This window comes from Psychrobacter sp. BI730, from assembly GCF_013414195.1.
In the GTDB taxonomy this organism is placed as follows: Bacteria; Pseudomonadota; Gammaproteobacteria; order Pseudomonadales; family Moraxellaceae; genus Psychrobacter.
In genome coordinates, this window is the sequence record NZ_JAATTV010000001.1 from 57,672 (window position 1) to 288,357 (window position 230,686).

The 230,686-nt window shown below is 43.1% G+C and carries 184 protein-coding genes (2 of these 184 only partly in view); 92 read left to right on the forward strand and 92 right to left on the reverse strand.

The window, feature by feature from the left end; translation table 11 throughout:
- Both hisC and pheA read right to left on the reverse strand, forming a co-directional pair.
- On the reverse strand, positions 1-374 hold the 5' end (the start) of the coding sequence (hisC, locus tag HCZ91_RS00200; RefSeq protein ID WP_179797212.1) for a histidinol-phosphate transaminase. It extends 769 nt beyond the left edge of the window; 374 of the gene's 1,143 nt are visible here — the first part of the coding sequence; the start codon lies at positions 372-374; its stop codon lies beyond the left edge, outside the window.
- A 119-nt stretch (positions 375-493) separates the two neighbouring features.
- Positions 494-1,666, reverse strand: a complete 1,173-nt coding sequence (gene pheA, locus HCZ91_RS00205) for a prephenate dehydratase (protein ID WP_179797213.1) — start codon at positions 1,664-1,666, stop codon at positions 494-496.
- 476 nt (positions 1,667-2,142) lie between these two features.
- Between pheA and HCZ91_RS00210 the strand changes: the two genes are divergently transcribed.
- Complete coding sequence (locus HCZ91_RS00210) at positions 2,143-3,087, forward strand: transaldolase (RefSeq protein WP_179797215.1); 945 nt, start codon at positions 2,143-2,145, stop codon at positions 3,085-3,087.
- A 110-nt stretch (positions 3,088-3,197) separates the two neighbouring features.
- Positions 3,198-3,665, forward strand: coding sequence for a hypothetical protein (locus HCZ91_RS00215; protein WP_179797217.1), 468 nt, complete (start codon positions 3,198-3,200; stop codon positions 3,663-3,665).
- 149 nt (positions 3,666-3,814) lie between these two features.
- Here HCZ91_RS00215 and HCZ91_RS00220 read toward each other — a convergent pair whose 3' ends face one another.
- Positions 3,815-4,339: an adenine phosphoribosyltransferase gene (locus HCZ91_RS00220; protein WP_179797475.1), complete on the reverse strand. Its 525-nt coding sequence runs from the start codon at positions 4,337-4,339 to the stop codon at positions 3,815-3,817.
- A gap of 407 nt (positions 4,340-4,746) precedes the next feature.
- Here HCZ91_RS00220 and HCZ91_RS00225 point away from each other — a divergent pair, with 407 nt between their 5' ends.
- Together HCZ91_RS00225 and HCZ91_RS00230 are read left to right on the forward strand one after the other, a co-directional pair.
- Entirely contained in the window at positions 4,747-4,911 is a 165-nt protein-coding gene (locus HCZ91_RS00225) for a rubredoxin (RefSeq protein WP_057759803.1), read from the forward strand.
- Positions 4,912-4,938: 27 nt separating this feature from the next.
- Complete coding sequence (locus HCZ91_RS00230) at positions 4,939-5,988, forward strand: alpha/beta hydrolase (protein ID WP_057759800.1); 1,050 nt, start codon at positions 4,939-4,941, stop codon at positions 5,986-5,988.
- 99 nt (positions 5,989-6,087) lie between these two features.
- Here HCZ91_RS00230 and HCZ91_RS00235 read toward each other — a convergent pair whose 3' ends face one another.
- Positions 6,088-7,110, reverse strand: coding sequence for a WG repeat-containing protein (locus HCZ91_RS00235; protein WP_179797219.1), 1,023 nt, complete (start codon positions 7,108-7,110; stop codon positions 6,088-6,090).
- Positions 7,111-7,576: 466 nt separating this feature from the next.
- On the opposite strand from HCZ91_RS00235, the gene HCZ91_RS00240 reads away from it, so the two are divergent.
- Positions 7,577-8,509: a DMT family transporter gene (locus tag HCZ91_RS00240; protein WP_179797221.1), complete on the forward strand. Its 933-nt coding sequence runs from the start codon at positions 7,577-7,579 to the stop codon at positions 8,507-8,509.
- 151 nt (positions 8,510-8,660) lie between these two features.
- Here HCZ91_RS00240 and HCZ91_RS00245 read toward each other — a convergent pair whose 3' ends face one another.
- A complete protein-coding gene (locus HCZ91_RS00245) occupies positions 8,661-10,085 on the reverse strand; it encodes a solute carrier family 23 protein (protein WP_179797223.1) in 1,425 nt (474 codons plus the stop codon).
- 522 nt (positions 10,086-10,607) lie between these two features.
- Between HCZ91_RS00245 and HCZ91_RS00250 the strand changes: the two genes are divergently transcribed.
- Positions 10,608-12,041, forward strand: a complete 1,434-nt coding sequence (locus HCZ91_RS00250) for an L-serine ammonia-lyase (protein ID WP_179797225.1) — start codon at positions 10,608-10,610, stop codon at positions 12,039-12,041.
- 114 nt (positions 12,042-12,155) lie between these two features.
- Here HCZ91_RS00250 and HCZ91_RS00255 read toward each other — a convergent pair whose 3' ends face one another.
- From HCZ91_RS00255 to xthA, 3 genes are all read right to left on the reverse strand, one after another.
- Positions 12,156-12,554 (reverse strand): DUF4377 domain-containing protein, encoded by a 399-nt coding sequence (locus HCZ91_RS00255; RefSeq protein ID WP_101204449.1) that lies wholly within the window; start codon positions 12,552-12,554, stop codon positions 12,156-12,158.
- A gap of 348 nt (positions 12,555-12,902) precedes the next feature.
- Positions 12,903-14,126 (reverse strand): bifunctional glutamate N-acetyltransferase/amino-acid acetyltransferase ArgJ, encoded by a 1,224-nt coding sequence (gene argJ, locus HCZ91_RS00260; RefSeq protein WP_179797227.1) that lies wholly within the window; start codon positions 14,124-14,126, stop codon positions 12,903-12,905.
- A gap of 191 nt (positions 14,127-14,317) precedes the next feature.
- Positions 14,318-15,142: an exodeoxyribonuclease III gene (gene xthA, locus HCZ91_RS00265; RefSeq protein ID WP_179797229.1), complete on the reverse strand. Its 825-nt coding sequence runs from the start codon at positions 15,140-15,142 to the stop codon at positions 14,318-14,320.
- Between the two features lie 205 nt (positions 15,143-15,347).
- Between xthA and HCZ91_RS00270 the strand changes: the two genes are divergently transcribed.
- The 5 genes from HCZ91_RS00270 to HCZ91_RS00290 all read left to right on the forward strand — a co-directional run bounded on the left by HCZ91_RS00270 (position 15,348) and on the right by HCZ91_RS00290 (position 22,203).
- Entirely contained in the window at positions 15,348-15,935 is a 588-nt protein-coding gene (locus HCZ91_RS00270; RefSeq protein WP_179797231.1) for a thioesterase family protein, read from the forward strand.
- A gap of 7 nt (positions 15,936-15,942) precedes the next feature.
- On the forward strand, positions 15,943-16,779 hold the full coding sequence (locus HCZ91_RS00275; protein WP_179797233.1) for an ATP-binding cassette domain-containing protein: 837 nt from the start codon (positions 15,943-15,945) through the stop codon (positions 16,777-16,779).
- Positions 16,780-16,926: 147 nt separating this feature from the next.
- Positions 16,927-17,703, forward strand: coding sequence for an iron export ABC transporter permease subunit FetB (gene fetB, locus HCZ91_RS00280; RefSeq protein ID WP_179797235.1), 777 nt, complete (start codon positions 16,927-16,929; stop codon positions 17,701-17,703).
- Positions 17,704-18,164: 461 nt separating this feature from the next.
- Positions 18,165-19,862, forward strand: coding sequence for an AMP-binding protein (locus HCZ91_RS00285; RefSeq protein WP_179797237.1), 1,698 nt, complete (start codon positions 18,165-18,167; stop codon positions 19,860-19,862).
- A 640-nt stretch (positions 19,863-20,502) separates the two neighbouring features.
- Positions 20,503-22,203, forward strand: a complete 1,701-nt coding sequence (locus tag HCZ91_RS00290; protein WP_179797239.1) for an AMP-binding protein — start codon at positions 20,503-20,505, stop codon at positions 22,201-22,203.
- A gap of 89 nt (positions 22,204-22,292) precedes the next feature.
- On the opposite strand, the gene HCZ91_RS00295 is transcribed toward HCZ91_RS00290, so the two are convergent.
- The 5 genes from HCZ91_RS00295 to sohB all read right to left on the reverse strand — a co-directional run bounded on the left by HCZ91_RS00295 (position 22,293) and on the right by sohB (position 28,072).
- Positions 22,293-23,162: an SDR family oxidoreductase gene (locus HCZ91_RS00295; RefSeq protein ID WP_179797241.1), complete on the reverse strand. Its 870-nt coding sequence runs from the start codon at positions 23,160-23,162 to the stop codon at positions 22,293-22,295.
- Positions 23,163-23,283: 121 nt separating this feature from the next.
- Positions 23,284-24,048 (reverse strand): histidine phosphatase family protein, encoded by a 765-nt coding sequence (locus HCZ91_RS00300; protein WP_179797243.1) that lies wholly within the window; start codon positions 24,046-24,048, stop codon positions 23,284-23,286.
- A gap of 48 nt (positions 24,049-24,096) precedes the next feature.
- Positions 24,097-25,341: a phosphotransferase family protein gene (locus HCZ91_RS00305; protein ID WP_179797245.1), complete on the reverse strand. Its 1,245-nt coding sequence runs from the start codon at positions 25,339-25,341 to the stop codon at positions 24,097-24,099.
- Positions 25,342-25,582: 241 nt separating this feature from the next.
- On the reverse strand, positions 25,583-26,833 hold the full coding sequence (locus HCZ91_RS00310; protein ID WP_257019930.1) for an acyl-CoA dehydrogenase family protein: 1,251 nt from the start codon (positions 26,831-26,833) through the stop codon (positions 25,583-25,585).
- A 258-nt stretch (positions 26,834-27,091) separates the two neighbouring features.
- Positions 27,092-28,072, reverse strand: coding sequence for a protease SohB (gene sohB, locus HCZ91_RS00315; RefSeq protein WP_179797249.1), 981 nt, complete (start codon positions 28,070-28,072; stop codon positions 27,092-27,094).
- Positions 28,073-28,446: 374 nt separating this feature from the next.
- Here sohB and aspS point away from each other — a divergent pair, with 374 nt between their 5' ends.
- The 4 genes from aspS to HCZ91_RS00335 all read left to right on the forward strand — a co-directional run bounded on the left by aspS (position 28,447) and on the right by HCZ91_RS00335 (position 33,276).
- Entirely contained in the window at positions 28,447-30,273 is a 1,827-nt protein-coding gene (gene aspS / locus HCZ91_RS00320; RefSeq protein WP_101204567.1) for an aspartate--tRNA ligase, read from the forward strand.
- 67 nt (positions 30,274-30,340) lie between these two features.
- On the forward strand, positions 30,341-31,372 hold the full coding sequence (locus HCZ91_RS00325; protein ID WP_179797251.1) for a lysophospholipid acyltransferase family protein: 1,032 nt from the start codon (positions 30,341-30,343) through the stop codon (positions 31,370-31,372).
- A 149-nt stretch (positions 31,373-31,521) separates the two neighbouring features.
- Entirely contained in the window at positions 31,522-32,322 is an 801-nt protein-coding gene (locus HCZ91_RS00330) for a glycosyltransferase (protein ID WP_102092860.1), read from the forward strand.
- Positions 32,323-32,418: 96 nt separating this feature from the next.
- Positions 32,419-33,276: a hypothetical protein gene (locus tag HCZ91_RS00335; protein WP_179797253.1), complete on the forward strand. Its 858-nt coding sequence runs from the start codon at positions 32,419-32,421 to the stop codon at positions 33,274-33,276.
- Between the two features lie 59 nt (positions 33,277-33,335).
- On the opposite strand, the gene HCZ91_RS00340 is transcribed toward HCZ91_RS00335, so the two are convergent.
- Complete coding sequence (locus tag HCZ91_RS00340) at positions 33,336-34,502, reverse strand: glycosyltransferase (RefSeq protein WP_257019921.1); 1,167 nt, start codon at positions 34,500-34,502, stop codon at positions 33,336-33,338.
- 259 nt (positions 34,503-34,761) lie between these two features.
- Between HCZ91_RS00340 and HCZ91_RS00345 the strand changes: the two genes are divergently transcribed.
- The 4 genes from HCZ91_RS00345 (at position 34,762) to HCZ91_RS00360 (ending at position 38,884) form a co-directional block, all read left to right on the forward strand.
- Positions 34,762-35,763 (forward strand): capsular polysaccharide biosynthesis protein, encoded by a 1,002-nt coding sequence (locus tag HCZ91_RS00345; RefSeq protein WP_179797255.1) that lies wholly within the window; start codon positions 34,762-34,764, stop codon positions 35,761-35,763.
- Between the two features lie 90 nt (positions 35,764-35,853).
- Positions 35,854-37,020, forward strand: coding sequence for a nucleotide sugar dehydrogenase (locus HCZ91_RS00350; RefSeq protein ID WP_179797257.1), 1,167 nt, complete (start codon positions 35,854-35,856; stop codon positions 37,018-37,020).
- Complete coding sequence (locus tag HCZ91_RS00355; protein WP_160021885.1) at positions 37,020-38,033, forward strand: NAD-dependent epimerase; 1,014 nt, start codon at positions 37,020-37,022, stop codon at positions 38,031-38,033. Before HCZ91_RS00350 ends, HCZ91_RS00355 begins: the two co-directional genes overlap by 1 nt.
- 83 nt (positions 38,034-38,116) lie before the next feature.
- Positions 38,117-38,884: a hypothetical protein gene (locus tag HCZ91_RS00360; RefSeq protein ID WP_179797259.1), complete on the forward strand. Its 768-nt coding sequence runs from the start codon at positions 38,117-38,119 to the stop codon at positions 38,882-38,884.
- A 71-nt stretch (positions 38,885-38,955) separates the two neighbouring features.
- Here the strand turns inward: HCZ91_RS00360 and HCZ91_RS00365 are convergent, their stop codons facing one another.
- The 6 genes from HCZ91_RS00365 to glnE all read right to left on the reverse strand — a co-directional run bounded on the left by HCZ91_RS00365 (position 38,956) and on the right by glnE (position 47,365).
- Complete coding sequence (locus HCZ91_RS00365; protein WP_179797261.1) at positions 38,956-40,074, reverse strand: glycosyltransferase; 1,119 nt, start codon at positions 40,072-40,074, stop codon at positions 38,956-38,958.
- Between the two features lie 47 nt (positions 40,075-40,121).
- Positions 40,122-41,216, reverse strand: coding sequence for a glycosyltransferase (locus tag HCZ91_RS00370; protein ID WP_179797263.1), 1,095 nt, complete (start codon positions 41,214-41,216; stop codon positions 40,122-40,124).
- A gap of 64 nt (positions 41,217-41,280) precedes the next feature.
- A complete protein-coding gene (locus tag HCZ91_RS00375) occupies positions 41,281-42,147 on the reverse strand; it encodes a glycosyltransferase (protein WP_179797265.1) in 867 nt (288 codons plus the stop codon).
- Between the two features lie 104 nt (positions 42,148-42,251).
- Positions 42,252-43,088, reverse strand: a complete 837-nt coding sequence (locus tag HCZ91_RS00380) for a glycosyl transferase (RefSeq protein ID WP_179797267.1) — start codon at positions 43,086-43,088, stop codon at positions 42,252-42,254.
- Between the two features lie 106 nt (positions 43,089-43,194).
- Positions 43,195-44,124: a branched-chain amino acid transaminase gene (locus HCZ91_RS00385; RefSeq protein WP_179797269.1), complete on the reverse strand. Its 930-nt coding sequence runs from the start codon at positions 44,122-44,124 to the stop codon at positions 43,195-43,197.
- 376 nt (positions 44,125-44,500) lie between these two features.
- The gene (gene glnE / locus HCZ91_RS00390) at positions 44,501-47,365 is read right to left on the reverse strand and encodes a bifunctional [glutamate--ammonia ligase]-adenylyl-L-tyrosine phosphorylase/[glutamate--ammonia-ligase] adenylyltransferase (protein WP_179797271.1); all 2,865 of its coding nucleotides are present in this window, start codon (positions 47,363-47,365) and stop codon (positions 44,501-44,503) included.
- A 408-nt stretch (positions 47,366-47,773) separates the two neighbouring features.
- On the opposite strand from glnE, the gene tusD reads away from it, so the two are divergent.
- The 4 genes from tusD to HCZ91_RS00410 all read left to right on the forward strand — a co-directional run bounded on the left by tusD (position 47,774) and on the right by HCZ91_RS00410 (position 49,363).
- Positions 47,774-48,235: a sulfurtransferase complex subunit TusD gene (tusD, locus tag HCZ91_RS00395; protein ID WP_179797273.1), complete on the forward strand. Its 462-nt coding sequence runs from the start codon at positions 47,774-47,776 to the stop codon at positions 48,233-48,235.
- Between the two features lie 67 nt (positions 48,236-48,302).
- Entirely contained in the window at positions 48,303-48,626 is a 324-nt protein-coding gene (locus HCZ91_RS00400; protein WP_179797275.1) for a hypothetical protein, read from the forward strand.
- A gap of 54 nt (positions 48,627-48,680) precedes the next feature.
- Complete coding sequence (locus HCZ91_RS00405) at positions 48,681-49,010, forward strand: hypothetical protein (RefSeq protein ID WP_179797277.1); 330 nt, start codon at positions 48,681-48,683, stop codon at positions 49,008-49,010.
- A gap of 8 nt (positions 49,011-49,018) precedes the next feature.
- Positions 49,019-49,363 (forward strand): TusE/DsrC/DsvC family sulfur relay protein, encoded by a 345-nt coding sequence (locus HCZ91_RS00410; protein ID WP_238053025.1) that lies wholly within the window; start codon positions 49,019-49,021, stop codon positions 49,361-49,363.
- Between the two features lie 128 nt (positions 49,364-49,491).
- Here the strand turns inward: HCZ91_RS00410 and HCZ91_RS00415 are convergent, their stop codons facing one another.
- Positions 49,492-50,052 carry a tRNA (cytidine(34)-2'-O)-methyltransferase gene (locus tag HCZ91_RS00415; RefSeq protein WP_179797281.1) on the reverse strand — a complete coding sequence of 187 codons (561 nt, stop codon included), beginning with the start codon at positions 50,050-50,052 and terminating at the stop codon, positions 49,492-49,494.
- 257 nt (positions 50,053-50,309) lie between these two features.
- Here HCZ91_RS00415 and HCZ91_RS00420 point away from each other — a divergent pair, with 257 nt between their 5' ends.
- Entirely contained in the window at positions 50,310-50,450 is a 141-nt protein-coding gene (locus tag HCZ91_RS00420) for an entericidin A/B family lipoprotein (RefSeq protein WP_101204419.1), read from the forward strand.
- Positions 50,451-50,551: 101 nt separating this feature from the next.
- Here HCZ91_RS00420 and hemW read toward each other — a convergent pair whose 3' ends face one another.
- Together hemW and HCZ91_RS00430 are read right to left on the reverse strand one after the other, a co-directional pair.
- Entirely contained in the window at positions 50,552-51,862 is a 1,311-nt protein-coding gene (gene hemW / locus HCZ91_RS00425) for a radical SAM family heme chaperone HemW (RefSeq protein ID WP_179797479.1), read from the reverse strand.
- Between the two features lie 138 nt (positions 51,863-52,000).
- Positions 52,001-53,308 (reverse strand): RNA-guided endonuclease TnpB family protein, encoded by a 1,308-nt coding sequence (locus tag HCZ91_RS00430; protein WP_179797283.1) that lies wholly within the window; start codon positions 53,306-53,308, stop codon positions 52,001-52,003.
- A 74-nt stretch (positions 53,309-53,382) separates the two neighbouring features.
- On the opposite strand from HCZ91_RS00430, the gene tnpA reads away from it, so the two are divergent.
- From tnpA to accC, 5 genes are all read left to right on the forward strand, one after another.
- Complete coding sequence (tnpA, locus tag HCZ91_RS00435; protein ID WP_102092183.1) at positions 53,383-53,781, forward strand: IS200/IS605 family transposase; 399 nt, start codon at positions 53,383-53,385, stop codon at positions 53,779-53,781.
- A 158-nt stretch (positions 53,782-53,939) separates the two neighbouring features.
- Positions 53,940-54,419, forward strand: a complete 480-nt coding sequence (locus HCZ91_RS00440; RefSeq protein WP_101204418.1) for an EVE domain-containing protein — start codon at positions 53,940-53,942, stop codon at positions 54,417-54,419.
- A gap of 378 nt (positions 54,420-54,797) precedes the next feature.
- The gene (locus tag HCZ91_RS00445) at positions 54,798-56,165 is read left to right on the forward strand and encodes an MATE family efflux transporter (RefSeq protein WP_179797481.1); all 1,368 of its coding nucleotides are present in this window, start codon (positions 54,798-54,800) and stop codon (positions 56,163-56,165) included.
- A 240-nt stretch (positions 56,166-56,405) separates the two neighbouring features.
- Complete coding sequence (gene accB, locus HCZ91_RS00450; protein WP_101204416.1) at positions 56,406-56,828, forward strand: acetyl-CoA carboxylase biotin carboxyl carrier protein; 423 nt, start codon at positions 56,406-56,408, stop codon at positions 56,826-56,828.
- A 125-nt stretch (positions 56,829-56,953) separates the two neighbouring features.
- Positions 56,954-58,315, forward strand: a complete 1,362-nt coding sequence (accC, locus tag HCZ91_RS00455; protein WP_057759692.1) for an acetyl-CoA carboxylase biotin carboxylase subunit — start codon at positions 56,954-56,956, stop codon at positions 58,313-58,315.
- Positions 58,316-58,464: 149 nt separating this feature from the next.
- Here the strand turns inward: accC and HCZ91_RS00460 are convergent, their stop codons facing one another.
- Positions 58,465-59,100, reverse strand: coding sequence for a hypothetical protein (locus tag HCZ91_RS00460; protein WP_179797285.1), 636 nt, complete (start codon positions 59,098-59,100; stop codon positions 58,465-58,467).
- A 217-nt stretch (positions 59,101-59,317) separates the two neighbouring features.
- Positions 59,318-61,102 (reverse strand): 2-isopropylmalate synthase, encoded by a 1,785-nt coding sequence (gene leuA, locus HCZ91_RS00465; protein WP_179797287.1) that lies wholly within the window; start codon positions 61,100-61,102, stop codon positions 59,318-59,320.
- A gap of 221 nt (positions 61,103-61,323) precedes the next feature.
- Between leuA and HCZ91_RS00470 the strand changes: the two genes are divergently transcribed.
- Positions 61,324-61,812: an Lrp/AsnC family transcriptional regulator gene (locus HCZ91_RS00470; RefSeq protein WP_101204823.1), complete on the forward strand. Its 489-nt coding sequence runs from the start codon at positions 61,324-61,326 to the stop codon at positions 61,810-61,812.
- On the opposite strand, the gene HCZ91_RS00475 is transcribed toward HCZ91_RS00470, so the two are convergent.
- The 5 genes from HCZ91_RS00475 to HCZ91_RS00495 all read right to left on the reverse strand — a co-directional run bounded on the left by HCZ91_RS00475 (position 61,809) and on the right by HCZ91_RS00495 (position 68,407).
- Complete coding sequence (locus tag HCZ91_RS00475) at positions 61,809-63,074, reverse strand: YbfB/YjiJ family MFS transporter (protein ID WP_179797289.1); 1,266 nt, start codon at positions 63,072-63,074, stop codon at positions 61,809-61,811. The genes HCZ91_RS00470 and HCZ91_RS00475 overlap by 4 nt on opposite strands.
- 128 nt (positions 63,075-63,202) lie before the next feature.
- The gene (locus HCZ91_RS00480) at positions 63,203-64,546 is read right to left on the reverse strand and encodes an AarF/ABC1/UbiB kinase family protein (RefSeq protein WP_179797291.1); all 1,344 of its coding nucleotides are present in this window, start codon (positions 64,544-64,546) and stop codon (positions 63,203-63,205) included.
- 170 nt (positions 64,547-64,716) lie between these two features.
- Positions 64,717-65,526, reverse strand: coding sequence for a HesA/MoeB/ThiF family protein (locus HCZ91_RS00485; RefSeq protein WP_179797293.1), 810 nt, complete (start codon positions 65,524-65,526; stop codon positions 64,717-64,719).
- A 41-nt stretch (positions 65,527-65,567) separates the two neighbouring features.
- Complete coding sequence (gene prmC / locus HCZ91_RS00490) at positions 65,568-66,440, reverse strand: peptide chain release factor N(5)-glutamine methyltransferase (protein WP_179797295.1); 873 nt, start codon at positions 66,438-66,440, stop codon at positions 65,568-65,570.
- A gap of 50 nt (positions 66,441-66,490) precedes the next feature.
- Positions 66,491-68,407: an MFS transporter gene (locus HCZ91_RS00495; protein WP_160021925.1), complete on the reverse strand. Its 1,917-nt coding sequence runs from the start codon at positions 68,405-68,407 to the stop codon at positions 66,491-66,493.
- Between the two features lie 773 nt (positions 68,408-69,180).
- Between HCZ91_RS00495 and katG the strand changes: the two genes are divergently transcribed.
- From katG to HCZ91_RS00520, 5 genes are all read left to right on the forward strand, one after another.
- Positions 69,181-71,364, forward strand: a complete 2,184-nt coding sequence (katG, locus tag HCZ91_RS00500; RefSeq protein WP_179797483.1) for a catalase/peroxidase HPI — start codon at positions 69,181-69,183, stop codon at positions 71,362-71,364.
- A 379-nt stretch (positions 71,365-71,743) separates the two neighbouring features.
- Positions 71,744-72,673, forward strand: a complete 930-nt coding sequence (locus HCZ91_RS00505; RefSeq protein WP_057759664.1) for a LysR substrate-binding domain-containing protein — start codon at positions 71,744-71,746, stop codon at positions 72,671-72,673.
- Positions 72,674-72,877: 204 nt separating this feature from the next.
- On the forward strand, positions 72,878-75,364 hold the full coding sequence (locus HCZ91_RS00510) for a glucose/quinate/shikimate family membrane-bound PQQ-dependent dehydrogenase (protein ID WP_179797297.1): 2,487 nt from the start codon (positions 72,878-72,880) through the stop codon (positions 75,362-75,364).
- Positions 75,365-75,711: 347 nt separating this feature from the next.
- Entirely contained in the window at positions 75,712-76,713 is a 1,002-nt protein-coding gene (locus tag HCZ91_RS00515; protein WP_102092171.1) for an LLM class flavin-dependent oxidoreductase, read from the forward strand.
- 48 nt (positions 76,714-76,761) lie between these two features.
- A complete protein-coding gene (locus tag HCZ91_RS00520) occupies positions 76,762-76,926 on the forward strand; it encodes a hypothetical protein (protein WP_160021934.1) in 165 nt (54 codons plus the stop codon).
- Between the two features lie 110 nt (positions 76,927-77,036).
- On the opposite strand, the gene HCZ91_RS00525 is transcribed toward HCZ91_RS00520, so the two are convergent.
- The 5 genes from HCZ91_RS00525 to ispF all read right to left on the reverse strand — a co-directional run bounded on the left by HCZ91_RS00525 (position 77,037) and on the right by ispF (position 82,518).
- Positions 77,037-77,996 (reverse strand): AEC family transporter, encoded by a 960-nt coding sequence (locus HCZ91_RS00525; RefSeq protein WP_101204815.1) that lies wholly within the window; start codon positions 77,994-77,996, stop codon positions 77,037-77,039.
- Between the two features lie 240 nt (positions 77,997-78,236).
- Positions 78,237-80,132 carry a tRNA uridine-5-carboxymethylaminomethyl(34) synthesis enzyme MnmG gene (gene mnmG, locus HCZ91_RS00530; RefSeq protein WP_179797299.1) on the reverse strand — a complete coding sequence of 632 codons (1,896 nt, stop codon included), beginning with the start codon at positions 80,130-80,132 and terminating at the stop codon, positions 78,237-78,239.
- 600 nt (positions 80,133-80,732) lie between these two features.
- Complete coding sequence (locus tag HCZ91_RS00535) at positions 80,733-81,281, reverse strand: hypothetical protein (protein ID WP_179797301.1); 549 nt, start codon at positions 81,279-81,281, stop codon at positions 80,733-80,735.
- A gap of 266 nt (positions 81,282-81,547) precedes the next feature.
- Positions 81,548-81,898, reverse strand: coding sequence for a Grx4 family monothiol glutaredoxin (gene grxD, locus HCZ91_RS00540; protein ID WP_057759647.1), 351 nt, complete (start codon positions 81,896-81,898; stop codon positions 81,548-81,550).
- Positions 81,899-82,014: 116 nt separating this feature from the next.
- Positions 82,015-82,518 (reverse strand): 2-C-methyl-D-erythritol 2,4-cyclodiphosphate synthase, encoded by a 504-nt coding sequence (gene ispF / locus HCZ91_RS00545; protein ID WP_179797303.1) that lies wholly within the window; start codon positions 82,516-82,518, stop codon positions 82,015-82,017.
- 260 nt (positions 82,519-82,778) lie between these two features.
- Between ispF and mnmA the strand changes: the two genes are divergently transcribed.
- Positions 82,779-84,005 carry a tRNA 2-thiouridine(34) synthase MnmA gene (gene mnmA / locus HCZ91_RS00550; protein ID WP_179797305.1) on the forward strand — a complete coding sequence of 409 codons (1,227 nt, stop codon included), beginning with the start codon at positions 82,779-82,781 and terminating at the stop codon, positions 84,003-84,005.
- Between the two features lie 211 nt (positions 84,006-84,216).
- A complete protein-coding gene (purB, locus tag HCZ91_RS00555; RefSeq protein WP_179797307.1) occupies positions 84,217-85,608 on the forward strand; it encodes an adenylosuccinate lyase in 1,392 nt (463 codons plus the stop codon).
- 180 nt (positions 85,609-85,788) lie between these two features.
- Here the strand turns inward: purB and HCZ91_RS00560 are convergent, their stop codons facing one another.
- Entirely contained in the window at positions 85,789-85,974 is a 186-nt protein-coding gene (locus tag HCZ91_RS00560; protein WP_179797309.1) for an NF038104 family lipoprotein, read from the reverse strand.
- Between the two features lie 190 nt (positions 85,975-86,164).
- Between HCZ91_RS00560 and HCZ91_RS00565 the strand changes: the two genes are divergently transcribed.
- The gene (locus tag HCZ91_RS00565; protein ID WP_179797311.1) at positions 86,165-87,337 is read left to right on the forward strand and encodes a cupin domain-containing protein; all 1,173 of its coding nucleotides are present in this window, start codon (positions 86,165-86,167) and stop codon (positions 87,335-87,337) included.
- A gap of 192 nt (positions 87,338-87,529) precedes the next feature.
- Here HCZ91_RS00565 and HCZ91_RS00570 read toward each other — a convergent pair whose 3' ends face one another.
- From HCZ91_RS00570 to HCZ91_RS00580, 3 genes are all read right to left on the reverse strand, one after another.
- Positions 87,530-88,222, reverse strand: a complete 693-nt coding sequence (locus HCZ91_RS00570; protein WP_101204808.1) for a 1-pyrroline-5-carboxylate dehydrogenase — start codon at positions 88,220-88,222, stop codon at positions 87,530-87,532.
- An 11-nt stretch (positions 88,223-88,233) separates the two neighbouring features.
- On the reverse strand, positions 88,234-91,497 hold the full coding sequence (putA, locus tag HCZ91_RS00575) for a bifunctional proline dehydrogenase/L-glutamate gamma-semialdehyde dehydrogenase PutA (RefSeq protein ID WP_179797313.1): 3,264 nt from the start codon (positions 91,495-91,497) through the stop codon (positions 88,234-88,236).
- A 737-nt stretch (positions 91,498-92,234) separates the two neighbouring features.
- Entirely contained in the window at positions 92,235-93,530 is a 1,296-nt protein-coding gene (locus tag HCZ91_RS00580; RefSeq protein WP_179797315.1) for an NCS2 family permease, read from the reverse strand.
- Positions 93,531-94,158: 628 nt separating this feature from the next.
- Between HCZ91_RS00580 and tolQ the strand changes: the two genes are divergently transcribed.
- The 5 genes from tolQ to HCZ91_RS00605 all read left to right on the forward strand — a co-directional run bounded on the left by tolQ (position 94,159) and on the right by HCZ91_RS00605 (position 99,770).
- Positions 94,159-94,881 (forward strand): protein TolQ, encoded by a 723-nt coding sequence (gene tolQ / locus HCZ91_RS00585; protein ID WP_179797317.1) that lies wholly within the window; start codon positions 94,159-94,161, stop codon positions 94,879-94,881.
- Entirely contained in the window at positions 94,878-95,336 is a 459-nt protein-coding gene (tolR, locus tag HCZ91_RS00590) for a protein TolR (RefSeq protein ID WP_179797319.1), read from the forward strand. The genes tolQ and tolR overlap by 4 nt, the downstream gene beginning before the upstream one ends.
- A 73-nt stretch (positions 95,337-95,409) precedes the next feature.
- Positions 95,410-96,432, forward strand: a complete 1,023-nt coding sequence (locus HCZ91_RS00595; protein ID WP_257019922.1) for a cell envelope integrity protein TolA — start codon at positions 95,410-95,412, stop codon at positions 96,430-96,432.
- Between the two features lie 136 nt (positions 96,433-96,568).
- Positions 96,569-97,861, forward strand: a complete 1,293-nt coding sequence (locus HCZ91_RS00600; protein ID WP_179797321.1) for a PD40 domain-containing protein — start codon at positions 96,569-96,571, stop codon at positions 97,859-97,861.
- 502 nt (positions 97,862-98,363) lie between these two features.
- On the forward strand, positions 98,364-99,770 hold the full coding sequence (locus HCZ91_RS00605) for a nucleobase:cation symporter-2 family protein (RefSeq protein WP_179797323.1): 1,407 nt from the start codon (positions 98,364-98,366) through the stop codon (positions 99,768-99,770).
- A gap of 142 nt (positions 99,771-99,912) precedes the next feature.
- Here HCZ91_RS00605 and HCZ91_RS00610 read toward each other — a convergent pair whose 3' ends face one another.
- A complete protein-coding gene (locus tag HCZ91_RS00610; protein WP_102092158.1) occupies positions 99,913-100,578 on the reverse strand; it encodes a TetR family transcriptional regulator C-terminal domain-containing protein in 666 nt (221 codons plus the stop codon).
- A 523-nt stretch (positions 100,579-101,101) separates the two neighbouring features.
- Here HCZ91_RS00610 and uraD point away from each other — a divergent pair.
- The 6 genes from uraD (at position 101,102) to HCZ91_RS00640 (ending at position 106,390) form a co-directional block, all read left to right on the forward strand.
- Positions 101,102-101,623, forward strand: a complete 522-nt coding sequence (gene uraD, locus HCZ91_RS00615) for a 2-oxo-4-hydroxy-4-carboxy-5-ureidoimidazoline decarboxylase (RefSeq protein ID WP_179797325.1) — start codon at positions 101,102-101,104, stop codon at positions 101,621-101,623.
- 77 nt (positions 101,624-101,700) lie between these two features.
- Positions 101,701-102,069, forward strand: coding sequence for a hydroxyisourate hydrolase (gene uraH, locus HCZ91_RS00620; protein ID WP_101204799.1), 369 nt, complete (start codon positions 101,701-101,703; stop codon positions 102,067-102,069).
- Positions 102,070-102,180: 111 nt separating this feature from the next.
- Positions 102,181-103,536: a urate hydroxylase PuuD gene (locus HCZ91_RS00625; RefSeq protein WP_179797327.1), complete on the forward strand. Its 1,356-nt coding sequence runs from the start codon at positions 102,181-102,183 to the stop codon at positions 103,534-103,536.
- Between the two features lie 81 nt (positions 103,537-103,617).
- On the forward strand, positions 103,618-104,598 hold the full coding sequence (gene puuE, locus HCZ91_RS00630; RefSeq protein ID WP_179797329.1) for an allantoinase PuuE: 981 nt from the start codon (positions 103,618-103,620) through the stop codon (positions 104,596-104,598).
- Between the two features lie 152 nt (positions 104,599-104,750).
- Positions 104,751-105,860, forward strand: coding sequence for an allantoicase (gene alc / locus HCZ91_RS00635; protein WP_179797487.1), 1,110 nt, complete (start codon positions 104,751-104,753; stop codon positions 105,858-105,860).
- A complete protein-coding gene (locus HCZ91_RS00640) occupies positions 105,860-106,390 on the forward strand; it encodes an ureidoglycolate lyase (RefSeq protein ID WP_179797331.1) in 531 nt (176 codons plus the stop codon). Before alc ends, HCZ91_RS00640 begins: the two co-directional genes overlap by 1 nt.
- A gap of 92 nt (positions 106,391-106,482) precedes the next feature.
- Here HCZ91_RS00640 and guaD read toward each other — a convergent pair whose 3' ends face one another.
- The 5 genes from guaD to HCZ91_RS00665 form a co-directional block, all read right to left on the reverse strand.
- On the reverse strand, positions 106,483-107,889 hold the full coding sequence (gene guaD / locus HCZ91_RS00645) for a guanine deaminase (protein ID WP_179797333.1): 1,407 nt from the start codon (positions 107,887-107,889) through the stop codon (positions 106,483-106,485).
- Positions 107,890-107,993: 104 nt separating this feature from the next.
- Entirely contained in the window at positions 107,994-108,965 is a 972-nt protein-coding gene (locus HCZ91_RS00650) for an XdhC family protein (protein WP_179797335.1), read from the reverse strand.
- The gene (xdhB, locus tag HCZ91_RS00655; RefSeq protein ID WP_179797337.1) at positions 108,958-111,531 is read right to left on the reverse strand and encodes a xanthine dehydrogenase molybdopterin binding subunit; all 2,574 of its coding nucleotides are present in this window, start codon (positions 111,529-111,531) and stop codon (positions 108,958-108,960) included. The genes HCZ91_RS00650 and xdhB overlap by 8 nt, the downstream gene beginning before the upstream one ends.
- Before the next feature lie 95 nt (positions 111,532-111,626).
- Complete coding sequence (locus HCZ91_RS00660) at positions 111,627-113,339, reverse strand: FAD binding domain-containing protein (RefSeq protein ID WP_179797339.1); 1,713 nt, start codon at positions 113,337-113,339, stop codon at positions 111,627-111,629.
- Between the two features lie 915 nt (positions 113,340-114,254).
- A complete protein-coding gene (locus HCZ91_RS00665) occupies positions 114,255-114,872 on the reverse strand; it encodes a flavodoxin family protein (protein WP_179797341.1) in 618 nt (205 codons plus the stop codon).
- Between the two features lie 743 nt (positions 114,873-115,615).
- Between HCZ91_RS00665 and HCZ91_RS00670 the strand changes: the two genes are divergently transcribed.
- Positions 115,616-116,869 carry a YeeE/YedE family protein gene (locus tag HCZ91_RS00670; protein WP_179797343.1) on the forward strand — a complete coding sequence of 418 codons (1,254 nt, stop codon included), beginning with the start codon at positions 115,616-115,618 and terminating at the stop codon, positions 116,867-116,869.
- Between the two features lie 234 nt (positions 116,870-117,103).
- Here HCZ91_RS00670 and HCZ91_RS00675 read toward each other — a convergent pair whose 3' ends face one another.
- Positions 117,104-117,982 (reverse strand): polyphenol oxidase family protein, encoded by an 879-nt coding sequence (locus tag HCZ91_RS00675; RefSeq protein ID WP_179797345.1) that lies wholly within the window; start codon positions 117,980-117,982, stop codon positions 117,104-117,106.
- 40 nt (positions 117,983-118,022) lie between these two features.
- Positions 118,023-119,258 (reverse strand): RluA family pseudouridine synthase, encoded by a 1,236-nt coding sequence (locus HCZ91_RS00680; protein WP_179797347.1) that lies wholly within the window; start codon positions 119,256-119,258, stop codon positions 118,023-118,025.
- A gap of 774 nt (positions 119,259-120,032) precedes the next feature.
- Between HCZ91_RS00680 and HCZ91_RS00685 the strand changes: the two genes are divergently transcribed.
- From HCZ91_RS00685 to HCZ91_RS00715, 7 genes are all read left to right on the forward strand, one after another.
- On the forward strand, positions 120,033-121,214 hold the full coding sequence (locus tag HCZ91_RS00685; RefSeq protein ID WP_057759574.1) for an outer membrane protein assembly factor BamD: 1,182 nt from the start codon (positions 120,033-120,035) through the stop codon (positions 121,212-121,214).
- A 139-nt stretch (positions 121,215-121,353) separates the two neighbouring features.
- A complete protein-coding gene (locus HCZ91_RS00690) occupies positions 121,354-123,591 on the forward strand; it encodes a CHC2 zinc finger domain-containing protein (RefSeq protein WP_179797349.1) in 2,238 nt (745 codons plus the stop codon).
- A 516-nt stretch (positions 123,592-124,107) separates the two neighbouring features.
- Positions 124,108-126,030, forward strand: a complete 1,923-nt coding sequence (gene rpoD / locus HCZ91_RS00695; RefSeq protein WP_101204784.1) for an RNA polymerase sigma factor RpoD — start codon at positions 124,108-124,110, stop codon at positions 126,028-126,030.
- A 352-nt stretch (positions 126,031-126,382) separates the two neighbouring features.
- Positions 126,383-126,826, forward strand: a complete 444-nt coding sequence (locus HCZ91_RS00700) for a MarR family transcriptional regulator (protein WP_179797351.1) — start codon at positions 126,383-126,385, stop codon at positions 126,824-126,826.
- A 16-nt stretch (positions 126,827-126,842) separates the two neighbouring features.
- Positions 126,843-127,637, forward strand: coding sequence for a siderophore-interacting protein (locus HCZ91_RS00705; protein ID WP_179797353.1), 795 nt, complete (start codon positions 126,843-126,845; stop codon positions 127,635-127,637).
- A 30-nt stretch (positions 127,638-127,667) separates the two neighbouring features.
- Positions 127,668-128,198, forward strand: a complete 531-nt coding sequence (locus HCZ91_RS00710; protein ID WP_218869992.1) for a DUF2798 domain-containing protein — start codon at positions 127,668-127,670, stop codon at positions 128,196-128,198.
- 581 nt (positions 128,199-128,779) lie between these two features.
- Positions 128,780-129,040 (forward strand): ArsR family transcriptional regulator, encoded by a 261-nt coding sequence (locus HCZ91_RS00715; RefSeq protein WP_257019931.1) that lies wholly within the window; start codon positions 128,780-128,782, stop codon positions 129,038-129,040.
- A gap of 279 nt (positions 129,041-129,319) precedes the next feature.
- On the opposite strand, the gene HCZ91_RS00720 is transcribed toward HCZ91_RS00715, so the two are convergent.
- On the reverse strand, positions 129,320-130,819 hold the full coding sequence (locus tag HCZ91_RS00720; RefSeq protein ID WP_179797355.1) for a SulP family inorganic anion transporter: 1,500 nt from the start codon (positions 130,817-130,819) through the stop codon (positions 129,320-129,322).
- A 678-nt stretch (positions 130,820-131,497) separates the two neighbouring features.
- Between HCZ91_RS00720 and HCZ91_RS00725 the strand changes: the two genes are divergently transcribed.
- From HCZ91_RS00725 to yfaE, 8 genes are all read left to right on the forward strand, one after another.
- Positions 131,498-132,457, forward strand: coding sequence for a bestrophin family ion channel (locus tag HCZ91_RS00725; protein WP_179797357.1), 960 nt, complete (start codon positions 131,498-131,500; stop codon positions 132,455-132,457).
- A 522-nt stretch (positions 132,458-132,979) separates the two neighbouring features.
- The gene (locus HCZ91_RS00730; RefSeq protein ID WP_310649256.1) at positions 132,980-133,291 is read left to right on the forward strand and encodes a DUF493 domain-containing protein; all 312 of its coding nucleotides are present in this window, start codon (positions 132,980-132,982) and stop codon (positions 133,289-133,291) included.
- 503 nt (positions 133,292-133,794) lie between these two features.
- Complete coding sequence (nrdA, locus tag HCZ91_RS00735) at positions 133,795-136,071, forward strand: class 1a ribonucleoside-diphosphate reductase subunit alpha (RefSeq protein ID WP_179797359.1); 2,277 nt, start codon at positions 133,795-133,797, stop codon at positions 136,069-136,071.
- 108 nt (positions 136,072-136,179) lie between these two features.
- Positions 136,180-137,061, forward strand: coding sequence for a P63C domain-containing protein (locus tag HCZ91_RS00740; protein WP_179797361.1), 882 nt, complete (start codon positions 136,180-136,182; stop codon positions 137,059-137,061).
- Between the two features lie 35 nt (positions 137,062-137,096).
- Positions 137,097-137,402 (forward strand): hypothetical protein, encoded by a 306-nt coding sequence (locus HCZ91_RS00745; protein ID WP_179797363.1) that lies wholly within the window; start codon positions 137,097-137,099, stop codon positions 137,400-137,402.
- A 34-nt stretch (positions 137,403-137,436) separates the two neighbouring features.
- Positions 137,437-137,808 (forward strand): hypothetical protein, encoded by a 372-nt coding sequence (locus tag HCZ91_RS00750; RefSeq protein WP_179797365.1) that lies wholly within the window; start codon positions 137,437-137,439, stop codon positions 137,806-137,808.
- 97 nt (positions 137,809-137,905) lie between these two features.
- Entirely contained in the window at positions 137,906-139,039 is a 1,134-nt protein-coding gene (gene nrdB / locus HCZ91_RS00755; protein WP_057759544.1) for a class Ia ribonucleoside-diphosphate reductase subunit beta, read from the forward strand.
- Between the two features lie 125 nt (positions 139,040-139,164).
- Positions 139,165-139,434, forward strand: coding sequence for a class I ribonucleotide reductase maintenance protein YfaE (gene yfaE, locus HCZ91_RS00760; protein ID WP_057759542.1), 270 nt, complete (start codon positions 139,165-139,167; stop codon positions 139,432-139,434).
- Positions 139,435-139,609: 175 nt separating this feature from the next.
- On the opposite strand, the gene HCZ91_RS00765 is transcribed toward yfaE, so the two are convergent.
- Entirely contained in the window at positions 139,610-140,935 is a 1,326-nt protein-coding gene (locus HCZ91_RS00765; protein WP_179797367.1) for a trypsin-like peptidase domain-containing protein, read from the reverse strand.
- A 380-nt stretch (positions 140,936-141,315) separates the two neighbouring features.
- Here HCZ91_RS00765 and HCZ91_RS00770 point away from each other — a divergent pair, with 380 nt between their 5' ends.
- On the forward strand, positions 141,316-142,140 hold the full coding sequence (locus tag HCZ91_RS00770) for a Nif3-like dinuclear metal center hexameric protein (protein ID WP_179797370.1): 825 nt from the start codon (positions 141,316-141,318) through the stop codon (positions 142,138-142,140).
- A gap of 1,095 nt (positions 142,141-143,235) precedes the next feature.
- Complete coding sequence (locus HCZ91_RS00775; RefSeq protein WP_179797372.1) at positions 143,236-144,444, forward strand: transglycosylase SLT domain-containing protein; 1,209 nt, start codon at positions 143,236-143,238, stop codon at positions 144,442-144,444.
- A 157-nt stretch (positions 144,445-144,601) separates the two neighbouring features.
- Here the strand turns inward: HCZ91_RS00775 and HCZ91_RS00780 are convergent, their stop codons facing one another.
- The 3 genes from HCZ91_RS00780 to HCZ91_RS00790 form a co-directional block, all read right to left on the reverse strand.
- Positions 144,602-147,586 carry a LysM peptidoglycan-binding domain-containing protein gene (locus HCZ91_RS00780; RefSeq protein WP_179797375.1) on the reverse strand — a complete coding sequence of 995 codons (2,985 nt, stop codon included), beginning with the start codon at positions 147,584-147,586 and terminating at the stop codon, positions 144,602-144,604.
- Between the two features lie 245 nt (positions 147,587-147,831).
- Positions 147,832-148,326: a hypothetical protein gene (locus HCZ91_RS00785; protein ID WP_179797377.1), complete on the reverse strand. Its 495-nt coding sequence runs from the start codon at positions 148,324-148,326 to the stop codon at positions 147,832-147,834.
- Between the two features lie 397 nt (positions 148,327-148,723).
- The gene (locus HCZ91_RS00790; RefSeq protein WP_257019923.1) at positions 148,724-149,953 is read right to left on the reverse strand and encodes a hemolysin family protein; all 1,230 of its coding nucleotides are present in this window, start codon (positions 149,951-149,953) and stop codon (positions 148,724-148,726) included.
- A 616-nt stretch (positions 149,954-150,569) separates the two neighbouring features.
- Between HCZ91_RS00790 and yajC the strand changes: the two genes are divergently transcribed.
- The 6 genes from yajC (at position 150,570) to HCZ91_RS00820 (ending at position 157,315) form a co-directional block, all read left to right on the forward strand.
- Positions 150,570-150,899 (forward strand): preprotein translocase subunit YajC, encoded by a 330-nt coding sequence (yajC, locus tag HCZ91_RS00795; RefSeq protein WP_057759529.1) that lies wholly within the window; start codon positions 150,570-150,572, stop codon positions 150,897-150,899.
- 392 nt (positions 150,900-151,291) lie between these two features.
- Positions 151,292-153,169 carry a protein translocase subunit SecD gene (secD, locus tag HCZ91_RS00800; RefSeq protein ID WP_101205370.1) on the forward strand — a complete coding sequence of 626 codons (1,878 nt, stop codon included), beginning with the start codon at positions 151,292-151,294 and terminating at the stop codon, positions 153,167-153,169.
- 9 nt (positions 153,170-153,178) lie between these two features.
- Complete coding sequence (gene secF, locus HCZ91_RS00805) at positions 153,179-154,441, forward strand: protein translocase subunit SecF (RefSeq protein ID WP_179797379.1); 1,263 nt, start codon at positions 153,179-153,181, stop codon at positions 154,439-154,441.
- Positions 154,442-154,672: 231 nt separating this feature from the next.
- On the forward strand, positions 154,673-156,079 hold the full coding sequence (locus HCZ91_RS00810) for an MATE family efflux transporter (RefSeq protein WP_179797380.1): 1,407 nt from the start codon (positions 154,673-154,675) through the stop codon (positions 156,077-156,079).
- A 155-nt stretch (positions 156,080-156,234) separates the two neighbouring features.
- On the forward strand, positions 156,235-156,966 hold the full coding sequence (locus HCZ91_RS00815) for an AzlC family ABC transporter permease (protein ID WP_160020848.1): 732 nt from the start codon (positions 156,235-156,237) through the stop codon (positions 156,964-156,966).
- Positions 156,956-157,315, forward strand: a complete 360-nt coding sequence (locus tag HCZ91_RS00820) for an AzlD domain-containing protein (RefSeq protein WP_160020849.1) — start codon at positions 156,956-156,958, stop codon at positions 157,313-157,315. Before HCZ91_RS00815 ends, HCZ91_RS00820 begins: the two co-directional genes overlap by 11 nt.
- Before the next feature lie 117 nt (positions 157,316-157,432).
- Here the strand turns inward: HCZ91_RS00820 and purF are convergent, their stop codons facing one another.
- The 11 genes from purF to HCZ91_RS00875 all read right to left on the reverse strand — a co-directional run bounded on the left by purF (position 157,433) and on the right by HCZ91_RS00875 (position 168,257).
- Positions 157,433-158,968: an amidophosphoribosyltransferase gene (gene purF / locus HCZ91_RS00825; RefSeq protein ID WP_101205374.1), complete on the reverse strand. Its 1,536-nt coding sequence runs from the start codon at positions 158,966-158,968 to the stop codon at positions 157,433-157,435.
- 236 nt (positions 158,969-159,204) lie between these two features.
- On the reverse strand, positions 159,205-159,702 hold the full coding sequence (locus HCZ91_RS00830; RefSeq protein WP_179797381.1) for a CvpA family protein: 498 nt from the start codon (positions 159,700-159,702) through the stop codon (positions 159,205-159,207).
- A 30-nt stretch (positions 159,703-159,732) separates the two neighbouring features.
- Complete coding sequence (locus tag HCZ91_RS00835) at positions 159,733-160,767, reverse strand: quinone-dependent dihydroorotate dehydrogenase (RefSeq protein ID WP_179797383.1); 1,035 nt, start codon at positions 160,765-160,767, stop codon at positions 159,733-159,735.
- A gap of 214 nt (positions 160,768-160,981) precedes the next feature.
- A complete protein-coding gene (locus tag HCZ91_RS00840) occupies positions 160,982-161,383 on the reverse strand; it encodes a hypothetical protein (protein WP_227526596.1) in 402 nt (133 codons plus the stop codon).
- Between the two features lie 202 nt (positions 161,384-161,585).
- Positions 161,586-162,155 (reverse strand): type II secretion system protein GspM, encoded by a 570-nt coding sequence (gspM, locus tag HCZ91_RS00845; RefSeq protein ID WP_179797385.1) that lies wholly within the window; start codon positions 162,153-162,155, stop codon positions 161,586-161,588.
- 32 nt (positions 162,156-162,187) lie between these two features.
- On the reverse strand, positions 162,188-163,459 hold the full coding sequence (gene gspL / locus HCZ91_RS00850) for a type II secretion system protein GspL (protein ID WP_179797387.1): 1,272 nt from the start codon (positions 163,457-163,459) through the stop codon (positions 162,188-162,190).
- A gap of 188 nt (positions 163,460-163,647) precedes the next feature.
- Complete coding sequence (locus HCZ91_RS00855) at positions 163,648-164,106, reverse strand: histidine phosphatase family protein (RefSeq protein WP_179797389.1); 459 nt, start codon at positions 164,104-164,106, stop codon at positions 163,648-163,650.
- A gap of 57 nt (positions 164,107-164,163) precedes the next feature.
- Positions 164,164-165,456, reverse strand: a complete 1,293-nt coding sequence (locus tag HCZ91_RS00860; RefSeq protein ID WP_179797391.1) for an NAD(P)H-dependent glycerol-3-phosphate dehydrogenase — start codon at positions 165,454-165,456, stop codon at positions 164,164-164,166.
- A 126-nt stretch (positions 165,457-165,582) separates the two neighbouring features.
- Complete coding sequence (locus HCZ91_RS00865) at positions 165,583-166,212, reverse strand: nitroreductase (protein WP_346342168.1); 630 nt, start codon at positions 166,210-166,212, stop codon at positions 165,583-165,585.
- Between the two features lie 151 nt (positions 166,213-166,363).
- Positions 166,364-167,464, reverse strand: a complete 1,101-nt coding sequence (gene zapE / locus HCZ91_RS00870) for a cell division protein ZapE (protein ID WP_179797393.1) — start codon at positions 167,462-167,464, stop codon at positions 166,364-166,366.
- Positions 167,465-167,597: 133 nt separating this feature from the next.
- The gene (locus HCZ91_RS00875; RefSeq protein WP_179797395.1) at positions 167,598-168,257 is read right to left on the reverse strand and encodes an alpha/beta fold hydrolase; all 660 of its coding nucleotides are present in this window, start codon (positions 168,255-168,257) and stop codon (positions 167,598-167,600) included.
- A gap of 302 nt (positions 168,258-168,559) precedes the next feature.
- Between HCZ91_RS00875 and HCZ91_RS00880 the strand changes: the two genes are divergently transcribed.
- The 3 genes from HCZ91_RS00880 (at position 168,560) to xseB (ending at position 170,991) form a co-directional block, all read left to right on the forward strand.
- Positions 168,560-168,928, forward strand: coding sequence for a hypothetical protein (locus HCZ91_RS00880; RefSeq protein ID WP_102090963.1), 369 nt, complete (start codon positions 168,560-168,562; stop codon positions 168,926-168,928).
- 226 nt (positions 168,929-169,154) lie between these two features.
- Positions 169,155-170,687 (forward strand): exodeoxyribonuclease VII large subunit, encoded by a 1,533-nt coding sequence (gene xseA / locus HCZ91_RS00885; RefSeq protein ID WP_179797397.1) that lies wholly within the window; start codon positions 169,155-169,157, stop codon positions 170,685-170,687.
- Between the two features lie 58 nt (positions 170,688-170,745).
- Entirely contained in the window at positions 170,746-170,991 is a 246-nt protein-coding gene (xseB, locus tag HCZ91_RS00890) for an exodeoxyribonuclease VII small subunit (protein ID WP_134292509.1), read from the forward strand.
- Positions 170,992-171,073: 82 nt separating this feature from the next.
- Here xseB and pncB read toward each other — a convergent pair whose 3' ends face one another.
- The 4 genes from pncB to HCZ91_RS00910 all read right to left on the reverse strand — a co-directional run bounded on the left by pncB (position 171,074) and on the right by HCZ91_RS00910 (position 177,486).
- A complete protein-coding gene (pncB, locus tag HCZ91_RS00895; RefSeq protein WP_179797399.1) occupies positions 171,074-172,300 on the reverse strand; it encodes a nicotinate phosphoribosyltransferase in 1,227 nt (408 codons plus the stop codon).
- 280 nt (positions 172,301-172,580) lie between these two features.
- Positions 172,581-173,492, reverse strand: coding sequence for an ATP-binding cassette domain-containing protein (locus HCZ91_RS00900; protein WP_179797401.1), 912 nt, complete (start codon positions 173,490-173,492; stop codon positions 172,581-172,583).
- Positions 173,493-173,577: 85 nt separating this feature from the next.
- Positions 173,578-175,506, reverse strand: a complete 1,929-nt coding sequence (locus HCZ91_RS00905; protein ID WP_179797404.1) for a glycine betaine ABC transporter substrate-binding protein — start codon at positions 175,504-175,506, stop codon at positions 173,578-173,580.
- 495 nt (positions 175,507-176,001) lie between these two features.
- On the reverse strand, positions 176,002-177,486 hold the full coding sequence (locus tag HCZ91_RS00910) for a coniferyl aldehyde dehydrogenase (protein ID WP_179797406.1): 1,485 nt from the start codon (positions 177,484-177,486) through the stop codon (positions 176,002-176,004).
- 406 nt (positions 177,487-177,892) lie between these two features.
- Here HCZ91_RS00910 and lipB point away from each other — a divergent pair, with 406 nt between their 5' ends.
- The 3 genes from lipB to HCZ91_RS00925 all read left to right on the forward strand — a co-directional run bounded on the left by lipB (position 177,893) and on the right by HCZ91_RS00925 (position 180,079).
- Positions 177,893-178,732: a lipoyl(octanoyl) transferase LipB gene (gene lipB / locus HCZ91_RS00915; RefSeq protein WP_179797408.1), complete on the forward strand. Its 840-nt coding sequence runs from the start codon at positions 177,893-177,895 to the stop codon at positions 178,730-178,732.
- 194 nt (positions 178,733-178,926) lie between these two features.
- On the forward strand, positions 178,927-179,457 hold the full coding sequence (locus HCZ91_RS00920; RefSeq protein WP_057759479.1) for an inorganic diphosphatase: 531 nt from the start codon (positions 178,927-178,929) through the stop codon (positions 179,455-179,457).
- Positions 179,458-179,614: 157 nt separating this feature from the next.
- Entirely contained in the window at positions 179,615-180,079 is a 465-nt protein-coding gene (locus HCZ91_RS00925; protein WP_179797410.1) for a hypothetical protein, read from the forward strand.
- Between the two features lie 147 nt (positions 180,080-180,226).
- On the opposite strand, the gene HCZ91_RS00930 is transcribed toward HCZ91_RS00925, so the two are convergent.
- The 8 genes from HCZ91_RS00930 to HCZ91_RS00965 all read right to left on the reverse strand — a co-directional run bounded on the left by HCZ91_RS00930 (position 180,227) and on the right by HCZ91_RS00965 (position 189,200).
- Entirely contained in the window at positions 180,227-181,042 is an 816-nt protein-coding gene (locus HCZ91_RS00930) for a sulfite exporter TauE/SafE family protein (protein ID WP_179797412.1), read from the reverse strand.
- Positions 181,043-181,155: 113 nt separating this feature from the next.
- Positions 181,156-181,671, reverse strand: coding sequence for a flavin reductase (locus HCZ91_RS00935; RefSeq protein WP_179797414.1), 516 nt, complete (start codon positions 181,669-181,671; stop codon positions 181,156-181,158).
- A 92-nt stretch (positions 181,672-181,763) separates the two neighbouring features.
- Positions 181,764-182,792 carry a methionine synthase gene (locus HCZ91_RS00940; protein WP_179797415.1) on the reverse strand — a complete coding sequence of 343 codons (1,029 nt, stop codon included), beginning with the start codon at positions 182,790-182,792 and terminating at the stop codon, positions 181,764-181,766.
- A 54-nt stretch (positions 182,793-182,846) separates the two neighbouring features.
- Complete coding sequence (locus HCZ91_RS00945; RefSeq protein ID WP_179797417.1) at positions 182,847-183,884, reverse strand: DUF1852 domain-containing protein; 1,038 nt, start codon at positions 183,882-183,884, stop codon at positions 182,847-182,849.
- 309 nt (positions 183,885-184,193) lie between these two features.
- Positions 184,194-185,081 (reverse strand): SDR family NAD(P)-dependent oxidoreductase, encoded by an 888-nt coding sequence (locus HCZ91_RS00950; protein WP_165597297.1) that lies wholly within the window; start codon positions 185,079-185,081, stop codon positions 184,194-184,196.
- Positions 185,082-185,249: 168 nt separating this feature from the next.
- The gene (gene dusB / locus HCZ91_RS00955; RefSeq protein ID WP_179797419.1) at positions 185,250-186,281 is read right to left on the reverse strand and encodes a tRNA dihydrouridine synthase DusB; all 1,032 of its coding nucleotides are present in this window, start codon (positions 186,279-186,281) and stop codon (positions 185,250-185,252) included.
- A gap of 121 nt (positions 186,282-186,402) precedes the next feature.
- Positions 186,403-188,448 (reverse strand): BCCT family transporter, encoded by a 2,046-nt coding sequence (locus HCZ91_RS00960; protein WP_179797421.1) that lies wholly within the window; start codon positions 188,446-188,448, stop codon positions 186,403-186,405.
- A 311-nt stretch (positions 188,449-188,759) separates the two neighbouring features.
- Positions 188,760-189,200, reverse strand: a complete 441-nt coding sequence (locus HCZ91_RS00965) for an HIT domain-containing protein (RefSeq protein WP_179797423.1) — start codon at positions 189,198-189,200, stop codon at positions 188,760-188,762.
- Between the two features lie 232 nt (positions 189,201-189,432).
- Between HCZ91_RS00965 and HCZ91_RS00970 the strand changes: the two genes are divergently transcribed.
- The 3 genes from HCZ91_RS00970 to HCZ91_RS00980 all read left to right on the forward strand — a co-directional run bounded on the left by HCZ91_RS00970 (position 189,433) and on the right by HCZ91_RS00980 (position 193,777).
- The gene (locus HCZ91_RS00970; RefSeq protein ID WP_179797424.1) at positions 189,433-190,188 is read left to right on the forward strand and encodes a hypothetical protein; all 756 of its coding nucleotides are present in this window, start codon (positions 189,433-189,435) and stop codon (positions 190,186-190,188) included.
- A gap of 206 nt (positions 190,189-190,394) precedes the next feature.
- Positions 190,395-192,281 (forward strand): dihydroxy-acid dehydratase, encoded by a 1,887-nt coding sequence (ilvD, locus tag HCZ91_RS00975; RefSeq protein WP_179797425.1) that lies wholly within the window; start codon positions 190,395-190,397, stop codon positions 192,279-192,281.
- Positions 192,282-192,529: 248 nt separating this feature from the next.
- A complete protein-coding gene (locus HCZ91_RS00980; RefSeq protein ID WP_102090948.1) occupies positions 192,530-193,777 on the forward strand; it encodes a cation:proton antiporter in 1,248 nt (415 codons plus the stop codon).
- A 55-nt stretch (positions 193,778-193,832) separates the two neighbouring features.
- Here the strand turns inward: HCZ91_RS00980 and HCZ91_RS00985 are convergent, their stop codons facing one another.
- The 4 genes from HCZ91_RS00985 to HCZ91_RS01000 all read right to left on the reverse strand — a co-directional run bounded on the left by HCZ91_RS00985 (position 193,833) and on the right by HCZ91_RS01000 (position 198,818).
- Positions 193,833-195,269 carry a serine hydrolase domain-containing protein gene (locus HCZ91_RS00985; protein ID WP_179797427.1) on the reverse strand — a complete coding sequence of 479 codons (1,437 nt, stop codon included), beginning with the start codon at positions 195,267-195,269 and terminating at the stop codon, positions 193,833-193,835.
- Between the two features lie 278 nt (positions 195,270-195,547).
- Positions 195,548-196,120, reverse strand: a complete 573-nt coding sequence (locus tag HCZ91_RS00990) for a sulfur transferase domain-containing protein (protein WP_257019925.1) — start codon at positions 196,118-196,120, stop codon at positions 195,548-195,550.
- Between the two features lie 58 nt (positions 196,121-196,178).
- A complete protein-coding gene (locus HCZ91_RS00995) occupies positions 196,179-197,093 on the reverse strand; it encodes a MaoC/PaaZ C-terminal domain-containing protein (RefSeq protein ID WP_179797429.1) in 915 nt (304 codons plus the stop codon).
- 324 nt (positions 197,094-197,417) lie between these two features.
- Positions 197,418-198,818 (reverse strand): 3-oxoacyl-ACP reductase, encoded by a 1,401-nt coding sequence (locus HCZ91_RS01000; protein ID WP_179797431.1) that lies wholly within the window; start codon positions 198,816-198,818, stop codon positions 197,418-197,420.
- Between the two features lie 549 nt (positions 198,819-199,367).
- On the opposite strand from HCZ91_RS01000, the gene HCZ91_RS01005 reads away from it, so the two are divergent.
- Both HCZ91_RS01005 and ppk2 read left to right on the forward strand, forming a co-directional pair.
- The gene (locus tag HCZ91_RS01005) at positions 199,368-200,882 is read left to right on the forward strand and encodes an acetyl-CoA C-acetyltransferase (protein ID WP_179797433.1); all 1,515 of its coding nucleotides are present in this window, start codon (positions 199,368-199,370) and stop codon (positions 200,880-200,882) included.
- 185 nt (positions 200,883-201,067) lie between these two features.
- Positions 201,068-202,147, forward strand: a complete 1,080-nt coding sequence (ppk2, locus tag HCZ91_RS01010; protein ID WP_257019926.1) for a polyphosphate kinase 2 — start codon at positions 201,068-201,070, stop codon at positions 202,145-202,147.
- Positions 202,148-202,312: 165 nt separating this feature from the next.
- Here the strand turns inward: ppk2 and HCZ91_RS01015 are convergent, their stop codons facing one another.
- The 10 genes from HCZ91_RS01015 to rsmG form a co-directional block, all read right to left on the reverse strand.
- Positions 202,313-202,660: a PilZ domain-containing protein gene (locus HCZ91_RS01015; protein WP_101205408.1), complete on the reverse strand. Its 348-nt coding sequence runs from the start codon at positions 202,658-202,660 to the stop codon at positions 202,313-202,315.
- 111 nt (positions 202,661-202,771) lie between these two features.
- Positions 202,772-203,902: a DNA polymerase III subunit delta' gene (locus tag HCZ91_RS01020; RefSeq protein ID WP_179797435.1), complete on the reverse strand. Its 1,131-nt coding sequence runs from the start codon at positions 203,900-203,902 to the stop codon at positions 202,772-202,774.
- A 104-nt stretch (positions 203,903-204,006) separates the two neighbouring features.
- Entirely contained in the window at positions 204,007-204,819 is an 813-nt protein-coding gene (gene kdsB, locus HCZ91_RS01025; protein WP_179797436.1) for a 3-deoxy-manno-octulosonate cytidylyltransferase, read from the reverse strand.
- Positions 204,820-204,868: 49 nt separating this feature from the next.
- Positions 204,869-205,999 carry a tetraacyldisaccharide 4'-kinase gene (gene lpxK / locus HCZ91_RS01030; protein ID WP_179797438.1) on the reverse strand — a complete coding sequence of 377 codons (1,131 nt, stop codon included), beginning with the start codon at positions 205,997-205,999 and terminating at the stop codon, positions 204,869-204,871.
- Positions 206,000-206,065: 66 nt separating this feature from the next.
- Entirely contained in the window at positions 206,066-207,853 is a 1,788-nt protein-coding gene (msbA, locus tag HCZ91_RS01035) for a lipid A export permease/ATP-binding protein MsbA (RefSeq protein WP_257019927.1), read from the reverse strand.
- A gap of 75 nt (positions 207,854-207,928) precedes the next feature.
- Entirely contained in the window at positions 207,929-208,360 is a 432-nt protein-coding gene (locus tag HCZ91_RS01040) for a biopolymer transporter ExbD (RefSeq protein WP_057759437.1), read from the reverse strand.
- Positions 208,361-208,425: 65 nt separating this feature from the next.
- Positions 208,426-209,151, reverse strand: coding sequence for a MotA/TolQ/ExbB proton channel family protein (locus tag HCZ91_RS01045; protein ID WP_179797440.1), 726 nt, complete (start codon positions 209,149-209,151; stop codon positions 208,426-208,428).
- A 100-nt stretch (positions 209,152-209,251) separates the two neighbouring features.
- Positions 209,252-210,403: a ParB/RepB/Spo0J family partition protein gene (locus HCZ91_RS01050; RefSeq protein WP_179797442.1), complete on the reverse strand. Its 1,152-nt coding sequence runs from the start codon at positions 210,401-210,403 to the stop codon at positions 209,252-209,254.
- Positions 210,404-210,561: 158 nt separating this feature from the next.
- On the reverse strand, positions 210,562-211,341 hold the full coding sequence (locus tag HCZ91_RS01055; RefSeq protein ID WP_179797444.1) for a ParA family protein: 780 nt from the start codon (positions 211,339-211,341) through the stop codon (positions 210,562-210,564).
- A gap of 238 nt (positions 211,342-211,579) precedes the next feature.
- Positions 211,580-212,296, reverse strand: coding sequence for a 16S rRNA (guanine(527)-N(7))-methyltransferase RsmG (gene rsmG / locus HCZ91_RS01060; RefSeq protein ID WP_179797446.1), 717 nt, complete (start codon positions 212,294-212,296; stop codon positions 211,580-211,582).
- Between the two features lie 357 nt (positions 212,297-212,653).
- On the opposite strand from rsmG, the gene HCZ91_RS01065 reads away from it, so the two are divergent.
- The 3 genes from HCZ91_RS01065 to HCZ91_RS01075 all read left to right on the forward strand — a co-directional run bounded on the left by HCZ91_RS01065 (position 212,654) and on the right by HCZ91_RS01075 (position 217,593).
- Positions 212,654-215,494: an ATP-binding protein gene (locus HCZ91_RS01065; RefSeq protein ID WP_179797448.1), complete on the forward strand. Its 2,841-nt coding sequence runs from the start codon at positions 212,654-212,656 to the stop codon at positions 215,492-215,494.
- A 211-nt stretch (positions 215,495-215,705) separates the two neighbouring features.
- Positions 215,706-216,848: a WYL domain-containing protein gene (locus HCZ91_RS01070; RefSeq protein ID WP_179797450.1), complete on the forward strand. Its 1,143-nt coding sequence runs from the start codon at positions 215,706-215,708 to the stop codon at positions 216,846-216,848.
- A gap of 97 nt (positions 216,849-216,945) precedes the next feature.
- Positions 216,946-217,593 carry a TerD family protein gene (locus HCZ91_RS01075; RefSeq protein ID WP_179797452.1) on the forward strand — a complete coding sequence of 216 codons (648 nt, stop codon included), beginning with the start codon at positions 216,946-216,948 and terminating at the stop codon, positions 217,591-217,593.
- 130 nt (positions 217,594-217,723) lie between these two features.
- Here HCZ91_RS01075 and HCZ91_RS01080 read toward each other — a convergent pair whose 3' ends face one another.
- Complete coding sequence (locus HCZ91_RS01080) at positions 217,724-218,707, reverse strand: ion transporter (RefSeq protein WP_179797454.1); 984 nt, start codon at positions 218,705-218,707, stop codon at positions 217,724-217,726.
- 646 nt (positions 218,708-219,353) lie between these two features.
- On the opposite strand from HCZ91_RS01080, the gene HCZ91_RS01085 reads away from it, so the two are divergent.
- Complete coding sequence (locus HCZ91_RS01085) at positions 219,354-219,980, forward strand: OmpW family outer membrane protein (protein ID WP_179797456.1); 627 nt, start codon at positions 219,354-219,356, stop codon at positions 219,978-219,980.
- A gap of 195 nt (positions 219,981-220,175) precedes the next feature.
- On the opposite strand, the gene HCZ91_RS01090 is transcribed toward HCZ91_RS01085, so the two are convergent.
- The gene (locus HCZ91_RS01090) at positions 220,176-221,897 is read right to left on the reverse strand and encodes a 2-oxo acid dehydrogenase subunit E2 (protein ID WP_179797458.1); all 1,722 of its coding nucleotides are present in this window, start codon (positions 221,895-221,897) and stop codon (positions 220,176-220,178) included.
- Between the two features lie 28 nt (positions 221,898-221,925).
- A complete protein-coding gene (aceE, locus tag HCZ91_RS01095; protein ID WP_179797459.1) occupies positions 221,926-224,736 on the reverse strand; it encodes a pyruvate dehydrogenase (acetyl-transferring), homodimeric type in 2,811 nt (936 codons plus the stop codon).
- 583 nt (positions 224,737-225,319) lie between these two features.
- Between aceE and HCZ91_RS01100 the strand changes: the two genes are divergently transcribed.
- From HCZ91_RS01100 to HCZ91_RS01115, 4 genes are all read left to right on the forward strand, one after another.
- A complete protein-coding gene (locus tag HCZ91_RS01100; RefSeq protein ID WP_179797462.1) occupies positions 225,320-227,344 on the forward strand; it encodes a hypothetical protein in 2,025 nt (674 codons plus the stop codon).
- 269 nt (positions 227,345-227,613) lie between these two features.
- On the forward strand, positions 227,614-228,078 hold the full coding sequence (locus HCZ91_RS01105; RefSeq protein ID WP_179797464.1) for a hypothetical protein: 465 nt from the start codon (positions 227,614-227,616) through the stop codon (positions 228,076-228,078).
- A 79-nt stretch (positions 228,079-228,157) separates the two neighbouring features.
- On the forward strand, positions 228,158-230,308 hold the full coding sequence (locus HCZ91_RS01110) for a DUF11 domain-containing protein (RefSeq protein WP_179797466.1): 2,151 nt from the start codon (positions 228,158-228,160) through the stop codon (positions 230,306-230,308).
- A gap of 130 nt (positions 230,309-230,438) precedes the next feature.
- Positions 230,439-230,686 carry the 5' portion of a DUF11 domain-containing protein gene (locus HCZ91_RS01115; protein WP_179797468.1) on the forward strand. Its footprint extends 5,071 nt past the window's final position, so the window shows 248 of its 5,319 coding nt (coding positions 1-248); its start codon is at positions 230,439-230,441; the stop codon falls past the right edge of the window.

Consider the following 230,686-nt stretch of genomic DNA (forward strand, 5'->3'; position numbering starts at 1 on the left):
CTATAAACGATGGCATCATCAGCACCCACAAAGCTGCGTGCTAAAATATCGAGCAAATCATCAGAGCCATTACCTAAGGTAATTTGATTGGCATTGACATCGTTAAAATCAGCCAGCGCTTGCTTTAGATAGTAACCATTGCCATCAGGATAGCGCGACAACTGCCCTAGCTGCTCAGTCACTGCTAGCGTCACTCGTGGGGAGCATCCCATTGGATTCTCATTGCTAGCCAGCTTGACCACATCTGAGACACCATACTCACGTGTCAGCTCCTCAATTGGCTTACCAGTTTGATAAGGTGCCAATGCCAAAATACTGTCGTAAGCTGGCGTTAACGGCGATAGATCTGACGCGGTCAATTGAGTAGTCTGCATGGTTTATCCTTAGATGGTGTCTGTAAATGCTTTTTTTGAATACTATCTGTAAAAGCTAAGACCCATCTATTATGTATGAATACCAGTGAGTAAGCCTGTAATTATCTATAGGTGGTCGTCTATAGGACAGCTTTTGGATATGAGCCTAATATGCGCAAATCTTTGACCAATGGACGAATATCATTGATGGCAGCGCTAACGTTTGGATCATTAACATGACCATTCATATCAATAAAGAATACGTATGCCCACTTATTAGGACGCTCAGGACGCGTCTCAATACTGGTCATCGATACGCCATGGTATGACAAAGGTTTCAATATTTCGATCAGTGCGCCTGCTTTATCATGAGCGGAGACGACGATAGAAGTTTTGTCTTGACCAGATGGCGCAATCGCCTCATGACCAATAATAAGGAAGCGTGTGGTGTTGCTTGGATTGTCTTCGATATTTGAGTAGAGCTTATGCAAGCCATACTCTGCAACAGCAACGTCACCTGCAATCGCAGCTGAATGCCATTCGTTTTTGAGGCGGCGAGCAGCTTCACCGTTGCTTGATACAGCAACGCGTTCGACATTAGGGAAGTTTACATCTAGCCAATGACGGCATTGAGCAAGCGACTGCTGATGCGAATAAATACGGCTCAAGCCATCAATCTTAGTATGCTCAGCAACCAAGAAGTTTTGATGAATTGGCAGTTCAACTTCGCCTATGATCTTTAAGGTAGAAGATAAGAAACCATCTAGAGTATGGTTGACCACGCCTTCTGAAGAGTTCTCGACAGGAACCACGCCATACATCGCTGTACCCGCTTCGACTTCTCGGAACACATCAGTAATGGTTGTCATCGGTACGGTATCCGCTGCTTTACCAAAGTGCTTGAGCGCAGCGGCATGCGTAAAGGTACCGACAGGGCCCAAGAAAGCAATACGCTGCGGCGCTTCTAAATCCAAGCATACTGACATGATTTCACGAAACAAGCGCGCCATTTTCTCATCAGCGATTGGACCCGCATTACGTTCCATGACAGCTTTTAGTACTTGTGCTTCACGTTCAGGGCGGTAAAAGATAGGATTGCTATTGTCATCAGCGGCGGTATGATTTTTCTTTACCATGGCTACTTGCTGAGCCAACTTTGCACGGTTGTTGATTAACGTTTGGATCTCACAGTCTACTGCGTCAATATTTTGGCGAATATTGTCTAAAAACTCTTTTTCAGTTGCGGTATCGCTAGCGCTTGTAGTGGTTTGATTTAGATTATCCATTGTTTGCTCTGGTGACTGCTCGCTCATTACCGCCCATCCTTTTTAGATTTTATCGCTGTTAGATATTACTATTATTTAAATATGGCTATTACATTTCTATTACGTAGGGTAGCACTATTGCCAAATCTGACTGTTTGCTGCTTTTAGTTAAAGGCTAAGCCTGATAATAGAAACTATATTCAAAATCAACCTCAAAACAGTCTATCAAAAACACCTTATATTGCTAGTGCCATTTGGCGTTAATGCTATATTTACTGCCAAATACAGCAGCTTGATACATAGCCGGCTCTACTATAGCAAAAACTAAGGTCAGTGCCCATGCGTAAATGCGTATAAATATACCAACTGTTATTAATATTAGCACAGCTGAGCCAGATAACAGCGACACATAGCATAACTATGAGGCAACACCTGTCCAAAACTGTGTTACAGTTCCAGTTCAGCTCCCTACCCTGTTATATATAAGAGGAGCATCATGTGATTAATAAAAAAAAGGATACCTGATGAGCACATTACAACAGCTACGCACTATGACCACGATTGTTGCTGATACTGGTGACCTTGCCGCTATTGCCCGTTTAAAACCTATCGATGCAACCACCAACCCAAGCCTTATTACCAAGGCTCTGATTCATCCTGACAACCAAGGCATGTTGTCAGAGACCATGAGCCGTCACAATGGTGACGTGGATGCCGTGATCGATGCGCTGACCATTCAGGTTGGCTGCGATATTTTAGAGCTGATCGAAGGCCGAGTCTCTACCGAAGTGGACGCTCGCTTATCTTATGATACTCAAGCGACGATAGATAAGGCACTGGCCTTTATGGATGCTTACCAAAAAGCGGGCATCGATTCAGAGCGAGTATTGATCAAAATGGCGGCAACTTGGCAAGGTATCGAGGCGGCGCGCTATCTTGAGACTCAAAATATCCACTGCAACCTGACCCTACTGTTTGGACAACACCAAGCGATTGCCTGTGCAGATGCTGGTGTGACCCTGATATCACCTTTCGTTGGCCGTATTCTAGATTGGCAAAAACGCCAACAAAGCCGTCAAAACGTACCAGCTTCTGATGACATGGGCGTACAGTCAGTCAAGCTCATTTATCAGTATTACAAACAGCACGGTTACGAGACGCAAGTAATGGGCGCCAGTTTCCGCTCTACCGAGCAGATTTTGGCATTGGCAGGTTGTGACTTGTTGACGATAGCTCCCAACCTCATTGATGAGTTGGCAGCCATGGATACCGAGGTAACTCGCCAACTGTCTCCGAGTATGTCGATGGATATGAAGGCGATGACTCAGGTAAGCTTAACGCATGAAGAGTTTAGTGCTGCGTATCAGCAAGACAAGGTTACACAGGACTTGTTACCTAAGGGTATTGATGGTTTTATCGGAGCGCGTGACGAGCTGGCTAAGACATTGGCAGCCATTCGCGGACAATAATAGCCACACGACAGAGCACGACGGATACTGGGCTGGCACAAAAGATATTTGCCTACTAATAGTAAGTTGGCTATCATTACCTACTTCAAATGACAAGAAGCAAGGCTTATATGAAACGGCTATCAATATTATTGGCAGGCAGTGCTTTAGCGATCAGCGCCCAGGCAGTTAACTGGGTAGAGGTGTCCGAGAGCAGCTCTGGATCAATTTTTAGTATAGATTTGGATTCTATTGAAAGCTCTGACATCAGTATCATAGATGAAAAAGACGTCGAAAATATCATGGTATCTATCCTTAGAACCTATCCTAAAGACAAAGATGCCGATACAAATGACTCGAAGGAAGAAAAAAGCAATATTGACCATAGTGAGCAACAACTACTCATTTCATGCAAAGATGCCAGTTACTATAGACGAGCCTTTGTTAACTACGATGCTGAAGGCAAAGTAACTAAGTCATGGCAGTCAGAAAAACCAATATTGACGACAAAAGACTTTAAAGTCACCACACCAAAGACAGTTGGTCGTACGGTGATAGAGCAGTCTTGTAAAGACTACGAACAAGACGAAGAGCAATAAATATAGCCTACTTAACACAATACTAAAAAACATTAACGCAGTATAAAAAAGCGCCCTGACATAGTATCAGGGCGCTTTTTTATTTGGAGAATCGTTTAGCTATATCGACAATACAACGTGTCTAGTAGTCAAAGAAACTGCAATTCATTTTAAGCTTTTAGTACCGTATAGACAGGTACTGGGAACTCGCCATGCAAGTCAACCAAGTCCAATAATACTAACGCGCCGACCACAGTATGGTCAGCCGATTGACACAGCTCGTAAGCAGTAGTCAACGTGCCACCAGTTGCCAAGATATCATCGACCAATAGTACGCGCTCAGGCGGTAGATTGTTTTGCATCTCAAGCGTGTCTTTACCATACTCCAGTGCATAGGCTTTGTTGGCTACAGGGGGTGGTAGCTTACCTGGTTTACGTAGCAAGATCATGCCTTTGCCTAGACGGCCTGCTAGCATACTGGCAAATACAAAACCGCGCGCTTCTACCGCACCCAGACAATCTACCTCGTCCATAAGCCCTTCTGGCAAAGCGGCAAGTAGCGCGTCAATGACAGCGTCAATATGACTGCGCAGTAACGGGGTAATGTCATAAAAATCAATGCCAGCTTTTGGAAAGTCTGGTACTGTGCGAATAATCTGCCAAAACGGATGGTCAGTATTGAGCACATGAGACATCTCATTGTTGGTGGCGGATGTGGCGGCGGCATTGGTACTCATGATGACCCTTAGCTTATGTATTTAGATGGTTTAGTTAGTTTAGATAAGACAACAACTGGATGATATATCAGCGATAAATGCTAAGCATTACTGTGAATTTAGCGGCGATTATTATAGCATAATTGGTTTTTGTATGGCGGGCTGGCGTCCAGTCTCGTTATTAAGCGCTAATAAGGTAACGTATGTGATTGACTTGATAAAAGAAAAGTCATCTCAATATACAAGTGTAAACTTAACTATGAAAATTGCGGTTATATGCTAAACTACGTGCGTTTTTGCAGTCTAATATAATAGCTGTAATATTAAAAATGAGCGTTTATAGCACGCTGTAACTGTAATACTGGTAATGATCGATAGGACTATTTATGAAACGTTATGAATGTATTGTCTGCGGCTGGATATATGATGAGGCGCTTGGCTGCCCAGAAGAAGGTATCGCACCTGGTACTAAGTGGGAAGACATCCCTGATGACTGGACTTGCCCTGAGTGCGGTGTCGGCAAGCTTGATTTTGAGATGCTTGAGCTGTAGTAGATGACCCTCTAATTAGGACACTTCATGACAAAATCAAATGACATCAATAGTGCCAAATTGCCTGAAACGCTAGATAACAATCTAGAAGATCATCTGAATAACTACCCTACTCCTGAGTGGCGCAAATTTGGGGAGCATCAATGGCGCGACTCTGACTTGAGTAAGCACCTTCGTCAAGCAATGATTGACATCGGTGATGGTATTGAGTTGTGTGTCGAAGCTGGCGGTAACCCCAACAATCCGCCGCTGCTGATGATCATGGGGCTAGGCTCACAAATGATATTTTGGCCAGACAATTTTATTAAGCGCTTTATCGATGCTGGTTTTTTTGTGATTCGTTTTGATAATCGTGATATCGGCTTGTCTTCTAAAGTACAGATAGAAGGCTTGCCGCGTATTAGCCAGCTCAAAATGATGGTTCGTCTACAGACAGGGCTGTCTAACAAAAGCACACAGGTTGCTTATAACTTGACGGATATGGCTGAAGACACCGCACGTTTGATTAAAGCACTCAAGCTTGGTAAGACACACCTGCTTGGGGCTTCGATGGGCGGTATGATTGCACAAATCGTGGCGGCACGTTATCCAAGCTTAGTGCAGCGAATGGCGCTTATGTTTACCACGACCAATCGTGCGTTTTTAAAGCCGCCAAAGCCCAAACAGCTATACACCCTTATCAATCGTCCAGAGAGCCACTCTGAGCGTGATATCGTGCGTCATAGTGTTTGGTTTATGAAGACCGTTGGTACACCAGGTCATGTGAATGTGCGTATGGTCCGTGAAATCGCCAAGATTCGCTATCAGCGCAATTTTCACCCGCTTGGTACAGTACAGCAGCTCAATGCTATCTTAGCATCAGGCTCTATCAGTCGGTTTAGTAAGCAAGTCAAAGCACCGACGATTGTATTACATGGTAGCGCTGATGGACTCCTGCCTGCCTCACAGGGCCGAGTCGTTGCCAAGACCATTCCTAATGCTACGTTCCATCTCATCGAAGGCATGGCACACGATATTCCAGAGTATTATCAGCCTTATATGGTTGACTTAATCAGTAATCATTTATCGAGCAACTAGCTTTAAAAACATCAATGTCAAAAAAAAGAGTGTAAAACCTATCGAAAACTCATAGGTTTTACACTCTTTTTTATTGCCTGTTTAATCTTGGTAATTGCATCAATCACAAGCAACGCCAGCGCCTTCCTTATCAATACACATTTTATTCCCATTCTTTAGGTTGCCAATCCACGCCTTACCACCTATAAATACGAAGGATGGTTTGCCCTGATAGCTATCGTTAGCGTTCACACCATTATTAGCAAAGCGAAAAGGAATCACCAGCTCACCGCCTAAATTGACAAAGCCCCACTCTTCACCGATACGCACGCCAGCATATTCCTCAGAAAACGGACGCACTTCATCAAATGAATACGTAATCATCGTGACATTATTGTCATCGACGAAACCCCATTTACCATCTTGCTGACGCGATTGAAGTGTCGTAAAACGCGTTGGTACAGACTCTAATGCTGCGCTAGGTTTTTCGTTAGAAGAAGTAGATTTATTCACTGCCTGAGTGTCGTTCTGGGCATTTGGATCATTCGCTGCATTACCGTTTCTATCCACCCAACTTGTTGCACGGCCTTTGCGTACACGCGCCACCCCATTACGATAATTATCAATATCATCAATCGCTGCAGAAAATGAGACAACGGTACTATTGGCTGTGTTAATCACACCATAGTTACCCTCTTTTTTTACCACGATACGCCCATCCGATACAGGCCGCGCCCATCCTTGACTCTCTGTCAATATATCGTACATGGCAGGCACGACTTCGCGGCCCTGCATATTGAGATAACCGACGCGACTGTTGCGCAGTACAGGCAACAGTCCACCTGACAGTTTATCGGCATCGACTTTTTGATAACGTGACAAATCCACGACTCGTTTGCCTTTTTTATCAATTAACGCTACCGGCGCACCAAAGTCTTTGATCGCCAAAAAGTAACTGCTACTGGCTGTGCAGGAGACGTTTTTGTAATAACTTTTTGGGATTTTACAACTGGCGGCATGTGCGCTAGGTATCAAAAACCATGCGCTAGATAGCATCGTCACGACAAAACTGTATTGCGATATTTTTGGTAGCAAGCCAGACAATGTATGTGGCTGTTTTTTTGATAGCAATCGTTGAAGCATAAATAAACCTAGACAAATAATATAGATTGTTTGGTATAACAAATCAGACGTTAAGTACATTATATCGTCAATCTACTATACATGTGTTGCATCGTTAATGTCGCTTAAAGTGTTACACACATATTCTCCGTACAGAAATATCACTTGCATACATTATGCTCTTTCATACTCCTACGAATCGTCGCCCTGATACAAATATTTTGATATAAATACTATTACCCAATTATCATAAGCCTATTGTGAAAAACGTAACTATATCAGATACTTTGGTCATTTATTTGCGTCTAACGTGCCCAATAATTTTCCTTACAGCGATAGCATCTGCATTCAGCATAATAAATTGTGGTTTTGCCATTTCATTTTGCGTTTAAAACCACGACAATATGGCTCTATGTCAACATAAGTTCTGACATGATGCAATGATAATAAGAGTGCTGTTATTCAAATACTGTTATAAGGATAAATTATGGCTATTGCTTCAACGCGATCTGCACCTATTGGCTTAGTCATTGGTTGTATCATTTTTGGATTGGGCAGCTTAATTGTCGCTCACGTCGATATTGGTGGTTGGGCCATGTCGTTTTGGCGATTGGCTGTTTCTGGTATTGTATTTGCGGTATTGGCTAAAATAATGGGCCAACGAATGCCCAAATCAAGACGGGCCATTTTTTATGCGCTACTATCAGGGGCGTTTTTAGGATTAGATTTGGCGCTGTGGCATGAGAGTATTTATGCGGTTGGGCCTGGTATTTCGACGCTGCTTAATAGTCTGCAAATATTTTTCTTGGCTGCGATTGGGTTTTTGTATTTTAATGAGCGTCAGTCTATCGTGCAGCTTATTAGTTTGTTTTTAGCCATGACAGGCGTGGCGATGATAGGTAGTCCTGAATTTGCACATAACACCGCTGCGACTTGGGGCTTTGTCACTGGTATTGTGTCAGGTGCCATGTTAGCGGCTTCGATGACCTTTATCCGCAAAACGCATGACACTGAACCGACGCCTATATTTATGCTCATGCAGCTAATCAGTATCGGCGGCGTCTTAGCCATGATTATACCGATGTTTGTATTTGATACAGGTAATATCCTGCCCAATACATGGTCTGAGATTGGCTGGGTGCTTATCTATGGTACGGTGATGCAGTGCTTGGCATGGGGGTTGATTGCCTACTCTATTCCTAAGCTATCTCTAGCACTGACTGGACTGCTATTGTTGACTGAACCTGTTGCAGCCCTTGTCATTGACTATAGTTGGCTAGACAAGCCGATTAACACTTTACAGTGGAGTGGCGCATTACTAACGATGTTTGCTATTTACTTAGGCTCATTGAAACCAAAGCCACGCGCCCTTCGCCGCTATCGATTTTTTTCGAGATTTTATAAGCGAGATTATAAATAGTTCCAATACTGTTGTTCGCTACTACTGCTGCTCAACATTGCCATACAAAAAAGCGCCCATGCTATCGATAGCATGGGCGCTTTTTGTTAGATGAGATATGCTTTGATCGTCTTTATTTGATAGGCGCCAACTTCAATCTCATCAGCATTACTTATTTCGCTTCAGAGCTTTGGTTAAACAAGGCATTCAACACAATAGCGGCTAAAGTAGCAGTACCGATACCGCCTAAATCAAAGCCACCCAAATGCAAGCTAAAATTACCAGTACCCATAATGACCGTTACTGCTGCAATAATCAGATTGCTGTTTTTACTAAAATCAATATGGCTATCGATCCAGATTTTTATCCCAGCAACCGTGATAAGGCCGAAGACAACAATAGAAGCACCGCCCAATAGAGCCGCTGGGATGGTCTGAATGATCGCACCAAACTTTGGTGACAGTCCCAATATGATAGCAACCAAACCTGCTACGACAAATATCGTCGTGCTATACACTTTGGTAACCGCCATGACACCGATGTTTTCAGCGTAAGTAGTAACACCTGTACCACCAAATCCTGCTGAAAAGGTCGTGGCCAAACCGTCCGCCAAAAATGCTCGGCCCATATAAGGCGTTACACGAGCCTTGGTCATGCCCTCTACTGCCTTAAAGTGCCCTAGGTTCTCAGCCACCAAAATAAAGGCCACAGGTGCAATTAGGATAATAGCGCTCATCTCAAAGCGCGGCGTATGAATGCTTGGTAGTCCAAACCATGAAGCGGCGGCTACCGTACTAAAATCAATCGCAGTACCAAAGCCTAGAATATTGGTCATGACGAAATAAGCAACGTACGACAGAACCAGACCGACGAGTAGCAACAGACGACGCAACATACCGCGAGTAAATACTGCAACACCACTAATGAGCAATACGGTCAAGGTAGCCATCCAAGCATCAAACTGATTGGCAGACACCCCTTGAATGGTCACTGGCGCCAAATTAAGACCGATAATCATGACAATCGCACCCGTCACAATAGGCGGCATCAAGCGCTCAATCCAACCTGTACCTGTCTTCATCACTAGCAGACCAATCAATGCGTAAATAATACCGCAGGCCATAATACCGCCTAGCGCAACATTCAAATTGGCATTAAACCCTGCGCCTGCATAAGCGGTCACCGCGATGACTGGACCAATAAAAGCAAAGCTTGATCCCAAGTAGCTCGGCATGCGCCCACCGGTAATCATAAAGAACATTACCGTACAGATACCAGACATCAAGATAGCTAAGTTAGGATCAAACCCCATCAATAAAGGTGCAAGCACGGTTGCACCAAACATCGCAAATGTATGCTGTATACCGAGCAATACGCTTTTTGACGGAGGTAAATAGTCGTTGATACCGACTGGATCACGATCCAAGTCGCCCTTATAAGGACGCCATGTCGGAAACCAACGGCCATTTTCAAAATCTGGATTGTGCGGGTAATTGATAGCGGCTGAATCAATGCCTGCAGACTCCAAGGCATTTTGAGTCGATAGATCTTGAGCGCTATTGTCTGACGTTGATGAAGGGTCTTTTTGAGATGGCATGCGCGCTTGTCCTATGTGAGCTAAGCTAAAGTAATAGGCTAGAATAACTGATAAAATAAGTATATTAATAAATGGATATATTTCTAAGGGCTTGTATAAATAGCAAAACGTTAAGTCTTTCTATCTATAATATGTCATCCTAATTCATTCATTTATGTTGTAATATGACAAACCAAAAGTATTATTTGGTATGATAGCCATATCTTGCTAGATGTATGAATACGGATATGTCTGACTGAAAAATTTAGTCTTTTTTAATCCGTCTTATTTTACGATGATAACCAACTTACAGGATGTTACATAGTTGTTGACTGCGAGCATGATAACGGAGTTTCAAAATAAATAAAAGTTATTATTCGATTGCCCTCAGTGCTCATTTACCTTATAACCTTCATAAATAGTGTCTCGCGCCCACCTATCAATGGTGACTAGGAGCGACGGCTGTCTATTATATTTTTCACAAAAGCGCCCAATGCCATAGATAAAATAGGCTAAAGCGCTTAAAATTTTTGGTGACTTATTATGATCAGTGTTTTTGATTTATTTAAAATCGGCATCGGCCCATCCAGTTCGCATACAGTCGGACCGATGGTCGCTGCAAACTTATTTTTGACCTCGCTAACTGAGCAGATGGAACTGACTGCGGTTAAGACCATTGAGATTGAGCTGTATGGTTCTTTGGCGGCGACTGGAAAAGGCCATGCAACAGATACGGCTATATTGTTAGGACTGCTTGGACATACGCCTAGCACGATAGACACACTCATGACCAGCAGCTACCTATCTCCTATCTTCTCTGACAAAATTCTCAATGTATCAGGCACGCATACGATTGCTTTTGATACAGAGCAAGACATCTACTGGTATGACGATACTGTGCTACCTTATCACCCTAATGCATTGACGCTACGCGCTATCTCAACTGAAGGCGTTCGCTATCAGCAGACGTATTATTCAGTCGGTGGCGGTTTTGTCATTAATGAAGAAGATGCGACTAACCCAGACGAAGATCATGCCAGCCCGACCATCGATAGAGTTCCCTACCCGTTCAATAACGCAGCAGAGCTACTAGAGCAATGTCGTGAGCATGACTTGAGCATCAGCGAATTGGTACTGGCAAACGAATGTCACTTCCATGCCAAAGAAGAAGTTTTTGCTTATCTAGATAGCATTTGGGAAGTGATGCAAGACTGTGTCAAGCAAGGCTGTGAAAATGGCGGTATCCTGCCGGGCGGATTAGATGTAAAGCGTCGTGCCCAAGATTTGCATACACAGCTGTGTGCTGAAAAAGACCAACCTATCACCAAGACTGATAAGTTAGCCGCTATGGACTGGGTCGATTTGTACGCGCTCGCCGTTAACGAAGAAAACGCAAATGGCGGCAAAGTAGTTACAGCGCCAACCAATGGCGCAGCAGGTATCATTCCTGCCGTACTGCACTACTATCGTGATTTTTTGCCCAACTACAGCCAAGATGGCGTTCGTAAATTTTTGCTAAACGCCACTGCTATCGGTAGCCTTATCAAACAAAATGCTTCAATCTCTGGTGCTGAAGTCGGTTGCCAAGGTGAAGTTGGTTCTGCGTGTGCAATGGCAGGCTCCGCACTGGCAGAAATCATGAATGGCACGCCAGCTAAATGCCTAAATGCAGCTGAGATTGGTATTGAGCATAATCTAGGCCTTACTTGTGATCCTATTGGCGGACTGGTACAAGTGCCTTGTATCGAGCGTAATGCGATGGGTGCAGTTAAAGCAATCAATGCGGCGCGCCTAGCCTGTAGAGGTAATGGTCAACACTTTGTCTCTTTAGACAAAGCGATAGAGACGATGAAGCAAACAGGTGCTGATATGTCTGATAAATATAAAGAGACGGCACGAGGCGGTTTGGCAGTTTATGCTGATAATAGAATCCCTACGGCAACGCGCGGCGTCAGTGTCAATTACAGTCAATGCTAATTTGATTTCTCAGAACATCATTTACTAACAATAAACACGTAAAAAGGCCTCTAACAAATTAGAGGCCTTTTTGTCATGTATAACTGGTTTATCGTCTATGTATTGATATCAATATTATTCAGCAGTTTTTGATACCACTTCATTTAGAATCCAAACTGGCTGTACGACATTTGAGCCTTCTGCGGTTACTGCTTCTTGGCGTACATCTAGGACATAACGATAGTTCGGCTCATAGGTAAAGCCTTGAATATTACCGTTTAGCGTGGTGTAGTTTTTCTGATAAGTTTGACGATACTGCAAGCACTGTGATTCGACCATGCTGCCATCAGTAGCAGTTAAGTCACATACTGCTTTACGCGGTGCAATTTCTACTTCAAAACTTGGGATGTTTACTACTTTTACATTCATAGGTTGTCCTTCAACAACCATCGTGCGCTCATCATCCATACTCATCGTAGAGCAACCAGACAGGGCAAAAGTTGTCATCAATGCTGCAAGTGCTAATTTCTTCATTATTCAATCCTCAGATAATTGTTATTGATTCTTTATTAATAGTTTAGTTACTGGCTTAACTACTAACTTATGGTTGCTTAGATAAAATTATTATTTTGAACACCTTATCTTGCTTTGCTACAAGCTAATAAGGTTGTTTGCTTTTTACTGAAACCAGTATAGGTCGCTAGTCGTCCTACCCTCTATGACTACTTTGTAAAGTAACGTCAGCTTTTGCAACTGATGTTAATGAAGCGTATTGAATAGCAGAGTTATTTGCTACTGAGCAGAAGTTTGACATTAAAAAGCCAAAACAAATATTGTTCTGGCTCTTATACAACTATGCAAATTCTGTTTCATGGAGAAGTACTAGCTACGATAATCAGCGTTTATTTTGACGTAATCGTATGATAAATCGCAGGTATATACGGTATCACTGGCATCGCCACGTGCAAGGTCAACATGAATGGTAATCTCAGGTCGACTCATGACTGTTTTGCCCGCCTCTTCTGTATAGTCAGGTGCAACCCCACCATTTTGGCAAATCATTACCTCATCTAGATACACATCGACTTGCTCTGTATCTAGGTCTTCAATACCAGCATAGCCCACTGCTGCTAATATGCGTCCCCAGTTAGCATCACTGGCAAAGAATGCCGTTTTTACTAAGGGTGAATGTGCGACTGCATAAGCCACATCGCAGCATTCTTGCGTGGTTTGACCACCAGTCACCTTGACCGTCATGAATTTAGTAGCGCCTTCGCCATCACGCACAATCAATTGTGCCAGACGAACAAACACATCAGCTAATGCATCAAGTACAGGCTGATAATGTGGATGCTCTGGACTATCAATCACCTCTGAGCTAGCAGCACCTGTTGCAATCAACACACAACAATCATTGGTTGAGGTATCGCCATCGACAGTAATTCGGTTGAAAGACTGCTCATTGATAGCGCTTAGCATTTCTTGCAGTAAGTCAGCGGTGATATTGGCATCTGTCGCCACATAGCCTAGCATGGTCGCCATATTTGGGCGTATCATTCCTGAGCCTTTAGACATACCAGTGACATGATAGCTAGTACCTGCTACATCAATTTTTTGGCTGGCTAATTTAGGAATAGTATCTGTCGTGCGAATGCCATTAGCAGCGGCTAGCCAGCTATCAGACGCTAGATTAGCCAATGCATTATCCAAACCTGCGATGACGGCATCACTATTTAACGGCTCACCAATCACGCCAGTAGAGAATGGCAATATCGTATTGGTATCTACACCGGCCTTGTCAGCCAATGCTGTACAGATATCAATAGCGCGGCGCTTGCCATCAGCGCCCGTACCTGCATTTGCGTTACCCGTATTGGTGACTAAATAGCGCGGACTAACCTTAGCAAAGTGCTCACGCAATACTCGCACTGGCGCTGCACAAAAGGTGTTTTTAGTGGTTACAACCGCAGTAGTAGCTTTGTCAGATATTTCGATAACTACTAGATCATCGCGGTCCTTATAACGGACACCTGCCGCTGTGGCACTGAGTTTAATACCATCGATAGGATAGATAACGTCAGGTACTGATACATTTCCAACAGCCATAATAAAATCCTTATTTCTCAATTTTTATCGTTATTTGTGTAATACGAAGTGATAAATACTATAGTCAGTTTAAGCTTATTCAAATACAAGAAGCACTAGCTTCAGCTCTATAACTAATAAACTGAGTAAGCTGATTATCGTACCTAGTTTACATAAGATTGACTATATATAGGCATCACGGCATATAAGTATTACGCTTTCTTTAAGTCAAATGCTGACCAAATCGGTGCATGATCAGACGGTTTTTCCATAGCACGTAGCTCATAACTGATACCAGCATCAATACATTTATCGATTAGATCCGAGGTACATAGGATATGATCAATACGTAACCCGCGCTTAGGTTCATCGTTGAAGCCGCGACTGCGATAATCAAACCAGCTGTATAACTCAGTGCTCTCTGGATAATGCAGACGGTAAGTATCTGTCAGCTCACGCGACATCAATGCCGAATACCATTCGCGCTCTTCTGGCAGAAATGAGGTTTTTCTATTTTTTAGCCAGCGTTTGGCATTGACTTCACCAATACCAATATCGATATCTTCTGGTGCGATATTCATATCACCCATGACGATAATCGAACGACCTTCCGCTTTTAGCGTATCAATATAAGTCATCAAATTGGCATAATAAGCACGCTTCATAGGAAATTTAGTCGGGTGATCTTGGCTCTCTCCTTGCGGAAAGTAACCATTGAGCACATCCACTTCACGACCTTCAAACTCATAACGTGCATGGATAAAGCGCTTTTGGGCTTCTTCATCTTCGCCAGGGAAACCTTTTTGTACGAATACAGGTGCAGCTTTGGATAATAGTGCAACGCCGTAATGCCCTTTTTGTCCAAAGTACTCGACGTGGTAGCCCAGTCCTTCGATATCGCTAAGCGGAAATTGATCATCATGAACCTTGGTTTCTTGTAGGCCCATGATATCAGGATCGATTACCTCGCGCACCACCTCGAGCTGATGCTGACGTGCACGGATACCATTGATGTTAAAACTGACAAAACGGGTCATAAACTGTCCTATACTGATTGGTTAGAATATAGCGCTCTATAAATGGGTGAAATATAAACGACTATGATAACAAATGTAAGCGGTTCTAGCGGTTGCATGGCCTGAAATCTTGAGCTAGAGTAACTCTATTATAAGCACTATCTATTATTGGTCTATCTGAAACACTTTTATTCAACAATACTTATTAAAAATATCGAGCATCACTATGACAACAATGAAGCAAAAAAATACGACATCAGCCATGAATGATGACCCCAAACCATTATTTGCTAAAGATTATAACGTCTATATTAACCATACTGATGCTGGCGGTATAGTCTATCACGCCAATCATTTGGTGTTTTTTGAAAACTGCCGACGCGACTGGTTTACTGAGCTTGGCTTAAATGGGTATTTTTTGCAGACTGACAGTGGTGAAGTACAGCATTTTGTCGTGAGTCGGGCGGACTTGCAATACAAAAGAGCCATTCTATTAGATGAGGTAATTAGCGTACGTATTGATAAAGTGGAGCTAAAACCTGCCAGCATCATATTTTATCAAAGTATCTATCGCAATCTACCAAATCATAGTACTAACGAAACAGATGATAGCCAGCTACTAAGCAGTACCAAAATTGTCATTGCCTGCGTACAAAACCTCGTCAAACCAGAGCCAATGAGTAATGACGAGATAGGCAGCGATAAACCAGATACTTCAGCGACAACCCCACCAATGCGTCCTATTCGTGTACCAAAAAAACTGCGCGTTACGATCGAACAAGCTATCGCTGAGCAAGTAAATGGTCAGCAGTAGAACTGCTATGAGCATAGATACGGGTAGAGTGTTGCTTGAATTTGATAACCTATGGGTACATAGCCAACGGACGATAAACGCTCAAAGCATTAAAAATAGCAAAGAAGCACTGAAAAAACCTTCTATGTCGTCTAGCATTTATCAAAAATGGACAAGCAAGCTAACCGCAAACACTCCACTGGATAAAGAGCCATCAACTCATGATCGAACGCTAATAAGCGATGCGAGCGGTACGCTATTGTCAGGGCAAGTCACTGTTTTGACTGGAGCGTCTGGTAGCGGTAAATCAGTACTATTGCGAATATTAGCAGGATTATTGCCAATGAGCGGTGGTACTGTTCGTTTGGATGATGGCACGTCAAGTAATGTTTATCACGATATTCATGAGACTTCACCTGTACTGTGGCGCCAGCAAGTTGCCCTACTCGCTCAGCACCCACAGTTGCTAGACGGCAGTGTCCTTGAAAACTTACAAATGCCTTATCAATTGCATGCTCATCAATCGCAGAATTTTGATAGAGACTGGCATATTGCTCAGCTTGAACACTTAGATAGAAGTGCAGATTTTTTGCAACAAGACGCCAAGCATTTATCTGGTGGCGAGCGCCAACTGGTCAATACATTGCGTCTATTACAGTTCAATCCACAAGTTCTATTGCTAGATGAGCCAACTGCTGCTTTGGACATGGGCACTTCAGCACAGCTAGTCAACTTACTCATCAACTGGTTACACGTAGATGCGCAGCGCACACTCCTATGGGTAACTCACGACACAAAAGATATCATGCCTTTGGCAAATAGACATTGGCATATGCAAGCAGGTGTACTCACCGCAGACTCTTGACATCCTCTTGATTGGCAATATTTAATCAAATGAGTAAGTCTTCATGTAGCTGCTCGGACAATTTAGCACGTTAATAACTTCAACCCTCACCATATATTATTACCATAATTACTTCCTAAATAAGCTCATACGAGTGGTACGAATGATATGCAAATTTTTCTCACTTATAGTGATATTGCTCTTGCTAGCAGCCTAATTATCATTGTATTACTCATCTCTTGGCGCTTACGGTTAAGACTAAGCAAGACCCTTTTGATAGCGGCACTTCGTACGATTATACAGCTTAGCTTTATTGGGCTGATACTGGCGTGGATTTTTGCACGTGAACAATGGTATGAAGTACTACTTATCTTAACGGTCATGACTCTAATTGCAGGAAGTGCCGCCAAAAATCGCGTTAAACGCAGCTATAAAGGGTTATTAACAGATACGTTATTGGCAGTCAGTATCTCAGCAATACTAGTAACGGCGATTGCGATTGTAGCGATTTTAAATGTGCAGCCTTGGTATACACCGCAATTCATTATTCCTATATTGGGTCTGATATTAGGGAACTCTCTGACTGCCATTTCGTTGACAAGCAATCAATTGATTGAATCCTTTCATGAGCAATCTGGACGTATCGAAATGATGCTCAGTCTATCTGCTAAGCCATTCGAAGCCGTCCATGAGCAGATAAAAGCAGCTATTACTAATGGCATGACCCCAACCCTGAACTCTATGCTAGTCGTCGGTATTGTTAGCTTGCCAGGCATGATGACGGGTCAAATCCTAGCAGGCGCCGATCCCACTCAAGCCGTACGCTATCAAATAGTCACTATGTTCCTGATATGTGTCAGCAGCACGCTTGGCTGCACCATCAGTGCATTACTTATTTATCGAAGATTCTTTAATAAAAAAGATCAATTTATTTTACCGCAATAATTTTGGCATCTACATTCGTTTGTATTTTATCAACTCACCAATATTAGTTATTTAATCCTTCATTTATGAGATAAAAGAGCCAATATATTCTTATAAGTTAATATATGTACTGCTCAGTATCGCTTACTGTTATTGTTTTAGACTAAATTCATGCTAATGTATTGCTCAAATGTATCGTTTTTTTGATACTTTATTGGTAAGCAGCAGATAAATAGTTTTAGAACGAGCATTGTTTTTTTTACTAAACATTTTATTTGTTTGTTCTATTTAATGCTTTATCTAAATACTCATTAAATAGAATGCTGTTATAGCAGCAAAAAGACTAGCTATTAATCAATAGACAGGGATGCTATTGAATATGGTATATACCACTTAAGTAAATGGTGGTTTGTACCATTGATAGATTGATAACTACCTTTTCAAAATACTTTAGCCTATATCAAATCGCAAGGATGCTAACTATGATATCGAACAAACCTTGGCTTTCTCAATATCCAGCCGGTGTGCCAAAAACCATTAATCCCGATAGATATAGCAGCATCATGGAGCTGTACGAAGAATGCTTCGATCGTTTCCGTGGGCACCCAATGAGCATTTGTATGGGAGTGACTCATACCTATGGTGATATCGATAACGCTTCGATGGCAGTTGCTGCTTGGCTACAGAATCAAGGCTTGCCAAAAGGTAGTGTCGTCGCTCTCATGATGCCAAACGTTCCACAGTATCTGCCCACCATGATTGGAATACTACGTGCAGGCTACGTTTGTACCCCTGTTAACCCACTATATACTGGCCGAGAATTACGCCATCAGCTGAACGATTCTGGTGCTCAAGCAATTTTTGTGGTTGATAACTTTGCCCAAGCGCTTGAGCAAGTCATTGAAGAAACAGCTATCAAACGTGTCATCCTATCGAAGATGGGCGATATGATGGGATTAAAAGGTATTTTGGTCAATACGATTATTCGTCAGGTCAAACGCTTAGTACCCAAGTACAATCTCAATGACCCCAAGTACCACGTCACTAAGCTTCCTGAAGTATTGAAAAAAGGTAAAAACCTACCTTTTCAGCAACCAAAAATGTCTTTGGATCAAAAAGCATTTTTACAATATACAGGCGGTACCACAGGTCTTTCGAAAGGCGCTATTTTGTCGCAGCGTAATATCGTAGCAGCAGCGATGCAATCCGAGGCATGGACTCGCCCTATCACATCAGAAATTAACGAAGTGTATATCAATATGGTGATGGCGCTGCCGCTGTATCATATATTCGCATTCATGCTTAGCCTACTTGGTATGCGTTCAGGCTATACCTTTATACTAGTCCCTAATCCACGCGATATTCCTGGATTTGTTAAAACCTTATCAAAACAACCGTTCCATATTTTCCCTGCGGTTAATACCCTCTTTAAAGGATTGCTCGATAATCCTAACTTTAAAGATTTGGACTTTAGCTCTTTACGTATCTCACAAGCTGGTGGTATGGCGGCTACTGAGCAAACTGCGAATCGATGGTTAGAAGTGACGGGCTGCGCGATGATCGAAGGTTGGGGTATGACAGAAGGCGTTGCAGTTGGTACCGCCAACGTTATTACCAATCGTGAGTTTAACGGTACTATCGGTGTACCAGCCCCTGGTGTCGATGTCATTATTATCGATGAAGACGGCAAGCATGTAGGTTTAAACGAAGGGGGCGAGCTATGTATTAAAGGCCCTAACGTAACCTCTGGATATCTAAATAGAGACAGTAGTGCTGACTTTACTAGTGATGGATACTTCCGCACTGGTGATATCGTCAGCATGGATGACAAAGGTTATATTAAACTGCTAGATCGCAAAAAAGACATGATCTTGGTTTCAGGCTTCAATGTATTTCCGAACGAAATCGAATCTGTGATGCTTGATTGTGATGGTATTCTTGACTGCGCGGTAATTGGCATTCCTGATAGTCATCAAGGTGAAGCGGTCAAAATATACGTAGTACCTGAAGACAATAACGTTACCAAAGAAGTGATTACAGACTTTGCGTTAGACAATCTAACGGGTTATAAGTGTCCACGCCACATCGAGTTTGTGAGCGACCTACCAAAAAGTAATGTCGGTAAAGTACTGCGTCAAAAATTGCGTGAAAAACACAATGCAGACTACCCTCAAGTATAAATAGAGACAATTTTTAAAAAATTCTAAAAACATGAATTTATTTTTACTAAAGGCATCTTACAGTAATTGTAAGATGCCCTTTTGTATATTTATTTTCTGTCATTCAACTATAAAATTTCTCTATTATAATTACTACAAATCTACTTTTATATCCAATTATATGACATTTTTTGAATAAATTTCATGTTAATTACTTGATAAGAAAGTAAATTATTTGTCTAGGTATTTTCTGATTATTCAACATATATTATTTCATTTATCAAATTTAACTGTAAACTATCAAGTTCTTGTATAAGAATAACAGGCACGGTTGTAGTTATGTTAATGTATTGCCAAAATGTGTCACTATACTTTCTGTTATTTTGATCTTATATAATTATGATTCATATCGATTGATTAGCAGCATTACTAGTAGCTATTTTCATTACCAAAACATTAATTGGTTTTTTAATCTGATGAGCTATTTATGCTCTGTGATTAAATCAAACTTTATAAGGGCCCCGTATTTTAGCAGTATGTGAACATATAGGATAGCACTCGACAATTTCTTGCTAACGGAACAGCGATTTAAATTGTTGACATGGATGTGACTACTTTTTTATAGAGCCTTAATTTATTTTAATATTTAAGGACGCTAATCATGACTGTAGATAAACCTTGGCTTGCTCAATATCCGGAAAACGTACCTAAGACGATTAATCCGGATCAGTATGAAAGCCTCATAGAGTTATATGAAGAGTGTTTTAACCGCTTTCGTATGCATCCGATGACTATCTGTATGGGTGTTACGCATACTTATGGTGATGTTGATAACGCTTCACTGGCAGTCGCAGCATGGTTACAGGCTCAAGGTTTACCTAAAGGCAGCGTAGTAGCTCTTATGATGCCGAACGTTCCACAATACCTACCGACTATGATTGGTATTCTGCGTGCAGGTTACGTTTGTACACCTATCAATCCGCTATATACAGGCCGTGAGCTACGTCATCAATTGAACGACTCGGGCGCTCAGGTTATCTTTGTTGTTGACAACTTTGCCCAAGCGCTTGAGCAAGTTATTGAAGAGACCAATATCAAACGTATCGTGCTATCGAAAATGGGCGATATGATGGGTCTGAAAGGTATTTTGGTCAATACGGTGATTCGTCAGGTTAAACGCTTGGTTCCAAAATACAACCTGAATGACCCTAAGTACAATGTCACTAAATTCCCTGAAGTATTAAAAAAGGGAAAAAACCTACCGATTCAAGCACCAAAAACCACCCTACAACAAAAAGCGATTTTGCAATATACAGGTGGTACGACTGGGTTATCTAAAGGTGCTGTCCTAACACAACGTAATGTCGTTGCTGCTGCTATGCAATCAGAGGCATGGTATCGCCCTGTGACCTCAGGTATCAACGAAGTATACATCAATATGATTATGGCCTTACCGCTGTATCATATTTTTGCCTTTATGCTGAGTTTGCTAGGTATGCGTTCAGGTTATACCTTTATTCTAGTACCTAATCCGCGCGATATGCCAGGTTTTGTCAAAACCTTATCAAAACAACCGTTCCACATCTTCCCTGCTGTGAACACTCTATTTAAAGGTTTACTTGACCAGCCAAACTTTAAAGACTTGGACTTTAGCTCGTTACGTATCACTCAAGCTGGTGGTATGGCGGCAACTGAGCAAACCGCAGCACGTTGGTTAGAAGTGACTGGCTGCCCTATGGTTGAAGGTTGGGGTATGACTGAAGGCGTGGCTGGTGGTACTGCCAACGTTATCACTGACCGCAAGTTCAACGGTACTATTGGTATACCTGTACCGAGTGTCGATATTATCGTGGTTGACGAAAACGGTGAGCGTGTTGGCATGCATCAAGCAGGCGAGATGTGTATCAAAGGTCCAAACGTCATGTCAGGATACTTTAATAAAGACAATAGCAATGACTTTACTCGCGATGGCTACTTCCGCACTGGCGATATCGTTAGCATGGATGAAAAAGGCTACTTTACTCTACTAGATCGCAAGAAAGACATGATCTTAGTTTCAGGCTTCAATGTATTTCCGAATGAGATCGAATCTGTCATGCTTGATTGTGATGGTATTGTCGATTGTGCCGTAATTGGTATTCCTGATGAAAATCAAGGTGAAGCGGTTAAAATTTATATCGTACCTGCCGATAATAACGTCACTAAAGAAGTCATCAAAGAATTCGCACTTGAAAATTTGACTGGTTATAAATGTCCACGTCATATTGAGTTTGTCAGTGAACTACCAAAGAGTAATGTTGGTAAAGTACTACGTCAAAAGCTGCGTGAACAGCATATTTCAAATAATCCTCAAACGTTGTAATACTTGCCCTGCTATTTCAGAGCAAATAGAAGAAGCCCACTACAATAATAGTGGGCTTCTTCTTTTCTACCTTAGGAAAACCAATTTGATTAGCTTAGTTTATTCATTACTTGTAATGGCAAGTGCTTCATCGCATGACTGACCATAGACCAAGGTAGGCTCGGCACACAGGCTTCATCTACGCCCGCTTCGATAGCCGCGACAATTGCTTTGGTACCAGTATCTGTATCAACTTCAAATGGTAATGGCTTAGAGCCTTCATTGATTTCAGTACGAATATAACCTGGGTAAATTGTAGAAACTTTAATAGGTAAATTGGTCAAAAGCATATCAGCACGAATGCCTTCTGCTAAGTGAGCCAAGCCAGCTTTACTTGCACCATAGGTCGTCAGATGCCTAGGTAATCCGCGCATGGCTGACATGCTAGATATGACTACCAAATGGCCGCTATTCTGAGCACGGAAGATATTCATAGCTGCTTCACACTGTGCCAGTGCGGCAACAAAATTGACATCAGCAGTGCGGCGATTGGTTTCAAAATGCCCTTTACCAATGCGGCGGCTATCACCAATACCAGCATTGACCACTACTCGCTCAATGCTGCCAAAGTCATCTGCAAAAGCATCAAACACTTGAAAAACCGTATCATAATCACTTACATCTAGTGCTTGGTATTCGACTCGGATATCAGGATACTTGTCTATTATCTCCGATTTTAGATGCTCTAAACGATCAGTGCGACGCGCACATATAGCCAAGTTGTAGCCAAGGCTAGCAAACAATCTTGCCATACCCTCGCCCAGACCTGAACTGGCACCTGTGATAAGCACCGTTTTACCTGTGCCTACTTGCTGCTTACTCAGGTCTTTTAGATAGCTTGTAGGTCGAACCGCGCCTACTATCTGGTTTTTGCTATGGCGCGCACTTTTAGCAACCAATTTTATTAATTTATTTTGCATGTACCGTCCTTTGTATATCGATATTACACAGAATCAAATCGGTATTTCTTAGTATAAGCGTCGATAAGGTTTATACTTTAAGCAGATATGACACTACATTATCCGCAAATCATGTGTAAATTTACCGCCATGTCACAAACGGTTTACCATCAGAGAATAAATGACTGTATTCATTTAAAGACAACAAGCGAGAACTTTGATTTTTTAAAGTAATAGAGGTCACACCCGTATTAACCAAGCTTTTATTCAGCTGATAAGCGGTCTGACTGCCTTGTCGCAATAACTGTGCAGTGATTGCAGCGATGACACCACCTGAAGTGAATACGAGCACGGTGCTGCCCTGATCTAAGCTCATACTTGCTACTTTTGTACGTACTTGTTCAAGGGCTTGCTGTGCACGATTATTAAACTGTGGCCAGCTTTCAATATAATCTTGGTCATTGTCACCAGCATGCCAGCGTTGCATCGCTTGATCAAATAGCTCAGCCAGTCGGGTAGCTGGCGATTCTGCTTTGGCGATTTCAGCTGAGATGTCAGATCGATTGCCCGATGCCGATGCTGACTTAACGAACACGTCTTTATGATTAAATTCATCAAATTGCGGCAGAATATAACTATCAGGCTGATCAAAGTTAATTGCGGGCGCAACAGCTGTGCCATCGCTATTATTGGCATGTACAGACGATTGGTAACGCTCCCAAAAATGACGTGCTGAGTCTTGCTGCCGAACCAACCTACCAGTAAATATGGCATCAATACGGCGCTGCGTAGCTGCATAGTGCTGACCTAACATTTGTGCCTGAACAGTGCCTAGTTCTGAGAGTTGATCATAGTTTTCTTGTCCAAAAGACGCTTGGCCATGACGTGCTAAAAGTATGGTTGTCATAAATTCTTACCTTTTATCATATTTGCTAAAGTACGGTTTGCTGAATGCTTACGCTTCAGGAGAGTCAGGTGCTTTTGCAAAATAACCTTTTGGTAAAATACTTTTGACCACTTTTTGAGCAGGGCTTGGTAACTGCTCGATAGCAGCAGCATCTACGCCTATGTCTTCTAAATGCGGCTGCACATGCGCATTGAATAAGGCTTCGCCTTCATATTGCGCAATCAGTTTCAAACATTTAGCATGCATGACATGTATAACGAGCCAAGCGTTTTTGAACGCTGGATTGGTGGTTTGCTTATGATAATAACGATAGTAGATTTGCTGAATAATGCCTGAGAGGCGGAACAATCCGAACACTTCATAAAAGGTCCAGTTATCTATCTCTAAACCTGACTGTTTTAGATAATATTCAACCACTTCATCACGCGTCATCATGCCTTCTAAATGTGTTGGCTGACGACGGAACTGCTGCATGATGATATTATCATCTTCTTCAATCCAGTAAGCCAACGCACTACCCAAGTCCATCAATGGATCACCAAGGGTTGCCATCTCCCAGTCGAGCACGCCAATAACTTTGGTCGGCTCATCTGCATCAAGTATGACATTGTCAAAGCGCCAATCATTATGAATGATACAAGTTTTGCTATCAGCAGGCGTGTGCTTAGCAAGCCATTGTCTAACCAGTGCAAAGCCCGGTACGTTTGGCGTCTTTGCTTTAACATAACGTTTATCCCAACCACTGATCTGGCGTTCACAGTAACCTTCACCGCGGCCCAAATTGACCAAATCAGGATGCTCGGTATAGTCTATCTGGTGTAGCTCTACCAAAGCGTCTAATACATTGGTACAAAGCAGACGCGTTTGTTCTGGATTTAGATCAATACCTTCTGGTAATTCTGCACGAGGGATAATACCTTCCATCCGCTCCATTACATAAAAGTCAGCGCCGATAACAGCTTCATCCGTACATAGTGCAATCATCTCAGGTACATAAGGATAAGCATCTTTTAATGCTTTTTGAACGGTGTACTCACGCACCATGTCATGGGCAGATTTTGCTTTGGTACCTTTTGGTGGACGACGTAATATGAGATCTTGGTTTTTATCTTCACCTTCATATTGTAGTCGATACGTCCAGTTTGATGCGCCGCCTGAGAACTGAGTGACTGTAGGCTCGCCTACCACGCCGACACCTTGACCACGAAGCCATGCGCTTACTGCTTTGGCATCAAGCTCTTCACCTTCGCGTACGGCACCGCCTTTGTCTAGTACTTTATTATCAGTTGCCATGAGACATTCCTTATCATGTGGTCATTTATTTTTATAACAGATATGCGAGCCAGTTCTCAATTCAGTTTATCTCACTCTTCTCACTATTTTTGAAATGAGGACTCGCTCTAGTGATGAAAAATTCACTACTAAGTCGTTAATAGTGAATTTTCAATTAGCATTTTGATTGGCTTATTCTTGATAGTTGCGTGAGCAAATCGAAACTAACTCACACAACCGTTTGTTAAGATTAAGCTTAAGACTAAGCTTTGTCAGATTTAGCAGAACGACTAAAGCCCTGACGTTTTAACTCTAATTTAGCAATCATGGTTTTATGTACTTCATCTGGACCATCTGCCAAACGTAGTACACGTGCTTGCGCGTAGAAATTCGGTAGCAAAGTATCTTGACACACGCCCATACCACCATGAATCTGAATCGCCATATCGACGACTTCTTGTAGCACAGTTGGCGCCACTACTTTAATAGCAGAGATTTCCGTCAATGCGGCTTTGGTACCCTGAGCATCCATTTTTTGGGCGGCGTACAATGTGAGCAAGCGTGCTTGGTCGATTTTGATACGGGCTTCGCTGATACGCTCAAAGTTACCACCTAATTGCAGTAACGGCTTACCAAAGGCAGTACGCGACATACCACGCTTGACCGCTAACTCAAGAGATTTTTCGGCAGCACCGATACAGCGCATGCAATGATGAATACGGCCTGGCCCTAGACGACCCTGTGCAATCTCAAAACCTTTACCAGGTCCACCAATAAAATGGCTGACTGGCACACGCACATTCTCGAAGCTAATCTCACCATGGCCGTGCGGTGCATCATAATCACCAAACACTTTAAGCATACGTTTGATGTTCACACCTGGTGTGTTGACTGGCACAAGCACCATCGAATGCTGATGATGACGGTCTGCACTTTCATCCGCGGTATATGCCATCACAATCAGGACATCAACCGCTGGATCACCAAGACCAGATGACCACCACTTGCTACCATTGATGACAATCTCATCACCATCTACTACGGCGGTTGCTTGCATATTGGTTGCATCACTTGACGCCACGTCAGGCTCAGTCATACAGAATACAGAGCGTGTCTTACCTTCTAGGATTGGGGTAAGCCACTTGTCTTGCTGCTCTTGAGTACCGTAACGCCACAACAGCTCCATATTACCGCTATCAGGGGCATTGCAGTTAAATACATGAGGTGCTAGCAAGCTACGACCAGTCAACTCTGCGATAGGCGCATAATCAGTGACTGACAGTCCTGCACCTAACGTATCATCTGGTAGGAATAAATTCCACAAGCCCTCTTCACGTGCTTGCTTGCGCAGGTTTTCGTAGGCTTCTGGCCACTCCCAGTTTTCCCAATTACCATCAGGGTTTTTCTTATGACATTCTTCCCAGAATTGGGCTTCGATGGGTTCAATATGCGTCTCAATGAACGCTTTGACTTTGGCATGCATGGATTGACCATGTTCTGTTGCGGTAAACATTAAATTGTCGTTAGACATAAATGACTTCCTTTTCTTTATTGATTGTCTGAATCAAATGTTGATAAAAAGCTCTACTAGAGCTTTAGTGCACGCACGTATACTGTTTTCCGTGAGCTACATTTATAACACAGCAATTGTCAATAAACAGCAAAAAGGCGCGACCAGCTAGGCCACGCCTTTTACAAAATATAAACAATGTATCCAAAAACTTCTGAGCACTAACATATCATTACTTAACTACCATAATGATAACTAACATTATTTCAGAATGTTTAGACGACTATTCAAATCAAAACGTGCAAGTGCATCAGGTAATTTATCTACAGCCATGCTCAGTGTCGCTTCTGCTGCTTGAGCCAATCCTAACTTTTCTGCTAACGTCGGCTTCTGACGTGAATATAGTGCATACACTTCGTTGTCTTCCATACGCTCTAAAATATAGCTGTCTGAAGTCTGTAGACTATCAATCAGGTTAAGCTTTAATGCATCTTCGCCATACCAATGCTCACCCGTAGCTACTTTGGCAACATCGAGTTCTGGACGATACGTGTTAACGAAATGCTTAAATAGCTCATGCGTCTGCTCTAGCTCTTCTTGGTATTTGGCACGGTCTTCGGCATCATTTTCACTAAATACAGTCACCGTACGTTTGTAGTCACCAGCGGTAAACATTTCATAATCGACGTCATGGTTTTTTAGCCATTTATGAAAGTTTGGCAGCTGCGACACAACACCGATTGAACCAATGATAGCGAATGGTGCGGCTATTACCTTGTCTGCTACACAAGCCATCATATAGCCACCGCTCGCCGCCACTTTATCGACACAGACCGTCAATTTTAAGCCAGCATCCTTTAGGCGAACCAATTGCGCTGCGGCCAAACCATAACCATGTACCAGACCGCCGCCTGATTCAAGACGGACGATAACTTCGTCACCTTTATTTGCGGTACTAATTAAAGTACTGATTTCTTCACGCAAATGTTTGACCGCAGTTGCTTTGATATCACCATCAAAATCGAGCACAAAAACTTGTGCTTTATCATCAGTATGTTTTTTCTTATTTTTAGTTTTTGCTTTCAATGCTTGCTTAGCTTTTTTGGCCATGACTTTTTTGAACTGTTTGAGGGCAGCTTTGCCTTGGGTGGCTTCCATCAAATCTTCACGGCGCTGCTTTTGAGCATCATTTAAGTGGCGTATTTTAAGCTCGACAGGGTTTTTAGGGGGATGAAATAGCATGGTTACAAATCCTCAAGTCAGTAAATATATTGATATGGCTGTTTTTATTAGCGTGCGGTTGATATGTGCACACTAAGCGGTGTTTTCAAGCATGATGACAATATTTAACCCAATATAAATATCACTGAATAAATACGTCAGATACTTGCAGACTCCCGTTCTTTGATTGAACTCAGCCGGTTGTATAACAAAGGCAGATTAGGCATAATATGCGTTTATATCAAATTTTCTGCAGCCAACGTGATGACCATATGTCTTAATCGCGTTGTTTGTGTGTTTTTTTTGCAAATAGCTTGAAACGCACAACAATGGCTGCATTATTGTACTTCGAATTGGGCTGATAACTGGATAACCATATTATGACGCAAAGCACTATGACGCATAGCGAATACCGAGACGAGTATTGCGGAGCCGTAACCGAGAGCTTGCTTGAGCAAACCATTAGTATCGTAGGCTGGGTACATCGTCGTCGCGATCACGGTGGCGTGATTTTCTTAGACATGCGTGACCGCGCTGGTATCTTACAGGTCGTGGTCGACCCTGATACCCCAGAAGCTTTTGCAGCAGCTGATGCTGTACGTCCTGAATACGTGCTAAAGATAACTGGCCGCGTACGTCGTCGTTATGAAGGTACTGAAAATAATAATATGACCAGTGGCCAGATTGAGCTATTGGGCAAAGAAATTGAAGTACTGGCTAAATCTGAAACGCCACCATTCCCATTGAATGACGAAAAAACGACTGTATCTGAAGACCTGCGTCTAAAGTATCGTTATCTTGATATGCGTCGTCCGCAAATGCAAGAGCGTATGGTATTCCGTGCCAAGGCAACGTCAGCGATTCGTCGTTATTTAGACGATCATGGTTTCTTGGATGTTGAAACGCCTATCTTGACTCGTGCAACGCCTGAAGGTGCGCGTGATTATCTTGTACCATCACGTACCCGTCCAGGTAACTTCTTTGCCCTGCCGCAGTCACCACAGTTATTTAAGCAATTATTGATGGTGTCAGGTTTTGACCGTTATTATCAAATTGCTAAATGCTTCCGTGATGAAGATTTACGTGCCGATCGTCAGCCTGAATTTACTCAGGTGGATATTGAGACTTCTTTCCTGAACGAAGAAGAAATCATGAACATCAACGAAGGTCTTATCAAGCATTTGTTTAAGACAATGATGGACGTTGAGTTCGAACAGTTCCCACGCATGACTTACGCTGAAGCAATGCGCGACTATGCATCAGACAAGCCTGACTTACGTATTCCTCTAAAGTTGGTTGACGTTGCAGATTTGATGAAAGACGTTGACTTTAAGGTATTTGCCGGTCCTGCTAACGATCCTAAAGGTCGTGTGGCTGCCCTACGTATTCCTGGCGGCGCATCATTAAGCCGTAAGCAAATCGATGCTTATACCAAGTTTGTTGGTATTTATGGCGCACGCGGTTTGGCTTATATCAAGGTCAATGACGCTAGCAGTATCAACAATGGTGTGGATAAAGAGTCTGGCCTACAGTCTCCAATTATCAAAAACATGACTGATGACGTACTTGTGAGCTTGATCGAGCGTACTGCTGCAGAAGATGGCGACATTATCTTCTTTGGTGCGGATAAAGCCAGTGTCGTGAATGATGCGATTGGTGCATTACGTCAAAAAATCGGTCTAGATCTTGAAATGACAACTTGTGAATGGGCCCCACTTTGGGTAACTGACTTCCCAATGTTTGAAGAGACTGACGATGGTCGCTGGACGTCGATGCATCATCCGTTCACTAAGCCTAAAGGCTCAGTTGAAGAGTTGAAAAATAACCCAGAGTCTGCCCTTTCTATCGCTTATGACATGGTATTGAACGGTACTGAGATTGGTGGTGGTAGCTTACGTATCAATACTTACGATATGCAGCAAGCTGTACTTGAAGCCTTGGGTATCGGTGAGCAAGAAGCTGAAGACAAATTTGGTTTCTTACTTGATGCCCTAAAATTCGGTGCACCACCGCATGGCGGCCTAGCATTTGGTTTGGATCGTTTGATTATGTTGATGGTAGGCGCAAGCTCTATCCGTGACGTTATCGCCTTCCCAAAAACCAAAACGGCTGATTGCCCACTGACCCAAGCACCTGCTGGCGTTGATAGCAAACAACTACGTGAGCTTGGTATCCGTGTGCGTGAAAAAGCACAGGCTGATACCAGCAAGCCTGCTGAATAAATCGTTTGATGATGCGCGGTTGCTGTCTACAGTGCTTGTTACGTGATTCATTACCATGTGAGTGGTCATGAATCCGTATCATATTTTCAAAGTCGTGCCATTGTCTGTACTGCAGATGCTGGCACGTTTTGCCGCTTGGGTTATCATTAAGATACCCAGTCTAAGTATCATGCGTACCATTCAGATCAATATGGCGCTGATTACTCATACACTGTCTGAGCAGCAAAAGCGTGCATTGACCAAAGACATTATTTATCATCAATGTCTGACCAGTATTGAATCTATAAAAAGCTGGGCGATGCCACCTGAGTGGAGTATCGCTCAGATTCGTGATGTCCATAATAAAGACATTCTTTTAGAAGGTCTTGCCAATCCAAATGGCATGCTTGCTATCGTACCGCATCTCGGCACTTGGGAGATGATGAATGCTTGGCTCAACCAGTTTGGTGCGCCAACTATTATGTATAAGCCAGTTGACGGCAAATTCGCTAATGAGTTTATCCTTCAAGGTCGAGCCCGACTCAACGCGACTTTAGTCCCTACTGATGGTAGCGGCGTCAAAGCCGTGTTTAAAACGCTCAAGCAAGGTGGTTTTAGTATTGTATTGCCCGACCACGTTCCAGAGCCATCAGGCGGTGTTGTTGTTCCGTTCTTTGGTATCAAAACATTGACCAGTACCCTTGCCTCAAAATTGGCGAGCAAGACCAAATGTGCGCTGGTTGGCTTATCTTGTATTCGCCGTACCGATGGACGCGGTTTTGATATTTACTGCTACAAACTCAACGATCCAGCCTTGTATGACCGTAATGCTGAAGTGGCAACTCATGCTCTCAATCAGGCCATGGAGCGTATGATTAAAGACAATTACAGTCATTATATGTGGGGCTATCGACGTTTTAAGCGTATACCAAACTTAGGCAACCCTTATAAAAAAGATAAAGAGACTTTAGCAGCCTTTATCCAATCTCACCATTCTAGCGTTTCTAGTCGTTCTGCTGGTGATATCAACGATAGCGTTCGAAATAACAACGTTAAAATCGACAATGTTAAAAACGATAGTACTGTTAAAAGCTATAACACTAAGCTCGACAATCATTAGTCATCACCAACCTAGTGTTGCCTATTTATACATACCATCAGTTTAGACGTACCATCAGTCACAGCTATGCTAATATTGGCTGAACTCTATATTCTTTTACTTTTATTAGTCCTTCATTTATCTGACTATTATCTCAATACGAGTGCATTATGACATCTGACGTAACTAAGACCTCATCTATAGACCCTCATCAAACCATCACAAATGCTGCTGAACAGCGTTATATCATCTGTATGAAATGGGGCGACAAATATGGTCCTGAATATGTCAATCGTCTCTACAACATGGTTAGTCGACATCTAACCTTGGATTTTAAAATGGTTTGCTTGACCGATGACAGCACAGGTATTGACCCTACGATTGCCTGCTATCCGATACCTGACATGGATTTACCAGCAGGTCCTGAACGTGGTTGGAAAAAACTGACTACCTTTAAGCCTGAGCTGTATGATTTAAAAGGTGTGGCGCTATTTTTAGATATCGATATCGTCATTGTCGATAATATCGATGCGTTTTTCACTTACCAAGCAGAACATGAAGACAGCGTCGTCATCATTCGCGACTGGAAAAAACCTTGGCGCATGATTGGCAACAGCTCTGTCTATCGCTTTAATATTGGCATGAATACCTATCCTGATTTGCTGTCCAATTTTGAGCGAAACTTTGAAACCATTCGCACCCAAGTACGTCACGAGCAGGCCTATCTCTCTAACTATTTGCGTGAGCATCATCACCTAGAGTATTGGGATAAAACATGGTGTGTCAGCTTTAAGTATCAATGTATTGCGCCGATTCCTTTTAACTTTGTACGCACACCTACTCTGCCGGATGATGCAAAAATCGTTATCTTCCATGGTGAGATTAACCCGCCAGATGCAATTGCTGGCAGTGGCGGTAAATGGTATCGACATGTGAAGCCAAGCCCATGGTTAAAAGACCATTGGCAATAGATGCTTAGCAATTAACCATATGTAGACAATTTATAATTAGCGTAAAGGCAGTGTATTAAGATATAAGATAGGTGAAATAAACGACTGGAAAATAGTATGGCGCTATATTTAAGATTACCTGCTACTGCTGGGTTCAACATTGATAATGAGCTCATCATTATCAATGCTTTTAATGCCAATGAACCTGAACAGAGCTTACATGGAAAAGACGTCAATATTATCGCCTCAGGGCCATCTATACAGCAGCTTCCGTTAGCAGAGCTACTAGATACGCCTACTATTTTTGTCAATGGCAGTATCAGCCTGATTGGGCAGCATCAGTTTACCGATATTGCTGGTTACGTCATCAGTGATGCGCGCTTTATCAATCATCAGCCTGAGATTTTACAGCAGTACTATACGGGTCAACCTCTATATGCAACATTAGCTGTCTTTGAAGCGATGGCCACCACGCACCCTGATATTATGCAAACGTACCATCGTGCCATGCGGGTGTTGTACCCAGTAGATAGGCCATGGGGAGTCAAGTCAAACAGGCTATCTTTTAATAAGCTTATCTTTAAGAAAAAATTACTCAATAAAAAAATACCCCTATCGTACTTTATCAATAATCCAAACTTTATCATTGATAGCGATCATAAAGCGGCTGACATCGGTGTCTCTCTTAACATTACTCATGGATTTGTGGAAGCAGGCACCGTTGCTTATGTCGCGGCGCAGTTGGCGTTTTCGCGTCAAGCAGCGAGTATTCATCTGTACGGTATTGATCTGCTTAACAGCAAGCAACCACGGTTTTATGAAAATAAAAATAATAGTGCGCCAAGTATGCTCAGCAAAGTCATGCACGAGCGCATTATCCCTTCGTTTAACTTACTCGGCAGAATCTATCAATCGCATGGTGTACCCGTCGTCAACCACTCTCCTATCTCTAAATCACTATTTGACACTTTCTAGTTGATGACTCGCAGTTAATAACCTCTACTTAATTGCGTTTAATTAAGAGCCACTACAAGTTATAAACCCTCATTTTTCTCTGAATCTAAAACAGAACCAAACGCTAAGTACTGTCTTGCAATATGTTCAGGCAGTAACTGCTGGTTTAGCGGCACGATATAATCTGTAAGGTTGTCTATGGCTTGATCGATGAGCATGGCCAAGCCATCAATATCACCTACCGCTATTAAGTTTTCTTTAGGTAATAGTTCTCTTGGACCAAAAGGACAATCCGTACTGATTACTGGTACGCCCAGTGCTTGCGCCTCTACGATGACATAGCCAAAGCCTTCAAACTTAGAGGTGAGTACCATCAGTGCAGCTGATCTAATTAATGGATAAGGGTTGGTCTGGAAGCCTAAAAATTTAATACTATCGCTAATATTTAGTTGGACAGCCAACTGTTCAATCTCTGCTTCAAGCCTACCTTTACCTACTAGCACTAATGGCAGCTTTCGTTCTGTTTTAGCATACGCCTGTAGCAAGTCTCGATGACCTTTCATGTCATCAAATGAGGCGACATGTATAATGTACTCTTTATCTACTAATCCGAAATGTTCAAGATGGCTAGATGCTGCTGCTTTGGTCTTTATAGCAATAGCATCACAAGGATTGTAGATTGTTGTGGTTTTGGTAATATTTCCTATAATATCAATCAAATCTTGACGTGCACCTTTACTCACACAGCTACAAGGATGAGCGCCATAGACCATTTTCAAATGATTTATAGTCTGTACTGGCGACTCTAATAATTGGTTTTGGAACTGCTTAGATAGCGCCGTATGCAGTACATTTACGATGTTTGGCAACTGGCTATATGCCATAATCCAGTTTATTTTATAGATATTAGCCAGTATCAAATCTGGCTTCCCTATTTGGCTAAGCACGTAAGTGTCAATACGCTTAGCGACTGATTCGTAGGCTTGTGCTTGCGTAGATTCTGGGTCGAGATTCTGCTCAGAAAACACCTCATCATATGGCACGATGTGATATTGCACACGAGCGTCTAGTAGCATATCTTGCGTCGCTTCCAAACATAGAATATGAGTACGATAGCCCATATCTGCATAAGTGCTTGCCAACGTCGCAACCATACGCTCAGCACCGCGACCTTCAAGCGCTTTTAAAATAAATAGAATAATAGGTGGCATTGGTGTCTCAGCTTGGTTTTTTAACGGTATAGGCATGATAGGTTAGCCAAATGAATGCAACTATGGTCATAATTATTGCAGCGTTCTGACTTTATATGCTAGTCTCACCTACCGCTGGTACTCGGCATCTACTCAGTAAAGTACGAGCAGGATTTAACGGTATCTCTATAAAAATTATAATGAGTCTAACTATCTAAATCGATTAAACCTTGTTAATAATCGCATCAGCAAATATCATAGCTGGTCTAATATAGCTACTAAAATAGATGCATATCCGAAGAGAGCAGGATCAGTTATGAAGCAGCCTAATGAAAACACATTAGACATCGTCATTGCTTGGGTAGATGGCGCAGACCCTATACTCAAACACAAGCGAGAACAGTATAAGCCAACTAAAGAAGTGGCATCTGACGCAATAACTGACACGCGTTTCGCTAGCGACGATGAGATATATTATAATATTGCTTCTATCATCAAATATGTGCCTTTTTGTCGTCATATATATGTCGTCACAGATCAACAAAAGCCAGCGTTCATCGATGAGTTTGCCAAGCAAGGTATTTGCTCAGCAGATAAAATACGCATTGTTGATCATAAGGACATATTTTTAGGTTATGAAGAATTTTTACCGACCTTCAACACTCGATCAATTGAGACGATGATTTGGAATATCCAAGGATTGTCTGACTATTTTATCTATATGAACGATGATTTCTTTTTTAATCAACCAGTGACGATAGATGACTTTTTAGACAGTGAGAAGCTAATCATTCATGGTGAGTGGCGTAAAAGTGCTGCTTTGAATGCCAAGCTTAATTTTCGAAAATCACGCTTTAAATTGTTTGGCACATCGATACAGCCAAGGCATACTATCGCGCAAATGTTAAGTGCTAAAATACTGGGCATGAATCAGTTTTTTGAAATTCATCATTACCCTCATATTGTCGATAAAAACATCTTAAAGTCCCATTTGTTGAATCATCCGCAATTATTGACCGAGCAGATAAAATACAAATTCAGAGATGTCGCCCAAGTTAACCCTATAACACTGATGAATCATCTGAAAATTCAAAAAAGCGAAGCACACTTAAAGCCTAATACCTCTATCAACTATCTAAAAAATGAGAATAGCGTAGAGGACTTTATCATTGCTTTAGAAGATAAATCTATCAAGTACGGTTGTATCCAAAGCCTAGATCTTCTGGAACCAGATTTACACAACAAAATCAGCCAAGCTATGAAGCATAAATTTTTAGCGTATCTTCCCACTTCTGTGACGGGAACGTCAGTTAGCTGAGCTGACACGGTATCGTGATTTTTAGTCATATTTAGCATAAACCAATTTCGGATCAGATCCATCAAAGCATGAACATTAATTGGATATATTATGAAAATAGCAGTAGTAGGTACAGGCTACGTAGGCCTATCAAATGCAATGCTATTGGCACAGCACAACGAAGTCGTCGCTGTCGACATTGTTCCTGAAAAAATCGACTTATTGAATACTCAGCAGTCCCCTATTGAAGATGAAGATATTGAGGATTTTTTATCAAATAAAAATCTCAACTTTTCTGCGACACTTGATGCGTCGGCAGCCTATAAAGGCGCTGATTTTATTATTGTGGCGACACCAACTGATTATGACGCCAAGACCAATTACTTCAATACATCAACGGTAGAAGCAGTGATTGAGCAAGTACTTTTGGTCAATCAACAAGCGACTATTATTATAAAGTCTACCGTACCAGTGGGATATACGGCGAGTATTAGAGAGCGTTATGCAACTGACCGTATTATCTTTTCACCCGAATTTCTGCGAGAAGGTAAAGCGCTGCATGACAACCTTTACCCTTCTCGAATCATTGTAGGTGAACAGTCAGAACGGGCTCAATTATTCGCTAACTTACTCCTTGAAGGCGCGATCAAGAAGGACGTGCCGCTACTATTTGTAAAGCCCACTGAAGCTGAGGCAATTAAGCTATTTTCTAATACTTATTTAGCAATGCGCGTGGCCTATTTTAATGAGCTTGATACTTACGCTCAAACCTTTGGACTTGAAACCAAACAAATCATAGAGGGTATTGGCTTAGACCCTCGTATTGGCAATCATTATAATAACCCTTCATTTGGCTATGGCGGCTACTGTCTGCCCAAAGATACTAAGCAGTTATTAGCAAATTACGATGAAGTGCCAAGCAACCTGATAAAAGCCATTGTCGATTCTAATAGAACCCGCAAAGACTTTATTGCCGATAAAATCATCGAAAGACAGCCAAAAATCGTGGGAATACATCGCCTAGTAATGAAAAGTGGGTCAGATAACTTTAGAGCATCTGCCATACAAGGCATCATGAAACGTATCAAGGCAAAAGGTATCGAGGTTGTTGTCTACGAACCTGTGCTAAAAGAAGACAATTTCTTTAATTCGCGTGTGATTCAAGATTTAGAAACCTTTAAATCAGTGAGTGATGTCATTGTCGCAAACCGCCTATCTGACGATATAAAAGATGTCGCAGACAAAGTATTCACTCGCGATCTGTTTGGGAGCGACTAATGAAAATACTGGTCACTGGTGCGGCAGGTTTTATTGGTTTTCATTTAATCAAGGCGATACTAGAAACAGATCTATCTGCTAGGGATTACTGTATCGTTGGTATCGACAATATCAACGACTATTATGATACAGATCTAAAAGAAGCGCGTTTGAGAATATTAGGTGAGATATCAGATCCAGAAATTTTTACATTTATTAAGTTAGATCTGGCTGATCGTGAAGCCATATCTGAGCTTTTTGCAACCTATCAATTTGATACAGTTGTTAATTTAGGTGCCCAAGCAGGTGTGCGCTATTCTATCGAAAACCCTAACGCGTATATCGACTCAAATGTGGTTGGCTTTGTTAATATTCTAGAAGGCTGTCGTCACCACGATATTAAGCACTTAATCTACGCAAGCTCTAGCTCTGTTTATGGTATGAATATAAAGCAGCCATTTACCACTGCTGATTGTGTTGATTTTCCTATCAGCCTATATGCCGCTACCAAAAAATCCAACGAGCTTATGGCACATAGCTATAGTCATTTATATAATATACCTACGACAGGATTAAGGTTTTTCACCGTTTACGGTCCTTATGGTCGACCTGATATGGCGTACTTTTCTTTTACTAAGAAAATTCTGGCTGGCGAGCCAATTAATGTATTCAATAATGGTGTTATGCAGCGTGACTTTACGTATATTGATGATATCGTCAACGGCATTATTCGTATAATTAATAAGGCCCCTTCGCCCCAGCATTCTACTATTACGACTGCAGCTGCCCCCTATAAGATTTACAACATTGGTAATAATCAGCCAGTCACTTTGCGCCGTTTTATTACTGCTATTGAAAACGCTTGTGGTAAAAAAGCGCAAGAAAACTTATTGCCTATGCAAGCAGGCGACGTACCGATTACTTACGCCGATATAGATGAGTTGGTAGAGGACATTGGCTTTAAGCCTGAAACCAGTATCGAAGAAGGTATCAAACAATTTGTTGACTGGTATAAACAGTATTATTCAGTCTAAACAAACAACAATGATCTCTAAGACTTATATTATAGAGATTACGGCGCTAATATCTTTATATATTTTTAGAGGATTTTGATAATATGGCTACACCTTCAAGTTGGCAGAGAAAATTGCTATTGATCTTTCGAAGCGAAAAAAGATTGAATGCAGGTAAGATTATCAAAACCTATGATGATAGAAGCTTTGATGAGATGAAAGCAACAACCATTACTGAATCAATGTGTGATATTGAAGCGTTAACTGATGAGCGTAAAAGCACAGATTTAGAAAACCATTTGAATAACTTGAAATACAAATCACTTGGTGAGTCTGAGCTCTGCTTTTATCACAACACGCTTATTATACTAATGCGCCGTAAGTACAAAATAGATAAAACATTCGCTGAATTTGAAAAGTTATGGGAGGCAGAGAGCGACTATTTATTGACACATCTGTCGTTGCGCTGGATTGTCTCTGCTTGCGATACGTTTATTGATCATTCAGACAATACTCATAGAGCAGCTATCTTGATGAATGTGGTCACTTTAATGAATACTTTACGTACTTATGAGACCAAAAACTTTCTGCAGTTATCCACTAATGCTGAACCTATGCCGTTATTAGACGAAAAAACCGACATACTTTATGCCGGCGATTTGCCTCTATACGATGGACTTACTTATTTCCGTATTGGTACCGATGATAGCTTAAGAAATATGCGTAAACGCTATAATAAATTTCAGAAAGTCGATAAATTGGCTACGACTATACTACTCGCTGTATTCGAAAAACTACAGAACAACCAAAGTGCTTTCGCTACTCTACGGCAATTGCATAGAGATGATTGGTCCAAATGGTGGTTAGATTAGGGCTATCTTTCTCATATTTTGACTCAAAACTACTGCTTTCGTTTTTTATCAATGCTGAGACTAAGAAACGCCTAATTATTGGTTGCCATAAACTCTATATATTGTTGAGCAATATTCGTTGGTAGCAGCTCATTATCGAATGCGGACTCATACATACTAGCATCCACCATTGCTTCATCCATTTTTTCTGCTAAAGCGTCAACATCTCCTACAGGGACGAGGTTGTACGATGGTAGTAACTCACTTGGACCTGATGGGCAGTCTGTACTGATAACAGGGGTTTCTAATACAAGAGCTTCGGCAATCACTAAGGCAAAACCTTCCCAATCAGAGGTTAGCACTTTAAATTTAGCATGCTTTATATAAGGAAAAGGGTTCTCCTGAAAACCTAAAAATACTACTTTTTCTTCTAAGTTGAGTTCTACTACCAATTGCTCTATTTCGTCTTTCAGCTTTCCTTTACCTAGCAGTAATAGTGGCATAGACTGATCTGTTCGAGCATATGCTTTTAGCAGCACATCGTGACGTTTCGCTTCTTTAAAACTCCCCACATGAACAATATAATCTTGGTACTCAGGAGTAAATGCGTCACCTAGCTTTTGAATGTAATCTCTATCGACTGGATTGTGAATGGCAATCGTTGGCGTAATATTACCAAAGCTTTCAACAAAATCTTTTTCAGCGCCTTTACTGACACATATACAAGGATGCTTGGAGTAGATGTTAATCATCTTTGACTTTAGTGTGTCAGCAGCATTCGTATTATCGAATTTATATAACAAAGACACTGTGTTATGAATCACATAAAATATATTAGGTAGTTTGCTATTGCTTAAAATACTATCTGCACGATCTAGATTAGACAGTATCATATCAGGCTGACCAATGTTTTTTGAAATGTAACGATCGACTACGAACGCAAAAACTTTGTCACGACGTTCTAATTTTGGTATCAGTTTATAACGCTTAAAATCAATAAAGTGGTAGTTTAGTTTTGGATTAAGCTCGTAATCTACACGGGGCTTAAACCGTAAAATATGTACTTCATAACCCAAATCATAGAATCCCTGTCCTAAAGTCAGAACAACACGTTCAGCGCCGCCACCTTGTAGACAGTTAATGACTAAGAGTACTTTATTTTTATTATTTTTAACTTCTTTTTTTCTTGTTCTAATAACACTATTAATCATTTTAAATTTTCTTAGAAATAGACATTGTGAGTATAAAATATTTGGAACTATTTATTCATAATATGGACTTGTTCAGCAAACTCTACGTATTTTTCTGCTATTTTGACTGGTAGCAGCGCTTCATCGAACGGCGCATGAAACGCTTGCGGGTTATTCATAGCTTGCTGCATTTTTTTGGCAATGGCATCAATATCGCCCATTGGCATCAAGTTACTTTCAGGCAGTAACTCACTTGGGCCTGACGGACAGTTGGTACTGATAACGGGAGTACCTAGCACGAGAGCTTCGGCAATGACCAGAGCAAACCCTTCCCAGTCAGACGTCAATATCTTAAACTGCGCATTTTTGATGTAAGGAAAGGGATTATCACAAAATCCTAAAAATATTACTTTGTCTTCTAGGCTTAACTCTGTTACAAGTCGCTCTGTTTCACTTTTATGCTTCCCTTGACCTAAAAGTAGTAAAGGCATAGATTGATCTGTTTTTGCATAAGCATTTACCAATACATCATGACGCTTGGCATCTTTGAAACTACCGACATGGATAATATAGTTTTGGTAGTCAGGGACAAAAGCATCGGCTTGTTGTTGAATACTGTTTTTATCTATTGGATTATGAATGGCGGTGGTTGGCGTAATATGACCAAAGCTCTTAATAAAATCTTTTTGAGCGCCTTCACTGACGCACACACAAGGATGCTTGGTATATATATCTATCATTCTTTGCTTTAACTGCTCAGCGTCGTGATTTTTATTAAACTTATAGAGTAGTGATACTGTGTTATGAATAATATAAGTGATATTAGGCAGTTTACTATTACTTAGAATACTATCGGCACGATCTAGATTAGATAATATGATGTCAGGCTGACCGATATGTTGTAAAACGTATTTATCAACAGCGCGCGCAAAAACTCTATCGCGTCTTTGTGCCCCTGGTATTAATTTGTAGGGCTTAAATTTTAAGACATGATAATTGAGATTTTGGCTTAAATCGTACTGTACCAGTGGCTTGAATCTTAGAATATGTACTTCATACCCTAATTCATAGAATCCTTGCCCCAATGTCAATACAACACGTTCCGCACCGCCGCCTTGTAAACAATTAATAACGAGTAACGCTATTTTTTTGTGCTGCTTCATAAACGACAACCTATGGAATAAATCTTTAGCTTTTTAAAAAGGCTTATCACTGCTTCATTAAAAACTAGCGTTTAAATAGCTTTGAAAAAAATGACTTAGAAGCATGTGGACGAGTCACCTTATTACCTATATATCCTTGTTGTGATTTTTTTGGAAAACTACCAAATGGCTCAATTCGATAACTTTCTAAATCATATCCAGCAGTAAGCGCTTCATTATAGTAGGTATCGAAAAGATCGACCAAATCCTGTCTTGGATGTGGCAATACTTCACCGTCAAACCAATGCTCAATCCCTTCCTCATTCACTCTAGGTAAGGAGTACTTATGACTGAATTGCGTTCCCATATCGGAATAATGCAAAATTTTGATTTCTTCTATTGCTAAGTCTTCACCATCGATACAGTTATAGCTATCTTGATAAGGCTCAATCAGTTGCGTATTTTTCTTAAACAAAGCCATCATCTCTTTGTGACTTTTGGGATCTTTTTTAAGTTTCTCGATAGGCAAAACCACATTTTTTGCAGCATCACAATCCCACACACAGGTGCATAGACGAGTCATATCAGCATTTGCTTTAGCGGCTACTATAGACTGCCCTTGGATAGGATGCTGCCATAGCTTTGCTAGATCGTCTAAAATAACAACATCAGCGTCCATATAGATTGCACGTCCAGAATAATTGCAATACTCAGGAATCGCCCATCTAAAACCAGAAAAAGGCGTTGACCACTTAGTAGTATCCCAACCCTTACCAGTCTCAGGATTTGAATACCAGTAGCTATCCGGATCGCGCGATAACTGCATCCATACTATTTCCACTGGCATACTAGTATGTTTATGAATACTATAATCTAGAACCATCATCTGCTCTAAATCACAGTTATTTGGGTCACAGCCAACAAAGACTCTGATGGTATCATTTGTTTTCATAATTCTATCCATTCACTGGGTCATGCTTTCTATCTTCACGAATATAAAGATAGAAAGCATCAATACTAACGTTTGCTAATATGGTAATAACTATAAAGTTAAATCTATTCTCTCCAATATTTCTCAACCCATCCTACTGGCAAGATAAAGTGACGCAAATGACGTAGCGGTCTTTTCAAATTTTTAGGCTCAGTCAATCTTTTTAGATGGTCTTTAGCATTATTGGCGGCGTTTTTATTGTATCTGCCTTCAATAGCGTGCGTAGGATACAAATCACCTGGGAAGATAACAATACGAGCGCCTTTAGGAATCTTCGGTTCTTTGATGTAGTTAAGCGGGAATGGTTGGCGACATTTACGTCTAAAGTGTGCGACCCAAGCTTTTGGAAACAGTTTTACACCACCTGGTGCATTACGGGTGACAAAACGCTGCTCAAAACGATATTCATCAGCGATACCTTGCGGGTCAGCTTTGAACTTCTCTTGGAGTGAAATAAGTGACCCTATCTGAAACCTAAAGCAAGACGTTTGCCCTAGGCGCTCTAATGGGTTACTCGGGTTATAAGATAAAATAACATCGTCTGGCTCGCCGTATTCAAAGAAAGGATCGAGGCTATCTACTATAATCACATCCAAATCTACAAATAATACTGTCCCTGTCAAATCACCTAACTTCTCACCCCACAAACGAGACTTTGGCCACTTGCCAAGTGTGTTGGTTGGCATGGTGACATCTAATGGTGGCAATGCTTGACATTCGATTTCTGGACGTACATCGGTGGTATCATCGGTAAAACAGACGAAGCGAAACGGTGGCGTGATATTGCGAGATACCATGCCATACAGTTTATTGGCGTAATCAGCCCCGTACTTTGTACCCCATTTAATACAAATAATTTGTTTGATATTGTTATTATCTGCTGTACTAGAATCTATTGGCATGGACTGCTCACTTTAATCTTAAGAATAAATATGATGGCTATATTAGCATAAAAAAAAGACTGAACAATTATGTTCAGCCTTTTTGGTCTTTAAACTAACGACTTTATTAGTCAATAAAGCTTAACCAGTCCATATATTTCTCATTACGACCATGAACCACATCAAAGTATAGGGTCTGTAGTTTTTCAGTCAATGGTCCGCGACCACCATTACCGATGATGCGATCGTCATATTCACGAATAGGCGTCACTTCAGCAGCAGTACCTGTCATAAAGATTTCGTCTGCTAAGTAGAACTCATCACGAGTGATACGGCGTTCAACGACTTTGATGTCTAGATCAGCCGCGAACTGAAGGATAGTACGACGAGTAATACCATCAAGTGCCCCACCCGCTAAATCTGGCGTATGTAGCACGCCATCCTTTACCAAGAATAAGTTTTCACCAGCGCCTTGACAAACATACCCTTGCGGATCCATCAAAATAGCTTCGTCATAGCCATTACGCGTCACTTCTTGGTTCGCCATGATAGACACAGGATAGTTACTGGAGGCTTTTGCCTTACACATAGTGACGTTTGGCATATGATGCGTAAATGAAGAGGTTTTTACACGGATACCATTTTTAATGCCTTCCTCACCAAGATAAGCACCCCAATGCCAAGCAGCAACCATTGCATTGATGCTGTTATCACGTGAAGACAGGCCAAGTTTTTCTGCACCTACCCAGATGAGCGGACGAATATAAGCTTCTGCCAAGTTGTTCTGTTTAACCACATCTTTATGCGCTTGCTCTAGAGTCGCTGCATCGAACGGTACGTCCATTTGAAAGATTTTTGCAGAGCCTAACAAACGCTCGGTATGCTCTTTTAGACGAAAAATAGCCGTACGATTATCAGCAGTTTGATAAGCGCGCACGCCTTCAAACACAGCCATGCCATAATGCAAGCTATGGGTAAGCACATGAACTTTAGCATCTGGCTGTTCGATCATTGTGCCATTCATCCAAAGCTTACCATCTTGTGTTGCCATATTCATTTTATAATCCTTATGCTAGCACTGACGTCTAACTTTTTTTAGGTAGGTTTTATTTAACAGTAGTGATCAACATCGTATGATAACACCGCAGTGCCCATTTTTATTGCTTAAACAACAGCTTCATTATGACAAACGACTGACAGTATCATTATGATGTGTGACCGATTATATCACTGGCCGTCTTGGCAAATGAAATCTTTTGGTTTGGCACTATATGGTTTTTAATTATATCGTTCCTAGCTACCAACTCTATCCATAGTTTTCGTTCATAACTTTTATCGATAGCTTTTATTCATAGCTTCTATTTATCGTAACGCATGACAGTTTAAGCGTCTCTTGGACTATCGGCAAGGCCTTAATCATACAAGTTTCGATATTACTCGTCGTCTGTCTCCACACCCATAAGATGCTGCCATTGTGACTGTACTAACGCTCGCGTCTCCTGCCATAATGACTCATCAACGAGCAAAGATTGCTCCGATAGTGCCAATTGATGAGTAGCAGCACGTATTCTTAGATAGGCATCGGTCAAATCCTGACAGACTTGGTCATCCCAAATACCAAGCAAGGCAACTTCTGCAAAAATTCGCACATTATCGCTCCATTTGGTCAAACTCGGATATTCATGCGAGTAGGCCAATACGGCAAACTGTGCTAAGAACTCAATGTCTACAATACCGCCTGCATCTTGCTTAAGATGAAATTTGCCCGCTTCCTGCTGCCATTGGCTCGTGCCTAGATGCTTTTGCATTTTGATACGCATGCTAGTAACTTCACTACGTACTTGATCCAGTGTCCGTGGCAACGACAAGACATCGCGGCGAATATCACAGAAGCGTGCAGTGACTCGTCTGTCTCCACAAATCGCACGAGCACGTACCAACGCTTGATGCTCCCATGACCATGCTTTATCCATTTGATAGGTTTCAAACGCATGACAAGACACTACCATCATGCCAGCATTTCCTGAGGGTCGCAGACGCATATCAATCTCATAGGCACGGCCATCACGTGTTTGAGTATTGAGATAATTCATCAGTTTTTGTACAAGACGCGCGGCAAACTTCATACCACTGACTGATTTTTCACCAGTGGTCATGCCTTGCTCTTTTATCTTGTGTAAGAATACCAAGTCCAAATCTGAAGAATACGATAGCTCTAAGCCACCAAGCTTGCCATAACCGATAATTGCAAAGCCGCAGTCCGCTTCAGTGACTGGGTCGCCATCTTGGCCAATAGGATACCCATAACGATTAACAATCTCTGCAAAAGCGCGCTCTAATGCTGCTTCTAGTACGACTTCAGCGATATAAGTCAATGAATCCGATACTTTCATAATCGGGCGTTCAGCCAATACATCACTAGCAGCAACCGCCAACACCTGATTCTTTTTGAACAGACGTAGGACGCTTAACAGCTCTTCCTCATCGTTAGGCTCGACGCGTAGCAACTGTTGGCGCAAGATATCACGCAGCTCACGTTTATCTGGCAGATGGCGATAACGCTGCTGCAAAAATGTGTCTAATAATACAGGATACTGAGCCAACTCTTTTGCGATCCACGGGCTGGCAGATAGCATTGGAATCAGCTCAATCGTTGCATTGGGGTTTTCAGCAATCATGACCAAATAGATAGAACGGCGGCAAATCGCTTCAAGCAGTGAGATCAATCTCGGTAAAGCAGTATTGGCAAGTTGCTGCTGTTCTTGATGCGCTAACAACGCATGGACAATGACAGGATATGCGTCGTCTAAACGCTCTCTGGCTTCATCACTTAAATTAGCCACCATTTTTGATTGCCAAAAATTCTGTAGTACCTCGCGATTTTCTTTTGTTAGCACTTCATTTAAACGGGCAATTTGCTCATCTAAGTGCTCTGGCTCTAGGCCGGTATCTTCGTTATCAGGTATTTGACGCTCAGTGACCATACGCTCAAACGGCACATTGACACTCTCGCGATGACGATTAAGCTGGTCTAATAAGGCATGCCAGTTTTCAAAATTCAGCGTCACTGCTAGATTATGCTGCCATTGCTCATCATGTGGTAAGCGCTGGGTCTGTTGGTCATTAATCGCTTGAATAGCATGCTCAAGCCGGCGTAAAAACCGATACGCGGCTTGTAGCTGCTCGTAAGTTGAATGCTCCAAGTAGCCAAGCTCACACAATACTTGCATCGCTTGTAAGCAAGGTTTGATTTGCAGCTGTGGATGCCGGCCACCATAGATAAGCTGAAAGGCCTGTACGATAAACTCGATATCTCTAATACCACCCGCGCCAAGCTTGATATTGTCCAAGTCTTCACGCTGTGCAACTTGGTTTTGAATAAGAGACTTCATCTCTCTCAATGCTGAAAACGCACTGTAGTCCACGTAATAACGAAAGACAAACGGCTTAATCAGCGCTTGTATTTCTTCATAAAATGGCTGGTCTATTTGTCCGACTACGCGCGCTTTTAACCAAGCAAAACGCTCCCATGCACGCCCATGCATCGTAAAGTATTTTTGCAATGCAGACAGATGAATGGCCAAATCACTTCCATCACCCCATGGTCGCAGGCGCATATCTACTCGAAAGACAAAACCGTCAGCGGTCTTGTTATCAAGCAGTTTAATGATGCCTTGACCCAATCTGGTCATAAAGCGTTTGTTATCTATGCTACGTGTGCCTTTTGCCTTATTGCCATTGGTCTCGCCGCGTGCTTGATGCACAAATATTAGGTCAATATCACTTGATAAATTCAGCTCTTGCGCACCAAGTTTACCCATGGCCATGATTGCCATATCATCGATTTGTATATTGCATTGTTCATTGATAAAGGTCGGCTCGCCATATTTAGCAACCAAGTGCTGATAGGTATAATCCTTAGCAAAAGAGATACAACCATCTGCAAATTCAGACAACTCATCGGTCAGCTGCTCTAGACTGATCGCTTGCAAGGCGTCTTGCCAAATCCAGCGCATCATTAGTAGCGTGCGCAAGTGACGCAGACCACTCATGACCTTGATTTCATCAGCAAGTTGATAGTTCTCATCTAGCGTATAATCTTGTATCAGATCATCGATTTGCTGACGGGTCAGCGTACTATTCAATGGATAGCTACGCAAAAACGTCTGACATGAGACGGTCCGACTCTCCCAAATCTGATAAGCAAATTCGCTCGCTGTCTGCAGGACTTGCAGTTGTTCTACGGTAGGCTGATAATCTGTACCATTGTTCACACGTGAGGGCATAGCAGGTAACATAGTGACAAAAACTCCTTACATAGAATGGTAAGACTACGTGAACCTAGCTCATAAGTTTATTGTTTTTTCTTACGAGGCAGTCACAGCATCAGATAATAATACTCAGTGTGCCTACACTTGAGATAAAACCACGTTAAATAACAGTGACTCTATTTGGTTTGCGGCGCTTTATGTTAGCATAAACATCTTTGATAGAGACGACGCACCTCTCTTTTATGACATAACGATATTTGATGTGACAGTATGATCCGCTGTATGTCGCATTATCAGTATAAACTCTGTTTTCTGTCACGCAAATTTGCACACAAGCACTATAATAATAACGACCAAATGACTTTATACAAAGCATTTATAGCAACTCGGCCATAATTTTTAAACTCTTATTTATAATATGTGATACCGCGCCTTATGACGACCACTACCCCGTTACTACTGATTACTGCTGACCCTAGTCACCCATTGGCACACTTGGCGTTACGCTATGCACGCGCTTACCTAAATGGCGCAGCGAATAGTGATGATATTGATCACACTGACACTAATAGCATAGGCAGCAGCGATAATACTACCTCTGAACAACCATTGCTCAATGTCTTCTTTTATGGCGACTCGGCTCATATAGCCAATCGATTGCGTTGGCAGTCAGCCGATCAATTAGACTTGACCAAAGAATGGCAGTCTTTGGCTGAGCAGTATCAATTACCTCTGCCTGTCTGTGTCAGTACAGCCCTTAGCCGCGGCGTGAGTGATGTAGATAATAGCTCACGTCATCAGCTTGACGGTGCCAATCTTGCGACAGGGTTTACGTTAGTGGGACTCAGTGAGCTTGCGATGATGATGCAGGATAGCTGTCGTTTGATACAGTTTTGATAGTGTGTCGTTTGATGGTTTGTCTATTGAGATCACTGGTAGCGGTAACTATTTTTAGGAATACATAATGAGACTATTAATTCAGCTGCACACGCCCACTGAAGCAGCAAGCTACGAAGGTTGTGCGCTTGCGCTAACTTTAGCGACATTTGGTCATGAGGTGCAATTGTTCTTAGATGCGCCTGTCTTTGGCTTATTGATGCAATCTGACTCGCGGCTGCATGGCATGATTCAGTCACTTGAGCTTTACGATATGGCCGCAGCTTGGCTACCTGATGACGTCTTTAGTGGCTGGGTCACTGGTATGTTGCCGACTGATCTGGCATCACAGCTCACACTCGTGCCAGAGGTCATCAATTCGCACGACTTTGAGCAGATACTTACCTTTTAAATCGCTATATAACTTAGATTTATAAAATAATAAAGCACGTAATCGGACACCTTTATGGCAACTTTATATCAATTGCATAGCACGATGGCTACCCTTAGACGCAGTACTGAAGAGATGTCTCGCACTTGGCGCAAAGGCGATAGTATTGTGTTGCTCGGCAGCACTCCTGCTTTTATCGACTGGCTCAATGCTTATTTAAATGATAGCGATATCGAGGATATTGCTGGTATTTACGCATTAGCAGATGACATCGCCCAGCTCACAACAAATACAACTGGCAAACTTAATTTAGAAACTAAGTTGACTGCTATTTTAACCGACGCAGAATGGGTGAATCTGACTCAGAGCAGTCAGTTTGACAAAGTGGTGACGATTGCCTTATGAGTAATGACATGACCACTCACAACGCTGCATTATCAGCGGCTGATATCGAATTAGATCAAGACGGCCATCTATGTGACCATACGATTTGGACGCCTGCTATCGCGCAGCAATTGGCAGACACGTTAGAGGTTAATCTGAGCGATGAGCATTTAGAAGTTTTGCAACAAGTGCGCGCGTTTTTTGACAAATTTAATCACGCGCCAGCAACCCGTCCATTAATTAAATGGCTACAAAAGACTTTGCCAGAACTTGATATTAGCAATCAAAAGCTACAGCAATTGTTTAACACAGGTTTGGTCGCGCGTCATGTCAATCGCTTAGCAGGACTACCAAAACCACCAAATTGTTTATAAGTGCTTTACAAGCGATAAGATACAATCGATGGCGCACTAGAAAATTATCATAGATTAATGAGCAGTGTATAACTTCTCATTGAATACGCAAATACTTTTAAATCTATAGCTATTGTTTAAACACATAGCTATTTTGGGTCATAGACTGTCAACGTCTCATAACCGACACTACGACCCTCATCGCCTGTAAATCCTTGCTGTCGCCATATTTCGTACAAACAAATGGCTACGCTATTTGATAAGTTCAAACTGCGCGAGTCAGCTAGCATAGGCAGTCTTAGCCAGTTATCAGCACCGATATCTTCGCGTATATCATCTGCCAGACCTGCTGTCTCAGAACCAAAGACTAGCGCAATATTGGGCATAGCAGCCTTATCAGATGCGTCAGAGTCCGAGTTTTTACCAAAGTCATAATCGTAGAATGGTTTGCTCAGTTTGGTTGTCAATGCGGTAACGACATGGCAATCGGCGGCTTTTAGAGCTTGCCTCGCAGCCGTCCAATCATCATGCACTTGCAAATGAGCATATTCATGATAATCAAGACCTGCACGGCGTAGCTTTTTATCATCAAGCTCAAACCCTAACGGTCTGACTAGATGTAGCTGTGCCCCGCTATTGGCACACAGTCGAATAATATTGCCAGTATTGCTCGGCATTTTTGGTGCTACTAGCACAATATGGATGGTCATTCTTACTCCACAAATATTCAGCGCTCTATTATTTAAATTTATGAGCGGTAGGTAATCGAAAGTTACAGTTTACTGCCAATAATTACATTTTGATACTGTGCAGCGTTTTTAACTTTCATTATGATGTCTGTAATGGATAACGCGATAGCATTTATGTATGACTGTCTCATCCAATACCTCTTCAGTGAATCTTGAGCACGATGCTTAGCATCACTGTTGTTACTTATAACCACTCATTTATTTTTGGGAATACTATTATGAAAAAAGTAATCATCGCATCTTTAACTGCTATGTTCGTTTTAACTGGTTGCAACACGTTTAAAGGCCTTGGCCAAGACGTATCAAGCGCTGGAAATGCTGTAACTGGCGGCGCACAAGACGTACAAGATAAAATCTAAGGTCTGCTTTTTTTAGATTTTTAAAAAGGCTTATCATTCATTTGATAAGTCTTTTTTGTGTTCTTACTTCGCTGCTGTTAAACAATTACTCAAGCACGATTTTATAAAAACGCGCGTAATATCTGATTGAGATAACGCTGACCTAATACCGTCGGTTGCAACTGCGTATCACTATCTACCAACAACCCTTGTTTGACCAGACTGTTTACTTGTTCAGCAATACTATCAATGGTTAATCCAGTTCTCTCTTCAAACAGTGACCAAGCGACGCCGCCATGTAAGCGCAGCGCGTTTAGCATAAACTCGCTCACTAACTCCTCTTGATCAATCGCTTGCCAGCCAACCATCTTTGGTGTGATTTGGCGTATGTCAGATTTCTCTGTGGCATCTGGATTTATTACTACATAATCTTTTGGCAAACGTGATTTGCTAAAGCGATAGATACCTGACGCTATTAAAAAGTCATCTTCCATTTTATGTTTTACGTCTGACGAGTTACTACCATTGCTATCGTTACGACCAATCGTTACTTTACCATGTGCCCCAGCGCCGATTGCTAAATAGTCGCCAAACTGCCAATAGTTGATATTATGACGACATGGTTTATCTGACGCACCTGTCCATGCCGACACCTCATAATTACTATAGCCTAATTGCTGCAATAACGATTGCCCTGCTTGTTCGATATCTGCCAAATTGTCTTCATCGGGTAAAATAGGCTGGCTACGGTAAAACACGGTATTTGGCTCAATAGTCAGTTGATACCAAGAGATATGCGTTGCGCCAGCATCATGCGCCATTTGGATATCTTCTAGCGCTTCATTCATGGTTTGCTGCGGTAGACCGTGCATCAGGTCGACGTTGACCCGTACAAACCCAGCCGCTTTGGCAGCTCGAATTGCTGATAACGCTTGCACAGGATCGTGGATACGCCCAAGTACTTTAAGCTTATCAGCGGCAAAGCTCTGTACACCGATAGACAGACGATTGATACCAACTTCTAAATACTGCGCGAATGGCGCATGCTCAAGCGTGCCCGGATTGGCCTCCATCGTGACTTCTATGTCTTCTGCAAATTCAAAACATGTACGTAACCCAGTAAACAATCGCTGATACTGAGAAATGGGTAGCAAAGACGGCGTACCACCACCGATAAATATCGAACCAATTTTTCGGCCCTGAGTTAAAGGTTGCTGCATCGCGGCATCTAACAGTAACGCATCGACATAATCTTCATACATGGATAGTTCGCTGTCCATCGGTAGCTCATGCGAATTAAAATCGCAATAAGGACACTTCTTCACACACCACGGGATGTGAATGTAAAGAGACAATGGAATGTCGGTCACGTCTACCGCGATAGTATCCGTCTTTGGTTCAGTAAGACTTAACGTATTCAGGTCGTTCGGCATGCTGTCTGTATTCACTTTGGGCATAAATAAACTTATTTTGTAGTGAGCAATAATGATCGATATCAAAAGTAACGCTAGGTTGACATACTCCCACCACTTTCGCGAAGCTCAAGTGGGGGATTCTAAAAGCAGATGCTCTTAGGCGACTTTCTCACGAAGGTCGCTTGCTTTCTGTTTCAACGGGCGATTTTTACTGCATCCTCCCTCCACAGACAAAACGGCATGTCCTGCCGCTAATATGTTACGAGCCGCATTAAAATCAGCGTTCGCAACATACCTACATTTGACGCACTCAAATTTTGACTGAATTTGTCTGTTTTCCTTGGCAATATGCTGGCATTCAGAGCAGGTTTGGCTAGTGTATCGTGGGTTTACCTTAATCAGTAACCCACCGCGCCATTGCTGCTTGTACTTAAGCATATTGACCATCATGCCCCAGCCTTGATCTAGGATGGATTTATTCAATCCTGACTTGGCTTTGACATGACGACCTTTATTCTCCACCGTACCACTGGCTGATTTCGACATATTGGCGACTTTTAAATCTTCACAAGCGATCATGGCGTGGCTTTTGCTGATGCTGGTGGTGACTTTGTGCAAGTAGTCATGTCTGATATTGGCAATGTGGCTGTGGAGTTTTTGAATCTTGCGGTTTTGCTTTTTCCAGTTTTCACTGAATTTTACTTTTTTCGCCAATCCACGTTGCAGTTTGGCAAGTTTGAGTTGATTGGTTTTAAAGCTGTTTTTGGGTTTAATATATTCACCGTTTGAGGTGGTGAGTAGTTTACTGATGCCCACGTCCAAGCCAATAGCGCTTTTAGAGGGGTGACGAGGGTTCTCTGTCAGCTCGTGCTCTGTGCCAAACGACACATACCAGCGACCTGATTTCTTGCTAATGGTGACATTTTTAATCGTGCCAATAATGTCTTGCGATTTTCTAAACTTCACCAAGCCCACGCCATTCGGTAGTTTTACTCGATTGCCCTTAACACGGCAGTATTTATCAAACTGAACTAACCGAATTGAGTCACGCCCATCGGATTTGCGCTTAAATTGTGGCATCAACGGGCGTAGCTGGATTTCTGTGCCATCAGCCAGTTTAAAAAACTTGGGTTTACGAGGTTTCTTTTTATTTTCTTCCAATCTGGCATGTACTTTAGGATTAAAGAAACGTGACCAAGCCGATGCAAGATCACGTACTTTTTGTTGTAAAGAGACAGCTTTTGAGCTGCTTTTTAAGAACTCGAAATCAGGATTGCTCTTTAGATCCATGATTTTATTAACGAGGTTCGTGGCATTGATAAACTCATCTTTAGCAAACATCTCAAATGAGATCACTAGCATTTGATTCCAAACAAAACGTGCAGAGCCGACAAGATTATTTAGAACAATCTCCTGCTCTGCATTAGGCTCAAGCCTAAATTTATACGCTTTGTTGATTTTCATAAATGCGTTCTTTATTAATGAGTGTGTGTTTGATATTATGCTTATAATACTAGCATTTAAGAGTTTTTATTACAATGAGTGAGATATATAAAAACCGCCATGCTGCCTTTAATCTCCACGTTCATTTGGTTTTTATTACTAAGTACCGAAAAAAAGTTTTAGGTGAGCTGCATCATAAGTATTTCAGTGAGTGTGTCACTGAGGTATGCAAGAGCTTTGATGCTGAATTAAAAGAATGTAACGGTGGAGCAGATCATATCCACATGCTTATCCAGTACCCGCCAACGGTGCAATTAAGCAAATTGGTTAATAACTTAAAGTCAGTCACAAGTAGACGAATGAGGGGTGATTTTATTGATTTAAGAGCAGCTTATTCCAAGCCTGTGCTTTGGTCACGCTCCTACTTTGCAAGCTCTTGTGGCGGTGCGCCACTAGATATTATTAAGCAATACATTCAGAACCAGCGAGGTTAGCCAGTGATGCGAAATTCACCTCCACCCTAATGTCAGGTGGAGTCCTCTTTGCTTTTTTAAGATAAACTATTCAAGACAAGTTTGAAAGTGAGTTAATAAAAACCTCGATAATTTTAAGAACGAATTGAAAAATAAATAAAAAATCGAAGGACAAATATATGGCGTATTGGTTAATGAAATCCAACCCTAAATTTTTTGGTATTGAAGATTTGCAACGCTTGGGCACCGACGGTTGGGACGGTGTCCGCAACTACCGTGCGCGTAACTTTATGCGTGATGATATGAAAGTTGGTGACAAAGTGTTCTTTTATCACTCTAGCGCCAAGCCGTCTGGAGTCGCTGGTATTATGACAGTTACTACAGCAGGGTATCCTGATCCTACTCAATTTCACCCTGAGCATCGTCATTATGATCCTATTGCGACTGAAGATGCACCTCGCTGGTATATGGTCGATCTCACCTTTGAGCAAGCTTTTACAGAGGTGTTACCACTATCAGAGCTAAAGTTTTTGCCAGCTTTGGAAGATTCCTTATTACTTAGGAAAGGATGTCAGCAATTAACAGTGATTCCATTAGAGCCCAAACATTGGCAAGCGATTATGGATATGGCGGAGACACTTGAGTTGTTGCCGGAGTAAACTCATTGAATTGGCTATTGGCTGTTATCCATTAACTATGAAATAGAGTACAAAAAACCTAAGATTAATACCTGTATAGCGGCGCTAAAGCGTTGACATCATAGTGTGGCTTCTTTACCATCTTACTATGTATATGACCTGTCAATCCACTACTTGGATCGACGGGTTATTTTTATTTTAGTGTCTTTATTTTTATTTTCATACTCTGCCTATCTACTTATGCAACATTATAAGCTTGCTCATATTATTTATCGGAGTATTATCGTCGGCACTACGCTCTCCTTGCTGCGTCAATCTTAATCGATTGATAGCAGTGTTTGTTTATTAATAATAACTACCTTAATAACAATTACCGCAAAGAATAAAAAGTTGCTTACCATGGTTTTTCCATTGTCTTTCAAAGATTTTAAAAGCTACAGCTTACGTTTAGGCGTACTCGCCCTCCCTATTTTGATTACTCAGTTTTGCCAAGCCGCACTTGGCGTGGTCGATGCCATCATGGCAGGTCAAGTATCGGCGCTTGATTTGGCTGCGGTAGCCGTTGGCTCTGGTATTTGGCTACCACTGTTTTTATTGGCCACAGGTGTGCTTATCGCAACCACGCCTCTAATTGGTGAAGCAATTGGTCAAGACCAGCACGGCCAAGTACCGCATATCACGCAGCAGTCCTTATGGACCGCAGGTGTCATTGGCATTATTGGTTTTATCATTGTTAATTTGGCTCCCAATGTTCTTGGCATTATGGGTGTCCCAGAAAACATTCAGCCGATAGCGACGCAATATTTACATGGCGTGTCCTTTGGTTTCCCAGCGCTCGCTGTATATGCCGTCCTGCGCAGTTATTGTGAGGCATTGGGTCGTCCTGAGCCTGTGACTGTCATTAGTATCATTGGCCTACTCGCAGATATTCCTTTGAACTATATTTTTATTCACGGGTTATTTGGCATGCCGGAAATGGGCGGTGCAGGCTGCGGCGTGGCGACAGCATTGGTATTATGGATAAATGTCCTATTATTGGCGGCCTATACTAGCTTCACGAAACGTCGCGAATTTGTGAGCACGCGATTTTTTTATGGCTTCTCTAGCCCTAATCGTACGCAGATTAAAAAGCTGTTAAAACTTGGCATCCCTATTGGCATCTCTATTTTCTTTGAAGCCAGTTTATTTAGCTTAGGCGCACTCGTTATCAGTCCATTGGGTGAGCTGGCAACCGCATCGCATCAAGTGGCGCTGTCAGTGACCTCACAGCTATTTATGATACCGATATCGGTCGCCATGGCGCTCACTATCATGGTCTCCAATCGATTTGGTCAAAAAAACCTATTAGCACTGCGCCAAGTGCAAGCTACTGGACTGGTATGGACGGTATTGATCGCTTTGACCTGTATGCTTGGGATATGGCTATTCAGACCAGAACTGGCAGCAGCATTCACGGATAACCCAGAAGTTAGAGCCCAGTCTATGCATTTGCTTATCTTTGCACTTGCCTATCAATTATTTGATGGCTGGCAGGTTAACGTTGCTGGTATATTGCGCGGTATGCAAGATACCACTATACCGATGTGGGTAACGCTCTTCTGCTACTGGTTAGTGGCCCTACCACTTGGCGTCTATCTAGTGCGTTTCACTGACGTTGGCGCACAAGGATTTTGGATGGCGTTGATTACAGGTTTATTCTTATCATCTATTTTACTTACTTTGCGTCTACGCTATCAGCAAAAACGCTTAACTGTGCTATGGGGTTAAGCCAATTGCTTATGGATTGCATTTTATAATCATTGTCAGCGTCATTTGATCATACAGACTATGAAAAATCGTAGATATTTTCTTGCTAAAAAGATGGCTTACGTCAAAATATGTAAAAATTCTCAGTTAACAACTGTACATTGATTGCTCATTGCCCTGAATCTAGGTATCATTAGCAATTAATTAGACAATATTTAGTTACACTATTTCTCGAATTTAGTACAAGGCCAGATAAAAACTATGGATATTGAAAAAATACGCACCCTCATCGCCCTTATGGAAGAAAGTGAACTGGTTAATTTAGAAATCAGTTCTGACGACGAGCATATTAGCTTAACTCGTCACTATGACGCGCCTGCGCCAACTATGATGGCTGCGAGCGCTGCTCCTGCTGCCGCTGTTGAAGGCAAACCTGCAGAAAAAGCGGGTAGCGTTGAGTCTTCACCAATGGTTGGTGTTTTCTATTCAGCACCAAGCCCTAATGACCCACCATTTGTGAAAGTCGGTCAAAAGGTTCAGGCAGGTGATACTTTAGGTATTATCGAAGCCATGAAAATCATGAACCCGCTTGAAGCGACTCAAAGTGGTATTGTTGACGAAATCTTGGTAGATAACTCTGAAGTCGTACAGTTCGGTCAACCTGTCATACGCTATAAAGCGTAACGATATTTGCCATACTTTATTTCATTATGGCTGACTTTTGGTATATATACCGCGTCAATGCTAAATAACATGATGCTATGTATCGAAACTCAGTCAATGACTGACGCTTCGACAAGGATGAACCCATGATAAAAAAATTGCTCATTGCCAACAGAGGTGAAATTGCCCTGCGCATCGTCCGCGCCTGTAAAGCGCTAGGTATCGAAACGGTAGGTGTCTACTCTACTGCTGATGCCAACTTGATGCACTTGCGCTTTGTTGATGAGGCAATTTGTATTGGCAAGCCTAATGCTAACCAAAGCTACCTTGATATCAATACCATCTTAACTGCTGCTGAAATCACTGGTGCAGATGCTATCCATCCCGGTTACGGCTTTTTGTCTGAGAATGCTGAATTTGCTGAACAAGTAGAAGAAGCAGGATTGACCTTCGTTGGTCCTAATGCTGATCATATTCGCCTCATGGGCAACAAAGTTTCTGCCATCAACGCTATGAAAAAAGCTGGCGTACCAACTGTACCTGGTTCAGTTGGCGCTGTGACTCTGCATAATGCTGAAGAGCAAGCTCGCAATATCGGCTTTCCACTATTGATTAAAGCGGCCTCTGGCGGCGGTGGACGCGGTATGCGTGTGGTTGAACGCTTTGACGAATTGATTGGTCAAGTACAAGCTGCTAAACAAGAAGCTGAGCTTTGGTTCGGTGATGACACTGTCTATATGGAGCGCTATCTACAAAACCCGCGCCACGTAGAAGTACAGGTGTTAGGCGATGGTAATGGTAATGCTATCCATCTATATGACCGTGATTGCTCATTGCAGCGGCGCCATCAAAAAGTACTAGAAGAAGCACCTGCTCCAGACATCCCAGATGATGTACGTGAGCCAATCTTAAAAGCTTGCGTAAAAGCTTGCGAGCTTGTTAAGTATCGCGGTGCTGGTACGTTTGAATTCTTATTTGAAAATAACGAGTTTTTCTTTATTGAAATGAACACTCGTGTACAGGTTGAGCATCCAGTGACTGAGATGATTACTGGTATTGATGTTGTGGTCGAACAGCTTAAAATCGCAGCTGGTTACGGCCTGTCTTATCGTCAAAGTGAGATTGAGATCCAAGGTCATGCGATCGAATGTCGTATCAATGCCGAAGATGCAGCGACTTTCGTACCTTGCCCGGGCACTATCAGCCAACTGTTCACACCAAGTGGTTCTGGTATTCGCTTTGACTCTCATCTATACCCTGGCTATGAGATACCGACCTATTACGATTCATTGATTGGTAAGCTTATATGTCACGGTCAAACTCGTCAGCAAGCTATTGCTAAGACAGTACATGCCCTTGATGAGCTGATTATCGAAGGTATCAAAACCAATATACCTTTGCATCGTGATGTGATTTTGGCGGATGATAACTTTACTCGTGAAGCGCAAAATATTCACTATCTCGAAAGAGAGCTGCTGACTGCAAATAAAGCCAAAAAAGACTCGTAGGCTAAAATACTTATAGAGTTCGCTAAGTTTATTAAATTTAGTCGCGACTTTGATTAAAACAGACATAAAAAAACCGCTATTAATATAGCGGTTTTTTTATGTCATCAATAATCTGTCAATCATACGTAAAGTACAACGAGCATCTCTAATTATGGTAACACTCTATTGAAGTTCATAAAGCATTCGTTACCATCAGGGTCAGCGCACCATTGCATCTGATTGCCATCATGATTAATAAATGCAATCAACGCTTCATCAGTCTGGTCGATCTGATTGCCTGAGCAATCTACTTCATTATTATCATAAACAGTCTTGATTGCAATAACTGGCAGCCCTTCTTCACGATGGGTAACCAGATATCGGCCGTATGTCCACTCTTTGCCACTGACAGACCACATTTCATTATCCACACTAAAGTTATATAGCTCACGGCACTGGTTAGACTTACCAACTGACGCAAGTAAATTTTTACTAGTAGCTGGTTGAATGTTTAGAACCCGCTCTTCACTTTGAGTCAGTACGCCGCCGTCCATGCCCGTCATCACCTTAGGCTCTACACTGCTAGGCTTTTGCGCACTATCTGATGCCGACTGATTAGCTTCCGCTTCCTTAGTCATCATGGCGTGAGTAGAGTGAGAGCTACTGTCCAAGTCTATTTCCCACTGTCCGGCAATGGCTGGACTGATATGAGTAGTAATGGTCGGCTTGGTAATAGCCTCACCATTCGCAGGTATTGAGGCCAAAATAGATGCCAGCGTGAATGAAGCAAATGAGATAGGTTCCATAATTAACCTTTTAATTATAATATTTTAATATATACATTAGCGTAAGTCTTAGACACCAAAAACACAAGTAACATTATGCTATTGCTCATAAACCTGTAGTCGGAATTTCATAGGTATTTATAGCAAAAAATAACGCCATCGATTTACTTGCTAGAGACAAGGAGCGATGGCGTTATTAGCATACAGAATTTTGCGTGATATCACTGACTATTTAACACTAAGCAGCTTCTGTGTTTAGCGCTTGAGCAAAAGCTGATAATGCCCCTTTTAGCATGGCTGATACCGTACTGCTACAAGTACCGATACCTGAATATACCTCGCCATCGACATTTAACTGAATATAAGCAGCAGCGTTGGCATTAGTTTTGTTATCACTATTGGTATCATCATCGATACCATTACCACTGTTATGATGCGGGTTAATCGCATGCTCTGCATAGTTAATAATATGTAGTGATTTGCCCGTATGCTGCGCAAGTCCGTCAATAAACGATGATAATGGGCCGTTACCCGTGCCATCAATATCGATGATATCGCTATTCATCTGCACCTGACCACTAAAGTAAACAGCACCGCCTTTATTATTGACACTATAATCTAGTAGTTCAAACTTGCCCTGCTGCAAGTAAGTATCTTCAAAGGTCTGCAATATTTCATCATTCTGCAGCTCGCGTGCCGCTGCTTCAGCTTGCTTTTGTACCACACGGCTAAAGTCAATCTGCATCCAACGTGGCAAGTTAAAGCCGTAGTTACGCTGTAAGATATATGCGACGCCGCCTTTGCCCGACTGGCTATTGATACGTACCACGTCTTGGTAGCTACGCCCAATATGCGCAGGATCGATGGGTAGATAAGCCACGTCCCAGACGTTGTCTGTTTCGCTCTGATTGCTTTCATTGTAGTCGAGAGATTTCTTGATAGCATCTTGATGTGAGCCACTAAATGCCGTGAAGACCAACTCGCCCACATAAGGATGACGTGGGTGCAATGGTAGATTATTGCATTCGCTCACAACCTGTACGATTTCACTCATATTGCTAAAATCAAGCTCAGGATCGATACCTTGGCTAAATAAGTTCATGGCCATGACCATGATATCCATGTTACCCGTACGCTCACCGTTACCAAGCAATGTGCCTTCGATACGATCTGCGCCCGCAAGTACGCCCAATTCAGCTGCTGCTACCGCACAACCACGGTCATTATGGGTATGCAAGCTCACAATCACATGCTCACGCTGGGCTAGATTGCGGCAGAAGTACTCTACTTGATCAGCAAAGACATTGGGCATAGAGGCTTCAACGGTTGCTGGCAAGTTAAAAATAACTTCCTGACCCTGCTGTGGTTGCCACACGTCACACACAGCATCGCAAACCTCTACGGCATATTCAGTTTCTGTCTGGCTAAAGCTCTCTGGCGAGTACTGAAATACCCAATCTGTCTCAGGATACTTTGCTGCATACTCTTGTAATAGCTTGGCGCCTGCAATAGCAATTTCTTTGATTTCGGCTTTATCTTTGCCATAGACTTTTTCACGTTGTACACGGCTGGTTGAGTTATAGACATGGACAACCGCACGTTTAGCACCTTTTAATGATTCAAAAGTACGGGCAATCAAATGCTCGCGCGCTTGTACCAATACTTGTAACGTCACATCTTCAGGTACGTGGTTTTCTTCGATAAGCTTACGCGCAAAGTCAAACTCTACCTGCGCCGCTGACGGAAAACCAATCTCAATCTCTTTAAAACCAACATCTACTAAAGTCTTAAAGAAGCGCATTTTTTGTTCAATGGTCATCGGATCAATCAGTGCTTGGTTACCATCACGCAGATCCACACTTGCCCATATCGGTGACTTCTCAATTGTTTTGCTTGGCCAAGTACGATCTGGCAGCGATGGCGCAAATGCAAATGGACGGTATTTACGGAAGTCAAAAGCGGCACTTTTTGGTGTGATCTTTGCAGTCCCTGTGGCTGCGGTGTGCGTGGCTTGGTCAGACATAATCAATCCTTAGATGATATGGTTATTTATATATTTAGCTAGGCGATTAGCTGTTGATTAGATCAGTATTTATCATACGAGATAACTAGTGTTCATACCATAATAATATCAAAGTTTAGCAGAGAGAAACCTGCTTTCTTTTACTTTATTTTCTGTTATTTTAGTGGAAAAACACAATTTAGACATTATAATCGAATAAATCCACTATTAAGGCTTAAGAAATGCCAGACAATTATATTGATAGTACAAGAACTGCAGATATAGACGAGATAGATAGACAGTTACTACACTTATTGCAAACGCAGGCACGCATGAGTATTACTGAACTCGCTGAACGCGTCAACCTGTCTGCCACCCCTTGCGCACGTCGTATCAAACGCTTAGAAGATGCGAACATAATCACTGGCTACCACACCAAAACCGATGCACAAAAACTTGGCTATCCGCTAGCCGTGTTTATCGCTATTAGTATGGATCAACATACAGCAGAACGTTTTGAGCAGTTTGAACGCAAAGTTCAGAGCTTTGAGGAAGTCATCAGTTGTAGTATTGTCACAGGACGCACCGAAGACTATCTGATTAAGGTCAGGGTACGTGATATGACACATTACGAAGAGTTTTTATTGCATCGCCTCAATCGTATCGAAGGCGTGGCCCAAGTTCATACCAGTTTTGAACTACGAGAAGTATTTAGCCGTAGCGTGGTTTAGACGATCTTAGCTGTCTTTGGCGACTGTCGACGAAACCATACCAATAGTACAAATCCGATCATTAATCCGATAGCAGCAACAAGCAACCCTGCATTGAAATTGCCATCTTTCCCTGCCAGTGCCACTGTCACCAAAGGTCCCAAAAACTGCCCCAATGCATAAGCCAACGTTGCCAAAGCAATCAGTAAATTAGAATAGGCAGGATTGATGTTTTTAAACAGCGTCAGTGTCATCGATACCATACCGACGAAGGTCAATCCCAAAATCGCAGCATTGCCATATAATCCAAATGCACCATCAAACCATATCGGCAAGCACATCCCAAATGCTTGCAATACCGTCAGCCCCATTAAGGTTTTTATCTCACCGATACGTTTGGCAAGCGCGCCCCATAGGGGGTTTGACAACATCGCAAAAATACCAACGACCAACCAAATCATGAGTCCAGCATACGTCTGTGTTGTTAGACGTTGTGCTGCCATAACGGGTAAAAAAGTTGCTGAGCTGATATAACCAAACCCTGCCAGTACGTAGCTGATAAAAAGTAAAGCAAGCGCTTTATGATGTCCAGAAATTGCTTCGTATAAGGAGCGTTTAAAGTTTAAATAGGTTTGGTGCACTGACACGTGTTGTTTGGCATCAATCTGCTGTGAATCAACAGCTTGTGCTTGTCTTGGCTTTGTCGCATACAGTAGCCACACAAGCGGCAAACTAGTGAAACCTGCGACTAGCCAAATTACATCGAAGTGATAGCCTAATTTTAATAGCCACCATGTCACGATGGCAGAAGCGCTAATGCCAACGCCAATACCTGCATAATGGACTGCTGACAATACAGAACGGCGCTCAGGGCTAAGATTTTGAATAACAAAAGATGAGCTCAATATCATTGCCACACCACTTGCAATGCCTGCAATTAAGCGAATGATATACCATAGCGTGAGCGACATATTTGGTATGACGAGTAACATCGTGGTGGCAACACTGATAATTGCCCACAGCGTCATCGCTTGCCACGTTGAGCGCTGAGGCACAAACATAGCAATAAGCGCACCGATAAAGTAGCCGATATAATTGATTGATGCCAGCCAGCCTGCAATCGTCGTTGATAGCGACAATTGCACCATAATATCAGGTAAGGTGGCGGTAAAAAGAAAGCGACCATAACCCATAACGACTGCCATGCAGTACATACCGATACAGGCAATGGCAGCTTCGTTGGTAATCGTCGGGACCATACGGCTTTTAAAAGCAGTCATCATGACAGAGCCATTTTTGCGGCAATTAGCACACAATCCTTTGTGTTAGACAGTCAAAAGCAGTAATAAATAAACGCAGAAATAGAGAAGTTATTAGATATAGTAGGCCAGCATAAAGTTATTAGCGAAAACTATAATACGTCTAACGTTGGCGTCTCTACCGTATCTTGTCCTAGCATTTGTACCCGCTGATCGCTAAACATATCCATATCTGGAGCTAGCGTACGCATAAACCGATCAAAATACAACATCTGTTTGGTCAATAGAGCGAAGTCTCGTGGGAAATGGATGCCATGACGTTTGCCAACCTCAACAATCTCAAGCATCATTTTATTAAGCTCATCGGCTTGTTCTTTACTATTGAAAGGTACACCGCTGGTAAAGGTTTTATCTTCTGCCATGATGGTTGTCATCATGCGTTGCAAGTCATTCCCTAATGCAGCCACATCGACTTTATTGCCACCATGTGTCATTTCCATATCAATCATATGGCGAGCCATGGCTTGATAGTCACTGTCTTGCATGGCTTGCATCATGCCCATACATGCACGCCAGCTCTCAGCTTTGAGCTTACCGACAATACCAAAATCCAAGAACCCAATACGGCCATCGGTCAATAGCATTAGATTACCAGCGTGTAGATCAGCATGGAAACTATTGCATAACATGAGACTGGCAAACCATGTGTTTAGAGTGTCTGCCATAACTTGGGCAGGATCTGCACAGTACTGACGCATGAGTGACTCATCGACCATAGAGACGCCATATAGACGGCTCATCGTTAGTACACGCTTGGTAGTCAGCTCTTCATAGACAGTTGGTGCCACGACACGAGTATTACCTGATACCGCTAAAAACTGCTGAAAATCGCGAATATTCTGTGCTTCGGCGATAAAGTCAGTCTCGGCAAGCATACGCAAACGAATCTCGTCAATAATCGGCGCAATGCTCGCAAATTTCATCGATGGCATTAGTATTTCAAGTAGCTTAGTTACGCCATGCAATACACCCAAGTCAGTCTGCATGATGGTCTCGACGCCAGGCTTTTGTACCTTTAGCACCACCTCATCGCCATTGTGCAGACGAGCTGCATGCACTTGAGCGATAGAAGCTGATGCCAATGGCTCTGAGTCAATATGAGCAAACGTATCATCAAGCGTCATACCATCAATCGCCAGATCCTCTCTTAGCACTTGCTCGATATAAGCATAAGACAATGGCGTGGTTTGATCCAAACAACTCTGGAATGCCTTGACATAATCACGTGGAAACAGCGACGGTGTACTGGCGATAAACTGACCGATTTTGATATAAGTCGTACCTAACTGCTCAAAGGTTTCTTTGAGTAGCATCGCGTCAGGTTTCTCACCTTTTGCCACTCTTAGCGCAGACAGACCTGCCACACTCGCTGTTTGGCGAACACGATTAACGACATTAAAAGTATGCTTTAATAAATGCGGACGATGAATTTTCATAAAAAACAACTATGGTAATAAGAAGGATGTTTGAAGATAGGCAATACAATATAAAAATGCGTTAAAATCAGATTACTCAGTTATAGCCGGTTCAATATAATTTGGATACAAGGCAGGCGAGTGAAAGTACTACAAATCGTAGACTAAGCAAGCCTGACACCGTATCCAATTTATAGAGGATTGACTATAGGACTGCTACAGACAGGACACTGCGGATCTTTTCGATAGCCCATTAGCCGCTGCTGCATCTGACTACCATCCCATATGAGCAGCTTGTTTGTCAGTAGATTTTTGGTTAATCCTAAATATTGCAGTGCAGCATTGGCTTGCAAATTGCCCATGATGGCAGTGGTACTGGCCAGCACACCAGAGTTGGCACACGTACGTTCGTCAGCGGCTTCATCAGGTACTACTGAGCCGAACACGCAGTGATAACAACCAGTATCGAGCTGAGGTTCGAACAGTGCTAGCTGTCCTTGCATCGCAATCGCTGAGGCGGATAATAGTGGGATTTGGTAGCGTACACTAATGCGATTAATAATATCGCGCGTGGCAAAGTTATCCGTACAGTCTAAGAGTAAGTCAGGCTTGCCGGCTGCTATATCGAGCAATTCATAAGCGTTGTCTTCATCTAATCGTGCGACTGTGCCGCGAGCCTTTATCAAAGGATTGATGCGCGCTAACATGTGCGCTGCAGTCAGTGCTTTAGACTGACCAACATCTTCTGGCAAAAACAGCGTCTGCCGTTGTAAGTTGCTTGCTTCAATCTCGTCATCATCAATCAGATGGACATAACCCACCCCTGCACGTACCAATGTCTCAGACGCAGGGCAACCTAGCCCGCCTGCCCCTATTATGACCACACGTGCTATCTTTAGTCGCAGCTGAGCATCCATATCCCAACCGTCTAATAAAACTTGTCGAGCATAACGCAGCAGCTCATCATCCGATAGATGTACCATCTCTTCTACCATATTCATCTACAACCTATAATCAAAGAAATCTACTACCAAAAAACCATCTACTGGACTTGCCCTAGCGTGACGCGATCATTACCACCGTAATCTTTTACGGTATGTACTGACTCAAACCCATCGTCTAGAAACAGCTGCCGAACCGCATCCCCTTGATCATAGCCATGTTCAATAGCCAATAATCCACCTGTACAGAGATAGGTTGTTGCTTGCTGAACGATATGCTCGATATCAGCTAGACCTTGATTGGGCGCACTCAAGGCACTAATCGGTTCAGCTGTTAGGCCTGCCAAATGCTCATCTGTCTCGTCAATATAAGGAGGGTTGGAGACGATGATATCAAACTGATGCTCATCATTAGTAGGTAGCGCTTGATACCAACTGCTTTGGATAAATTCAACATTGGCAACATTATTGCTCACGGCATTGTGCTGAGCAACTTCAAGCGCCTCTGACGATAAATCGACTGCCACGACTTGCCAGTTAGCGTGCTTTAACTCATAGGCAAGACTGATAGCGATACAACCTGACCCTGTCCCCAAGTCTAGTAATCGTTTACTACTAAGTTGCGCTGGCTGAGCGTTTATCCAGTTCAATACCTGCTCGACCAGTACTTCGGTATCAGGCCTAGGAATCAAAGTATGCTCGTTTACCCTAAAGTTAAGCGACCAAAACTCCTGCTGTCCGGTTAGATACGCAAGCGGTATACCTTGCTGCATTTTCACCACGCCGTCATTGAACCGTGCGACTTCACTATCACTTAGCTGATAATCTTCATCAGTCATCAACGCTATCGCAGGCTTATCAATGACATGCACCAACCAGTCAGTGAACCAAAATGACGGCTGCTGATTATCTGACTCACCATTCGTCAGTTGTCCAATTTGCTGCTTGATTTGACGAATGGTTGATACGGTCATAGATAGCTCTTAAAAAACAATGAATGGATAAAGGTAAAATGCTGCTGAGCCTACTCTGATGCGCGTGGTGGCTCTTTGGTATCGGTCAGGTTATGATTGGTTTTACTCAGCTTGTCACCTATCCCGTTACCACCGCTGCCATCATTATTATCATCGCCATAAATATCATCGTTATCACCAATGACAATATGTCTATCAACAAAGTAAATCAGTGCCAAAATTGGAATACCGATAGCAAATGTAAAGATAAAGAAAAACGGATAACCCATATTATCGACGATAGCACCAGAATAACCACCCATCACTTTTGGTATCAGGGTCATCAATGAGGAAAAAATCGCATACTGTACAGCAGTAAAGCGAATCGATGTCAGTGCTGATAAGAAAGCGATAAATACAGCGCTTGCAAGGCCCGCAGCCAAGTTATCAAATATCACTGCCATATACATAATCGGCAGGCTGCCTGGGTTGTACGTCAATACCACAAACAACAGGTTGGTCGCACACGCCAAAATCGCGCCAATCATCATGGCATGCATAATACGGAAACGCTGAGCCAAAATCCCGCCCAAGAAGCCACCTGCAATTGCCATAATTACACCGACCAGTTTTACGGCATTGGCGATATCTGTTTTGCTAAAGCCCATGTCTTGATAAAAGACGTTGGAGATCACGCCTGCGACGATATCTGAGATACGGTATAGACCAATCAAGGCTAAGAGTAGCAGTGCTTTTTTGCCGTAACGTCGGAAAAAATCTAAGACAGGCTCGATCCATGTTGCCATGGCCACTTCTTTTTTTACCAGTCCTACTTGTACCAGGGCATAACCTGCTGCCATCGCCGCGCCTAGGCTTACTAATAAGTGCAAGGTTTCTACAAAGAAACTAGAAAAAGCGCCTTCGAACTCGGGTAAGACTTGCCCCATCAATATGTAAGCAGCGATAAAGGCAATCACTGAAAATACAAACAACGCTACCAGTCTGACGTAATCTTCACGAGTTTCAGCGACCAACGGGGCTTTGTTAATGATTTTTGGTTGGTTAATAATAAAGTACAGCAATAACAATGGCGCACACGCGACCAATGCTAAAAAGTAAAATTTAATCGCTGGCATTACCATTAGTGGTATCAAGGCCACTGTGCTATCAAATACTGTATTGATCAAAATATTAATCAGGTAAATAACACCAAACAGTAGGCCTGGGATAAGCAGTAACGCTGAATAAATCAGGAATACTTTTAAGTTACCTTTCTGCTTTTTACTTTGCAGGGTCTCAGCGGTTGGCTCATAACTAGCAAACGTCGTTAATACCCCTAACGTCATGACTCCTGCCATGATGTAATAGGTATTGCGCCACGCTTCATAACTATAAAACGTCTCATTTGAGCCGAAATAATCAGCCAAATATAACGCGCCTGCCCCTGCGACAATCATACCGATACGGTAGCCTGACACATAGATAGAGGACAAGATAGACTGCATAGACGGCGGCGCAAGCTCAATACGGTACGCATCAATCACGATATCTTGCGTCGCAGAAGAGAACCCAAGCAGCACGGCCGCGCCTGCCATATAAACCAAGACATCTTCGCTAACAGGATTTACCCTTGCCATCAAAAAGATTGCCAGCACGATAAGCAGCTGTGATACCACCATCCAACTACGACGACGCCCTAGCCACTTGGTCAAAAACGGTACAGGGAGCGCATCAATCAATGGCGCCCAAATAAACTTGAACGAATACCCCAGTGCTGCCCAGCTGAACATAGTAACGACACTACGATCAATGCCTGCTTCTCTCAGCCATAGCGACAGACTTGAGAAAATCAGCAGAATAGGTATACCCGCTGAGAACCCCAAAAACAGCATAATAATGACACGAGGATCGAGATAAGCTTTTGTGGCCTCGCCCCATGACTTTTTGGCAATTGGTTGATTGGGCGGTACAGATTTGACAGCAGACATAATAACTCACCAACAATTCAGACAAAGAACACAACCGCGCACAATTTTTATCAATCTTTAGAATCAGTTATCGACAAAAGGATCGATAAAAATTGCTCTACGTTGCACCAATATTATCATTACAACAAAATCCAGTTATGGTACTTGAGAACCTTTATCTTGACTAGATGTTTTTGCATTAACTTAGCGATTGCAGGCCATGTACAATCGCTTATATTTCTTAATAGTAACGCAAAAAACTGCAGTGTTTTACCAAGGTTATCTTAGCTCTCTTCTTTATTGCTAATTTGAAGGATGTCTGACAATGACATTATTTATAGGTAATATAAAGGTAGTAGTAAAACTGACGCAGGCTTGATTGGTTAGGTGCACTCTATTGGTTTACTCTTAACTGGCGATGATAAGCAAGGGCGTTAATAATGATTGAGATAAACAAAACATCAAGTATTTTATGATTGGTAATTTAAAACTTATAATTCTTATATATTAGTTTTATAAATCCACTCAGCTTAGTTATGCTTTGTACATAAACAACGACTACCGAGATTCACGGTTTGTTCTTTCGATTATCATAGCCTGGGAGTTATACCATGTCCGACTCAACCAATAACACCACCGACAAAAACACTGCCCCAGATGCTGCTCGTTGTCCTGTAGATCACGAAAGCAATAATAATGCGCCTACTAACACAACCTATGATCAGGGTGATGGTCAAGGCCCAACGATCCATAGCGAAAACGTCGATAACTCGCACGAGCCTCAGCGCCCGAGCATGGGTGGCTGCCCTGTTATGCATCAGGCACATACTACCACTGCTTCTGCTGCGACAGATTGGTGGCCAAACGCATTGAACTTAGACATATTGCATCAGCAAGACAAAAAGACTGACCCAATGGGTGAAGACTTTGATTATGCTGAAGCTTTTAAACAGCTAGATCTAGAAGCGGTCAAAACTGACTTAAAAAACCTAATGACTGAGTCGCAAGAATGGTGGCCAGCGGATTGGGGTCACTATGGCGGCTTGATGATTCGTATGGCTTGGCATTCAGCTGGTACGTATCGCGGTGCTGACGGTCGCGGCGGCTCTAATACTGGTAACCAACGCTTTGCACCATTGAACAGCTGGCCTGACAACGTCAACCTTGATAAAGCACGTCGTCTATTATGGCCAATCAAGAAAAAATACGGCAATAAATTGTCTTGGGCTGATTTGATGATTTTGGCAGGTAACATGGCTTATGAGTCTATGGGTTTTAAAACTCTAGGTTTTGCTGGCGGTCGTGCTGATATCTGGCATCCAGAAAAAGACATCTACTGGGGTTCTGAGCGCGAATGGCTAGCTGCTACCAAAAACCGTTACGACAGTGATGAAGACCGCGCGTCACTAGAAAACCCACTAGCAGCAGTACAAATGGGCTTGATTTATGTTAACCCAGAAGGTGTTGATGGCAATCCTGACCCAATCAAAACCGCACAAGACATCCGTACTACGTTTGGTCGTATGTCGATGAATGACGAAGAGACCGTTGCTCTAACCGCTGGTGGTCACACGGTTGGTAAGTGTCACGGTAATGGTGACGCGACGATACTAGAAGATGAACCAGAAGGCGCTGATATCAAAGAGCAAGGCCTAGGCTGGCGCAACCCTAAGGGCCGTGGTAATGCAGGTGATACCGTTTCAAGTGGTATCGAGGGCGCCTGGACCACGAATCCAACTGAGTGGAACTATGAGTACTTTGATTTGTTGTTCAACCATGAATGGGCGTTGACTAAGAGTCCAGCTGGTGCGTGGCAGTGGGAACCTGTCGACATTAAGGAAGAAGATCGTCCGTTAGATGCGAATGATCCAAGTGTACGCCGCAACCCAATCATGACTGATGCTGATATGGCGATGATTAAAGATCCTATCTATCGTGAGATTTCAGAAAAGTTCCATAACAATCCAGAGTACTTTGATGAAGTGTTCGCTAGAGCATGGTTCAAACTGACTCACCGCGATTTGGGGCCGAAGTCTCGTTACTTAGGTGCCGACGTACCGAGCGAAGACTTTGTATGGCAAGACCCTATTCCTACAGGTAATACGGACTTGACTGCTGATGATATTGCAACGCTAAAAGCACAGATTTTAGACAGTGACCTTAGTCGTCGTGAGTTGATCATTACAGCATGGGACAGCGCTCGTACCTTCCGCGCTTCCGACTATCGCGGCGGTGCCAACGGTGCACGCATCCGTTTAGCTCCTCAGAAAGATTGGGCAGGCAACGAGCCAGAACAGCTACAGCGTGTACTTGAGACATTGACCAGCATTCAGTCTAGCTTTGATAAAGACGTTAGCTTGGCAGACCTTATTGTATTGGCTGGTAACGCTGCGATTGAACAAGCAGCAAACGATGCAGGCGTAGATATTACTGTACCGTTTAATCCAGGTCGCGGTGATGCTGACGCTGAAATGACTGACGCTGAATCTTTTGCTGATTTAGAGCCGCTACATGATGGCTATCGTAACTGGATTCAGGGCGACTATGCGGTATCACCAGAAGAGATGCTACTTGATCGCACGCAGCTAATGGGATTGACAGCACCTGAGATGGTCGTATTGCTTGGTGGTATGCGAGTGCTTGATACCAACCACGGTCAGAGCCAACATGGCGTCTTTACTAAACGTGCTGGCGTACTTACCAACGACTTTTTCGTCAATTTAACAGACATGAACTACACATGGCACCCTGTAAAAGCAGCCGACAATACTGCTAATAGCTACGAAGTACGTGAGCGTGGTACAGGAAACGTCAAATGGCAAGCAAGCCGTGTAGACTTAGTATTTGGCTCTAACTCTATATTACGTGCTTATGCTGAGCTATACGCGCAAGATGATAACTTAGAGAAATTCGTTCGTGACTTCGTCCGCGTTTGGAACAAGGTTATGAATGCAGATCGCTTTGATATTGCAAAATAAACCAAGTTTGAAGTTGGTCAGTATCAACTAACTACCAGTAATAAATAACTTTATAACTAACGAACAGCTATCTTTTAGAAGGTAGCTGTTTTTTTATGCTTAGTTTTTTATGCTTAATAGTGACCGCTCTTTATAAGTTGTTAGGTCAAATGGCTTCTCTGGATAAACAACGCTTACTTACTAAACAGCATTTACTGAACAAATAATTTTTTAGCATTGCAAAATACAAACTCTATATTCATAATTATCATAAATTGATAGCTATTTATTATATACAAGAATAATAGCTTTGTTTTACACTACTTTATTACTGTATGTTCAGACATTTTTACTTTCATATACAGACGAGGTTTGTATATTTATACAATAGGATTAAGTTATGGCAATCGACGTAGTGGTCAACCAACGGCATTTGCAGATTCAGCTCAAACAGCTAGAAACAGTATGGCATACGGTGATTAACGGTTATAACTTAAGCCAAGCGGCGACCGTACTACATACCAGTCAATCAAGCTTATCAAAGCATATTGCTGCGTTAGAAAACCAGTTAAAGACGGAAGTATTTGTGCGCCAAGGCAAACGCCTGACGGGACTAACCACTATGGGCACAGCACTTATGCCGCATATCGAGTCTATCTTTGCTGAAATCCGCACCATTGAAAACCTAAGTTTAGACTTTAATAATCCTAATATCGGTACGTTGACGATTGCCACCACCCATACTCAAGCGCGTTATGTACTGCCGCAAGTGGTTAAAGAGTTTAAAGATCGTTTTCCTAAAGTAAATTTGATTTTACAACAGGCAGATCCTGAGACCATCGCTCAGATGGTCATCCGTGGCCAAGCCGATATCGGTATCGCCACTGAGTCCTTGCTGCATAACAACTATTTAAGATGCTATCGTTACTATGACTGGACGCATCGCGTTATCGTACCAAGTGATCACGAACTGGCTAGCCAAGAGTCTATTGACCTGCCCACACTTGCCAGCTATCCGATTGTGACCTATCACGGTGGTTTTACAGGACGCGGCGCGATTGACAAGACGTTCGACGAAGCAGGGCTGGAGCCAGATATCGTATTAGCGGCGCTCGATGCCGATGTGATCAGCACCTATGTCGGTCTAGGCCTAGGTATTGGTATCATCGCAGAAATGGCATTTGAGCCAAGTCATTATCAAAACCTGACGGCCATCCCCGTCGATCATTTTGGTCGCTTTACCAGTTGGATGGCGGTACGTGATGATGCAGAAATCCGTCAATATGGTCGCGCATTCATGGAGCTATGCCAAAAGCAATTTGCAAATTAATGAGCATTTGTTAAATAAAGTATCTCAGACTTGCTCACCCTTACTAGACTGAGCTGTGGATGATAAAATAGATTCTAGAACGTTATTCAATGTTTCTTTTATATATTATTCACACTTGTATTGATATTTGGTCGAATGAAATTGATTAGCGACTAAATATCAATACATATTAACTTGCTCTTCTGTAAACAGGTGATACCGCTCATGGAAAAATTCGTAGCGATCATTATGGCAATTTTTGCCGCCCCTCTACTCATTGGCGGCGCTTATTTATTGTCTTTAGGCGGTAGTCCTTACTACCTTATTGCTGGCGTTATTATACTAACAACAGCTTTTTTATTGTTCAAAAAACACTGGAGTGCTTACGGATTATATGCGCTATTTATCGTAACAACCATGGCTTGGGCACTTTGGGAATCTGGGTTCTATTGGTGGGCGTTAGCACCTCGAGTTGGCTTCCCGCTTATATTTGGTTTGCTCATGCTACTGCCATGGGTATCTAAAAAAATGCATGGGTCTAGAGCTCAGTTAACAACGAGCGCTGACCGTACTGCCGCATTAACTGCAGACACTGCTAAGAAAAATCCGCTGTACTATTGGGGATTGCTCGCTAGCGTGGTTGTGGGTGCACTGCTCTCTTTTGGCAGCTTAGCAAACAACGCCACTGATAAATTAGGCGAGCTTGATTTGACTGCTGCAAATGATGACAAGCAAAACGTCAGCTCAGATGAGACGTCAGCTAACCTTGGTGACCCATTATCAAACGGTCAACAAACGCCAGATGGTGAGTGGAGTGCGTATGGTCGTACTGATTATGGTCAGCGCTACTCACCTCTAGATAAAATCAATACTGACAACGTCAAAGATTTAGAGCTGGCATGGCAAATCCAAACAGGTGATGTCAAAGGGCCTAACGATGTCGGTGAGACCACTTATCAGGCAACACCATTAAAGATTGGCAACGGTTTATACTTATGTACCCCGCATAACTGGGTACTAGCGCTAGATGCCGACTCTGGTGAGACGCTATGGAAGTTTGATCCTCAAGTAGAGGAAAACTTACAACGCCAGCACCAAACCTGTCGCGGCGTATCTTATTATGCTGGTCAAGCAACCAGTCCTGTGCAAGTACAAAAAATTGCTGGTAATACCTTTGAAAACGCATCTAAGCAATGTGATGCCAAGATATTTATCCCAACTTCTGATGCGAAACTATATGCACTCGATCCAAATACTGGGCAACGCTGCCAAGACTTTGGTGATGATGGTGCATTAGACTTGATGCATAACATGCCGTTTAATCAAGCAGGTTACTATTATTCTACGTCACCACCAGTCATCGCCGGTGATACCATTATCGTAGCTGGTGCTGTCAATGACAACTATGATGTCAACTCGCCTTCTGGTGTAATCCGTGCGTATGATGTCAATACCGGTGAGCTTCTTTGGAACTGGGACTCAGGTGATCCTGATAATACAGCACCTTTCGATGTCAATGATCCAACTCAAACTTACAAGACCAGTTCGCCAAATTCATGGTCAGTCGCTACTGCCGATGAAGAGCTTGGATTGGCCTACTTCCCTATGGGTAACCGCACACCGGATCAGCTAGGTAGCTACCGAAATGCCGCTGAAGAAAAGTATGCAACGTCTGTTGTCGCTCTAGATATCGAGACTGGTGAAGCACGCTGGGTTCAGCAGTTTGTCCATCATGACCTTTGGGACATGGACACGCCTGCGCAGCCAACCTTACTTGATCTAGATACGGCCGATGGTGTACAGCCCGCGCTGGTTGTACCAACCAAACAAGGCGATGTATACGTCTTGAATCGTGCGACAGGTGAGCCTATTGTACCGATTAAAGAACGTCCTGCACCGCAAGGCTATCTCATAGCGGGAGAGCACGCAGCGCCAACTCAGCCTTATTCTGGCTTGAGCTTTGAGCCTGAACCACTGACTGAAAAAGACATGTGGGGTGCCAGTCTCGTCGATCAAATGATGTGCCGTATTGAGTTCAATCAGCTCAACTATGATGGTCGCTATACCCCGCCATCAACAAATGGTAGCTTGGTCTATCCTGGTAACTTTGGTACCTTTAATTGGGGCGGTATTGCAGTCGATCCTGAGAATGGCGTGATGTTTGGTATGCCGACTTACTTGGCATTTACCTCAAAACTCATTCCTAGAGACACGTTGGGCGATGCAGAAACCAATAAAGGCGAGCAAGGCGTCAATGCCAATGAAGGTGCAGATTATGCAGTAGAATTGGGGCCCTTCTTGTCACCATTAGGCGTACCTTGTCAGCAGCCACCATGGGGCACGATCGCTGGTGCTGACCTAGCCACAGGTGATATCGCTTATCAACGCAAAAATGGTACGGTACAAGACTTGTCTCCTATTCCTATCAAACTGGAACTGGGCGTACCTGGTATCGGTGGACCTATCATCACTAAAGGCGGCGTCGCATTCTTGTCAGCGGCGACAGAAAACAACTTCCGAGCTTATGACTTAAAAAATGGCGACGTGCTATGGAATGTCCGTATTCCAGCAGGTGGTCAAGCCACGCCAATGACTTACTTAAACTCTAAAGGTGAGCAAATGGTCGTATTGGTTGCAGGTGGTCATGGTTCAGTTGGAACAACCATCGGTGATTATGTCTTAGCTTACAAACTTAGCGACCAAGATAAATAATGTTGCATTTGGTTCTTAAGATAATGATAAATTAAATAACCATTATATTATAATCTTATAATTAGAGAAGCAGGTAACTTAGGTTGCCTGCTTTTTTTAATGCCATCTTTTTTTAATGCCATAGTATAATGCTGCTAAATCCTTTTATTACCTTACTTATGGTTTATTTATCGCTTATTTTGACAAACGACAACCTTTATAAATACACCTTAATAATTGTTAAGCGAGCTTAAAAACAGAGTTAACTGACTTTGTTATGATTCATTAACAGTGACTAGCGGCACTTGAAACTACCACTGTCTATAAGCATATCAGTAGAAAATAATTTACACACTACTGGAACATTTATGAGTAATAAAATCCCTTTATCTTTTTTAGATCTTGCGCCTGTACCTCAAGGCAAAACCATCGCTGAAGGCATCGCCCAAACAGTGGAAACCGCGCAGCAAGCAGAAAAATCAGGCTTAAACCGCTACTGGATGGCAGAGCATCACAATATGCCGGGCATCGCCAGTGCAGCCACCTCAGTACTACTATCGCATATCGGTAGTAAAACCGACCGTATCCGTATTGGTGCTGGCGGCGTCATGCTACCGAACCATGCCCCTCTCGTGATTGCTGAGCAGTTTGGTACTTTGCAGGCATTATATGGTGACCGTGTGGACCTAGGCCTAGGCCGTGCACCTGGTACTGATGGTGCGACGTTTCAGGCACTTCGTAGACAAATGAAAGATGCCGAACGCTTTCCACAAGATGTGCAAGAGCTGATGTATTTCTTAGGTAATGATACAGATGGCAGCCCTGTACAGGCATTCCCTGGCGCAAAATCAGGCATACCGATTTGGATATTAGGCTCTTCTCTATTTGGTGCGACTTTGGCTGCACATTTAGGACTACCTTATGTGTTTGCCTCTCACTTCGCCCCGCAAATGCTTGGGCAAGCAATTGAGGCTTACCGTGAACAGTTTAAACCGTCTGTCTATCTAGATAAGCCTTATGTGATGCTAGCTGCAAACTTATTGCTGGCTGATGATGATGCGACCGCCGAGTATCATTTTACTTCAGCACAGCAGAGTTTTGTACGTCTGCGTCGTGGCGAAACAGGTCAAATGCCTAAGCCTACCCACGATATGGACAGTATCTGGAGTCAAGCAGAGAAAATGATGGTAGATAACGCATTGTCAGTATCATTCATTGGCTCTGTCGACACGGTCAAACCAAGACTCGCTGCATTTTTGGCAACCTATCAGCCAGATGAGCTGATTGTGACGGCCAATATCTATGACCAAGCCGCCCGTATCCGTTCACTTGAACTTACACCGGAGCTAAACTTATTTACTTTACAATGAAATGAGACACTTGCATAATTATTGATGAACCTTAACTGGATTTTTGACATGGAAGCAACTCCCATTATCGGTGCATCGCTCATGATTGGCTCATCAATATTTATGTATATCATCGCCTTTCTTGCCGTTATGGCTATCGGTGGTTATTTGACCTATCGTACTAGCCCAAAGCGCAAGCAGCGCCGTGAAGACAAGCGTAATAGCGAACGCTAGATTAATACCAAAAGCCCTCTTTTCTTATTTGAAAAGAGGGCTTTTTTAAGACTATCAAAATTAGATAAAGCGAAAGTACTTGCTTATTTAAAGATAGTATAAAATCTGCATTACATCAATCCAAGCGCACGTAACGTCGCTGCCCCAATCGCCATACCAAACATGCCGACAACAGTGGTAAAGGCAAGTATATTGGCAGCGAGTACATCATTGCCACCCATTGCTTTTGCCATGACATAGCTGGCTGCAGCTGTGGGCGATGCGACCATCAAAAACAACACCCCCATATGCACGCCTGATAGCCCGAACCCAAGTCCAACAGCGATAGCAATTAATGGTGCAATGACAATTCGTCCAATACTCGCTTGCATGGATAAGCCCGAAGGATGCAACATAGACTTTAGGTTAATACTAGCACCCGCACAGATCAGTGCTAACGGCAGAGCCACCGCTGCTAATAAGTCGCCAGTCGTATGAATCACCCCAGTAAGCGGTGGTAATGGCAGTGCTTTATAGACGAATGCCCCAACCAATGCCAAAATTAAAGGATTGGTTAGCAACTTTTTCACAATCATCGTACCGCGACTAATCCATGTATCATCCACACTTTTGGATACGCGGCTCAAGGTAATGACTGCCAAGATATTAAACAGTATCGTTACCACGCCCATATAGACAGCACCGATACTTAATCCTTGTGCGCCGTAAGCGTTGGCCACGGTTGCAAGGCCAATGATGGCCATGTTGCTACGGAATACGCCTTGTACAAACACGCCTTGGTCTTCAGGACGCTTGACGAAGCGTTTGGCATAAAACTCTGCGCCAATAAATAATATAAACGTCACCAAGATACCAACCAGGATAAGCGTAATTTGCTTACCATAATCGACGTCGCTATCGACCACGCTAAAAAACAATAAACACGGCAAGCAATAATTAAAGACAAAACTTGATGCCTGATCGATAAAAGTTTGGCTTGCCTCACCGCGTCGTTGCATAAAAAAACCCAACCACATTAAGGCAAGGTTGGGTAAGACAATGGTAATAGCAAAAACAATAGCATCAATCATAAGTAGACTCAGTTCGGTGACAAGCCCATGAATATATGGACATCAGCGAGACAAATTAACAAGTAATAAGAAAATTTACTGACCTAGTATAGAGACAAAGTAGTAAGTAGGACAAGGTTACATGTGACTTTCTTTCAAAATCGACCGTTTTTTTTGATAAACAAAAGCCCGTAACGAAACATCGTTACGGGCTATTTATACTATAAGTGCTTTATTATAAAAGGCTTTATTGCATAGCTATTATGAGTCCAATGCAGCTTTTGCTTTTTTATGCTTTTTAACCGTCATTGCCAACAACTGAATGGCAGCAGGGGTTACACCGCTTACGCGTCCCGCTTGAGCTAGCGTTGCAGGACGAACTTGCGTAAGTTTTTGTACTATCTCATTTGATAGTCCTGACACGATACTATAATCAAAGTCTAACGGTAGCGCTGTGTTTTCTAGTCGCTTCATTTGGTCGATATCTTCTTGTTGACGGTCGATATAGCCAGCATATTTGACAGAAATCTCTATCTGCTCACCCACTTGTGCATCAACGGTTGAGTCAGTGATAGCCGCGATATCAGCAAAATGTATTTGCGGACGCTTTAGCAAATCGAAGGCAGTAGACTCTTTAGACAGCACTTCACCTGTTTGCTCGGTCACTTGCTTACCTAATGCATTAGCAGGCGTGGCCCACATATCTTTTAGGCGTGAAGTTTCTGTGGCGATGGCTTCCATTTTTTCTTGATAGGCTTGCCAGCGTACATCGTCTACCAGACCTAGCTTACGACCAGTCTCAGTCAAACGCTGATCTGCATTGTCTTCACGCAGCAATAAACGATATTCTGCACGGCTTGTAAACATGCGATACGGCTCGGTAGTACCGTGGGTAATCAAGTCATCGACAAGCACCCCAAGATACGCTTCATCGCGGCGCGGTGTCCATGTGTCAAACTCACTGTTATTGGTCGTCACCAATGCCGCATTGGTTCCTGCTAGCAAACCTTGTACGCCTGCTTCTTCATAGCCAGTCGTACCATTAATTTGACCCGCAAAGTACAGACGATCAATCGACTTGGTTTCAAGCGTTGGCTTGAGGTTTTGTGGATCAAAATAATCATACTCAATCGCATAACCTGGACGAGTAATATGGGCATTTTCTAAGCCTTTCATACTATGAATAAAGTCTAACTGCACATCAAATGGCAAACTGGTCGAGATACCATTTGGATATAGCTCATGCGTGGTCAGACCTTCTGGCTCGATGAAAATCTGATGGCTGTCTTTATCCGCAAAACGATGAATTTTATCTTCGATAGATGGGCAATAACGCGGGCCTACGCCTTCGATTTTGCCAGAGAACATTGGTGAACGGTCAAGGTTTTCACGAATAATGTCATGAGTACGCGCATTGGTATGGGTGATATAACAATTGACCTGCTCAGGATGCATAGAAACATCACCCATATAGCTCATCACTGGCAATGGCGTATCACCCGGCTGTACCGTCATCACGCTAAAGTCAACACTACGTGCATCAATACGTGCTGGTGTACCTGTTTTTAGACGACCGACTGGCAGCTTAAGCTCACGTAAACGATCTGCCAATTTGATAGAAGGCTGATCCCCTGCACGGCCACCCTTTGAATTCTCTAAACCAATATGAATGACACCGCCCAAGAAAGTCCCTGAGGTCAATACGACTGTTTCGGTCTTAAAGACAATACCTGTAGAAGTCACAACAGCCGTTGCACGGCCGTTTTCGACCAAGATATCATCAGCAGCTTGTTGAAATATATCCAGATTTGGCTGATTTTCTAACGTATGACGGATAGCCGCTTTATACAAAATGCGGTCTGCTTGCGCACGCGTGGCACGAACGGCAGCCCCTTTACGGCTGTTTAGTACGCGAAACTGAATACCAGCCTTGTCCGTTGCCAGCGCCATTGCACCGCCTAGCGCATCAATCTCACGTACTAGATGCGATTTACCGATACCACCAATCGCAGGGTTACAACTCATCTGCCCGAGCGTCTCGATATTATGCGTCAACAATAAGGTCTGTGCGCCCATACGTGCAGCCGCCAGAGCAGCTTCTGTGCCAGCATGACCACCGCCGATCACTATCACGTCGTAATGTTTTGGGTATTGCATGTGTGCCTCACTTGACTCATAACGCTGCTGATTGCCATATCCTATGTTCAAATAAGAAAACAGGCAGCAAATAAACGTCAGTCGAATTTATAAAAAGGTAACGACTCAGATAAGTCGTTCATAATTGGTTAGGGCGTGTTCTTATTTTGAAAATGGTGATAAAAATGAGGTAAATTGCAGCCAAACAAGGAAAATAGCGCAGATAATATCAGGATACTAACCAGCTATTTGACATAGTTTGGCAATATTTAACCATTTTTAGCCCATCCAGATGCTTTTGTTCAGATTAAGGACACGCCCTGAATAACCCATAATTATAACAATTTTTTGATACTTAAAAAACGTTAGAACAAAAACTATTAAAATTAAGCGAAAAGTTCTCTACTCTGGTTACTGTCTTGTTAGTTGTTGCCTTACTAGGGCGTGTCTTTATTTCAAAAATGGTGATAAAAATGAGATAAATTGCCGTCAAACAAGAAAAATAGCGCAGATAATATCGGGATATTAAACAGCTATTTGACGATGTTTGGCAAGATTTAGCCATTTTTAGCCCATTTAGATGACTATCGGATGAATTGAAGACACGCCTTAGTTACTGTTTTAATCATCATTTTGGTTATTATTGCCAGGGCTAAGCGGTACGATCTGATCTGATTGCCCACTAGACAGCATATGATGACTACCATACCCTTCTGGATTGATCTGTAGATAGGCGTTCATTTGACCAATCGCCTCACCATCATCACTGGCCAAAATCTGCTCTTTGATAAGCTCAACTGGCGGTAATGGTAAGTTTTTGAGCAATGCCAAGCGTTGATGGTTATCACCCTTGTTGACTACCAACTCGATAAGCTGACGGGCATCGATAGGCAAATCTGGCGTGTTCTGTGCTAAAAGTGCCAAATGATAAGCGCCTGCAGGGTCTTGGTCTACAACGATGCGCTGCTCAATCGCAACATATGTCGCTTCAGTTGCACCGCCCGCCACACTCAGCTGATGAATACACTTAAGTGCTGAGTATGACTCAGTATTAGCAATCTCAATAATACGTGTCGATTCATTTTTTAAACGTTCACGGCGTTTTTCAATCGCTGCCTGCTCAGCCGCTTCTCTTTGCTCGTTTAACTGTTCGCTGGTTTGGTTATTCATAAAGCTCTCTTACTCATCTGATAATTATTATTTATATCGCTGGTATCTTGGACACTATATGGGGGTAAATCCCATAAAAACAACGAAGCCTAATGACATAGGCGCGTGAAAATACTAATGGGGACAAGAATAGATACGCTACTAACGACAATAATAGCGACAATAAAAAACCCAAATAGCCATTAAATGACTACTTGGGTTTGCTGTGCTCGTATCTTACAAAGGCTAATTGGACATTAAAGACATCCAATTCACACTTTCAAGTATTAAGCAGCAGGGCTGTTTGCTTCAACCAATGGCTTTAACTCGCCTGATTGATACATTTGCAAGATAATGTCTGATCCGCCCATTAGCTCGCCATCAATCCATAACTGCGGGAACGTTGGCCAATTCGCGATTTTTGGCAACGTTGCACGGATTTCTGGGTTTTCTAAAATGTTTACAAACGCAAATGGACGACCAATCTGAGTCAACACTTCAATAGAGCGCGCTGAAAAGCCACACTGTGGAAATTGCGGTGTGCCTTTCATGTAGATAATGACTTTATTGTCACGGATTTGATCACGGATCAATTGTTCAACGTCGTTTGCAGCAGTGTTTGGGGTTTGCTCACTCATAAAAGCTCCTATTGATAAAGCGGTTCATTAAAATGATTATTTATATAAAATAATTGTATAAAGACGTGGCTTATACATGGGGCGACTGCCGCTGTATTACAAGCACGAATTTCAATCTATGTAGGTTCGATAGCATTAGGGACTAATAATACCACGGCATTGGCCATGATGCCCTCTTGACGACCCGTAAATCCCAATTTTTCAGTCGTGGTGGCTTTTACGCTGATATTGCTAATATCCGTTTGCAGGTCACTAGCGATATTGGCGCGCATGGCTAGATTATGCGGCGCTAACTTTGGACGCTCGCACATCACCGTAATATCAGCGTTGCCTAGACTGTAACCAGCCTCTTGCACTTTACTATAAACATAACGTAGCAATACTCGTGAATCCAATCCAGCATGTGCCGCATCGGTATCGGGAAAATGCTGCCCGATATCACCAAGCGCCAATGCACCAAGCAGCGCATCAGCAAGTGCGTGCAAAACCACATCCCCATCAGAGTGTGCGAGCAAACTGTGAGTATGCTCAATAGGCACGCCTGCTAGAATGACATATTGCTGCTGCTGACCATTATTATGAAAAGCGTGAACGTCGATACCTTGACCAATTTTTATCATTATTATTCCAAGATGAGTTAAAGGTGATTAAAATAATTCAAAACCACTATCTGAATTTTCAAAGCGGTTTTACTAGTAGCCAGACACCATCGGTCGCCACCAGTTTCAATTAACTGGTATAATATGACGTTTATTTTATCATAATACCAGATCCAAAAGACAAGCTGACGTTGTTGTGCTGAGACTACGTATTTTAGTGATTGCATGATACTTGGCGTCGGCATGTACTTTGGATAACGTATAAATAGTTGAGCCGTTTTATGTCAGCCATACAAAATACCTCAAGCACAACCGTTTCTGAGTCTTTTAATGCTCATCGCCCTTTAACACTTGCTCATGTCGAAAATCCTAGCACCAAGCACGTGATCGTCGGTATGTCAGGTGGGGTCGATTCTTCTGTATCAGCCGTATTACTTCAACAGGCAGGCTTCAAGGTCGAAGGCTTGTTTATGAAGAATTGGGAAGAAGATGACGGCACCGAATACTGTACGGCGATGGATGATTTAGCAGACGCGCAAGCCGTATGTGACAAAATTGGTATGAAGCTGCACACGGCCAACTTTGCTATGGAATACTGGGATCGCGTATTCGAGCACTTTTTGGCGGAATATAAAGCAGGACGCACCCCAAACCCTGATATCTTGTGCAATAAAGAAATCAAGTTTAAGGCGTTTTTGGACTATGCATTGACCCTTGGTGCAGATTATATCGCGACCGGTCACTATACACGTCGCAGTGTGAACTATACCAATGCCGAAGGTGACGAGGTTGCTCAGCTCTTACGCGGTCTTGATAATAATAAAGACCAAAGCTATTTCTTACATGCGGTTGGCGGTGACAAAATCGCCAAAACGCTATTCCCAGTTGGTGAGCTTGAAAAGCCAGTGGTACGTCAGATTGCTGAAAAGCATGACCTAGCGACGGCTAAAAAGAAAGACTCTACGGGCATTTGCTTTATTGGTGAACGCCGTTTTAAAGACTTCTTACAGCAATATCTGCCTGCCCAAAAAGGCGAGATACTTACTGATGATAATAAAGTCATCGGTACTCATGATGGCCTCATGTATTACACATTGGGTCAACGCGGCGGCATCGGCATTGGCGGTGTTAAAGACCGTCCTGAAGAACCGTGGTTTGTATTGGCAAAAGACTTAGAGAAAAACCGTTTAATCGTCGGTCAAGGGCATGAACACCCCATGCTAATGAGCAACGAGCTAAAAGCCTATAAGCTCGATTGGATTGATGGTTTACCACCTGCGGATGTGTTTAGCGACGAAGGTCTAGCCTGTATGGAAAAGTCTCGCTATCGCCAGCCAGATCAAGCGTGTCGCGTGTTTGCGACCAATGCTGATGGCAGCGAAGTGCGCGTGGTATTTGATGAGCCACAGCGCGCCGTCACTCCTGGTCAGTCAGCGGTATTTTATATCGATGAAGTATGTCTGGGCGGCGGCGTGATTGAATCTATCGATGCACCTTGCGGATTCTAATTGATTCCTAAGACCCAACTTAAAGCATGATGTTGACGCAGTGAATAACATAATTTTAACGAGGGCCAACATCGCTTTATTTGCATAGACCGCTTTTTTAATATCATATTTCTGCTATATTACGCGCAACGATTTCGACGTCGTTTATTATATGGTAATTTTTTATCTAGACTCTTGCAGTTTTTTATTTCATAACTACTGAGGCATAACCATGACCCCACTTACCGCTCTCTCTCCAATTGATGGCCGTTACGCATCAAAGGCTGACAGCTTACGTCCTTATTTATCTGAATTTGGTCTAATCAAAGCTCGCGTTACGGTAGAGATTCGCTGGTTGCAGTCTTTAGCTGACAACAGCGCAATTGGTGAATTAGCAGCATTTGATGACCAGACCAACGCTTTTTTGAATGCAATCGTTGATGACTTTAGCGAAGCGGATGCTCAAGCTATCAAAGACATCGAAGCGACGACCAATCACGATGTAAAAGCGGTTGAGTACTTTATCAAAGACAAGTTCCGTGGTCAGGATGCCTTGATTGACTCACTTGAGTTCATTCACTTTGCTTGTACCAGTGAAGATATCAATAACCTATCATATGCATTGATGCTCAAAGACAGCCGCGAGTTAGTCGTTGCCAAAATGCAGCAAGTGACTGATAGTATCGTTGACTTATCTATTGCTCACGCTGATCAGCCAATGTTATCACGTACACATGGTCAGACAGCCAGTCCAACGACACTGGGTAAAGAGATGGCAAACGTAGCCTATCGCCTAGCCCGTCAAATCAAGCAAATCAATCAAGTAGAGCTATTAGGTAAAATCAACGGCGCCGTTGGTAACTACAATGCCCATTTTTCAGCATACCCTGATGTTGACTGGCAGACTCACGCTGAATCATTCATCAATCAGCGTTTAGAGTTAACGTTTAACCCCTATACGACTCAGATTGAGCCGCACGATTATATCGCTGAGTTGTTTGATGCTGTTAAACGCTTCAATACAATCTTGATCGACTTCAACCGTGATATTTGGCAATATATTAGCTTAGGCTATTTTAAACAGCGCCTTAAAGATGGTGAAGTTGGATCTTCTACCATGCCGCATAAAGTTAATCCAATTGACTTTGAAAACTCTGAAGGTAACTTAGGCGTTGCCAATGCGATGCTGGCACATTTGGGTGAGAAGCTACCAATTTCACGTATGCAGCGTGACCTATCGGACTCAACCGTATTACGTAATATCGGTGTTGGCCTAGCACAGAGCATCATTGCGTTTGACGCTTGCTTAAAAGGCGTGGGTAAACTTGAGCTAAATGCACAGCGTTTAAATGATGATTTGAATCAAGCACAAGAAGTGTTGGCAGAACCGATTCAAACGGTCATGCGTCGCTACCGTGTTGAAAACCCGTATGAAAAGCTAAAAGCCTTGACTCGTGGTAATGCCATGACTCGTGAAGCCATGCTAACGTTTGTCGAAAGTGATGAGCTATCAGCAGTTAGTGATGTGGACAAAGAACGTCTACGTGCATTGACGCCTGCTACTTATATCGGTAATGCCGCTGAGCAAGCACGCGCTATTAAAGAATGGATTGCCAAGCTGTAATAACTGATAAGAGTATACTTGTAATAAGATCGGACTAGAAAGGTAGGAGCGCCTAGTATTATTTACTCGCTCCTATCTTGATAGCTATTGTCTAAATAAACAGTAACCTTACTTTGAATACTATGACTGGTTTTGATTCGATTGCTTTTGATTCAAAACCCATAGTCGATAAGTAAGGTTTTATTTTTTATCATCATCGTCATCACTGTCGCCCGGTATGATAGCTTTACCCACAGCAACGGTTCCTTTGACCACGCCTTTGGTAGTTTTATAAGCGATTTTTGCGGGTACTGTGACAATTTTATGGACACAGGCCTGTAGCAAAAATACGCTAGCGATGATGACAACAAAATGCAGATTTTTCATAACGTTCCTACGATTGAGTGGGTGCTCTGCTGACAGCTATTATTTTGATAATCGTTATTGCTTATATGTACTATATAAACGTCACCAAAATAATAGACATCAAATAGATGACAATCTTAAACTATTAAAACCTTCCTATAAAGCATCCCTTATTATTAATCTTGTACACCGCCAAAATATGGATTTATCAATGACTTCTATTCCTCTTTGTTTACCCGACTCTATCACGCCTGAGCAATTCCTGACTGAATATTGGCAAAAGAAGCCACTGCTTATCAAACAAGGGTTGCCGCAGCTAGTTGATATGTTTGAGCCAGATGACATGATTGGTCTTGCACTTGAAGAAGATGCTAGTGCAAGACTGCTGACACAAGCAGCCAGTAAAAAAGAAGGTCAGGCACAGTGGCAACTCAAAAAAAGCCCACTGAGTGAGACTGATTTTGAAAACCTACCAGAGCAATGGACCGTATTGGTACAAAATCTTGAACAATGGTCACCAGAACTTGGTCAGTTGTGGCAAGCATTTGACTTTATTCCGCAATGGCAGCGTGACGATATCATGGTCTCTTACGCACCAGCAGGTGGTTCGGTCGGTAAGCATTATGACGACTACGATGTGTTTTTGGCACAAGGATACGGCTCTAGACGTTGGCAGTTAGGCAAATTCTGTGATGACCAGACAGAATTTGTTGCTGATGAGCCGCTTCGTTTATTTGACGACATGGGCGAGCTTATTTTTGATGAGATACTAGAAGCGGGTGATGTGCTTTATGTACCGCCTAAATTATCACATTTCGGTGTAGCACAAGATGACTGTCTGACTTTTTCATTTGGTTGCCGCCGTCCAAACCTGATGCAAATCATCGATAGTGTGGCCGATATTGCGACTAACGACAGCAAGCTATTTATCCCGATGCTACTACCGCAAGCGCTACAAGCGTCAGGTGAATTGCAAGCAGATAGTATTGCCGCTATCAAGGCGCAATTGCTAGAAATGCTACAATCTGATCGCGGTGATGATATGATTCGCCAAGCAGTTTCTGAAGTGGTTAGTAAACGCCAATATGATGCGCTGATGCCAGAAGAGACGTTAGATACCGATGAGCTAATACAGGCCCTATCAGAAGGGGCCACATTGCAGGCGGACTATAGCAACCGCCTACTCTATAGCCAGACCGATGATGGCACTGTACTGTATGCTAATGGTCAACGTATCGATGGGCTTGATGAATCGGCGATAGCAGTACTAGTACGCTTGGCCAATGGTGAAGCATTACAACATAGCGACGTCACCGATGTTGATGCAGATGATTTGAGCGAATGGCTAGAGAACGGCTGGGTATGGGTTGATATTGCTGAATAACATCCTGTCATCAGGCTTCAGTTAAACAGCATAAACAAAAAAAACCGCTATCTGATAATTACTCAGATAGCGGTTTTTTCTTATACATTTTATGCAATCACTGGTTTGGTAATTCTAGCGCTACCAAACACCGCTTAGCCTTTATAAAAGTTGATATAAAAGCGAAGCGGATTCGTAATTAATGCAGTGATTCTACTCTGTACCAAGCTCAAGCAAGCTCGCGTTACCACCGATTGCTGTGGTATTGATAGTCTTGACTCGCTCAGTGACAAAACGATGTAGGTAGTCAGGCGTTAGCATTTCTGACAAGCCTTCCATATCAGTGACACTGATAACCTGTGTCAAAATACCGTCAGTATTGGCAAGCTCTTGACTGATGGCTTGCACTTCGCTGCGGCTACCAGAGACAGCCACTTGTGCTAGACGATCGATATATAAAAGCGTCACAGTTTGCGAATCGTTAGCCACACTCAATACATCTTCGCTGATACCTGTGTCGTGCAGTATCTTAGCAGCTTCATTACACATCTCATCTTGGCTTGGGCAATGCAATATAACTTCATTACCTGTTAGGAGTGCCGCGATAAGCTGACCTAATACTGCCATGGCTCTAGCAGTTTCGCCGCCGATAACCATGGTTTTACCACGACCAGTCACATACAAGTCATTAGACTCGCCTGTTGCCCCTGTCATACGATGCATCTCATCCAAACTAGGCGCAGCGCTCAACAAATGGTTGAATAAACGCTTTGCTTTATTGGCATCACCAGTGAGCAATGCCAGTTTTGGAATGGCTGCTTGTAGATACGTTGCACGGTTGACTGCGCCGAGTAATCGCCAAGATTCACAAACCTGGGCATGATTTTTTTTGAATTCAGTCGCCATGTTGCTACTCCTTATGCGAGTTCTGTTTGAGTGGTAGTTTGGGTTTCGGTCGCAGTCATATGAGCAGCTGACTGTTCAGCGTTGACTGTTTCTGAGCTAAGTTGCATCAGACGCGCGACATAGTGCGGGCCACCAGCTTTAGGGCCAGTACCAGATAGGCCACAACCGCCGAATGGCTGTACGTTTACGACCGCGCCGATTTGGTTACGGTTGATGTAAGTGTTACCGACAAAGGCACGATGCTCAATGTGCTCAACAGTATTTTCGATACGGCTATGAATACCTAAGGTCAAACCAAAGCCTGTGTTGTTGATAGCATCAATCAGCTTATTCAAATCACGCGCTTGATAACGAAGTACGTGTAGAATTGGGCCAAAGTGCTCACCACCGATCACATCGATGCTTTTCACTTCGATTGCGGTTGGCAATACAAAGGTAGACTTCTCTTGACTAACAACTGAGCTTGAGCTCATTGGCGTCTGTGCCAAAATGGTAGCAGTCGGCTCAGCACTCATACGTTCGATGTGCGCCTCTAAACCATGCTTAGCATCTGCATCAATTACTGGACCTACATCTGTCGCAGCATATAGAGGATTACCTACAGACAGCTCAGCCATATTACCTTGCAACAGCTCGATTAAATCATCCGCCATCTCTTCTTGTACACACAATATGCGACAAGCTGAACAACGCTGACCTGCTGAACCAAATGCTGATAGTACCGCATCTCTAACGACTTGCTCTGGCAATGCTGTTGAGTCAACGATCATTGCGTTTTGACCGCCAGTCTCAGCGATAAAGACAGGCAATTCGCCACTGGTTTGAGCATGGTCGTTTAGGCTTTGGTTGATACGTTGGGCTGTTTGAGTAGAGCCTGTAAATATCACACCTGCGATATTGTCAGCCGCCGTCAAAGCACCACCTACGTCGCCTGCACCAATGACCAATTGCAATGCTTCTACTGGTATACCCGCTTGATACATCAACTGTGCACCAAAGTGAGCTACCAAACTGGTTTGTTCAGCAGGTTTCGCTACTACCGTGTTACCTGCAGCAAGTGCAGCTACAATCTGTCCCGTATAAATAGCCAATGGGAAGTTCCATGGACTGATACAAACGAAAGTACCGCGTGCTTTATACACTTGACGAGACTGCTTGCCAGCCAAGTCTGTAAACTCATGCACGACATCATCTAGGCGCTCTGCTTCGTCAGCATAGAAACGACAGAAATCAACAGCTTCTTTGATTTCATCAATACCGTCTTGCATGGTTTTGCCCGCTTCAACTTGGCATAGTGCCATTAGTTCAGCGTAGTTCTCTTCGTATAGCTCAGCAATCTTACGTAATATCTCAGCACGCTTAGCAGCTGGTACATTTTTCCATACATCTTGACCAGCAACAGCAACGTCAATCGCTTGGCGAGCCACTTCAGCGTTAGCATAAGTTACTTTACCAGCACTAACTTCATGGTTCCAAGGCGCAAGTACAGTCTGCGTATCAAGTTGATTCGTTTGACCATCTACTTCGTAGGTATCAACAGCTTTACCATTAATGATAGAGGTTGCTGACCATGTTTTGTGTAGATGGCTATCAATAGCTGATTTGAACGGTAACCATTGTGACTCTACAAAGATATTAGGGCCAAAACTTGCACGACGTTCACCGTAAATCTCTAACGGTAACGGGATGTCTGGATTGTGCAATGTTGCATTACCAAGCAGCTTGTCGTATGGATGCACTGTTAGCTTTTCGATTGGGTAAGACTTGTCTAGCAACTGATGAACAAACGAGCTGTTGGCACCGTTCTCAAGCAAGCGGCGTACCAAGTACGGTAGCAAGTCTTTATGCGCGCCTACTGGCGCATAGATACGTACAGGAATCTCATAAGCTTGCAAAATATGATCATAAAGCGCATCGCCCATGCCGTGCAGACGTTGGAACTCAAAATCTCTATGTGCAGTCATGGTCATGATTGAAGACAGTGTATGCGCATTATGCGTGGCAAACTGTGGCCAGATTAGGCCGCGCAGATGGTCTGATAATAAGAAGCGCGCACAAGCAAGGTATGCAGTATCCGTACCTTCTTTACGTGTCCAAACGGGATAGCCTGATAGACCTTTTTGCTGAGCAAGTTTGATCTCAGTATCCCAGTAAGCGCCTTTTACCAGGCGTACTGGAATACGATCACCGACTTCAGTAGACAAACGAGCAAGCCACGCTAATACAGCGATTGCGCGTTTAGAGTACCCTTGTACAACGATACCTAAACCATCCCAGTCCGCCGTTAAATTATCGCGGTACAAAGACTCAAACAGTTTTAGAGAAATCTCAAGGCGATCTGCTTCTTCAGCATCAATACTGATATCGACATTGACTTCACGTGCCGCTTCAATCAATAGCAGGCAGCGCTGACGCAATAAGCCCATTACTTGCGCTTCTTGCGTGGCTTCATAGCGAGGATGCAGTGCTGATAATTTGATAGACACTGACGGCTTTGGCATGCCTTCTTTGACTTTTACGTTCGCCGTGGCTCTGATCGCATGTAGATAGTCGTTGAAGTATTTTTCCGCATCTTTATGCGTGATGGCCGCTTCGCCTAACATATCAAATGAATAGGTATAGCCTCTGTTACGATATGGCTGGCTGTTTTTATTGGCGTCTTCGATGGTCTCGCCCAATACAAACTGATGACCCATGATACGCATGGCTTTTTGCATCGCACTGCGAATGACAGGCTCACCCATCTTTTTAGTCATGCGATCCAAGAAACCTGATGCAGTGGTGCTGCTGTCAATACTGACAACGCGACCAGTCATCATCATGCCCCAAGTAGAAGCATTGACCATAAAGCCGTTGTCATTTTTGATGTGCTTTTTCCAATCTGCCACACTCATTTTGTCATGAATCAATGCATCAGCAGTATAATTGTCTGGCACTCGAATCAAAGCTTCTGCCAAGCTCATGAGCAAGATACCTTCTTGGGTATCAAGGCTATACTCGAGCAATAATGAGTCAACCATCTTGACGGCTTTACCATCATTACGCACGTGCTCGACCAGTTTGCGCGTTTGCTCAGCAGCAGCATCGCGTTCTTCTATACTGGGTTTGGCAAGTGGCAATAACTCAGACAACCAACGTTCTTCATCGGCGCTATATAGCGGCGAAATACGTTTATTTAGCGCTTCTGCTGACTGGGCGAGATACTCAGGCGACAGCATATCAACAGGATTAAACAAGATCGGCTCTTGCGGGGTAAACTGGTCTACTGGGTTCATAATAACTCCATAACTATCGTTTAAAAACCATAATAAATGGTGCTTTAGGAAGTCTGATCGTTCTGTATAACTGCTCATAACCGCTATTAAAAAATAGGGGTTATTGACGGATATTCACAGCAATAATCAAAAGACCAAACGGCGCCATCACAAAACTAAAAATCCAGCATAGGCTGGAGACGGTTAAGTAGGTCGTTCGACTGTTAAACGGGCTACGTTAACAATACAAAGGCAACAACGAAAAGCTAAGCGGCATTAGTGCCTTCTTCTTGTTAGTAGTGAAAGGAGTGTGATGACCAAATATCGCCTTATTGAACCGAAAAATCGCTCTAATAATCACAAATCTGTCATCTTTTATGATGCTAATTCACTGTAAGAAAAACCTCTACGGCGTTGATTGAGGTGATGCGCTTAACTCGGCTATAATATCACGAAAGTTTTTTTCAAACTAACGAAATTCATTATTTTCATAAATTAATATATATCTAAATAACAATAACTTACAAGCACTTTATTGGTCATGACGCTTTGGTTACGTTTTTTTGTTTACTATTGCCCATAGTTTGGCATCACCCTACTTAATACTGCTATCAGAAATACTAAACATTAACCATAAGAATATCGGGATTAAATTAAGACGATAGTCTTATAATACTGACAAAAAAACCCTCTTTATCATCAGCTGATAAAGAGGGTTTTTGTTTAAGACGCTATCTAATGTCTCACAATGCGTTGCATTATAAGAAGATAATCTTGAACAACAATATAGCAGTCAAAATCCAAACAGCGATACTGATATCTGCAAACTTGCCTGCAATTGCTTTTACAGCCGTAAAGGTAATAAAACCAAGTGCGATACCGTCAGCGATAGAGTATGTAAGCGGTGTGAATAGCAATACCACGACCACTGGTGCTGCTTCTGTTAAGTCGCTCCAATTAATGTCCTTTAGGGTACCCATCATAAGTACGGCTACATAAAAGATAGCGCCAGCCGTTGCATAAGCTGGAATCATACCTGCTAATGGCGAGAAGAAGATACTGAACAGGAATAGCACACCTACCGTAACAGCCATCAAGCCTGTACGCCCACCTGAGGCGATACCAGAGATACTTTCAATATAACTGGTCGTCGATGAAGTACCTAGTAAAGAACCTGCTACTGTCGCTGTTGAATCAGCGAGTAGTGCTTTGCCCATGTTCGGGATATTGCCATCTTTGTCCGTTAGCTTTGCTTGGCTAGTGGTAGCAATCAAAGTACCAGCAGTATCAAACAAATCGACAAATAAGAAGGCAAAGATCACACTGATCATGCCCACATCAAATGCACCAGCAATATCTAACTGCATAAGCGTCGGTGCAATAGAAGGCGGTGAAGAGATGATACCTGTGAACTGTGTATAGCCCATTAATAAGCTAATCAGTGCAACCAATAAAATACCAATGGTTACCGCACCTGGGACTCTCTTGTAAGACAGGCCAATGATAACAACAAAACCTAGTGAAGCCATGACAGAACCGAATGATGTCATGTCACCAAGACCAACTAAGGTTGCATCATGATTGACGATGATGCCTGCGCTTTGCAACGCAATAAACGCCAAAAATGCACCAATACCAGCAACTACGCCGTTTTTGAGAGACGTTGGAATGGCATTAATGATTGCTTCACGAATCTTAAATAGACTCAATAGTACGAAGATACAACCAGACAAGAACACCGCACCTAGCGCTGTCTGCCATGCGTAGCCCATACCAAGCACCACACCATAGGTAAAGAAGGCATTAAGACCCATACCTGGTGCGAGCGCAACTGGTAGTCGGGCGTAGATACCCATGATGAAACAACCTACTGCTGCTGCTATACAGGTCGCTACAAATACTGCCCCTTTATCCATACCCGCATCGGCTAAGACGTTAGGGTTGACAAAGATAATATAAGCCATCGTCAAGAACGTGGTTATACCAGCGATGATTTCTGTTTTGATCGTGGTATTTTCACCATTAATCCCAAAATAGCGTTCAATTGCATTCATAAGTGTCGCCCCCGACTGGATAATAAAAAGTCATCATTACCTAAAATTAAACATGACCTCAGCGAAAAAATAACGATGCCACAATAAGAATAATGTAGTAACAAAGCGTAACATATTAGACCAGTTATCTTACAAACTCAATCGTTGATAATATCTATCTCGTACAAAATAGGATTTTGAGAGACTTCAAGACTATCGGTCAGAAAAGCCACATGAAAAGCTATATATAGTCATGCTGCTCGACGCTATTCGAAAAACTACTTTCTATTCGCTGTTAATTTAACATTCGGTTTGAGTCATGAGTTTTAGGTAATAAGTGTTTGCTCGGTCATTATTCATGTTATCCAACTAACTATTGAATGAATCAATAGCAGCCCAACCAAATAGTCGTTTAACACATTAATAATGACCTTTCTCTCATTTAGAAGTAAACTAGGGGGTTATTATACCGATACCTAAATCGCGATACTTACTGTTGCAGCATTTTTCTAAGCACAGTTACAAATTTTTAGTGAAGAAACGTGCTGCGTATTAAATACTAAAAAGTAAATAATGTTTGTTTATGGGTTGTCTGGTTCGGATATCACTATTCCAGCCAGCTGTTATCAATTATTCGTGAGTCCATTACATGCCTGAATCATTAAATATTGTCGATCTTATTACCCAAGCCAGTCTATTGGTGCAGATTGTGATGGCACTATTGTTAGTAGCCTCTTTACTCAGTTGGGTTATTATCTTTCGCATGAGTGCGCGACTTGGTACAGCCAAAAACTTTGATCAACAGTTTGAGACTTGGTTTTGGTCAGGCGAAGACTTAGCCAAGCTATACCAAGGCATTCAGGGTTCTCCTGATCGTCAAGGACTTGAGCAGATTTTTTATGTGGGCTTTTCAGAATACCTAAGAATGCATAAAAAGCGTCAACCTAAAGACGACATTATCGATGGTGTTGAACGCAAGCTACGCGTCGGCTTAGGTCGTCAGCAACAATTGCTAGAGTCAGGACTGACGACGCTAGCCAGCATTGGCTCCGTTGCTCCGTACATCGGATTGTTCGGTACAGTGTGGGGCATCATGAATGCCTTTTTGGGACTGTCTCAAACTGAGCAAGCTACCCTCGCCTCGGTAGCGCCCGGTATCGCGGAAGCACTGATTGCCACAGCTATGGGTTTGTTTGCCGCTATCCCTGCGGTATTGGCATACAACCACTTCACAGCAAAATCGAGCCGACTATATGACTCGCGCGCCTTATTTTGTGATGAGATGACAGGCATGCTACAGCGTGAGACCAGCGTACAAGCACCTATTAGCAAAGAAACCCAAGTTAATGCAGGTCAGGTGACAGGGCTATGAAACCAAACCCCTACGGCCGTGAAAAAAAAGCCCTTAATGCAGAAATGAACGTCGTACCTTACATTGACGTCATGCTGGTGCTACTGGTGATATTTATGGTGACAGCACCGATGCTGATTACAGGTGTCGATGTTGATCTGCCGAAAGAGCAAACCAATACTATGAGTCAAAGCCAGTTACCTGTGATTGTCTCGTTGACTGATAAAGGTGATATTTTTATAAGTTATGAAAGTAATGTCGACGTGCCTGTAAGTGAGCCTGAGCTGATTAATACATTATCTAACCTGCAGTCTCAGAGCGATAATAGTAATGCTGATCCAGTACAGGTGATGATCAATGCCGACCAAAACAATCAGTACGGTGCCATCATGACGCTCATGGCAACTTTGCAACAAGCAGGTATCGAAAAGGTGGGTTTACTGACTGGCGCACCACTACCCACGCCTTCTTTATAGTGATAAGCGTCCCTTAGTAAATGTCTTATATCATAATAGCCAATCCTAGTAATCCATCTGACAAATCACGTTCATGAGTATCCTTACCATGCATAATGCTCCTGCCGTCTATGTACCTACCGAACCAGAAAGCAACGGGCTAACACTGCCGACGTTGCTAAGCTTACTGGCGCATGGCCTTGTCATTGGCATACTGGTTTATAACTATCAAACCACTGAAATTGAGATTGCTGGTAGTATTGAGACGGTCATGGTATCCCCTGAGCAACTTGCTGAAATGCAAGGACAAATACTGGCCAACCGTGCAGCAGCTAGCGCAATGCAGATGGATAGTAGCACTAGCGACTCGTCTAGTAGTGCCCAGCCAGAAATATCTGGTAGTAGCGTCAGTGCGCAAAATTCAAGTCAGTCAAGCTCTCAGCGCGTGCCTGTATTTACACGATCTGAGGAGCCAGCTGGTCAACCCATACTGATGAGCGAAGACCATCAACAACGTCTGCTTGAGCAAAATCAAGAGTATGAGCGCAAAATGGCTGAGTGGGCAGCACAACTAGACGAGTCCGCTATGGAAGAGCTTGACCAAGTCGATCAAAGCAAACGTGATCAGCTCATAGAAGAACAAAAAAGGCTGGGAGAGTTTCGTCAAAAGCAAAACAACCCACCAAAGATAAAACGTCCCACTGCTAGCGATCGCAATATTGAGATTGATACTGCTGGCTCTGGCAATGCAGGAAAAACCTTTAGCCTATCAGATGGGCAGTCTACTATGTCTGGTGATACGTCAACCTCTAGTACGTCCAAGGGCAGTAGCCGCTCTGCATCCAGTGGCAGTCGCGGTGCCAGCAACAGCGAAATTATCAACTTAATTAAGCGCAACTATACGCCGCCTACCGCCGCGCGGGGTTCTACTCAACGCGCCACCCTGACCATCACTGTCAATGCAAATGGCGATGTGATCAATGTGTCCGCCTCTGGACCTGATAGCACGGTCAACGAAGCGGCAAGACAAGCGGTACTCAATACTGGCAGTCTCCCAATTGATGCTGATGACCCTAAATACCCGACTTTTACCATACAGTTTAAAGGCAGCAATTAATCAGTTGCTAGGTCCTTATAATATTGGTAACGTGACGTTAAGCGGCTTGTCTCGCATAGGTTGCTGCCTCATCTAGATGCTTGTCTCATTAAATAAAAAATGAATATCATACTAATTTTAGGAGCTCCCTTTACTCATGCGTACCCACAAAAAACTACTAGTCTCATTACTCGCCAGTACCTCAGCATTGCTAATATCGCAAAGCGTGCTCGCTGCACCTGTTGTACTAGAATTGGACTATGAGATTCCTGTTCAGCAAAACCAAGTCGCGTTTGTATCGTTTGCAGGTGACTCTGTCTTATCACCGATTGTATTAAATGACTTGAGTAAAACCGAGTTAAAAGTAACCAATCAAGATCTGCCGCAGCAGCCGCACAGTAGTAAAGAGCTGACAGGTACATTACCTGTTTGGCAAAGCATGGGTATACCGTATCTGGTCGTCGGCAGTACGCGTACCAATCGTGGCAAAATAATCACCGATTATGAAGTCATCGATGTTAAATCTGGTCGTGTGATAGAAGGCAAGCAAAGCCTAACTGCTGACAACAATAGAGAAAGTATGCGTTATGCTGGTCATGTCATCGCAGACAAAGTATACGAGCTGATTACTGGTATTCCAGGAGACTTCTCAGGACGCATTGCTTATATTGAAGAAACAGGAACTGGCAAGCAAAAGATCTCTCGTCTCAAGGTGATGGATGCTGATGGCGAAAATGCTAGAACCATTACTGAAGTCGCAGGCTCTATTTTTTCACCAGCATGGTCACCTGATGGCAACCGTATCGCCTACTCAGTACAACGTGAAAAATCATATCCCGTCATCTACGTGCAAAACGTCAGTGGCGGCGGCGCAACTGCCCTGACGCCTTTTTCAGGTAGCAACCTAAGCCCCTCGTTCTCTCCTGATGGCAGCAAGATATTATTCTCTAGCAGCTTTGAAGGTAGCGCTGATATCTATGAGATGAGCGCCAGCGGCGGTACACCTAGAAGGCTCACTAATTTACCAAGTAGTGAAGTACAACCAAGCTATGCACCAGACGGCAAATCTTTCGTTTTTGTCAGTGATAAGACTGGCTTTAATAAGCCGCAAGTCTATCGCTACGAGTTTGCCACGGGACAAACCACTAAAGTATCAAACGGTGGTTATGCAACCAGCCCACAGTTTAGCAGTGACGGTACACAAATTGCCTTTTTGAGTGGGCGCTCAGCAGCTATTATGAATAGTAATGGTGCGGTCACTACCAATCTTGGCAATACAGGTATTGATGAAGCACCAAGCTTCTCACCAAACGGTAAACGCGTGGTCTACGCATCGACCCAAGGCGGCAAAGGCGTACTGACCATCAAATCTCTCAATGGTGGCGAAGCGTTTGGTAAATCAGGACAAGGTGTTATCCGCTCACCTGTATGGTCATCAAGCCCAAAATAACTGGTCGACCACTAAAGTAGCAATTTTGGTATAGTAGAATAAATATCAAGCAAGCAAAATTGAAATGCCCCAATCATAGTCGTTATGGTTGGGGCTTTTTTTTGATTAAAAAACAGTAGTAGAGATGGCGATAGATCTTAGTACTTATTTGTTCTCAATAGTCAGTCCCCCTCATCTTTGATCTACTTTCCAATGTTACCTAACCCTCCCTCCTTCGTAACAAACCTGTAAATGCACTAGTACCAAAAAAAACATTGCAATGACTTGTATTTTACCTATATCCTAAATATACCTGACTAATTGGTCAGGTTGTTCAAATTTTAGCCAACATATATTAGCTATTTTTATTACTTATCTTACAGACGGATTCGTACCCCTATTGTTTACATCGATAAAAAAACAAATTAAAGATTGGATTAAAACTTTGATCTCGTGATCTACCACATTGTCTGATATCTACAGTTAAGCGGGTGCTAAGCAGTTATTTTAGGAGGAAACCACCATGAGTGAAAACGTTCCAGCGAATACCGACTTACTGTATAGACTGCATGACCGTCCTACCCCCATTAAAGCTTTTTTAGGTGCTATACAGCACGTACTTGCAGCGTTTGTAGGTATTATCACACCCTCTCTTATCATAGGTGGCACATTAGGTTTAGGAGAGCATATCCCCTACCTTCTCAGTATGTCATTGATAGTATCTGGCGTCGCAACCTTTATTCAGACCCGTAAAGTAGGTCCTGTTGGCTCTGGTCTCATGGCGTTACAAGGTACCAGTTTTGGATTTTTGGCAGCGGTACTGACAGCAGGATTTGTGGTAAAAAACCGCGGCGGTGGTCCAGAAGAGATTTTATCCGTTATTTTTGGTGTTTCATTTCTCGGTGCATTTGTTGAGATATTTTTGAGTCAATTTATTACCAAACTCAAGTCCTTTATGAGTCCTATTGTTACAGGCTGCGTGATTGTCACGATTGGTTTGTCATTAACCAAGGTAGGTCTGACCGACTTAGCGGGCGGGTTTGGTGCTGAAGATTTTGGTAGTATTCCGAACTTACTCTTGGGCGGTGGTGTGCTGGCAAGTGTCGTACTGATTAGCATCATCAATAATAAAGTCATTCGCTCAAGCGCCATCTTTATCGGTTTGATGCTCGGCCTTATCGCGGCCGTATTTATGGGACGTATCGATTTTTCATTGGTGTCTGAAGCGGATTTTTTCACCGTTCCCATTCCCTTCAAATATGGTTTTGGTTTTGATTGGCAGGCATTTATTCCCATTGCCTTTATGTACATCATTACCAGTATTGAGACCTCGGGTGATTTGACCGCTACCTCAATGATATCAGGTGAACCGATCAAAGGCCCTCTCTATGAGAAACGCATCAAAGGCGGCGTACTAGGAGATGGTGTTAACTCTCTGATTGCGGCGGTATTCAATACCTTCCCTGTGACAACCTTTAGCCAAAACAACGGTGTGATCCAAATGACGGGTATTGCCAGTCGCTACGTGGGTTTCTATGTTGGCGGCCTCTTATGCCTGATGGGGCTATTCCCTGTCCTTGGTGCTATTTTTACCCAATTACCGAAGCCTGTTGTTGGCGGCGTCACGCTACTGATGTTTGCGACGGTAGCGACTGCTGGTATTCGTATCTTATCTACCGTGCAATTCACGCATCGTAATGTCTTAATCATTGCCACCTCACTGGGTCTGGCAACGGGTATCGCCTTTGTCCCTGATGTACTGTCACAAACGCCCCAGTTCTTTCAGAATATCTTTGGCTCAGCGGTAACAATGGCAGGGATTGTGGCCATCACCCTTGATATGATTTTACCTCAAAACTATGGCATCGAGTTTGATACCAAAGCACAGCATGCAAAAGACAAATTAGAACCAACGCAAGAAGTCGCTTAATGCTAAACACAAGCTAGGGCTGAACATATCGAAGTGTTTCGCCGTAAACGAGGTGCACAGAAAAATAGAAATAATCTGTGCACTTCGCTGATTAAGCACCTGACTTATTAAATAGGCACCCTGTCAAATAGGTACCTTGTCATTATTCAAGGCCACAGCCTTTTAAAATAAAAGGCACCAGAAAGTCTGCCGCACGTGCTTCATCTGCTGCGTCATACGCCGTCTTATCCATTAATCCAACGATTTCAATCTCGAATTCAGCATAACGTTGGGTAGTCGCCCAAATCAAAATCAGTAGTTGGAGAGGATCAGTAATCCCAATTTTGCCTTGCTTGTGCCACTCTTTCATTACCTGTGCTTTATCGTGTACCCACTCCTTCATCGTAGTGGACATAAATTCATGCAAATGCGGTGCACCGCCGATAACTTCAATCGCAAACAATTTATGGCGACTTGGATTGACAAAGGCTTGATGTAGCTTGGTACGGACGAATTTTTCGATGACTGTTTTTGGGTCGCTATCTACTGTAATGGTTACCAAACCTTCGTTCCATTCTTGAATGATCGAACGCAGCACTGCCATGTAGAGATTCTTTTTGTTTTTAAAGTAGTAGTGAACATTGGCTTTAGGCAAGCCTGCTCTATCGGCAATACCCTGCATCGTAGCGCCGCGATAGCTTTGGAGCACAAACTCTTCTTCAGCTGCCGCTAAGATAAGCGCTTGGTTCTGTGCGCGAATGGCTTGTTGGCTACGGTGCGAGGGCGTATCAGTCACTGAGGTTTCTTCCTTTTGATTATTTTGAGTCATAGCAGTGGTATCTCACTTTAAGAGACAGGTTCGACAAAATAGTCGCTATATTTTGCTGTGTATTCTTGTATAAATACATAGATTTGATCAGCATAACCTGTTAAATAAAAATATTTCGCATAAAACAGTTGACCAATTAGTCAGGTTTTAGCAAAATGGGAACTGTAAATCAATTACGCCGTCATTAATCACTTCTTGCCATACGTTTTGGACGGCTAAAATATCAGTGTTTCCTTAGCAAATCTGTTTCATATTGTCAGTTCACTATAACTTGAAATTATGCAAAGCGTATATAAGTGCTAAAGGTCTGACTACGAACACATAGATTACTGGCTTTTGTTTTCAAGCCAATTAATAGCTGCTAGCTTAATCAAATCATCTATGAAGCTGAAGCAACCGCTACTTATCAAAATTACTGCTTGTACCTATAAGTTTATGCAAATAATCATAAGGTATAAACCTCTATCAAACATTTATCGCCCAATACAGATAACGGGCTACCCTATTAGAAAAGGATGTCATCGTGAGCTTAACCTTAGCGCAATTCAACGATTTATCACAAGAAGTCGCCATCGCTCAGCTATTGACTTGCTGCACCAGTAAAAGCTGGGCCTATAAACTTGCAGTCGCCCGCCCTTTTGCAGACTTTGATGTACTGTTAGCAAGTAGCGACGCTATCTGGGACAAAGTACAAAACGATGAGGCTAGCCTATCAGAAGCGTTTGATGGGCATCCGCAAATCGGTAACGTGGCATCTCTAAAAGAAAAATACCGCAACACACAAAGTAGCGCTGCACACGAACAATCAGGCGCTAACGATGCAGCAGATGAGGTGCTCAAAGCACTTGCCAAAGGCAATCGAGACTATCTCGATAAATTTGGTTTTATTTTTATTGTCTTTGCGACGGGTAAAAGCGCGCAGCAAATGCTGGATCTGTTATTAGCGCGCCTGCCTAATGATCGTGCCACTGAACTGCTCAATGCAGCCGCTGAGCAAAATAAAATTACGCGTCTACGTTTAAACAAACTACTAGACAATGCTTAGACAGGCAAATAGTAGTCGCAGAGTTAGACTAGCATTTTTATCCTATTTATATTTCTCACAAATTTAAAGGAAGCATTATGTCTGCCACCCTATCATCACATATCTTAGACACTCATCTTGGCAAACCTGCGGCTGATGTCGCCGTTACCTTACACCGCATACGAGACAACGGTGCCGCCACATTACTAGCGCATGGCACAACCAATAGTGATGGCCGTGTCACACCAGACGCTTGGCAGTTTGATACAGCCATCGATAGCACAGAGCATCAGCTAAATATTGGCCGCTATACCGTAACGTTTGATACTCAGTCTTATTTTAATGCTCAGCAGCTGACAGCATTTTACCCGCAAGTGGTTATCGACTTTGTAGTAAACGATGCCAGTCATTATCACGTGCCACTTCTGCTTAGTGCGCACGGTTATAGTACCTATCGCGGATCGTAGCTTTGGCGCTGTTTAGCTCTCTGCTTTGTTATTAGTGTTCAAGAAATACTATCAAAAGAAATTACCAAGACATTTTATTAAAACACTGTCATATTAAAGGACATTTATTACATGGGCGCCTATCTTCTCGAATGGTTGAGTTTATTTTTCCGATGGTTTCATGTTATCGCTGGGGTGGCATGGATTGGTGCATCGTTTTATTTTGTGTGGCTAGATCTAAGTCTACGCAAACCGCCACAGTGGAAAACAGACAAAGGCATTTCGGGTGATCTTTGGGCCGTCCATGGCGGCGGGTTTTATGAGATTGCCAAATACAAACTCGAACCCGAAGAGATGCCAAAGACGCTACATTGGTTTAAATGGGAAGCTTATACCACTTGGCTGACAGGTGCGGCGATGATGTCTATCGTCTATTATGCCAATGCAACTGCCTACCTAATTGACCCAAGCAAAGTGCCGTTTACTAGTATCGGTGCCATTGCCACCAGCTTGCTTTTCTTATTTGGCAGTTACTTCATTTATGAAGTGATCGTACGCAGTCATTTGGGTAAAAACGCGTTTATCTTTAGTACCTTGATTTTTATCTTGCTGGTCATCGCGAGCTGGGGCTCTTATCAGCTGTTTAGTGATCGCGCTTCGTTTATTCATATCGGTGCCATCTTGGGCACGGTGATGGTAGGTAACGTATTCTTCGGTATCATGCCGGCTCAGCGTGCGCTCGTTGACTGTGTGCGTCGCGGCGAAAAACCAGGTAAAGAAGTGGCTGAATTGGCATTACAAGCCAAAAATCGCTCACTGATGAATAACTACTTTACCCTACCGCTGATTTTTACCATGATCAGCAACCATTACCCAATGATGTATGCTCATGAGAAAGGTTGGTTGGTATTGGTCTTCGTCGGTATCATCACCGCGACTGCCCGTCATTACTTTAACCAAAAGCATTTGGGTCATAAAAAACCGCGCTACTTGGTCATTCCAGCCGTATTAACTGTATTATTAATTATCTGGATGCGACCTGAGCCGATTGAGCCAGCGCCAGCAATGCCTGCTACTACTTCAGTAGCACCTACGACAACTGATAGCACGCCGCCAGCTACAAGCGCGACTACTAACTCAAGCACTGATGCTGTTGCTAACGCTAATACCAATTCTAATAGTAATGCTACTAATGGTGTTAACAATGATACTGCCACTGCCGAAGCCGTACCCGTGAGCGCATCAGCAGATGACGCTATGATGGATGTCGTGCATACGCGCTGTAGCACCTGTCATGCGGTGCAGCCAACACAGCAAGGCTTCGCCGCACCGCCAGCAGGAATCATTTTGCAGACACCAGAAGACCTAAAAATACATAAAGCGAAAATCGTCACTGCGGTACAGACTGGCTATATGCCGCTTGGTAATATTACTCAGTTGACGGATGCCGAGCGCCAACAGCTCGTAGCCTATGCATCGTCACTTTAATTTGTGATAAAAAATAACTGTCCTTCACGAGCAATATTTTAGTAAATATCTAAGGCTCTAAGCGATATAGGAATATAGATAATGAGCAAAAAAATTACCAGTGACTTTGATCTGAGCACATATCCTCGTGACCTAAAAGGCTACGCTGGCAATCCACCAAAAGCGAACTGGCCAGGTGGCGCAAAAATCGCCGTACAGTTTGTATTAAACATCGAAGAAGGTGCAGAAAATAGCGTCATCCATGGCGATGGACAATCAGAGCGTTTTTTGTCTGATATTTTAGGCACGCCAGAATTTAACAACCGTCACCAGTCTATTGAATCTGCTTTTGAGTACGGTAGCCGTGTCGGCGTGTGGCGTGTGTTAGATGTCTTTAAAGATTATGGTATTCCTATCACCACGTTTACCTGTGCCGCCGCTGCTGAAAAGACCCCGCATATCATCGAGCGTGTATTAGAAGATGGTCATGAGATTGCCAGTCATGGTTTACGCTGGATCACTTATCAGGATATGTACCGTGAGACTGAGCGCGAACACATTCGCTGTGCCACCCAAATATTTAAACGCATGCTCGGTGGCCAACCTCTTGGTTGGTATACAGGACGCGATAGTCCAAATACTCGTGAACTGGTCGCTGAACAAGGTGGCTATACCTATGACTCTGACTCGTACGGTGATGAGTTACCATATTGGCTCAATGTAAAGGTCCAAGATGGCAATCTGATCACGCGCAAGCCGCATTTGGTCATACCTTATAGCCTCGAGACCAATGACATGCGTTTTTCTTCTAGCCCAGGATTCACCCACGCTGAACCATTTTATCAATATCTCAAAGACAGCTTTGACACCTTATACGAAGAAGGCGCACACACCCCTAAAATGCTGACTATTGGCTTGCATTGTCGCATTATCGGGCGTGCAGGACGCATCAAAGCGCTAAAACAATTTTTGCAATATATCACCGCTAAGCCCGACGTATGGATATGCCGCCGTGATGATATCGCCAAGCACTGGTATGAAAACCATCCTGCCACGTCAGAAAATACTTCCAACTGGATGTAAGCTAGGCTATCGTCCTAGTACTCGTTCTGCTTAGCTGAGCGAGTGCGAATTGGCATAGATTAATATATAAAATAAGCCATACGTTATTAATAAACACCATTATTAAAAAAGGAATCATTGTGAGTCAACACACTTCAGAAGTTGGACAAATTATCTCCGCAAATAATCTACCTGATACCCTGCCAGCATTTACCAAAAAATCAAACGTCGCTGACAGTCGCTTGGGTGCAAAATCACTATTCGCCACCGATGATTTCTTTGCAGATAAAAGCCGGATCTTAAATCCTGATGCGCCTATCTTTATCGTAGGCAAATTCGATGACAATGGTAAATGGATGGACGGCTGGGAAACACGTCGTAAACGCCACTTGGGTTACGACTATTTAGTGATTCAACTGGCACGCCCAACCAAAGTGACTGGTCTCGATATTGATACCAGTCACTTTACAGGTAATTTCCCATCTTCCGCCAGTGTCGATGCCTTGTACGCGCCAGAGCTACTGCAGCAAGATGAAACTGAACTTACCAGTCTAAGCAAAGAAGATTGGGACAACAAAAATTGGCAGGCGCTAGTGGGTATGACCCCGTTGCAAGGTCACAATCATAAGCTTATCGAGATTGATCATGAGCCAACGGTGACCCATATTCGTTTAAACATCTATCCAGATGGCGGCGTTGCCCGAATACGTGTCTATGGTGATATCCAACTTGATGCCAGCCTAAACATACAAGGCGAGACGCTTGACTTGGCTGGCGCGTTAAACGGTGGTCGTGCGATTGCTAGTAACGATGCACATTTTGGTGCTGCTAGTAATTTACTACTACCAACTAAAGCGCCTAATATGGGTGATGGTTGGGAGACCCGCCGTCGCCGTGAGCCAGGTAATGACTGGTGCATCATCGCGTTAGGTCAAGCAGGTATCGTTGATTCCATCGAGATAGATACTGCCCACTTTAAAGGCAACTATCCTGATAAAGTATCGATCCAAGCCGTCTACTCACCAAATACACCAGAGCAAACTTTAGTGACTCAGAGTATGTTTTGGGAAACCCTGCTTGAGCCGCAAAAAACCAATGCTGACGACGTTCATACTTTTAGTAAAGATAAGCTTGAGATAGACCAGCCTATCACCCATATTCGGGTCAATATCTTCCCAGATGGTGGTATCAGCCGTGTACGCGTGTATGGCAAAATTGCTGAGGCTAATACTGACAATGGTACTGATATTGATATTGATATTGATAGCAAAGAGGCTGAATAATGAATGTCACACTAACGGCTAAGCCTTTGACCAAGGCAAACTTTGCCCCCTATGGCTCGGTCATCGAGCGCTATAGTGATAATGAGCAAACCGCTGATAATACTTATGAGATCAATAATAGCTATGCGGTTCGTCATCATGCACTTGCCGAAAGTAAACTAGACGGTGGTGCAGTTGGCATGAGTATCTTTCGAGCCAAAAAGCGTGAGAATCCGATTGCCCTTTCGGTCATGGAATATCATCCGCTTGGGACACAAGCATTTGTATCTATGGAAGGCCAAGACTATATCGTCGTAGTTGCTAAAGCTGGTGTGCCGCCGCAGTCGCCTGATGACCTAGCAGTGTTTTATGCAAAATCTCATCAAGGTGTACAGTACGATGCTAATGTCTGGCATCACCCTCTACTCGCGCTTGGGCGTGACAGTGATTTCTTAGTTATTGATCGTATCAATGGCGAGGGTAATAACTGTCATGAGATTGATATCACGGAGTGGCATGTGTCTATTGAGTTAAAAGATGAACGCAACTAAGCTGTCATTAAGCACAAATCAATCTGATAAAAGCCCTGTTTATGTTTAACATAAACAGGGCTTTTTCGTTATTCATATTTTTCGCTAATTTATTAAGCAGTAGATTTACGATAGCGACTCACGCCTGCGACGACTGTCTGATCAATTACTCTATCATCGCCTAGCATCATTAGTACAAACAACTGCTCTTCCAGTGTTTTGGTCTGCGCCATACGTCGCTCAAGCAATTCCGTTGCACCCATATCGATGATCACAAAATCCGCTTCTTTATTTGGCATAAAGTTACCGATTTTATTGTCCAATAATAGTGACTGGGCATTACCCAACGTAATTTGGTACAGCCCTTGATGAGCGGATAGCTGATTGCTTTGTAGTTGTTGGATTTTATACGCTTCTGACAAAGTCGTCAGCATCGACAGACTCGTCCCTGCTCCAACGTCAGTGGCGATACTGACACCGGTATAACTTAACGTTTTGGGTAAATTAAATAGTCCACTACCCAAAAACAGATTGGACGTCGGACAGTGTGATATCTGCGTACCAGTCGCACGCAGACGCTCATACTCAGATATTTCAAGGTGAATACCATGTGCCAAGGTAGTGCGTCGACCCAGTAATCCCATATCATCATAGACATCGAGATAGCCTTTATGAGTGGGATACAGTTGTTTCACAAAGGCTATCTCATCATGATTTTCTGCTAGATGCGTCTGCAGATAAACACTCTCGTAACTGGCATACAGCTCACCTGCCATTTGTAGTTGCTTGGGTGTCGAAGTAATAGCAAAGCGCGGGGTAATCGCCACATGTTGGCGGCCGCGCTCATGCCAATTATCAATGATGTTTTGGGTATCTCGAATGCCCTGCTCAGCAGGTACACACAAATTATCAGGCGCATTTTGATCCATCAAGACATTACCCGTGATCATGCGGGTGTTAAGCTTGTGACTTTCCGTAAAAAATGCATTCACTGATTCAGGGTGACTGGTAGAAAATACCATGGCGCTCGTTGTGCCATTGGCTAGCAACTGATTTAAAAAGAACTGCGCCGTATCATGCGCTACTTTTGGATCGCCAAAATTGGCCTCAGTGACGAAAGTATAATTGTTAAGCCAGTCAAGTAATTGCTCACCATAAGCAGCAATCATATCTATTTGCGGATAATGCACATGAGTATCGATAAAGCCTGGCATGATAAGTTTGTCACGATAATCATGTACTTTGACTACTAACTGTCCTGCTTGCTCAGTGGTATTAACATATTTCGTTAATATTGTCTCGTTATGCCCATACTCTACAATGCACCCTGTCACACCATCTACGACAAGCGCACCATCAGCGATATATTCAGGATAAACCTGTACACCTTCAATCACTGGTAGCAACGTAATGTCTCGTTCCACAGCTAATGTCTGTGAATAATCAGAGGTTGTACGCTCAGGACGATCGCTTTCGGTCAAATAGTGTAGCAGTCGAGCTTGATAGATATGTAGGGTCATTCGTAGATCTCACAATGGCTTAGTAGTCCTGAGCGTTTTGATAAATAGTACTGAGCGCTTTAATAATTTGATAAAAAGTATAAAATTTATATGAAGTGAGCCGTTCAAGGAGTAGCCTGATGATACTTCTGTAGGAGCTGTGCCACGATAGAAATCGCCACCGCCATCGGCTCTTTTCCGCCAATTTGCAATCCAATTGGCATGACCAACTGATTGACCAGTTGCGCACTGTAGCCACGCTGCATCAAACGATCTCTAAAACGCTTGGCTTTGGTTGCCGAGGCAATGCAACCTATGTAAGGTGTCAAAGTATCTGAGCATTTATCACGTGATGCACTCATGTCAGAAATAGTATCTAATGCCGCCCGTACTAACTCAAAATCAACACTATGATCATGAGTCATAACCAGAATAAAACGCTGACCACCCTGTTCGATAAATGGGCGTACAAAATCTACAGGCTCATCATCGATATGCGGACGGATATGCGCTGGTAAGTTATAAAGTGTGGATTGATTAGTAGTAGATTCATCAACTAAGTAACGCTTAAACATCTCTGGGCGACTGTCTACCCAATCTACCTGACAAGGTAGCTCAGATAGGATGGTCATTAGCGATGATGCCACATGCCCTGCCCCAAACACTAGTACTGACATCGGCGGTGTCACGTTAAAGCATTCGAACATAACGGTGACGCTACCGCCGCAACACTGCGCCAACTTTGCACCCAATGGATAATGCTTGGTATAGACAGCATCACGGCGCACTGCTTTAGAAGGGGTTGGCGCACTGTCATCATTAGTTTCAGAAACTTTTGGTTTGACTTCTTTTGATACTGTGGCTGCCATTTCACCGTTCAGTAGTTGCCGTGCCGTATTGATAACGTCGTGCTCTAGGCCGCCGCCACCCAATGTGTCTACGATGCCATCTTGCGTGACGATCATCTTTGCCTGTAGCGCTCGAGGAGCAGATCCATTCACAGCTACGACCGTCGCCAGCACGTGAGCAATACCTCGCTGCTGATATCGCGCTAGACCTTCATACCAGACGACTGGCGGTGCTAACGACTCATTCACTGTGCACAGGACCTCTTGCCCCTGCTACATTTGGATGCTCTATCGCATTAGGCTGGTCATCAGTTTGTTTGGCTGCCACCTCCAATGGATCGATGTCTTTAGCATGACGTACGTCTTGCAGCATTACCTTATCGTTGTAAAGGTCGCTATTTTCTTCTGCGCCTTTTACTAAACTATCAACCGTATCTGTATCTGCTTCAGTTGTTAAATCCCATAGCGTACCTTGCATGCGCATCACTGCTTTTAATACCGCTTCTGGCGTCGCAGGCATGGTCAGCTCTGGATTCTTCTTATATTCACCAAGGCTTGCGACTGCATTATTGAGTGCACACCACACGCTGGCTGCCAACATAAATGGCGGCTCACCAACGGCTTTAGAGTTATAAATAGTTTGTTCTTCGTTTTTGCGATCGTACAGTTTGACATTCCACTGCTTAGGTAAGTCATGGGCCGTTGGAATTTTATAATTAGCAGGACTATCAGATGCGAGCTTACCTTTGTCATTCCAGATCAACTCTTCTGCCGTGAGCCAACCCATACCTTGCACAAAGCCACCTTCAATCTGGCCAATATCAATGGCAGGGTTAATCGACTGTCCTGCGTCGTGTAGCACATCACAGCGCAACACTTTGTACTCACCTGTCAAGGTATCAATCTCAACCTCAGCACAGGCAGCGCCCAAGGCAAAGTAGAAGAACGGACGACCCCATGCTTTGGAGCGATCATAAAATATCTTCGGTGTTTTGTAGTAGCCAGTAGACGACAGACTGATACGGTTCTGGTACGACAGCTGAATCATCTCAGCAAAGGTCAGCGTTTCTTTATCGCCGATATAGACATGGTTCTTTTCAAAGCGTATGTCTTCTTGCGCTACTTCGAAATGCTCAGCAGCAAATTCCAGTATGCGAGCTTTAATGCTTAAACAAGCGTTTTGAGCCGCTTTACCATTAATATCTGTCCCTGATGACGCGGCGGTTGGTGAAGTGTTAGGCACTTTATCCGTACGGGTTGCGGATACTTTGACCGTTTCCAGATCAACATCGAACTCATTGGCGACAATCTGGGCAATTTTTATATATAAACCCTGCCCCATCTCCGTACCGCCATGATTGAGGTGGATACTGCCATCGGTATAAATGTGTACCAATGCGCCTGCCTGATTAAGCGTTTGCACCGTAAATGAAATACCGAATTTTACTGGCGTTAAAGCAAGACCCAAACGTTTATCACTGCCTTCAGCGGCAGCTTTTTGATTGGCTTCTAGAATTTGTTGACGGCGGTTGTCATAATCGCAATCATCTGCCAACTTGGTCATGATTGTCGCCAAATCGAAATGCTCAATGGTCTGACCGTAATGAGTGCTTTGACCATCTTGATACAAGTTTGCCAAGCGCACTTTTAGCGGGTCTTGCCCCAAGGTATACGCAATATGATCCATCATATATTCAGCAGTCATCAGGCCTTGCGGACCACCAAACCCTCGATAGGCAGTATTGGATACAGTATGCGTTTTGCAGCGATGCCCCGCAACATGAGCAGCTGGGTAATAGTAGGCATTATCACAATGGAACATCGCTCTATCGACAATAGCATCAGACAAATCTGGCGCGTAACCACACAAGCCAGCCAGTTGCATATCAACGCCTAATATACGCCCAGACTCGTCTAAACCAACTTCGTAACGATTAGCAAACTCATGACGCTTACCCGTCACCACCATGTCATCTTGACGATCTAGACGCATACTGACAGGAACGTTATGACGTTTGGCTATAATACCGCACAGACATGCCCATGCAGCGGCTTGCGTTTCTTTACCACCAAACCCGCCACCCATACGGCGCACGACTGTGTTTACCGCATGAAATGGCAGATCTGTCACTTCGGCGACCAGCTGCTGTACTTCGCTTGGATGCTGTGACGACGTATACACTTCTAGCCCGCCATCGTCACAAGGCACGACATAAGACACTTGGCCTTCGAGATAAAAGTGTTCTTGCCCGCGCATATGAATATGACCTTCAATGCGAATCGGTGAATTCTCAAGTGCAGTCGCCGCGTCACCACGCTTCATAAAATGACTCGGACGCACAAATAACTCTTGCTCTAACGCTTTATCAATACTAAGTACCGCTGGCAATGGCTCATACTCCACCACTGCCTTGGTAGCCGCTTTTTTGGCAGCGCGATGGCTGGTCGCCACCACCACGAATAACGTCTGACCCACATACTCTGTGATGTCATCCACCATCAGTGGCTCACCGTCGAACACCGCACCGATATCCGTCTGCGCAGGCAAATCTTTAAAACTTAAGACATCTACCACCCCATCCGCATCTCTAACAGCGCTCAAGTCCATACTCAATACACGTGCGTGAGCGTGGCTACTTTTACCTACTGCCAGATGTAGCGTGCCTTGCGGTTTTGCAATATCATCCACATAAGTCGCCGTCCCCATGACATGGCTAATCGCACTATCATGCTTAGCCGAGGTACCAATTTTGTTTTTTGGCGGACGCACGCGGCGGATACTATAACTGTCAAATAAAGACGAATGATGGCTCATGGCGGATCTCTTTTATTAGGACGCTTTTATTAATGCTCTTTTATTCTTGGCAAATATAACGATAAGGCGGTATTAGCAATTTACAACTCTGCTAATTAAGCAGTCTCAGTCTGTCTACCTGCTACCAATTGCTTACCGCACTTCACCAGTAGACGCTGTACCACATGTGAGCGATATTCACGGCTGGCTCTGACATCGGTCATAGGCGTAACGTCTGCAGACAAGACTTGTGCTGCTTGCTCAAAACTCGCAACTTCAGCCGCTTGCCCAACGAGCGCTTGCTGACAAGTTGTAGCTAATAACGGTATGGCAGCCATGCCACCAAGCCCAAGCTTTGCATTCTCTATCGTCATGCCATCTGTTGATACATCGATTCGCGCCGCTAGTAAACAAGCAGAAATATCATCCTCATAACGTTTGCTAATTTTATGAATAAATAAGTGCTGATTGTCATGCATCAGAGGAATATGGATAGCGACTACGTAACTGCCTGCTTGCAGTTTGGTCTTTTTATAATCTAAGAAAAATTCTGATAAAGGTATAATCTCATCCGTATAAACCGAATTGCTATTATCTAAATCGTTACCTGACTCTTTAGAATTAGGCGCGCAATGACGCAGATGAATTGACGCATCTAACGCCAATAAAATCGGTGGTAAATCACCAATCGGCGACGCGTTGGCTATATTGCCGCCGATGGTACCCATATTACGAATTTGCGGAGAAGCAATGCGCTCAAATACTTGCGCAAAGCTTGGAAAGTATTGCGCAAGCACAGGCAACATTTGCTGATAGCTCATGCCAGCACCCAGTACTAGTGATTGGCTAGAAGCTTGCTCGTTATCTGACCTTTCATTGCTTGAGTCAGACTTTGCGTCAAGTAATGACCATGACTTTAGTGCCTCAACACCTGAAAGTTGGATAATCACCTCGTGATCAACCAAATGTTGGGTTACACTCAATCCCAAATCCGTACCGCCTGCCCAAATCGTAGCTTGTGGATTGGCAGCTAATACCTGATTAAGCTCATCTAGTGACTTGGGCATATATAACTGTCGCCCAGCATCACTGATTGCAGGGGCAATACCATGTGGTTCTTGATTTTTTTGTTCAGCTGGCACATTTGTAGAGACTGCTGATGTCTTTGTACTGCTCATCGCATCTGTCGCTAGACTGATAGTCAGGTCTTTTACTGCTGACTGCTCTGCTTCTCTCTGCTGACCGATATCGCTCATCAGTAGACCAGCTTCGATAATTGGCCTGTAGCCTGTGCAGCGACATAGGTTGCCAGAGATTGATGCAACCACTTCATCATAGCTTAGTTTTTTGACATCGTTTTGACTTGCTGCTTCTTGACTTGTCTGCATACGATTGTTTTCGTAAACGCAAGCAAGCGACATTACAAACCCAGGCGTACAAAAACCGCACTGTGATCCGTGACATTCAACCATAGCTTGCTGTGCTGGATGCAGCAAAGCACGTTCTGGATGATGTTCTGGATTGTCAGCCAAATAAGAAGCCGTCATCAGATGATGACCATCCATCAGCGACACTAGCGTAATGCAGGAGTTGATCGTATAGAACGGTGGCGTAGCATTTTTTTCGTCGCCATTTCCATCATTAAGCGCTTGCTGGCTAGCGTTAGGTAGGCGCTGAACCATAACCGTACAAGCTCCGCAATCACCACTACCACAGCCTTCCTTCGTATCTGTCTGGCCTTCATGCAATCGTAGATACTCAAGCACCGTCGTATTAGGGTTAAGCTGGGTTAGCTCATGGCGTTTCCCATTTAAGTAAAAACTAATCATAGCAAGACTCGGCTAAAATAAAATAATGAAGATAAGCATAGGGCTTAAGGAATTTGACGGCTTAAATGCTGAACGTAAGCATTTGGTTTACATCATGCTGCAACCGCTCAAGTACGGTTATTCTGTTTTATTCGCTGATACATTCTTAAGAGATAAAAAAATCAGGACATCGCGCTTTTTAATATCAGGTAAGCTGGTTGCAAATATCAGCATTCATCGAACAAATTTGTTAGTAAACTCGTACTATAGGATACTTGACTATTTGGTCAGCTTTCAACATATTATCACTATTCTTATTTATAACACAACCCGTTAAAATGCCTATAGATACTATCAAACAGTTGGCAAATAATTGGGAGATAACTTAAATCTAAGTAAATACCTATACGTTTTGTAGATTTTATTCACTGCTCAGCAACTCAACACCAGACGCTGTTTTTATAGATATTTTTAATTTTAAACATGACAAATCAAACGAAGCGTTAGATAAGCCGTACTATAAACAGCGAGATAGCTTGCGTAAAACCAGTACCAAATACATATATCGCCTTTAAACTACTATGACCATCTGATTTTTATATATAATGTCTGCAAATAAGCCTGACTCTTCACTGTTGTGACTTCTAATGATAAGTAATCGTGACATATCGTTGGGCTAAAATCGTTTTTGAGATATTACTATGAAGTCATTTGCCTTTACCTATTTGCTAATAGCAACGATGCTGTTAGGAGGTTGTCAATCGTTTCAATTCGTTGACAGTCCTATCCCCGTGAAGCCTGCCCCTACTAAGCTTGTTGCTCAATAAAAGCCTAGCGCTTAATAGCACTTATCGTTCAATAAAAACTGGCACAAAAAAAGCAGACATCAATAATGTCTGCTTTTTTGTTCGATTGCTCTGTCGGTTCTAGCTGCTTTTATAGCTTAGCATCAGCTGGTTGATGCTTAATAATCGTTTTGGCTAGATGATCACCAAACCAAATAGCAGTATCAATATCGCCCGAACCTGGTGTCTCTTCAGGTGGGCCATCAAGCGACTGAGTCATCAAACCCAAAAAGCTAGACAGACGGTTTAAGTCGTGAGCCTCATGACCTGTCGGCATCAATGGCAGACCAATCCAATTCATACCATGTTGCATCGCATATAGAGAAATCTGCTGCAATACAGCAAGTTTATCACCGCTCAGGCCGCCCGAATTGGCAAACGCTGCTGCCCATTTACCTTCCCATTTACGATGATACCAACGCTTGGATGTCTCATCCATAAAGGTCTTAAACTCAGCCGTCACACTGCCCATATACACCGCACTACCAAAAACCAGCAAATCTGCCTGATCTAAGTAGTCCCAATCAACATCATACACATCGACAGCCTTGGCTTGCGCTTCTGGCAATTGCTGATGCGCACCTTGTACTATAGCCTCAGCGACACGCTTGGTATGACCATAATTACTATGGAAGATAACAGCGATTGAGACATTAGGCGTGTTATCAGTAGATGTAGAGGTGTTAGACGATTTAGCAGGTGTATTCATACGTACTCTAATAATAAATAATTGGTTGAATAGTAAAACTTATAAAATATTGGATACTTAGCCACAGTCGATAGCTAGTGACTTCACTTTCACTGATAAGTACTTATCGATAGCTCAAACTTTCGAACTATCAGGCGATATAACAGAATCAAGCAATGCTTCTTTGAGTCAATTTAACTGGCAGAAATATCAATAATGATAGAGCAATCGCATAGTCTTTAATTACACTGTTTTAACTGCACAGTCTTTAATTACATAGTCTCTATACGGCAGCATATACATACCGGTATATATGCGATGAACTTCATTGAATTCAAGCCCATTGTATCAGACGTATTTTTGTTTTTAAGTTATTTATTAAAGTCCGACTAATCAGAGTACATATATTTTTAATATATTTTGTATAAATGGGTCAGTCGCGTTAACTGATAATGTGACACAAACAAATTCCTGATACCTAATAAACCTATAATTATCAGCACTATAGATAACTATTGATATAAGGTCATATACACAGCGGTTTATTTATTCCATATCATCATATACTAATTCTACTTTTTCTAACCACTTCGTATTTACATTAATGACAATAGGATTATGATGTAGCGCTTCTTACTGCTAAACCAAATCAATCGAATTAACAGCCGTACAGTTTCCAATTCTGCAAACCTGCGCAACTATACTCATATAAATTCTTATAAAAATGATATCTGATAACATCATCGGATAAGGAAGCTATTACCTTGACTACTCTCGTTCAACCTGTAAACGACACAAAAGATCCTATCGTCAGAGATGATCTGGCCCTAAATGCACCGCAAAAATCCTTAATTATGGGAGGTGGCATCGTAGGATTGATGATGCTTGCGTATCTATTAGCCACTCAACATATCTCTCAATCATTGCTACTTGGGATAGGTCTTTTGTTAGGCTATACCCTTTTTCATGCCCGCTTTGGCTTTACCTCTGCTTTTAGACGTATGATGGCAGTAGGTAACGGTCAAGCGATGCGCTCACACATGCTAATGTTGGCAGTTGCTGTTACACTATTTGCGCCAATCCTTGCTTATGGCACGACGCTATTTGGCGGTCCTGTCGCAGGTTATGTCGCGCCATTAGGGGTCAGTCTAGTCGTAGGCGCATTTGTATTTGGTATCGGCATGCAGCTTGGTGGCGGCTGTGCCTCTGGTACGCTCTATGCGGTAGGCGGTGGACGCTCTGTTATGTTCATCACCTTTATTTTCTTCATAGTGGGCGCCACGATTGGTGCTTATCATTTGCCATTCTGGACAGAAGAGATGCCCGCTTATGCACCTTTCTCTTTAGCAACCTCTACAGGTCTTGGCTATACAGGGGCATGGCTGGTGTCGCTAGCCATATTCGGCATTATCGCATGGGTAACATTAGTCGTTGAGAAAAAAAGAAACGCACCAAAGATGGCGCCCGTACCTTCTGAGTCTGGTTGGAAACGAATCTTTCGTGGTTCTTGGCCGCTTTTTGCTGCCGCAATCGTTCTGGCTTTACTTAACGGTCTGACATTACTTACACGTGGTCAACCGTGGGGCATTACGTCAGCATTTACATTGTGGGGCTCTAAAATTGCAAGTGGCTTTGGCATGGATGTGGCTAGCTGGGGCTATTGGCAAGGCGCTAATGCAGCAGCGCTTGAGGCTTCTATATTTGCAGATTCGACCACTGTATTAAATATCGGCATTATCATTGGCGCGTTTATCGCCTCTGCTGCGGGTGGCTTGTTCAAGTTTACTAAGATTACTGCAGGTAACTTTGCAGCATCGGTCATTGGCGGATTGATGATGGGGTACGGTGCACGTCTCGCGTTCGGTTGTAATATCGGCGCTTACTTCGGTGGTATCGCTTCTTTTAGCTTACATGGTTATATCTGGGGCATACTGGCAATGGCAGGTACGTTCTTGGCACTGTATTTACGTCCTCTATTTGGCTTATCAGTACCAAAATCTAGCGACTCTGTTTGTTAATACAGATTTTGTACCAATACAGACCTTGTATTAATACAAATGTAGCATTCAAATAAAAAACAGCAGAATAATCTGCTGTTTTTTTATTGTTTATCACTTTGTTTCTACTATTCATTATTATATAGTCAAAGAAATCTAAAACAGCTACAAGGCAGCCGACCGTAGATTGTACATATAGTACATCTAGGGAGGGTAACACCGTAGCGGTTTAGTAGTTCGCTGACTATAAAGCTGCTAACGACGAACGATGACCAGTGCCATCCGACCCGTTGCAGGTTGCTGCATATGAGTCTGACGGCGATACGAGTAATAGTGAGTATCAGCGTAACTACAGTCAACAGGTAAGTCATTCATGACTGTAGCACCAGCAGCTTCTAACTGCATGGCAGCAAGCTTCGGTAAATCCAACTTTATCTTGTCATCATAAGACGATATAGAAAATAGCGACACAAAGTTATCGATATGTGCCTGTGATAACGTCTGGTTAGCTATACACCCAGATAATAGTTTATCGCGAACGTCTGTATTTACTTCATAGTTTTCCTGACTGATACAAACGCCTATCCAAGCTTGTATAGGGCCTGAATCGGTAAAGCGATTAACAGTTTCTTGTATCACACCGCAGGCCAATCCTTGCCAGCCTGCATGAATCGCTGCGATTTTGCCACTGGTAGGTTGATATAACACGATAGGCACACAATCTGCCGTCATGATTGCCAGACCGCGACCATTTTGTTGACTGACCATCGCATCAGCAGACAGTGGCGCCATATTCAGTGTAGTAGCATCGACATCATGAATATGTTTACCATGAACCTGACTGACCCAATGCAAGCGATTAATAGCCTCATGCTGCTCATTTTGTGCAGACTTATCTGTCAGTTGCTCATTGATAGCAGCCAATAGACTCATGCGGTTATCTAATACTTGTAGTGCATTATCATTGACATGCAGACCTAGATTTAGCTCGCCGTAATTTGACTGACCCTCATACCCTGTACGCTGGTTTTTAGCAGCAGAATCATCCATATCATCATGCACAAAAGCAGCCGTCTGAAAAACGGCCACATTATCAATTTGCGCAATCATTGTCATCGGGAACGTGTTCGTCATGGCTTCTCGCTCTCACCTCTCATCTAGTAAACATTAGCGTTTACTCTTCATAATAACCGTCGCTGAGTACGGCCATCAGTTTTTGCATATCTTCAGGTAGCGGCGTCGTCACCTCAATGTCCTCACCTGTCGTCGGATGCACAAACCCTAGCGTATAGGCATGCAATGCTTGGCGCGGGAAATTATTGATAGCTTGGCGCTGGGCTTCTGTCAATCCAGAACGCAACTGACGACGGCCACCATAGACACGGTCACCGACTAGTGGATAAGTAATGTGACTTAGATGCACACGAATTTGATGCGTACGTCCAGTCTCAAGTCCAACATCTAGCAGACAGTAGTTTTCGTTCAATGGTGTGACATTTAGCAGATGCGTTACTGCTTCGCGACCAGCAGTCATCACCGTCATTTTAGTACGCTGATTGCGATGTCGACCAATCGGTGCATCGATACGACGATGACGAGATAAACTTGCTTGGTCCCCTGCCACCACACACTTATAGTGACGATAAACAGACTTGTCTTTTAGCTGCTCCATTAGTGCCATCTGTGCAGGTTTGGTTTTGCCAATCAGTAGCAATCCAGAGGTGTCTTTATCAATACGATGCACGAGACCTGCACGCGGTAAATGATGCTGCTGAGGATAATGATATAGCAATGCATTGACCAAAGTGCCGTTTTGGTTACCCGCGCCTGGATGAACCACCATACCGACAGGTTTATTGATTACCAATACGTCATCATCTTCATAGACAACATCGATATCTATGTTTTCTGGTTGGTCTTCACCATGCTGCTGTAACGTCGTTGATAGATGCAATACATCATCTGCTTTGACACGGACTTTCGGTTTTTGAACACTGCCGTTATAGAGCAGACTGCCGTCAGTAATCCAGTTCTGGAGTTGCACACGCGAAAAGTCTGAAAACGCTTGTGAGGCGACCTTATCAATACGCAGGCCAGCTTGATCTTCTGTGACCACATGCGTCATGTCTACAATCACTGGTACAGCTTGACCCGCTACTGGGGCTTCATCGTCGTCGCCATCCATGTCGCTGTCATCAATATCATTATCATCAATGTCGCTATCGTTCAGATCATTACCATCATCGATGAGCAACTCTTCATTATCAAGCGCATCATCATGCACTTGCTCATTTGTAATTGTTTGATTATCAGATAGCTCATTATTGTTCAAAACATCATTTGGCATTGGTGACTCTTGTGCTGATGAATCAGTATCTAGCGATTGATTCGGTGATAAATTGGTAGTCATGGCATCATTATTCATAGCGGATTGATACATTGATACATGGCGAAGTCCCTGACAGTGTTTTGTGAGGTGACTTCGAAGATAGTATTATAAATAGCAGTATAAAAAATTGTCGTTTTTTTATTATGGTCTTTGCCTATAAATGGCAGATAACCACCTTCAAGGTACAAAAAAGCGAAGACAATACCGCTCTAGTGTAACATGTTGCAGGCATAAGCCCTATAGAAGCTACATGCTATCTGTTAATTTTTGAGCATACCTTTGGGCTGTAAGATGCCTCGCTTAACTCTCTAGAACATGACATTGCTGTAATTTACTGTATATTTACTCATGCTAGCGACATTCGATATCGCTCGTAACAGCCGCTCATGTTAAACTGCCTATACAATATAGATGGCGAAAAAATAGACGTAGCAAATGTTATTCTATAAAGTATAGCCATGTTTTGCTGTATGCTATGGCACTGTATGCGAATGCCGTATTTAGATACAGTATAAAAATAGCATTGGGCTTTGTTGACCGTGTTTGTCATTTAAACCGTTTGACTACGGTTCAATGCATGTGGTGGTTAAATACATGTGGTCTATAACTGGCTTACTATACAAGCGCTATGTATCGAACCCAATCTATCAGTACAATACGTCATAACAAAAACTGCATTCGATAAAAAATTTTTGCTGGTGGATCGCTGACTACTTAGCGTCGTTTTTTATCACTAACCTTTTATATAGCATGATAGCGCCGCTGCTATTATGCGTCTTGTGTCGGAGAAGAAGTATGCAAGCTGTTGGCAATACGTTTATCAAACTGTCCTCAATAACCCTACTGGCGCTTAGCGTCAACCTAGTGGGTTGCCAGACTTTCAAAAATCTAACTGGCGCCAAAGATGGTGAGGCAGTAGAAACAGCTGAAAAATCAGAGCAAGGATATTATAACGAGGCCGTCAATCAGATTGACAAAGGTCACTATATCCAAGGTATCGAAGAGCTGACCAATCTGCGCACATTCTACCCAACCGGACAGTACGCTGAGCAAGCTTTGCTTGATATGATGTATGCACAATACGAAGGCGACAAGTATGAAATGGCGGCAGCAAGTGCTGAGCAGTTTATCCGTCTCTACCCGTCTAACCCACAAGTCAGCTACGCCTACTATGTGCGCGGCGTTGCCAATATGGAAGGTTCATCTGAGAGCCTAAAGCTCTTTAAACTGAACCAAGCTGAGCGTGATACCGCGTATTTGCGTATTGCCTTTGCCAATTTCCAAGAGCTTATCAATAAATATCCAAACAGCCCGTATGCACCAGATGCCGCTCAGCGTATGACGTTCATTTACAATCAGTTTGCTGAGAGCGAAATGAGCGCAGCCAATTGGTATATCGAGCGTGAAGCTTATGTAGCAGCGGTTAACCGTGCCAAATGGGTATTCCAATACTACCCGCTGAGTGAGTCAACGCCAGATGCTCTTGCAGTATTAGCTTATAGCCATGAAAAACTTGGTCTAACCGATTTGGCTAATGAGTACAAAACGCTATTGCAGATCAACTACCCAGAGATGCTAACCAGCAACGGTAGTGTGAAATTAAGCACCAAACGTGACCGTACTTGGCTCAATAAGATTACCTTTGGCAAGCTTGGTCGTTCGAACACAACTGATAAATCAGTCGCATCTGGCGAGTATAACGGCGCCACCAAGACACAAATGATTCGTAATGCAGCCCAGTTGAGACTAGCAGGAACAAACACGACGCCTGCCAATACTCCAGTCGCCAATAATGCTGCTGCGCGTAATGGTATTAGCGTAGGCTTAGGTCTGCCTGAAGCATCAGCTGAGCGCGTGACCAGCCAATCAAGTACTGGCTCGACTGCACGAGAAGCCAACGTCGATCCCCTAAATACCAATCCAACACGTCGCACTACGTTAAATGACGACAGTGTGAGTGATATGGATAATAATTGATTACGTTAAGTCTTTTAGCCTAACTAACACAGTCTGTATTCATTGATAATAAGGCCAACATTATGTTGGCCTTATTTTTCTAGCAGTATCTTATTACCTCTGCCCCAATATAATCGACCTATGGTAAACTGTTTTTTGTATGAGCATTCCTAACCATATTCTTGAACAACTAAATAGCCAAGCTGACCTGATCAGTATCATTGGCAAACACACCACGCTTAAACGCGCTGGTAGTGAATATAAAGGCTGCTGCCCTTTTCACGGTGAAAAATCGCCTTCCTTTTATGTCAATCCACAAAAAAACATCTATCACTGCTTTGGCTGTAGCGTCGGTGGCAATGCCATCAGTTTTTTGCGTGATTATGAGAATCTGACATTCATTGAAGCGGTCAACGAACTATCAAAACAGACAGGCATTGAAGTACCCAAAGAAGAACAGCAAAACGTTAGTTATCAACGTCGCGCACCCAAACCTATTGCACCGCCGCCTGTGCACAATGTGCCTAGCCCAACTGTAGAACATAACAAAGTAGATCAAGACGGTACAAATAAAGACAACCATCAAAATAATCGTCAAGACACTTATCAAGACAATCATCAAAACAATGTCTCCCAAAGCGACCAAAACTACATAGAGCAGCCTAGTTACGATGACAATCGAGGCTATGATGACAATCAGGGCTATGAGAATTTTCCACCGTTAGAGGCGTATGATTCAGCGTCCTATTCGATGGACTCGTATTCCTCAGAGCCATATTCACCAAACCATTCAGATGACAGTGGCTATCCGCCAGCATGGCTGACAGATACCGATACTAGCGCTGGTATGCAGGACGCTCATGGTATTGACCAAATCAATGATAAAGATGGCAATCTATACGAGCTACTAGAGCAAATCCAACAGTTCTATCAGCACAATCTGACCACACATCCTCATGCCAAGCACTACTTTTTATCGCGCGGACTCACTGAAGACATCTTTGAGACCTTCGGTCTTGGCTATGCACCATTTGGTTGGCAGCATCTTGAGCATCAATTTCCACAGGATATTGAAGGTCTAAAAGCTTTAGGATTGGTACGTCAGTCAGAGTCTGGCCGCGACTACGATCTATTGCGCGACCGAGTCATCTTCCCAATCCGTGATAACCAAGGCCGCACTATTGGTTTTGGCGGTCGGGCGCTCGATGACGAAGTAAAGCCTAAATATATCAACTCCTCAGACTCGCCCGTCTTTCATAAGCAGCATGTACTATACGGCTATTATGAATCACGTCAGCAGCGCGCAGACAGCTGGCTGGTGGTCGAAGGCTATATGGATGTGATCGCTCTTTATCAAGCGGGTATCTATGGGGCAATCGCCTCGATGGGTACAGCGATTAATGAAAGCCAAATATCACGTCTACTGACACTCAATCCAACGCTTACTTTGAGCTTTGATGGAGATAGCGCAGGCCAAAAAGCCGCTTGGCGTACACTTGAAGTTGCGCTGCCTGTATTGGCCGATGACAAAGAACTGCGGTTTTTAACCCTGCCTAACAATCATGATCCTGATACTTTTATTAAGAGTCAGGGCAGCGATGCCATGCGTGAGCAAATCGCTAATGCCATGCCGCTATCACAGTATATCTTTGCATACTTGAGTGAACGTTATGACATGAGTCTGGCTGAGGGCAAAGCCAAGCTCATGTCTCAAGTACGCTCGTTGACGACCGCCTTACCCAAAGGCAGTAGCTTTCGCTATTTGCTCAACAATGACGTTTATCAAAAGCTTGGCGGCAGGCGCAGTCAGAATGTCGAAGCCAAAGATGCGCTGCTAGATTTTGATGGTGATATGACCATCAGTCAGCAATTGCAGCTTTGCTTTTTGTTTCAGCCGCGCGCATTAATCGACGACCCTATTGAGTCGATTTGGCAACAGTCAGGGATCAATGGCTTACACCTACCTGCTCATATCAAACAAAAAGCATCACCTGATACCCTGCGTCCTCTTGCGTGGGAAGACTTGCAAGATGCTGCTCTGCTAGACATCGTAAGCACGATCAAGCGCTGTCTTAATTACCTACCAAAAGACGTCAATGCAGCGGCGCATTTTATCTTATCGAACGTAAAACCTGCGACCCAAGACATGCTCAGCCGTAATTGGGGCGGCTTCTACAAAGCGCTAACTGCGCGCAATATCTTGGGGATTGATGGCCTAATCGAAGAGCTAGTCAGCCAGCTGCTTGAGCGCAACATGAAGAAAAAAATACAAGAGCTGATACAGAACCCAGATCATATTAAGCTTGCGATCGTCCGTAAACAAACCCAATTGTTGAATGATTGGCTACGCGCACAGCAGGCAGAGCAATCGGCCCAGATGGTCACGGTGCAGTCTTAATGTTTAATTTCAAATGTTGACCCTTTAAAAGTCTAGCAGCTGCCCCCACTACTAATGATTATGCCCAGTAGCATGAGTCGCTTCTAAATCATTTAGCTGATGGCAAATAATCAGTAAAAAATGGTCGGTAGCTATCACTAGCTCGTGCTTGACGACTGTGGTCTGTGTTAAACTGTGTCGCTGTATATTGACAGCACTGCTTGGTGAATGATTGTGAGCATGCATCGTTAAGCACAAATTTTAGGTATTATTTTACGTATCAGCTTTTAGATACTATTTTTTAAGTACTGTATTTTTTTAAGTACCATATTGAAGTCTTTTTAGCTTTTCTGATTTTTAGCTGTTTTTCAGCATTGTTATTGTAGTGTTTTGAGCCTTTATTCATATCAACTCATTTTTGATATTATTGACAACCTCTACGCCATATTTTGATCAATCGATTGATAAGATCAACGCAAAGAGCGAGCGATAGCGAGTCACAATATAAAAATGTCCGATGCAAGTAAGCGAGTATTTATGAACGATAAGTCAGTTTCTAAGTCCACATCTCAACTGGCCACCTTAATCCAAATGGGCAAAGAGCAAGGGTATCTTACCTACGCTGAGGTGAATGACCAGCTGCCCGACTCTATTACCGAAAGCGATCAGATCGAAGACATTGTGCAAATGCTGACCGATGTCGGTATCAAAATCTTTGAATCAGCTCCTGATGCCGATGACATCTTGATGAACGATGATTCAAGTGATGATGACATGGCAGCAGATGAAGCAGCGGCGGTACTCGCCTCTGTTGAGACTGAGCCTGGTCGCACCACTGACCCTGTCCGTATGTATATGCGTGAGATGGGTACGGTTGACCTACTAACTCGCGAAGGCGAAATTGCCATTGCTAAGCGTATCGAAGAAGGTATTCGTGATGTACAGCATGCCATGTCTTACTGGCCTGGTACCGTACAGTTTGTCCTTGACGAGTATCAAAAAGTCCAAGACGGCGAAAAAAAGCTATCTGACGTCATCACTGGTTTCTTAGACCCTGAGACCGAAGAAGACAAAATCGCAGCTCAAGAAGCAAAGGAAGCGGCGAAAGAAGAGCGTGAACGCATCAAAGAAGAAAAAGAAAACCCACCGGTTATCAAAGCTAAGGTCAATGCGAAAGCAGCCGCGCTTGATAATGACGACGAAGATGAAGATGACGTTGAAGACGAAGCTGAAGAAGAAACCAGCGGTCTTGATCCAGAAGAAGTTCGTTTACGCCTAGAAGAGATCGAGCATCTATTTATCAAAGCTAAGCAAGCATTGCTTGATTATGGCCGTGGTAGTGTACAGGCTGATACAGCATATGCCCTACTTGCTGAACGCTTTATGATGTTAAAGCTAAACAATCGCTTGTCAGACCAAGTCATGGCTATCATGCATGACGTCTATGACGACGTGCGTAAGCAAGAGCGTCAGATCATGCGTTTGGTGATTCGCCGTGGTCGTATGCCGCGTGAAGAGTTCCGTAAGACCTTCCCTAGCAATGAAACCAACGTTGATTGGTTGATTGAACGTATCAAAGGTAAGCCTGCATTTGCTGGTACGCTAGAAAAAGTCACTGATGACGTTATTTTATTACAACGTCGTATCCGTGATTATGAGCAGCAGCTCGATATGAAAATCCACGACATGAAAGATGTGGCACGTCGCATGGCTGTTGGTGAAGCAAAAGCTCGCCGCGCGAAAAAAGAAATGGTTGAAGCTAACCTACGTCTGGTTATCTCTATCGCCAAAAAATATACCAATCGTGGTCTACAGTTCTTGGATCTTATCCAAGAAGGTAACATCGGTCTGATGAAAGCCGTTGATAAGTTTGAATATCGCCGTGGTTATAAGTTCTCGACCTATGCCACATGGTGGATTCGTCAGGCGATTACCCGCTCTATTGCTGACCAAGCGCGCACCATTCGTATTCCTGTGCATATGATTGAGACCATCAACAAAATCAACCGTGTCTCACGTCAATTGCTACAAGAAATGGGGCGCGAGCCAACACCTGAGGAATTAGGCGAACGCTTAGAGATGGACGAAGTTAAAGTCCGTAAAGTGTTGAAGATTGCCAAAGAACCTATCTCTATGGAAACTCCGATCGGTGATGATGAAGATTCGCACCTAGGCGATTTTATCGAAGATGGTACGATCTCAAGCCCTGTCGATGATGCGACTGCTGCTGGTCTGCAAGAAGCGACTCGTGATGTACTCGGCAACCTGACTGAGCGTGAAGCGCGTGTCCTAAAAATGCGTTTCGGTATCGATATGCCAACCGATCATACTCTAGAAGAAGTCGGTAAACAGTTCGATGTAACGCGTGAGCGTATTCGTCAGATTGAGGCGAAAGCATTGCGTAAATTGCGTCATCCATCACGTTCTGAACACTTGCGCTCTTTCCTTGAAAATGACTAAATTTTCAGAGAAATACTGAGCCTAGCTAATAGGTTTCAGATAGTTGCTAAAAATAAAAAAGCTGAGCATGTCTCAGCTTTTTTTGTGCCTGCTTTTTAATTCTAGAAATTATTAATCACAGCGTTTGTTAATTACAAATCTTCTCAATTGCAAAGCCTCCTAGTCATAAATCCCTTTAACCCGAAAGCTCCTTGTTCAATATACACCCCTATTTACTTTACCTTCTACTATCTTCTCTTATTCAAAATTATCCAAGTTTAGATAAACACACTCCTTCAAAAACCACTTTATAGTTGACACTATCAACCTTATTCTATATAGTTGCTTCTATCAACTATATTAAAGAGTTTTTATGTCTAACAATTCATTGAGCGAAACACTACATCAATTGATGCATACCTATACCAATCTACTGCTAGAAGGTATTCGTCAGCAAGGTGTGGAGTTGTCCGTGACCAATATTAGAACCTTAAAAGGTGTTTGTTATAACCCCAATAGCACTGCGCTATCTATCTCTAAACATATGCAGCGAGACAAAGCGCAAATCACTCGTGCCTTAAATGACCTTTTGGCGGCTGAGCTAATCTTGAAGACAGATAACCCGCTTGATGGTCGAAGCCAATTACTACAGCTGACCTCTAAAGGCGAAGAACTTATGACAAAGCTTGATGCAGCAGAAGAATGGACAAGGCAGCAATTAACGAAAGATTTAAGCCTCGTAGAGCTTGCGTTATTTTTCCGTGTCAGTCGCACCATGATAGACAACGTTGGCAGCAGCAAGACTACCGATAAATAAGTAAGGACAGATCCGTATGAATAACACAATAAATCAAAAACCAGTACGCGAAATCATGACCGTGGCTCACAAGCAAATGATTACTCCGCACTACATCCGTATATACCTCACAGGCCAAGCAGATACTATTGCCAATATCGCGACAATGACTGTTGGCGCAAATAACAAAGTACTTATCCCTGTCGATAAAGCTCAGCCAATTGACCTAAATGACAATACTACTTTTGTAGTTCGCACTTATACTCATCGCGGCGCTGATGTAGCAAAACAACAGATTTGGATTGATTTTGTCGCTCATGGTGATGAGGCGCCCGCTTCAGGCTGGGCCACTCATGCTGAGGTTGGCGACGAGATTGGTATCTTAATGAAGCCTAAAACCAAAGCGCTTTGTCCTGATGCAGATAATTTTCTACTGATTGGCGATGCCACAGCGATACCAGTGCTCGGTTCAATATTAGAAACCTTGCCTGCCAGCGCGACTGGTCAATGCATCATCGAAGTACACGGTGTAGAAGATGAGCAAGAGTTGTCGACAGCGGCCAATATCACCATGACATGGTTACATAACCCAGATCCAACGCAAGGCAGTCAATTAATCGACACAGTAAAATCTCTCGATTTGCCAACTGCAGAGCAGAGCCGTTTTGCTTATATCGCTAGCGAATTCTCATCTGTCAAAGCCCTTCGTCATTACCTAAAGGTCGAGCAACAGTGGTCTAAGGATGAGCTATATGCCTTTTCTTACTGGAAAGCAGGTGTTGCAGAAGACCAATCTGTAAGCGATCGACAGGCAGAAAAAAACACCGACTAATTAAACGCTCTTTATGATAGGAAAATAACGATGTCTCCAAATACTATGCCAGTAAATACCGAGACCCTGCTCATTGATGGTTCTAAAAGTGGTAGCGCTAAGAATGATGGCACTAAAAAAACACCGTTGCTCTACAAAGTGTTATTAATACTTGCCTTAATGACTGTCATAGGTGGTCTCTTAACAGGTGTGATGACCTATATGAATGTCGGATATTCCGATACATTTTTTATAGACTGGTCTAGAGCGCTACTTGCAGCGTATGCGATTATGCCGATTGGCTTCTTACTGATGGGTCTGGTCACAAAATTTATTAATCACAAGCTACCTAATACCAAAGCGTACAAACGCAATCTCATCACAGGTGTAGTGATGGCTTGCATAATGGAGTCTATGCTGGCCTTTAGTACTGCCTCAAAGACGATCGGTTTTGCTAATCAGACAGCATTTTTGAATGGCTGGTTAGAAGGATTTCTAGTTGCATTACCAGTAGGATTGACATTAATGGTCATTGTTTCTATGACTATTAAACCAAAAATTGAGGCATTTCTAAAAAGCTAAGATATCACAACTATGCTTATTAGGTTTTTCGGTACTCTACCGCGATGCTAACCAGATTAATGAAAAAGCTTAATAAAATTGAAAAACATAAAGCATTAAGGGCGTGTTGAATATTCAATACGCCCTTGTCATGTCAGAAGCTTTCTAATACTATTTTACTGCTTATTATGTCAAAACTTACGTGTATTTAATAAGTCAGTCGTAACAACGTTTAGTGTTAAGTTCGATTTGAAACAGTCTTTTTTTGTCCATCATATATTGTTACTATTCGACAATATTCCGATGACTAGACAGTACAACTGTCATAATTAATCTAGTTTTGGCTGTATACTCTACTGTTATAGAAACGTATAGTCATAATATAAACGCTAGTTATAAGCAGTATCCTACTAGTAGCCGTTTATTTGTATATGGTTGGCACATTGGCGGTAAATAGAATCTACACCGCTTTGGTGTCTAGACCCATAATGAGTAAGCTAAAAATCTAATGTTCCACTCTGACAATTGTTGATTATTAACTAGGTATCGATATCACATATTTTATGAATACAGAAAACATAATATCTGCACTTAACAACCCCATGCGTCGCCAAATCATAAAGTGGTTGAAGGACAGGTCGAACTTTCCAGCGTCATTACCAGAGCATGCTAATCTGGATGGGGTATGCGTCAGCTACATCCAAGAAAAAGCCGGATTGTCGCAATCAACCATTTCAAATTATATGGGTGTGTTAAAAAAAGCAGGATTGGTTACGTCCGAACGCATGGTCAATGGACGTTTTATCAGCGTCATGAAGCTAACATCGAAGCATTTCTCAATGAAGTTGAAAAAGAGCTGTTGAAGCTTTAAAAATTTCTCATAATCTATAGAACTATTTTCCTTTGTTACAAAACATCTAGATATTTCAATATAACGATTAACTATCTCCATACCGCATCATCCAAACCAGTTACTTCTTCCCTTCTAGCTATCCCTTCTCTTCTGCCATCCTATTAGCTTCTAAAATATTTACTCACAAAGAATATAATCTTCTAATCAGGTTTTAATTTGCATAAAAAAAGCCGAGATACATTCAGCTTTATAATATTTATCAATATGACACTATTAATACGTAGCTAATTTAATGCGCGCCTAAGCTTTGCTCAGCATCTGGCTTATCATGCACACCGAAATTATCTATCATCGCCTGGCTCGCCTCGTTCAAACCGATGAGCTCTACTTCAGTGCCTTCACGGCGAAATTTAATAATCACTTTATCTATGGCAGCGACTGCTGTCACGTCCCAAAAATGCGCGCGCGACACGTCAATGACCACGTTAGAGACAGATTCTTTAATATCAAAGGAATCAATCATACGCTCTACTGATGAGAAAAATACCTGCCCATCAACTCGATAATAACGCGTTTTCGCTGCTTCATCCATGTGACTATGCACACTCATATAGCGCTCAATCTTATTGGCAAAGAACAGTGCTGACAGCAGCACGCCAATCAATACGCCATAGGCCAAGTTATGCGTTGCGACCACCACAGCAACGGTCGTAATCATGACCACATTACTTTGCAGTGGCTTGGTTTTTAGCTCTTTAAACGAACCCCAGTTAAAAGTACCGATAGACACCATAATCATTACAGCGACCAATGCGGCCATTGGAATAATCTTTAGCCAATCGCTTAAGAACACAACCATCAATAATAAAAATACGCCTGCCACTAAGGTAGAGAGACGTGTATAGCCGCCTGATTTGACGTTGATGATCGACTGGCCAATCATCGCACAGCCTGCCATCCCGCCAAAAAAGCTACTAACCACATTGGCAATACCTTGGCCTTTGCACTCTTGCGTACGGTCGCCTTTGGTATCAGTTAAATCATCTACGATAGTCATCGTCATCATAGACTCAAGTAAGCCCACTATCGCCAAACTGATAGAGTACGGAAAAATAATAATCAACGTATCTAAGTTCAACGGGATATCAGGTATCAAAAACATCGGCAGGGTATCAGGTAGCTGACCCATATCATTGATGGTTCGAGCCTCTGCACCTAATAAGATGGCTATAGCCGTGACCAGTACAATACTGACCAATGGCGATGGAATCACTTTACCGATCTTTGGGATATATGGATAGCCATAGATAATGACTAGACCTAGCGCCACAAGACCATAAACATGTACTAGGTTTGAACCTGCCTGCGGCATCAGCTCAGGAACCTGCGACATAAAAATCAAAATAGCTAAGGCATTGATAAAGCCGAGCACTACGGATTGCGATACATATTTCATTAGATTACCCAGCTTTAAGAAGCCAAAGATAATCTGTATCACACCTGTCAGCACACTAGCTGCCAACAAATACTGCAAGCCATAGTCTTTGACCAGCGTCACCATTAGTAACGCCATCGCACCAGTTGCCGCCGAAATCATCGCTGGACGACCGCCGACAAACGCAATCACTACTGCGATACAAAATGAGGCATAAAGCCCTACTTGGGGATCAACACCAGCAATGATAGAAAACGCAATCGCTTCAGGGATAAGTGCTAAAGCGACGACCATGCCAGCCAAGACATCGCCGCGCGCATTGGATAGCCAATGCTCTTTAATTGTATTTAACATATTTAACTCAGTTTTGGGGAACTGCTTTAGTCTGTCAATAAACGAAGTATCTAATCACTATTTAGAAAGCATCTATTTGGAAAGTATCTAAAAAGTAGTTGAAAATCAGCTCACATGAAAAGTTTGACGCATTTCTATCTAGGCATATCTATATTTAGATCCTTTGCTATCTAGGTACTTTGCCCATTGCCTATCAAATGATAAATATAAAAATGTGAACGATCATAGTTAGCGAGTTATCGTCATAACTTACTCTTAGTGGGGTAATCTTTATGATCCACTAGATATATCGAATAGTGATACAAACGCTAAAGCAGTGCGTGCGCGCAAGAAAAAGCGTTAGACGCTTTATGAGAGTAATTGCTATAGGAAGCAATCATTACTGAGGAGGGGTACAGCTAGGGTGGCGTATTCATCTTTGCGGTGACAGCTTTTATAGAGTTAAGAAGTGATATTTGGCGTCATTTTAACATACATAAAGTAGATTAATAAAAACATCTGCCTTTTGGCGAGGATTCAACTCCTTTAGCTAACCCAATTACCGAGCTTAAGTAACCACCCTACGCTTCTGTTTGAATAAATTTATAGCCTTTTGGGCTTTACAGATTTCGTTTCTATATTAGAATCATACGTGACATTGAATAGTGTCTCCATATACCCCATCGCTAGGAAACTGACATGATTGTCCGGCAAACGCCCAATGCCCTTAAGATATTTTTCACTCTACGTGGATCAATCATTCCAAAAATTTATCCGCAAATTTTGCTGATTACTATTCTTAGTACGCTCATCACGATTATTCAGCACTGGATGCCTGACTCGTTTCCTTATTATGGTATGGCAACGTTTACCTTGCTCGGGATTGCCTTATCGTTGTTTCTTGGGTTTCGAAACAATGCCAGTTATCAGCGTTGGTGGGAAGCGCGCGGACTATGGGGTCAGCTGGTATATGACTCTCGTAGCTTAACGCGCCAAGTACTGTCTTTTATAGATGAGGACGATGCGACTGCCATAGATGATAGCGAGGATAACAATGCAACTGGACGCGATACTCAGCGAACGATGGTATATCTGACCATTGCGTTTGCCCATGCGGTGCGCCACCGATTGCGTGGTACGCCACCTTGGGCGGATATCGAGCCTCTTGTTGCAGCGATACACCATGACCGTATGCGCCAAGCGAAAAACGTACCTGATTATATAATGCGCCTAATGGGTAAACAGCTTGGCGATATTCGGCGTCAAGGACTGGTATCGGAACAAGTCATACAAAATATGGATGAACGCCTGACCTCTATGACAATTGTACTGGCAGCGTGCGAGCGCATTCATAACACACCACTGCCCTTTGCTTACATGCTGCTGGTACATCGCACGACCTACCTGTATTGCATTATGTTGCCCTTCGGTTTGGTGGCATCACTCGGTTGGGCAACCCCGTTGATTTGTGCGGTGATTGCTTATACCTTTTTTGGTTTGGATGCGCTTAGTGAAGAGTTAGAAGAGCCTTTTGGCTTGGCGGCTAACCAGTTACCTCTAACTGCCTTGTCACGCACTATCGAGATTAACCTGCGAGAAGCATTGGGAGAGACGGATATTCCGCCTGATATCACTCCTATCAATGGCTATTTGCAGTAGTTTTTATTAATAGCTATTAACAATAGCTAATTCATCTACTATTTCTTAATAGAACGGACTAAATACAGACTTCACTTGAATAATCGTCCATAGACCACTATAAACAGTGCATATATTCTCTGCCTAATATAGCCATTCCACTATAAAAGTATGACAGCGTTAACCTCGCTTGAAGTATCACATGTACATCTACACTCGGTTGCCTTGTACTACTTTTAAATTGAATCGACTATAGCCTGACTGATTTAAGTGCCACTAATGTCTACACTGATCCTGTCTCAGATTTTGGCGTTATGCTTTTGGTATGATTTAAGCAGATGTCTGACTAATTGAATGCATATAGCAGCGATTTTCGAATGACTTAATGTTAGTTACTTAATTATTTACTGCTAATGACTGATTAACTTTTTCCTATTTACCTATATAAGCGAGGCTCATATCATGAGTGATGATTCAAAAGACAACAACGACAACAGCCCAAATAACCCAACCAGCAATCAGCCATCAGTTAAAGTCACTGACCTGACGCCAAATAAAGGCGCATTGGTAGGCAAAAAGACTGATATTCAAAACCCAGAGCTTTGGGAGTTCCCGATGAACTACCCACTGAGCATCATCGGTCATGAAGGCGAGCGTGAGAGTTTGCTTAATGAAGTGAAGCTAATTTTGGGTAGCCAATTCCCTGATTTTGATTTGGCGTCTATCGAAGTTAAGCCGTCTAAAACGGGTCGTTTTCACTCAGCACGGGTTAATTTGTACCTAACCGCTGCTGAGCAAGTGAATGCGCTTTATGCCTCACTTGATAATGCAAAAACGGTTCGTATTGTTTTATAAGTCGCATAAAAAACTTTCACGCCTTTTTAGTCCAAATCGTCACTCGCTAGTAATCAGTTATGGGTGGCGATTTTTTGTGGTTTGATGTACAATCTGCGCCCGCATTATTGCCGCCATGACTCCCATTATCGGTCGACAATAACCGAGAGAATGAAAAGCAAATCGTCACGAAATTTTTACAAAAATTTTATTATTGGCCTCATTTGCGTCTAACCCTTATCCCATCGTCCTTTGCCAAAATTTGGACTGTCTACAACCTTGTAGCAACATAGTTTTATTCTAAAATCAATATAGTATTTTCAAAATTTTCCCGCTATATTGTGCCTACCAATTAACAAACACGCTATATGTAGTACTCAGTGATTTTAACCGTCACTATGAGTAGTGGTAGCTTTTTGCCCAAAAAAACCAGCTAGCACAACCCAGCATAATAGCGTTATAAAGAATGTCTGCCGCCCACTCGGCGCGCAGCATCACAATAAGCAATCAAAATAGAGGCCAGCATGACACATATTGACAAAATCCAAGTAACCAAACGTGATGGACGTTTAGAGCCTATTGATTTAGACAAAATTCACAAGGTAATAGCGTGGGCAGCTCACGGCTTGGACAACGTGTCTGTGTCTCAAGTTGAGCTAAAGTCGCACATCCAGTTTTATGAAGGTATCAAGACTCGTGACATTCACGAAACCATCATCAAATCTGCCGCCGACCTAATCTCTGAAACCACGCCTGACTATCAATATCTGGCTGCGCGTTTGGCTATCTTCCACTTACGTAAGATTGCTTATAACAAATTCACCCCGCCGCATCTGTATGATCATGTCAAAACTTTGACTGATGCTGGCAAATACGATCAGCACATCCTAGCTGACTATAGCCGTGCTGAATTTGACGAGTTAGAAGAGTATCTTGATCACTGGCGCGATATGAATCTTGCCTATGCAGCTGTTGAGCAAATGGCTGGTAAATACTTGGTACAGGATCGTGTGAGCAAGACTGTCTATGAGAGCCCGCAGTTCTTATACATGCTCGTCGGTATGTGTCTGTTTAGCCAATACGACAAATCAGATCGTCTTGATTTCGTCAAACGCTTCTATGATGCGACTTCAGAGTTCAAAATTTCGCTACCGACGCCAATCATGTCAGGTGTGCGTACGCCATCACGCCAGTTTAGCTCGTGTGTACTGATCGAATGTGGTGATAGCCTAGATTCAATCAACGCGACCACTAGCGCCATCGTACGCTATGTATCGCAGCGCGCTGGTATCGGCATCAACGCTGGTCGTATTCGCGCCCTAGGTAGCCCTATCCGTGGCGGTGAAGCCCAGCATACTGGCTGTATCCCATTCTATAAACTGTTTCAGACAGCTGTTAAATGCTGCTCACAAGGCGGCGTCCGTGGCGGTGCAGCGACGTTGTTCTATCCATTATGGCATTTAGAAGTTGAGTCGTTATTGGTACTCAAAAACAACCGCGGCGTCGAAGACAACCGTGTCCGTCATATGGATTATGGCGTCCAGTTAAATAAAACGATGTATACCCGCCTCATCAAAGGTCAAGATATCTCGCTATTCTCACCGGGTGATACCCCTGGCTTGTATGATGCCTTCTTTGAAGATCAAGACAAATTCGAAGAGTTATACACCAAGTACGAGAATGACCCAAGCATTCGTAGCCGTCAAATCCCAGCGGCAGACTTGTTTAGCCTGATGATGCAAGAGCGCGCCAGTACGGGTCGTATCTATATTCAAAACGTCGATCATTGCAACACGCATAGCCCATTTGACGCAACGGTTGCCCCGATTCGCCAGTCAAACCTATGCATGGAAATCGCCCTACCGACCAAGCCACTTGATAACATCAATGACGAAGAAGGCGAAATCGCCCTTTGTACGCTATCTGCGGTCAACTTGGGTAAAGTCGAAAACGTCAGCGACATCGAAGAGCCAGCCGAGCTAATCGTCCGTGCGCTTGATGCCCTGCTCGACTATCAAGACTATCCAGTTAAAGCCGCTCAAAACGGCAGTATGCGTCGTCGTACGCTCGGTGTGGGCGTGATTAACTATGCGTATTACCTTGCCAAGAATGGAGTGCGCTATTCAGACGACAGCGCGCTTGGTCTGACCCATCAAACGTTTGAAGCCTTGCAATTCTATCTCTTGAAAGCGTCAAACAAATTGGCAAAAGAGCAAGGCGCGTGTCCTGCGTTCAATGAGACAACTTACTCACAAGGTATCTTGCCGATTGATACGTACAAAGCCGACTTGGATAAAATCTGCCAAGAGCCGCTACATCTCGATTGGGAAACGCTACGCACTGAAATCACCACTCACGGTCTGCGCAACTCTACCCTAACCGCCTTGATGCCGTCTGAGACTTCTAGTCAGATTGCCAACGCGACCAATGGTATCGAGCCACCACGCGGTCTGGTCTCTATCAAAGCGTCAAAGGACGGTATCCTCAAGCAAGTCGTGCCTGAGATTGACAAGCTAAAAGATCAGTACGAGCTACTATGGCAAATGCCAAACAATGACGGCTACCTAAAGCTGGTCGCTATCATGCAGAAGTTCGTCGATCAAAGTATCTCTGCCAATACCAACTACGATCCCGTTCGTTATGCAGGTGGCCGTGTACCGATGAAAATATTGCTAAAAGACTTGCTAAACGCTTATAAAATGGGTGTGAAGACGTTGTACTACCATAACACTCGTGATGGTGCGAACGATGCCCAAGCGGATATGGAAGATGATTGTGCTGGCGGTGCGTGTAAGATTTAGGTTTGCAAGAGAAATTCTTTAAATAGAACTTCTAATGAATGGCGGGTTTGGCTTTTGGGTTAAGTCCGCTGTTTGCCGCTATACCAGCTAATATAAAAAGGACTTTTTATGCTCGTTTCAGAATATACAGGCACAATGAAAATTGCTGATGCAGAATTAGAATGTGCTGTTCTTAGCGATGGTCGAAGAATAATTAAGCATTCAGATGTTTTTAAAGCTTTGGGTAGAGAAGTAAGAGGTAATGCACGTTTACCTGATACCCCTTCTTTTATGGATGCTAAAAATTTACAACCATTTATTTCCGATGAACTTAATGAAGTAAAAGAAAAGATACTATATCAGGATGAAAATGGTAAAAGCTTTCAAGGCTTTGATGCCATAATCATTCCATTAGTTTGTGAGCTATATATATTAGCCGATGAAGCAGGTGCAGTGACATACAAAAACCAGAAAGACACTGCTATGCAAGCCTCAATTATCATCAGATCTTTAGCTAAAGTTGGTATCGTTGCATTAGTAGATGAGGCCACTGGATATCAAAATATCCGTAAAGCTGAAGCTTTACAAGAAATTCTCAATTTTTATATTACGAAAGATCTTCTTGCATGGACTAAGACATTTCCTGATGAATTTTATGAACAAATATTTAGATTAAAAGATTGGAAGTGGAGCACATTTAATAGACCTGGTGTTGTTGGAACCTATACTAACGATATAGTTTACGATCGAATGGCAGTTGGTTTAGTTAATGAGCTAAAAGCACTCAATCCAAGAGATGAAAAAGGTCTTGCCAAACATAGAGATCATCAACACTTATCAGAAAACCAAGGAAGAAAGGCGCTTGAAATGCATTTACACGCTGTGATTGGTTTAATGAGAGCGTCTGATAACTGGGAAGAATTTATGTATTCTGTAAATAAAGCTTACCCGAAGAAAGGTTCTATTGGTGATTTATTTCCTGAAACTTTAAACCCTAAAAATCGTGGCTAGGAGTGTTGCAAGGTACGCTGAGCACGTAGGTTGGGTTGACGAAGGAAACCCAACGGTTTGAGTCTTTGTTGGGTCTCGTACCTCGATACCAACCTACTCAAAAGCATGGAAAGCGGATATCAAATTATGCCCAAACGGAAGAGTCGCTAAGGACAAATAAAGACGCCCAAGCAAGGCTTTTTAGCCGCGACTATAGCGGTATCCTGCTGACGACGATGGCGATGCAGTCCGTGACTGAGTGTAGTATCGAGACAACAGGAATGCGGTCAGACACAATAGACTGCACGCCAGCGGCAAAGCAGATACAAGCGGTAGGCGGGATTGGCTACTGTTATCATTAAAACATACAGATAGAACTAAAACGACGGAGGTCATGTGCAATATACCGCAATCATCAAAGACGGTGGTTTGTTTATCCCAAACGTATTTTCAGACCTAAACGATGGTGGCTCGCATATCGTACAAGTCGAGGTTGATATTGCAGAGGTGCGTCAGCAGTTAAGTGTGGATGAAGCACCAAAGATAGCCGTCACCAAAAAAACCGTGGCAAAAGCACCCAAAAAACCAGCGTCAAGAACCACCAAAAAAGACACAAAAAGACTATCGGACGATGCAGATGTAAGTACCCTACGCAAAAGCGCGCTCGATGAATTAGAAGCACTAGATGATAGTGAGCTGAGCGAGATATTCAAAGCCTATATGAACGATGGGCAAGAGTCGTCACAGATATCACTAGAGAACCTCTAAGCTAAAACGCTATAATCCAAAAAAGTGTCATAACATCAAATCAAAACCAGTCAAACCCCTATAAATTAATAACCGTATCAATTATAAAGGCAGTCCCATGACTTACTCGATTTTTTCTCAAACGCCAAACAATGCGCTAAAAGAGCCGATGTTCTTTGGTCAGCCCGTCAACGTGGCGCGCTATGACCAACAAAAGCACCCTATCTTTGAGCAATTGATTGAAAAGCAGCTATCGTTCTTTTGGCGTCCAGAAGAAGTCGATGTATCACGCGATCGTATCGACTTTAGCAATCTGTCCTCGCATGAGCAGCACATATTTTTGAGCAACCTCAAGTACCAGACCCTACTCGACTCTATCCAAGGTCGTAGTCCAAACGTGGTGCTACTGCCGCTGGTGTCTATCCCTGAGCTTGAGACGTGGATTGAGACATGGTCGTTCTCTGAGACCATTCACTCACGCAGCTATACGCATATCATTCGTAATATCGTCAACGATCCAAATATTATCTTTGATGACATTATGCAAAACGAGCACATCTTAGGCCGTGCCTCTGATATCGCCCAGTATTATGATGAGCTGTACCGCAACTCACAGCTATATAGCCTGTATGGTCCAGGTACGCACAACATCAATGGCGAGCAAGTGACCGTTGATTTACGATCGCTGAAAAAGCAAATGTACTTGTGCATTATGGCGGTCAACGTTCTAGAAGCGATTCGTTTCTATGTGTCGTTTGCTTGCTCGTTTGCCTTTGCTGAGCGCAAATTGATGGAAGGCAATGCCAAAATCATTAAGCTAATCGCTCGTGATGAAGCGCTGCATCTGACTGGTACGCAGCATATGCTGAACCTCATGCGCAACGGTCGTGACGATCCTGAGATGGTCGAGATTGCCGCAGAGTGCTATGAAGAAAGTATCGAAATCTTCCGCAAGGCGGCTGAGCAAGAAAAAGAATGGGCAGGCTATCTGTTCAAAGATGGCTCGATGATTGGTCTAAACAAAGACATCCTTTGCCAATATATCGAGTACATCACCAATTTACGTATGGAAACTGTCGGCTTGCCAGCGGCGTTCCCGAACTCAAAATCAAACCCAATTCCGTGGATCAACACGTGGTTGTCATCTGACAATGTGCAAGTAGCACCGCAAGAGACTGAGATTAGCTCGTACTTGGTTGGTCAGATTGACTCTGACTTATCGGATAGTGATTTTGATGACTTTGAATTGTAAGAGCTTGGAATGATAAAGGCTTGAACGGTAGAAATTTGAGGTTATAAAATTTCTACCGCTGTAATCGGCTTATGGGTTAATAGTAGGGATAGCAATAGCACAGACATATCCCAATAGGATTAACGATGACTTGGGTAATGACCAGTAAAAAGCAGTTCTATCTACATGATGACGAAAGTCTGCTAGATGGACTGCTACGCACCGGACACGATGTAAACTACCAATGCCGCGAAGGCTACTGTGGTAGTTGCCGAGTCAAGCGTATTGCTAGCTCACATACGGTCGATTATCCATTTGACCCACTGGCGATGATTGAAGAAGATGAGATCCTGCCCTGCTGTTGCCGTGTGCAAGGCGTTATTTATATCAATCATGACCCAATTGAGAAGTTATAGCAGGGTTAGGTATAAATAAACCTAGCCTGTTACTTCTAGTTTCAGAAAAATCAGCTCCAACAAAAAGCGCGCTCCTTTAAATAAGGAGCGCGCTTTTTTATGTTATTAGCTAAATAAAAGTGCTGACTCATATATACATTATGAGTCAGCACCTAGTGGTAAGAATAACTACAACTTACTGCGACGCGGCATCTTGTTCAAACAGTTTCATCAGCTCTTCGCGCATACGATCACGCTCTGCCTTTGACATCATTGGCGTTTCTTCATCGCCTTGAATGTTTGGCTGCTCCATTCCACCCATGCTCTCATTTTGCAGTACGACAGGACGCTCAAGTGGCTCTTGTGCTGGACGTTCTTCTAGCGTGATTTTTACTTGGGCGTTTTTACCTTGACGCAATATCTGCGCATCCAGTTCAGTGTTTGGTGGCTTACGGGCAACATACTGAATCAAGGTATTAGCATCTGTCATCTCGACATCATCGATGGTTAGGACAATATCACCGACACGTAGACCACTTTTTGCCGCTGGGCTGTTATCAATGACGTTTAGCACTTCTACGCCTGTTGACGTCTCTAACTGTGTTGGGTCACGTAGCTGTGACTGAATCTCGATACCCAACCAGCCACGACTGACACGGCCATCTTTGATCAAGGCATTCATCACTTGCTCAACCAGTGCCGTCGGAATCGCAAAGCCAATACCCATCGAGCCACCAGAGCGCGAGAATATGACGGTGTTGATACCGACTAGCTCGCCATGAGCATCGACCAGTGCGCCGCCTGAGTTACCGGGATTGATCGCCGCATCGGTCTGGATAAAGTCTTCAAACTTATTGACGCCTAGCCCAGTACGACCAGTCGCTGAGATAATCCCCTGCGTCACTGTCTGACCCACACCAAATGGATTACCAATTGCTAAGGCTAAATCACCCACACGAATCGGATCTTCGCGGAAACCAAGTGGCGTCAGCCCTGTCATATCGACTTTGATCACGGCTAGGTCGCTATCAGGATCTGTACCGATGATTCTGGCACGACTCTTACGACCATCATTGAACGCGACTGTGATCTCATCTGCTTTTTCGATCACATGGGCATTGGTCACGATATAGCCATCTTCTGATACGATCACACCAGAGCCTAAATTGGTATTGCCCTGCTCCTGTGATGGGCCACCATGATATTCAAAAAACCGGCGCAGTACAGGATCATCCATATAAGGATGCTCGGTCATCGTTTGCGTCGTATAGATATTGACCACAGACTGCGATGCACGCGCCACTGCATTATGATAAGAAGAGATAGGCGCTGGCGTGTCCGACACTGGCTCTGCTGCTTGCTGCTCTGCAGGCGGGGTTCTCGGCGGCTCCCATGTGGCCTCCGACGTCGACTTCATACTCGTGAACAACCAGATAAACGCTGCCAACACTAGCAGCAATAAGACCCAAGGTAACCATTTTAATAAAGACGTCTTGTTATTGGTGTTCCGGGATGACGACATATAAAACCTCTATAAATTTATTGCAAACAGACAGTGAAAAACGAAGTGAGATAATGGCGACCGCTTAGCTAGTGTTGACCCATTCATCAGATGGTCAAATGCTATACAGCTAGGCAGACTCACGTGTATAAATTATAACCGCAATACCAGTAAATAGTAACGTATCGTGTACCATTTCAGTTATCCAGCTTGTCTGCTTGCTTACAACGGCATGTTAAAATAGCTTTTACGATGCTCGACACTTCAACATTTCGAGAATTGAACATAAAGCGAGAAGTCCAAAACCAAACACTCTCAAACATGACAGATAATACATAATTTTTGCTTAGTTAATCTACAGCACCTTACGACATACATTTTATTGATGACAGGAAAACATAATGACTGCAAATCATACGACAGCTGAATCCAATACTCAAAGCATTAGCGCTCAGGCATTGACACAGTTCTGTGACGACTACTTATCTACCAGCGCGTTTAAAGACTATGCGCCAAATGGTCTACAAATCGATGGTGGACGCCCGATTCAACGTATCGTCACTGGTGTCACGGCTTGTGAAGCCTTGATAGATGCTGCCATCGCTGACAATGCCGATGCGATTATGGTACATCATGGATACTTCTGGAAAGGCGAACCTGCTACGCTCACTGGGATGAAAGGTCGACGCGTGCGCAAGCTGATGCAACATGGTATCTCTATGATTGGCTATCATCTACCGCTTGATGCACACCCAATCTCTGGCAACAACGCAAAACTTGCTGACATGCTCGGCATGACGATTACTGGTGCGCTCTATCCTACCGAATCCCATCCTGTGGGCAATATCGCTACTTGCACACCGCAAACTGCTGACGATCTCATTTCAACCATTACTCAAGCTTTAGGTCGCGCGCCATTACATATCTCAGCTGAGTATCATACAGACGCTTCTGCTCAGACAAATGGCAGGCTGATCGAACGTGTGGGTATATGTACAGGCGGTGCGCAGGATATGATTGAGCAGGCTGCTACTATGGGCTGTGATGCGTTTGTCTCAGGTGAGATATCTGAGCGTACCACGCATAGCGCGCGTGAGCTTGGGATTGACTATTTTGCTTGTGGTCATCATGCAACGGAGCGTGGCGGTATTCAAGCGTTAGGAGAGATAGTCGCTCAAAAATTTGGTCTGCCAGTTACCTTTATCGATATCGAAAACCCAGCATAAACTAGCCACTTAAAATATTATTTTAAACGGTGGTCATTTATAGAGAACAATTTGCAGAGAAAAGCTTATAAAGAAAACGATAGTTCAAAAGCCAAACCAGCCTTGCTAACAGCTATAGTCAAACCATAAGCATAAAGTCTAGTTTGTCTACTATTTAAACTTTGTTATTCTATTTTTGATTATTATGTACCAAATATCTGGAAAATTAACCGTTTATATCTTAATTGTTAAGTTTTATCGCTTTTTTCTTAACTCCACTTGAATAATGCAATTAGTAACCGCATATTACTACTCGTAAGAAAGAACGTTTTGTCATGAAACTTCCCATTATTACAGCTTCCGGTTATGGCACTAAAATAATGCTGGTAGTTGTTTAAGACTTTATCATGCTATATCAGTGATGAGGTTTTAAACCGCTACCCATTGAAATACTATGTTTGCACTATATATGTTAGCGGCATGGTATTTTTTTATTTTTGGTGTCGCGATGACGGTATGACCTAGCCAGTTTGATAGACAGCTATAAACTATCAATTCTGGTTATTTTGCTTATTCTTATCGCTGAACAAACAACTTTAGTAGCCAGCTATCCTATTACTAGTAACTCAATATTAGTGATTCAAAGTATAGCTAGCCATCAAAGTTAACATAGTTAAAACAGATGAATGTATTTGCCTCATTGGCGAATCCTTACCTCAATGTTTCAAGCTATGTCTTTGTCTCAATAACTTAATCATGACCTTACCTATGTTTGATATATAGTTGTTTGGCCACTAGCCATATTTAGTTATCGATGAAGGAATCATCTGATTTATATCCTTCGCGTTGTTGTGCGTTCAGTATTTTAAACCAGTACTTATAAACATGGTTTAGAATGCTCTTATGACATATAGATAGCTGGCTGACGACAAACTATCCCACTAACTCTTAGAGAGAGTACGCTAGTGGTGCTATAGTCAAACAAGATAAAGCGGCATTTATCCTATTAAAAATGCCACTCTATTTAAAATACGATATCGATATATGTCAATATTATGCACATATATTTATACGTGTTTTTGCGGTAAGAAGGATGGCTAAAATCAGGAGACATCCATGCAGCGTATTACTTATCGTGTAAAAGTATCTGCGCAAGGGGCCAAACGCCGTATTTCTTATTTACTGCGTCCATCTAAACGCCTACTGAACACCAAAAGTAACATCGTTTCATCCGTTACCCCTATTGCGTCTAATCGTTTTGCCAGAACCAAGAAGCTGGCACAAATCTCTAGCATCGCTCTACTCTCGTTGCCCGCTGAGAGTTTGACGACCATGAACACATCGGTACCAGCCTATGACAATGTCATGCTGGAAAACACCTTGACCATTGCTGCGGTACCAGGCGATAGCACTTACTTTGCTACCGATGGCTTCCAACATGGTTTTGGGTTTGATCTGGTGCGCACTTATGCCGACGAGCTCGGTGTCGATATCAACCTAAAAGCCTATGCCAGTGAAGAAGCGGCACTAAAAGCACTAAGAAGTGGCAACGCTGACATGGCGCTGACCACGGCTAGCACCAAGCTAAAAAGCCAGTTGAACCTATCGTCTATCAATGTCAGCTGTGGTTATGATTCTAGTCTGACTAAGAACGGTCTACACCCTAAAGTAAGTTGGACGTTTAGCTCATCCAATGATCCACTATCAAGAAAGGCCAGTTACTTTTTGTGCGATAGCATCAAGCTAAAAAACACACAAAAACTTGCTGCGTTCTACAATCAAAACTTGCTTAAAGATGCCTATAGTCAGGATCATTTCCAGAGAACGTTGACGGAAAAGTTACCGGACTATCAATCTTCGTTTGAAGAGCAAGCACGCAATTACAATCATGATTGGGAACTATTGGTCGCGATGGGTTATCAAGAGTCACACCTTGATGCCAACGCTGTCTCGCCGACTGGCGTACGCGGGTTAATGATGCTGACCAATAACACTGCAAAAGCGATGGGCGTCTCAGACCGTGTCGATCCTTACCAAAGCATTGGCGGCGGTGCACGCTATCTAGAGCAAGTAAAAGCAGACTTCTCTGATGTGCCAAAAACTGACCGTATCTGGTTTGCCCTTGCAGGTTATAACATGGGTCCCAATGCAGTAAAAAGAATCCAACGCGAACTGCGAGCTCAAGGTATAGATGATAAGAGCTGGGCAAACGTCTATGCTTATTTAGCAGATAATAGAGCGTCGAATAGCCGCTATGGTCAAGCCATGCATTATGTCAGTAATATCCGAAGCTATCTTGAGACTATTAAAACTCAGACTGTCTAATTCGTAGCTATTACTAAACGGTTCGCAAGCTAACTTCTAACAGTAAGTCATTTTTATTGAATAAAAAAAGCTGCTCTTATAAAGAGCAGCTTTTTTGTGCGATACGATTAATATTAGTGACGCCTTATATAAACGGTATCCATTAATATCTTATTCGTTAACGATTTGGAACAGTTAGACGCTGACCACGCTGCAACATCGTATCCGCGGCAATATTATTCATATCAGCCAGCTCTTGTGTTGAGACACCATATTTACGTGCTAGACCAATCAAGCTATCACCCGAGCCAACCGTATAGCTTACCGTTGCTTTTGGTACTTTAAGCGTTTGGCCGCGTTGTAGCTGAGCATTGGTCGCTAGATCGTTGGTCGCTGCCAAATCCTCTACCGATATGCCAAACTGACGTGCTAGAGCAATCAGGCCATCACCAGATTTAACTTTGTAGCTTTCAGTATTGCTCAGTTTTGTTCCGCTGCTTGCTGAGCTACTACTACTAGCAGAGCTGCTGCTTTGACTGCTACTAGATGCGCTTGCCACACTGCCACTAGCAGGGATAGTGATAGTACGGCCCAGTATCAAATTCGAATTGGTATTCAAATTATTTGCTGATGCCAAATCACTTAAGCCAATATTGTAACGTTTAGCGACACCCGTTAGCGTATCACCTGATTTTACTTTGTAGCTGACCGCTTTGTCATTCAGCTGACGGTCAACCAACTCTTTAGTAGCAGGAACTTTAATCGTTTGACCACGTTGCAAGCGAGCCTTTGCATCAAAATTGCTATTTACTGCAGCCAGCTCCGTTGCACTCACTCCGATGCTGTTCGCAATACCAATCAGCGTATCACCTGATTTTACTTTGTAATTGGTGGTCGCGACCGAGCTTGAGCTGTTACTACTACTAGCACTTGTCGTACTTGTAGCATCGAAATCAACACTGGCTGGCACTTTAAGCGTCTGACCAACATATAGCGAACTTGTGCTGTTGATACCGTTGAGACTGGCTAAAGTATCTGTCGACACATTGAATTGACGTGCCAATGCAATTAATCCGTCCCCTGCTTTTACTTTATAGTTTTTGGTCGCAGTGCTTGATTTACTCGGCTTGGTAGAAGGCGCTGCAGGTGTCGTCGCAGGTGTAGTCACTTTACCCGGTATGAGCCATAGTTTCTGACCTTTGAGCAGATCAGCACGGCTGCTCAGGTTGTTATAGCTGGCTAGCTGAGTGACCGATAAGCCAAAACGATTAGCCGTACCGATAAGCGTATCACCGCCTTGTACGACGTAACTGTCAGGCTGACTAGCGGCGGCGTTATTAGCAGTACTCAATGGCTCGATAGTCTTGGCATTATATAGATATAACGTACTGCCAGAGAGCAAATTGGCACTGGCATCTATCTGGTTCCATTCTGCGATATCACGCCAGCTAACCCCTGCTCGACTCGCAATGTTCGAGAGCGTATCGCCACGTTTGACCGTATAAGTGGTACGAGTGCCTTGAGGTTTTGGCTTACTTACCGAGGTTTTAGCAAAGCTAAGTTTCTTCTCTGCACCACTCGCTTCTAAGATAGACTGCTGTGTTTGTACGGCTGATAGATTAATGTTGCCATCAGCATTGATAACATTGGTCTCAGAGGTATTTCTCCGGATTTGATTGGCGATGAAATCACGCTCTTCTTTGCTAAGCGGTGGCTCTTGGACAATCGTATTGTTCTGAGTAATCTGAGCTGAGGTAGTCGGTAGACTGTTACTGCTCTTAAGCTCAGCATTAATCTTGTTAGTCTCTGCTGTGGTCAGTGGTGGCTCAGTACGAGCTGAAGAATTGCCACTGTATACCGAGCTGCTAGTTGGCGTCGCAGATGGTGAGATGTAGCTGGTAGTCTGCTGAGGTACACTTGCGCTAGCGGCATAATCAGCCAATGCACTACCAGTAGACGGTAGTGATGAGGCAGTATAGGGTTTGTTATTATAGCTTGGCGTAGTCGCTGTCGTGCTTGAGCTACCTGCGTTGTTTGAGGCGAGTACATTGCCTGTACCGTTACCTCTGAGCCCACTTAATTTGGCATCAGCATTGAGGCTGACGTCGTTAGGAATGATGACACGCTGTGGACCTGAAGAATCAACGCGGCCTGATGTCAGTGCAGTGTTTAGACGCTCTAGCTCATCATAGCTGACTCCAGTTAACTGCGATACTTCTGCCAAGCTCACACCATAGTTAACTGGTACACTACGGAAATGCTGACGGTTAGCGATAGCTGGTAGATACACACCATACTGCTCAGGCTTAGCGACGATTTCGGCTACAGCTAAGAAACGTGGCACATAGTTCATCGTTTCAGTCGGTAATTGAAGTGACCAGTAATCTGTTGGCAGTCCGCGCGCTGCGTTGGCATCAATTGCTTTTTGTACACGGCCAGGTCCAGCGTTATAAGCAGCCAATGCTAGCTCCCAACTACCAAACTGGTTGTGCAGTGCTGTCAAAAAGTCATAGGCAGCACGTGTCGATTCGATCACATCGCGACGACCATCATAAGTGCTGCTTTGGTTCAAGCCATAGATACGGCCTGTACTTGGAATAAACTGCCATAAGCCCGCAGCTGCCGCACTACTCGTACCACTTGGATCGTAAGAGCTTTCGATAACTGGTAACAAGGCAAGCTCTGTTGGAATATTGCGACGCTCTGCCTCTCGTACCGTATGATAGATATAACGACTGGCACGTGCAGTTAGGCGATTGAGATAATCCTGTCTACTAGTAAACCAGCTTTTTTGACCTTCAATGCGCTGATTATAGATTGGCTTACCACCATTCATGCGGTAGCCTGCGCGTAGACGATTCCACAAATCACCATATTGCTGAATAGCAAGCTGGTTACCTTCTACCATGGTCATGTCAGTGGCTTCTAACAAGTCAGCCAACTCATCCAAACTCTCTGCATCTAAAAACGCAGTTGAGTAGTCTGCACTACCTGTATTAGCCCCTTGATTGGTAGGACTTTTGGTGATGACAGATGAGCTATTGGTCGCACCTTTGTTTTTTACCGCTGATGTATTGCTACACGCACTAATCAGTAAAGTGGATACCGCAAGCGTCAATGGCAACGCAATAAATGAGCGAGAGTGTGATAGCACAGTAGACATGATATTGGAGGTTTCCTAACGACAGAAATTAATAAGATAAAGTTGATGGATAGTATAGTATGCAATGTAAAGCAAAGACTAGCCTAATATAAAAGATAATAATAGACGCTCAAGTAGCCTATAAAACTAAGTAATGACTATTGTTAGCCAGCTAAGACTTTCTATAGGTCGAAATTGCAGCTAGCTCAATCAGCTATTGTTTATGTTACCTATTATATTTTGAGTCTTGCTTGCTCGATAATGACTTAATTAATAGCCACTTGTGATACAGCGCGCAAGAGCACTGCATTACCAGTAGATAAAGTCAAGGTCACACGAGATGTGGTAACAAATGATACTTGCTGACCATTTTTTACCCAGCTCTCATTGGTCGTCACATTGGCTTTGGCTTGTGAACCAGTAATTACCACATTATCTACCGAAATATCATAGCGATAATTAGACGTATCATTCCAGCTGTTTTGAAGCAGCTTTAAGTACGCATCTTTGTCTAAACTGGTAGATTTACCTTTTCTAGATAAAGAAATAAGCGCGTCATCTGATACAAGGCGCGATACCTGATTAATACTTTGGCTATTCGCTGATGCTTTCATTGCGGCGGCATAGTTCTGGACCAAATCTTCGGTCATAGTTGCCGCTTGTGCATTGATACTGATGGTGCTGGCTACTGCTACGATTGCAGTGATGCTGGCGCTTTTCACCAATAGAGCTAATAGCCTATTTCCCAATAATTTTTCCATGATAATCCTTAGCGATATTTTTTTCGTTAGTGTCATATATTGACGATTAACGCTCTTTTATCATTTATTTTGGCAGTGTGTCTGTATATCTATATCTATATCTATATCTATATAAGTATACTCATATCATATGCCGAGCCTATCATCGAATTCTCACAGCCATGTGACACCCTGTGTAATTATTGCGAATAAAAACACAGGCTATCAAATCAAATATCCATAAGCATTTATACTGCAGATTCTAGCCATAATAACTATATACTTTGTGGCTCTAGCTTGATAGTCAGCCCATAATGAGCTGACCATTTTTAAACCATCAATCTTTAGAACCATCAATACTTATGGTTAAACTGTCAACGTTATAGTTTGGCTTCATGAAGGCATCGTTAAAGCTTCGTTAGGACTTAGGTTCGCTGTTACTGTCTTCATACTGCTCATCATCGCTGAGCTTCATGCCCAAACGCTCTACCCGTCTATCCATCATCTGACGAGCCAAGGCCTGCATGTCTTCGACGCGGTCTATTTCATCAACAATCTCAAGACCTAACAATGTCTCAAACACATCTTCTAACGTGACCAAGCCTTTAACTTCACCATATTCGCCGACTGTAATCGCAATATGAATACGGTTTTTTAGCATCAACTCTAACAAGTCAAACAGCTTCATCTTAGAGAAGACAAAAGTGATGTCGCGCTGAAATTGCGTCAACGGCTTGTGCATAGCATGGTTAACTTTAGCCAGTAGCATGTCCGTTTTTAGGACAAAGCCTGTAATGTTATCCAAATCACCATCATAGATTGGCAAGCGAGAAAACGTCAGCTTTGGACGGTCAACCAATAGCTCAGCAACGGTTTTATTTTCTTCGAATGCAAGCATCACTGAGCGCGGGGTCATGATATCTTCGACTTTAATGGCGCCAAATGCGAGCAGATTACGAATAATACGCGACTCTAGTGGGTCAATTTGACCTGACTCTTCACCGATACTAGCAAGAGCAGCAAACTCACGGCGGCTAAAGGTTTGTGGTTCTTTACCGCGTACCAATAGTTTCGTCAGACGCTCTGAGAACCAAATTAACGGGTATAGCAGCAGGATGATGCCACGAACGAAATAAGCAACCAGACCACTTAGTTGACGCCAGTAAACTGTACCCAAAGTTTTTGGGATAATCTCAGACAAGAATAAGATAGCAAGCGTCATGAGGGCAGAAAACAGACCAAACCACGCACTACCAAAGACGATCGTAGCCTGTGCACCCGCACCGATAGAGCCAAGTGTATGGGCAACGGTATTTAACGTTAAAATAGCGGCTAGTGACTGGTCAATATTGTCCACTTTCAGGCTTTTAAGCATTTCTGCTTTTTTTGGACTGGTTTCTTGTACATCCGCAATAAACGATGGCGTCATGCTCAGCAAAACAGACTCTGCTAATGAACAGACAAAAGAAACGCCAATAGCGAGTAAGACAAAAAATATCAATAAAGAAACGCTAAGCGCAGTTGGTGCTGCCGCCTCGCTGGATGTTGATACAGCACCAGCTGCCCACACTGCCTGCGGTAGCATAAGAATTGCCAATGCAGATAGTGCTGAAAAAGAAGTATAACCAAATCGAGAACTAGTAGTCATTCTCGGGGGAGGTTCTGCAGATGCGTCTTTACGATGAGCGCGCGGACGACATAAACGAGGTACAAACATAAAAGTGGTGAACAAGTTAGGTAACCTAAAAAGAGTAAAAGGAAGATAATGTCATGAGCAATTTATATTGATTTTTAGATTATCTTTAACAAAGTAATAAAAGACATCTGTCTATCGTATAAATAGTTACTCAAAGCTGATTTAATCGCTATTTCAAAGCCATACTATGCTTCAATAAGCCGTAATATGGTTCAATATGTAGCATACTAAATCCAGGCAATCATTGCCATTTGATAGTAGCATTGATGATACCATTTCACAATAAGTCACCATTTTTAAGTTTTTGTTTTTTGATGACTTTTATTGCCCTACTATTAACGGTTGTATGACGACATCTTTACTAACCAATTCATGACAGCTATTTAGCCTGACGCTTTATATAGGTTATCTGAATGTAGTAAAAACATTGTTGTCCTATCCGTTGGCTGATAGTATGCCTTACGCTAAGAAAAACACGCTCAGCCTATGATTAACAGTTACCAAGTCTGGGATTTTTTGTTACTATGCGTCTAATTTTATTATTGTCTATGACTTACTGAGAGATATTATGAGCTTATTTATTCAAGCTGCCCATGCTGCACCAGAGACTGCAGGTGCTGCAGGTCTATTCGGTCAGATTTTACTGCCTGTTGCGTTTTTTGCGATTTTTTACTTCTTGGTTATTCGCCCGCAGTCTAAGCGTACCAAAGAACACCGTGCCATGGTTAACGCATTGACCGTTGGCAGTGAAATCATTTTCGCTGGTGGCTTAATGGGCCGTATCAAAGCAATCGAAGGCGATTATGCTGTTGTGAGCCTAAACAACAATACTGACGTGAAAGTACAACGTGCTTCTGTTATTTCAGTATTGCCTGCTGGCACGATCGAAAGCGTCTAATTAGAATGTTCACTAGCTTTTATTAGTGAAAATTTATTAGTGAACATTCGATAGTCGTCACATTAATGAATGTAATGACTAAAAAATGACCGTATATGATTTACGGTCATTTTTCGCTATTAGCGCAGTAAGGTAAAATTGCTATATAAATTAAGCTTACTGTTTAGATGTCCTATCTTTATCCAATCTAGCCATATGATTTTTGATGACCAGATAAACAGACATCTGTATTATTTGCTTTACTGTTTTATGCGTTACTATCATCGCGGATGATCGCAATGGTGCATGATGACGGCTGCTGAACATAGCACTCGACCGTTGCTATCGCTAACTTCCCATCTGCTAACTTGTGGCCTACGTCGCCAGTCGTTTATCAACTTAAAGAAGTGATTATGCAATATCCCGCTTGGAAATACTTACTAATTGCCGTCGTGCTACTCGTTGCCGGTCTATATGCTGCCCCCAACCTTTACCCTGACGAGCCTGCTGTGCAGATTACGAGCGCAGCAGCAGGAACTCAGCTATCTGAAGGCATCTTAACCGAGTCTCAAAGCTTACTCGAAGAGGCAGGTCTAGATAACCACGATGGTACGTTTGAGGGCAACAGCGCGCTGGTACGCCTCAACAACCCAGTCGATCAGCTAAAAGCGCAAGAAGTGCTACGTCAAAACTTGGGCGAAGACTATGTCGTTGCCCTTAACCTAGCACAGACTACCCCGCAGTGGCTACGCGATATTGGTGCAAGACCGATGAAGCTTGGTCTCGATTTGCGTGGTGGTGTACGCTTTGTACTCGAAGTCGATATGGACAAGGCGCTTGAACAGCGTTTGACCAGTGCCAGTCGCGATATGCGACGTGAGCTACGTGCTGAGCGAGTAGCAATCAAAGGTATCAAAACCGAAGATCGCGGCGTAGTATTGCATTTTGCTGATACTGATACTCGTAACCGTGCCCAAAATGTATTGCAAGGCTCGATGAGCAATACGTTTAACTTGCAGTCTTCTATTGATGATCAAGGTCCTGCATTGGTCTTATCGTATAACGATGCGACACTTGACGAAATCAATAGCTACGCGGTCAATCAGAACTTAACGACTCTACGTAACCGTATTGCTGAGCTGGGTGTTACCGAAGCTTTGGTACAGTCGCAAGGCGCTAGCCGTATCGTCGTTGAGCTACCTGGTGTACAAGATACTGCTGAAGCAAAACGTGTACTTGGTCGTACTGCAAACCTTGAGTTCCGTATGGTGGCAGAAGATGCTGACACTTATACTGGTGGCATACCTCCAGCGGGCACAGAAGCATTCCCATTCGAAACACTTGATGGTCCTCCTGTACTGTTAGATCGTCAAGCGATCGTCACAGGGGACAAAGTAACCAACGCACAAACTGGCTTGGATGAAAGCGGTCTACCTGAAGTAAGTATCACCTTGGACAGTGCTGGCGGCAAGCTCATGCAGAACGCCACTCGTACAGCTGTTGGTCAACAGATGGCTGTATTGTTCATTGAAAACAAACAAAGAATCACTTACGAAGAAGATCCAGCCACTGGTGAGACGACTGAAGTACGCACACCTTACGCTGAAACCAAGGTCATCAACCGCGCCAACATTCAGGCGGTACTGGGTTCGTCATTCCGTATTACTGGTCTAGATAGTAGTGCTGAAGCAGCTGAGCTTGCCCTATTGCTACGTTCAGGCGCACTTGCTGCACCGATGTACTTCGTAGAAGAGCGCACTATTGGTCCATCACTCGGTCAGGAAAACATCGATAAAGGATTGTTCTCTACGCAGGTCGGTTATCTATTAGTCTTCGCGTTTATGATTATCTTCTATCGTCTGTTTGGGGTGATTGCCAACGTTGCGCTAGCCGTTAACGTTATTATTATCATTGCGATTATGTCAATTTTGGGTTCATCACTTACCCTACCTGGTATCGCAGGTATCGTTTTGACCATCGGTATGGCAGTTGATGCCAACGTACTGATTTTTGAGCGAATACGAGAAGAGATTGCCAATGGCGTACGGCCAAAATCAGCCATCGTGGCAGGTTTCGATCGCGCATTTAGCAGTATTTTTGATGCCAACATTACAACCTTATTGGTCGCGTTTATCTTATTTGCGATTGGTACTGGTCCGATTAAAGGCTTTGCGATTACGCTAGCTATTGGTATTGTCAGCTCGCTATTCACCGCTATTTTGGTGACACGTGCACTGGTACAAATTGCTTATGGTAAGCGTAAATCCATCAAAAGTCTGAGCATCGGTTAGGAGAATATTATGGCGATCGATAATAACAACCCTTTAGAACAGCAGAATAATCCTGATCGAAATGGCTCAAACGGTGAGACGACCAATGCAAGTACGCGTCGCCGTAACAAACCGCGTCGTGATGGTAAAGGTAGCAATACTAAAACCAATAACCCTACTACCGCAAAGTCAGGCAAAAGCCCTAGTCGTCGCGGTGGTAAAGGTCAGAATGCCAAAGACAGTCAGGCACTGTCTACCACTGTTGATTCTGACGTAATATCAGGTGACGCCGCTGATGATGCCGCAGCTGTCGCTGAAGGTGGCATCAAGGCAGTTGGTAACCAGCGTATCATTCCATTTATGAAGATAGAAAAGCCGATGGCACTACTATCTTTATTTATGGTGATCGGTAGTATCATTGCTATCGCGGTAAACGGTCTGAATTTAGGCCTCGATTTCACTGGTGGTGTCTCTGCTGATGTTCGTTATGAGCAGCCTGTTGAGCAAGTTGCTGTTGTACAAGCACTAGCAGACAATGGTTTCGATGATGCTGTTGTACAGTACCTAGGTACGCGTGAAGAGCTACTCGTACGTCTGCCCCCTCAGTCTGATAACGTCGATGGACTAAGCGCAAATCTGACGCAAGCACTGGCATTACCTAGCAACACCGCTACGATTAGCAACGTCAATATCATTGGTAGCCAAGTTGGTAATGAGGTTTATTTAAACTCAGTCATGGCATTGGTATTGGCACTGGTATGTATGCTTGGCTATGTTGCCCTACGCTTCCAGTTCAAACTGTCTTTAGGTGCTGTACTGTCACTGTTCCATGATGCCGTCGTAACCATCGGTGTATTTGCACTATTCGGTTTCCCATTTGACTTAACAGTCTTGGCTGCGGTATTGGCATTGATTGGTTATTCATTGAACGATACCATCGTTGTCTATGACCGTATTCGTGAAAACTTCCGCCGTGTTCGCGGAATTACGCCAGAGCAGACGATTGATTTGTCATTGACCGAAACGCTACGCCGTACGATTATGACCATTTCAACTGTTCTATTGGTCGTACTAGCCATGCTCTTCTTGGGCGGTGATGGATTATACTGGTTCTCAGTAGCTCTGTTTATTGGTTTGCTTGCGGGTACTTACTCATCGACTTATATCGCCAGTTCGATTCCGCTGCGCATGGGTCTGTCACGTGATGATTTTATCGTAAAAGTAAAACCAGAGTTTGAAGAAGAAATCGTGACTTTCAATGATCCAAAAATGTTTGAGCAAGACAACGTTTAGTAAGGTATATTAGATGGATTGATACGCTGAACTAGCGTGTCATCACACTTTATATAATTACTGAGTGCACAGCTACAATGTTTAAATAAGAGCACCTGACTCATGAATAATGAGTCTAGGTGCTTTTGTCTTTATAGCTATTTTGTCTCTCATATTAGATGTATTGCCTTACGAGTCTATTATCATTTAACGAACACACCTCTTTATTGTTCACGTATAAACGAGTCACCCATGTCAGCTAATTCCGCAACTTCTCACGCGATGCCACCTATTGACACAAGCTATAAGCGTATTGTCGCGATTGCATTGCCTGTGCTACTGGCCAATTTGGCTATGCCATTGCAGAGCGTTATTGATACGGCCATTGTAGGTAATATGAATGACACGGCGAAACTTGCTGGTATGGGTCTAGCCATACAACTGCTGTCGCTATTGCTTGTTAGCTTTAACTTTTTGCAGTATGCATCATCTGGGCTTGCTGCGCAGGCATTGGGACAGCTGGCGAATAATACTAGCAATACATCGGCCGTATCAGTGCCCACGCCTTTGCTGTCTATCTTGCAACGCGCGTTACTATTGGCGTTTGTTATTGGAGCAATATTGCTACTGGCAAAGCCCTGGCTGATTGATTTTGGCTTACAAGCACTATCAGCCAATCCTGAGAGTGGACGCGCAGCGAAAACCTACTTAGACGTACGCTTTTGGGGCGTGATCGCAGAGCTGATGAATTTTGCATTTATTGGTTGGTTTGCAGGACAAGGTAAGACCCGTTATATGCTTTATCAACAGGGCTTTATTGCCGTACTTAATATCGTACTGACCTTGTTTTTTGTATTTGCAATGCAGATGGGATTAGCTGGTGTCGCACTAGGAACCACTATTGCATTTTGGTTTGGAATACTGATGGCGCTGTGGTTGAGCCGTCAACATTTAAAAATATCGTGGTCTGTATTATTTAAAGCAGATCGACAGTATTTTACGAAAGAAAAGATGCTTAGGCTATTTTCTTTGAACAAAGACATCTTTGTACGTACTCTTATCTTAACGCTAAGCTTTGCTTGGATTACTCGCCTATCTGCCCAAAGCGGTGATGTCATACTGGCTGCTAATGCCATTTTATTGCAAGTATTAAGCATATCTGCCTTCGCTTTAGACGGCGTCGCTGTGTCTGCTGAGACCCTAAGTGGGCAAGCTGCAGGGCGACGTGACTGGCCACGTTTTCGTATTATTATAAGTCGTACAGGCGTGGTTAGTTACGGCCTCGCTATCATGTTAAGCGCCATCTGGTGGCTTGTAATGCCTACGTATTTAGGATTCATGACCAATATTGATTCGGTGTTTGCCCTCGCCTATGACTATCATTTATATGCCGTATTATTGCCTCTTGTCGGCGTTGGTGCCTATTGGCTGGATGGGATATTTTTCGGTTTAACGGCTGGTAGCGTGATCCGTAATGCGGCGCTGATACTGGCTGCTATTTTCTTTCCGTTGAGTTGGCTGCTCTATCAACAATGGGATATGACAGGTATTTGGCTTAGCGTGTGGTGTCTATTATTATTGAGACTAGTCATTCTAGGTGGGTTTTTGTACCGTGCCAATCAGACTGACAGCTATGAAAAACTACAACCTGAAGCTTAGTTAATTTTATAATATGTTTGCTCTATCAATTTTCGATAGAACGTTTTTATTAAGCTCGTCTTTCACTTTTTAATTTTGCAGCAATACCGTTTGAATCAATAATTTTTATATCGATAGATTTATAAAAATATCATAAGAAAAATTTAGGATGTCATGTGAATACTCATTCAAATGAATTAAGCCATCAACATGAAAACCGCTACCACTGGGCTGAGGGCTTTAAGAAAAGCTTGCCAGTTGCTATGGGATATCTGCCTGCCGGTATTGCCTTTGGTGTACTCGCACAGGTAGCAGGTATCCCGATATGGGCAACGATTATGCTCAGTATCGTTCTCTATGCTGGTGCAGCTCAATACGCTTGTCTGCCAATGCTGAGCGCTGGCCTACCGATTGGCAATATCGCCACCAATATTGCCGCGATTAATCTACGTCATGTATTCTATGGTATGCCGTTATTACAGTATTTACCGAAAAATAAGCTGGCCAAGACGTATTGTCTGTTTGCTTTGACCGACGAGACTTTTTCGATCATGACCAGCTTACCAAATGAGTCGCGACGAGCGCTGATACTTCCTATCAGCCTATTTAACCAAAGCTGGTGGGTGCTCGCGAGTACGGTTGGCGTAATGATTGGTAGTACGCTCAGTGATTTGGTGCCAAATTTAGATTTTGCGTTAGTTTGTCTGTTTGCAATTCTTGCTTATGAGCAATTTCAAAGTATCAAACGCTACTTCCCGATTGGTATTGCCGTGCTTGGCTTAATCATTGCTTCGCTATTTACCAGTGACTGGTTGCTACTAGTGGCCATCACTATCTGTATGTTGATGATTTTGGTACGTGGGTTTTGGATAGAGCGTCAAAAGACGGGAGACTCTTATGACCAGTAGTTATCTTATTTTTGCTACGCTTGCCATGGCAGCAGTGACCTTTATCACTCGTGCGCTACCCGCACTGATACCTAGAAAGCTGCTCGATACACCTTGGCTACATCGATTAAATGAGAGTTTGCCATTATCAGTGATGGTGCTGCTTATTTTGACTAGCCTCTCCTATCAAGACATATCGACGACTGTTGCTTTCAGCGATACCGAATTACATCTATTAATGGCACAAGTCGGTGCACTTATTTTGGTATTGTTTATCTATCATATCAGCCGTCAGCTTTTGGTCAGTATGGTTGTTGGTATCGCAGCAATCAATGGTCTGTTTTGGCTATTTAGCAGTTTCTTAGGCTAAAAATTCCGCCCACTTATATAAACGTCAGTACCCTTAGCGATATTTTAAACATAAAAAAGCTAGATTCTATTTAGAATCTAGCTTTTTGTTATCTGAAAACAATGGCTTTAGTACGACTTAAAGCTCTTCTACGCCCATCATATCAACTGGGGTATCAGCCACTATTTGTACGCCTTTTTTACCAGTCTTGGCAGTATCGTTACGCTGCTCTTGCAGGTGATCAAGATACGCTTCATTGATCTGACCAGTGATGTAACAGCCGTTAAATACCGCACAATCAAAACCTTCCACTCGGCTATGTTTGGTATCTTTTACCGCATCGATCAAATCATCCAAATCTTGGAAAATCAAACGATCAGCGCCGATGATATCACGTACTTCTTCGACACTATTGCCTGAGGCAATAAGCTCGCTACGTACTGGCATATCAATGCCGTATACGTTTGGAAATTTCACTGGTGGCGCAGCACTGGCAAAAAACACCTTGTTAGCACCAGCATCTCGTGCCATTTGAATGATTTCATGACAAGTCGTACCACGAACGATAGAATCATCAACCAACAGTACATTTTTGCCTTTGAACTCTAGCGGCACAGCGCTTAGTTTCTGGCGAACTGATTTTTTGCGCTGCTGCTGACCTGGCATAATAAACGTACGACCGATGTAGCGGTTTTTCATAAACCCTTCACGGTACTTGACGTTCATTTTTAGCGCTAGCTCCATCGCTGAAGTACGCGACGTATCTGGAATTGGAATGACCACGTCGATATCGTGATCCTCACCCCATTCCGCAAGGATTTTATCTGCCAGTTTTTCACCCATGCGTAGGCGTGATTTATAAACTGAGATATTGTCCATAATTGAATCTGGACGAGCAAAGTAAACATACTCAAAGATACAAGGCGTGTATTCTTTTTGCTCGACGCACTGATGCGTATGCAGTTTATGGTTCAAATCAATGAAAATTGCTTCGCCTGGTTTTACATCACGAACGATAGTAAAGCCAGAACCTGTCAATGCAACTGATTCAGAAGCAACCATATACTCAGTGCCGCCATTCGGTGCCATACGCTTACCAAAGATAAGTGGACGGATACCATTTGGATCACGGAATGCAAGTAAGCCATGACCAGTGATCAGAGCTACAACGCCATAAGCGCCTTCACAGCGCTTATAGACAGCTTTTACTGCTTCAAAGATATCATCAGCCGTTGGATGTGTTTTGCCTAAATTCTGCATCTCATGTGCTAGTACGTTTAACAGTACTTCAGAATCTGAGTCAGTATTAAGGTGGCGACGATCTTCGATATACAAAGATTTGGCCAAACTCTCAGCATTGGTCAAGTTACCGTTATGCGCAAGGGTAATACCATATGGTGAGTTGACATAAAATGGCTGCGCTTCAGCGCTGCTAGAAGTACCAGCTGTCGGGTAACGAACGTGACCGATACCAAACTTACCAACCAGTTTCATCATATGACGATTCATAAATACGTCACGTACCATGCCATTTTCTTTACGTAGATAGAGTCGCCCATCTTGCAAAGTGACAATACCTGCTGCATCTTGCCCGCGATGCTGTAGCATCGTCAAACCGTCATAAAGAATCTGATTGACTGGTTCGTGAGCTGCAACTCCAATGACTCCACACATAATAGCTATATCCTATTTTGACTCATACATTAGTACGACAATAACGGCAAAATTAACGACAGTATATTGCTAAAATCATTCACTGTCGCACGCCGCTAACCTGATGATATTGTAAGAAACTTAACGAGATTTTTCGATAACCTATGTTTGATTATCAGTGACACGTGCAAAAATTTAGAAGTATAAAAAGAAGTAAAATAATAGACAGTCAGATAAAATAATAGGCAATTAAACAATTACGACTGATTGACCTGATCCCAAGCCATGCCTAATATATCTGATACCAACGCCTTGCCCATCGGTGCATATGGCATTAGCTCTGGCGCTAGTACGGAGGTTTGCCACTGCGGCATCTGCACTAGCAATGGCGCACTGACGCTCAATACAACCAAGACCATTAGTACGTTTTTGGCAGCACCCAGTACGCCGCCTGCCATTTTGTCCAAGACGCCCAAACGTAAGGTTTTGAGCACGCCTGAGAATACAAACGCTATCAGATGCATGATTGCCAATATGGCAATCACTACCAATAAAAAGGCCATTGCCATCTGTAACACAGGGTTTTGCACGATACCCGTTAATTGGGGCGACACTATTCCTGCCAGCCTAGTAGCAGCGATAAGGGCGATAAACCAACCTACCAAGCCTATTGCTGTTTTAATCAGTCCTACTTGAAAGCCGCGCCATAAGCCAATCAAGACAACGATAGCAATCACAATATCTAAACCACTCATGCTTTACGCCTTATTACCTTATTTAGTGGATTAACTTTCCATGGCATCGTAATAGCCACCGATTGCCTGAATGCAAGACTGCACTAGCCCAGGACCACGATAAATAAGCCCCGTATAGAGCTGTACCATGTCTGCGCCTGCTTCGATTTTTTTGACGGCTTTGGCACCACTATCGATACCACCCACGCCTATCAAAGCGACTTTACCATCTAACTGATCAGAGAACTGTTGCAAAATCTGAGTACTAATATGACTCACAGGACGACCAGATAAGCCGCCCATTTGGTCGCCATCACGCAAGTCTTCGACACCTACACGGCTTAGTGTTGTATTGGTCGCAATCAAACCATCAATTTCAAAGTCTATTAATTGCTGCGAGATATAGTCAACTTGTAATGGCTCTAAATCTGGAGCAACTTTAAGCACTAATGGGACATAAAAACCATATTCAGTAGCCAACTGACTGTGACGGTTTTTAATCGTATCCATCAGCTGAGTCAGCGCTTCACCACTTTGCAAATCACGTAAATTTTTGGTGTTTGGCGATGAGATGTTGACCGTAATGTATGAGGCATGCGGATACACACGCTCTAAGCAATACACATAATCATCGGCGGCTTGCTCTACCGGCGTAGCGGCATTTTTGCCAATATTGATACCGATATTGCCTTTGTATTTGCAGCGTTTGACATTGTCGATCAGATAATCAACGCCTTCATTGTTAAAGCCCATACGATTGATAATCGCGTCTGCTTGCTTGATTCTAAACAGTCTTGGCTTGTCGTTGCCTACTTGCGGTCTTGGCGTGACGGTTCCTACTTCTATAAAACCAAATCCTAACTCAGCCAGCGCATCAATATAATCGCCGTTTTTGTCCATGCCTGCTGCCAGACCGACTGGGTTAGAAAACTGCAAACCCATACAATCTGTTGGTTGCATTGACTGACCATACGCCAAGCCTAAAACACGCGCTTTATGCGCTTTATCCAATAAAGATAGCGTCATCTCATGGGCGTGTTCGGGATCCATATTAAACAAAAAAGGACGAAGTAAGGCATAAGACATAGTGATGGCAGACCCTGCTTGGAAGAAATAGTGAATAAAAAATGCGAATGAAATCGGGCGCAGCGATTATATCAGCTTAACAGAAATAAGAGCAAAGTTTCAGTCGCTAAATTTCTACATTTAAGCAGTAACCAATGCTGATGAGTCTCTGCTAAATAACGATAAGCTGCCGCTTTCTAAGCTAAAGACATAGCACAAAGGTACTCTTAAACATCTACGGTACTGGACGTCCATCAGTCAACGCAATCCAACCACGTATAATGCGATATAAATGCCAGATAAAGGTAAAAGTCATAATGAGCAAACCAAGACCAGCCAATAATATTGAACCAATAGCGATATTGCCACTATCCGCCAGTACGCTAACGCCAAAGCCACCTAGCGCAAAGGTAATCAAAATAATGCCAATGACGAACCAGACGATACTGTACCAAAAGGTCTTGATTTGCCAATCGAAATGCGTGGCTAACCATGACCCATTAGCATCATGGCGCTTAGCATAGTTCATGACAATCGGCACAATCCACAATAGACCAGCGGTAAAGTAGCTGATCACATATAAGAAATAAGTGATGTGGTTATAAGTAATTAAAGAACGGCGCTTATCGTTGCTCATACTGTCCCGCATTATGTGAGGTTTTCCTTACTGGTAATATTTTTATTCAATAGTCATATGGTTAACTATTTAATGGAGCCGGATAAATGGCTTTTCAATGATACCAACGATAAAGCAGTATTCTGCTGTCGAGGTTTGAGTGTCGAATACTAGACACACAGTGTTATAAGTATCTAAAATTGCTATCACAGTCTGACGCGTTTTAAGAAGTAACCGTTGCTTGTACCTGAATAGATTTATTGGTCAGATCTTGCTGCATAGATAGCTGTGTAAATTGCCAACCTTGCTGTTCAAGCTTACCCAGTGCAGTGCTGACAACCGCTTGACTAGGATGCGTAAAGCTCAGTTGCACTGCATCACCAGTCGCAACCACCTGAGCATCTGCTATACCTGAGTTATTGAGCAGCGCATTGATACGACTAGCGGGTGGCATATCAGACTCTCCAGTAGCGTTATTCCCAGTATTCAATGCACTACTATCAATATTACCTGCTTGAGCACGCAACCAAAAATAATCCGCCACTTGCTCCTGATAGTCACTCTTACTATCGCTCGCTGCTTGATGAACGCTATAGCCACCATAGCCGCCAATAAACAACAGTAGAAATACGGACAATATAGCTAATGCTAGCTGATCACGGGGAGGTAATGCTTGCCAGCGCGTCGTGAGTACATTTTGATAATTATTCATACGCTCTGACAATACATGAGCCTTAGTACTGGTTGCAGAGACAGCTGCATTACGTTTGGTACGGCGTTGTAATCGTTTCATGTTTTGACCTTTATTACCAATACCTTGATGAGTTACGACGCTGCCGCATTGCTTGCCATGTCGCTGTTTTCTACAATATTATTTTCTACCACATTGACGGTGACTTGACCACTAAACTGACCTTGCTCATTACTATTCACTTGCGCAAGTTTGGCATTTAAGCCTTGTGCTACTAGTGTACTCGTAAATTTATCAAGACTACCGCGATCTGGAGCAATCAAGGTAAAACTGAGCGCTGATGGTTGCATTACCAGTGACTGCGCATGCAATGAGGACTGTTTAATCAGCGGTGATATGCGTGACAGTGCCGCCATATGCGATGCAGGCGCTTGGCTATCACTACGCAGTTTTGGTTGCAGCTGTACTTGCAGTTTGGTGCGCGTACTCAGTGGCTCATCGGCGAACCAAGATTGATACTGTGCCGCAATTGCAGTCTTGGTTGCTGCGGTCGCTTCATTATACTTGTACCACTGCACACCATCGGTTGCCATTTGCAGTACTAACGCTGATAGCGCAACCATCATCGCCACCCGTAGGTATGGTGATAATTGTGAGTCAGTAGATTTCATAAAGAAATTAAGCGCGTGACGTTCGGGACTGTCAATTGGCTTAGGTACTGTAGGTAGGATCGTCAGTAGCAGCTGATGATCAGCGATCAGCGCTTTAGTTTGCGCTACTAAATCCATGGACGATGATGAATCTAGTGAGTCGACCGATGCGTCAATAGCTGCCTCAATAGACGGCTGTACCATTACCTCACTCAAATGCGGGAAACGCTCAAACATTAACGGCAAATAGCTGACGGCCATACCCTGACGCAATGATTGGCGCAGCAGCATAGTCTGCGAATCTTGATAAAGGATTACTTGTTGACCTGCGCCCTCTTCTGGCGGTGGCAATAATAAAAAATCTGGCAGTAACGCTACTATATTCATACCGGCTAGCTGCGCGCTTTGTTGCCAGGACTCAATGTCGTTTTGTACCAGTGCGTACAGTTGCGTCGTATCAACATGGCTCAATTGACGGATGTTCAATTGCTCAATAGGCGTTAATGACGTTTCTTCAAATAAGTACTGCTTGCCACTATTACCAAGCTGTTTAAGCTGAGCAGCATTAAGCGCTGTGTCCACGTGCAATGCATGACTTGAGGGAAAATATAGACAAAGCGTCTTTTGGCTATTGGACTTATAGTTACCATAGATTGTTTGCAGCTGTTGCCAACCATCAACCATTTGCCATTGCTGTACATCTTCGTGCCAGACAGCTAGCGGGCTATGCTGCGCTCGTAACCAAACATGTAACACTAAACGTGTCCTCAATTATTGCTGCGGTTATCAAAATATCGTTAAGGTTTATGCAGTTTTTGAAAGAGCTGGACGATTTTATACGATTAATAATTGGCATGCTTCTCGCAAATGCCACTTCAGATCCGTTATATTCAATCAACTATGCTCTAGCAAGTTACATATAAACAAAATATTAGAAATCTAGTCTAGTAAGGCTGGTCAGGAACAAAACGATCAACTTCCGTTGCCATGCCAGTCATCACAAATTCCATATCAAACACTCTGGCTTCCGCTAGAGAGAACGATTCTGGATAATCGCCTGTCAGCAATCCCGCGATATAGGCGACGATAGACATATGACAAACAACGACCAAGCACTCAGCTTCAATATTGGCAATGTCTATCAGAGCTTGGCGAGCATCATCCGAGGGCGTGATATTGTCTTGCACAGATGAGGCGGCTTGCGGTGCTCGTGACTGGAACGCACACAAAGTCTGCTGCGCTCTCGTATAAGGGCTAACCACAAAACGATCTGGGCTATAGTGAGTGGTCACATACTCTGCCGTTTGTGCTGCTTGATGCTGACCAAAGTCCGTCAGCTGACGCGCGCTATCTGGACGTGTTTCGTCTTCTGCTTGACCATGACGTACTAATATAATTTTCATAACCTTCCTTGGAGCGCTAAGTTCGACTCTCTTGATACTGATTTTTAATGGTATGTCTTACTTATCAGCATCACCGTCTTTGCTTTTGGTATTGCTACCAGAGGTTTTCATATGAGCGGTAAGCGCAGCATTGCTATGATCATGCGCCATGACAAACTCAACATCGCTACGGAATCCTGCTTCCATTAGATGCAATGCAACGCCTAGAGCAGCTTTGTCTTCATAAATGACCGCATAGAGCGCATGAGTAATTGGCATATAGATACCCGCTTTGGTCGCTTTTTCATGTACTTGCTGAATGGTATTTACCCCTTCAGCAGTTTGGCCAAGCTTTTTGACCGCAGCATCAATACTCATACCGCGTCCAAGCATATTACCGATACGATAGTTACGACTTAGCTCTGAGCTACAAGTGGCGTATAAGTCGCCTACCCCTGACAAGCCCAAGAAAGTGAGCGGATTGGCGCCTTCTTCAACACCAAAACGACTCATTTCTGCCAAAGCACGAGTAAGAATCATTGCCTTAGTATTCTCACCTACTTTGTAAGCTGCCGCCATACCCATGGCAATTGCGTAGATGTTTTTTAGCGCGCCGCCAAGCTCGACGCCGCGTATATCATCACTAGCAAATACTCTAAAGAAGGCACTGTGTAATGCTGCTTGTACGGCATGACGTAATGGTTCCGACTCACTTGCGATAACCGTAGCAGATGGCATATTTTTCATGATTTCGATAGCAAGGTTCGGCCCTGACATGACGCCAAAGTTCACTTCTGGCAACACTTCTTTGATGATATCGCTCATCATCGCAAAGGTGTCTTTTTCCATACCTTTAGTCAACGACACAATAGACTGACCACTGATAAAAGGCGCGATGTTTTTTAGCGTTTCGCGAAAGGCCAAACCTGGCACAGCGATAAAAATAATGTCTTTATCTTTGACGCTTGCCGCCAAATCATGACTGTATTTCAATCGATCATCAAGCTTGTAGCCTGGTAGATACTTCTTATTGGTTTGTGTTTTTGCCATCGCTTTTACGGTGCGCTTATTACGTACCCACAGCGTGGTATCACAGCCATTACGTGCGGCTAAATTTGCCATTGCCGTACCAAAGCTACCACCACCTAAAAACGCCAAACGCAGCTTGGTAGGGTTGCTATGAATCTCTGCCATGTCTTTTGCCACAGCTGATTCAACAGAGCTAGGGTTTGACTTTTTACGGCCGAGACCTGACTTGGTTGCTCGCTCAAAAATACCTGCAAGCATACCGTTCTGCTTTTCAGACGACTCTTTGTCCGTCTCATTCTTAGCACTGGTTTTGTCTTTATTACTATTGTTAGGACTTGTCATGTTCTTTTATCCGTGTTGACTGACGTATTATCAATTGAATCTATCGTGCTCAGCGACTGGCCTTATTATCTTTGAATTACAACTTTATGAAATTATAATCTTATTAATAGACAGTACTGAGCTACATTACGACTCGAAGCGAACTAGCGGTTCGATATCAATAGGTTTGCGTTTGGACTCATCCTTGGGACTTGTGCCAGTATAAACAAAAGCGGTCACATAATCATCTTCGCCTACACCGAAATACGCTTTTACTGCAGGCTCATTACACAGCAGCCCAGTGCGCCAAACGGTACTAAACCCTTGAGCTTTTAATGCCAAAATTAGGTTTTGTACAGCAGCACCCGCACTGAGCATCTGCTCAAAAGGTGGCACTTTTTTGTGCTCTTGCATTTGAGTCACAGCCGTTATGATTAGCGGCGCTCGCAGCGGCATATTTTGAGTTTTAGTGATGGTCTTTTCAGACAACTCTTCGCCATCTTGTAGCGCTTTTGCTTGGGCAGCTTCGAGCAAGGCACGGCCTAACTCATGGCGCGCCTCACCTTGCGTCACGATGAAGCGCCAAGGACGCAATTTTTTATGATCTGGCGCAGTTGCCGCACATTCAATGGCAGATTCAATCTGCGCACGCGTCGGTGCTGGCTCATCTAGATTGCCCATGCTGCGTCTTGAATTTATCCAACCTATCAGCTCATCACTGGTAGATGAGATATCATTCGCTACTACGTTCTTCACAGGCAGTTTTTTGCCTTCTATTTCTTGGCTTTCATTATCTGATATAGTCACTGTTTTATCCTTATTTATTATTATCTATCACTACTTATTATTTATAATATCATTTTCTTATTTTTTAACAGCTATAGAGCAATTGAGAGCTACACATAGGCAGTCTCAATTCAGCGATAAACTACGCAACATCTTCGACTCGGTGGTCCATGCGTAGATAGTCCTCTGACTGCATCTCAAGCAGGCGTGAACGAGTACGTTCAATCTCAAACGCCAATTTTTCTCCTTGATACAAATCTAGAATCGGCTGCTCTGCCCGTACCAATAATTTCACACGGCGATCATAAAATTCATCGACGAGATAAATGAAACGGCGCGTTGGATCACGCAAGTCGTCATCTAGTGCTGGCACAGAGTCAACTAAAACGGTGCTAAAGCGTTTGGCAAGCTCAATAAAATCAGCGGCTGAACGCGGTGCCATACAGAGATGACGGAAGTCACAGAATAAGATATCTTCGGTACAAGCGTTGATTTTTACTTCTCGTCCATTGATAGTAATGGGCTCTTTACTAATTTTCTGATTATTCGACAAGCTCGCAAAACGGTTGGCTAACCAATGGTAGTTCGCCTTAGTAAGCGGTGCTTCGTATAACTCAGCTTGTTGCAATACGCGCAGACGATAATCAATTCCCGAGTCAATATTCATTACCCTCGTATGACGCTCAACTTCCGCAATGGCAGGCATAAAACGGTCACGATGTAAGCCATCTTTATATAGTCCAGCTGGCTCAATGTTTGAAGTGGCAACCAAAGTAATACCGCGATTGAACAGCATAGTGAACAAATCACCCAATATCATGGCATCAGAGACATTAGAAACAAAAAACTCATCAAAACAGATGATAACCGCTTCTTTATAAATAATATCGGCGACTTTTTCGAGTGGATCGCTCTCACCTTGTAGTTTGTTAAGCTCTCTATGGACACGCTGCATAAAATGATGAAAATGCAGACGCATCTTGCGCTCGATGGTCAACGAGTCATAAAACATGTCCATCATCCACGTTTTACCGCGGCCAACACCGCCCCACATATAAAGACCCGTTGGCGCGACTGGCTTGGATTTCAAAAAGCCAAAAAAACCTTTCTTTTGCGGTGCGCTATTGATGAGCTGATGGTATATCTCATCAAGATAGCTCATGGCCTGAAATTGCTGCTCATCCCGAGTAAACTCATCTGTACTGACGGCTTTCTCGTAACGTTGCAATGGAGATAAACTCATAATACGACTCATCGTTGAATTAAATAAATATCAAAATAATAGGGCAATTTAGCATAATGCTGGTGCTACCAAGCAAGCCATGCTAAACCATATCAAAACGAAAACTATGAAGCTGAGTTAGCTATGAATAAACTTAGCTGTCCTGCCCAAAGCTATGCTTGTCTAATAGACCTTTGAGCTCTGATAAGCGACCATGAAAGAAATGACCTGCGCCATCAACCACGCTGACTTCAATGCCTAATCGGTCTGCAAATGCCTGCATATTATCAGGTTCAATCACCTCATCCGCATTACCATAAATCTCAAAAGTTCTATCCGCAGGCAAATTAATATCAGTACTGTCATTTTTTTCGACTGATGGTGCGATAAGGGCGATTTTCGTTACTTCAAAGTCACCCAGTCCCCATATATGTGAGGCTTCAAGCACTTGCTCAGCCACTCGTGCAGTAACATAGCCACCAAAAGAAAAACCACCCAGCCATAGCTTTCGAGCATTGGTTTGTTCAGCAATCCATTGTAGCACGGTCATTGCATCGACCACTTCACCTTCCGCATAATCATGCTCGCCTGTCGATTGGCCAACGCCGCGAAAGTTAAAGCGCACCACATGCATACCATTATCACGGGCAAAGCGATACATGGTGGTGACCACCTTGTTATTCATCGTACCATCAAACAACGGATTAGGATGACACAGCAGCGCCACCATGTCTGTATTTGGATCATTAGGATTGTCATTTTGCCACAGTGCGTCAACCTCGAGCACGCCAGCAGGAGCAGGAATTAATTGCATAGTATTACTTATTAATAAAAAATGAATGGCTCAATTATCCTAGATACAATTTATATTTCAAGTGATTTGCTGTGTACGGATGCGACTTGTTTTATTTTTGGTCAATAAAGGTTGTCTGTAGTTTTGCAATATTGCTGTTCTTAAGATATTAAACTGGTTTATATCTAGGGCAAGGTTCATCGGCAATATACCCGTAATACAGCACACAATAACTGTCTAGACAGGTAATATCTAAATAAGCTACATTCATAAAGCTTTGCCTATAGCTAAGACGTTCTGCTTATATAAATCAGGAATTATTTATGAATACTTTTAATAAAACTGCCAGTTTGACGGCAACGTTAGTGGCTGCACTTGCTTTGAGCGCCTGTCAAAGTACACCTTCTTCACCCGTGATTCAGCGTGCCAATTCTATCTATGAGACAACAGGTATCGCTGACACCAAAGTCAAGGCACAACAAAATGCGATCGATAGTGCTCAAAAAACTTGTCGAAGCAAGCAAGTAATTATCGTGGATGACAACGTAAAATATAATGGTATTTTAAACGAACGTACTGGCCGTATGGTTGGCCAAGTAGGAGCTGTCGTTGGCTCGATATTTGGCACGGGTACACCAGATTTGTCACGTAGCGATGATTACGAATACACCATTAACTTCCGTTGCCAATAAAAATAACTACCTGCAGATAGAACCAGACTAACAATCCAATCGCTAACATTAAGTGACATACAATTCTTCTCTGATTAAACAGCCAACAAACTGCGATATAGATAATATATCAATCAAAGCTTGTTGGCTCCGCTTTTTGTGCTCTCCTTTTTAAGTTAAACTACCCGCTACGTATTCAGCACATCCTCGTCAGTCTTTATATTTTCATTATCTTTGGTCTAATATTATGCGCAAACCCAATCTTTCAAATATTAAACAGGCCAAAGTATTAGCACCTGCCAAAGATTTGGCCACTCTAGAAGCGGAACTCGCTGAGCAGGAAGACCATCTAGAGGATACGGTCTTACGCCTAAGTGATTATTTGTCAGCGGTTGAGATGGTCATCAAACAAACTTTTGACCACCGTGTCTGGGTAAAAGCTGAAATCCGCAATCTGTCGAGTAAAGGTGGTCATTACTACTTTGAACTGGCAGAAAAAGATGACGATGGCAAAGTGGTCGCCAGCTGCCGTGGTAATCTATGGCGCTTTAAAGCTGCTCGTGTATTAGCTAAGTTTGAACGTGCGACTGGCATGCCGCTCGAGCGTGATTTGACCGTACTCCTCAAAGTATCGGCAGGGTTCCATGCCCAGTACGGCTTTTCAATCACCATTGAAGATATCGATCCCAGCTATACGCTAGGCGACTTAGCACGGCAATATGCAGAAATGGTTGACCGCCTAACAGGTGAAGGGCTATTACATCTTAATCAACAGCTACCTGCTCCTTTTGATATCGAGCATGTACTGGTCATCGCTCCTGAAAAGGCAGCCGGACTGGGTGATTTTCAAGCAGATGCGGATCGCTTAGCCAGTACAGGTGCGTGTCACTTCCACTACCATAATGCGACTTTTCAGGGTAATCATGCGCCTGCTGAAATCCGTCAAGCCATCGTTAATGCCCAGCAGCAGTTTTACGATACTTATCAGCGTTTACCAGATTTATTAGTGATTATTCGTGGCGGCGGTGCGGTTGGTGATTTGGCTTATCTCAATGATTATGAGTTGGCAGCTCTGGTTGCTGAGCAGCCTATTCCTGTCTGGGTGGGCATCGGTCATGAGCGTGACAAAGTCATCTTAGATGAAGTGGCGCATATCAGCTTTGACACACCCTCAAAGGTGATTGCTGCTATCCATAACCACTTGGCCCAGCTCGTCACTCAGACGCTACAATATCAAGCGCAAATCAAGCAAGCGGCTCAGCGCCAATTGAATACTTCTGAGCAACAAACCGCACGCCAGTTAAGCCAAATGCAGTCGCAAACGATTGGGCAACTGACCGCTCTACGAAAAGACAGTGATTATGCGTGGCGCAGTATTCAACAAAGTGCCCAGCGCCAAGTAAAGCAAGCAATCAGACTGACAGCTGAGCGATACACACAAACGAAAACCTTGGCGCATCAACAGCTCGCAAAAGCCGCTACCAATAGCAAAAGTTATCAAGAGTCAATCATGCAGAACGCGCAGCAGCAAATTGTGCAAGCACAGCGCGATAGCGAACATCTACGTGACATCGTGCTATTACATCGCCCCTCTCGCGTGCTCAAGCAGGGCTATACCATGCTCACGGATGCTCAAAACAAGCAAATACTCACTAGTAGTACCCAACTGTATCCTGAGCAAACCGTCAATATTATTTTAAAAGATGGCAATGCAAAAGCACAGATTATCGATGTCAATATGGATAAAGAAGCGACGAAAAACTCAGACACTCTAAATTAACCAAATAATAATATCTACAGATTACTCATCTACTTACCTTTAAAAATTAGGAAATTTTATGACAACCCCTACTCGCCGACGCAAAAAAGCCACCCCAAAAACCTTTAAGGCGGCTTATGATATCTTAAAAACCAATGCGGCTGAACTACAGCAACAGGATGAGCCTGATATTGATAATCTAATGACAACGGTCGAAGAATCTATTGCCGCTTATCGTGTTTGCGAGACTCGTATCAATGCTGTACAGCAAGCACTGGATGCAGCCTTTGCCGAAGAAAAATCTACCAGTAGTGTTGATAGTTAAAAAAACAGCCACTAGGTAGCAGCTGTTTGGCCAAAACAAGCGCATCAATCTCATTTGGCAATGCAATTGCTTTGGATTTGATTTACTCTGGCTCATCAACCTCAAAGACTTGGCGCAGATAGGCAAGATACGTGTCATTATTGATCATAGTCTTGCCTGGGCTGTCAGACAGCTTTGCAACTGGCTGACCATTGCACTCTACCAATTTAAGCACGATATTAATCGGAGTAATGCCCATATCATTGGTCAAATTGGTGCCGATACCAAAGCTAGTTCTAATGCGCCCTTTGAAATATTGATGCAACTCCCATGCCTTCTCTAAATCCAACCCATCGCTAAAAGTTAGAATCTTGGTTTTTGGGTCTATCTTTAGCTTCTCATAATGGGCAATCGCCTTATCGCCCCAAATATAAGGGTCGCCGCTATCATGACGCAGACCGTCGAATAACTTGGCAAAATATAAATCAAAATCACGTAAGAACGCATCCATGCCGACTACGTCTGTCAATGCAATACCCAAATCGCCACGGTACTCATGCACCCATGCTTCAAGCGCGGCCTTTTGTGAATCTCGCAGACGCACATCTAATGCTTGAAACGCCTGCATAAACTCGTGCGCCATGGTGCCTATTGGCGTCATTCCTAATTGCTTGGCCAAATACACGTTAGATGTACCACCGACTATATTTGGCTCAGCCTTGTGTAGTGTCTCCACTACGTGTGCTTGCCAGCGTCGACTAAAGCGTCTACGCGTGCCAAAATCAGCGACGATAAATGGCGGTGTATCCTGATCGTACTGGGTTTGCTCTTCGGCATACTGATGTAATAGCGCTACTTTTGCATCGAGGCGACGTTGTCCTTCTTCAATCACGCTGTCATTAGATAGCGCATTAAAATACAGCTCATTGACAATGGCTAGTACAAATACTTCAAAGAACATCGCTTGAATCATTGGCCCTTCGATATCGATAAACAGGCGACCTTTATCGTCTGTACTTACCGTAATGAAGCGGCGTTTTAGCTTAAATAATTCTAGATAATCAACGAAATCTGAGCGAATAAAGCGTAAGCTACGTAAGTACTCTAGCTCATCTGGCAAAAAGCGCAATTCGCATAAGCTGTCTAGTTGCTGCTCTAGATCTTTTTGGATATCAGCCAATGGATAGGCTGCATCTTTATTATTACGGCAGCGAAAGCGATAAACACCATGGGTTTGCGGGAACTGATGCAGCATGGCTTGTAACATCGTAAATTTGTACAAATCATTATCAAGCAATGAAGTAATAATAGGTGCATAAGAAACGGTCATGCTATGGCCTTAAAAGTGCAAAATAAGAAACAAACGTCATTTGATAGACAAAGCGACATCATATGTGGACGATAAACAATACACGCTCATTCATTATGAGCCATCGATAAACCGTTCAGTATAACGAAGTTTGGTATTTATTTCAGAGTTCACTTTTGATTGCAGCAAAATGACAGTGAAATGCTAATAAAACGATTACGATTAATAGGGTCTGTTGAATATTTATAAAGACAACGCACAAGTCTATCCAGAAAATCTATTCATAAATGGTTAGCACAACCTATGATTTTGCACTCATAAACTGCTCGACATAGTCATCAGCAGGATTGTGCCGCAACTCGCTTGGCGTCCCCGTTTGTATGAGTCGACCACCATTTAGCATACTGATACGCTGACCTACTTTGACAGCTTCATCAATATCATGGGTAATAAATACAATGGTTTTGCTCAATCGTTCTTGCAATTCAAGTAGTTGGTCTTGCAGCTGAGCGCGAATGAGCGGATCAAGTGCAGAGAATGCTTCATCCATTAGTAAAATTGGATTGTTCGTTGCTAAAGCACGAGCCAGACCAACGCGCTGCTGCATACCACCTGAGAGCTCATCAGGGTAACTGTTTTCCAGATTTGATAGCCCTACTTCATTCAGCCAATGTCGAGCCGTTTCATGTCGCTCGCTTACGCTCATTTTTCGAACACGCAGACCATAAGCAACATTTTGTATGACCGTCATATGCGGCACTAAGCCGAAATGCTGAAAAACCATACTGACTGTCTGCTGACGATAATGCTGCAACTCTTTATCGTTGAGCGCTAAAATATTAATAGCCGCAGCAGAGCTTTCTTCTACTACCGTACTCATATTATCTATCACTGATTGCCTATCAGCTGTTGTATGAGTTGTATGATCTCTATTCAAAGCAGTATCTACCCATATCTCGCCACTGGTTGGATCGATCAAACGGTTAATATGGCGTATCAGCGTTGACTTGCCCGATCCTGATAGACCCATGATGCAATGCAACTCGCCTGCCTTGATATCTAGATTGATATCATAAAGACCAACTGAATAGCCCGTTTGCTCTTTTACTTTGATGCTATCCATACCCTCAGCCAGCAATGCCAATGCAGACTGTGCTTGCGTACTACTGGCATTATAAATCTTACTGATATTTTTCAATTGGATATGATTCATCGGTGCTCTCACTATTCACGTGGTTTTTATCATTAGGGCTTCGGTCAATTACCATGGATTCAGTCGTATGCCACTAGACAACTTTCTATCCAATCGGACGTCTGCCTGCTTCGATGGTTTTTTGACGGGTACGCTTACCTTGACCAAATGCTTGCGTAATACGGTCAATGATAATAGCAACGATAACGATGGCCGTACCTGCTTGTAGGCCCTGACCGATATTGAGCGTTTGGATAGACTGCAATACATCTTCACCAAGCCCCGGAGCACCAATCATTGAAGCCAATACCACCATGGCAAGTGACATCATCACAGCCTGATTGATACCTGCCATAATACTGGGCAATGCTTGTGGCAATTTAATCCAGAGAAGTAGCTGTAAATGCGTACTACCAAAAGAGCGCCCTGCCTCGACCATTTCATGATTGACTTGTGTAATCCCTAACGTCGTCAGACGAATCAAGGGCGGCAGTGCATAAATCACAGTCGCAAATAACGCAGGCACTTTACCAATACCAAACAACATCAGCACTGGTATGAGATATACAAAACTCGGCATGGTCTGCATGATATCTAGCACTGGCGTCACTATCTTGCGTAGCAGTTTGCTACCTGACATAGCGATACCAATAGGAATACCAATTACCACCGTGACCAGTACCGATACGATAAGCAGTGCTAAAGTATCGATCAGTGCGCCCCATAATCCAAAAGCGCCAATCAAAAACAACCCTGCACCACATGCCAGCGCGAACCAAATCTTGCGAACACCAAACCACCCAAGCACAGTTACAAATGCAATAATCAGCCAAGGCGGGATAACCGTTAATAATCGCTCAATAGGTAGTAGCAGATAAGTAAGCGCCATCGTGCTAATAGTACGGAATACATCGCCATAGTTTTGGACGACGTTTGCTAAAGCATTATTAAGTGGGGTCTCAAGCGACCATGAAGGAAAGCTTGATGCGAGCGCTGACGCATTGATACTAGATGCAGTTGCTTCTGTAGAGATAGCACCCGTTGAGCTAAGGCCTAACTTGGTAGCGAGATTGGTAGCAGCCTCATCGGATAACCATGCTTGCCAAACCTCTGGGTTGTCACGCAAAAACACCATGGCCTGCTCATCGCCAGTGCGTTTACTTTCGCTCATCTCCAAGATAGCACCGTTTAGCTCATCAGAGGTAAATTGCACCTTTTCAAAGACATTCGCTAGTTCAGGATTAGATTCGATAAATGGGGTAGAAACGGCAATACCTAACGGCGATACTGGGAATCCTGACACGCAATCCATCTTACCATCAGCGAGCAGCAGATTTTGCCAACAAGCATCCTCATAAGCTGGGAACTCTAATGGCGCAAGGTCATATTTTGCCATTAGCCCAGTGGGTTGCCAGTAGTAAAACAACAGTGGCTTATGCTGTTCAAAAGCGGAGGCAATTTCGGCATCGAGAGCAGCACCCGTACCAGGGTGTGCGTTGTTAAAGAGATTGTCTAGGCCGGTGGTTTTTAACAAACGTGTGTTAAAAATCTCACACGTCCAACCAGAGGGACAGTTCATAAAGCGAGATTTACTAGGGTCTTCAGGGTCTTTAAATAGCTCAGTATATTTAGGCAAATCTTGATAGCTGCGAAGTCCTGGATTCTCTTCCAAGACGTATCGCGGGACATACCAGCCTTGAGTTGCACCACCTTTTAGCGTATCACCGATGATGGCCACTTTATTTTGCTCAATGGCTTTTTCCATGATTGGCGAGCGACCAACCCACTGCTCCCCGATGACCTGAATGTCATTCTGTGATAGCGCCGTATCAAGTGCAGGCCCTGCTCCTGGTACTTCTTCTACTGTACAACCGTATCCATCTTCTACGATATGTCTCAGTACGCCGGAGGTGAACTGCCCACTCTCCCAGGTCAGTGCCCCAAATTTAATAGGCGAGTTGCAGGCTGCAGACGCCGATACAGGCAATAGTATCGCGCTCATCCACAGTAAGCTTAATGCAATCCATTGGCGCATACTCTTTCCTATTATTATGTTGTATCGGCATGAAATCACTATTAAAACAATAGAACTAAAAAACAGCTGAAAGGTCTATATCAAGTTTACCATAGAACTAAAAAACAGCTGAAAGGTCTATATCAAGTTTACCAATGCTGGCTCTAGACCATTCAGCTACTATCTACTGTTGTTTAGACTTACTACAAAGTGTAGCGATTTATAGAAGTGATGACAAACGCTTATTTGTCGATTAACGCATTAGATAAATTTACGATAATTTTGATAAAGCTCTTATGAAAAGTCGCTCTTAATTTTAGAAATCTATATTTGTAAATTGGTATTTTAGATAAAAAAATAGCACCTATCTGGATAGGTGCTATTGGTTATGATATCGACTAAAAAAGGTCACTATTAATTTCTATAGCTACTATAAAACGTCTAATTCAAGAATTGTTACTTTAAAGGCAATTATTTTAAGAGCGGTCATATTAAAAGTGGTTATCTTAAAGACGGTTATTTCAAAAACAGCGCCATCGCCTTTTTAAACAGTCCACCATAAGGCGGCAATAATAAATTCAGACCATTGAGCTTGGTTTGTACAAAAATTGGCTTCATATGGCTGAGGCGTTCAAAGCCAGCCTTACCGTGGTACGCGCCAGTACCAGAGTCACCCACGCCACCAAACGGCAAGTCATGCTGGGCAACATGTATCAAAACTTCGTTGATACATAAGCCACCCGAGACCGTATTATTACGCACGTTTTCGATACTGCTGTAGTTGTCACTAAACACATATAGCGCCAATGGGCGTGGGCGTGAGTTCACAAAGTAAATGGCGTCATCAAGCGTCTCGTAATGCATCAGCGGCAATATCGGGGCAAAAATCTCGTTTTGCATAAGGTCACTATCAGGCGCAGGCTCGCTGACGATGACTGGCGGCATCAGACGGGTTTCTATATTGGGTTCGGCGCCAGTTAACGCATGTACCTCGCCACCTGTTAGCGCATCTAGATAGCCATTTACCCGTTTGAACTGCTCACCATTAATAATGCGAGAATAGTCTGGGTTTTCTTCGATATCAGGATAATGCTTGGTCATCCACTCTTTTGCGAGTTGGATAAACTGGTCATGGTACTGACGTTGAATCAAGACATAATCTGGCGCAATACACGTCTGTCCAGCATTTAGTGTCTTACCCATCATCACTCGATTGACGACAGACTCTAGATTGGCATCATCTAGTACGATCACTGGTGATTTACCACCAAGCTCAAGCGTCACTGGCGTTAGATTTGGCGCAGCAGCAGCCATGACCTTTTTGCCCACCGCAGTCGATCCAGTATATAGTAGGTGATCAAATGGTAGCTCACTAAAGGCGGCAGCAATCTCAACCTCACCGAGCACCACACAGATCATATCTGGCGAAAAATAACGAGCAATGGCGTCAGCAAACGTCTGAGCAAATTGCGGCGCAGCTTCACTCATCTTGACCATAATGCGGTTACCTGCGGTGATTGCATCAATCATCGGGCCAATTGCTAAAAATAACGGATAATTCCAAGGCACCATGATACCGACCACACCCAATGGCTGAGGCTGGATTTCATTATGGGCTGGCATATATAGCGCTGAAATAGGCGCACGATGTGCTTTCATCCATTTTTTGCCGTGTTTTTTGGCGTGGCTAATACCGGTAAAGCTAGGAAATAACTCAGCAAACTGCGTCTCTGACTGGCTACGATAGCCAAAATCTGCACTAATCGCCTTTGCAAAACTCTCTTGGTTGTCGCTAAGCATCACTTCTAGATTATCTAGCTGCGTCGTACGAGTGCCCCAATCGTTGATTGGCTGGGTGCGGCTTAACATTTGCAAGCGTGAAAATTGCGCTTTCATCTCATCGATAGTCGTCGCCGTACTTAGGGCTTCAGGCACACGCTGCAGCGCAAAACCTGTCTCGGTCACTGCCTGCTCATGGGCGCTTTGGTTGCTATCTGTCATTTGTCTTCCTTGTCATAATCATAGTAATAGTCATAAGGTTTGTAGTCACTACATTATATTGGGTTAGAGGCTCTATCTTTCTAGTCAGGTGCACTCTTTGATAACCTACTCTGACTATAAATTTCATCAGATTCCATTCATCACACTTTAATGTAGCGCATCGACTGAGCAATGAACAGCACCTTTGGTTGACTACTGCGTCTGTACTAGCAGCACTTTTATAAGCGACTTGCCACTGTTCTATACCTATTATTTCGTCATCAATTACTAGCTGTTTTCTATTAGCATTTACGCCATTTACAGACATTGCGCCAGTATATATCTTTGGGCGATAGTCGCCAAAACTGCTACACTACCGATGAGCATTATTTATTTTAAACTTGATAATAATAAGACAGATACTCTCATGCAAAATGACACACAACCCCTTAATGACACGCTTGTCAGCAAATCTCTCTCAGCCGCCGATTATGTCCCTACTCTCGATGCGATGCTGGCACGCACCCTCGAACGTATCGATCTAAAAAAACAACAAGGGCTGCGTACGCCTGATGAATTGTGGATTGTCGATCATAACGACGTCTACACGCTGGGACAGGCAGGCAAAGAAGAGCATATATTACAGCGTACTGACACGCCTATCATCAAGACCGATCGCGGTGGTCAGGTGACATGGCACGGTCATGGGCAGCTGGTTATCTATTGGTTGTTTGACTTAGACAGTCTCAAATGGAGTGTACGCAATCTCGTCTCCCATGCTGAGCAAGCGATAGAAGACGTCATCAATGACTGTTTGCGTAGCTCACCATCTAATAGTGATAATATCAGTGCTCATGCACGCCGCGATGCCCCAGGTGTCTACTTATATGCAGATACTGCTGCAACAGATGACCGCACCTCTACAGATGACAACTCTCTTGATAATAAGATTATGCTTGGCAAAATGGCCTCGCTAGGCTTTAAGATTAAGCATGGCTTTAGCTACCATGGCATTGCGATTAATCTAAACTGTGACCTGTCTTCATTTAATGCCATCAATCCTTGTGGCTATGCCGGCATGCAGATGTTGCGATTGTCTGACTTTGTAGCCATGCAGACAGATTCAGAGCAAACAGAGCCAGAGGCGCAGACCGAGCAGCAAATGAGCGATTCATTCAGCTATGAGACAGTCACTCAAAAACTTATTGATAACATCGCCAAGCGTCATGCTGGTCTGATTGAGTTACGAGCTATCGCACCTAAGTAAGTTCTGAGCTTATTTTTGCATAATCTTTTTTTGCATAATATCTTGCACGCTTAGACTTAAATATTAAGAGAAAATTCAGTACAAACTTGCTATAATCGCATGCAGTACAAATTGGACGCAGCAACTATCCTTGCTGTCTCCCTAGCTCAACCCCTTATTCAAACATTTAAAACAAAAGCAAATTGGAGCATTTTATGGCAGATTTTAACAAAATTTTGGACGCAGGCGACGTAGACGGCGGCATCATCAACGTAGTAGTAGAGATCCCAGCTGGTAGCAGCCATAAAATTGAGTGGAATCGCGAATTAGCAGTATTTGAGCTTGACCGTATTGATCCACAGATTTTTGCCAAACCTTGTAACTATGGTTTCATCCCACAAACACTTGACGAAGACGGCGATGAGCTTGACGTATTGCTATTGACTGAGCAGCCACTACCGACTGGTATTTTCTTAAAAGCCAAAGTTATCGGTGTGATGAAGTTTGTCGATGATGGCGAAGTAGATGACAAAATCGTTGTCGTACCTGCTGATGACCGTGACACAGGCAATGCTTACAACAGCTTAGAAGACCTACCAAAGCAGTTGATCAACCAGTTAGAGTTCCATTTCAGTCATTATAAAGACTTGAAAAAAGCTGGTACGACGGTTGTTGAATCTTGGGGCGATGTCGCAGAAGCGAAAGAAGTCATCAAAGAGTCTATCCAACGCTGGAAAGATCTATAATTATCAAATATTGGCAAAAATGCCAGTAACGATAAATAATAAAATACCGCAGTCACCATAGTGGCCGCGGTATTTTTTTGCTTGAACATTGCTTATCTAACATGGTTATAATGAGCATATCACTCATTCACACTTATACGCCGTAATAAGGACAGTCATGTTTAACCCCGACCCTAGCGCAAAAACGGTCAATACCAAGTTGCCAAGAGACGTCATTATGATGGTCGAAAAAAACAACCTAGTAATGGCCATCAAAACTTTGGCGGCAGACGAAAACATCAGTATGGATGAAGCCAAAAGTAGAATTGATGCTTATGAGACCCAGCTGAAAGTAAAGCAACAACAGAAGCTCAATACTATCGCTAGTAAACAAGGCATTCCAAATCAAGCCGTCAGCTTTGATAGAGAGCAAGAAGAAGACGAGCCTGGGCCATTGGTAAAAAATCGTGTCAAAACCACCAAACAGAGTCAAGGGTTTAAGGGGCTGCAAGACGGTGTCGATAGTCAGCTAAATGACTTAGGCTATAAGAAACCTCTATTGCCTTATTGGCTAAAACGATTGCTCGTGATCGCTGTCTTAATGATAGGAATGTTTTGGATATTATGGCGAGTATTTGGTTAAGTAATTTAGCTAAATAAGAAACTGGTTCGACATATTCCCTATAAAACTACATACCGACTAGCTACAATTTAAGAATGTAGCTAGTCGAATAGTTCATTGAAAACCTGCCCTTGAATCCTTTCACAGCGTCCACTAATCTAAAACTACTTATAGCAACCCTTTATATAAAAAGTAACAGCCTACGACGGTCAATAGTACCGCAAAGCATTTTTTCAGCAACTGTGGCGATAATGCGTGAGCAACTTTTGCCCCTAGCTTGGCGGTAAAGAAGCTCATGATGCTAATGCCTAAAAAAGCATAGATATGGACAAAGCCAATCGTATTGGGTACGTCGACTTGAGCTTGCATGCCAAAGAACATAAACCCTAGCGCACCTGCAATCGCGATAGGCAATCCACAAGCGGCTGAGGTTCCAACGGCTTTTTGCATCACTACACCGTAACGGGTGAGATAAGGTACGGTTAAGCTACCACCGCCAATGCCAAAAATAGCAGAAGCAATACCGATACCCGCCCCTGCTGCTAATTGCTTAGGTTTTGAAGGCAAAGCTATATGAACATTACCCGCAACACTATCTGCTTTCTTTTTACCACCCATAAACATTTTATAAGCGACCCAAAGCAAAAACACACCAACAATCAACTGGAGATATAAACCAGATATCTGTCCTGCGATCCCCGCCCCTAAAAAGCACCCTATCGCCAAACCTGGCGTCAGATTTTTAAAGACAGGCCACATGACTGCGCCTTTCTTATTATGTGCCATGAGCGAGCTTATGGACGTAACGATGATAGTCGCCAGTGAGGTGCCCAAAGCCAAATGCATAATAGTGTCAGGACTGTAACCCATTTGCGTAAAGACAATAAATAGCAGTGGTACGATAATAGTGCCACCGCCTACTCCGAATAGCCCTGCAGCAAATCCTGCTAGCGCCCCTATTATTAAAAAAGTTATTAATTCCACAGGATAGTTACTTCTTATTTAGATTTAATGAAATGATAATTATAGTTAAACGACTGCTCAATGTTGCACGAGCAATAATCTATAGGCTTAGGTGTTGGATAATATGTATTGGATTAAATAAGCTCCACTTGCCCCACTCTAGAATAGGCACGGTTAAAGTAAACCAACCCTTCATCAGTTCCGCCTTGTGGCTCAGCCTGATTGATGGCGACAACGCGACACATAAAGACGCTATGCGTGCCGACTTCTTGAATTTGTTCAATCTCACAATCAAAACTGACCAAGGCATCCTCCAGTACAGGAGCGCCTGTTTGTAATTGTGTCCAAGAACCATATTCAAACCGTTCTTCTGAACACAGTTTAGAGGCAAAAGCATTGGACAGCTGCTCATGTTGCGCGCCTAACACATTCACACTCAAAATTTTATTTTCTAGAAAGTAGCTATGTGACCGAGACGTTTGATTCATACAGACAAGCAAGGTCGGCGGTGTGTCTGTAACACTACATACTGCCGATGCTGTAAACCCATGTACGCCCGTTTCACCTGATGTGGTCACCACATTGACCGCAGTCGTTAGCAAAGACATGGCATCTCTAAAGTCGGTCGCGTCAATCCTATCTTCAATCATTGCTTCAATCCTGAGAAACGTTAAAAAATTGTGCTTCAATTTTAGTTTTGCAAGGGAAATTCTTTAAATAGAATTTCCTAAACAGCTAAACTCTAAGCAGTCAGCTCTTGACGAACGATTTGAGCACCAGCGCTTAATGCCGCGAGCTTACCACGTGCGACTTGGCGAGACAAAGGTGCCATGCCGCAGTTGGTCGCAGGATACAGCTTGTCAGCATCGACAAATTGTAGCGCTTTGCGTAGCGTATCTGCCACCTCTTCCGGTGTCTCGATAGTGTTGGTTGCCACATCAATGGCACCGACCATCACTTTTTTACCACGAATCAATTCAATCAGATCCATAGGTACACGTGAGTTTTGACACTCCAGTGAGATAATATCAATTTTCGACTGTTGCAGTTTAGGGAACGCTTTTTCGTATTCGCGCCACTCTGAGCCCAGTGTCTTTTTCCAATCGGTATTGGCTTTGATGCCATAGCCGTAGCAAATATGGACAGCTGTCTCACATTTCAGGCCTTCAATGGCGCGCTCTAAAGTCGCAATACCCCAGTCGTTTACATCATCAAAGAACACATTAAATGCAGGCTCATCAAACTGGATAATATCGACGCCAGCCGCTTCTAATTCTTTTGCTTCTTGATTCAGGATTTTAGCAAATTCCCAAGCCAGTTTTTCACGGCTTTTATAATGACTGTCATATAACGTATCAATCATCGTCATCGGCCCTGGCAACGCCCATTTGATTGGCTGATCGGTTTGCTGACGTAAAAACTTGGCATCATCAACGAACACGGACTTCGGGCGACTCACCGCACCAACGACTGAGGGCACGCTCGCATCATAACGATTACGGATTTTGACCGTCTCACGCTTCTCAAAGTCAACACCATCAAGGTGCTCGATGAACGTAGTCACAAAATGCTGACGGGTCTGCTCGCCATCACTGACAATATCAATTCCTGCATGCTGCTGCTCTTGCAATGAGACGCGTAGCGCATCTTGCTTGGCTTCAAGCAACTGCTCGCCTTCTAACGCCCAAGGTGACCAAATTTTCTCTGGTTCTGCTAGCCAAGACGGTTTTGGTAAGCTGCCAGCGGTAGACGTCGGTAATAATAGTTTCATACGATTTATCTTCTAATTAATTTATTTTTTATTATGTTGATGAGTGATGCTCAGTTAAGCGGCTTGCTTCCTAGCCGTTTTCTTGTCAGCGGCTTCTTTTTGAGCAGTATCGCCTGTTACATCATAGTTTGCAGCCCATTCCTCAAGGATGGTTTGATACGGCTTGATAAAATGCGTCTCAGTAAATCTGCCTTGGGTCACTGCCATCTGACTGCGTTCAGCGCGGTCATAGACTACTTGAGTCAATGAATAATCTTGGTAATTCAGGCTAGGTTGATACACTTGTCCAGCGCTTGAGTTGGCGTTGTAAATCTCAGGACGGTAGATCTTTTGAAAGGTCTCCATAGTACTGATTGCACTAATCAGCTCAAGATCGGTGTAATCACTTAGCAAATCCCCTGCAAAATAAAACGCTAATGGCGCGGCGCTACCCTCAGGCTTAAAATAACGTACCGTTAAGCCCATTTTATGAAAGTAGTCGTCGGTCAACGAGTATTCATCCTGCTTGTATTCAATGCCCAATACAGGATGCTGATTGACAGTACGGTAGTAAGTCTTGCTGGTTGACACGCTCAGGCAAATCACAGGTTTTTTGTGAAAATGAGCATTGTAAGCTTCTGAATTCAATAAGTATTGAAACAGCTTGCCGTGCAACTCACCAAAATTATCTGGTGTTATGGATGCTAGGTTTTTGTCGCGATGCTCTGGTAACACAATACTAAAATCATAATCACGTACGTAAGATGAGAAACTGTTGCCAACCATCCCGTCGATACGCTTGTTTTCTTTATGATCCACAATCGTTGTTTTTAGCGTTTCGATAATAGGGAACGTCTGACCATTGCCTTTAACATCCAGATCGACAGAGATGATATCAACTTCAACAGAATAACGATCTGCTGTCAGATTGTCCCAATGCGCCAATGCATTGAATCGATTATTGATCATATTTAACGTTTTGCGTAAGTTCTCTTGGCGGTGCTCGCCGCGTGCCAAATTTGCAAAGTTAGTCGTCAGACGCGTGCTATCTGCAGGCTGATAGTTTTCGTCAAAACGAATGTGCTTAATTGAACAATTGAATTCTTTACTCATGGTGATCCGCTACCTTATTTATCTGAGATAAAACCAAATCTTTGTATGAGGTGAATCATACCGAAATCTAAACATGAATAAAAACGATACAATTTAAACATAAGATGAATTTCATTCATCTTCCTGAAAATTAGATATATAAAGGAAATTGAATAGCAGAAGTTTTGAGAATTCATTTAACGTATAACTAACCCCTTCCCATACTGGCGGCGAAGAAGGCTTTTATACTGCTTAAGAGTATTTGAGGCATAAAAAAAGGATACCGTAGTATCCTTTTTCATCGTATTCAAAGCTAATAATAAATCGATTCTAGTGATGCTCACCCGGTAAAATTCTAGCAAAGGCACGCTGAGCAATATTTGGTTTTTTATCACTCGTCAATCCAGCACGAGTACTTGGGAAAATACGATAACCCATCGATTGAATACCAACGTTAATAGCTGGTGCTAATGAATAAGTCGCTGAGGCAAATTTGCCCATGTTACTGGCAATACTGTTTGGTTTATGGACAATCGCTTTGGCAACCATCATCGCCGCCTCATCCGGCATAAGCGCAGGCATGTAGCGGTATAACTTAGTTGGCTCAATCATCGGCGTACGCACCAACGGCATAAAGATATTGGTAATCGTGACATTATCGCCTTTTACTTCAGCAGCCAAGCAGCGACTAAAGGCATCCAATGCCGATTTTGAAGCGACATAAGCGGCAAAGCGCGGGCTATTCGCCAGCACACCAATCGATGATATATTAACAATTTGACCAGTCTGACGTTCAATCATCGTCGGCAAAAATCCAAGCACTATTTTAACCGCGCCAAAGTAATTGATATCCATGGTACGCTCAAAATCATGGAAGCGATCTATAGACTCGTGTACCGAGCGGCGAATTGAGCGACCAGCGTTATTAACCAAGACATCTACATGACCGAAATCTGCCAAAATTTGCGCGCTGACTTTTTCTATATCATCCATATTGGTCAGATCACAAGGGTAATAAGTAGCTCTACCACCAAGCTCCTCGATACTGTCTTTCACGGCTTTTAATTTGTCTTCAGTACGTGCCAACAAAATCACATGAGCACCGCATTCACTGAGCAAATAGGCCGTACGCTCACCAATACCACTTGATGCCCCTGTGATAATAACATGCTTATCTTTGACTGCTTTGCTGATTGCTTTTTTTGAGGGATTGGCCATAAAAGATCCTTTTCGTAAATGATACTTCCGTTAATGTTCGCCTAAAGCATAACAAATATAATTGGATTGAAGTTAATAAATAAGCCGTAAAATGCATTTAATATCATGAATATTAGCAGTTAGGTATTTATTATCAAGTGTATTGCTTAAACTGACCGTTTTTTCTTGCTATTCGTGCGCCTGCAAAAAAGTCTCGACCACTTTAAATTGCCCAACCGTACTTTCTTCACCATACATCGCCTGTCTAAAGGCGTTAGAATTTGGAATGCCTGTCGTATACCAAGCGATATGTTTGCGAGCGATGCGGCAGCCTGAGTACTCCCCGTAGAAATCATAAAGCTCTTGCAAATGGGCCAGTACGATCTCTTTTATCTCACTAACGCTCGGTGCCTCTAGGCGCTCGCCAGTACGCAAAAAATGCTCAATATCACGAAATATCCACGGCTGACCTTGTGCAGCACGCCCAATCATCACCGCATCACAGCCAGTCATCTCATACACGTGTTGAGCTTTTTGTGCGCTATCGATATCGCCATTGGCAATAACAGGAATGCTAATGCTTTCTTTGACTTCGCGTATTAGCTCATAGCGTGCACTGCCTGTGTACATGTCTTCACGCGTACGTCCATGAATAGCAATTGCTGCAATGCCGGCCTGCTCAGCACGCTTGGCGACTCGTAAGATGTTTTCACGACCGTTTTCAAAACCCAGACGTGTCTTTAGCGTGACAGGTGCATCAACGGCATTGACCGTTGCATCTAGTAATCGCGCGACCAAATCCTCATCTTGCAACAATGCAGAGCCTGCCAGCTTACGACAAACTTTTTTGGCCGGACAGCCCATATTGATATCGATAATCTGTGCACCATTATCAATCTGATATCGTGCCGCTTCAGCCAGTTTGTCCGGCTCAGCACCTGCTATCTGTGCCGAAATAGGCGCAATCTCATTGTCAAAATTGGCACGGTATAAGGATTTTTTGCGCGCATAAAGGGCCGTATCAGCGATGATCATTTCACTGACCGCATGACCTGCGCCAAATGATTTGCACAATCGACGAAAAGGATTGTCCGTCACGCCCGCCATCGGTGCGACCATTAGACGGTTTTCAATCGTCAGGCCACCGATATTTAATGGCTGCAACAATGGATGATCAGACAAAGTCGAGGATAAAGGTGAAATGGGAAAATCAATAGACATAAGAAAACGGCTTGATTTGTAAGGAAAACAAGCCGTTATTCTAAGGATTCCTGCGTTTATTGCAAGCGCTTAACATGAATAGCTTGCATAAGCATTACTCGTTTTTAATAAATCCCATGCATTATTTATCAAGCACACTGCCCTGCTCTAGCGTGATGTCATCATCATGCTCTTGCATGCGCCACGGTAGACTATCAGGCGATATATTGAGGAAATGTAAATACTTCTCAAACTGATCAATAATGTCATTAATCACTGATTCAGATTTGTAGCCGTATAAGTCATAGGTCTGACCACCACGGCGTAGATACACCTCAGCGCGATGATGGTGCTCTTGTGGCAAAGTATCTGCGCTGTCTTCAGTATAATAATCAGGCGCATCATGCTCAGATAAGCGCACCTCATACCAAAACTCGACATCGTCACCACGCTGTAGCTCTAATACGGCTCGGTTGTTGACCGCATCATAGTTGACCTCAGTCGTCCAACCTGTTTCTGCAAATTTAGACGACACCTCCATCATCGAAGGCATAACCACTTCTTTAATATAGCTAAGAACCTTTTCACGCGTTGGCTTATCGGTCATATAATCGATACGCTCGCGCCATGCAGACGGTTTGAGTAGATGCGGCGGCAGTCTGTTGTCATTACCAAGGCTCTGATTACGATGTCCTTCGATACGCAGCGCACGCCACATACCAAACATTGAAATAAGAATAATAATCGCAAATGGTAACGCACTAACGATAGCCGCTGTTTGTAGGGCTTCTAAACCACCTGCAAGTAGCAATACTGCTGCGACAGCACCTTCAGTCACTACCCAAAAGCTACGCTGCCACCATGGTGTATCACTGCGACCACCTGCCGCTAGCGAGTCGATTACCAATGAGCCAGAATCCGATGACGTCACAAAAAAGGTAATAATCAATAAAATGGTCAACGACGACACAAATTCAGTAAACGGTAGATTCTCTAACAGTTTAAACAAAGCGATCGCTTGGTTGTTTTGTACTTCACTGATTAATGAGGTATAACCATCGACCATAATCATATGTAGCGCGGTATCACCAAACACAGAAAACCAGAAGAACGTAAAGAACGTTGGCACCAACATCACACCGAGTACAAACTCACGGATGGTACGACCACGGCTGATCTTGGCAATAAACAGACCGACAAAGGGGGCCCATGCAATCGTCCATGCAAAGATAAATAAGGTCCAGCTACCGATCCAATCGCTATTCTCATACGCTTGTAAGCTAAAGGTACGCTCAACGATATTACCCAAATAGCTGCCTGTATTTTCCATAAAGGCATTTAGGATAAAAATGGTCGGACCGACAACGAATACAAACAGCATCAACGCAGTTGCCAACAGCATATTCAAAATAGATAAGCGTTTTACGCCCTTATCCATCCCTGCCAATACCGATACCAATGCCGCGGCTGTCACCAATGCAATGGCAATCACCTGTACGGTCGTATTCACTGGAATGATATCTGGCAATAGATAATTGAGTCCCGCATTAATTTGCGATACTGACAAGCCCAAACTGGTAGCAATACCGAACATCGTACCCAATATCGCAAACACATCGACCGTATGACCGATAGGGCCATGAATCCTGTCACCAATAATCGGATACAGTGTCGAGCGTATTGATAATGGTAGACCATGACGAAACGCAAAATACGCCAGTGATAAACCAACAACACCATAAATCGCCCAAATATGAAAACCCCAATGGAAATACGCAATTTGCATCGCCTCCTTTGCCGCGGCGATAGTTTGCGGATCCGACATTGGCGGACTAGAAAAATGCATCACTGGTTCCGCTACTCCATAAAATAGTAGCGCAATCCCGTAGCCTGCCGAAAACAGCATGGCAAACCATTCAAGGAATCCGTATTCCGCCTCAGCATGATCAGGGCCCAGCTTGATACTGCCATAAGACGAAAACGCCAGTACAATAATGAACATCAAAAACAGTGCCACTGCCAGCATATAAAACCAGCCGAATGTCTCAGTCGTAAAACTAAGCACATCACTAAACAGAGCACCCGCTGCTTCAGGGTTAATAGCCGTACCAATGACCAATAGCAGCATAATAATTGCTGCAGGTACAAAAACTGGTAATAAAATGGTCGAACGAGGTAATTTACTCATGAAAGATAATATCCTCAAAAGTTGACGATGCCTTTTTATAGAAAATTTTTAATTAAGGCAAAGATTAGAAAATGTGTGTGAATGGTTATAATAATTATCACACTCTTTTCCAAAACCCTAGACAAGCGTTCAACTCGTAACATGACTTTAACGAATGTTACATGACTATTACCAAGAAAATAAAAAAGGCAGCTTGCTAGCTGCCTTTTGATTGTATATGTATTTTTTTAGTGATTTATAATCTATAAATGCTCGCTAATTCGTAAATACCAATACTTTTTATACCTAAACAGAAGCACTCTGTTTCCTGACTAGGCATCAATCACTGCCGCCAACTTCTTCGCAATATCTGCCAAATCATTGTTGTCGGCTTGGGTCACTGCATGACGTCCCAACTCATGGATACTTGATGGAATGAGATGTACATGGTAATGAAAGACCGTTTGACCTGCTTGTGAACCATTTAACTGCATTTGGATAATGCCTTCACGCTCAAACACTTGACGCTGTGCTTGCATAACCTTTTTAGAAGTCATCAGGACAGCAGCGGCATATTCTGGCTCAAGATCTACCAAATCTACCGCTTTTTGCTTGGGTATCACCAATACATGACCTTCGGCTTGCGGCATGATATCCATAAAGGCGAGCGTTTTATCATCTTCATACACTTTATGATACGGAATATCACCATCTAGCATTTTGGCAAAGATATTATTGTCGTCATAAGTAGTCTGTTGATTCAATTCAGTCATTACTTTTCCTTTAAGAGTTTTATTATTAGTTAATTAATAGCTCAATAGCTATCCAAAATAGATAAAAGCATCTGTCATATAGTGGACGAAATATAACTTTAGTACAAGTCAGTATGACAACCGAATTTGAAAAATATCAAGCCATATTCCAACCATGCTAGCTCACTAATTTATTGGCGAGTCATGCCCTTAAAATGTTATATTAATCCTCTATTTTAATAACGCTATGTTTATGGATTTGCCTACTTTGCCAACTCAACCAGATATGGATAACACTACCGCAACCCTTGATAATCAGGAAGAACACTCTGATATTGAGAGTGAAAGTGGTACTCAAACCATTGATCCGAACGCTATCATATTAGCAGAAGCATTGACTGATAAAGCCATCAGCTGGCAGATACACAATTGTAAAATTATAAAGAAGACTGTCACGCAAGATTTGCCATTGCCTTTTTTGTATCATTATGACAGTTTAGATGATGCGATCAAACAAACGCACCCGCTTACTCCTGAGCTACTAATTCAATTCAATACACCCATGTCAGCTCATGAAGCTGCCAAATTAATCGGCATTGACGAGGAGCTGCTGACCAGCCCTTGGCATGTGAAAATTATCGGCTCATTGGTGGTATTTAGTGAGGCATTGCAATTGGCTGTACGCCTACATTGGACCAATACGGGTAAAGAGACGCAGCAGGTATATATTAAAGATGCTGCCGACGCTATTATTGCCGCTTTTAAAGACTGGCAGTTTTTTGGTCGTGTAGACGTCCTGTATAAAAACACTAAGCAAATATTAATTAGTATTGACGAGCAAAACCCCAATACGCAAGCACTACCTGCCGAATCATTGCTGACGATTGAAGCTAGTGGCGATTATCAACAGCTACTGGCTACTCATGCGCTTGCAGCCATTGTAAAACTAGAAGCAGACAAAGCCGATCTTCCTTGGTTTGACAAAGCCATATTAGAACGTATTGAATAGATGTTTTGAATAACTGTTTTTTTGCTCATCGCTTGTGATTATTAATTCGTTATTATTAGCATATTGTTTTTAGTTATTCATATCTAATGGTATGGTAACGAATTAGTATTATTCACTAGTACTCACTCTCTATAAAAAGCACACTATCCCTATTAAAACTGAGGGTGCACATTTTAACAACCCCGCCTATTTGTAAGGAATATCACATGGATTATCGCTCAAAAACCTCTACCGGCGGTCGTAATATGGCAGGCGCGCGCGCATTATGGCGTGCAACCGGCATGACTGACGGCGACTTTGGCAAGCCAATCATTGCGATTGCTAACTCTTTCACCCAGTTTGTACCCGGCCATGTGCATCTAAAAGACCTTGGACAACTGGTCGCCCGTGAGATTGAGCAAGCAGGCGGCGTTGCAAAAGAGTTCAATACCATTGCGGTCGATGATGGTATTGCGATGGGCCATAGCGGTATGTTGTACTCGCTACCAAGCCGTGATTTGATCGCTGATTCTGTCGAGTATATGGTAAATGCCCACTGTGCAGATGCGCTAGTTTGTATTTCTAACTGTGACAAAATCACTCCGGGTATGTTGATGGCCGCCATGCGCCTTAACATTCCAGTGGTATTTATCTCAGGTGGTCCAATGGAAGCGGGCAAAATCTTAGCCAGTACTGTTGGTAAGAGCCACAATACCGATAGTAGTGACAGCAGTGCTGTTCGCAAACTTGACCTTGTCGATGCGATGATGGACGCTGCTGATGATAGCATCAGTGATGAAGACGTCGCTGCTATCGAAGCTTCAGCCTGCCCTACTTGTGGCTCATGCTCTGGTATGTTTACCGCCAACTCGATGAACTGCTTGACCGAAGCTTTAGGCCTAGCACTACCAGGTAATGGCTCACTGCTAGCTACTCATTCATTACGCCGCGAGCTATTCTTAGAAGCGGGTCGTACCATCGTGTCGCTTGCTAAACGTCGTTATGAGCAAGATGATGACTCTGTACTACCACGCTCTATCGCTACCAAAGCCGCTTTTGAAAATGCCATGAGCTTAGATATTGCCATGGGCGGCTCAACCAATACCATCTTGCATTTACTTGCTGCTGCTAATGAAGCAGAAATCGACTTTAAGATGGCTGATATTGACCGTTTGAGTCGCGGTGTGCCTTGTCTGGCAAAAGTAGCCCCTGCCTCACAAAAATACCATATGGAAGACGTGCATCGTGCTGGCGGTGTCTTTGCATTACTCGCTGAGCTTGATCGCGCCGAGTTACTAAAAACTGATGTACCAACTATCCATAGCGCAACGATGAAAGAAGCGATTGATAAGTGGGATATCATGAACCCTGACAATCATGAAGCTCGCGCACGCTTCCTTGCAGCACCTGGTGGCGTACGTACCACGGAAGCATTCTCACAATCAAAAGAGTGGTCAAACCTCGATGTCAACCGTGAGTCAGGCTGTATCCGTAGTGCCAAACACGCCTACTCTACAGATGGCGGCTTAGCCGTACTATATGGCAATATCGCTGAGCGCGGCTGTGTGGTCAAAACTGCAGGCGTCGACGAAAGCATCTTGACCTTTACTGGTCGCGCGCGTCTATTTGAATCACAAGATGATGCGGTTGCTGCGGTATTGGCTGACGAAATCGTTGCAGGTGATGTGGTCATCATTCGCTACGAAGGCCCTAAAGGCGGCCCTGGTATGCAAGAAATGCTTTATCCAACGACTTATCTCAAGTCAAAAGGATTGGGTAAAGAATGCGCCCTACTGACTGATGGTCGTTTCTCTGGTGGTACATCAGGTCTATCAATTGGTCATGCCAGCCCAGAAGCTGCTGAAGGTGGGGCGATTGGTTTGGTCGAAGAAGGCGATAGTATTCATATCGATATCCCAAATCGTACCATCAACATGCAAGTGAGCGACGCAGACTTAGCCGCTCGCCGAGAAGCTATGGAGGCGCGTGGTCGTGATGCATGGAAGCCTGTCAACCGTGATCGTCATGTCTCGCCAGCATTACGTGCTTATGCTGCTATGACTACCAGTGCTGATACTGGTGCCGTACGTGACGTGAGCCAAGTGGAGCGCTAGTCTGTAAGCTATCAATGCTCCAGACATACTGATAAAAATATTAAGCCTGCGTAATGCAGGCTTTTTTTTCACCAAAAAACAACGTAGCTGTCGTTTTGATAACTATTTTTTGCGGTAATTATTTTATTTTGACGTCATGATAAAGAGTATCAGTGACTGACTATCAACTATCGCTGTTGATAGTCATCAACATCTAAAATTACCCTCTTAAAATCGATCCTTAAAACATAACGACGTGCGTAAACCTTATGATTGAAAAATATAACTTATTCTTATTAATCTGCGGGATTGCCTTTTTACTCGGGGCCTTGTTTCCTGTTATTTTTAAGCGCACCTCTATCTCATTACCGATGCTCCAAGTCAGCTTCGGTCTGATGATGGGCTACTGGTGGACGTCTTTATCCTTTTTAGACCCACTTGATAACGGTTTACTCATCGAAAAACTGACTGAGATTGTTGTATTGGTCTCATTGGTTGGTGCTGGTATTAAAATCGACACTGAGTTGTCTTGGCGATTGTGGCGACCAACAGTAAGACTGCTACTCATTACCATGCCTATTGGTATTTTTGCGATGGCAGTCTTGGGATATTACGCGTTTGGTTTAAGCCTTGGTGCTGCTATTCTGTTGGGTGCAGTGTTAGCACCTACTGATCCAGTATTGGCTTCGAGCATTCAAGTGGGACCTCCCAATACAGGAGGAGAAGACACACCGCGCTTTACCTTAACGTCAGAGGCAGGGTTGAACGATGGTCTGGCTTTTCCGTTTGTGTATCTAGCGATTAAGATCGCAGAAGCGTTCAGTGAAGGCAAAACCTTTACTTACGAGATGCTATGGTCGTGGTTTACTCATGATGTCTTATGGAAGATTGGCGCAGGCGTAGTGGTGGGTGTATTGGTTGGTAAATTATTGGCCAAAGTCGTATTTTCTAAACATACCCGTGAGACTACCATCTCGCAAGGTTATGTGGTTATTGCATTGACGCTACTAGCCTATGGTCTTGCAGAGTATGTACACAGTTATGGCTTCATCGCTGTATTCGTGGCCGCATTTGCGTTTCGTCGCTCGGAGTGTGAGCATACTTATCACCAAAAACTGCATGATTTCGCTGAGCAATCAGAAGGCTTATTGATGTCATTAGTGCTGGTTATCTTTGGCATGTTCCTCGGTCAAGGGTTACAGGCAGGCGTCGAGTTGACATGGCGCGTCTATATTGTCAGCTTTACCTTCTTACTACTTATACGTCCAATTGGTGGATTTATTGCTTTATCAGGATTGAACTTACCACATACCGAGAAATACGCAATATCGGCTTTGGGTATTCGCGGTATCGGTACTTTGTATTATCTGTCCTATGCGCTCAATCAAGGTTTCTTCGCGGATGAAGATGCGCTCAAATTGTGGATTGTCTGTTCGATTGTCATTTTGACTTCTATCTTTATCCATGGTCTCAGCGCATCAAGATTGCTTAAAATGACACCAAAAAAGCAGCATTAAAATTAATGCTGCTTATATTTGAAATAGAATAAATTCGCGATTGAAGTTTGCATTATTAAAGTATTTCTTCTACCCAGCTCAAGACGGCTTCTGTCAGCGCAAACTGACGAACGTCATTGAGCATAGTGGTATCAAAATTATGAATAAAAGCAAATGACAGTTGGCGCTCAGGGTCGCACCAAGCAACCGATCCGTTATATCCCATGTGCCCGAATCCTGATAAAGCAGGACTCTTTTTCTTATCCGTATCATCGTTGTTAGCATACAAGCTAAATAATCTATGGTATCCCAATCGCCATTTCATAGCCGCTGGCATAACCGCATCTAAACCCTCAACCTGCGGAGTAGATAACTGCTCAAAAGTAACACCATCAATCAGCGTTTTCCCTTGCCATATACCGCCATTAGCAAGCATTGCATAAATCGTTGCCAGTGCTTTAGCGGAAGCGACACCATTTGCCGCTGGAATGACAGCTTGTAGCGTCTGGCGGTTATGATAATCAAGGGCATGTTTGCCAGCAGGTATCAGCGCTGACTTATAGTTTTTTAGATTAAGCTGACTGGTATTGAAATATAAGCTATTGATACGCGCCGTATTTAATACAGGTTGTGCGTTATCAATATCAGAGCTATCTAGATTTTCATCAAAGCTGTCATCAAGGCTATTTTGCGTCTCAGCTGCACGCTTATCATTTATCATTTTCTGCTGCCAGCAGTGATAACTAGGTAAGCTTGCATAAGTACGTAAAGTCTCTTGAGAGTCTACTTTTAAGGTTGGTTTTTGACGTCTCGATTTTAATTGAGAGCTTGTATCCTCTGTTTCTTCAAAATCTTTGGCCAATTTTGCCACCTGATCTACTTTACTATCTGGCACACCAAAATAGCAGCTGTCGGCAATACCCAGAGGCTCCGTTAGATACTGGCGCAGTGCTGCAGCGAATGGTAAGTTCGTAACCGCCTCTATTACGCCGCCCAATACCCAACCGTAGACCAATGCACTATAAGCGCTGTCATACTTAGTAGCATCTTCGGGAGAGGTAATGGGCATCGCTGCAATGTGGCGCAGCATCGTATCCCAATCGAGTACCATCTCGCTATCGACCTCGATACTTTGAATCGAAAACAAATCAGCCTGATGTGACATGATTTGTCGCAACGTAATTTGGTCTTTGCCGTTTGCAGCAAATTCTGGCCAATAATGGGCAATAGGTTTGTCATATTCGATCAGTTGCTGCGAAACCAGCACATGAACCAACGTTGCCAATACCCCTTTACCAGTAGAAAAGTTAATTGCCAACGTATCGGGTAGCCACGACATATCGGGACGCGCCATACCTGTACTGGCTTGCGCAATGCATTGACCTGCTTGATACACGGCCACAGCCCCGCCAGCAGGTGCATCATCAAGCTGTAAATCTGTCAGTAATTGCTGTAATCTTTTTTGAAAGTCAGCGTTTATGGGTGTATTAGAATTTTCTGTATTATGATCCATTATTATTACCTTGCTCCAGTGATATAAATTATTCTAGTTTTAAGATGATAGTAATACATAAGCTATAGTCAAAGAAGTCTAAAACGCATACAAGGTAGCCGATTACAGATTGCACAAGTATTTCTTTGACTATATAAAATATTTGAACCAGTATAAATGAATTGTGAGCCAATAAAAAAGGCCACCTATTGGTCGCCTTTTTTATTATTTATTTCGATGTTATTTTTAGAGTTTACCAACGTCTAAGACAGCACTAATATTCAACGCCACAAATCTAGTTAACGCGGTACTAGCAAACGATTATGAACTTCTTGTTCAAGCTTAGTCAAACCATGACTGCGACCACGTTCCATCGCTGTATCCATCTTACGTCCACGCAACCATCCTGCCCGCAGCGCTATTGCAGCTCCCACTCTATTGCCCGACCCACAGTGCATAGCGACTTTTTTGCCATGATGTTGACGTAGTACATTATCAAATGCCAATATCTTAAGCTGCTTTAGCTCTTTAGCACCGCTGATAGGCAGCTGTTCGTAGTGCATACCTGCTTGCTCAACTGCTGATGCCTCATCAAAGCTTAATTCGTCATCAGGCTGCAAGTTGATGACCAGCTCGACACCTGCTTTCGCTAAAGCCGCAACTTTTTCGTCATCTAATGCACCGCACACGATAGTGTTTGCATCTGGACGAAAATAAGGCTCAAAGATATCGGCCAAATCAACGCCATTATCGGCACTAACATGAATGTTAGCGCCGCTATCGTTAGCAGCGACCGTATCGGTTGCTATCGAGCTATCTGTTTGATCTACGTCTATCACGTTTTCTTCTGAAGGCATGTTTTGTGAAGTCATAATAATAAATATGTACGTTAAATATGGCTGTTAAAATAGAAGCTTTATGATGTTTATATTACTTGCTGTCGCTCTTTAAGGTTACAACACCCGCCAAATGCGGTTTATTGTTTTTAGAGCTATACAGTCCAAACTCACAAGTATCATCTACGTTTGTAAGCTGGGCTACTGGCTCAGCAATCAGCTCTACTTCAGCTGGCAAAAAGATAGGCAGCTTAAATGAGACGTCAATTGTATAAGCATCAGGCAAATCACCCATTAGAGCAAGACACTTAGCCTTTGACCACATACCGTGCGCAATCGCTTTAGGGAAACCAAAGGCACGTGCTGATAGCGGATGCAAATGAATCAAGTTAAAATCGCCTGAGACAAAGGCATAACGACGACCGATATCTTCTGGCACTTCAAAAATGCTATGAACACCTTCTTCGTTTACTTCAGGCTTGACCATGACCGGACGCGGCGCGCTCTTCTTATCTTTACTGCTAGGTTTCTTGCTACGTGATAAATAAGTCGATGTACCTTCCCAGATGACTTCATCTTCTGACTTTACGATAGTGACAAAGTCAAACTGCTGACCTTGAGCATGATCGCGCAAATTGTCAAAAGTGACCGACATTGCTACCGTTTCACGCTCTCCAATCGGGCGATACTGGGTGACGCTATTATCAACGTGGACAAGACCTAACATGGCAAATGGGAATGGCTCTTTGACCATCATGTTCATTTGTAGCGTCTGTGACAATACCGAGAAGTAAGTCGCTGGCACTTTGCCATCATCAGCAAAACCGCAAATTTTGCGATAGTCATCTAGGTTTTCTTGATCGATATGCAAGTCATCTACATAGTAAGTAGATTGTGGCAACTGGTCTCTACTAACCTTGCCACCATTACCGATAGGCAATAAGCTTTTGACAATATTGGCGTAAGTGGTGTGCGTTTTTGGCAACGCATCATAATGTTTGTCTGACATAAGTACATCCTAAGTGTGGCTTGAACAAGTTCTTTAACATATATAAAGACAATCTGCAGTCATTGACTAAAGCCTACTATTAAATCATCTAATAAGCATTAAATTTAATCAACCTCATGAGTATTTTTAACAGCAAAAAATAGTTTAGCTATTGGTTCTTGTGTTTTTATCATAAAAAAGCCACCCTTGGGCAGCTTTATTACACTTTATCAAAGATTATTTCGTAAGCATATGTGATACAAACGAGAAATAATAGCTTATATGATACAACTACTGTCTCTATCTGTACCTTATTTCTCACATATACCTGTCAATTAATCAACATTACGCACCAAGTAAGCTTTGACCACAGACGCGAACCGTGTTGCCATTTAGACCGCCAGAGGCAGGTGAAGCGAACCATGCAATAGTTTCAGCCACATCTACTGGCAGGCCGCCTTGGCTCATTGAATTCATGCGGCGACCAGCTTCACGAATAGCAAATGGAATGGCTTCTGTCATTTGGGTTTCGATGAAACCAGGAGCGACTGCATTGATCGTCATGCCTTTAGCATTGTCTTCTAATTGCTTGGCAGTTGCGTTAACCAAACCAATCACACCAGCTTTAGAAGTGGCATAGTTGGTCTGACCCATGTTGCCAGCGATACCTGAAATTGACGACACACATACGATACGTGCGTTTTCTTTCAGTACGTCATTGTCCAACAAGTAGCGGTTCAATCTAGCGATACTGCCCAAGTTGATATCGATGACCATGTTCCACTTTTTCTCATCCATCTTAGCCAACGTCTTATCACGAGTCACGCCAGCATTATGGATGATTGAATCTAGGCCACCACGTTTTTGGGCAGCGTCAGCGATTTCTGCCCCAGCATCTTCACTAGTGATATCTACTGCCAAAGCAGAGCCGCTGATTTCGCTAGCAACTTTTTGTAGGTCAGCTTGCTGCTGTGGTACATCTAGACAGATAACATGAGCCCCTTCACGAGCCAATACACGAGCGATAGCTTCGCCAATACCGCGACTTGCGCCAGTCACTAGCATCGTCTTGCCGCCCAAAGGCTGGTTCCAGTCAACATCAACTGAGCTGCCTTTACTGACACGTACTACTTGTCCTGATACATAAGCTGAACGAGCTGAGGTAAAAAAGCGTAAGGTTGAATCTAGGTTTTGCTCTGCGCCTTCTTCAACATAAATCAGCTGCGCTGTGATACCGCGCTTAAACTCTTTACCCACTGACTTCACAAAACCCTCAAGCGAGCGTTGAGCCATTGCAGATTCAATATCAGTGATGTTCTCTGGCGTACGACCAACCACAACCACACGGCCTGATTTTTCTACGCGGCGTGCAACTGTATGGAAAAACTCATAAAGCTCTTTTAGCTGTTCAGCATTGCTAATATTACTGGCATCAAAAAGCAGTACTTTGAATTGATCATCGCCGCCCGTGTTGGCTTTTGCCTCGACGCCTGCATCAGCAAGTGCGTCTTTGATATCATCACTGCTGTTTACATATACTTCGGCATGGACGTCTGACAGGATACGGGCAACAGACTCACTGACACTCTTGTCATCACCAGTAGCACGGCCAACCAATACGCTACCACGCACCAAACGCTCACCGCTTTCGAAACGATCAAGCGTCGTTGGCATTGGCAAACCTAAGTTTTTTGCTACTTTTTTGCCAATAGAAGATTGAACAAAATCACCATAACGGTCTGACATAATATAATCCTTATAATTAATGATTCGTATAATAATAAAAAATGCAATGAATCTATTATATAGAGACATTGACATCGTAATTATTTAAATTTAGTAAATCACCTCAAAACTAGCCTAACTATACACTTCCCTTATAAACAAGTCCAAAAACAGATAATGTCTACAACAATCTGTAAACAAGTCAGTATACAAGCCAGTCGTTTTTAGCAGCATTAAGCGCCACTATAACATGTTAAAATCTGACCTATAGGTTATGGCATACTTAATTATTGATAACAATATATTATCAAACGTACTGTTATGCAATGCTAATATTTCTTACTAGCCAGTCTATTAGAGCGATGCGTCATGGTCATGAATCTACTACCGACCTCATACAAGCGTCACATAGTTTGCTAAAGAGATACATTAAGTGAATAAAAAACGCCTTATGATAAACAGCTGTATTGCGTAATAAATGATAATATTTGCCTGTATAAAATAACTTAACTATTTTTTATTGTTACCTATCACTTTTTACTTCTACCCATACTTTTTAAGGATAATATTATGAGTAATAAAAACAATCATCCAGATAGCCCTGTTGTTGAAAGTACAGTTGTTAAAGCAACGGATACAAAATCAGATACAGCAAAAAAAGAAACCGCTGCAAAAAACACCACGACTAAAGACACCAGCGCTAAAGAAACTACTAGCAAAAAAGCAGTCGATGAAAAAGTAGAAACCACTGTTGCCAAAAAACCTGCTCCAGCTAGAAAAGCCAGCGCAACCAAACCAGCTTCAAACCTAAACCGTGTTGCGATCTTAGGTGGTAACCGTATTCCATTTGCGCGCTCAAATGGATCATACGCTGACGTTAGCAACACAGACATGTTAACCGCTGCATTGGACGGCTTGGTTGAGCGTTATAACCTGCAAGGCGAAACCGTAGGTGAAGTGGTATCTGGCGCAGTCATGAAACTTAGCCGTGATATCAACCTTACTCGTGAAGCCACATTGAATACCGCGCTAAACCCACATACGCCAACTTATGATATCTCACAAGCTTGCGGTACTGGCTTACAAGCGACCTTTGCTTCTGCTAACAAGATTGCACTTGGTCTGATTGATTCGGCGATTACTGGCGGTGTAGATACTACTTCTGACGCTCCTATTGCTGTCGGCGATGGCTTGCGTAAAGTACTGATCAAACTTGGTGCAGCAAAAGACAACAAGCAACGTCTAAAAGCATTAATGGGTCTAAATCCAAAAGACTTAATCGATTCACCGCAAAACGGTGAGCCACGCACTGGTCTATCAATGGGCGATCATCAAGCGATTACCACGCTTGAGTGGAATATCAGTCGTGAAGCACAGGATGAGCTTGCATTTAACAGCCATCAAAACCTAGCACGCGCTTATGACGAAGGCTTCTTTGATGACTTGATCACGCCGTACAAAGGCCTGACTCGTGATAACAACTTGCGTCCAGATACTACATTAGAAAAACTGGGTAAATTAAAGCCAGTATTTGGTAGAAAAAATGCCAATCCAACGATGACAGCTGCCAACTCTACGCCGCTTACTGACGGTGCTTCTTGTGTGCTATTGGGTACTGATGAGTGGGCAAAAGAGCACGGTCTAAAGCCACTTGCTTATATCGTCCATCAAGAAACCGCAGCGGTAGATTTCATTGGTAAATCTGGTACTACAGAAGGCTTACTAATGGCACCAGCTTATGCGGTACCACGTATGCTTGAGCGCGCTGGTCTGACTCTACAAGACTTTGACTTTTATGAGATTCATGAAGCTTTTGCTTCACAAGTACTATCAACCTTAGCTGCTTGGGAAGATGAGAAATTCTGTGAAGAGCGCTTAGGCTTAGATGCCCCGCTAGGTTCTATCGATCGCAGCAAATTAAACGTAAACGGTTCATCACTAGCGGCAGGTCATCCATTTGCAGCAACTGGTGGTCGTATTTTAGCTACTGCTGCTAAATTATTGGATCAAAAAGGTTCGGGTCGTGCACTTATCTCTATCTGCGCAGCAGGTGGTCAAGGTGTGACTTGTATCCTAGAAAAATAAGCTTGGTTACTTTTAAGTGAAAAAGATACGCTGACTTATTATTTTAATCAGTACATATCTATTAATAAAAAATGCCCTTTAATTTATTTAAAGGGCATTTTTTATTGTCTGTACTTTGCTATGATAGAAACGACCTAGATAGTAGCCTCTTAAAAAAGCCGATACGCAAAACAAAGGTAATATTTATGGGTAAGACAAAAATTTTATTAAGAAAAATGAGGCAAGTCATTTTTAGCTCTGAAAAACTGGTGATGACAGAACCGCTTGCAACCGCTGATTTTCAATCTCTAACGACTGAGGAGGATATAGATCGGTACCATCAGGAACAAGCCATTCTTACTGAACGCATCGAAAAAGACATTCTTGATGATGATTTACGTCGAAAAATGCACCAAGACTTAATCGATACATATGATGAAGAACTAGAAAATGAAATAGATGACTATGCACGTGACTTTCGTTTTAACGGACGTGAGATGAGCGAGCAAGAAAAACTGGATCGACGCACCTACTTTCAAGAGTTGGTACGACTACAGCGAGAACTGATAAAACTACAAGATTGGGTCGTTGATCGCGGTGAGCGTATCGTCGTTATCTTTGAAGGGCGGGATTCTGCTGGTAAAGGTGGTGCCATTAAACGCATTACCCAACGATTAAACCCACGCGTGTGCAGGGTAGCTGCCCTGCCGGCTCCCACTGAGCGTGAGCAAACACAGTGGTACTTCCAACGTTACGTGGCCCACTTGCCTGCAGCAGGCGAAATCGTATTGTTTGACCGTAGTTGGTACAACCGCGGAGGCGTTGAGCGTGTTATGGGGTTTTGTACTGACGCGCAATATGAAGAATTTTTTCAATCAGTACCAGAGTTTGAGCGTATGCTCGTACGCTCAGGCATTCGCTTAGTGAAATACTGGTTTTCTATCACTGATGATGAGCAACATGCACGATTTATGAGCCGAATATATGATCCGCTTAAGCAGTGGAAACTCTCACCAATGGACCTACAGTCGCGTCGACGCTGGGAAGATTACACCAAAGCAAAAGAAACTATGTTTGAGCGCACTCATATTCCTGAAGCACCTTGGTGGGTTGTCGAAGGCAATAATAAAAAACGTGCTAGGCTGAACTGTATTGCCCATTTGCTCGACCAAATCCCTTACAAAGAAGTGCCTCGTGACGAAATTGAGTTACCCAATCGCAAACGCGATGATGAATATTACCGCGAACCTATTCCCGATGATATGTATGTACCCCCTCGTTATTAAGCGACTATCGCCTACTACTATAAAAATCTAAAGAAACTTGATCTAAAAAAGCAGCCTTACTAATTAATAAGGCTGCTTTCTTTATATTAATCAGTTCAAAACCACAGCCAAACTTATTAAAGATACAAATGTGATTTCTAGATACTATCTAGTTATCAATAGATACTACATAGTATAAGTCGATTGCAAGCTATCGATTTTTCCCGCTAGTAGGCGCTCAACTTCATTCTTAATTCTTTGACCAGAGACATCACTACCAATTTGCACAGCAAACCCTGCAGGGCGACTGCCTTGACTCTTAGAGTTAATCCAAACCACCTTACCATTCATTGGTAGGCGTTCACTAGAGTTGGGTAGCGTAATGGCAATAAACACTTCATCACCCAATTGCTGAGGTTTGTCAGACGGTACAAACAAAGCGCCATTACTGACAAATGACAAATAGCTGGCATATAACATTTCGATACTTTCATAATGACAGGTTAAAATCCCGCCACGTCCTGGCATTGCCATAGTCAGCTTCCTTCATCAACTGGGTTTAATATATTTATATAAATAATCGATAGTATATAGTTAAGAACAATTGCGAATTTTCGAGCACTAATTAAATGCTCAAGCATGGCTCTATAAGCCTGCCAACTCTTGCATTAGCTTATCATAGGCAAATTTTTCTTGCACATTTTGTTGCAGTGCAATTTTGGTCTGCTGTACGCTGTTGGCAAATGCCTCTAACCCGCTATCAGTAGGCTGATAAGTCGCCAATATCGTTGATAGATTGACATCCTTTTGTAGTTCAACAAGGCCCAAACAGACACGGCGTATATCAAGGAGCATCAGCTCAGACAGCTGTATAAATTCTTTAATATTAAGCTGACCTTGCCAATAATCACTTGCCGCCACGCCACTACGTTTACCGCTACGTAATGCCTGCCATGTGGTCAGCCATAGGCTGCGTTTGCTATACCATGGTGCTTGCGCCAAAGCTATAGCAGATAAAGGCGCACCATTGGCTAGTTGTATCAACTGCTCAATCGCAGCGTTACCAACGGCTTCGCGGTTAATCGTGTGACCTAGTGCCTGCGTCACATAATCGACAGCAACAGTCTGCTCAATTGTCTGTAATGCTAACTGTTGCACACGACTCTTAATCGTTGGCAATAGCTGAGCAGGCGTATCACTAATCAAAAACAGATGCACCTGCGCTTGCGGCTCTTCCAATGTTTTAAGCAGCGCATTAGCAGCGGCCACCGTCATTTTTTCAGCGTGATCTAACACGCAGATACGCATCCCCTGCCCGCCTTGATAAATAAAAGGCTGCAAAGCACGAATATCATCTACTTTGATCTTAAGAGCACTATTGCTAGTAGTTTTAGCGCCTTTTTTATCTTTTGTACTACTTAATTTTTCTTGAAGCGCATCGCTCTCGGCACTGATAGGCATGCTAACGAGTGGTAATACTTGCAAGCTCGGATGAGTTCCCGATTTGAGCCACTGACAGCTCTCACACACTTCACAAGCACCTAGTGGGTGTGCGCCACGCTCACGGCATAATAGCCAAGCGACCAATCGCCATATAAAGGCGCGTTTGCCCATACCTTGCATACCAGCAGCGAGCAATGCATGCGGCAAAGACTGCTGCTTAAGTACGCGCTCGGTCAACTGTAACCACAGTACTTTTTGCCATGGCAGTAGTGGCGCAAAATACATACGGTCTGTGTTATCTAGTGCGTCCATATTTCCTGTCAAATTATTCATGGTTATGGCTCTGTCACATTGATTAGGTACTTTAGGTATAGCCACGACAACGATACTTTAGCGTTGTATGAAGCTTAGAATCACACGCAACTTTGCTCAGACTATTACTTATGAGAGTTATGAAAGCTATCTAAGCTCATCGCGTTTAGACGGTCTAGATCCTCTTGTGTATCGACACCCGCTGGTAACTGATAGGCGGCTTCTGCGATTGCGATATGCTGACCATTTTCTAAAACACGTAATTGCTCTAAGCTTTCGAGTATCTCAAGTGGCGTTTGTGGCCAGTTTACGAACTGCTGTAATAGACTGACACGATAAGCGTATAAACCCAAATGACGATAGGCGTTCTTTGGTGGTTGCATCTGGTTATTATCAGCTAATACAACATCACGATCACAAGGAATCGGTGCGCGGCTAAAATAGAGCGCACGCTGTAAGTTATTAGCAGATTGGCTGACCACTTTTACTACCGATGGTTTTTGGAACGTATCATAGTCATCGATAGGCTCACAGAGTGTGGCCATCACGCTATCCTCATCCGCTACCAAAAGCGCCTGTACTTGCTCCAAAAGCAATGGCGGTACAAGGGGCTCATCGCCTTGCATATTCACCACAATATCGTGATCAGCCCAGCCTTTGATAGACGCTACTTCTGCCAAGCGATCCGTCCCTGAAGCATGCTCGCTACTGGTCATAACCACATCAAAGCCTGCATCGGTGCATACTTTTGCGATTTGCTCATCATCAGTCGCTATACACATGTCATCAGCAAAACTTGCTGTCTGCGCTTTTTCTGCTACCCAAAGTATCATTGGCTTACCATGAATAGTTAGCAATGGCTTACCAGGTAGTCTCGTACTTTTAAAACGTGCAGGAATCACGATATGGGTTTTGGCAGGTGTGGTGGCGAACGACATGGCGTATTCCTATAAAAATTATACGGCGATTTAAAATATTAACTGATATTTATAATGAGGCTGACGTGTTCATATCATGGTCGATACAAATGCCTAGTGCCTTTAGTTGCGCATCTAGATTATGATAACTATTCTCTGATAATACAGCCGTTACTGGTAACACCCATAGTCTACTGACAAGATCTACATACTCATCACTTAAGGCTTGTGTCGCTGCATATTCCGCCAATAATACGCTGATTTTTACCGCATCTTTACTGGTTACGATGATAGGATAATCACCATATTGTAAAAGCTCAGCCAAACTAAAATCATAATGGTCAGGGTAAGGATGCCCTATGACCTCAAAGCCAATAGATTCCAAGGTATCAAAAAACCGCTGCGGATAGCCGATACCACTAACAGCATGGACGCGGCTATTATTAGTAGGCTTCACACTATTGAGTTGAGCTGTGCTCGATGTATGATTCCATAGACGTTGCAACTCATCAGCTTGCAGATGCATGGTCAAACGGTCAGTAGACTGTATCTTATTACCACTTCTAGAAGTCTGAGTTGAATCTGTACTTGGCTTTTCATGATAGATAACATTTGCACCTTCTAATCGTGACATCGGCTCACGCAAAAAACCTGTTGGTAATAGCTGCTTATTGCCAAACCCACGAGCGGCATCTACCACAATCCATTCGATATCGCGCTGTAGTGCATAATGCTGCAAACCATCGTCTGCAATAATCAATTGCAAATTAGGCTCTGCCTTTAATAGAGTGGCAATCGCTTGCTGACGATTGGGACACACTGCCATAGCAGCGCCTGTCATATGAGCAATCAAACACGGCTCATCCCCTACTACATGGGGCAAACTGGTAGCACTAACTAATGCAGGCATTTGACTCGTATCACCGCCATACCCGCGACTGATTACCCCTACTTTTATGCCTTTTTTTTGTAAGTAGTTGACCAGAGCAATAATCAGCGGCGTCTTACCACTACCGCCCACACTGATATTACCAATGATCATCACGGGAATAGGTGCTCGATAGCTTGATAACAGGCCGGCCTTATAAGCTTGACGGCGCAGCAAAGTGATGAAACCGTATAACCAACTGACAGGCAGCAACAACCACAACCAAACAGCTTGACCTTGCCATGCACGGGTGATTGTCGTCTCAATACTCATTCATCAATGTCGCTTATCTTATTGGTTCATGGCTGCGTGAAAATTGGCTAAAAATTTCTAAACTGGCTACTCGAAATCTCGAGCATACATTTGCGCATAGTGGCCTTGCAGCTGCATTAGCTCATTATGCGTTCCTAATTCAACAATCTGACCGCCATCCATCACAGCAATACGATCCGCTGACTCAATAGTTGTCAATCGATGGGCAATGACCAACGTGGTGCGGTCTTTCATCACATTATCGAGCGCTTGCTGGATATAATATTCAGACTCATTATCAAGCGCACTGGTGGCTTCATCTAAAATTAGAATCGGCGCATCCTTTAATAGCGCACGAGCAATCGATAATCGCTGACGTTGACCGCCTGATAGTTGCAACCCTTCGGCACCAATTTCGCTCTGATAGCCATTTGGCATTTTTATAATAAAGTCATGAGCGAAGGCATCTTTTGCGGCTTGTTCAACCTCAGCTTGAGTCTTGTCAGCTAGGCTGCCGTAAGCAATATTATTAAATACGGTGGTATTAAACAATACTACCTGCTGGTTCACCATTGCAATCTGGGCACGCAAACTCTCTAACTTAATGTCTTCGATTGGCATACCATCCAATGTGATCTGCCCTGAAGACGTCTCTAGAGTACGTGTTAATAAATTGACTAGTGAGGACTTGCCCGCGCCACTTCGCCCTACTAGTGCAACTGTCTCGCCTGCTTTAATATTCAAGGTAAAGTCACGTAGAGCCACCGTCGAATCTGGATAAACCAAGCTGATATTGTCTAACGACATTTGCCCTGATAGCGCCTTACTGATTGTGCCTGTGTCTTCTTCTTCTGGCTCATCAAGTAGTGCAAAAATCGACTCACCAGCAGCCAGACCTTTTTGCAGCTTCTGATTAATATCAGTCAGCGAACGTACTGGCTTACTTAATAAACCTGCTGCTGCAATGTAGGAGATGAACTCACCTGCTGAAATATCATCTATTACTGCAGGTCGCAACGCAAGCCAGACGACAACGGCCATCGCAACCGCCATCAACAGCTGTACGGCTGGCGTATTAATACTATTGGTAACAACCACCTTCATACCTTGGCGTAGATTTTTCTTCGATGTCTTATCAAAACGTGCTGATTCGTATGATTGACCACCGTAATTTTTGACCACTTGATAGCCGCCGATGACTTCATTAGTAATGTGACTGACATTACCCATCGTCTCTTGGATACCTTTTGAGAGTCGTAGATAGCGCTTTGATGCAATGCGCACCAGCCATAGTATTGGTGGCAGTACCACAAATAGAATAAGCGTTAGACGCCAATTGCTATAGAACAAAAAACCAATCAACGCGACGACGGTCAAACCATCACGCAGCAAAGTCTTCATTGAGTCTGTACTGGCGGCCGTGACCTGTTCAACATCAAATATCAATTTCGATGAAATCGTACCGGCTGGATTGGCCAAATAAAACGAACTAGGCAAGCGCAGTAACTTATTAAAAACTTCTACGCGTAGCTCATAGACTAAGTTGCGTGAGACCAATGCAGAGTAATAGTTACCCAAAAAACTACCAACCCCGCGCACAAAGAATAGCAATATAATCAATAGCGGAAATAAGGCTTGTTTGCTTCGATCATTCTGATTGATAGCATCAGTAATATATTGCAAGAGCTTGGCAGTCCAAATCTCTGTCCCTGCATTAATCGCAAAACCTAAAGCTGTCAATAGCAATGCCCACCAGTAAGGCTTTAAATACCTTAACAAGCGTAATAACGTCTTGCTCTTAGGGATAACGGGCGATACTGCCGATGCGTTTTTAGCAGAAGATTTTTTAGAGTCAGGTGAATAAGCTTGGCTCATAAAAGCCTCAATTTGGGTATCGTGGTATGGATGGGCTGTGTGTCACACAGTTTTATGATGGTAAGGCTGTCTATGTTACTGCGGCAGCGTTTGGCCAAGTGGCACCACTGTACTGATGTTTAAGTTCAAAAATCCGAGCTTTCCAGCGATATCCATCACTCGTACCACAGACTGATGGGTCGCATTGGCATCCGCGGCAATGACAAATAGCATATCGCGATTGCTGCCCGCCTCTTGCTGCAACATACTGGTCAGTTCTGCCTCATTGCTACTAGCAAGTGTAATGCCGTTGACCAAATAGCTACCATCTTCTTGCACAGCTACTTCGATACTGTTGTTTTGTTCTGTCAGTGCGACACCTTCCGCTTCAGGAAGGATAATATTTAAACGACTAAAATGATTGAATGAGGTAGCAAGTAATAAAAACACAATCAAAAACAGTAAACAATCAATCATCGGTGTTAGATTAATTTCAAGTGGTTCAACCGTTGGTTTTCTAAAACGCATATCAATCTCTTTAATTCAGCTACCATGTATAGGCTCAAGATTTCTATTCTTTAAAACCGCATTGACTACACTGCCGCTATGCTGGTCTTATCCGAATCCAACCCACCGAATGAACGTTCTTGCACAATACTATCTTCTATTGACAGACGGCTAGAAGCTGTAGATGACTGCGCACTAGCAAGCAAATGATAATCATACAGCTCTTGAATCATAAGCCCTGCTTGAGTCTCAAACTGAGCATTAATATCAATGATACGGCGCTGAAAATAACGATAAGCAACCAGCGCAGGGATAGCAACAATCATACCTGCAGCGGTAGTTATTAGTGCCTGTGATACACCAGCGGCTAGCATCGTCGGATCTTGCATTGCGCCATCGGTAATCGTTAAGAATGAAGAGATGATTCCTAGTACCGTACCTAATAGACCAAGTAACGGCGCTATCGCACCGATAGTGCCTAACATATTGATGTTTTTTTCCAACTGATGAACTTGGACGCTGGCACGATTTTGCATGTGCATCGTCATCGACTCTAGCCCATACTGACGATATAGCAACCCCGTTGCCAAGATATCGCCAAGCGCCGTCTTTTCTTTTACATTCATCAATTGTGTGCGGCCAATATCGCCATTTTCACGTAAACGAGTTATTAGCTGTTCGCGTAACCTGCTAGGAGCGACTTTGTTAAACTGCAGCGTATGACTACGCTCAATGATAATAACCAAAGCCAATACAGAGCAAACAACGATAGGTGTCATTAGCCAGCCACCTGCTTTTACCAATTCCCACATACTCACTCTCTTCCGTATTTTTGCAAAAACGATCACTACAAAATAATTATTACAGAGGCGATTTAGCGTTTGGATAGATACAGCTAACTCGCAAACGTTATTAAGCCTGAGCTTCTATATGTTTGATCAACGCAGCTAATTGGTCTTGATTGTGGAAAAATATCTCAACACTACCTTGACCATCTTTTTTATGTTTGAGTTTGACTTCAGCACCAAGCATGTCTGTCAATCTTTGGGTCAAACGCTCTGCATCACGAGATTGTGCTTGTTCAGCACGGTTTATCTTGGGTGCTGGCTGCAAGATTGATTTGACCAATTTTTCAGCTTCTCGCACGGTCATACCACCATCGATAATCTTTTGCGCGATGATAGGTTGCTGTTCAGAGGACAATGCTAAAAGTGTACGAGCATGACCCATATCTAGCGCACTGTTGGCCAAATGGTCTTTTACTGTATCATGCAGCTGATTTAAACGAAGTAGATTCGATACTGTTGTACGCGCCTTGCCAACGACTTCAGCGATCATGGCATGACTCATACCAAATTCGGTATGAAAACGCTGCAATGCTGCTGCCTGCTCAATCACTGATAAGTCTTCACGCTGGATGTTTTCAATCAGTGCTAATGCAATTGCCAACTCATCAGATAAGGCGCGCTCAATCGCGGGGATGACCGCTTTTCCTGCCATTTTTGCAGCGCGCCAGCGGCGTTCACCAGCGATAATTTCGTGAGTGACAAATGCTTCACTCTTATCCTCATTTGCCAACAGTGGACGGATAACGATAGGCTGCATCACGCCATGCTGCTCGATAGAAGACGCCAATTCTGCAAGTGCTGTCTCACTCATATCACGACGAGGCTGGTACTTACCTGCTTGCAAGCGTGTGACATCAATCTGCACAAGGCTAATCTGGTCTTCGGTTGCGCTCGTATCTGCACTATTGCCACGCGATTTGTTGAGCGACGCCTTGCTAGTAGCACGAGGTGAACGTGGCGCGCGAGTGCTATTCTCACTAGCAGCATCGTTATCAGTAGTCTTCGCAGATGATTTTTTACTGACTTTTGTCGGAGTGATATCAGGCGCTATATCCGTAGACACAGTATCTACAGGCACATTAATATCTGGCGCAGCATTTTCACGCGCCACCATGTCGTCTTGCAAGGCAGAGGCGGTAATTTGCTTTTCTTTTTTGATTGACCCTAATAAGGCATCTAAGCCCCGATTAGCAGCCAACCCTCTTTTCTTCGCCATGATTACCTATCCTCTAACGCTAAAATAAAAGCCAATTGATTAATGATGCGGCTTACTAAATACAATGTTAAGTGTTCTATACTTATGCTATTCATTCACTGTGCTGATCAGTGACGCTTTTTATCTAAAAATCCTTTGTAAGAGATTTTAGATAAAAACTAGCTACTTTGTTTCATCACTTCAGCAGCCAACTTTTGATACGCGCGCGCGCCTTTTGACCATCTCTCATACGCAATAACTGGTAAGCCGTGCGCAGGGGCTTCTGCCAAGCGAATATTCCTTGGAATATGAGTCTTGTACATGATATCGCCAAAATGTGCTTCTAGCTCAGTAGAGACATCACGGGCAAGCGTGTTACGCGCATCAAATAGCGTTCTGACCACACCGCGAATGTACAGCTTAGGGTTCAACTCTGTTAGGCGTTCAATCGTTTGTGATAAGTCAGCCAACCCTTCTAATGCATAGTACTCACACTGCATAGGAATAATCACACTATCCGTAGCCACCAACGCATTAATCGTCAGTAGATTCAAACTAGGCGCACAATCGATAATCACATAATCGTATGGCTGTTTTTGTGTGGATATCTGATCGTTAACCAATTCAGTCATCGCAGTTTTGAACAGCTCATGACTATCGGTCTTGCTCATTAAGGTAATGTCCATGCCAGCCAAATCGCGATTGGCACCGATGACATCGAACCCTGCAGGACTAGTAACAATTGCTTCAGACAACGCGACGCCATCTAGCAAAACGTCCGCTATGGTAAGATCTAACTCGTTTTTGTCAACACCTGTACCACTGGTCGCATTACCTTGTGGGTCTAAGTCAATCAGCAGTACATGCTTGCGTTTAGCGGCTAAGCTGGCGGTCAAATTTACTGCCGTTGTGGTTTTACCCACACCGCCTTTTTGATTCGCAATTGCTATGATTTCCATACACTCACTCAATTTTATTAGGGTCTATTACTTTTGACTCGGTTGGTACGATTATTTTTGTTCAATCTTGTGCAGCGACACTCACTCAGTATTTAAAAATAAGCAATTCATTGTCTAAAATGCTCAGTTTATGGTCGAGCATTTTAAATGCTTTTAAATACTATGTCATTTAGATACAGACGTAAACTGTGTTTCACAAAAAACAGTGCCTGTTTCATGACTGCGAAGTGTTTATGCCTTAGCTATCTTTGGCAGACATTTCAATTAAATGACGACTGTCGTGCAAACGTGGTACCGTCAGCTTGATTGTTTTGATATGCCAATCACTATCTAATGCCTGCAGCTCTTCTTCACTCGGCACTTTACCTTTCATAGCACATAAGAAGCCGCCATCTGCTAATCTTGGCTGTGCTACTTCTACAAAATCTATCAAACTGGCGAACGCTCGTGATGTCACCACCGCATAACTTGCTTCATGCGCTTCAATACGCGATGCGATCGGCTGCATATTACTCAAACCGAGCTCGCTGCTGATTTGCTTGATAAAGCGAATTTTCTTCTGATTGCTATCAAGCGCAGTACACTGGCGCTCAGGCTGACAAATGGCAATAATCACTGCTGGCAACCCTGCTCCCGTGCCGATATCTAGCAACGATCCGGCGGGTAAATGCGTTATAATAGACAGACAATCTATCACATGCTTGATCAGCGCTTCTTCTGGATCAGTGATGGCGGTCAGATTATACGCTTTATTCCATAGTAAAAGCTGGTCTAAGTACAATAATAACGTGCGCTGCTGCGTTTCACTTAACGGCAGACCCAGCTCATTTATCGCTTGCGCTAAGATATTGGCCAGCTTTGGCAGTTGCGCACCAAGCTTTACGAAACCAGTCGGATCAATATTGATAGTACCCATACTAGCAGACGATGAAGAGTTTTTAGCGGAAGCTGACATACAACGAGTTATCCAGTTTTGACTTGTGAACCGTTTATTTTATCATGCAGTCTGCCCATTGAATAGTTGCAGATTGCGCCAATGTGGGACATCTTATACTATCTACGCTTATCATGAGGCGTTATTCTGCTTTGATTGCCTCCAATTCGCTGATTAAGTCATTCGTTTTTTACTAGTTTTACTCAAGCATTTGCCTAAATATGATACAAAACTGCGCTTAATGACTTCGCTAATAGGTGACTATATCTTGTAAGATGTCATGATTGATTATAAAAAACTCAGAATACGCATGACTAGATAAAACCAATCACTTCTCATATTCCTTTAATACTTTTTAAGATGATTTTTCAAACGCCTATGACAGAACAACCCTACACCCCTATATCGCAAGTATCAAAAGACGCTAACAATATGGTAGTACCTGCTACCGATACAAAAAACACTAAGCAAACAGCACCTGATACCCCAAACCCTATCTTCATAGAAGTTCAGCAAAATTGTCGCATTTCCGCTGAGCAATTAAAACGCTATAGCGACCCTGATGAGTTGCCTACAGACACACGTACTGCGCCCGACTTAGATGTGGGCTTCGGTCAACAACGCGCGCTTAAAGCATTGCATACAGCGCTGGATATTAAAGCCAGTGGCTACCATGTGTTTGCCGCTGGTGAAAACGGTTTGGGCAAACGTACTGTCATTAGTCGTCTGTTAACACGTATTGCCGCCGACGCACCAACGCCAGATGATTGGGTATATGTGCATAATTTCACCGATCCACGCACACCATTGGCGCTGCGTCTACCAGCTGGTCAAGCCTCGCTATTACAGCAGCAAGTTAATAACTTATGGCAGCAAGCAAAAAAGCGTTTAAGCCAACGCTTTCGTAGTGATCAATACCAGAGCAAAATCGAAGCCATCAAAAACAGTACTCATCAAAAAGAAAGTCATGCCTATGACGCGCTTAATGCTGAAGGCAAACAATATGACCTAGCATTGACGTTTCGCTCGTTCGATAATAAAGCAGTATTTGTTCATCCTAGTCAGCTGCCTACAGAAAGCAACAGCGATGATGACAAGCAAATAAAAATACCTAGCAATCATAAAGATTCAGAAAGGCTCAATGATAGCGAAAAAGTTAATATCTTGAGCAATAAAGATAATGAGAGTAAAGAAAATAAAGACTCTACATATGGCAATAATGAATACGAAGCTGAGCTGAATAACTTCGTGCAGAAGAACCATATGCAAAAGCGCCTGAGTCAATTGACTATCGCCTTAGAGCAACTAGAAGACGAAGCCAACGATGAGATAGAGGCATTACATCGTAGTATTGCTCAACGTGCTTTACAGCCATTATTTACTCCTATTTATGAGCAGTTTGCGACTCATCCACTTGTCGTGGCATATCTCAAGGCTGTATTTGATGACATGGTCACTCACGTAGAGCGTATCGTTAATGGCGATGATGAGGAGTTTGTGACGGCAGTGTTGGCTACGACGCCCAGTCGTTATGCAGTAAATGTTATTGTCAGTCACACACCTGACAGTGGCGCACCTGTGGTCTTTGAGGATTTGCCAACCCATCTCAATTTATTGGGGCATGTCGAGCAAATCACCCAATTAGGCACAGTAACCACTGACGTGAGTATGATTCGTGCAGGTGCTCTACATCGCGCTAATGGCGGCTATTTACTGTTAGAAGCCAGCCACGTTCTTGAGCATCCTTATGCATGGCAGGGCTTAAAGCGCGCATTACAATCACGAAAAATCAAACTATCAAGTCTAGAGCAAATGCTAACGCTAACCGGTAGCTTGTCTCTCTCACCAGCGCCTATTGATTTAGATATCAAAGTTATCTTGTTAGGTGAAGCAGATTTATATTATGAGCTGCTAGAGCTTGAGCCTGAATTTGATGCAGTATTCAAAGTCCGAGCTGATTTTCATGACGATGTGCCTCGTACCACTGAGCATGAATTGGCATTGGTCGCAAAAATGGCCGATATCATCGACTATGCCGACCTTTATCCGTTTAATAGCAGTGCGCAAGCTACGTTACTTGAGCATTTAAGCTTGCAAGCTGAAGAACAAGATCGTTTAAGCCTACACAGTGACTTATTGATTAAACTATTGCATGAATCAAACCGGCATGCTCGATTAAATAATGAGGCTATGGTGACGGCAGATCATGTCACTCAAGCAATCGATGACATGGATGAGCGTTCAGGATATTTACGCGATCTGTACTGGGATGAGCTGAAAAACGGCCAGCAGCTAATCCAAACGCAAGGCGATGCTATTGGACAAGTTAATGCATTGACCGTGGTCAGTTATGCTGATAGTGAGTTTGGCATGCCAGCACGGCTTACTGCGGTCATTCAGCCCAATATTGGCACAGGTGAAATTCTTGATATTGAGCGTGATGTAGACTTGGGTGGTAGTTTACACGCCAAAGGCATGCTGATTATGACCAGCTATTTGCGCGCGCTGTTTAGTCAACATCATGCACTGAACTTTAGTGCCTCACTGGCGTTCGAGCAAAGCTACGCACAAATCGATGGCGATAGTGCCACTGTGAGCGAAGGCTGTGCATTGCTATCCGCGTTAGCAAACGTGCCTATCAATCAGTCTCTTGCGATTACTGGATCTATGAACCAGCTAGGCGAAGTACAGGCAGTTGGTGGCATCAATGCCAAAATCGCAGGTTTCTTCGACGCCTGCCGCGAGCAAGAGCTAACAGGCGATCAAGGCGTCGTCATTCCGATGGCTAATGTCAAACAGCTGATGTTACGTGACGACATTATCGATGCCGTAAATAGAGACAAATTTCATATCTATGGCGTCTATACTCTAAGTGAAGCCCTGACGCTGATGACTGGCTTGCCCATCGACACCATGAATAAAAAGGGCCGTTATCGTAAAGATACTTTATTTGGCAAAGTATTAAGCCGTCTGATGCTGTGGGATGAAAACCAGGAAAACACTGATGACATCGATGATGAAAAGTCCAAAAAAAAAGCGAAGAAAAAGCGTAAAGAAAAACGTCAAAAGAAAGAAAATAAGAGAATAAAAGAAAAGCGTAAAGGTGAGAGAAGTAATGAGAAAAGCAGCGGGGAAAGTAGCAAGCAAAGCGATGCTAAACCTATTGATGACGCCCTAAGCGATAGTGAGACAACAGCTGTTGACGGGAATGATAGTTGAAATTTGAACGGTACTACCGTTACACATATATTGCTGTTCGACTAGATTCATTGTTATATCTATGGCTAGATCGAGCAGCAACCATCGAATAAACATACGCATGCATGAACGTCGCTAGACGATACGCTGCTTTTCTGCGATGATTAACGGTTCCTGATCGAGCAATATCGTGCCAGAAACCGACTTGTAACTTCATAAAGGGTATCTCTTAATGACTGTACATCCTACTGATGCTGATAACATCCAAGCTCAGTCCAATCCTAGTGAGCAAACAGGTGCACTTGCAGCTGTAGACACTGGTCCCTCGAAAGAGGCCAATGCCGCCAATATTAGTGATAATCGACATGGTGCGGCAACGACTGCTCGGCAATGGCAGGTACTATCACAACTACAGCGCAATCGTTGGGTAGGCACCACGCATATTTATGAGCAGCTGATGATGGCAGGCTTTGATATTAGTCTACGTACTGTCCAACGCGATTTGAATGCCCTTGCCAAACGCTTCCCTATTGAAAAAAACAATGCCAATCCTCAGGGTTGGCGCTGGAAAGAAGACGCGCCATTGCAAAGCTTGCCGCATATGAACTTATCACAAGCGGTTGCTTTTAATATGGTTGAGGCCAATTTGACCCAGTTACTGCCCCCTGTGATCTTAGATGAATTATTTCCTTGGTTTGACTTAGCACGGCGACAGCTCAAGAACAGCAAAGTGACCCACTCTTGGATAGACAGAGTGCGTATCGAGCCTGCCACCCAGCCGCTTATTGCACCAGATATAGATTTGGACAGTAAAGACAATATTTACCATGCGCTATTTTATCAGCTGCAGATTCATGCTTGTTATACTCGTAGCAACAAATTACAAGCCAGCGAATATATTCTAAATCCAATCGCGATTATCCAGCGCGGCGTGATTATCTATCTACTGGCAACTCGTACTGACGATCCAGAAGCCACCATTCGCACCTTTGCCTTACATCGTTTTGATAGTGTTGAGATTCTCGAAACCGCTGCAAAAACGCCAGAGAACTTTCAACTCGATACATATTTGGATGAAGGCAGCATGGGCTTTAGTCACCCACTGTTTGGCGAATTGGACGAGCGTGGCAAGAATACCGCTGTTGAGCTTAGATTTACTAGGCAAGCTGGTAAGAGTCTGACCGAAAGTAAGCTTAATGACGATCAAACCGTGACGCTAAATGAGGATAACACCCTTACTGTCACAGCCACTATTAACTTGACCTCACAGCTGGTCTGGTGGCTACGTGGATTTGGTAGTGGGTTATTAGATGCTAAACCTGAGCTACTTTGTCAAGCAGTATTAGATAAGTCTTCGACAGCAATCAGTGAGTGACATCACTGGCCTGAGATAGGCTAACATCCGCACGCCTAATGTAAGCAAACATCAAATCTAGATAACGGTTAGAAACTAAGAATAAAAAAGGAATATTATGCCGACCACTGCCCCATCACCACTGTTGTCAGATAGTTTACGAGGACTGGGACTAGACGCAGGGACTTTGTTCTTTGCGCTCAATTATGAATTTACCAAAATTGAGCCAAAAGGCATGTTTAAGCGCTTTAAGAAAAATCAAAGCGCGATGGATATTGATTTAGCTTGCGTGTTGTACGATGATAATTGCGTCATCAGTGACATCGTTTGGTTTAAGCAATTACGAGATAAAGCTGAGTCGGTCAAGCATCAAGGTGACAGCTTAAATGGTAAGGATCGCGGTGAACAAGCCATGTATCTTGCCCCACTTGATCAAGAGCAAATCAGATTGGAGCTCGAAAAAATTCCCGCTCATATTACTCATATTGGTTTAATTGCCAACTCATACCATGGCCATTCGTTTTCTAGGGTGAAAAAAGGCGAAATTCATCTGAGTGACGATGAAGGAAACCGTTGTTTTGAAGTCAACCTTAAGCAGCTCCCACGCGACTGCACCACGCTATGGGTAGCGCATTTGCGTCGATCTGTTGACGACTGGCATTTAACATTGCAAAACTTACCACTCACTGCAGAAGATCTAGCAGATGCAGCACAAGAAGTGGCTCATGAGTTAGCACGTGCACTGCCCATTCCTCAGGGAATATAAGAGCAATTAGTAATCGCATATAAAAGAGGTCTTGTGCTATGTAGACACAAGACCTCTTTTTATAGTCAAAATATTAACTACGATTAATTGCTAAAAACCTATTATCTGTTATAAACCATTTCATACTTGCCTATAAAACTTCACCGCAATGCGGACAGAAGTTTTTTTGGCGCGTTTCAACTTCTTTTTCACGCCGTTCAAGCTCTTGCTCTCGAAGTACCTGTAAGACGATATTTTGTGCCTGCTCTTTATCTAAACCCAGCTCTCGACGAATTTTATCAATCATCATCTGATTCTGTACCAGATCGAAATCGCTATCAATTAACTGCTCACGAAAGTGCTGTTCAAGCTCTTCGCGGCGCTGAGCCAATTCATTTGCCAATCCTGTCGCTAAAATACCAGCCGGCAATGCGGCGAGACCCACACCCAATATGGTAATGATAGCACCCAATATTTTGCCAGCATTAGTAATTGGCGTGACATCTCCGTAGCCTACTGTTGTCAGTGTCACCACAGCCCACCACATCGCTTTAGGTATAGACTCAAACTCGTCTGGCTGGGCGTGATTCTCTACCAGATAAATGCCGCTAGAGGCGGTCACAATCATAATAATGAGAATAAAGATAACAGCCTGAAATGAGCCTCGCTCCTTACTAATAACGACTAGCAAGATGCGCATTGAAGCAAAGTAACGAGTCAATTTTAGAATTCGAAACAAACGTAAAATACGTAAGAAACGCAAATCAATGTTGACGAAGAAATTCAAGAACGCCGGCACAATAGCAACCAAATCAATCAATGCCGAGGGGCTTTTTAGCCATTGCCAACGCTGACGCCAAGTGGTGTGATCGGGCTTCGCTTCGGCAACACTCCACAAACGTAGCAGATACTCAATAGAGAACACTACGATGGAGAAGTTTTCGAACCATGTAAAATAATCTTGATAAGGGTAGTACCAACTGTCTACAGACTCCGCAATCACGGCTGCCACGTTGGTCATGATTAGAAATATCAAAAAATAATCGACGTAGCGGCTAAAAAGCGTGTCATGCTCATCATTTTGCAAAATGTTATAAACGAAAGTACGCAAGCGCCGTATATGTTGGAATTGCATGCGGTCCCTATACGGTGTAACACCGATCTTATGATAATGAAATAAAAGTATTAAAGCCTGATTATCGCGCTAAATGACATAATGAAAAGCAGTATCATTATACAAAATTTACGTAATAAATGTAGACGCAAGCCAGCAACATTAACCCCGTCGCAAGAAAGGTGTATTGTAAAAATCGCTCATCGGCACGTAATTGACGACTGAGATTTTGAGCAGGCAATAAAAAAAGGCCGCATTCTGGGCAACAAGAATCCACTTGGTTTAATAAAGTCATTGAACCTGCTTGTCCGCAGCGCAGCGGCGAGTTACTACAGTAGCCCAGCATAATACACCCTATCCGTCGTCGTTAATTGTCCCTTTATATTAATTTATACCAGCCGTATAAAACTGACTACTAACTTACAGTAACGAGAACTGTTTAACAAATATGTTTTGATGAACCTGTCATTTACACCATAACCTTTCATTCCCTTAAAATTATTAAGGGTTTTTTAGTTAAAACCTTACTATTAAAATGGTTTTAATGCTACAATAGCGTTACAATGTTACAAGGCAATCTATAATGATAACATTGTGTATCAGCACTTAATGCCATCCCTCATTAAATGCTTATCGATAACCTATTATTGCGTTGAGGAATCAAACGATGAAACTACAATCCCTAGTTTTAGCCGCTGCTACTGCACTTACTATGACCTCTGCTTTTGCAGTACCTGCTGGTACTTGGACAGTGGCTGCCGGTGCTCACTATGTAGATCCTAAAAGCAACAACGGTACTCTAGATAACGGTTTATCTGTTGATGTTGATGGTGGTGTACGTCCTACTATCAGTGGTGAGTATTTTATCGCTAACAACGTTGGTGTCGAACTACTAGCGGCGCTTCCATTCCATCATGACATCACTCTGAAAACTGGTGATACTACTATTGATGCAGAAACTCAGCACCTACCACCTACTCTATCTGTACAGTATCACTTCGATGGCTATGATCTGCCTATGAATGTGAAGCCTTTTGTTGGTGTTGGTGTGAACTACACGACTTTCTTCAAAGAAAGAATCTACCTTGGTAATGGTAATGATTTAGAGCTTGATGATAGCGTTGGTGTAGCTGGCCATGTTGGTCTTGATATTCCTTTTGCTCCTACCGAAGCTTTCCGTATTGATGCCCGTTATATGGACATCAAAACAGATGCAAGCCTAAACGGTACTGATATCGGCGAAGTTGATATCAGCCCTTGGGTATATGGCGTAGCATTCGTTAAACAGTTCTAAATTAGTAAAGTTACCATGCGTAATAAAAGCCAGCTTGATAGCTGGCTTTTTTGTGCCTATTAACTATGGTTACTACCGTCTGTCTACACTAGCTACTAGGCAATTATTTATAAAAATAGCTAATAACCTGTAAGAACAAATAATCTCCATAAAAAAGACCACCCGTGGGCAGTCTTTTTGTATTGCTAGTTAGCTTTAGATCAAGATACGACGTGGGTCTGCTAATAGCGTTGCGATATAACGAGTGAATACAGCAGCATCTGCGCCATTGATCACACGGTGGTCATAAGACAAAGACAGTGGCAGCATCAAACGTGGCTCAAAGCTTTGTTTTTTAGCATCCCAACGTGGCTGCATACTTGCTTCAGAGACACCTAAAATACCAACTTGTGGCCAGTTAACTAATGGCGTAAATGCCGTACCACCCAAGTTACCTTGGCTCGATATGGTAAAGCTAGCCCCTTGCAAATCTTTAGTGCTGAGCTTCTTATCACGAGCTTTTACAGCAAGCTCGCCGATCTCAATCGCAATTTGCTTCAGACCTTTATCTTGTACGTTTTTGATAACCGGTACGATAAGACCATCATCTGTTGCCACAGCAATACCCATATTGACACTTTTACGCAATATGACCTGAGTATTGTCATCACTCAAGTGACTGTTGAATCGTGGGTGCTGGGTCAACGCATAAGCAGTTGCTTTAACCACAAAGGCCAAGATAGTAAAGCCAATACCTTCAGCTTTCATGCCACCTTTTAGCTCACCGCGTAGTTTTTCGGTCTCAGTGATATCAGACAGATCGAACTGCGTTACTTGCGGTAGCAAAGTATTGTAGTTGAGCTGTGGTATCGAGACTTTCTGCAAGCGGCTGAGGTCTTGTGTTTCTGTCTCTCCCCAGATCTCAGCGTTACTCATGTCAGGCAGCTTCGGTAGACCTGAGCTAACAGGATTACTGCTCACAGGTGCCGCTTTTTGCTTGGTTAGACTGTTCTTAACATGTGCAAACAAGTCTTCTTTTAGAATGCGATCATTTAGAGCTGAACCATTCACTTGTGTGATATCCACACCTAACTGACGCGCTAGTTTGCGAACGGCAGGACCTGCATACACATCAACCAATTTTTCATTGACTTGTGCTTCAGTTAATTTACCCTCTGTTTTGCTAGCAGCTGTATCAATATTGGTCGGTTTGGCCGCTTGTTTTGGCTCACCAGTAGTTTTAGCAGCTGGTTTATCTTCTGTTTTGGCTGGTGCTGACTCTTGGGGTTTAGGAGCTTCAGATTCACTATCAGTAGCATCATCTGCACCACTTTCCATGATGACGATAAAGTCTTGACCATTAGCAACCATATCACCTGCTTCGACCAAGATTTTTTCAATCTTACCGGCAACTGGCGCTGGTACTTCAACCGAAGCTTTATCTGATTCGATTAGCAAAATCGACTGCTCAGCGCTAACAGTATCACCAACACTAACCATAATTTCAGAAACTTGTGCCTCATCAACACCTAAGTCAGGTAATGCATGAGTAGTTGCTTTACCAGCATTAGCGGCTGGCTTGGCAGCAGACTCTGATTGCTTTGATTCAGTTGCAGCAGGCTCAGGTTTTGATTCTGGCTTAACATCGTCTGTGTTGTTCGCTTCTTGCTCTTCAGCAGCAGCACTGTCATCGTTGCTTTCTACGCTATCATCTGCACTTTCAAGCTCAATCAGCACCATACCTTCGCTAACTTGATCACCGATAGCAACACTAATCTTAGTCACTTTACCAGCAGCAGAGCTTGGTACTTCAACCGATGCTTTGTCAGATTCTAATAATACGATGTTGTCGTCTTTTGCGATGACGTCACCAACTTCTACCATAATCTCGCTGACTTCGGCGCTGTCCACACCTAAATCGGGGGCTTTAATGTCCATGATTTATTTCCTCGTCTTATGGTTATTATTATTTGACATCTTTATCATCAAGTACATTTGCATCTGCTTGATCTTCAGCACGGCCTTCATTACTGATTTCATCATCGTCTTCAGCGATAAACTCAGGTACAGGATTTGGATTTACGTTACCTGGCGCTGGTGCATCTGGAGACTGATCATAGTAAGATTGCTGTTGCCATGCAGGCGGATGATCCACATCGATACCTAAGCTTGAAATCGCGTCTTTAACCAAACGCATCTCAACTTCGCCTTCATCGGCTAGGCGTTTAAGCGTAGCCACAACGATATGCGCCGCATCAACGTTGAAGAAACTACGTAGGTTTTCGCGTGTATCAGAACGGCCATAACCATCGGTACCAAGAGTCGTGTAAGGACGGTTGTCTGGCAACCAAGCACGGATTTGCTCTGAGTAGTTACGCATATAATCTGTCGCTGCAACCACGATACCTTCGTGCGGTGCTAATTGCTCAGTAACCCAAGGCACTTTCTCTTCGTCCATTGGATGTAGACGGTTGTAATCATCACAAACCATACCATCACGAGTCAACTCATTAAAGCTGGTTACACTCCAAACGTTGGACGTAATATTGAACTCGTCTTTTAGTATTTGTGATGCTTTTTGTACTTCGCGTAAGATAACACCAGAACCTAATAGCTGTACTTGTGTTGAGCCGTTGTCCTCGAGCAAGTACATACCACGTTTGATACCTTCTTCGGCATCTTCTGGCATAGCAGGTTGCTCGTAGTTTTCATTCATCAACGTCAAGTAATAATAGACGCGCTCGCCTTCACCATACATACGACGTAAACCATCATGCATGACCACAGCTAGCTCATAACCAAAGCAAGGATCGTAGCTGACGCAGTTTGGCACGACATTGAATAGAATCTGTGAATGACCATCTTGATGCTGTAAGCCTTCGCCATTGAGCGTAGTACGACCCGCTGTTGCGCCAAGCAAGAAGCCTTGCGCCTGACAGTCACCTGCCGCCCATGCAAGGTCACCAATACGTTGGAAACCAAACATCGAGTAGTAAATATACATCGGAATCATCGGTAGTGCGTTCACAGAGTAACTGGTTGCCAATGCAATCCAAGTACTCATTGCGCCCGCTTCGTTGATACCTTCTTCTAACATGTGACCATCGATAGCCTCTTTATAGCCCATCAACGCTTCACTGTCTTCTGGCGTATATTTTTGACCAACAGCTGAGTAGATACCTAACTGACGGAACATACCTTCTAGACCAAACGTACGCGCTTCGTCAGGTACGATTGGTACGACGCGATCTTGGATGTCTTTGTTTTTAAGCATCGCAGATAGCAAGCGCACAAATACCATCGTCGTAGACTGCTCTTTACCATTGCTGCCTTTTAATACCCGATCAAACATTGATAGTTCAGGGATATTCAGTGGGATATGACCACTACGGCGGTTTGGTAAATGACCACCTAACGACTCACGACGACCTTTGAGATACTTCATCTCCGCCGAACCTTCTTCAGGGCGGTAGAACGGTAGAGTCTCTAACTGCTCATCAGTAAATGGCAAATCAAAACGATCACGGAAATACATCAACGCTTCTTGATCAAGCTTTTTGACCTGATGCGATTTGTTGACTGCTTGCGTTTGGGTAGACAAACCATAACCTTTAACGGTTTTGACTAAAATAACCGTTGGTTGGCCTTTGGTTTTCATCGCTTCGCTAAATGCAGCATAAACTTTAACTGGATCATGGCCACCGCGGTTCAGACGTGAGATTTCTTCGTCAGTCAACGCATCTGCCATTTCTTCTAGCTCTGGATATTTACCAAAGAACTCTTTGCGAGTAAATTCAGGCGTACGCGCTTCATATAGCTGATACTCACCATCCACCACTTCTTCCATACGTTGCTTAAGAACACCCGTATGATCTTTACCAAGCAATGAATCCCAGTTGCCACCCCAAATGACTTTGATGACTCGCCAGCCTGCGCCGCGGAATACCGACTCTAGCTCTTGAATGATTTTACCGTTACCACGGACTGGACCATCAAGACGCTGCAAGTTACAGTTAACTACCCATATTAGGTTGTCCAGCTTCTCACGACCTGCCAGAGAAATAGCACCCAAGCTTTCTGGCTCATCCGTTTCACCATCACCTAAGAATGTCCAAATCTTACGACCTTCTTTTTCTAGCAATCCACGATTTTCCATATAGCGATGTACATGGGCATGATAGATAGACATGATTGGGCCCAGTCCCATTGATACCGTTGGGAACTGCCAGTAATCCGGCATGAGATATGGATGCGGATAGCTTGATAGGCCTTTGCCGCCTACTTCACGGCGGAAATTATCGAGCTGATCTTCGGTCAAACGACCTTCTAAATAAGAACGGGCATAGATACCTGGCGCTGAGTGACCTTGATAATAGATCATGTCGCCACCGAAGTGATCGCTAGCGGCGCGGAAGAAATGGTTAAAACCTGTTTCATAAAGCGTTGCACTAGAGGCGAATGTCGCTAAGTGACCACCTAAGTCGTCATCATTTTTATTGGCACGCATGACCATGGCAAGGGCATTGTAACGAATTAGCGCACGTATCTTACGCTCCATGCCTAGATCGCCTGGGTACATTGGCTCGTCTTCAACAGCGATACTATTGACGTACGCAGTGTCTAGTCTGTTGAACGGCAGTCCTTCTTGAACCGCCATATTGTATAAGGCTTTTAGGAGGAACTGAGCACGGTCCTTGTCTGCGTGTTTAACCACAGACTCAAAGGCCGCCAGCCATTCCTGAGTTTCGGTGCTATCAGCATCCTTATAATAATTCATTCTTGTTAATCCTTTTATATCAGTCATACCTACCTAATGGCAGGGCTTCATTGAAAAATGCATGATGAGAGATTGGTTTACTTATGACATCCTTGCTACGTCCAAGCATTCCCTTGTTTTGTGCGATGATATACAGCTTGATTATAAAAATAGTATTACTCATATCGACAAATGCATCAAATCAACACATCTGCCAAACCGTCATAATGCTATAGCTATTCGTTTAATCATTATTTGACTATGACATTCCATTATAAGCCTTTACAGCTAAGTTGTTTATGGCTGTAGAGAAATGATGGAATAAGAAGTATTTTTTAAATAAATAATGATTAGTTGTTAGGTAAATATTATTAACCATTATTCCGTTGATACCAAGATTTTAGTAATAGGTAGATGAAATTTGCTGTCCATAGCGGTAGATATCTGCTTTTTTAATTAATAAATACACTAATCGAAAATACACTTCTTGTTACTCATACCCTATAAATAGACATTCGTCTCATTTGTGTATATTAATTGTGATTTAAGTATTATTCTTATTATAAGATTATATGTATATTCTATCCTTGTTCTCGGAGCTATTATGAACCCGTATATTATACCATCGACTCTAAAGTCAAGAGTAACGCGTTGGATAGCTCTACCATCCTTATTAATACTGCTACCTAATTATTTAGCTTTTGCAGCGATAACAACATGTCCTGCTGGATACATTTCTGATGAGTTTTCAAGCGTTGATTACAGCAACTTAGGATCGACAGCATCACCACCTATTCTTGGTGTAAACCAACTTTTAAATGGACTTAAAGGTGAAAACTACGTCATTGCATCTAATAGCCTTAGTACTACTGGCACTCTAGATTCCGGAGGTTCCAACTTTTATAGTCCTAAAACGCTAGCGGGCAACCTCCAATCGTTTGAATTTTTTCAGGACTTTGCTACCAAGGAATCTACTCGTACGGTTTCGTATACTTTTACAAATAATTTTAGTAAGCAATCACAAGCACTTGATAATGTCAGCTTAAGTATCTATGACATAGATGTGAACTACGTAGCGACAGGAACAGGTAGTAGTAATTTAGGTGTTAGATATTTTGAGTTTTCTGACCAAGTGACAATAACAGGCTTCACCAGCGCAGGTGCACCGGTAACTCCAATTCGAAAATATAGCGGTGCCGGAATGACGACTACGGCACCTTATCGCCAAACGACCACAACTTCTGACGTTCTATGTAGCACAGACTCAATAGACGAAAAATGCAAAGTGTCGGTAGCTTTTGATCAACCTATAGTCAGAGTAGATGTAACTTACGGCAATAATCCTAATTTAGAATATTATGACTTTAATAGTATCGGCAACCCAGGTGACCAACTAATTAATATTGTGTTTGATGGCTACTGCTATCAACCGCAGCCGCGTCTAACATATACAAAAGCGCTTTCAACTTCTCGTAAAACGAATAACGATCAATTTACTGTCCAAATCAAAGACAATGCAGATAATTCGGTCGTTACGAGTGGCATTACTTCTGTTACTACAACGGGATCGAATAACACTGTCACGACTGGTACAGGTACTACAGGAACTTTCAAAGTTAATCCTACCAAGACCTATACATTGACAGAAGCAGTCTCAGGATCGACAAATTTAGCAGATTATACTGCCTTATATGCTTGTAGAAAATCAGATGGTACATCCGTTAGCACTTTAGACCCAAAAAACCTTAAGCTAACTTACGGAGACAACTGGACGTGTACAATCACAAACGGCAGCCCTAACTATGTCTTCTCAGGCACTGTCTTTAACGATAATGGCGGTATTACTGCTGCAGACTCTACTAAACAGAATATTACTAACACCTTTACTGCAAATAGTGCTTACTTTAATGGCATCTTAGATAGTAACGAGTCTGGAATATTTGACAGTGCGTTACAAGTTACTTTAACAAACTGTAACGGTACTAAGGTTATTACAAGCTCAGCTAATCCACAAACAGTATCAAGTTCAGGTAAGTACAGTTTTACTGTTCAACCAAGTGCATTGCCAACTAGAATCTGCTTAGTGGAAACCGAGCCAACCTCATGGGTTTATAGTGTAGATACCACTGCTAATACCAGAGAAGTATCACTTAATAATGGCACCTACATATATAACAATTTAGACTTTGGGGAAGTTCAGGCGAATAACGCTTCTTTAGTGCTTATTAAATCGCAATATGTCCATAATTGTAATATCAATACAAACTTTAACGGTACTACTGGTACACCTTCTCAAACCCCTGCATTTAGTATTGCAGAAATAAAAGACATAGAACCCGGAAAATGTATTGCTTATAGAATTGAAGCTTATAACCGAGGTCATGTTGATTTGAAAGATATTCAAATCAACGATCAATTACAGGTAAAGTCGCAAACCAACTTGGTAACCTCTGTTTTCGCTTTGCCAGTTCCTAAAGGAGATCCTACTTCTCTCTATACTGGCACAACTCTACCGACAGGTACTATTACCTCTGAGCTGTTTAACTTAAACAAACCTACTGGATCAACTCCTACCAAAGCCACGCTATATTTTAATACTAAATATGGCACGACTATGGACACTCAGTAGCTATTATTTCTTGCATCTTTAAAATATTACTGATGTTCTTTCTAACCAGAAAAAGCCCTGTCTACCCAGACAGGGCTTTTTACCGTTTAGCTACCTCGAATTACCATTTGTCATCTTTATAATGAATATTTGTATCGGTTACGTGACAATAGCTCAATGAGAAATATAGGCATTTTGCAGACAATACTCATATGAAACTGTAGATAGTTTTATTATGACTCAAAACATTAATAGCCCAATGATAGCAACGGTATAAGAAAGGATTTTATATGAAACGTTTCAAGATTTTACGCAGTGTTTTATTAGCTACGTTAGCCTCTAATTGTCTACTAAATGTAGCACATGCTGATGATGCTCTAAAAATGGAATTGACGTCTAATCAAGTCGTAAAAAACTCGGAAGGTAAAACGATTTATACACCGGTACGTACCGCACCAGCAGGTACAGTAATCCAATATAAAGCAACTTATATCAATACCATCAACAAAGATATTAATGACTTGATGGTAACTCTGCCTATTCCTACTAACATGACATTTACTGGTGAAGCAGTCCCTGCGAGCGCACAAGCCAGCACGGATGGTAAGAACTACGCTGACATGCCGCTGATGCGTAAAGTAGACGGCAAAATGGTTAAGGTTCCATATTCTGAATACCGTACGCTACGCTGGAATATTAAGCTATTACCAGCTAAGAAATCTGCAGCCGTTGCTCTTAATACCACCGTCAATTAGTTCAGTAACTATTAAGCCCCAACTCTTTCGAAACTCTAACTTTTAATCTAAGTTCTTACCATCTCTTGTGGAGCATTATATGAAATCAAATACTTTTAACTACAGCGTGCTTGCTGTCGGTGTTGCGGCTGTTATGGGTCTATCTACTGGAGCGAATGCTGCAACCCCTACTGGTGGCACTTCAGGCTCTTTCAATGTTACTAACAAAGCGACAGCTTCTTATACAGTTGCAGGTAGTGATGCTTCACAAACTGCAGAGTCAAATGTAGTTACAGTGAATGTTACTGAAACAGGGTCATTCTCTTTAATCTCAACAGTAGTAGACGATGTAAAAGATGATGATTTTGGTAAAGACCGTGCCATTAATGCGCAAGCGAGCTCAACAGTAGACTTTACTCATACACTAACTAACGGTGGTAACGTTAACGACACTTATAAGATCACTCTTGCTAATATAACTGGCGATAATTTTGACTACAACCTTGGCAACAGTGTTATTAAGTATCAAAAGGTTAATGCTGCTGGCACTAACGTTGGTGGGGAAGTCACTATTGCTAATAATGAATCAATTGCGTTAGCACCAGGTGAAAAAGCTCTAATCACAGTTACTGCTCAAGCTGATACTAAACGTGTTGCTGATACTAACGGTATCCTTACGGTTACTGCTGAAAGTACGTATTTGAAGTCTAAATCTGCAAATACAGACCCTGCTACCTATACAGCAGTAAACACCGATAATGCGTTGACTAAGACACCTATTTACGCAATTACCAAGTCAGCTACGACCAACCTTGGTAACAAAAACTTTGACTTAAACAATACTGATGCTTTTGTTGACTACACTATTACTGTCAAAAACGAAGGTAATATCAGTGGTACTGCAATTAGCATCTCAGATGATCTACCATCAGGTTTAGTAGCGATCGCATCAGGACAGCAAAACTATAAAGCACCTTCTGTTGCAACATCTAATGGTAGTGCGGTGGGTACTGCTGTCCTTTCGAACAGTAACAAAACAATCACTGTAGCTGGTCAAAACATCAAAGTGGGCGAAACTATTACAGTTACTTTCCGTGCGAAAAAGGCAACTGATGCAACATCTAGTAGCTTATTTACCAACTATGCAGTTGTTAGAGATAATACTAATAGTGATGTAAATGCTAATACCCCTGATATCATTGATAGATCTGATGATGGTGTGACGCCGGGTGGTCTAACAGAAAGCACTTATGAAAACCCTGCATCTCCTCTAACAGGTAAAGATGACAATACTAATGCAACAGTGACGACGACTAATCAGACTCGTGCTATTGCTATCACTCCAGGTGTAAACAAAGAAGTAGCTTTAATTACTCCTGAAACTAATAACAAGGCTGCTAATACTTATACTTATACCATTACAAACAATGGTACTGACATCACAGAAGCAGCAGGAACAGGTGATAATGACAGCTCTGTTAAACTGTCTATAAAACCGACTGCCACTAGAAATTCTGGCATTAGCGATGATCCTAATATCAGTATCACACGTGTATACGTAGATGCTAATAACAATGGTGTATTTGATATTGGTGAAACTGAACTCGTCGGTGTGAATGGTATTTATGAGCTGAACGCAGCTACTCCGTTTGTGACAGGCAGTACCACCAATCGCAAAGGCCTAGCTCCTGGCGAAAGTGTCAAAATTGGTGTGCAAGTTACCACGTCAGGTGAAGGGAGTAACGATCCAAACTCCACACAAGCTAATGTAAATAACATAGGCGATTTTGAAACTTTAACCCTATCTATCCAACCTAAGGGTCCAGTTAACGGTACCGCTGTACCTACTAGTACTTCTGATAACCCATTGTCTACAACGTCTACTACGATCATGCAGGGCATTAATCTAGCGAAATACCAAATAGTAGATAGTTGTGGTGCAAGTCCTGCTGTTAACTCTGCTGCATGGGTGACTGGAAATCTAACAGCGACTGCTGCTCAATGTATCTTCTATAAATTAGAATCTAAGAACACTTTCACTGATAGCGCTAGAGTTATTAATAATCTTGTCGTATCAGATACTTTGGCACCTACGCTAACGTATCAAGCCAACAGCTTTTCAGCCTCGCCGACGGCAACTGACCAGTCCCTTGGTCAGACAATAAAGGTTACATTTGCAACGGTAAATGCTGGTGCAACAGCCAACGTTGTATTCTCTGCAAAACCTTCACAAACTGGTACTAATCAATAAATAATTCAATCTATTTATCTACGAGTAGTAAATGCTACTCATAGATAAACCCTCTAGCTTGACCTAATCGATTTTGATGAACCAAGCTAGAGATTTATTACCTCTTTATGTTTTATTGGATAAGCGACATATGACTCTATCAATTATGACACCGTCTAATCGTACTACGTTGCATACAGCGAAGATCTCTGCGCTGACGGCTGCAATGTTGCTTATGCAATCAAATATGGCATTTGCTGCACCCACCACTCTTGTACAAACTATCAATAACATTGCTAATGCAGCTTATGACGTTGATTCTATCAAACAGAATAGCATTTCAAACCAAGTACAAGTCAAAGCCTCTGCCTTACCTGAATATGGTATTAACTTAACTCA

What these genes read in the sequence shown, in the direction of transcription:
- HCZ91_RS00640 (WP_179797331.1), top strand. Translation starts at nt 105,860, where the DNA reads ATGAATGTCACACTAACGGCTAAGCCTTTGACCAAGGCAAACTTTGCC.
- HCZ91_RS01055 (WP_179797444.1), bottom strand. Translation starts at nt 211,341, where the DNA reads ATGGAAATCATAGCAATTGCGAATCAAAAAGGCGGTGTGGGTAAAACC.
- ispF (WP_179797303.1), bottom strand. Translation starts at nt 82,518, where the DNA reads ATGATAAAAATTGGTCAAGGTATCGACGTTCACGCTTTTCATAATAAT.
- HCZ91_RS00470 (WP_101204823.1), top strand. Translation starts at nt 61,324, where the DNA reads ATGCCAGACAATTATATTGATAGTACAAGAACTGCAGATATAGACGAG.
- HCZ91_RS01105 (WP_179797464.1), top strand. Translation starts at nt 227,614, where the DNA reads ATGAAACGTTTCAAGATTTTACGCAGTGTTTTATTAGCTACGTTAGCC.
- HCZ91_RS00365 (WP_179797261.1), bottom strand. Translation starts at nt 40,074, where the DNA reads ATGATTAATAGTGTTATTAGAACAAGAAAAAAAGAAGTTAAAAATAAT.
- sohB (WP_179797249.1), bottom strand. Translation starts at nt 28,072, where the DNA reads ATGCTATTTCATCCCCCTAAAAACCCTGTCGAGCTTAAAATACGCCAC.
- HCZ91_RS00945 (WP_179797417.1), bottom strand. Translation starts at nt 183,884, where the DNA reads ATGAGTAAAGAATTCAATTGTTCAATTAAGCACATTCGTTTTGACGAA.
- HCZ91_RS01020 (WP_179797435.1), bottom strand. Translation starts at nt 203,902, where the DNA reads ATGAATAATTTGACAGGAAATATGGACGCACTAGATAACACAGACCGT.
- nrdA (WP_179797359.1), top strand. Translation starts at nt 133,795, where the DNA reads ATGACACATATTGACAAAATCCAAGTAACCAAACGTGATGGACGTTTA.
- HCZ91_RS00345 (WP_179797255.1), top strand. Translation starts at nt 34,762, where the DNA reads ATGAAGCAGCCTAATGAAAACACATTAGACATCGTCATTGCTTGGGTA.
- HCZ91_RS00785 (WP_179797377.1), bottom strand. Translation starts at nt 148,326, where the DNA reads ATGGAAAAATTATTGGGAAATAGGCTATTAGCTCTATTGGTGAAAAGC.
- lipB (WP_179797408.1), top strand. Translation starts at nt 177,893, where the DNA reads ATGCAAAATGACACACAACCCCTTAATGACACGCTTGTCAGCAAATCT.
- HCZ91_RS00410 (WP_238053025.1), top strand. Translation starts at nt 49,019, where the DNA reads ATGACCACTCACAACGCTGCATTATCAGCGGCTGATATCGAATTAGAT.
- HCZ91_RS00580 (WP_179797315.1), bottom strand. Translation starts at nt 93,530, where the DNA reads ATGAATGCAATTGAACGCTATTTTGGGATTAATGGTGAAAATACCACG.
- HCZ91_RS00225 (WP_057759803.1), top strand. Translation starts at nt 4,747, where the DNA reads ATGAAACGTTATGAATGTATTGTCTGCGGCTGGATATATGATGAGGCG.
- HCZ91_RS00740 (WP_179797361.1), top strand. Translation starts at nt 136,180, where the DNA reads ATGCTCGTTTCAGAATATACAGGCACAATGAAAATTGCTGATGCAGAA.
- xseB (WP_134292509.1), top strand. Translation starts at nt 170,746, where the DNA reads ATGACAACCCCTACTCGCCGACGCAAAAAAGCCACCCCAAAAACCTTT.
- HCZ91_RS00685 (WP_057759574.1), top strand. Translation starts at nt 120,033, where the DNA reads ATGCAAGCTGTTGGCAATACGTTTATCAAACTGTCCTCAATAACCCTA.
- HCZ91_RS00935 (WP_179797414.1), bottom strand. Translation starts at nt 181,671, where the DNA reads ATGATTGAAGATAGGATTGACGCGACCGACTTTAGAGATGCCATGTCT.
- aspS (WP_101204567.1), top strand. Translation starts at nt 28,447, where the DNA reads ATGACGCATAGCGAATACCGAGACGAGTATTGCGGAGCCGTAACCGAG.
- pheA (WP_179797213.1), bottom strand. Translation starts at nt 1,666, where the DNA reads ATGAGCGAGCAGTCACCAGAGCAAACAATGGATAATCTAAATCAAACC.
- HCZ91_RS00980 (WP_102090948.1), top strand. Translation starts at nt 192,530, where the DNA reads ATGATTGAAAAATATAACTTATTCTTATTAATCTGCGGGATTGCCTTT.
- HCZ91_RS01070 (WP_179797450.1), top strand. Translation starts at nt 215,706, where the DNA reads ATGACTGTACATCCTACTGATGCTGATAACATCCAAGCTCAGTCCAAT.
- gspM (WP_179797385.1), bottom strand. Translation starts at nt 162,155, where the DNA reads ATGAAACGATTACAACGCCGTACCAAACGTAATGCAGCTGTCTCTGCA.
- argJ (WP_179797227.1), bottom strand. Translation starts at nt 14,126, where the DNA reads ATGGCTGTTGGAAATGTATCAGTACCTGACGTTATCTATCCTATCGAT.
- HCZ91_RS00840 (WP_227526596.1), bottom strand. Translation starts at nt 161,383, where the DNA reads ATGAGCAACGATAAGCGCCGTTCTTTAATTACTTATAACCACATCACT.
- xdhB (WP_179797337.1), bottom strand. Translation starts at nt 111,531, where the DNA reads ATGAGCCATCATTCGTCTTTATTTGACAGTTATAGTATCCGCCGCGTG.
- HCZ91_RS00420 (WP_101204419.1), top strand. Translation starts at nt 50,310, where the DNA reads ATGAAAAAAGTAATCATCGCATCTTTAACTGCTATGTTCGTTTTAACT.
- HCZ91_RS00950 (WP_165597297.1), bottom strand. Translation starts at nt 185,081, where the DNA reads ATGGCCAATCCCTCAAAAAAAGCAATCAGCAAAGCAGTCAAAGATAAG.
- HCZ91_RS00405 (WP_179797277.1), top strand. Translation starts at nt 48,681, where the DNA reads ATGGCAACTTTATATCAATTGCATAGCACGATGGCTACCCTTAGACGC.
- accC (WP_057759692.1), top strand. Translation starts at nt 56,954, where the DNA reads ATGATAAAAAAATTGCTCATTGCCAACAGAGGTGAAATTGCCCTGCGC.
- yajC (WP_057759529.1), top strand. Translation starts at nt 150,570, where the DNA reads ATGAGCTTATTTATTCAAGCTGCCCATGCTGCACCAGAGACTGCAGGT.
- HCZ91_RS00270 (WP_179797231.1), top strand. Translation starts at nt 15,348, where the DNA reads ATGACAACAATGAAGCAAAAAAATACGACATCAGCCATGAATGATGAC.
- HCZ91_RS00515 (WP_102092171.1), top strand. Translation starts at nt 75,712, where the DNA reads ATGAGTAATAAAATCCCTTTATCTTTTTTAGATCTTGCGCCTGTACCT.
- HCZ91_RS00820 (WP_160020849.1), top strand. Translation starts at nt 156,956, where the DNA reads ATGACCAGTAGTTATCTTATTTTTGCTACGCTTGCCATGGCAGCAGTG.
- HCZ91_RS00725 (WP_179797357.1), top strand. Translation starts at nt 131,498, where the DNA reads ATGATTGTCCGGCAAACGCCCAATGCCCTTAAGATATTTTTCACTCTA.
- HCZ91_RS00505 (WP_057759664.1), top strand. Translation starts at nt 71,744, where the DNA reads ATGGCAATCGACGTAGTGGTCAACCAACGGCATTTGCAGATTCAGCTC.
- HCZ91_RS01040 (WP_057759437.1), bottom strand. Translation starts at nt 208,360, where the DNA reads ATGCGTTTTAGAAAACCAACGGTTGAACCACTTGAAATTAATCTAACA.
- dusB (WP_179797419.1), bottom strand. Translation starts at nt 186,281, where the DNA reads ATGTCTATTGATTTTCCCATTTCACCTTTATCCTCGACTTTGTCTGAT.
- HCZ91_RS00240 (WP_179797221.1), top strand. Translation starts at nt 7,577, where the DNA reads ATGGCTATTGCTTCAACGCGATCTGCACCTATTGGCTTAGTCATTGGT.
- rpoD (WP_101204784.1), top strand. Translation starts at nt 124,108, where the DNA reads ATGAACGATAAGTCAGTTTCTAAGTCCACATCTCAACTGGCCACCTTA.
- katG (WP_179797483.1), top strand. Translation starts at nt 69,181, where the DNA reads ATGGGTGGCTGCCCTGTTATGCATCAGGCACATACTACCACTGCTTCT.
- HCZ91_RS00250 (WP_179797225.1), top strand. Translation starts at nt 10,608, where the DNA reads ATGATCAGTGTTTTTGATTTATTTAAAATCGGCATCGGCCCATCCAGT.
- HCZ91_RS00445 (WP_179797481.1), top strand. Translation starts at nt 54,798, where the DNA reads ATGGTTTTTCCATTGTCTTTCAAAGATTTTAAAAGCTACAGCTTACGT.
- HCZ91_RS00310 (WP_257019930.1), bottom strand. Translation starts at nt 26,833, where the DNA reads ATGTTTACCGCAACAGAACATGGTCAATCCATGCATGCCAAAGTCAAA.
- HCZ91_RS00710 (WP_218869992.1), top strand. Translation starts at nt 127,668, where the DNA reads ATGTCTCCAAATACTATGCCAGTAAATACCGAGACCCTGCTCATTGAT.
- HCZ91_RS00880 (WP_102090963.1), top strand. Translation starts at nt 168,560, where the DNA reads ATGAATACTTTTAATAAAACTGCCAGTTTGACGGCAACGTTAGTGGCT.
- HCZ91_RS00565 (WP_179797311.1), top strand. Translation starts at nt 86,165, where the DNA reads ATGACTTCTATTCCTCTTTGTTTACCCGACTCTATCACGCCTGAGCAA.
- HCZ91_RS00520 (WP_160021934.1), top strand. Translation starts at nt 76,762, where the DNA reads ATGGAAGCAACTCCCATTATCGGTGCATCGCTCATGATTGGCTCATCA.
- HCZ91_RS00255 (WP_101204449.1), bottom strand. Translation starts at nt 12,554, where the DNA reads ATGAAGAAATTAGCACTTGCAGCATTGATGACAACTTTTGCCCTGTCT.
- HCZ91_RS00350 (WP_179797257.1), top strand. Translation starts at nt 35,854, where the DNA reads ATGAAAATAGCAGTAGTAGGTACAGGCTACGTAGGCCTATCAAATGCA.
- tolQ (WP_179797317.1), top strand. Translation starts at nt 94,159, where the DNA reads ATGCCTGAATCATTAAATATTGTCGATCTTATTACCCAAGCCAGTCTA.
- HCZ91_RS00665 (WP_179797341.1), bottom strand. Translation starts at nt 114,872, where the DNA reads ATGAATACACCTGCTAAATCGTCTAACACCTCTACATCTACTGATAAC.
- HCZ91_RS00360 (WP_179797259.1), top strand. Translation starts at nt 38,117, where the DNA reads ATGGCTACACCTTCAAGTTGGCAGAGAAAATTGCTATTGATCTTTCGA.
- HCZ91_RS00480 (WP_179797291.1), bottom strand. Translation starts at nt 64,546, where the DNA reads ATGAAAATTCATCGTCCGCATTTATTAAAGCATACTTTTAATGTCGTT.
- HCZ91_RS00570 (WP_101204808.1), bottom strand. Translation starts at nt 88,222, where the DNA reads ATGGCGACTGAATTCAAAAAAAATCATGCCCAGGTTTGTGAATCTTGG.
- guaD (WP_179797333.1), bottom strand. Translation starts at nt 107,889, where the DNA reads ATGACCCTACATATCTATCAAGCTCGACTGCTACACTATTTGACCGAA.
- mnmA (WP_179797305.1), top strand. Translation starts at nt 82,779, where the DNA reads ATGTCAGCCATACAAAATACCTCAAGCACAACCGTTTCTGAGTCTTTT.
- HCZ91_RS00960 (WP_179797421.1), bottom strand. Translation starts at nt 188,448, where the DNA reads ATGAGTAAATTACCTCGTTCGACCATTTTATTACCAGTTTTTGTACCT.
- HCZ91_RS00970 (WP_179797424.1), top strand. Translation starts at nt 189,433, where the DNA reads ATGGATTTGCCTACTTTGCCAACTCAACCAGATATGGATAACACTACC.
- nrdB (WP_057759544.1), top strand. Translation starts at nt 137,906, where the DNA reads ATGACTTACTCGATTTTTTCTCAAACGCCAAACAATGCGCTAAAAGAG.
- HCZ91_RS00595 (WP_257019922.1), top strand. Translation starts at nt 95,410, where the DNA reads ATGAGTATCCTTACCATGCATAATGCTCCTGCCGTCTATGTACCTACC.
- secF (WP_179797379.1), top strand. Translation starts at nt 153,179, where the DNA reads ATGGCGATCGATAATAACAACCCTTTAGAACAGCAGAATAATCCTGAT.
- HCZ91_RS00235 (WP_179797219.1), bottom strand. Translation starts at nt 7,110, where the DNA reads ATGCTTCAACGATTGCTATCAAAAAAACAGCCACATACATTGTCTGGC.
- HCZ91_RS00330 (WP_102092860.1), top strand. Translation starts at nt 31,522, where the DNA reads ATGACATCTGACGTAACTAAGACCTCATCTATAGACCCTCATCAAACC.
- HCZ91_RS00920 (WP_057759479.1), top strand. Translation starts at nt 178,927, where the DNA reads ATGGCAGATTTTAACAAAATTTTGGACGCAGGCGACGTAGACGGCGGC.
- HCZ91_RS00680 (WP_179797347.1), bottom strand. Translation starts at nt 119,258, where the DNA reads ATGACTACCAATTTATCACCGAATCAATCGCTAGATACTGATTCATCA.
- HCZ91_RS00305 (WP_179797245.1), bottom strand. Translation starts at nt 25,341, where the DNA reads ATGGCAACTGATAATAAAGTACTAGACAAAGGCGGTGCCGTACGCGAA.
- prmC (WP_179797295.1), bottom strand. Translation starts at nt 66,440, where the DNA reads ATGACCGTATCAACCATTCGTCAAATCAAGCAGCAAATTGGACAACTG.
- HCZ91_RS01015 (WP_101205408.1), bottom strand. Translation starts at nt 202,660, where the DNA reads ATGGCAATGCCAGGACGTGGCGGGATTTTAACCTGTCATTATGAAAGT.
- HCZ91_RS01000 (WP_179797431.1), bottom strand. Translation starts at nt 198,818, where the DNA reads ATGTCAGACCGTTATGGTGATTTTGTTCAATCTTCTATTGGCAAAAAA.
- HCZ91_RS00780 (WP_179797375.1), bottom strand. Translation starts at nt 147,586, where the DNA reads ATGTCTACTGTGCTATCACACTCTCGCTCATTTATTGCGTTGCCATTG.
- HCZ91_RS00285 (WP_179797237.1), top strand. Translation starts at nt 18,165, where the DNA reads ATGATATCGAACAAACCTTGGCTTTCTCAATATCCAGCCGGTGTGCCA.
- HCZ91_RS00770 (WP_179797370.1), top strand. Translation starts at nt 141,316, where the DNA reads ATGACTGCAAATCATACGACAGCTGAATCCAATACTCAAAGCATTAGC.
- HCZ91_RS01080 (WP_179797454.1), bottom strand. Translation starts at nt 218,707, where the DNA reads ATGCAATTCCAACATATACGGCGCTTGCGTACTTTCGTTTATAACATT.
- HCZ91_RS00910 (WP_179797406.1), bottom strand. Translation starts at nt 177,486, where the DNA reads ATGACAGATAGCAACCAAAGCGCCCATGAGCAGGCAGTGACCGAGACA.
- HCZ91_RS00220 (WP_179797475.1), bottom strand. Translation starts at nt 4,339, where the DNA reads ATGTCTCATGTGCTCAATACTGACCATCCGTTTTGGCAGATTATTCGC.
- HCZ91_RS00370 (WP_179797263.1), bottom strand. Translation starts at nt 41,216, where the DNA reads ATGAAGCAGCACAAAAAAATAGCGTTACTCGTTATTAATTGTTTACAA.
- HCZ91_RS00300 (WP_179797243.1), bottom strand. Translation starts at nt 24,048, where the DNA reads ATGACAACCATACTTTTAGCACGTCATGGCCAAGCGTCTTTTGGACAA.
- HCZ91_RS00790 (WP_257019923.1), bottom strand. Translation starts at nt 149,953, where the DNA reads ATGACTACTAGTTCTCGATTTGGTTATACTTCTTTTTCAGCACTATCT.
- uraH (WP_101204799.1), top strand. Translation starts at nt 101,701, where the DNA reads ATGTCTGCCACCCTATCATCACATATCTTAGACACTCATCTTGGCAAA.
- HCZ91_RS00835 (WP_179797383.1), bottom strand. Translation starts at nt 160,767, where the DNA reads ATGTCTTATGCCTTACTTCGTCCTTTTTTGTTTAATATGGATCCCGAA.
- tnpA (WP_102092183.1), top strand. Translation starts at nt 53,383, where the DNA reads ATGAGTGAGATATATAAAAACCGCCATGCTGCCTTTAATCTCCACGTT.
- HCZ91_RS00810 (WP_179797380.1), top strand. Translation starts at nt 154,673, where the DNA reads ATGTCAGCTAATTCCGCAACTTCTCACGCGATGCCACCTATTGACACA.
- HCZ91_RS00210 (WP_179797215.1), top strand. Translation starts at nt 2,143, where the DNA reads ATGAGCACATTACAACAGCTACGCACTATGACCACGATTGTTGCTGAT.
- HCZ91_RS00385 (WP_179797269.1), bottom strand. Translation starts at nt 44,124, where the DNA reads ATGAATATGGCAACACAAGATGGTAAGCTTTGGATGAATGGCACAATG.
- HCZ91_RS00375 (WP_179797265.1), bottom strand. Translation starts at nt 42,147, where the DNA reads ATGAAAACAAATGATACCATCAGAGTCTTTGTTGGCTGTGACCCAAAT.
- HCZ91_RS00700 (WP_179797351.1), top strand. Translation starts at nt 126,383, where the DNA reads ATGTCTAACAATTCATTGAGCGAAACACTACATCAATTGATGCATACC.
- HCZ91_RS00485 (WP_179797293.1), bottom strand. Translation starts at nt 65,526, where the DNA reads ATGAATATGGTAGAAGAGATGGTACATCTATCGGATGATGAGCTGCTG.
- HCZ91_RS01045 (WP_179797440.1), bottom strand. Translation starts at nt 209,151, where the DNA reads ATGTGGGAATTGGTAAAAGCAGGTGGCTGGCTAATGACACCTATCGTT.
- HCZ91_RS00660 (WP_179797339.1), bottom strand. Translation starts at nt 113,339, where the DNA reads ATGATTAGTTTTTACTTAAATGGGAAACGCCATGAGCTAACCCAGCTT.
- leuA (WP_179797287.1), bottom strand. Translation starts at nt 61,102, where the DNA reads ATGTCTGACCAAGCCACGCACACCGCAGCCACAGGGACTGCAAAGATC.
- HCZ91_RS00335 (WP_179797253.1), top strand. Translation starts at nt 32,419, where the DNA reads ATGGCGCTATATTTAAGATTACCTGCTACTGCTGGGTTCAACATTGAT.
- HCZ91_RS00900 (WP_179797401.1), bottom strand. Translation starts at nt 173,492, where the DNA reads ATGAATCATATCCAATTGAAAAATATCAGTAAGATTTATAATGCCAGT.
- aceE (WP_179797459.1), bottom strand. Translation starts at nt 224,736, where the DNA reads ATGAATTATTATAAGGATGCTGATAGCACCGAAACTCAGGAATGGCTG.
- HCZ91_RS00290 (WP_179797239.1), top strand. Translation starts at nt 20,503, where the DNA reads ATGACTGTAGATAAACCTTGGCTTGCTCAATATCCGGAAAACGTACCT.
- grxD (WP_057759647.1), bottom strand. Translation starts at nt 81,898, where the DNA reads ATGAGTGAGCAAACCCCAAACACTGCTGCAAACGACGTTGAACAATTG.
- fetB (WP_179797235.1), top strand. Translation starts at nt 16,927, where the DNA reads ATGCAAATTTTTCTCACTTATAGTGATATTGCTCTTGCTAGCAGCCTA.
- HCZ91_RS01100 (WP_179797462.1), top strand. Translation starts at nt 225,320, where the DNA reads ATGAACCCGTATATTATACCATCGACTCTAAAGTCAAGAGTAACGCGT.
- HCZ91_RS00675 (WP_179797345.1), bottom strand. Translation starts at nt 117,982, where the DNA reads ATGACGAACACGTTCCCGATGACAATGATTGCGCAAATTGATAATGTG.
- HCZ91_RS00380 (WP_179797267.1), bottom strand. Translation starts at nt 43,088, where the DNA reads ATGCCAATAGATTCTAGTACAGCAGATAATAACAATATCAAACAAATT.
- HCZ91_RS00830 (WP_179797381.1), bottom strand. Translation starts at nt 159,702, where the DNA reads ATGAGTGGTTTAGATATTGTGATTGCTATCGTTGTCTTGATTGGCTTA.
- purF (WP_101205374.1), bottom strand. Translation starts at nt 158,968, where the DNA reads ATGTGTGGAGTCATTGGAGTTGCAGCTCACGAACCAGTCAATCAGATT.
- msbA (WP_257019927.1), bottom strand. Translation starts at nt 207,853, where the DNA reads ATGAGCCAAGCTTATTCACCTGACTCTAAAAAATCTTCTGCTAAAAAC.
- HCZ91_RS00855 (WP_179797389.1), bottom strand. Translation starts at nt 164,106, where the DNA reads ATGAAAATTATATTAGTACGTCATGGTCAAGCAGAAGACGAAACACGT.
- secD (WP_101205370.1), top strand. Translation starts at nt 151,292, where the DNA reads ATGCAATATCCCGCTTGGAAATACTTACTAATTGCCGTCGTGCTACTC.
- HCZ91_RS00925 (WP_179797410.1), top strand. Translation starts at nt 179,615, where the DNA reads ATGTTTAACCCCGACCCTAGCGCAAAAACGGTCAATACCAAGTTGCCA.
- HCZ91_RS00990 (WP_257019925.1), bottom strand. Translation starts at nt 196,120, where the DNA reads ATGACTTCACAAAACATGCCTTCAGAAGAAAACGTGATAGACGTAGAT.
- puuE (WP_179797329.1), top strand. Translation starts at nt 103,618, where the DNA reads ATGAGCAAAAAAATTACCAGTGACTTTGATCTGAGCACATATCCTCGT.
- HCZ91_RS01065 (WP_179797448.1), top strand. Translation starts at nt 212,654, where the DNA reads ATGACAGAACAACCCTACACCCCTATATCGCAAGTATCAAAAGACGCT.
- rsmG (WP_179797446.1), bottom strand. Translation starts at nt 212,296, where the DNA reads ATGTCAGCTTCCGCTAAAAACTCTTCATCGTCTGCTAGTATGGGTACT.
- HCZ91_RS00765 (WP_179797367.1), bottom strand. Translation starts at nt 140,935, where the DNA reads ATGTCGTCATCCCGGAACACCAATAACAAGACGTCTTTATTAAAATGG.
- HCZ91_RS00705 (WP_179797353.1), top strand. Translation starts at nt 126,843, where the DNA reads ATGAATAACACAATAAATCAAAAACCAGTACGCGAAATCATGACCGTG.
- HCZ91_RS00215 (WP_179797217.1), top strand. Translation starts at nt 3,198, where the DNA reads ATGAAACGGCTATCAATATTATTGGCAGGCAGTGCTTTAGCGATCAGC.
- HCZ91_RS00940 (WP_179797415.1), bottom strand. Translation starts at nt 182,792, where the DNA reads ATGAAACTATTATTACCGACGTCTACCGCTGGCAGCTTACCAAAACCG.
- HCZ91_RS00985 (WP_179797427.1), bottom strand. Translation starts at nt 195,269, where the DNA reads ATGGATCATAATACAGAAAATTCTAATACACCCATAAACGCTGACTTT.
- xthA (WP_179797229.1), bottom strand. Translation starts at nt 15,142, where the DNA reads ATGACCCGTTTTGTCAGTTTTAACATCAATGGTATCCGTGCACGTCAG.
- HCZ91_RS00495 (WP_160021925.1), bottom strand. Translation starts at nt 68,407, where the DNA reads ATGTCTGCTGTCAAATCTGTACCGCCCAATCAACCAATTGCCAAAAAG.
- HCZ91_RS00430 (WP_179797283.1), bottom strand. Translation starts at nt 53,308, where the DNA reads ATGAAAATCAACAAAGCGTATAAATTTAGGCTTGAGCCTAATGCAGAG.
- HCZ91_RS00625 (WP_179797327.1), top strand. Translation starts at nt 102,181, where the DNA reads ATGGGCGCCTATCTTCTCGAATGGTTGAGTTTATTTTTCCGATGGTTT.
- HCZ91_RS00995 (WP_179797429.1), bottom strand. Translation starts at nt 197,093, where the DNA reads ATGTCAGACAAACATTATGATGCGTTGCCAAAAACGCACACCACTTAC.
- xseA (WP_179797397.1), top strand. Translation starts at nt 169,155, where the DNA reads ATGCGCAAACCCAATCTTTCAAATATTAAACAGGCCAAAGTATTAGCA.
- HCZ91_RS00610 (WP_102092158.1), bottom strand. Translation starts at nt 100,578, where the DNA reads ATGACTCAAAATAATCAAAAGGAAGAAACCTCAGTGACTGATACGCCC.
- HCZ91_RS00440 (WP_101204418.1), top strand. Translation starts at nt 53,940, where the DNA reads ATGGCGTATTGGTTAATGAAATCCAACCCTAAATTTTTTGGTATTGAA.
- purB (WP_179797307.1), top strand. Translation starts at nt 84,217, where the DNA reads ATGACCCCACTTACCGCTCTCTCTCCAATTGATGGCCGTTACGCATCA.
- HCZ91_RS00400 (WP_179797275.1), top strand. Translation starts at nt 48,303, where the DNA reads ATGAGACTATTAATTCAGCTGCACACGCCCACTGAAGCAGCAAGCTAC.
- HCZ91_RS00355 (WP_160021885.1), top strand. Translation starts at nt 37,020, where the DNA reads ATGAAAATACTGGTCACTGGTGCGGCAGGTTTTATTGGTTTTCATTTA.
- HCZ91_RS00510 (WP_179797297.1), top strand. Translation starts at nt 72,878, where the DNA reads ATGGAAAAATTCGTAGCGATCATTATGGCAATTTTTGCCGCCCCTCTA.
- HCZ91_RS00720 (WP_179797355.1), bottom strand. Translation starts at nt 130,819, where the DNA reads ATGTTAAATACAATTAAAGAGCATTGGCTATCCAATGCGCGCGGCGAT.
- mnmG (WP_179797299.1), bottom strand. Translation starts at nt 80,132, where the DNA reads ATGCAATACCCAAAACATTACGACGTGATAGTGATCGGCGGTGGTCAT.
- HCZ91_RS01075 (WP_179797452.1), top strand. Translation starts at nt 216,946, where the DNA reads ATGCCGACCACTGCCCCATCACCACTGTTGTCAGATAGTTTACGAGGA.
- HCZ91_RS00690 (WP_179797349.1), top strand. Translation starts at nt 121,354, where the DNA reads ATGAGCATTCCTAACCATATTCTTGAACAACTAAATAGCCAAGCTGAC.
- HCZ91_RS00775 (WP_179797372.1), top strand. Translation starts at nt 143,236, where the DNA reads ATGCAGCGTATTACTTATCGTGTAAAAGTATCTGCGCAAGGGGCCAAA.
- HCZ91_RS00475 (WP_179797289.1), bottom strand. Translation starts at nt 63,074, where the DNA reads ATGATGACTGCTTTTAAAAGCCGTATGGTCCCGACGATTACCAACGAA.
- HCZ91_RS00560 (WP_179797309.1), bottom strand. Translation starts at nt 85,974, where the DNA reads ATGAAAAATCTGCATTTTGTTGTCATCATCGCTAGCGTATTTTTGCTA.
- HCZ91_RS00340 (WP_257019921.1), bottom strand. Translation starts at nt 34,502, where the DNA reads ATGCCTATACCGTTAAAAAACCAAGCTGAGACACCAATGCCACCTATT.
- putA (WP_179797313.1), bottom strand. Translation starts at nt 91,497, where the DNA reads ATGAACCCAGTAGACCAGTTTACCCCGCAAGAGCCGATCTTGTTTAAT.
- HCZ91_RS00535 (WP_179797301.1), bottom strand. Translation starts at nt 81,281, where the DNA reads ATGAATAACCAAACCAGCGAACAGTTAAACGAGCAAAGAGAAGCGGCT.
- kdsB (WP_179797436.1), bottom strand. Translation starts at nt 204,819, where the DNA reads ATGTCGTTCGCCACCACACCTGCCAAAACCCATATCGTGATTCCTGCA.
- HCZ91_RS01090 (WP_179797458.1), bottom strand. Translation starts at nt 221,897, where the DNA reads ATGGACATTAAAGCCCCCGATTTAGGTGTGGACAGCGCCGAAGTCAGC.
- HCZ91_RS00860 (WP_179797391.1), bottom strand. Translation starts at nt 165,456, where the DNA reads ATGACAAGTCCTAACAATAGTAATAAAGACAAAACCAGTGCTAAGAAT.
- HCZ91_RS00245 (WP_179797223.1), bottom strand. Translation starts at nt 10,085, where the DNA reads ATGCCATCTCAAAAAGACCCTTCATCAACGTCAGACAATAGCGCTCAA.
- HCZ91_RS00325 (WP_179797251.1), top strand. Translation starts at nt 30,341, where the DNA reads ATGAATCCGTATCATATTTTCAAAGTCGTGCCATTGTCTGTACTGCAG.
- yfaE (WP_057759542.1), top strand. Translation starts at nt 139,165, where the DNA reads ATGACTTGGGTAATGACCAGTAAAAAGCAGTTCTATCTACATGATGAC.
- lpxK (WP_179797438.1), bottom strand. Translation starts at nt 205,999, where the DNA reads ATGAGTATTGAGACGACAATCACCCGTGCATGGCAAGGTCAAGCTGTT.
- HCZ91_RS00605 (WP_179797323.1), top strand. Translation starts at nt 98,364, where the DNA reads ATGAGTGAAAACGTTCCAGCGAATACCGACTTACTGTATAGACTGCAT.
- HCZ91_RS01005 (WP_179797433.1), top strand. Translation starts at nt 199,368, where the DNA reads ATGAGTAATAAAAACAATCATCCAGATAGCCCTGTTGTTGAAAGTACA.
- HCZ91_RS00525 (WP_101204815.1), bottom strand. Translation starts at nt 77,996, where the DNA reads ATGATTGATGCTATTGTTTTTGCTATTACCATTGTCTTACCCAACCTT.
- HCZ91_RS00460 (WP_179797285.1), bottom strand. Translation starts at nt 59,100, where the DNA reads ATGGAACCTATCTCATTTGCTTCATTCACGCTGGCATCTATTTTGGCC.
- HCZ91_RS00905 (WP_179797404.1), bottom strand. Translation starts at nt 175,506, where the DNA reads ATGCGCCAATGGATTGCATTAAGCTTACTGTGGATGAGCGCGATACTA.
- tusD (WP_179797273.1), top strand. Translation starts at nt 47,774, where the DNA reads ATGACGACCACTACCCCGTTACTACTGATTACTGCTGACCCTAGTCAC.
- zapE (WP_179797393.1), bottom strand. Translation starts at nt 167,464, where the DNA reads ATGAGTTTATCTCCATTGCAACGTTACGAGAAAGCCGTCAGTACAGAT.
- hemW (WP_179797479.1), bottom strand. Translation starts at nt 51,862, where the DNA reads ATGCCGAACGACCTGAATACGTTAAGTCTTACTGAACCAAAGACGGAT.
- ppk2 (WP_257019926.1), top strand. Translation starts at nt 201,068, where the DNA reads ATGGGTAAGACAAAAATTTTATTAAGAAAAATGAGGCAAGTCATTTTT.
- HCZ91_RS00875 (WP_179797395.1), bottom strand. Translation starts at nt 168,257, where the DNA reads ATGCAATTAATTCCTGCTCCTGCTGGCGTGCTCGAGGTTGACGCACTG.
- HCZ91_RS01050 (WP_179797442.1), bottom strand. Translation starts at nt 210,403, where the DNA reads ATGGCGAAGAAAAGAGGGTTGGCTGCTAATCGGGGCTTAGATGCCTTA.
- pncB (WP_179797399.1), bottom strand. Translation starts at nt 172,300, where the DNA reads ATGACCGTTTCTTATGCACCTATTATTACTTCATTGCTTGATAATGAT.
- HCZ91_RS00415 (WP_179797281.1), bottom strand. Translation starts at nt 50,052, where the DNA reads ATGACCATCCATATTGTGCTAGTAGCACCAAAAATGCCGAGCAATACT.
- accB (WP_101204416.1), top strand. Translation starts at nt 56,406, where the DNA reads ATGGATATTGAAAAAATACGCACCCTCATCGCCCTTATGGAAGAAAGT.
- ilvD (WP_179797425.1), top strand. Translation starts at nt 190,395, where the DNA reads ATGGATTATCGCTCAAAAACCTCTACCGGCGGTCGTAATATGGCAGGC.
- HCZ91_RS00275 (WP_179797233.1), top strand. Translation starts at nt 15,943, where the DNA reads ATGAGCATAGATACGGGTAGAGTGTTGCTTGAATTTGATAACCTATGG.
- glnE (WP_179797271.1), bottom strand. Translation starts at nt 47,365, where the DNA reads ATGTTACCTGCTATGCCCTCACGTGTGAACAATGGTACAGATTATCAG.
- HCZ91_RS00295 (WP_179797241.1), bottom strand. Translation starts at nt 23,162, where the DNA reads ATGCAAAATAAATTAATAAAATTGGTTGCTAAAAGTGCGCGCCATAGC.
- HCZ91_RS00965 (WP_179797423.1), bottom strand. Translation starts at nt 189,200, where the DNA reads ATGACTGAATTGAATCAACAGACTACTTATGACGACAATAATATCTTT.
- HCZ91_RS01110 (WP_179797466.1), top strand. Translation starts at nt 228,158, where the DNA reads ATGAAATCAAATACTTTTAACTACAGCGTGCTTGCTGTCGGTGTTGCG.
- HCZ91_RS00715 (WP_257019931.1), top strand. Translation starts at nt 128,780, where the DNA reads ATGCGTCGCCAAATCATAAAGTGGTTGAAGGACAGGTCGAACTTTCCA.
- HCZ91_RS00600 (WP_179797321.1), top strand. Translation starts at nt 96,569, where the DNA reads ATGCGTACCCACAAAAAACTACTAGTCTCATTACTCGCCAGTACCTCA.
- HCZ91_RS01085 (WP_179797456.1), top strand. Translation starts at nt 219,354, where the DNA reads ATGAAACTACAATCCCTAGTTTTAGCCGCTGCTACTGCACTTACTATG.
- tolR (WP_179797319.1), top strand. Translation starts at nt 94,878, where the DNA reads ATGAAACCAAACCCCTACGGCCGTGAAAAAAAAGCCCTTAATGCAGAA.
- HCZ91_RS00230 (WP_057759800.1), top strand. Translation starts at nt 4,939, where the DNA reads ATGACAAAATCAAATGACATCAATAGTGCCAAATTGCCTGAAACGCTA.